Consider the following 223,159-nt stretch of genomic DNA (forward strand, 5'->3'; position numbering starts at 1 on the left):
GTTGATAGGCCAGATGTGGAAGCCCTGTGAGGGGTGGAGCTGACTGGTACTAATAGGCCGAGGGCTTGTCCTCAGTTGCTCGCGTCCACTGTGTTAGTTCTGAAATAATGAACAGCCGTGATATTGCCCGGTGTTCAGTTTCATAGTGTTTCGGTGGTCATTGCGTTAGGGAAACGCCCGGTTACATTCCGAACCCGGAAGCTAAGCCTTTCAGCGCCGATGGTACTGCAGGGGGGACCCTGTGGGAGAGTAGGACGCCGCCGAACGATTATTGTGGGGGAGCCCCGTACCGTATGGTACGGGGCTTTCCTGCGTTCTGAACCTATTCGTGAACCCATTCTGAGCCCGTTCGGAGAGCGGCGTCGGGTGTCGATGCGGTGAAGTACCCGGTTGAACGTGGCGCGCGTGCGTGGCAAGGATTGCGGTATGGACTACGTGATGCGCGCGGTGCGGGCGGATGAGTGGCAGGCGGTCAAACGGCTGCGGCTGGACGCGCTGAGGGATCCGGCGGCTCCTGTCGCATTCCTGGGGTCCTACGAAGAGGCCGCCGCGTGGCCGGACGCGTTCTGGCAGGACCGCACGGCCACGGCCGCCGAGGGCTGGAAGGTGCGGCAGTTCGTCGCGGAGTCGTCCGACGGGGTGTGGGTGGGCACGGTCACCGTGCTCGTCGAGCGGCCGGAGGACGAACCGGAAGGCGCAGAGGGTGCGGGCTACGGCGAGGTCCCGGCGGTGGCTCAAGGGCACCTGGTGGGCGTCTTCGTGCGGCCGGAGGTGCGGGGGTCCGGGGTGACCGATGCCTTGTTCCGCGAGGCCGTCGACTGGGCCTGGTCGCTCTCGGCGCCGCGGCTGGAGCGGGTGCGCCTGCATGTGCACGAGAGCAACCCGCGGGCCGCGGCGTTCTACCGCCGCTTCGGGTTCGTACCGTCGGGGCGGCGGATTCCGGCTCCGGGGGAGCGGGGCGAGTGGGAGCTGGAGTACGTGATCGAGCGGGGGTGAGGCCCTACCCCTGGTCCGGGGTCGGCAGGTGTTCCTGCCAGCGGGCCCGGCCCTGTTCGCGGGAGCGGAGCAGGGCGATGGTGGGCAGCCCCAGCTCCTGGCCCCTCTCCAGCAGCTCGGGGAGCTGGGGGAGCGGGGCGACGGCGGCCACGTCGTCCAGGACCAGCGTCATTGGTGGGTCGAGCCGACCGTCAGATGACCGTGCGGCCATGCGGCGGCCGTGCTCGACCACGTGTGAGGCGAGCGCGGTGAGGAGGGGCATCGCGCCGGGGCGGGTACGGGGATCCTCGATGGGGTCACCGACCAGATAGAGCGTTCCCCCCTCGCGGGCAAAAGATTCCAGCGCGGCCGTATCCGATCGGTTCGCCGTGCAGGCCTCGCGGATATGGACGGAGGAGAGGGCCGAGAAGGCCCGTACGTTCAACTCCTGGGCGACCTCGCGCCGTTCCGGGTAGGCCGTGAGCGCGGACTCCAGCAGCCCGGCGAGTCCGGACGCGGCCTTGGGGTGCGTACGAAGGACACGTACGGGGTCGTGGGCGGCGGCCCCGGAGGCCCAGCGGGCGACCTGGCGGAAGGGGCGGCCGTCCACCGCCGCCGCGTGCAGCCAGCACTGGAGGAGCGTCTGCGCGGTGTCGGCGACCGCTGCGTCGATCCTCGCCTGCGGGCGGACCGGGGCGAGGAGCGCGGCGGCGCGTACGGCGGCGGTGGCGGGGTGCTCGCAGCCCGCCGTGGGTGCCCAGTGGAGGCGGGCGGGGGTGTCGCAGAGGTGACCCGGGTCGTAGACGAGTACCGGACCCAGCTTGGCGCGGGCGTCCTTCGTCTCCGCCCAGACCGTGGGGTCCGACGTGACGACCAGTGCGGGACCCTCGGCGTCCTGGACTGCCCGGACGGCGGTGGGACGCCGGTCGGGGGCCGGGGCGTAGACGAGGAGCGGGGTGCGTTGGGCCGGGAGGAGGGGGGTGGTGAGAGCCGCTGGGGGCGGGGGCGGGGGTGTTGGGGTTTGGGGTGGTTCTGGCTGCGGGTGGGCCTGTGCCTGAGCTTGGGCCTGTGCCTGTGCCTGTGCCTGTGCTTGTGGTGCTGGGGCGGGTGGTGCTTGGTGTTGTGCGGGGTGTTTGACCAGGGGCGGTGCTGGGAGCTGTCCATCGGCCGGTGCGTGAGGCGTCGGCATCTCGTGCGGGCCGAGGGTCCTCTCCTCGCGGCGGTGTTGCCGTACGAGGCGCCAGCGGGCCAGGACCCCGAGGGTGAACACCGCCAGGACCCCCAGGACCATCAGCGTGCCGATGAACAGGCCCCAGAACAGCCCGTATCCGGAGAGCTGGCCCGGAGGCGTCGCGGGCCAGGCGCCGGGGAGGTCCTGGGGGGCGGTGGCCAGTTCGCGCAGGGCGAGGGGGGACTGCGTGAACGTGACGCCGTCCGGCCAGGAGCCGTGGGCGAAGAGCCCGGCCAGGCCGGTGGCCGTCCAGGTGGCCAGGGTGGCCGCGAGGAAGAGGCCGAGGAGACCGATCAGGAGGCCGTCGGGGACGCCGCCGGCCTGACGGGGGCGCTGGTGGCCGTTGCGCCCCTCGTATCCGTCGTATGCGCTGTGCCCGTTGCGTCCGTCGTTCCCATCGGGGCGGTGCGGGCCCCGGCCCCGTGGTGCCTGGCGTGCCATGTCAGGCGACCGTTGACCGGGACGACTCGTTCGCCCGTTGCTGGCTCTCGATCCGGGCCGCCCGCTCCTCCGCCTCCAGCTCCGCGGCGCGGATGTCGTCGGGCAGTTGGTCGTCGGTGTCGGTGGCCGATCCCTCGGTCATCGCGCGGTCGGTGAAGACCAGGGGGCGTTCGGCCTCGGTGATCAGGTGTTTGACGACCTGGACGTTGCCGTTGACGTCCCAGACGGCGATGCCGGGGGTGAGGGTCGGGATGATCTCGACGGCCCATCGCGGCAGGCCGATGACCCGCCCGGTCGCTCTGGCCTCGTCCGTCTTCTGGGCGTAGATCGTGCGGGTGGAGGCCATCTTGAGGATGGCCGCGGCTTCCTTGGCCGCTGCCCCGTCGACCACGTCGCTGAGGTGGTGGACGACGGCGACGAAGGAGAGCCCCAGACGGCGGCCGAACTTCAGCAGGCGCTGGAAGAGCTGGGCGACGAAGGGGGAGTTGATGATGTGCCAGGCCTCTTCGACCAGGAAGATGCGCTTCTTGCGGTCGGGCCTGATCCAGGTGTGTTCCAGCCAGACGCCGACGATCGCCATCAGGATCGGCATGGCGATCGAGTTGCGGTCGATGTGGGAGAGGTCGAACACGATGAGGGGCGCGTCGAGGTCGATGCCGACGCTGGTGGGGCCGTCGAACATGCCGCGCAGGTCGCCGTCGACGAGCCGGTCCAGGACGAGGGCGACGTCCAGGCCCCAGGCCCGTACATCGTCTATGTCGACGTTCATCGCCTCGGCGGACTCGGGCTCGGGGTGGCGCAGTTGCTCGACGATGTCCATCAGGACCGGCTGGCGGTCGGTGATGGTCGCGGTGACGTAGGCGTGGGCGACCTTGAGCGCGAAGCCGGAACGTTCGTCGAGGCCGTGGCCCATCGCGACTTCGATGATCGTACGGAGCAGGGCGAGCTGGCCGGTGGTGGTGATGGACGGGTCGAGCGGGTTGAGGCGGATGCCGCCGTTGAGCGCCGCGGTCGGGTCCAGGCGGATGGGGGTTATGCCCAGCTCCTGGGCGATGAGGTTCCATTCGCCGACGCCGTCCTCGCCCTGGGCGTCGAGGACGACGACCTGGCGGTCGCGGAAGCGGAGCTGGCGCAGGACGTAGGTCTTCTCCAGCGCCGACTTGCCGTTGCCGGACTCGCCGAGGACCAGCCAGTGGGGGGCGGGGAGTTGCTGCCCGTACAGCTGGAAGGGGTCGTAGATGTACCCCTTGCCGCTGTAGACCTCGCGGCCGATGATCACGCCGGAGTCGCCGAGGCCGGGGGCGGCGGTGGGGAGGTAGACCGCCTGGGCCTGGCCCGTCGACGTGCGGACGGGGAGCCGGGTCGTCTCCACCTTGCCGAAGAGGAAGGAGGTGAAGGCATCCGACACCGCGGACAGGGGGTCTCGCATGGCGTGGCTGCCCTCTCTCGTCGTGCTTCTGCGGGTTCGGTTCGTCTTGGGTACGTGCGTGTTTGTGGGGTCTGCGTGGGTCTGCGTGGGTCTTCGCGGGGGTGTGGATGGGCGGTGGCTGAGTGGGCGAGTGGGACGGGTGCGGGGTGCGTGAGGGACGGTCAGCGGCGGATGCCGGTGGCGAACGGGAGGGTGTTCACGAACGCGCGGTGGTGCTCGCGGTCGCACCACTCCAGCTTGAGATACGACTTGCCGGCCGAGGCGCGGATCGTGCGCTTGTCGCGGGCGAGGGCCTCGGGTGAACGGGACGACACGGTGATGTACCCCACGAGGTTCACCCCGGCGGCGCCGCTGGCGAGATCTTCACCCCGCTGGTCGAGCCGGCCGTGGGCGGCGATGTCGCGGGGGTCGACGGTGCGGTTCATCTTGGCCTGGCGGCTGGCCTCGGCGTCGTCGTTGGTCTTCTCGGTGAGCATCCGTTCGATGGCGACCTCGGTGGGTTCGAGGTCCATGGAGACGGCGACGGTGCGGATCACGTCGGGGGTGTGGACGAGGAGCGGGGCGAGGAAGTTGACGCCGACGGGGGTCATCGGCCACTCCTTCACCCAGGCGGTGGCGTGGCACCAGGGGGCGCGGGTGGTGGACTCGCGGGTCTTGGCCTGGAGGAACGTGGGCTCGACCGCGTCCAGTTCGGCGGGCCAGGCGTTGCGCTTGGTCATCGCCTGGATGTGGTCGATGGGGTGGTCGGGGTCGTACATGGAGTGCACGAGGGAGGCGACGCGGCTCTGGCCGAGAGGCTGGCGTACCCGGATGTCGGCCTCGGCGAGGCGGGCGCAGATGTCGGTGAGCTCGCGGGCCATGACGACGGCGAGACCGGCGTCGCGGTCGAGGCGGCGGCCGCCCTGGGGGCGGGCTGCGCGGGCCATGGCGTTGGCCTCGGCGGCCAGTTCGCGGCTGTAGTGCATGCAGGCGACGAGGTAGGCGCGGTGCTGCTCGCTGGAGGTGGAGACCATGGACTGGAGCTGGTCGTAGGAGTCCTGGAGCCAGCCGGGGGCGGTCCGGTCGCCGCGCTGGGCGACGTCCTTGGCGTGGGCGTCGGGGTCGGCGGGGAGGGTGCGGGCGAGCATCTGGAGGCGGGTGACGAAGCCGTCGCCGTTGGCCACGTGCTTGAGGAGGGTGCCGAAGCGGTCGACGAGGGCCTCCTGGTCCTCGCTGTCGCGCAGGCCGACGCCGGGGCCCTCGATCTCGATGGCGGCGGTGACGGTGCGCCGGTCGGCGTGCAGGAGTACGGCGATCTCGTCGGGGCCGAAGGGGGCGGCGAGCCAGCTGATCCGCCCGATGCCGGGGGGCGGGCCGATCTCGACCTCGCGGCCGTCGGCGCTGATGCCCGCTTCCATGGCGCCGGAGCGGTAGGCGGTACCGCGGCGCACGGAGCGTTTGAAGCTGCGGTTGATCTCGAACCACTTGTAGAAGGTGCGGCCCTTGTACGGGACGTACACGACGGCGAGGGCCAGCATCGGGAAGCCGACGAGGCAGACGATGCGGAGGGAGAGGACGGGGACGAGGAGGCCGCTCATCATGCCGAGGAACGCTCCGGCGATGATCAGGGCGATCTCGCCGGTCTCGCGGTTCTTGCCGACGATCGCGTTCGGCCGGGCGCGGCCGATGAGATACGTGCGGCGGGGCGCCATCGTGTGGGACTGGGTCGTCAACGCCCGCCACCTCCTGTGCTCGGGTTACCTGTGCTGCCGAAGCCGCCTCCGCCTCGGGGGGAGCGGCTGCTGTGGGGGGTGCTGGAGGTGGGCGCGGAGCCGCTGCGGGGCGGGGGTGCGGCGGAGGGGACAGATCCGCCGCCGACCGCGCCTCCGCCGCCGCTTCCGCCGGAGGTGCGGGAGCTGTGCGCGGCGACGCCTCCACTGGCCGGGTTGGCGGGGCGGGCGCCGCCTCCGCCGGAGCTGTTCTGGTCGTTGCGGCCGCTGTGGGTCTTGATGCCCTGGGAGACGAGGGCGGCCGGGGAGCTGATGAGGGCGGCGGCCTGGGAGCCGTCGGTGGCCTGCTTGCGGTTGGTGCGGGCGCCCTGGATCTCGTCGCCGAAGCCGGGGACGAAGCGGTAGATCATGGCGGAGGCGAAGATGGCGAGCAGGATGATGGAGAGGCCGGAGACGACGGCGGAGAAGGCGTCGGGGCCGTCGTTGGCGGAGAGTGCTCCGGCGAGGCCGAGGACGATGACGATGACCGGCTTGACCATGATCACGGCGATCATGATGCCTGCCCAGCGGCGGACGTGGCCCCACATGTTCTTGTCGACGAGACCGGCGTAGACGACGATGCCGAGGAGCGCGCCGACGTAGAGCAGGGCGGCGCGGATGACGAGTTCCAGCCACAGGATGCCTGCGGCGAGGATCGAGACGAGCGAGACGACGATCAGCATGATCGGGCCGCCGCCGATGTCCTCGCCCTTTTTGAGGGCTTCGGCGAACGAGCCGAAGAAGACGTCGCTCTGGCCGCCGGTGGCGGCGGCGATGACCTCGGTGACGCCGTCGGTGGCGGAGACGATCGTGTACAGGATCAGCGGCGTGAACGCCGAGGCGAGCACGGTGAGCCAGAGGAACCCGACGGCCTCGGAGACCGCGGTGGTGAGGGGGACGCCGCGAATGGCGCGCTTGGCCACGGCGAGGAGCCAGAGGACGAGGGTGAGGATGGTGGAGGCGGCGAAGATGACGGCGTACTGCTGGAGGAACTTCTGGTTGGTGAAGTCGACGTTCGCCGTGGACTCGACGGCCTCGCTGAGCTTGCCGACGATCCAGGCGGCGGCGTCGGCGCAGCCTCGGGCGAGGGAGGAGAGGGGGTCGAGGGCGTCGGCGGGCGCGACGTCCTGGGTACGGGAGCCTGCGCCTTCGCCGCCTTCGCAGTAGTCACGTGCCGGGCCGGCGATCAACTCGCAGGGGTCGCTGCTGCCGCTGGGGGTCGGCGTAGGTGTGGGGTCTGCCGCTGCGCGAGAGGCGAATGTGAGCATCGCGACCTGTACTGCCACCATGCTGAAGCTGCTCGACCAGAGACGACGTCGAAGGCTATCGGGCATAGGTGAACCCCCCGAACTCGTTGACCGCGTCTGCGATCTCGTCCGATTGGGACACAGGATTATCACCCGTGACAGGAGAGGGGCCGGTCTGCTGGCCGGTCTTGATGACCTTCCAGTCGGAGCCGTTCCACTTCAGACTCATGGTTACGGTAAACCAGCCGCTGGTTACAGGCTTTGTCGATTTATCGCCGGTCAGGCCGAAGAGGCCCGCGCACCAGACCTCAACCTCTGCCTGATTCGACGAGTAGGACGTCACCTTGGTTCCGGCTGGCAGTGTGCGGTTGACAAAGGTGGAGCCCGCAGGCGCGCTTCCATCGGCGTTGAGGCCGATCTGTTTCAGGAACTCTTGGGAATAGTCGGCATCGAAGCCCGACTGGAGTGTTGCCAAGGAGCTGCTGTGCGCGAGGGACCGAACGATACTTGCGCGTTGTTCCTGGTTGAACATCTCCGCCGATCCCAGCGCCACCGCGTAGTTCGCCGCCGCGCTCTGTGCCCCCTGCTCGTCCCGGGCGAAGCCGGAGGCGATGGTGCCGTTCTTGCCCTGGACCGGCTTGGTGCCGGTGGCGGCGGTGGGGGCGCTGCCACCGGCTCCGGGGTTCGCCGTGTTGCGGGAAGCGCCGTCGTCGCTGCCGCCGCCCCGGTTGGCGAAGGCGATGGCAGCGATGAGGAGGACGACGACGCCGGTGATCGTGATGAGGGAGCGGGAGTTGCGGACGGGGCGGCGCGCGCCGGGGTTGCCCGCGTCGCCGTCGGGAAGGCGGGTGCGGGTCTGGCGGGTGCCGCCGAGGGTGCTGTACGGGTCGTCCGGGCGGCTCCCCTGGTCCTTGCCGCGGTAGTCGTGCTCGTCGCCGGGACTCATGGCGCGTTCGCTCCCTCGGTCGTGTGCGGATCCGCGCAGGACGACGGTAGCGGTGCTGGTTGCCGCGTGAGCGCGGTGGAGTGACTCGACATCAGGGAAACGCAACCTCAGCCGGTGGGCGCGACGGACGGACGTGGGGGGCGGGCTGGGACGGCCCGGTGCGGAGCGGCCGACGGTGGGTCAGACGGCCATTCCGTACACGATGGTGAACAGGGTGCCGAGGGAGCCGATGATGAAGACCCCGGTCAGGCCTGCCACGATCAGCCCCTTGCCCTGTTCCGCGCTGAACGTGTCGCGGAGTGCTGTCGCCCCGATGCGCTGCTTCGCCGCGCCCCAGATCGCGATACCGAGGCAGAGGAGGATGGCGATCGCCATCACCACCTCGATCATGATGCGCGCCTCGTTGCCCAGCGACCCGAACGGCCCCCAGTCCGGGGCGATTCCGCCGATGATGGTGGTGATGTCGCCCTTCTCTGCTGCCAGGATCATGTAAGTCACCGCCCCTGTTGGGTAGTTCGCTGCCTGTGCCGTTCTGGCACGGGTCGCCTTCTATCTTCGCTGATGAAACCGCGCTCGCACGACGCCTTCCAGGTCTCTTTACCCGGAACTCGCACGTTTGACCGGGCCGGCCGCCCTGACCTGCGGCTCGTCCCGGGTATCTCGTGCGTTCACCTGGTTACTCTGTGTATCACGCGGTGTGACCGGGAGCAACGACGGTGGCCATGGGTTCTGATGCGGTCGCAGCGTTCGTGGAGCACGGGGTGTTCGTATGCGCCGTTCGAGAGCGGTTGATGCGCCGGTCGCATCGTGGTCCTGCCCGTCGCCTCGTCAGGTTCGTTGATAAGTACGGCCTGTGGGGCGGCTGTGGTTCTGTCCGGCGGTCGGTCGGCGGGTCCCGTCCTCTCGGCGCACGACCGCTCGTCCTTTCCCCTCGCCATCCCCTCCCCTCCGGGTTCGGCTTCCGGGGTCGGAGCGGTGTCCGGCTGCGCAGGACCTCCGAGGTCGGTCGCGGTCTCGTGCCGGTGGCCCGGGTTCCGCTCCACTCCGTTCGGGTGAACCGCATGCCTCGACGGGGGAGGGTCGCCCGGTTCCGGGGGCCGGGAAACACCGTGCCAGGAGTGTACGGAGCCCGCTCGCCGTGGTGTTGACCAGCGGCATGTCGCGGGTTGCGGATTTGGCACAGTGCCGCCGGTCAACGGTCGAGAGGCGAGGTGAGGGGTGTGGGTGGAGTGAGCGGCACGGGTGGAGTGGGTGCGGTGGGAGGTGTGGGCGGGGCCCTTGGCTCGGGGCCGCCTGACGGGGCGTCGGGGCTGTCCGGGCTGGCGGGCGGTGTGGGTGCCGGAGGCCCGGTCGGGCCCGTGGCGCCGGGCTGGAGAGGGACCCCGGCACCCGGCTGGGCGGTGGGGTCCTCCGGGGAACCGGCAGGCGGTGGGGAGCTGCGGCACCACGGTGGTCCGTGGGTGCGGGCCGCCGGGGCCGCCGACCAGCTGGTCGCACATCTCGGCCCGGCCAGAGGCGAACTGGAGGCCGCGCACCATGGGCTGATCGCGGGTGCCGGGGCCCTGGCGGCGTTGGCCGAGCTGAGTTCCGTACGGGCCTCGTGGGAGCGTCGGCTGGAGGAGGCGCGGGGCGAGTGCGGAAGCCTCGCCGGCAAGCTGCGTACGGTGGCCCGTTGCCAGGCCGAGGTCAACGAAGGGGTGCGAAGCGACTTCGCCCAGGTACGCGCCGCGAGCTGTGGCGGGGCGCGGTGAGCGGGCGGGGCAGCGGCGCGGTTGCCGGCTCTTCGCTGACGTGGTCGGCGTTACGCGAGGTGAGGTGCGCCGAGCTGGAGGAGGCCGCCGACGGGTGGGGGCGGGTGAGCAACCGGGCGGACGCGGCACGCGACCGTGTCGAGGGACAGATCCTGCCCGGCCTGCGCGATGCGCAGAAAGGGGAGGCGGCGGGGGCGGCCCTCGGGCGGTTGCGTCGGCTGGGGACGAACTTCCAGTACATCTATACGGAGTGCGGGCTGCTGCGGACCACGCTGAACAGCCTGGCCCATGAGATCAAGGCGCAGCAACGGGTGCTCCAGGGTGCGCTGGACGAGGCGGCGGAGCTGAGGTTTACGGTCCACCCGGACGGTTCGGTGACGTATCCCGAGGCGGGGGAGGGCCTGGTCGCCGGGAAGCCGCTGGCGGGTGGTACGGCGTCCGGGGTCCCCAACCCGGGCATGGTCGCCCCCTCGGGGTTGGTCACGCCTCATCCGCACGCGGGCAAGGCCCAGGACATCGCGGACCGGGTGGCGCGGGCCGTACGGACGGCGGCGGACGCGGACTGGCGGTACACGAGGATCCTGCGGGAGTTGCGGGCCCGGACCGGCCTGGGCGTTCCGGCGGCGACCTGGACGGACGCGGCGGCCGATGCGGCTGCGGTGCGGGAGGTGGCGAGGAGCTACCTGGAGAACGCGATCCCGTACGACGCGAGTCCGGCCGAGCGGAAGAAGTGGTGGGACGGGCTGACGGAGGAGCACCGCGAGGAGTACCTCGCGGTCTACCCGGACCTGATCGGCAACCTGGACGGCGTCCCGGCCCTGGTACGGGACGCGGCCAACCGCGACAACCTCCAGCTGCTGATCGGGAAGCTGGCGGGGCAGGACGACGAGGACTCGGCCACCAAGCTGGCGGCGCTGCGCGAGATCGACCGGCAGCTGCGGGAGGTGCCGAAGGCGGGGGAGCCGCCGATGTATCTGTTGGGTATCGGAGACCAGGGGAACGGGCGGGCCATCGTCGCGTACGGGAATCCGGATACGTCGCGGAACGTGGCGGCTTATGTGCCGGGGTTGAATACGTCGTTGGATGAGGAGTTCGCCCAGGGCGATTTGAAGCGGGCGAGGGACCTGTCGATCGCCGCGAACCAATACGGAGCGCCGGCCGCCGCCATTACCTGGCTCGGTTACGATGCGCCCCAGTCCCCCGACGGAATGGGAACACTTGCTGTGGCGGCAGGCGGGCGCGCGGAGACGGGTGGCCGTTCCTTTGGTGAGTTCACGGGCGGAATCGCCGCGACCAATGATTACGGCGACCCGCATATGACCGCCATCGGTCATTCCTACGGCTCACGCACGGTAGGGGCTGCCACACAGCAGCCGGGAGGAATCCCCGGTGTGGATGACATCGTGTTCGTCGGTAGCCCCGGGGTGGGCGTCGACAGCGCTGACGATCTGGGGGTGGGGCGGGACCATGTCTTTGTCGGTGCCGCCGCCAACGATGTCGTGACCAAACTTCCGTCGAAGGAGCAAACGGCCCTCGGGGCGGCCGAGATGCTGTTCGGAGGACCGGCGGCCGCCTACCTCGCCGGTGACCTCGCGGACCGGGGCGATGACGATGTCTGGTTCGGTAAGGATCCGGCCAGTGAGGCGTTCGGGGCGAGACGCTTCGAGGTGGGGGACGGACCGCCGCTGATCGCGAACGGCAAGTTGTCGGTCGACGCGCATTCGGAATACTTCGATCCGGCGCTTGATGGGAAGTCAGTCGAGAACATGGCGTTGATCGCTTCTGGTAATTCTCGCAAGATTAAGTCGGAGGAACCGCGTTGATGACTCGAAAGAGCTTGATCTTCCTGGCTCTTCTGGTGGGGTCATTTCTCTCGGGATGCTCTGGTAAGCAGGAGGGGAAAGTGGATATGCAGGAAGCCGCAGATCGCGCAGATGCAATTCTTGACAGCGTCCTCGCGGAGATTGAGCCGAACGTTCGCTGGGTGCATGGACCTACGACCTCGGACAGTTGCACGGTCACACGTCGGAGGACAGTGATGACTGTGGTATCCGCTCAGCGGAGGGGCAGCTTCCTGGGTGTCGTTGATCGCTTCTGGCGAAAGAGCGGATACCGCATGACGGCCGTGAACAACAATGTGGATGTTCCTGCCATCTATGCGAGGACTGAGGATGGGTTTGAGGTTCGTCTGACCGTCGCTGACAAAGGCCAGGTGCACTTCACCGTCGACACCCCCTGCGTTCGCTTCTCCGAGGTCGCCGACTCCACCAGCCGTGCCACCGCTCCGCTCGATCCTCAGGCCCAGTACATCCCCCGCCCCAACATCCACTCCGACTTCTGGTCGGCTGGAGATGGGTGAGGATCCGTCAGGTCCGTGCCCCGTGAGGTGTCAGCGCCCCCGTGTGCTTCCGGTGCGCCGGTGGTGTGCGGTGGGGGGCTGTGGGTGGGGGGTGTCGGCCCTCGGTGAGCCGGGGATGACCCGGATGACTCGTACACACCCGCGAAAACGGCTCTGAAGCGTCCCTCGATGGGGGATGGTTGAGGGGTGCGGAAATTCTGGGTGTTCGGTGGCATCGGCCTGGGCGCGGCGGCGTTCCTCATGGCTCTGCTCCTCGTCGGTACGTACTCCGCCGCCGCCGGTCTCGCCGGTGCGGGCGGCGGTGGGGCCGTCGCGCTTGCCAAGGGGGCCGTTCCGGCGCGGTTCCAGCCGCTCGTCCAGAAGTGGGGTGACCTGTGCCCGGCGATCAACCCGGCTTTGCTTGCCGCGCAGTTGTACCAGGAGAGCGGCTGGAACCCCCAGGCGCAGAGTCCTGCCGCCGCGCAGGGCATCGCTCAGTTCATCCCCGGCACCTGGGCCTCGCACGGGATCGACGGCAACGGCGACGGCCGGAGGGACGTGTGGGATCCCGCCGATGCCATCCCCTCGGCCGCCTCGTACGACTGTGAGCTCGCCGGGTACGTGAAGAAGGTGCCGGGCGACCCGACGAACAACATGCTGGCCGCCTACAATGCCGGGGCCTACGCGGTGATCAAGTACGGCGGTGTGCCTCCATACAAGGAGACGCAGAACTACGTCAAGATCATCCGCTCGCTGGAGAAGAGCTTCGCCCGGCCGGTCGGCCGGGTCGCGCCTTCCCGGCAGGCGGCCGGGGCGATCTACTTCGCGCAGAAGAAGCTCGGCACGCCCTATCTGTGGGGTGGCAACGGGACGCCGGAGCAGCAGGGGCGGTTCGACTGTTCGGGGCTGACCCAGGCGGCGTACCGGACGGTCGGGATCGAGCTGCCGCGGGTCGCCAACGACCAGTACAACGCCGGGCCGCACCCCTCGCGGGACGAGTTGCTCCCGGGGGATCTGGTGTTCTTCTCGGACGACCTGACCAACTCCCGGGCGATCCGGCACGTGGGGTTGTACGTCGGGGGCGGCTATATGATCAACGCGCCGTTCACGGGGGCGGTGATCCGGTTCGACAAGATCGATACGCCGGACTACTTCGGCGCCACCCGGGTCACCAAGGACGGGGCCGCCGCCCTTCCCACCGATCTGCCTCCGGGGTGACGCATGTCTCGCGACCCGAGCGGCGTGGCCGGGGGTGCTGACGGGCAGTCGGCCAGGGTCGGAACTCTCCGTGAAGCCCTGCCCCTGAGCTGCGGCGATGGGTCTCTCTTCGATAACGTCCTGGTGATCATTCGGTGGAGAGCGGAACGCTCGCGACGAACAGGCCGTTCCCTGGAGAGCGCGGTGCAGTGCGGCACCGCGGATCGCATCGGACGCGGGGGTTCGACCACGGCGGCGTGTACGGACGCGCGTCGTAGCGGATGAGACAGAAGCAGCAGCAGAAGACTAGGCAAGGGGCCGCGGCAGATGGCTGGAGTCGAACTCGACGGGTCGAACCCGGACGTCAGTCTGCTCTACGACATCAACGGGCTCGCCAAGGCCGCTCCGACCTGGTTCGACCGGACCATGGAGTTCGTCGGCGAGTACGGGATCATGTTCGGCCTGGTCGTCGTCGGCCTGTGGTGCTGGTGGAGCCTGCGCAAGCGCGGCACGGTCGAGGACTCGGTGACGGGTGTCGCCGCCGTCGTCTGGGCTCCGCTCGCCGCCGCGATCGCGATCATCGTCAACATCCCGATCCGCGGATTCGTCGAGCGGCCACGTCCGTTCAACGACCACGAAGGCCTTGAGGTCCTGATCCACGGCAAGACGGACTACTCGTTCGTCAGCGACCACTCCACCCTCGCCATGGGGATCGCCGTCGGCATCTTCGTGGCGAACCGCAAGTTCGGCTTCGTCGCCATCGGCCTCGCGCTCTTCGCCGGGATCAGCCGCATCTACATGGGCGTCCACTACCCGACCGACGTCATCGGCGGGTTCGCCCTCGGTACGGCCGTCACACTCCTGTTGGCCCCGCTCGCCATGGCTCTGCTCACCCCGCTGATGGCGGCCGTCGCACGTTCGCCCCGCGTCGGCTGGTTCGTCCGCTCGACGAAGCTGTCCGTCGTGTACACGGATGAGCGCGGCGACGCGCTGGGCATCCCCGACCCGCGGCCCGGGGCCCGGCGGGGCGACACCGGCGAGAAGGATCTCGCCGCCTGATCCCCTCCCCAGCCGGGTCTGCTCAGCTGGACTGAACCGGTCCCTTTCGCGGGCCCGGCGGGGTCCGCCTCCGCTCCACGGCTGTGCCCCCGTTCCCCCGTGTTCCGTTATCCCGTTCCCCCGGGTGCCTCCGCACCCGGGGGAACGGCGCTGTCAGGGGGCTGCCAGGTGTTCCGCGGCGTCCGTGCGGGCCCGGTCACGCGATCTGCGCGCCGGTCCCGACCAGCCGCACGTGCACCGGGCCAGGCAGAACGAGCCACGCTCGATCGTGGTGGCGCTGTGTCCCGTCGGTGGTGGGGGAGGGAGTTCGGGGAGGGTCGTGCGGGCGGGGGCGGGGGGTTCCTCGTGCACGTGACCACGGTACTGGGGTCGGCCACCGAACCGGGTGCCCGAGCATCGGCCGCCCGAGCATCGGCCACCGGGCGCGGGGGCGTACCGCCCGGCGCATGGCTGTCCCGCCCCGCCCGGCGCGGGGCTGTCCCGCACGGTGGACGACCGTCCCGCCGGGCGCACGAACGTCCCGTCCCGCCCGGCGCATGACCGTCCCGTCCGGCGCGCGGCCGTCCCCTCGCGGGGGCGGGCGTGCGGGGGCGGCGCGCCGGGGCGGCGTGACGGCGGACGCCGGTGGTCGTTATGCGAGGCGGGTGAGGGCTCGGGCCGAGCGGAATCCGTTGGGGGTTGGCAGGCGATGGTGGTGCAGCAGTACAGGTACGGAGGCGGGGCCCGCGCTGCCTGCGCTCTCGCCGTGGCCGGGGTCATGGCGGTGACCGCGGGGTGCTCCGGCGAGGACGACGGAAGCGCTGCGGAGGACGGTTCCGGACAGCGGGCCGTGGCCGCGCAGCGACCGCTCGATCTCCTCGGGCAGGCCGCGGACGTCCTCGCCGAGGCGGGCGGCGCGGAGGCCCGTACGTCCATGGAGACGGCGGCGGGCGGGACGCGGGTGACGATCCGGGGGCAGGGCTCTTACGACTTCCGCAAGCAGGTGGGGCGGTTGAAGGTCGCGCTGCCCGAGGACGCGGCCGGCACGGACGCCGCGGGCGCGGACGACCACCGGCCGATCACCGAGTTGCTGGCCCCCGGCGCGCTGTACATGAAGAACCGCGGCGCCGGGGTCCCCGACGACAAGTGGGTCAGGATCGACACGACCGCGCTGAAGGACGGCAACCTCGTCACCGGCGGGGTCACCGATCCGATGGCCGCCGCCGAACTGCTGCGCGGCGCCGCCGATGTGACGTACGCGGGGAAGACCGAACTGGCCGGGGTGACGGTGCGTCACTATCGGGGCGTCGCGGATCTGGGGCGCGCCGCCGCGGCCGCCTCCCCGTTGTCGCGCGGGGCGTTGAGCGCGGCGGCGAAAGGGTTCAGCAACGATGCCGTTCCCTTCGACGCCTATCTCGACGAGGACGGCCGGCTGCGTAAGGTCCGCCACCGCTTCAGCTTCTCCTCCGAGGCCGACGGCCCCGCGGTGTCGGTCGTCTCGACGCTGCTGCTGTACGGGTTCGGGGCGCCGCTCCCGGTCGCTCTTCCCGACGACGAGGACATCTACACCGGCGAGATCCAGCAAGGGTGAGGGGGAGGGGCCGGTTGGGAGGGGGCCGAAATGGTCCGTCCGTGCCATGCGCGGTGCGTATCGCGTTCCCTACGCTAGGAAGCGGCTGTGCCGGGAGGTTCCCGTTCCGGGGCCGGGTCGCGATGACGGCACGCAGACGATGGCGGAAAGACGACGGCAGAGAGAGGTTAGGCAGGTGGTGACGCTCACCGCTCCGAACGCGCAGGACTGTGTGGCTCTCGCTGAGATCGAGCTCTGCGGCGAGTTGATGATCGCCGCGTCCGCCGCGGGTGAGGAACGCCTCAGCCCTGACCGTATCGACGAGGTGCTCAACGTCCGGGACGGGGAGGCGGAGTCCTGGACGGCGACCGTCCCCCGGCAGGCTTCCGCCCGGCAGCCCGCCACCTGGCAGGCCCCCGTCCGGCAGGCCTCCCGTCGGCAGACCGCTCACCGCGGGTGACGGCGGTCTGGGCGTGACAGCGGCCGGGGTGCGGCGACAGCTGGCGTGCGGCGACGGTCACGGAACGCCTGAGGCATCGCCCCGGTGCCTCGTAGCCCTGGCTCCCGCCGTTCCGGAGATCCCGCAGGCCCCCGGCCGCGGCGCCGCAACGTCGGCTCCCCGCCCTCCCCGGAGCCCCCGGCTCAGGTGCGCAGCAGGCGGGCGATGGCCTTGGTGGCTTCTTCCACCTTCGCGTCGATCTCCTCGCCGCCCTTGACCGCCGCGTCGGCGACGCAGTGGCGCAGGTGCTCCTCCAGCAGTTGCAGGGCGAAGGACTGGAGGGCCTTCGTGGAGGCCGAGACCTGGGTGAGTATGTCGATGCAGTAGACGTCCTCGTCGACCATGCGCTGGAGGCCGCGGATCTGGCCCTCGATGCGGCGCAGGCGTTTGAGGTGCTCGGCCTTCTGGTGGTGGTAGCCGTGGATGCCGCGGTCGTGGTCCGTGACGATGTCCACAGGGGCGGCGGTCGCCGCGGTGTCGGGGGTGCTCGCGCCCGCCGGTTCCGTGCCCGTGGTCCCGGTCGTCGTCATCTGCGTCCTCCGTCTGTCCTGGTGCGGCGTGGCGGCCGGGCCGCGTCGCCGTGCTGTCGCGCCTGACGTCCTGGATACCCCTGCCGGGTATATCGTACCGAATCCCGCCCAAACGTGACCGGGGGTCCGTGCTGATCGCTGTGCCCGATGGGCGACACTGAACAACGCCGGTTAGCCGTGGCCGGATGATGCGCCTAGCATCAGCCTGACCGAACCCAATGCATCCGAGGACCCCACGTGCGCTTTCGTCTGACCCCCAGGGAGACGAGCTTCTACGACATGTTCTCCGCGTCCGCGGACAACATTGTCACGGGCTCGAAACTCCTGATGGAACTGCTCGGGGCGGATTCAGCCGCCCGAGCCGAGATCGCGGAGCGCATGCGGGCAGCGGAACACGCCGGGGACGATGCCACCCACGCGATCTTCCACCAGCTGAACTCCTCCTTCATCACGCCCTTCGACCGCGAGGACATCTACAACCTGGCGTCCTCGCTCGACGACATCATGGACTTCATGGAGGAGGCCGTCGACCTGGTCGTCCTCTACCAGGTCCAGGAACTCCCCAAGGGCGTCGAGCAGCAGATCGAGGTGCTGGCGCGAGCGGCGGAGCTGACCGCCGAGGCCATGCCGGGGCTGCGGACCATGGACAACCTCACGGAGTACTGGATCGAGGTCAACCGGCTGGAGAACCAGGCCGACCAGATCCACCGCAAGCTGCTCGCCCACCTCTTCAACGGCAAGTACGACGCCATGGAGGTGCTGAAGCTCAAGCAGATCGTGGATGTGCTGGAAGAGGCGGCTGACGCCTTCGAGCACGTCGCCAACACCGTGGAGACCATCGCGGTCAAGGAGTCCTGACCCTCGTGGACACCTTTGCGCTGGTCGTGACCATCGGCGTCGCGCTCGGCTTCACCTACACCAACGGCTTCCACGACTCCGCGAACGCCATCGCCACCTCGGTCTCCACCCGGGCGCTGACCCCGCGTGCGGCCCTGGCGATGGCAGCGGTGATGAACCTCGCCGGCGCCTTCCTGGGCCAAGGGGTCGCCAAGACCGTCAGCGAAGGGCTCATCGCCACGCCCGTGGGGCAGAAGGGGATGGGCATCCTGTTCGCGGCGCTGGTCGGCGCGATCATCTGGAACCTCGTCACCTGGTACTTCGGCCTCCCCTCATCTTCCTCGCACGCGCTGTTCGGCGGCATGGTCGGGGCGGCGCTGGCCGGGGGCACGGACGTGATCTGGACCGGGGTGCTGGAGAAGATCGTCATCCCGATGTTCGTCTCCCCGGTCGTCGGTCTGGTGGTCGGCTATCTGGTGATGGTCGGCATCATGTGGATGTTCCGGAAGGCCAACCCGCACAAGGCCAAGCGCGGCTTCCGGATCGCGCAGACGGTCTCGGCGGCGGGCATGGCGCTCGGCCACGGCCTCCAGGACGCCCAGAAGACGATGGGCATCGTGGTGATGGCCCTGGTCATCGCGGACATCGAGGGCCCCAACGACGAGATCCCGATCTGGGTCAAGGTCGCCTGTGCGGTGATGCTCTCGCTGGGTACGTACGCGGGTGGCTGGCGCATCATGCGCACGCTCGGCCGCAAGATCATCGAGCTGGACCCGCCGCAGGGCTTCGCCGCGGAGACGACCGGCGCCTCGATCATGTTCGGCTCGGCGTTCCTCTTCCACGCCCCGATCTCCACGACGCACGTCATCACCTCCGCGATCATGGGCGTCGGCGCCACGAAGCGCGTGAACGCGGTGCGCTGGGGTGTCGCGAAGAACATCATCCTCGGCTGGTTCATCACCATGCCGGCCGCGGCGCTGGTGGCCGCGCTCAGCTACGGAGCGGTGTATCTGCTGTTCGGCTGAGCCGGTCTCCGTACGACACGTGTCACACGGGTCCGCCCCCGTTCTCCGTACCAGGGAGAGCGGGGGCGGACCCTTGTCGCCTTGTGGTGGCACCGCCATGCAGCACCGCAAGGCCGTATCGGGGCCGGGCCGGACGGCTCAGCCGAAGCGGCCCGAGATGTAGTCCTCCGTGGCCTGGACCGACGGGTTGGAGAAGATCCGCTCCGTCTCGTCGATCTCGATGAGCCTGCCCGGCTTGCCGACCGCCGCGAGGTTGAAGAACGCGGTGCGGTCCGAGACGCGGGCGGCCTGCTGCATGTTGTGCGTCACGATGACGATCGTGAAGCGCTCCTTCAGCTCGCCGATCAGGTCCTCGATGGCGAGGGTGGAGATCGGGTCGAGCGCCGAGCAGGGCTCGTCCATCAGCAGGACCTGCGGCTCGACCGCGATGGCGCGGGCGATGCACAGGCGCTGCTGCTGGCCGCCGGAGAGGCCGGAGCCGGGCTTGTTCAGCCGGTCCTTGACCTCGTTCCAGAGGTTCGCGCCGCGCAGGGACTTCTCGACGACGTCGTTCAGTTCGCTCTTGCGGTAGCTGCCGTTGAGCCGGAGGCCCGCCGCCACGTTGTCGAAGATCGACATGGTGGGGAAGGGGTTGGGGCGCTGGAAGACCATGCCGACCGTGCGGCGCACGGTGACCGGGTCGACGCTGGAGCCGTAGAGGTTCTCGTCGTCCAGCATCACCTTGCCCTCGACACGGCCGCCCGGGGTGACCTCGTGCATCCGGTTCAGGGTGCGCAGGAAGGTGGACTTGCCGCAGCCGGACGGGCCGATGAAGGCGGTCACGGAGCGGGGCTCCACGGTCATCGAGATGTCCTCGATGGCCTTGTGGTTGGTGTAGAAGGCACTGAGGCCGCTGATGTCGATGCGCTTGGCCATGGAGATCACTGCTTCTTTCGGGAGGTCGCTGATGGCCGCGTCAGCGACCGGTCTTCGGGGCCTTCCAGCGGGCGATGCCGCGGGCCACGAGGTTGAGGATCATGACGAAGGCGATCAGCACCAGGGCAGCCGCCCAGGCGCGGTCGTAGGAGGCCGCCTCGCCGATCTTGTACTGCTCGTAGATGTAGAACGGCAGCGAGGACTGGGCGCCCGAGAAGGGGTTGGTGTTGATCAGCTGGCTGCCGAAGACCAGCAGGATGATCGGGGCTGTCTCACCGGCGATGCGGGCGATGGCCAGCATGACGCCGGTGGTGATGCCGCCGATCGCGGTCGGCAGGACCACCTTCAGGATGGTGCGCCACTTCGGGATGCCGAGGGCGAGGGAGGCCTCGCGCAGCTCGTTCGGGACGAGCTTGAGCATCTCCTCGGTGGAGCGGACCACGACCGGGATCATCAGGATGGTCAGGGCGAGGGCGCCCATCAGGCCGGAGGGCTCCAGGTTGGCGATCAGCATGATCGACAGGATGAAGAGACCGGCGACGATGGACGGGATGCCCGTCATGACGTCGACGAAGAACGTGACGGCGCGGGCCAGCGAGCCCTTGCCGTACTCGACCAGGTAGACGGCGGTCAGCAGGCCGAGCGGGGCGGAGATCACCGTGGCGATGCCGACCTGCTCCAGGGTGCCGATCAGGGCGTGGTAGACGCCGCCGCTGGACTCGGAGCCGAGGACCCCGGCCATGGAGTGGGTGAGGAAGTAGCCGTCGAGGCGCTCGGCGCCGCGGACGATCGTCGTCCACAGCAGGGAGGCGAGCGGGACGACCGCGAGCAGGAAGCAGACCCAGACGACGCTGGTGGCCAGGCGGTCCTTGGCCTGGCGCTTGTTCTCCACGACGCTCGTGGCGACGTAGGAGATGGCCAGGAAGAGCAGCGCGGCGATGATGCCCCACTGCACCTTGCTGTGCCAGCCGGCGACGGTGGCGATGCCGATGGACAGCGCGACCGACACGGCGGCGAAGCCGACGGGGGCCAGGCGCGGCAGCGAGCGGCTGCTGAGACCGGACTTCGGCGCGGGCCCGGAGGGCGGCGTCGGACGGTCCTGGACGGCGGTTGCGTTGCTCATGCGTTGGCCCCCGAGTACTCCTTGCGGCGGGCGATGATGAGCCGGGCCGCGCCGTTGACCAGCAGGGTGAGGACGAAGAGGACGAGGCCCGAGGCGATCAGGGCGTCCCGTCCGAACTCGTCGGCCTCGCCGAACTTGGCCGCGATGTTCTGCGCGAAGGTCCCGCCGCCCGGGTTGAGGACGTGCAGCGAGATGAGGAAGCTCGGGGAGAGGACCGTGGCCACGGCCATCGTCTCGCCGAGCGCGCGCCCGAGGCCGAGCATCGAGGCGGAGATGATGCCGGAGCGGCCGAAGGGCAGCACCGAGAGGCGGATGACCTCCCAGCGGGTGGCGCCCAGCGCGAGGGCGGCCTCCTCGTTCATCTTCGGGACCTGGAGGAAGACCTCGCGGCTGACGCTGGTCACGATCGGCAGGATCATGATCGCCAGCAGCACGCCGACGGTGAACAGCGAGCGGGCGACGCCGACCTCGGTCTTCTCGAAGATGTAGGTCCAGCCGAAGAACTGGTCCAGCCAGAGGTTCAGGCCCTCCAGGTACGGCACGAGCACGAGGGCGCCCCAGATGCCGTAGACGATGCTGGGGACGGCGGCGAGCAGGTCGATGACGTACGCGATGGGCGCGGCGAGCCTGCGCGGCGCGTAGTGCGAGATGAACAGGGCGATGCCGACGGCGATCGGGACCGCGATGAGCATCGCGATGACCGAGCTGACGACCGTGCCGAAGAGCAGGACCGCGATGCCGAAGACCGGGGGGTCCCCGGCCGGGTTCCAGTCGAAGGTGGTGAGGAAGTTGCCCTCGTCCTTCGAGATGGCGATGGCGGCGCGGTAGCTGAGGAACACGGCGATCGACGCCATGATCACGAGCAGCAGGATGCCCGAGCCGCGGGAGAGGCCCACGAAGACCTTGTCGCCCGTGCGCCCGGTGGACTTGGGGCGCTCGGCCCGTTCTGTCGGGGCCGGCGGAGCCGGCGGGGTGTCTATCGGTGTGGTGGAAGCCATGGTCTTTCCGGTCTGTGTGGGGGAGCCGGCGGGGCTCCCCTGGCGGCGGTGCACCGGATGGTCGGGGTGGGGCAGGCCAGGGGGGCGGCCGGGGTCGGTTGGGTCCCGGCCGCCCCCCGGGTGGTTACGAGAGGCTGTTGACGGTCTCGCGGACCTTGGCGTTGATCTCGGTCGGGATCGGGGCGTATCCGGCCTCGGTCAGGATCTTCTGGCCGTCGTCGGAGGCGGCGTAGGAGAGGAAGGACTTCACGGTGTCGAGCGTCTCGGCCTTGTTGCCCGTGTCGCAGACGACCTCGTAGGTGACCAGGACCAGCGGGTAGGCGCCGTCGGCCTTGGTGGTGTAGTCGAGGTCCAGCGCCAGGTCCTTGCCGGTGCCCTTGATCTTGGCGGCGGCGATGGCCTTGGAGGCGTTCTCCGAGGTGGCCTCGGCCGGGGCGGAGCCGCCGGTCTCGATGGCGACGGTGGGGATGGACTGGGACTTGGCGTAGGAGAGCTCGAAGTAGCCGATCGCGCCGTCGACCTGCTTCACCTGGGCGGCGATGCCGGAGGAGCCGGACGCGGCCTGGCCGCCGGGGGCGGGCCACTTCTTCTCGGCCTCGTACTTCCAGTCGTCCGCGGCGGCGGCGCCGAGGTACTTGCCGAGGTTCTGCGTGGTGCCGGAGTCCTCGGAGCGGTGGAAGGCCTGGATGGCCTTGTCCGGCAGCTCGACGCCCTCGTTGAGCTTGGCGATCGCCGGGTCGTTCCACTTCTTGATCTTCGTGTCGAAGATCTTGGCGAGGGTCGGGGCGTCCAGCGTGAGCTTGTCGACGCCCGCGAGGTTGTAGCCGATCGCGACCGGGCCGCCGACCATCGGGAGGTTGATGCCCTGGCCGGTCTTGCAGGCCTTCTTGGACTCGGCGACCTCTTCGGGCTTCAGCGCCGAGTCGGAGCCGGCGAAGCCGACGGTGCCCTGGTTGAAGGCGACGATGCCCTCGCCGGAGGAGGAGGAGTTGTAGTTGATCTCCACCCCGGAGCAGGCGGCCATGTAGTTCTTGACCCAGAGGTCCATGGCGTTCTTCTGTGCGCTGGAGCCGGAGGCGCGCAGCTGGCCCTTGGCCTTGCCGCAGTCGATGTTCGACGCGGAGGCCGACTTCTCGCCGCTGCCGGCTCCGCCGCCGTTGGTGTTGTCGTCCGAACCGCACGCCGTGAGGACCAGGGCGCCGGAGACGGCGAGGGCACCGAGCGCGGTGGCACGAAGCCGGTTCTTGCGCTGAAGCTTCACTTTCGGGTGTTCCTTCCAGGAGCCGCCGTGGTCTGTACGTTCACGTTCACGTTCTACGGCGGCGTGCGATGAGGAGGGTTGCAGCGGCGTGGCGCCGCGCACCGTGTACGTCCGAAATTAGGCAGAACAGGTGAAGCCGCCTACGGGGGAGGGTGAACGGCAGGTGAACCGTGTCGGGCAGGCGGGTGTGCGGGTGAACGGTGGCCGGTCGGGGGCCTCTGGCGCGGGGCGCGAGGGGCGCGTAGGCCGGTTTCTGCCTGGCACGGGGCGCTCGGGACCGGTTTCCGGTGGCGGGGTGCGTGGGCGCGTGCCGGTCGCCGGGCTGCGGGGCGCGTGGGCCGGTTGCCGGGCTACGGGGGCGTTCAGGCGTCGCGGAGGGGTTCGGGCAGGGCGTCGAGCAGGGCCGTGAGCTGGTCGCGGTCGCGGGGCTGGGTGAGGCGGTCCCGGGCGGCGTCGGGGGTCAGCCACAGCACCCGGTCCACTTCGTCGTTGGCCCGGAACGCGCCGCCCGTGGCCTCGGCGGCCCAGTAGTCGACGACCTTGGGGCGGCCGTCGACCAGGTAGCGGGCGGTGGGGAGGCGGGGGCCCGGGGCGCAGTGGTGGCCGGTCTCCTCCAGCACCTCTCTTACGGCGGCGGCGAGCGGTTCCTCGCGGCGCTTGAGCTTGCCCTTGGGGAAGGAGAAATCGTCATATTTAGGGCGGTGTACCAGGCACACCTCCACGGTGCAGCCGTCCGGGGCGCGCCGCCACAGCACGCACCCCGCGGCCCGGATCGCCGCTCGCGCCGGACCGCTCCCGGGGCCGTGGGGCGCGCCGCTCCCGTAGCCGTCGGGCCCGCCGCTCCCGTAGCCGGGCGGGGGGCCGCTCACGGGGTCGCCACCGCCGCCGCGTACGGCCAGGTCTCGCGGAACACCGCGCGGGCCGCCTCCACCTCGTGCCGCTGGTCCGCGTGGAGCACGCCCAGCGCGTACGCCGTGGCCGGGGCGATCCGCGGGGTGCGGGCCGCCGCCGAGGCCGCAGAGGCCGCCTCCACCGCGTCCCGGTGCAGGTCCAGGGCGTGCCCCGAGCCCGCCAGGGCCGGGTCGGCGGCGCCGAGGACGACCTCGTGGGCGTAGCGGTGCAGCCGCAGCAGCAGGCGGGTCTGGTGCCAGGGCCCGTCCTGGGCCTCGTTGTACGGCTCGGCCGCGGCGTCGGGCGGCAGGGCGGCCACCGCGGCGAGCAGGCGCTGCTCGGCCCGTTCGGCGGGCTCCAGGAGCGCTTCGGGGGCCCGGCCCGGGGTGCCGGGGACCAGCGGTACGTCGGAGGCCAGCAGGGCCACGGCGTCGGCGACCGCGTGGAACCGGGAGGAGCCCAGCGCCTGGAGGGCCGCGGAGTGGGCCCGGGTCCGGGCCAGGGTGAGGCGGCGCTCCAGCAGGGCCGCGGCGCGGGCAGCCCCGACCCCGAGCACGGCGCGGCCCTGGGCGTCGGAGGTGGCGCCCGACCCCGCGGGCCGGCTGCCGCGGGCGGCGGGGAGGGAGGCGCCGGAGAGCTGGTGCAGGGCCTCGATCAGCCGGGTGAGGCGGGCGGCGTAGGCGTGTTCGCGGGCGAGGAGCCCGGAGAGCCAGGCCAGCTCCGTACGGAGCTGGTCGGCCCAGAGCGGGTCGAGCGCGTCCCGGAAGGTGTGCAGGGAGCCGCTGATCCGCCGTGCCGCGTGGCGCAGCGCGCGGGCGGCCGCCTCGGCGTCCTGGCCCCCGGCCTCCGAGGGGGCGCTGTGCTCGTGGTGCAGCCGCAGACTGCGCAGGAAGTCCGCGGCCCGCTCCCGGAGGTAGGGCGCGAGGACGGCCTCGGTGGTCAGGTCGGCGCCGAGGGGCGCGGGACCGGCCGGGGCGGGGGCGCCGAGGGGGCGGGGGGCCTTCGCCGCCACCGGGCTTCCCGGGGCGGCGGAGGTGGTCGTCTGCTGGTCAGGGCGTCGCACGCCTGCGCCTCCGGGCGTCGATGAGCATTTCCTGGACGTGCCGCAGCGGCTGGCCGTCCGCGTCCGTGGCGTGCCGGTTCCAGTTGCCGTCGGGGCCCAGGTGCCAGGAGGAGGTGGTGTCGGCCATACCCGTCTCCAGGAGTCGGCTGAGCGCGGCGCGGTGGGCGGGGTCGGTGACCCGGACCAGTGCTTCGATCCGGCGGTCGAGGTTGCGGTGCATCATGTCGGCGCTGCCGAACCACACCTCCGGCTCGCCGCCGTTGCCGAAGGCGAAGATCCGGGAGTGTTCGAGGAAGCGGCCCAGTATCGAGCGGACCCGGATGTTCTCGGAGAGTCCGGTGACGCCGGGGCGGATCGCGCAGATGCCGCGCACCCAGATGTCGACGGGGACGCCCGCCTGGGCGGCCCGGTAGCAGGCGTCGATGATCGCTTCGTCGACCATCGAGTTGACCTTGAACCGGACGTAGGCGGGGCGGCCCGCGCGCTGGTGGGTGATCTCCTTGTTGATCCGCGCTATCAGCCCGTCCCGCAGGGACTTCGGGGCGACGAGCAGGCGGCGGTAGGTCTCGCGGCGGGAGTAGCCGGAGAGCCGGTTGAACAGGTCGGAGAGGTCCGCCCCGACCTGCGGGTCCGCCGTGAGCAGGCCGAGGTCCTCGTACAGCCGGGCCGTCTTGGGGTGGTAGTTGCCGGTGCCCACGTGCGAGTAGCGGCGCAGGGTGTCGCCCTCCTGGCGGACGACGAGCGAGAGCTTGCAGTGGGTCTTCAGCCCGACCAGCCCGTAGACGACGTGGCAGCCCGCCTCCTCCAGCTTGCGGGCCCACTTGATGTTGGCCTGCTCGTCGAAGCGGGCCTTGATCTCGACGAGGACCAGGACCTGCTTGCCGGACTCGGCGGCGTCGATGAGGGCGTCCACTATCGGGGAGTCGCCGGAGGTGCGGTACAGCGTCTGCTTGATGGCCAGCACGTCGGGGTCGCCCGCCGCCTGCTCCAGGAACGCCTGCACGGAGGTGGAGAACGAGTCGTAGGGGTGGTGGAGCAGCACGTCCCGCTCGCGCAGGGCGGCGAAGATGTCGGGCGCGGACGCCGACTCCACCTCGGCCAGGTCCCGGTGGGTGCCCGCGACGAACTTCGGGTACTTCAGCTCGGGCCGGTCCAGCGAGGCGATCGCGAAGAGCCCGGTGAGGTCGAGCGGGCCGGGCAGCGGGTAGACCTCCGCGTCGGACACCTTCAGCTCGCGGACCAGCAGGTCCAGGACGTACGGGTCGATGGACTCCTCGACCTCCAGCCGGACCGGCGGACCGAAGCGCCGGCGCATCAGCTCCTTCTCCAGGGCCTGGAGGAGGTTCTCCGCGTCGTCCTCCTCGACCTCCAGGTCCTCGTTGCGGGTGACCCGGAACATGTGGTGCGCCAGCACCTCCATCCCCGGGAACAGCTCCTCCAGGTGCGCCGCGATGACGTCCTCGATGGGGACGTAGCGCTGCGGGGACGCCTCCAGGAAGCGGGTCAGCAGCGGCGGGACCTTGACCCGGGCGAAGTGCCGGTGGCCGCTGACCGGGTTACGCACGACGACGGCGAGGTTGAGCGAGAGCCCCGAGATGTACGGGAAGGGGTGCGCGGGGTCGACCGCCAGCGGGGTCAGGACCGGGAAGACGCGCTGCCGGAAGAAGGTGAACAGGCGAGCCTGCTCCTTCTCGGTCAGGTCCGGCCAGCGGATCAGCTGGATGCCCTCGTCGGACAGGGCCGGGGCGATGTCCTGCTGGAAGCAGGCGGCGTGCCGGGCCATGAGCTCCCGCGAGCGGGTCCAGATGAGCTCCAGCACCTCGCGGGGCTGGAGGCCGGAGGCGGAGCGGGTGGCGACCCCGGTGGCGATACGGCGCTTGAGGCCCGCGACCCGGACCATGAAGAACTCGTCGAGGTTCGAGGCGAAGATGGCGAGGAAGTTAGCCCGTTCGAGGACGGGGGTCGCCGGGTCCTCGGCCAGCTCCAGCACCCGTTCGTTGAACGCGAGCCAGCTGCGCTCCCGGTCCAGGAAGCGGCCCTGGGGCAGCTCGTCGCCGTCCCGGTCGGGCTCGTACGCGTCCGCGTCGGCGTCCAGGTCGGGGTCGAGGCCGACGGCGGTGGAGAACCCGGCGCCGCCGGAGGAGGGGGACGCGACGGCGTGCGGCCGGTGCGCCGCGAGCGAGCCGACGGACGGCTGGGCGGTGGGCTGGACCGGGACGTCGGAGCTGGGCTGCTGGCTCATGAGCCCATTGTTCCGCGTGGGGGCCCCGGTAGGCGCGTCGGAGCCGGGAAAGGCAGCGGAGGGCCCGGGAAACCCGGGGGTGCGGTCGGGGGCCTCGGCGAGGGGCCCGGTGGAGGATCCCGGGGCGGGCCCCGAGGAGCCGCCGGGGTCGGAGTCGCCCCGGGCTCTCCCGTTGCGGCGGGGGGCGGGCACGGCTGGCTGCATTCCGTGAGGGTCGCAAGGGCGTCTGAATGGCCGGTAACGGAGACATGACGTCCAGGAAGCGGTGTGCCTGCGAGCGGGGTCACGCGGTGACGGTGCGTGTTCGGGCGGGGTGGTTGCGGGAGGGGTGCGATGAGGGGGCGGGGGCCCGGGGGCTTTACGGAGGCCCCAGGGGCCCCAGGGCCCCAGGGGCCTTGGGGGGCTTCGCGGAAGCGCGGGCCGGGGGTCCGTGAGGGTGGCCGGGGGCCCGTGCCCGCCCGGGGCGTCCCGGGGCCCGGCCCCTGCCCGCCCCAGACCTTCTCCCTGCCCCGGCCCTTCCGTCCCCGCCCCCGGTCCTCCGGGGCCAGCCCCTGCCCGCACCCCGCACCCCGCTCCGGTCAGGACTCCGTGCGGTACATCAGGTCCACCTCGTGCGTGGTGAAGCCCATCCGCTCGTACACCGTCACGGCCGCCGTGTTGTCCGCGTCCACGTAGAGCATCGCCGTGGGCAGCGCCTGGGCGGCCAGGTGGCGCAGGCCGATCGCGGTCAGCGCCTTGCCGAGGCCGCCGCCCTGGGCGCCGGGCGCCACGCCGACGACGTACACCTCGCCCAGCCGCTCCTCGGCGTGCACCTTCGTCCAGTGGAAGCCGACGAGCTCCCCGTCCCGCTCGGCCAGGAAGAAGCCCTTCGGGTCGAACCAGGGCTCGGCCTTGCGGTCGTCCAGGTCCTGCTGGGTCAGCGACCCCTGCTCGGGGTGGTGGGCGAACGCGGCGCGGTTCACCGCGAGCCACGCGGCGTCGTCGCGGCCGGGCTCGAAGGTCCGTACGGTGACGCCTTCGGGCAGGACGGGCTCCGCGAGGCCGAGCGGAGCCAGGGGGCGGCGGAGCTGGCGCAGTTCGCGGAAGAGGGAGAGGCCGAGGACCTGCGCCAGATGACGGGCGGCCGAACCGCCGCCGTGCGCCCAGACCCGTAGCCGCTTGCCGGTCGCGGCGAGCAGGGCGGCACCGAGCGCCCGGCCGTGCCCGTTGCCGCGCCGGTCGGGGTGGACGACCAGCTCGGCGGCCGGGGCCTCGACCGGGTCGACGTCCTCCAGCTGGGCGTATCCGACGAGCGTGCCGTCGGCGCTGAGCAGGAAGTGCCGTACGCCGTCGCGGTGTCCGCCCCGGATCCGCAGCCGGCCCTGCTCGGAGACGGCCTGCCGGCCGTCGGACCGGGCGGCCTCGGCGAGCAGGGCGAGAACGGCGTCCGCCTGGTCGGGGCCGAGTGCGTCCAGGGTCCGCAGCTCGCGTCCGGGTGCGGGGAGGGGTGCGTCAGTCGTCATGGGGACGAGCGTACGGGGGGAGGGGCCGGTGGGGCGGTGCGCGACCGGTGGCCGGGCGGCCGGTTCGCTACGCCCGTTTGGCCGGATGGCAACCAGTCCGTAACCCCGGACACCTGTTGCGCTACGCGCGTTGACTCTAGGCTGCGGCTCGCGGGATTCAGAAGTGACACCACTGACGCGACCGACACACAAGGGGACCGATGCCAGCGACTCCGCAGAAGAACCGTGCGTCCCGGCGGGTGCTCGCCGCCGCGGCCGGTCTGGCCACCCTGGGGGCCCTCGTCGCCGCGATGCCGGCCGGGGCCCACGACCGGGGCGACGGCCACGGGCACGGCCACGGGCACAAGCCCCGTACGGTGGACGTGCAGTTGCTGTCCTTCAACGACCTCCACGGCAACCTGGAGCCCCCGGCCGGTTCGGCGGGCAACGTCACCAAGACGCACCCGGACGGCACCGTGGAGGCGATCCCGGCCGGGGGCGTCGAGTATCTGGCCACCTCGCTGCGTACCGCGCGCAAGGGCAACCCGTACTCCGTCACGGCGGCGGGCGGTGACATGGTGGGCGCGAGCCCGCTGCTGTCGGGCCTCTTCCACGACGAGCCGACGATCGAGGCGCTGAACAAGCTGGACCTCGACGTCACGGCGGTCGGCAACCACGAGTTCGACGAGGGCGCGACGGAGCTGGCCCGCCTCCAGAACGGCGGCTGCCATCCGGTCGAGGGCTGCTACGAGAAGGGCAGGAAGTTCAAGGGCGCGGACTTCCCCTACCTCGCGGCCAACGTCACCAAGGAGAAGACCGGCAAGCCGGTGCTGAAGCCGTACACGGTCTGGAAGAAGAACGGCGTCAGGATCGGCTTCATCGGGGTGACCCTGGAGGGCACGCCGGACATCGTCACCGCCGAGGGCGTCAAGGGGCTGAAGTTCCACGACGAGGTCGAGACGATCAACAAGTACGCGCGCGAGCTGGACCGCAAGGGCGTCAAGTCCATCGTCGCCCTGATCCACGAGGGCGGGGCCCCGGCCTCCACCTCGTACAACTACGACTGCGACAGCCCCGGCGCGGGCGACGGCATCTCCGGCCCGATCGTCGACATCGCCAAGGGCGTCACGCCGAAGGTGGACGCCCTGGTCACGGGCCACACCCACCAGGCGTACGTCTGCACGGTCCCGGACCCGTCCGGCAAGCCGCGCATGGTCACCTCGGCCTCGTCCTTCGGCAAGCTGTACACGGACACCACGCTCACCTACGACCGCCGTACGCACGACATCGTCCGTACGTCGGTGAAGTCCGCGAACCACGTGGTGACCCGGGACCAGCCCAAGGCCGCCGACATGACCCGCCTGATCGGCCGCTGGAACAAGCTGGCGGCCCCGATCGCGAACGCGCCCCAGGGCTACATCGCCGCCGACATCAACGGCCGCGGCTCCACGGCCCCCGAGAAGCCGCTCGGCAACGTGATCGCCGACGCCCAGCTCGAAGGGCTCGCCCCGGCCGACAAGGGCGGCGCGGAGGTCGCGTTCATGAACCCGGGCGGCATCCGCGCGGACCTGGTGTACCAGGCGTCCGGCAGCGAGGGCGACGGGGTCGTCACCTACGGCGAGGCGTTCACCGTGCAGCCGTTCACCAACATGATGAACGTCGTCGACCTGACCGGCGCCCAGCTGGTCACCGCGCTCCAGCAGCAGGTCAGCGGGCCCAACGAGGCGAGCCCGAAGATCCTCCAGGTGTCCAAGGGCCTCACCTACACCCTGGACCTGACGAAGTCCGGCGCGGCCCGCGTGGTCGCCGACACCATCAAGCTGAACGGTGAGGCGATCGACCCGGCGCGCACCTACCGTGTCGCGATGAACGAGTTCCTCGCGGGCGGCGGCGACGGCTTCCCGGCCCTTGGCCAGGGCACGAACAAGCTGGTCGGCGCGTCCGACCTGGACCTGTTCAACGCCTACCTCGCGGCCCACTCCTCGGCCACGTCCCCACTGGCCCCGCCGGCCACGGACCGGATCACGGTCATCCAGTAACTCTCCTGCGGACGAGGGGCGGTGGGCCGACGGCCTGCCGCCCCTCACGGCTTTTCCGGCGTCCATGCCCCGGGCGCGGTGACACACCGGGAAGGCGTTCACGGCGTGAGGTCCGGCTGTCCGGGGTGGGGGCCGGATCCCTGGGTCCCGCCGCCGGTGCTCACCTCATCCGGGCAGGCATCGCCTACGCTGGTGGCGCCGGTTTTCGAGGACCGGAGCCGGGCCGGCGGGACCTCGCGGTCCTTGGAGAGGTGCTCGACCTTCGACCGGACCAGGGTGCCCTCGACGACGGGGAGTTCGCCGTCGTGCTCCAGCCAGGCCGAGCGGTGCGTCAGCCTCGGGTGGACACGGTCCATGCCGTGCAGTGGTCCGTGGTGTCGGTGGCCGTGATGACCGGGGTCGTCCGCGCACAGCACCGCGTCCACCAACTCGAACCGTTCATCCCGCCGAGCGGTCAGACACTCGTAGAAAACCTGCTTCTGAGATGCATGAGGGGGTTCTGGACCGGAGAGTGCAAAACGTGATAATATAAATGCTATGGGCAGGCCACGTACTTTCGATGAAATGGCTGTACTGGATTCAGCGGCAGGCGAGTTTAAGGTGCACGGGTTCGACCGGACTTCGACAAGCCAGCTGTGTGAAGCCGCAGGCGTGCGACGCAGCAGTCTTTACAACGCGTTCATCTCAAAAGATGAACTTTTTGTGCGTGCGCTTGAACGGCATCTCGCAGTGCTGAACGAACGGCGAGTCGAGATGCTCGACGCTGCCCACCTGCGAGGAGCCGAACGGCTTCGCCTTCTCATGGACAGTGTGGTCGGTGAGGAGTGCGCAGCGCGGGAGCAGGGTCATGCCGCGGGCTGCTTGCTCGTGAACGGCCTGATGAACCCCGATCTTCGCGAGCACGACGAGCGAGTATCGCTCATGCTGGACCGCGAGTTCGACAGAGTCGTCGGACTCATCGAGGAGGCGATCCGGGTGGGACGTCTTGATGGCAGCGTCCGTGCAGAAGTTGACCCTCGCGAAGGAGCCCTTTTGCTGGCGACACTGATCCACGGAATCCGCGTGACTTCCCAGACAAAAGTGAGCTCCGAGTCGCTGCGCCAGATCGCGCTCAACGGCTTGCAATCGATCCTGACCTGAATCGGAGAAAGTCCGAGCTCCGGCCTTCTTGATGCCTGCAGATTTTCTTCGTCGAAGCAGACGCAGAAGCGCTTTCGCGGTGAGGCCCGTTGCCCGCGAACCGGAAGTGGGTCCGCCATGCCTGAATACGAACCTCCGGAAGGGGTGCGGCGCATTCCGGAGGTGGCCTTGAATGGTGCCGGCTGCAACCCTGCGACGCTACGGACGGCAGACGCGGCGGCCGCCGATGCCGCCGCGTGCGCGGAACAACGACCTGGCTCCTGAACGTCATGATGGTTTCCGGCGAGGGGCTGACGCTGTTCGTCGACGACCACAGGGATTCCGGGCAGGGGAGAGAGAAGACCTCTGACAGGACTCAGCGGTCGAGTTCCTGACGCACGGTGGTGGCGATGCGCGTGAGTGCGGGTTCGAGGTGGCGGCGTTGGGTGGCGGTCAGCGGGTCGAAGACGAGCCGCTTGACCTGGGCGACGTGTTCGGGTGCGGCATCGGCGAGCTTCTGCCGGGCGCTCTCGGTGAGGGTGGCCAGGGTGTACCGGCCGTCCTCGGGGTCGGGGCGGCGGGCGACCCAGCCACGCGCTTCGAAGCGGTCCATGAGCTTCGACAAGCGTGGTTGGGTGCTGTCGCAGTCCCGGGCCAGGTCGCTCAGGCGCATCGTGCACTTGTCGGCCATCGAGAGCCGGGCCAGCACCCCGTACTCGAAATTGGAGATGCTCGACGTTCGCTGAAGCTGGCGGTCCAGGGCTGCGGGCAGGGCGATGACGATGGTGAGAAGCGCCTGCCACAGGTCCTGCTGGTCGTCGTCGAGCCATGGTGACTGCGTGTCCATACGCCACATCGTACGTGTCCAGGCAAGCTCATTCACTTGCCTAGGCAAGTGAAATCGGGTTACCTTTCACTTGCCCAGGCAAGTCAGTCGGCTTGCCTGATCGAGCGAAGGACTCTGATGGGGACACCTCCGACGCACAACCCGGCCTCATCCGCTCCGGCCGGCGCGTACGACGACCTGATGGCGCGGGTGCTGCCGCAGGCACGGGAACAGCGGGTGTGGGATCCGTCTGACGGCCCCCTGCCTGCCCTGTTCGTCAGTCACGGGGCGCCGTTCACCCTCGACGACCCGCGGTGGCTGGGCGACCTGTTCGCCTGGGCGGGGTCAATGCCCAAACCCAGGGCGATCGTCGTCGTCTCGGCCCACTGGGAACAGGCGCCTGCCGTGATGTCCGGCACCGCTGCCGGCACGCCGCTGCACTACGACTTCCGCGGTTTCCACCCCCGTTACAAGACCCTGCCCTACGCGACGCCGAACGCCACCGTTCTGGCACGCCGGCTGACCGGTGCGCTGGGCCGGACGCCGGTGCACGAGTTCACCGGCCGCGGCCTGGATCACGGCGCTTTCGTCCCGCTGATGGCGATGTACCCGGCCGCGGACATCCCGGTCGTCCAGTTGTCGATGCCCGGCCTGCGGTCCGACGTCCTGCTGGAGCTGGGATTACGTCTGCGGTCGCTGCGCGAGGAGGGCGTCCTCGTACTCGCTTCGGGTTTCATGACGCACAGCTCCGCCGTCTTCCAGCAGCCTGAACTCGCCGCAGTCACGGGAGCCTTCGACGCCTGGGCTGTCGACGCCCTGGCACGGGGCGACGTGGACGCCCTGGCCGACTACCGCGCCAAGGCTCCCGGTGCCGCCATCGCCCATCCCACGGCCGAGCACTTCGCCCCGCTCCTGGTCGCCGTCGGCGCCGCCGACGACCCGGCCAGCGCCGTCAGCGCCATCGACCGGATGGTGATGGGCAACTCCACCCGGTCCGTGCAGTTGACCTGAGCACCTCGTGTGCCCCTCGTTTCGCCCGGTCGTCGCCTTGCCCCCCCCGCGGCGACGACATCCGTTGAAAACCCTGGAGGAAAGTTCCATGAAGGCAGTGCGTTTCCACGAATTCGGCAGCAGTGAGGTGCTGCGCTACGAAGACGTCGATCGTCCCGTTCCCGGCCCGGGGCAGGTGCTGGTGCGCGTGGCCGCGACATCGTTCAATCCCGTCGATGACCACATTCGGGCCGGAGCCCTTGCCGAGATGATCCCGATCACGCTCCCGTACGTGTCCGGGATCGATTTGGCGGGAACGGTGGAGGAACGCGGCGCGGGTGTCACGGGCTTCCAGGCGGGCGACCCGGTGGTGGCGATGCTGCCGCTCGACTCCGCCGGTGGCGCCGCCGAGTACGTCGCCGTACCGGCCGGGTCCCTGGCAGCGGCGCCCCGGACGGTCGAACTGGCCGACGCCGCCGCCCTTCCCCTGACGGGCCTCGCAGCATGGCAGACGGCGTTCGAGCTCGCCGAGCTGAGGTCCGGCCAATCCGTCCTGGTCAACGGAGCGGGCGGTGGGGTGGGCAGCCTGGTGGTGCAGCTCGCTGTCGACGCGGGTGCGAAGGTGACCGCAGTCGATGCGGAACAGCACGCCGAGCGCCTGCGGAGCTACGGTGCCCACCGGGTCCTCGGGCCGCTCGACCTCGCTGCGGGCGCGGCTGCGGCGGGCGGCCCGTTCGACGTCGTGGTCAACCACGTGCGGGTCTCCGCCGACGAGCTCGCGCAGCTGACGGCCTACGTCGCCGATGGCGGTGTCGCCGCGAGCACGGCGGGCCGGGTCCCGGAGGATCCGGCCCGGGGTGTGCGCAGCGCGAACCTGTTCGTCCGCCCCGACGGCAGGCAGCTGGCCGAGCTGGTCGGCAAGGTCGATGCCGGCGCGGTCCGGATCCACATCGGCGCCTACCGCTCGGTGGCGGACCTGGCCGCCGTGCACGCGGAGGCCAAGGCGGGCCGTCTGCCCGGCAAGACGGTCGTTCTCGTTCCCTGAGCGGGACGCTTTCCGCGCCCCTGCCGGGCCCGCTTACAGGCAGGGGCGGCTGCCGGTGACGAGACACGGGATACCCGTCACTCGGTGCGGGGGAGGGCGGTGTGACCGCTGATACCGGTCCCCAGGCAGCTTCGACGGTTCCGACTGGCACGGCTGGGATCGTCGACGAGGTGCCGCACCTGGCGATCTCGTGCACGGTAGGTGGTGAGAGGTCGAGCTCTGCATGGTTGCTCGTGGTCGGGTGGCGCGGAACGTGACTCGTGCAGTGATCGTCAGCAACCACCGGATCACTGGCCTGTCGGCCGATGTGATCGCCGAACTCATCGCCCGGTTGGGCCCGTTGTGGCATGAGTGTCACCAGGCCGAGCCGGCTTCTCGGCCGCGAAAGCATGCTGAGGGCACCGGCGCGGTCCTGGTTCTCCGCCCCCTCTCGCCGACCAGCTGGGTCGGCTCGCACAGACAGAGGTCCGCCGGAGGGGGCCGCAGCGGCTGACATCGTCGTCCTCGCGGTCGGCCGGCCCCGTATTCCTGCCAGCGTGGCCGGTGTGCCGGCACTCGATGGCCGTACCGTCATCGAGTGCCGCCGATCACTTCCTCGCCTTCCTTCACGACCTCCCGGTACGGAATGTCTAGACCTCCACGCGTTGGTCTCCATGCACGGTCTGATGTGTCACCGGAGCTCGCTTTCTCCTATTTTGGAAGGCCAGTGCGACTGTCGCGAGGACGGCGAAGACGGCACCCGTCCACATGGCGACTGTGAGGTCGCCTCTGAAAGAGTCGATCGCGAACGCGCTTATGGCTGTACCGACGGTGATTCCCAGCGTGATGACAGAGGCGTGGAAGGTGCTGACGAGGCTTCCGTTTCCACCAACCTCGATGACCCGGGTGACCAGTGGCGGGTTCATCGAAACACCTGCCAGACCGACTACCAGGACCATGGCAAGAATCAGTGGCTGTATTTTTCCCGTAAGGGCCAGCACGCTCATGGAAACAAAGAGCAGGGCATGGCCGACACGCAGCACGCCGATGGCGTGCTTGTCAGCGAGTTTTCCGACGATTGCGTTGCCTACAAGCGCACAGAGGCCATAGGCCAACAGGATCAGCGTTGTCTCCCTGGCACTGAATTCCGCATACTCCTCCAGGAACGGAGTGAAGTACGAGAACGCCGCGTACGTGGAACCGATGGTCAAGAAGCTGACGAGATACCGGGACCACAGGCGAGGTGACCGGAGGTTGCGCAGATCTTTCGCAGTATCGCCCGCGCTTGCCGCCTCCTTCGGGGGGAGAGCCAGGAGGCAGATGAAGAAAACCGCCAATGCCGCGGCGCCGAGGACGTAGAACGTGGCTTGCCAGTTCCAGCGGCCAGCGATGAAGTGTGACAAGGGAAGCCCGACGATGGTGCCGAGCATGATGCCGCTGAGCACAATTGCGACGGCTTCACCGATCTTCTCCATGCTCGGGGCGATTCTCATCGCATATGCGAGCGAGAGGCCGACCGCAGCCCCCGCCAGACATCCCGTCGCGAGACGCATGACGGCAACCCACCAGTATTCGTGCACGACTGGCAGAAGCATTTCGGGAACCGCGTACACGGCAACCACGGCAAGCAATGCCTGTTTGGGCGGACGGTGCCTCAGTACGTAGGCGATCAACGGCCCCCCGAGAGCCATGCCGAGCGCGAAAATAGAGACGAGCAGGCCGATCGCTCCCGTGCTCACCTCGAGGCTGCGAGCCATCTCCGGCATCATGGCCGGTATCTGCAGTTCACTCGAGACGACAATGAGCATCGTCAACATCAACAGGTACAGATGTTTCTTCACAGCAGCAATCCCTAGGCGTGGAAAATTTTACTGTACTTTCAGGTACAAAACTTGGGCGTGCTACGGCACCATCGCGATATCTGCTCCAGTGCAACCTTGCGAACGCCAATATTGAGATCCACGACCTCCTGAAGCCCTGCTGGCTTCCCCGCCCGGCCGTACGAGGATGCGGACCCCCGAGGTCGATGGCGGAAATCGCAGCCCTTAGGGCGAGACGTTCCGCCGAGGTGCGCACCGAACTGCGTCTCACCGGCAAGGGGTGCCGCGACCTCGTCAGATCCGTTCCAGCCTGACGTGATCGTCATCGTACACGTTCTGTATTTGAAAATCCATAACTACTCGCTCGTTCAGGACCGCGCGCACGGTGCTGCCACGATGTGGGTAAGGGTCACCTGGCCTGCGACGGCCTGGGCCGGGCGGCCGCACCCCGGCGGCGCGGCGCGCACCACCGGGGCGGGCTCTGCCCCGCGCCGAGCACGGCCCACGGGCTGTGCGGCTGGGGCCTCTTGTGTGCTGGAGCGGTCGGGGCTCAGGTGGCGGCGAGTGCTGCGGTGATGGTCGTGGCGAGTGCGGCGGGCTGAGACAGGAACGGGGAGTGTGAGGTGTCGAGCTCGGTCACGGTGGTCGGTGAGGACGACACGGCGTCGATGTCCTTGATGACGCGGTACTGGAGCGCCGGGGGAATGACGTTGTCGCGGAGGCAGACCACGTAGGAGTGGGGGATGTTGCCGTATCGCTGCTCGGTGACGGTCAGTTCGGCGGCGGGGAACCCGACCGGGGCGTCCGGCTGGAGCAGGGCGATGGCGGCGTGCGCGGTACGGTCGTCGACGTCGTTGTAGAAGGCGTCTTTGATCTCGTCGTGCCTGTCGGGGTCGCGAGTGTCGATGCGTACCGCGCCGACCTCGGCAGGATCGGCCGCGATCAGCTTGGTTATCTTCTCGCCCGCGTTCTCCGGGTAGGTGTTGTAGTGAGCCGCCGGCACCCCGGCTACCGGTGCGAACGCTGACACGTAGAGGAGTCCGCCGACGAGCTCCGGGGCGAGTTCCGCGGCCGCGGTGGCGATGACACCGCCCATGCTGTGCGCAACGACGAGGCACGGCTGCCCGGAGCCGATGACGCGTAGCCGCTCGACCAGGTCTGTCGCCGCGGCTGTCGCGGTAAGCCGTGCCACCGCTGACGGCTCGGTCGCGAACGCTGTCGCGTCGAACGGACGTGCACCATGGCTGCGTGGTGCGGATCCCTTCAACCCGTGGCCGTCGAGGTCGACTGCGACCGACTGTACGCCGTGACCGGCCAGCTGCTCGGATACGAGGCTCCAGCACCAACTGCCGTGCCAGAAACCGTGTACCAGCACGACGGGCATAGATTTCCGCATTCTCTTTACCTTGCTGTTCGTAGTGGCAGGCTGTTGAAAGAGCGTTCAGAGCCCCGGCAGGAGTGAGGCGCCATACGTCAGCGCGATGGCCCTCGATGTGCAGGTGCCCTGGGCCGCTACCGTCCCGACGCCGCTGCGCGACTCACGCGGAGCGGCGTCAGGACGCACGGCGGCCTGAGGAGGGCTACTGGCCGGAGAACTTCGGGGGAGTGTATGGCTCGTCGGCTGACTTCGACCGGGTGATCGCGGCGAAGGCCTGCTGGGCGTCGGTGGTGGTGAACAGATCCATGGACAGATCGAGCATCAGCGCGTCCGCGCCGGGGACACCGCCGGCCGACCATGCCTTGATGAGTGCCTTGGTGGCGGCGTGGGACTTCGTCGCCCCGGCGGCGAGGCGTTCTCCGAGGGCGAGAGCCGACCCTTCGAGCTGGTTGTCCGGTACCACTTGGTGCACGAGCCCGAAACGCTCGGCGTCGGTGGCGCTGATCGTCTGGGCGAGCATGATGTGCGCGGTTGCCCGGCTCCGGCCGATGCGTTCGGTCAGGCGTTGGACCCCGCCCGCCAGTGGCGTCATGGCCGAAGTCGGCTCGACCCAGGTGAACGTAGCCGACTCGGCAGCGAGAATGAGGTCGGCCCGGAGCGCCAACTCGTAGTGTCCGCTGACCACCTGACCCTGCACCGCTGCGATGACCGGGATGCGCAAAGCTTCGATGGCCGTGTACGCCTGGTTGACCTCGGCGATGAAGGTCCGGAACCAGTTCTCGTCCTTGCCCGGCCACTCAGGGACATCGCCTCCCGTACCGAAGTTGGGTCCCTCCGCACGGATGACCAGTGCCCGGATGTCGCTGACGCTTGCCTCGTGCACGCTGACGAGGAGGTCATCGGCGAATGCCCGACTGAGCTGATGATCCGGCGGATTACCGAGGACGATGATCCCGGTGTCACCCTTGCGCTTGAACTCGACATTCTTCACGGCGCTCTCCTGTCGCTCATTCTGTGCGCTGACTCGGCCTGCGTGGCCGTCCTCAGCCTGGTTGCACGATGACGAAGCCGTCCGTGGCGGCTTACCGGGCCAGCCTGACTCCGCCGGGCGGGTCGCCCGCCCCCTGGGAGCTGACCTCATAGCGCTGCGCCTGGTGTTCGAGGATGCGTACCGATCCCATGACCTCACGCAGTGCGTCGGCGAAGGCGGAAGACCGATTGTGCTCATCGATCGCTGTTTGGTCGCGGAAGCCCTCCGAGAGGTGGAATGTGTTCGGATCGGTGATGTCCTGCGCGAATACGTAGTAGATGACACCGGGAATCCGGGCTTCGACCGCCAGGTGGGGTGTTACCGCGTCGATGAACTTCTGGCGGTCCTCCGGATGCACCCGGTAGTACGTGCTGAAGACCACCTCGGTGGGCTGGTTCTTGTCCTGTTCAATCATTTTTCTTCCTCGTTTTCGTGTACGGAAACTCGTCGCGCGTGAGGCTTGGGAGTGGGAAGGCATCCAGGAATTCTGTAGCTATGAATCGGCCTTGAACGCCTCGGCGACGCTCAGCGTGTCCTCGTAGAGGTGCATGCGGACGATCTCACCGTCTTCGACCACGAGGTGCATGGCTGACGGAGTGGTGAACTCCTTGCCGGTGGCCGCGACGGTATGCGTGAAGATCCCGAGCAGTATCACGTCACCGCCGTCGACGACGATGCGGTCCAGTGCGACCTTGCTTTTACCGGCAACGAAATGCGGCCACATGGTGGTGAAGTATGGCGCGACTTCCTCCCGGCGGATGCGGCGGCCGGTCCACGGCAGGCTGTCGCTGCCGGGGACGTACCAGTCGATGTCCGCCGCGAACAGTTCCTGTATGCCGTCCTGGTCCTGCCCGCCGAGGCGCTGAACAAACTGATCAGCAACTGACCGTGACGTCTGGCTATCTGTAGGCATTGCGTTTTCCTTTCCTCTCGTCCTTGAAGTTCGGCGTGGAATACGCGGGTGCGCTTCATCGCTGAAACGGAGTCGCGCCGCTATTCCTTCGGGCGGAACTCCGGTGCGCAGTGGCAAGACCCATGCCGATTGATGCTTCGGCTTCGCCGTCCAGGAGCTCCACGCGGTCCCCCACGCGTGAAGGTGACAACTTTTGTTACATCAGCGCAAAGGCTTGTCTTCGTTGACGCCGGGATTCAACGGGCTCTCAGAACGTCTTGCAGGACATCCTCCAGCGTAGTTCTCGCCAGCTCCCTGCGCAGAACGGCCTCGAGACCGTCGTAGACGGAGGTCAGGGCCGGTCCTATACCGAGCCCCACGACACACTCGGGATCGGGCGTCGAGCGGTGCAGGGCGAAAATGGGCCCGGCGCCGATCGCTTCGTGGATATCGAGCAAAGTGATTGCCGCCAGGTCCCGCGACAGCGTCCATCCCGCGCCCGCGCCTCGCCGCGAGTCGACAAGGCCGGCCCTGCGCAGCTCGCCCAGGAGGCGACGGATCACCACCGGATTGGTGTTGACGCTCGTCGCGATCTGCTCAGACGTGGCGACCTCGTGCCCGCGACGCTGATACAGCCCTATCCACGTGAGGGCATGCGCTGCGATGGTCAGCCTGCTGTTGGCGCTCACCCCGGACCTCACCTCCCTCGCCTTCGACAAGCCTATCGTAACGGTAAATGTTACGACAGCCGTCGGTGAATCTGTTTCGGCCGTCCTCTGCGAGGGGTGCCACCGGTCGGGCTGCACATCTGGCCCTGGCTTCGATCGCTTCTCGCGACAGCGTTTGTCGACGAGTTCTGGCTCCGGCCCATGGGCAGCGGGTCTGGCTGGACACCCCGGAAAACCGCCTCGCCTCACTCACCGATCCGGCGGGGCGTCAGGGCGGCGGCTGACGACGGTCTGCCGTCAGGGGCGGGGTCCGTCCCGCCCGGCCGACGCCGTCACCGTGGTTCGCCGCGCCGTCCGTCGACCGATTGCCGTCGGTCGGGTTCCGGTGGCGCCGCTCCTGGTGCGCCCGGGACGGGTGCGTTCGGGACGGGTGCGTTCGGAACGGGGACGCTCGCCCGCTGCCTCGTCCGGCCAGGTCCGGGTCCAGGTCCAGGTCCGAGTGCGATCCCGGCGCCGAGCGCGCCGACGACCAAGGCGACCACCGGGAAGCCCCACGCCGCGAGACTCACGTCGTCACCTCGGGCCGCCCCAGGGTGAACCACACCACCGTGCGCTCGGGGTGCCGCTCGCCCCCGGTGCCCGTTCCCCATGCCAGTGCCAGGCTCTCCACGAGGACGAGCCCGCGCCCGCTCTCCCGCTCCTGGTCCGGCCGCGAGGCCGGGGTGAACGTCGTGCCCGCCGGGCCGCCGTCATCCGTTACGGCGACGGTGACCCGCTTCCGGTTGACGGTCACGTGGACCCGGATGAGGTGTGTACGGGTGTGGCGGTGGGCGTTGGTGACCAGCTCGGTGACGCAGAGGCGGGCGTCGTCGACCAGCCCGGGATGGCGGCTCAGATGCAGAAGCGAGGTGAGGAAGTCCCGCGCGAGCCTGGGGGCGTTGGCGGTGTTCGGGAGGGTGAGGCGGTAGCTCTCGCCCCCAAGGGGGTTCGGCTGTACGGGAGTTGGGGTTGCAGCGAACATGTCGGTCTCCCCTGAGGTCCGGGTCTGCGAGCTGGATTGCCGCCTCGGACCCGTGCTGATGGCTGCGTGGGCGCATGTGAACATGCCTCTCCACAGGCGTACTTCGGTCCTTTGAAGTGCGGCGCTGAGGGGACCATAGCGCGAAGTCTCACTAGTTTTACCTAGATGGACCATTGAGTAACCAGATGGATTACCGTGAGGGGCTCAGTGACACTGTGGGGCGACAGAAGGAGGGGCCGATGCCACCGAGGAAGGCGCCCACGGCGCGGCAGTGCCGGGTGGGGATCGAGCTGCGCAAGATGCGGCAGAACGCGGGACTCGCCCTCGCCGAGGCCGCCGCCCTGCTCAGTACGGACCGCACCACCATCAGCAACACGGAGTCGGGCCGCTTCGGCGTGAGCGGTGAGCGGGTCCGTACCTGGGCGGCGGGTTACGCGTGCGCCGATGAGGCGTACGTGGCAGCGCTCGCCGCGATGGCGGAGGAGCGCGGGCGTGGCTGGTGGGAGGACTACCGCAACGAGCTGACCAGCGGGCCGCTCGATCTGGCCGAGCTGGAACACCATGCGGCGGGCATCCGGTCGGTGCAGCTCATGCACATGCCGGGGCTGATCCAGAGCGAGGACTACGCGCGGGCCGTCTTCGCCGAAGCGGTGCCCGAGCTGCCGTTGGCCCGCAGGCGCCGGCTCCTCTCCCACCGGCTGAAGCGCCGGGACGTCCTGGACCGGGAGACCCCGCCCACCTGCACCTTCCTCATCCATGAGGCGGCGCTGCGGATGGTCTACGGCGACTCCGCCGTCGCGCGGGGGCAGTTGGCGTACCTGCTCCGCGAGTCCGAGCGTGACAATGTCATCGTGAAGGTCGTCCCGTTCGCCGCAGGTGGTTTCCCGGAGACGGGAAGTTCCACGCATTATTTCTACGGTCCTGTTCCGCAGCTGGATACCGTGCAGACGGACTCGGCGACCGGGCCCGCGTTCCTGGACGCCGAGACGCGTCTGGCGAACTACCGGGCAACGATGGACCGGGTCGAGGGACTGTCTCTCGACCCTCCGAAGTCGAGAGACTTCATCCGTGAGATCGCACAACAAGTGTGAAGGCGTGAGGTACGTGGAAATTCAGTGGCGCAAGTCCTCGAAGTCCTCAGGGGCCGAGGGCAACAACTGCCTGGAGCTTGCCGAGCACGGTGGCGAGATCCTGCTGCGCGAGAGCGACAACCCCGACGTGGTCGTCCGCACGACGCGAGCCAAGCTCCGGGCGTTCCTCGGAGGGGCGAAGGAAGGCGAGTTCGACGACTTCGCCTGAGCCTTCGTGATCCGGTAGTGAGTGGCCCTCGTCGGCGCAGACGGGGGCCACTTGCCGTTCGTATCACTTGTTCGTTCGCCGAGAATCACTCGTTAGACGTCAAACACTTGATACGGGTGCGCCCGGCGCGCTAGCTTCCTGGTGTGCCGTCATCGTCACCTGGCGGCCAACTCCCCTTCCGCCTGCGCCCGTTGGGGGAGCCGTGAGCCAGGGCGCCCCCCGATCCGCGGCTCGTCACGCCGGCGGCGGGCAGGGGGCGTACCTGGCGTCCTGCCCGGAGGTCGCGCCATGCTCGAACACGTCCCGGACCCCGCCGACTCCACCCCGTACGTCTACTGGTGCGAGCGGTCCACCTACGCCTCGGAGGATCGCGGCGAGCCCGACTGCTTCGCGCGGTACTCCGCCGCCACGCCCGAGTTGGCGATCCAGCGCATCCGGGACGAGGCGCGGGCCCTGCTCGCCGGGTTACCGGAGGCGGAGAGCCCGGTGCTCGGATGGGCCGAAGGGCCGGGTCGCGTACAGGCCCTCGGCGCCCTGCACGGCGGGCTTACCTGTGGGTTGTCGCTGCGGCACGGGGGCGGGTGGAGCGAGTGGGTCGTTCGCCCGCGCCGCGCCCAATCGCTCGGCTCTGCGGACCCCTCGGTTCCGGTGGCCTCTGGAGTTCCCGCGGTCCCTGGGGATCCGGCGGTCCCTGGGGGTCCGGTGGCCTCTGGGGATCCGATGGTCCCTGGAGGTCCGGCGGCCTCTGGGGATCCGGCGTGCGGGCGGCCCGCGCGGGAGACGCCGTGCGGCGTGTGCGTGCCCCGTCCGCGGGAGCGCTGACCGCCGCGCGTACGAGGCCATCGCGCCGGGCCTGGCCGCCTCTGCCCGTCCGGCCGCCCCTGCCCGTCCGGTCGACCTCGCGCTCCGGCGGGACGCCATCGAGGTCTACGCCACCGCCAGGCTCGGCCGGCCTCCGGAGGGGGTGCGGGTCAGGCCGCCGTGGCCCGGCGCAGCGTCTTGCGGTGGGCCCGGTTCGTCGCCATCACCCTGTCCAGCGCGTCCCGGGTGTGCAGCAGTTCCTCGATGTGGGCGGAGAGACGTTCGCGTTCCTGCTCCATCCGTTCCATGGCGGCATCGGACGTCGCCTCGCTCGGGGTGTCCACGCAGGGCAGCAGCTCCGTGATGGTGCGGCTGGACAGGCCCGCCGCGTACAGCCGCTGGACGAAGGCGACCCGGTCGACATCGGCGTCCCGGAAGTGCCGCTGTCCGCTGGGGCTGCGCGTACTGGTGAGCAGGCCCTGCTCCTCGTAGTACCGCAGGGACCGGACGCTGACGCCGGCCGCCGCCGCGAGTTCTCCGATACGCATACGTCCGCCCTTTCGCCGGGTCACGCCGCTCGGTGAGCCGCTGACCTGCGGTCCTTGCCTCTGACATTGATGTCAGGTTTTAGCGTAACCGCAGTGTCCGGCTCGCGGGCACCACGTCACGAGGAGGACGGACGGCATGACCCTGACCGACACCCCGGCCCAGATCGGCTCCGAGACCCTTTTCACCGGCTACCGCCTCGGTGGTCTCACCCTGCCCAACCGGGTCGTGATGGCTCCCATGACCCGCGTCCGCGCCGCCGACGGCGGACTGGCGACGCCGTCGATGGCGACGTACTACGCGCAGCGGGCCACCGCCGGGCTCATCGTGACCGAGGGCGTGCAGCCGAGTCTGATCGGGCAGTCGAACCCGGGCACACCGGGGCTGTACACCGACGAACAGGTCGCCTCGTGGCGGCCGGTCACCGCCGCGGTGCACGCGAACGGCGGCCGGATCTTCGCGCAGATCATGCACGGCGGCCGGGTCTCGCATCCGGACACGACCGGACTGGTGCCGGTCGGACCCTCCGCCGTCCCGGCCGTCGGCGAGGTCTTCACGCCGACCGGCCCCCAGACCGCCCCCATGCCCCGCGCCCTGGAGACCGCCGAGGTCCCCGAGCACGCCCGGTCCTACGCCTCGGCCGCCCGCCGGGCCGTCGACGCCGGGTTCGACGGCGTCGAACTCCACGGCGCGAACGGCTACTTGATCTCGCAGTTCCTCTCCTCCAACGCCAACCTGCGGACCGACCTGTACGGGGGGTCCGTCGCCAACCGCATCCGGTTCGCCGTCGAGGCGGTGGAGGCGACCGTGGCGGCCGTGGGCGCGGAGCGGACCGGGATCCGGCTGTCGCCGGGCGGGGCGTTCTGGGGCGTCCAGGAGGACGACGTGGCGGAGCTGTACGCCGCGCTGCTGGGGGAGTTGGCGCCTCTCGGCCTCGCGTACGTGCACCTGGAGGCGACCGTGGACGACGAGGTGCTGGTGGGCCTGCGGCGCGCGTGGCCCGGCGCCCTGATCATGAACCCGGTGCTGCCGATGGGGGCGCGGCGGGCCGAACGACCGGACGCCGACCGCTGGATCGGGCTCGGCGCGGACCTCATCAGCTTCGGCCGTGCCTTCATCGCCAACCCGGACCTGGTCGAGCGGCTGCGCGCCGGGCTGCCGCTCGCGGCGGAGGACGCGGCGACGTACTTCCAGGGCGGTGACGCGGGGTACGTCACGTATCCGGCCTACCAGCACGCGGGGTAGCTCGGCCGGCCGCGCGGGTGTGGCGGTGCGCGGGGTCGAGGGTGTGGTGCGAGCCCCCGGCGTTCCGGTGCGCGGGGTCGAGGTGTCGGCCGGGGGCCGGGGGCGCTGCCCTCTTCCCGCCGTGACGTGCGCGCGTCAGAATCCTAGGGCCCGCCCCCCACGGCTCTTGGAGGCATTCCGCATGTCCACCCCCCGCGTGTCCACCCCTCTGAGCACCCGCCGAGGATTCCTGGCCGGAGCGCTCGCGGTCTCCGCCACCGCCGTCGTCGGCACCGCACCGGCGGTCGCCGCCTCGCGCCGGGCGGCCCGGACGGTCCGCGGGACGCAGGACTGGATGGGCGCCCTGCCCGGCTCCATCGCGCTCCAGCGGCTGACGATCCCCGGGGCGCACGACGCGGGGGCCCGGTTCGGCGGACCCTGGACGGAGTGCCAGAACACCACGATCGCCCAGCAGTTGGAGAGCGGCATCCGCTTCCTGGACGTACGCTGCCGCCTCATCGACGGCTCGTTCGCGATCCACCACGGGGCCTCGTTCCAGAACATGATGTTCGGCGACGTCCTCGTCGCCTGCCGGGACTTCCTGGCCGCCCGGCCGAGCGAGACCGTGCTGATGCGGGTCAAGCAGGAGTACTCCTCCGCGAGCGACGCCGCGTTCCGGGCGGTCTTCGACGACTACCTGGACGCGCGCGGCTGGCGGTCGCTGTTCCGCCTCGACTCCACCCTCCCCGACCTGGGCGGGGCCCGTGGCAAGGTGGTGCTGCTCGCGGACAACGGCGGTCTGCCCGGGGTGCGTTACGGCGACGCCGCCCTCTTCGACATCCAGGACGACTACATGGCGGAGCCGTTCGCCAAGTACCCCAAGATCGAGGCCCACTTCCGCAAGGCGGCCCAGCAGCCCGGGAAGTTCTACATGAACTACGTCTCCACCGCCGCCCTGATGCCGCCCCGCTGGAACGCCGACCGGCTCAACCCCCAGGTCCACTCCTTCCTGGAGCGCTCGGAGACCGCCGGGTGGACGGGGCTCGGCATCGTCCCGATGGACTACCCCAACCAGCGGTCCGGGCTGGTCGAGTCGCTGATCCGGCACAACCCCACGGGCTGAGGCGCGGGCGGGCGGTCAGGAGGCCGTCAGGTTCTTGTCGCCCTTGGCCGCCCGCATGTCCTCGACGAACAGCTGGAACAGCAGCCGGGTGATGTCGCTCTTGCCGAGGGAGATGCTGAACGGCTCCTTCTTCTCCGGCTTCACCCCGATGTACCCCGGCAGCGAGCCCTCGCCGCCCGCCGCCTCCGGGAAGCCACCGCCGTCGGCGCCCTCCCGGCTCTTGCGGATGTGGTACGGGGTCCCCTGGTCGCCGGAGACCGCCATGTACTCCGGGGAGAAGAGGAGTTCGTGCGCGCCGGGCTTCAGCGTGAACTCCACCATCACCTGGGCGTCCTCGTCGCGGAAGTACGCGGCGGCCTGCCCCTCGTCTCCCAGGTGGTTCTCGACCGGCATGACCCCCGCCTCGCCGCTCGCCACCGCGCCGCGGAAGCGCTTGGCGATCCCCTCCCGCTCCGTCTGGGAGCTGATCCACTCCTCCGTGGGCGCGGCCAGGCCCTTCCAGTTCATGATGGCGATCGCCTCCGACGCCATCATCGTGCGGTAGAGCTTCAGCCGGCCGGTCTCGCCCCGGTCGCTGAGGCCCTTGAGCTGTTCCAGGAGCTTGGGGCCCACATCGGCCAGGATGTCCTCCAGCTTCCGCGCGGGTGCCTTCGGCTTCTTCTTCCCCTTCTGCTTCGGCGCGAGCAGCGGGTGACCCGCCGCCGTCATCTCGTTCTTCCAGTGCTCCGCCCCGAGCATCTCCTGCGGGTCGCCGCCCACCCGCTGCACCACCGCCGCGGCGGCGGGGCGGCCGGAGGGGGCCGGGGCCCGCTGCACGTCCGCGGGGGCCGGGGCGGACATCACCCGGCGGGCGTTGGCCTCGGCGGCCCGCTCGAAGCGGTCGGAGGGGTCGGAGACCTTCAGCCCGTCGCCGTTGTCCGTGCCCGCCACCCGGCCCCGGCGCTGCTGGATGACGTGGGTCAGCTCGTGGGCGAGGGTGTGCGCGTCCCCGCCGCCGTCGCCGATGACGACGTGGTTGCCGGAGGTGTAGGCGCGGGCGCCGACCTCGGCGGCGGACGCCTTCGCGGCGCTGTCGTCGTGGACGCGTACGTCGGAGAAGTCCGCGCCGAGCCGTGACTCCATGTCCGTGCGGACCGGGTCGTCCAGGGGGCGGCCGGAGGTCCGCAGGACGTCGTGGACGGCGGAGCGCTGCACGGGGGGCCGCCGCTCCTCCTCATGGGCGCAGCCCGCGCCGTGCCGGTGCTCCTCCTGGTCCCGGGCCGCGGCCCGGCGCACCATCTGGACGGCCACCGCGTTGCCCACGGTGCCCTGGAGCGCGAGGAGTCCGCGCGGCGCGGCGGCCGCGGCGTCCCGCTCCCCGGCCCGCGCCTCCCGCGCGGCCGCGGCCCGGTCCTGCCCGCTGCCCGAGCGGCCTGCCCTGTCGTTGCCCTGTGCCCGCACGAAGAGCCCTTTCCTTGATCGTCGCCGTGTCTTCCTGCATACACGGGCGTTCCCCCGGGCGGCGAGGGCCACGGGGGCAGAGCCCGCGGTCCGCGGGGGCAGACCGGCAGGGGACGGTGGCCCCGGCGCTCATCCCCCGGGCGTCGGCGGCGGCGTCGGGGCCCCCGGCAGGGTGATCGCGGCGACCGTGCCGGGGCCCTCGTCCGGGGCCGGGCGCAGGGCGATCTCGCCGCCCGCCTGGTGCACCGTACGGGCGACGATGGACAGGCCCAGGCCGGAGCCGGGGAGCTGGCGGGCGGAAGGGGAGCGCCAGAAGCGCTCGAAGACGTGCGGGAGTTCATCGGCAGGAATGCCGGGGCCCCGGTCCCGCACCGTCAGCTCGCCGCGGTGCAGCCGGACGTCGATCGTGGCGCGCGGCGGGCTGAACTTCACCGCGTTGTCCAGGACGTTGACGACCGCCCGCTCCAGGGCGGCCGGTTCGGCCCGTACGTACCAGGGGGCCAGGTCCTCGGCGATGGTCAGCTCGGGGCCGCGCAGCCGGGCGCGCCGCAGGGCGGTGCGGGTGATGTCGTGCAGGGCCACCACCTGGAGCGGTCCGGGCTCCGCCGCGTCCGGGCGGGCCAGCTCCTGGAGGTCGCCGATCAGCGCCGCCAGCTCCGTCATCTGGGCCTTCACCGAGGCCATCAGCGCCTTGCGGTCCTCCGGCGGGATCACCCGGCCCGTCTCGTCGCTGCGGGCCAGCAGCTCCACGTTGGTGCGCAGCGAGGTGAGCGGGGTGCGCAGCTCGTGGCCCGCGTCCGCGATCAGCTGGGACTGGCGGTCGCGGGAGGAGGCGAGCTGCGCGGCCATGGAGTTGAAGGAGTGGGAGAGGCGGGCGATCTCGTCCTCGCCGTCGACCGGGATGCGGACGGTCAGGTCCTCCGTGCGGGCCACGTGCTCGACCGCCTCGGTGAGTTCGTCCACCGGCCGCAGCCCGGCCCGCGCCACCCAGAGCCCGGCCGCGCCCGCGCCGACGGCGCCGATGCCGCCGACCAGGGCCAGCACCCAGGCGAGCGTGGACAGCGGGGCGTCGATCTCGCTGAGCGGGCGGGCGACGGAGACCGCGAGCTGGTCGTTGGCCTGACCGGAGCCGACCACCGGCGGCAGCTTGCGGGTGTAGACCCGCATCTCCCGTCCGGCCTTGTTCTCCGTGGTGTGCAGGGTGTCGGTCCGCCGCCCCGCGGCCACCGCGACATCGGCGGGCTGGGCGGGGACGGGCGTCGTGTTGGGGGCCGTGCAGTAGTCGCCGTTGGCCGCGACGATCTGGACGGTGTACTGGCCGGGGAACTCCTGGGCGGGCAGCTGCCCGCCGCTCAGGCACGAGGACAGCAGATCGCGCATCGGCGCGTTGTCCATCTTCGCGTTGCGCAGCGAGTCGTCGAGCTGGTCCTCCAGCTGGGCCCGGGTCACGAACCAGCACGCCACCGCGACCGCCGCGACCGCGACCGCCACCGCCGTCGCCACCAGCAGCGCCAGCCGGGAGCGCAGCGGCAGCGCCCGGAAGCGGCGTACGAACCGGTTCGCGGCGGGCCGGGTCCCACCCATGGGTCCCACCGTGCTCACGCCTCGCCGCTCCCGCCGGTACGCAGCGCGTAGCCCACCCCGCGCACGGTGTGGACGAGGCGCGGCTCACCGCCCGCCTCGGTCTTGCGGCGCAGGTACATCACGTACACGTCCAGGGAGTTGGAGCTGGGCTCGAAGTCGAAGCCCCAGACCGCCTTGAGGATCTGCTCGCGGGTCAGCACCTGGCGCGGGTGGGACAGGAACATCTCCAGCAGCGTGAACTCGGTACGGGTCAGCTCCACCCGCCGTGCGCCCCGGGTGACCTCGCGGGTCGCCAGGTCCATCCGCAGGTCCGCGAAGGACAGCACGTCGATGTCGGGGGCGTCCGTGCCCACTGCCGGGGCCGCGTACGAACTGCGGCGCAGCAGGGCCCGGATGCGGGCGAACAGCTCGTCCAGCTCGAACGGTTTGACCAGGTAGTCGTCGGCGCCCGCGTCCAGGCCGGTGACCCGGTCCCCGACGGTGTCGCGGGCGGTGAGCATCAGGATCGGCGTGGTCGAGCCGGTGGCCCGGATGCGGCGGGCGGCGGTGAGCCCGTCCATCCGGGGCATCTGGATGTCCAGGACGATGAGGTGGGGGGCGTACGCCTCGGCCACCGCCAGGGCGTCGTACCCGTCGACCGCGACCTGGGTGTCGTAGCCCTCGAAGGCGAGGCTGCGTCGCAGGGCCTCGCGCACGGCGGGTTCGTCGTCGACGATCAGGATGCGCTGCGGATCGTCATCGGCGGGGCTCATCGCGGTGTCGTCCTCTTCTCGTGCCGGCCTGGTCCGTCCGCTGCGCGGGGGCGCTCTCAGCCTCGCACGGCCGGGGCGCCGCGCGGGATCAGGAGCCGCCGCCCGCGCGCAGGGTGTCCAGGTCGGCCTTGAGCGTGTTCACCGGGATCGCGAAGCCCAGGCCGACGCTGCCCGCCGCCGAACCGCTGCCCGCCGCCGAGGAACTGGGCGAGTACATCGCGGAGTTGATGCCGATGATCTCGCCGTCCATGTTGATCAGCGCGCCGCCGGAGTTGCCGGGGTTGAGGGAGGCGTCGGTCTGGAGCGCCTTGTACGTGGTCGTCTGCTCGCCGGTGTCGCCGTTGAACTGCCGCCCGCCGAACTCGAACGGCCACTCCTGACCGCCGCCCTGCCCCTGCCCGCCCTGCCCGGAGCCGCCGGAGCTGCCGGAGTCGTCCTTGGCGACCGTGACGTCCCGGTCGAGCGCGGAGACGATCCCACTGGTCACGGTACCGGTCAGCCCCTCGGGGGAGCCGATCGCCACCACCTCGTCGCCGACCTTGACCTGGGAGGAGTCGCCGAGCGTGGCCGTCTTCAGGCCGCTCGCGCCCCGGAGCTTGATGAGGGCCAGGTCCTTGCCGGGGTCGGTGCCCACGACGTCGGCGGTGTACGTCTTCCCGGTGGAGAGGGTGACCTGGATCTGCTGCGCGCCGGAGATCACGTGGTTGTTGGTGACGATCTCGCCGTCCCCGGTGATCACCACCCCCGAGCCGGTGGACCTGCCGGCCGACGAGGCCGCCCCGATCTCCACGATCGCGGGCGAGACCGCCTCCGCGACCCCCGCGACGGTGCCCTTGCTGCTCTGCGAGACCGTGGTGCCGTTGACCGCGCCCCCGGAGCCGGTCGCCGCGCCGCCGCCGTCGTTCAGCTGGCCGACCAGGGTGGCGGTGCCACCGCCGATCACGCCCGCCGCGATCGCCACGGCCGCCAGCAGCGCCACCGGCCGCTTGGCCTTGCGCCTGCCGGCGGCGGGCGCGTACGGGGGCGGCGGCGGGTAGCCTCCGCTCGCGCCGTCGTGCGCGGTGCCGTACGCCGTGCCGTAGGGGTACGAGGTGGGGTCCTGGTCACTCGGGTGCGCGCCGCTCGGGCGAAGGTTCTCCGTCATGTCCATCAGACTCGGCGGTGAACATGAGAGGCGGATGAGTACGTCCTGAGAAGCCCGGCAGAACCGTGTATGCCCGATATAAGGACGACAGGGCTGGGGACGGGAACGGCGGGGGCGCCGGACGAGGGCGGCGGGCGCGGGACGGCCGTACGGCCACTGCCGGAAGGCGGGCGGGGTGCGGGGCGGGCGGTACCGTCACCGCGCCGGGGTCGGCTCCCCGCAGCCGCAGGAGCGCCGGACCACCAGCGCCGAGGGGAACTGCTTCAGCCGCTCCCGGCGCGAGCCGGAGACCCGCAGGGCGTCGTCCAGCACCAGGTCCACCGCGGCCCGCGCCATCGCCGGGCGGTCGGAGTAGACCGTGGTCAGCGGCGGGTCGGTGAGCCCGGCTTCCTTCACGTCGTCGAAGCCCGCCACCGCCAGCTCCCCGGGCACGTCGATCCGCAGCTCCCGGGCCGCCCGCAGCACGCCGAAGGCCTGGTCGTCCGTGGCGCAGAAGATCGCCGGGGGGCGGTCGGGGCCCGCGAGCAGCTTCAGGGCCACCTGGTAGGCGTCGTAACGGTTGTACGGGGCCTGGAAGAGGCGGCCCTCGGTGGAGCGGCCGGACTCCCGCATCGCCCGCCGCCAGCCCTCGACGTGGTCGGCCACCGGGTCGCCGACCGAGGGGGTCTCCTCGGTGCCGCCGAGGCAGGCCACGTACGGGTGGCCGTGCTCCAGCAGGTGGCGGGTGGCGAGCTGCGCGCCGCCCACGTCGTCGGTGACCACCGCCACGTCGTCGATCGCCTCGGGGCGCTCGTGCAGCAGGACGACCCGGGCGTCCCAGGCCTCGATCTCGGCGGCGGCGCGCTCGCTGGGGCCCTGGCTCACCAGGATCAGCCCGGAGACGCGCATTCCGAGGAACGCCCGCAGATAGTGGACCTCGCGCTCGTCGCGGTAGTCGGAGTTGCCGACGAGGACCATCTTCCCGCGCTCGGCGGCGGCCTGTTCGACCGCGTGCGCCATCTCCGCGAAGAACGGCTGCCGGGCGTCCGGGACGATCATGCCTATGAGGTCCGTCCGCCGCGAGGCCATGGCCTGGGCGACCCGGTCGGGCCGGTAGCCCAGCTCCTTGATCGCGGCGAGCACCCGCTCGCGCGTGGCCGGGGCGACCGGCCGGGGTCCGTTGTTGATGACGTAGCTGACGACCGCGGTCGACGTCCCCGCCAGTCTCGCCACATCGTCCCGCGTCACCTTGGCCACGCGCGGCAGTCTACGCGGATGGACCCCGGGGGTGTCCGGTGGATCAGCGCCGGGACCGGGGCCCCGGGCCACCGGACGCCGGCTACCTCCTGGCGGCCTCCACCGGGGCCTCCTCGGCCGTCCCGGTGGCCCCGGACGCCTCGGTCCGCTCCGGACGGGCGGCGTCGGGACCTCCCCGGCCCGCCCGGTCCTTCGCCTCCTCGGCGGCCCGCTCGACCTTCTCCGGCACGACGAAGCGGTAGCCGACGTTGCGCACGGTGCCGATCAGCGACTCGTGCTCGGGGCCGAGCTTGGCGCGCAGCCGCCGTACGTGGACGTCGACCGTCCGGGTGCCGCCGAAGTAGTCGTAGCCCCAGACCTCCTGGAGGAGCTGGGCGCGGGTGAAGACCCGGCCCGGGTGCTGGGCGAGGTACTTCAGCAGCTCGAACTCCTTGAACGTCAGGTCGAGGACCCGGCCCTTGAGCTTCGCGCTGTAGGTCGCCTCGTCGACGGAGAGGTCGCCGTTGCGGATCTCCATCGGGGAGTCGTCGGAGGTGATCTGCTGGCGGCCCATGGCCAGCCGCAGCCGGGCCTCGACCTCGGCCGGTCCCGCCGTGTCCAGCAGGACGTCGTCGATGCCCCAGTCGGCGGTGACGGCCGCGAGACCGCCCTCGGTGACGACGAGGACCAGCGGGCAGCCGGGCCCGGTGGACCGCAGCAGCTGACAGAGAGAGCGGACCTGCGGCAGGTCGCGGCGCCCGTCGATCAGGATCACGTCGGCGCCGGGGGTGTCCACCAGCGCCGGGCCCTCGGCCGGGGCGACCCGCACACTGTGGAGCAGCAGCCCGAGGGCGGGGAGCACCTCCGTCGACGGCTGGAGTGCGTTCGTCAGGAGCAGCAGTGAACTCATCGCCGTCCACCTGCCTGGTTCGGTCGATCGTGTTGCACGGTTAGCTCGCCCATTACGTCGGTCCTCCTCGTTCCCTGCGAGAGGGGCACTCCCGGGCCGGACCCGGGGGAGTATGCGGCACTGCTTCGTACGTCAAGCGGGTGTGACATGCGGTCCCGCGCCCCGGGGACCGCTGAGCTTCTCGAAACGTCTCCGTAACAACGCCCGGGAAGCACAAAAGGACCCGGGGGCTGCGTCGCCCAGGTCCTCTTCGCAGCAGAATAGCCCACATGAGTTCCGCGTCCGAGGGCCGATTCCCGACTTTCCCTGTTCCCTTGCTCACGCCCCAGCCGCTACGGGCCACGTTGCTGACCGATGACGGGGTGCCGGTCGAGGCGGTGTACGACCCGTGTACGGCGGGTTCCGGGGCTGCTGGGGACGCCGCCTCCGGCACCCTCGCGATCGTCGTGGCGCACGGCTTCACCGGCTCGGCCGACCGCCCCGCCGTACGCCGGGCCGTGCGGGTGTTCTCCCAGCGTGCGGCCGTGATCACGTTCTCGTTCCGGGGCCACGGCAGGTCCGGCGGGCGCTCCACGGTCGGCGACCGCGAGGTGCTGGACCTGGCCGCCGCGGTGGCCTGGGCGCGGCGGCTCGGGCACACCCGGGTGGTGACGGCCGGGTTCTCCATGGGCGGCTCGGTGGTGCTGCGGCACGGCGCCCTGTATGCGGCCGGGGCGCAGGGGACGGTCGGGGCGGCTGGGGCACCCGGGGCCAGGGGGGCGGCTGGTACACCCGAGGTCACGGGGTCGGCCGTGTCCCAGAGGGCGGAGGCGGCCGGGACAGGGCAGGTGGCTCGGGTGGGGGAGGCGCCGGAATCCGTGGCACCGGATACGTCCGTTCGCGTGGCGGCGCGCGAGAGGCGCACGGGGCGCGCGGGGACGCACGCCGACGCGGTGATCTCCATCAGCGCCCCGGCCCGCTGGTACTACCGGGGGACGGCTCCGATGCGCCGCCTGCACTGGGTGGTCACCCGCCCCTCGGGACGGTTCGTCGGCCGCTACGGATTCCGTACCCGCATCGCCACCGGGGAGTGGGACCCCGTCCCCCTGTCCCCGGTCGCGGCGGTCCCGCTCATCGCGCCCGCCCCGCTGCTCCTCGTGCACGGCGACCGGGACCCGTACTTCCCGCTGGACCACCCGAGGATGCTGGCGGAGGCGGCCGGGCCGGGCGGCGCGGAGCTGTGGCTGGAGCGGGGGATGGGGCACGCGGAGAACGCGGCGGACGAGGCCCTGCTGGCCCGCGTCGCCGACTGGGCGGTCGCGGCGTGCCCCATCATGGACAGCTGACGCACCCGACGCGTCACCGTCCGGACCCGTCCGACGACCGAACCGAAGGAGTGGCGCCATGGCAGCGGGGACGATCCGCTTCTGGGCTGCGGCCAAGGCCGCCGCGGGCACAGCGGAGGAACCGTACGCGGCGGCGACCCTCGCCGAGGCGCTCGACGCGGTGCGCGAGAGGCACCCGGGGGAGCTGAGCCGGGTGCTCCCGCGGTGCTCGTTCCTGATCGACGGAAACCCCGTCGGGACCCGTGGGCATGAGACCGTACGCCTTGCCGAGGGCGGCACGGTCGAGGTGCTCCCGCCGTTCGCAGGAGGGTGAACCGCAGGCCATGAGCAGCAGCGATCAGCAGTACCCGTATCCGTACGAGCCACAGCCGCCGGAGCAGCCGTCCCCGGAGCAGCAGCGCCGGCCGTCGCCGTACTGGCCGGACGGGACGGCCGGGCGGCCCGACGCCCCGCAGGAGCCGGGGGCCCACGCCCAGGACGGGACCCAGACCTGGCAGGCGCCGACCTGGGACACGCGGTACCAGCCGACGATCCACCCGGACGACCCGCACCAGCACCGCCCGGAGGCGGAGGCGTACGGGACTCGGCAGCCCGGCCCGTACGACCACGGCCACGGCCAGAGTCACGGCCACGGCTACGACTACGGCCAGAGTCACGGCCACGGCTACGACTACGGCCAGAACGACGGCTACGGCCACGGGCAGCAGCCGTCCTACGGGACGCCGCAGCCGGGGCCCGCGTATCAGCCGTCCGGGGACGCGGGCGGGCCGTGGCCCCCGCACCCGGGTCCCGCCCAGGGACAGCCGCAGCAGCCGTACCCGTCCGCCGGAGCCCCGGCGGCCGCCCCGGTCCACCCGGGCGCGGCGGCCGACACCGCCTATCTGCCGCCCCAGGCGTCCTCGGGCTCGCTCCCGCTGCCGCCCGAGGTCCCGGCCACGCCCGCCCCCGTCCCGGCCCCGGCCCACGCCGCCCCGCCGTCGGCCGACCCCGCTCCCGCCCGGTCCGGAGCGGACGGCTCCGGCTACGGCGCGCCCACGACCCTCGGCAACGCCCGGATCACCGACGCCCAGCGGGCCCGCGCCGAGGGGCGCTCGCCGGTCATCGCGCCGGGGATACAGCCCGCGGCGCTCACCGCGGTGCTCGGGCTGCTCCTCGCGGGCGGCGCGGCGATCGGGGCGTACGCCCTGCTCGTCCCGGTCGTGCTGCTCCAGGCGGTGACGGCCGCCGGCTGGTTCCGGCTCAACGGCATGTGGCCCGCCCGCCAGGGCATCGCGCTCGCCTTCGCCGGGGGGCTGGCCGCCGACGTCGCCCTGTTGGCGGCTGGCCGGGAGCACGGTCCCGCCGCCCTGCTGGGCACCCTGGGCGTCTGGGTGCTGCTCACCGTGGTCCTCCAGCTCCGCAGCCACGCGGGGGCCGACGAGCGGATGTACGGCCTGATGGCCACCGTCGTCTCGGCCGCCCTCGCGGTCCTCGCGGGCGGCCACCTCGCGGCGCTCCCGGACGCGGTGGTCGTCGGCGGGGTGGCGGTCGCCGCCGCCACGCTCGCCCGCGCGCTGCCGCTGCCCGGGGTCGTCTCCGTGGCGGTGGCCCTGCTCGCGGGGGCGGGCGCGGGGGTCGCGGTGGGCGGCCTCACGGACTTCGGAGCAGGGGCGGCCCTGCTGGGCCTCGCGGCGGGTGGCTGCGCCGTGATCGGGCTGCGGGTGGCGAGCTACGACTACCCGTCCCGCTTCGTGCACATGACGGCCGGGGTGGCGCTGCCGCTGGCCGTGGCGGCCCCGGCGGTCTATCTGCTCGGCCGCGCCCTGGCCTGACGGCGACGGGCGCGAGCGAGGGGCGTGCGCATCCGCGGTCCTCGGCCATCCGCGGGCCGTCCACGGCCGGCCGCGCCCGTCGTCCGTGGCGGCCGCTGACGGTCCTCCGGGAACCGATCGGGGGCCGCCGCTCGTCGATCACGCAGGGGGGCCGCCCCTGCCGCAGTAGGCTCACGGAAGCCGGGGGACCGATCGCTCAGGGTGGGGGAACGACACAGATGCGCGCACTGCGAATACTGCTGGTCCTGGTGGTGGTGCTCGGCGCCGTCTTCGTCGCCGCCGACCGCCTGGCCGTCCGCTACGCGGAGTCCCAGGCCGAGGAGCGGGTCACCATCAGCGGTGGCGAGGCGGGCGGGACGGACATCTCGATCAAGGGCTTCCCCTTCCTCACCCAGCTCGCCGGCTCCCGGCTCGACCGGGTCGACGTGGCGCTGACCAACATCAGGACCAGCGCGGCGGGCCGGACCGTGCGCGTCAGCGAGGTCGAGGCCCGGCTGCACGACGTGAAGCTCGGCTCCGGGTACCGCAGCGCCACGGCCGCGCGCGCCACCGGGACCGCCCTCGTCACCTACGAGGACCTGACGGCGGTGGCCAGCGACGGCGTCGCCGTCGAGTACGGCGGTGACGGCAAGGCGAAGGTGACCGGCACGGTCGAGATCCTCGGCCGCCCGGTCTCGCGCAGCGTGCTCTCCACCGTCACCCGCGTCGACGGCGACACCATCAAGGTGCGCGCGGACAAGGTCCCCGGTGAGGGGATTCCCGGCGTCGAGGACCTGATCCGCCGGAGGACCGACTTCGAGGGCGACATCGACGGGCTGCCGAAGGGCCTGGAGCTGCGGAACGTCCAGGTCACCGAGAGGGGTCTGGAGATCGAGGTCACCGGCTCGGACGTCGCCCTGACGAGCTGAACCCGGGGCGGACCCGCAGCGGACCCGGGCCGGACCAGGAACCGCACCCCGTTGGCCGGAGTCTCCGCAGCGGAATGAGCCTCGCCCGAGCCGGGCAGGATCCCGCCGATCCGGATGGTGAGACGCCGCCGTCCGTTCCGTAGATGCCGGAGCGGTCGGGGGCGCCCCGGTCCCGGCTCCGCGCGGGGAAGATGCCCCTTCTTTCTCGTATCGTGGATGATCCTGTCTCATCATCTGACACGACGGTGACATCCCCGTCCGCACCTCCCTACGATCGGAACCATGAAGCGACAGGCGGATCTCACGAAGCGGCGGGCAGTAGACCTGTGCCGCGTCGCCGCCATGCTCTGTCGCCCCGTCTGACGGGGGCCCTTCCCGCCCGCCCCCGCGCCTCCCGCGGCCCTTCGACCGTCGTCGGGGCCGCCCGGACGCCCCGTACGCGCCGCGTTCCGCACGCCTCCGCGCGTACCGCCGCCACCCGCACCGCAACGCCGCACTTCGCACCGTGCGGCACCCGCCGCAGACTGCCCCGGAGGAGAACAGCATGAGCCGCAGCGACGTCCTGGTAGACGCCGACTGGGTCGAGGCCCACATCGACGACCCGCAGGTCGCGATCGTCGAGGTGGACGAGGACACCTCGGCGTACGAGAAGAACCACATCAAGAACGCGATCCGGATCGACTGGACCAAGGACCTCCAGGACCCGGTCCGCCGCGACTTCATCGACCAGGCCGGTTTCGAGAAGCTGCTCAGCGAGAAGGGCATCGGCAACGACACGCTGGTCGTCCTCTACGGCGGCAACAACAACTGGTTCGCCTCCTACGCCTACTGGTACTTCAAGCTCTACGGCCACGGCCCCGTCAAGCTGCTCGACGGCGGCCGCAAGAAGTGGGAGCTGGACTCCCGCGACCTGACCGACGCCGTCCCCACCCGCCCGGCCACGCAGTACCGGGCCAAGCCGCAGGACGAGTCGATCCGCGCCTACCGCGACGACGTGGTCAAGGCCATCGGCAGCCAGAACCTGGTCGACGTGCGCTCGCCCGACGAGTTCAGCGGCAAGCTGCTCGCCCCGGCCCACCTCCCGCAGGAGCAGTCGCAGCGCCCCGGCCACGTGCCGAGCGCCCGCAACATCCCGTGGTCGAAGAACGCCAACGACGACGGCACCTTCAAGTCGGACGACGAGCTGAAGGCCCTCTACGAGGACGAGCAGGTCGACCTGGCGAAGGACACCATCGCCTACTGCCGCATCGGTGAGCGTTCCGCGCTCACCTGGTTCGTGCTCCACGAGCTGCTCGGCCAGCCGAACGTCAAGAACTACGACGGTTCCTGGACCGAGTACGGCTCCCTGGTCGGCGTGCCGATCGAGCTCGGCCCCGCCAAGTAACCCGCCCGACCAGCACCACTTCGACCAGAAGGACAGAACACCATGTGTGGAGCACAGGCCGGCGGTCCCGACGCCTCGACGATCAAGCCCGGTGAGACCACCATCCAGGGCAGCGTGACCCGCGACGGCGAGCCCGTCACCGGCTACGTGCGCCTCCTGGACGCGACCGGCGAGTTCACCGCCGAGGTCCCGACCTCGGCGACCGGACAGTTCCGCTTCTACGCGGCCGAGGGCACCTGGACGCTCCGCGCCCTGGTCCCGGGCGGCAGCGCCGACCGCACGGTCGTCGCGCAGACCGGTGGACTCGCCGAGGTCGCCATCGCCGTCTGATCCGCGGTACGCCGTGTCCGTACGGCACACGGACCGGCCGAGGGGCCGCACCCCAGGGGGTTGGACGCCACCTGACACGGGGTGCGGCCCTTCGTGCCGTCCGGCGCCAGGAGTTCTACGCTGGAAGCATGTACGCCCGACGGAGGCGGACCTACCTCCTCATGATGGGCGGATGCATCGCGCTCTTCGTGTCCGCCTGGGCCGTGGTGCGTCTGTGGTCCGTGCCCGTCGCCGTCGGCATGTGCGTGGTCGCCATGGTGATCCCGCCCCTCGCCGCGATCGTCGCCAACCGGCGCGGCCCGGACGACCGTTGGTGGGACGACCCCTCCGGTGATCCGAAGTCCGACGAGTGGTGGGACGAGCTGGACGGCCGCAAACGGCGCTGAGGACAGCGGCGAGCGGCACCGGGCGGGGGCGGCGGCACGCGGACCCGTCACGACCCCCGGGCGGGCGGGGAAGGCGTCACACGACCCCGGGGCGGGCGGGGGAGGCGTCAGTAGACGAGCGCCTGGGCGTCGTCCGCCATGGCTTCCTGCACGAAGACCTGCGCGCCCGCGACGCGGACGCCTTCCAGCACGTCCTTCTCCGTGATGTCGCGCCGGGCCGCGCACTGCGTGCACAGGGTGATGCGGCCGCCCGCCAGGATCGAGTCCAGCAGGTCGGGCAGCGGGGCGGCGTGCGGCAGCTCGAAGTCGGCGGCCCGGCCCGGCAGGGCGAACCACGAGGACTCACCGGTCAGCCAGAGCGAGACCTCGACACCGCTGGCGACGGCCACCGCCGCCACGGTGAAGGCCTGCGAGCAGCGCTCGGCGGCCTCGGGCCCGGCGGTCACCTTGATGACGAGCTTCTTGCGCATGGGCCGCACTGTAGCCGTCCGGCCGGCCGGCCGGCGCCGGAGCAGACCCCCCCCCCGGGGGGCCGCCACCTGGACGAGAAGGCCGGGCTCCCACCCATTAGGCTGGGGCCCGGCCCTGTACCGCCGCCACCCGCTCGTCACGAGGAGCTCCCTGTGCTTGAGGCATTCTTCACCGCCCTGCTCGTCCTGGTCTGCGTGGGCGTCCTCGCCTTCACCGCGGTCGCCGTGAAGAAGCTGTACCAGGGCCAGCGCTGACCTTCGCCGCACCCCGACCGCCCCGCCGGTGCACCCTCACAGCCCGCCCGCACCCCTCACAGATCGTCTGAGCCGCTCATGATCGAGATTCCGTCCGACCTCCACCCGGACCTCGTCCCGCTGGCCTTCCTCCTCGGCAACTGGGCGGGCGCGGGCGTGTCCGACTTCCCCGGCGCCGAGAAGTGCAACTTCGGCCAGGAGGTCACCTTCAGCCACGACGGCCGTGACTTCCTGGAGTACGTCTCCCACACCTGGGTCCTGGACGCCGAGGGCAAGCAGGTCCGTCCCCTGGAGTCGGAGTCCGGCTACTGGCGGATCGACAAGAACCGCAAGGTCGAGGTCGTCATGGTCCGCGACCAGGGCGTCGTGGAGATCTGGTACGGCGAGCTGGCCGACCAGAAGCCGCAGATCGACCTGGCCACCGACGCGGTGGCCCGGACGGCCGCCTCCGGCCCGTACAGCGGGGGCAAGCGGCTCTACGGGTATGTGAAGAGCGATCTCATGTGGGTCGGCGAGAAGGCGACACCCGAGGTCGAGCTGCGCCCCTACATGTCGGCGCACCTCAAGAAGGTCGTCACCCCGGAGGAGGTCGCCGAGATGGCGAGGACCCTTCCGGACATGCCGGACGACGGCATCGCGTTCTTCAAGTAGACCTCCGGAAGCACAGCCCGCAGCGCCGCACAGCTGCCCCTCCGCGCAGCGCTGCGCGGTGCCGCCCACACCGCCGCACAGGACGCTCGGTGCGGGGCCCCGGACGGCGACGCGTCCGGTGGTTTGACAGCCCTTAGACTGGGCGCGTGGTGACCACCGACTGGAAGACCGACCTCCGGCAGCGGGGCTACCGGCTGACGCCGCAGCGCCAGCTCGTCCTGGAGGCCGTCGACACCCTGGAGCACGCGACTCCGGACGACATCCTGGGCGAGGTGCGCAGGACGGCGTCCGGCGTGAACATCTCCACGGTCTACCGCACCCTGGAGCTCCTGGAGGAGCTGGGCCTGGTCAGCCACGCCCATCTCGGGCACGGTGCCCCGACGTACCACCTGGCCGACCGGCACCACCACATCCACCTGGTCTGCCGGGACTGCAAGGACGTCATCGAGGCGGACCTCGACGTCGTCGCCGCGTTCACCGAGAAGCTGCGCGCCGACTTCGGCTTCGACACCGACATGAAGCACTTCGCGATCTTCGGGCGCTGTGCGAGCTGTACGGCCGCGAGGGACGCGACGGCCGAGTCGTAGGCTGGCTCCATGAAGAGCCCCCTGTTGTCCCTGCCGGGCGCCGTCAGCGCCGAAGGCCGCGACGAAGGTGTCGCCGCGCACTACGGCGATCTGTTCCGCGAGCAACGCGCCCTCGCCGACGGCGACGGCTTCGTCGACCTCTCCCACCGCGGCGTCGTCACCGTGACCGGCGACGACCGGCTGAGCTGGCTGCACCTGCTGCTCACCCAGCACGTCAGCGACCTCGCCCCCCACCAGGCAACCGAAGCGCTGGTCCTCTCCGCCAACGGGCACATCGAACACGCGATGTACCTGGTGGACGACGGGGCGACGGTGTGGATGCACGTCGAGCCGGGGACCCAGGGCGAGCTGATCGCCTACCTGGAGTCGATGAAGTTCTTCTACCGGGTGGAGGTCGCCGACCGCACCGGTGAGACCGCGCTCGTGCACCTCCCGGCCGGGTCCATCGCCGAGGCCCCGGCCGGTGCGACCGTACGGGAGACCCCGCAGGGCCGGGACCTGTTCCTGCCCCGCGCCGACCTGGAGGCCTTCGCCGCGGCCCACGGGCCCGCCGCCGGGATTCTGGCGTACGAGGCGCTGCGCGTGGAGGCGCACCGGCCGCGCGTCGGCTTCGAGACCGACCACCGCACCATCCCGCACGAGCTGGGCTGGATCGGCACCGCCGTCCACCTCCAGAAGGGGTGCTACCGGGGGCAGGAGACCGTCGCCCGCGTCCACAACCTGGGGAAGCCGCCGCGCCGCCTGGTCTTCCTGCACCTGGACGGCAGCGAGGTCCACCTGCCCGGCCACGGGACGCCGGTACGGCTGGCCGCGGACGGCGAGGAGGGCCGGCAGCTCGGCTTCGTCACCACCTCGGCCCGCCACCACGAGCTCGGCCCGATCGCGCTGGCGCTGGTCAAGCGGAACGTGGCGGTGGACGCGGAGCTGATGGCGGGGGACACGGCGGCGGCCCAGGAGACGGTCGTCGAACCGTAGACCCGCACCCGAGGCTTCCGGCACCCCGTCGCCCCGGAGGCCGCGTGGGGTGTCACACCTCGATGATGACCGTGAACGGGCCGCTGTTCGTGAGCGAGACCCGCATGTCCGCCCCGAACCGGCCCGTCGCCACCTCCGCGCCCAGCGCCCGCAGCCGCGCGACCACCTCGTCCACCAGCGGCTCGGCGACCGGGCCCGGGGCGGCGGCGTTCCAGGTGGGGCGGCGGCCCTTGCGGGCGTCCCCGTAGAGAGTGAACTGGGAGATCACCAGGAGCGGCGCCCCCACGTCCGAGCAGGACTTCTCGCCCTCCAGGACGCGCACCGACCAGAGCTTGCGGGCCAGTTGGGCCGCCTTCTCCGGGGTGTCGTCGTGGGTGACCCCGACCAGCACACACAGGCCCTCGCCGACGATCTCCCCGACGGTCCCGGGCGCCGAGGGGTCGTCCGCCGCACCGGCGACGGAGACGCTCGCACCGTCCACTCTCTGCACCACCGCACGCATACAGACCAACCTATCTTGGGCTGAACGGGTACAAGACGTCAGCAGGGGCACGGGGAGGGGTGGCACCATGCACGATGGCGGTGTGCCGACACACCGGCCGAGGGGACGGAACAGCATGAGTACTTATGGAGCCGGACAATCTCCCGGTGCCGTACCGGGCGCCCGTACCAGCACCGGCATCCTGCGCTCACCCGTACAGCGCAGTCTGCCCGGAACGGGGCCGGTGCCGCCACCCGCGTCGCACGCACCGGCCGCCGTGCCGGAGCAGACGGGCGGCGCCGCGGGGTTCGGCGGGCTGCGGCTGCCGGAGCTGCGGACGCTGCGGCGGGAGGCCCAGCGCGACGAGGCCGACCTCAGCTACGTGCGCCGGCTCGTGCAGGGCCGGGTCGACATCCTGCGCGCCGAACTGACCCGCCGCCGGGACCCGGAGGCGCCCGTGGAGGAGGCGGCGGTGGTGAGCCGGCTCTCGGAGATCCTCGCCGACGCCCCGTCCCGGCACCGGTCCTCCGCCCGGCACGTCACGCTGACGACGCCGCGCGGCGACGAGTTCCGGCAGCTGGCCGCCGAGACGCTCTCCGAGGTCGAGCTGTCCGATCTGGGCGCCCGGACGGACGAGGAGCTGCACACCGCGATGGGCCGTCTCGTCCGCTACGAGCAGCAGGTCTCGCGCCGCCGTCACGAGCTCCAGCGCACGGCCGACGATTGCGGCGCGGAGATCGCCCGCAGGTACCGTGACGGGGAAGCCCAAGTAGACGACCTGCTCGCCTGAAGCGATCCTTCCGGGCGCGGGTCCCGCACTCCCGTCCCCGGAAGGCCACCATGACGTCCACCGACGCCCCGCCCGCCATATCCCCCGCCCAGGTACCCGCCCCGCCCGTGCTGGCGGAGGTCGTACGGTCCGGCTTCGTGGAAGGGCACCACCGGGGCTCCCTGGTGCTGCTGGCGGCGGACGGCCAGGTGGAACGGGTGCTCGGGGACCCGGCGGCGCCGGTCTTCCCCCGGTCCTCCAACAAGCCGATGCAGGCCGCCGCGATCCTGCGGGCCGGGCTCGACCTGTCGGGCGAGCGGCTGGCGCTGGCCGCGGCCAGCCATTCGGGGGAGCCCTTCCACCTCGATCTGGTACGCCGGATGCTCACCGAGCACGGGCTGAGCGAGGCCGACCTCCAGACCCCGCCGGACCTGCCGCTGGACCCGGTGGAGGCGGAGGCCTACCTCGCGGCCGGGAAGGTCCGGGAGCGGATCACGATGAACTGCTCCGGCAAGCACGCCGCGATGCTCGCCGTCTGCGTCCGCAACGGCTGGGACACCGCCACCTACCTCGACCCCGGCCACCCGCTCCAGCGGCTGGTCGCCGAGGTCGTCGCGGACGCGGCGGGCGAGCCGGTCGCCGCGGTCGGCCGGGACGGCTGCGGGGCCCCGCTGATGGCGATCGGGCTGACCGGTCTGGCCCGCGCCTTCCGTACCTTCGTGCTCGCGCAGCCCGGGAGCGCCGAACGCCGGGTCGCGGACGCCATGCGGGCCCACCCCCGGTACGTCGCGGGCACCCGGCGGCCGGACACCTGGCTGATGAGCGAGGTGCCGGGGGCGCTGTCCAAGATGGGCGCCGAGGCGGTCCAGGCGGTGGCGCTGGCCGACGGCCGGGCCCTCGCCTTCAAGATCGACGACGGGTCGGGCCGGGCGCTCGGCCCGGTGCTGGCCCGCGCCCTGGAACTCCTCGGCGTGGACGCCCCCGTGGTGGCCCGGATCGGGCGTTCGCCGCTGCTCGCGGGGGCGGACGAGGTCGGGGAAATTCGCGCGACATTCTGAGCGGGACAGCCCTTAGCGTGGGAGGTATGAGCCTTGATATCCGTACCGTCACCGCGTCCGAGTTCGCCGACTGGATGAGGGCGGTGGGAACGGGCTTCCTCACCCCGAACAGCCCGAGCGACGAGCTGGTCGCCGACCGGCTCGTCGGCACGGACCTGGCGCGGGTGCAGGGCGTGTTCGACGAGGGGCGCTGCGTGGCGACGTTCCGTTCGTTCGACCAGCGGCTGACCGTGGTGGGCGGCGCCACCGTGACGACCGACGCGGTCAGCGGGGTGACGGTGGCGGCCACGCACCGCCGCCGCGGGCTGCTGAGCCGGATGATGGCCACGGACCTGGCGGCGGCCAAGGAGCGCGGCGAGCCACTCGCCTCGCTGATCGCCGCCGAGTACCCGATCTACGGGCGGTACGGCTTCGGCCCCGCCACCTGGGCCGCCGAGTGGGAGGTCTCCGTGCACCGGGCCGGGCTCGACCCGCGCCGCTCGGGACAGCCGGAGGGCGGCGGCCGGATCGAGACGGCCGAGGGCGCCGACGTCCGCAAGCTCGGCCCCGAGGTGCACGAGCGGCTGGCGGCCCTGCGCCCCGGCGTCGTCAGCCGCGGCGAACGCTGGTGGCAGCAGAACACCGGGTCCGGGCCCCGCCCCGAGCACGAGAAGTGGACGGAGCCGTTCTACGTGGTGCACCGCGCCGCCGGCGGTGAGATCGACGGCCTGCTGGTCTACGGCGTGGACGACAAGTGGGGTCTCGCCAAGCAGCCGCTGAACACCGCTTCCGTACGGGATCTGCTCGCGCTCAACCCGGCGGCCGAGCGGGCCCTGTGGCACTACCTCTGCTCGATCGACTGGATCACCACCGTCCGCTCCGGCTACCGCGCCCCCGACGACCTGCTCCCGCTGCTGCTCCCGGACCCCCGGGCTGCCCGGATGATCACGAACGCGGACTGGCTGTGGCTGCGGATGCTGGACGTGCCGCGCGCCCTGGAGGCCCGTACGTACGCGGTCGGGGCCTCGCTCGTCCTCGACGTCCGGGACGACGCCGGACTGGCCGGGGGCCGCTTCCTGCTGGACGTCTCGGAGTCGGGCGCGCGGTGTACCCCGACCACCCGGAGCGCCGATCTGGCCCTGGGGGTCGGGGAGCTGGCCACCCTCTACCTGGGCGACGAGTCGGTCCGGCGGCTGGTGGACCTGGGCCGGGCCGATGAGCTGCGGGCGGGTGCGGCGACGACGGCGGACGCGGTGTTCCGCACGGGGCGGCGGCCGTGGTGCCCCGACGTGTTCTGAACCCCGGCCGACCGGCCGGACTCAGCGGGTCCGGGCCCGGAACAGGGCCTCCGACGCGCTGATCGCCACGAGGAGCAGCCCGGCCGCCCAGGCGAGCGCGATCCAGGGTGTGTTCCCCACGTCCTGGCCGAGCAGCAGCCCGCGCAGCGCCTCGATGGCCGGGGTGACCGGCTGGTGCTCGGCGAAACCGTGCAGCCAGCCGGGCATCGAGTCGACCGGCACGAACGCGCTGCTGGGATAGGGCAGGAACGACATGAAGAACGTGAAGCCGCCGGCCGCCTCGGGGCTCCTGGCCAGCAGGCCGATCGCCGCCGAGATCCAGGACAGCGCCACGATGTAGGCGAGCAGCACGGCGGCGGCGAGCAGCCAGTCGGCGGGCGCCGCGGCGGAGCGGAAGCCGATCAGCAGGGCCACCCCGAGGACCACGGTGGTGGCGCAGAGGTTGCGGACGGTGCTGGCGGCCACATGCCCGGCGAGGACCGGCGTACCGCGCACGTCCAGGGAGCGGAAGCGGTCGATGATGCCGCCCTTCATGTCCTCGCTGACGGCGGTGGCGGTGGTCGCCGCGCCGAATCCGGCACACAGCAGGAGGACGCCCGGGACGACGTACAGGACGTACGCGTCATGGGGCGTCCCGGTGTCGATCGCGCCGCCGAAGAAGTAGACGAAGATCAGCATCAGCATGATCGGCAGGGCCAGCGACATGATGAGCGCGTCGGTGTTGCGGCTGCTGACGCGCAGGCTGCGGGCGGCCATGACGGCGGTATGGGCGAGGGGTCCGGGCGCACGGCCGGGCGGGCGGAGGGCCGGGCCGGGGTGCGGGGCGGTGTCAGACATGGGCGGAGGCCTCCGAGGTCAGCGCGAGGAACACGTCGTCGAGGGTGGCGCCGTGCACGGTGAAGCGCTCGACCGCCTCGCCCGTGGGGTCTATCTCGTCGAGCAGCGCGCGCACCTGGGCGGCCGAACCGTCGGTGGGGATGCCGAGCGTCAGCGTCCCGGGGGAGTGGTGGAGGGCCCGCCCGGCCAGCCGGAGGTAGGCCGCGCGGCTGGTGAGGACCAGGTCGAGGCGGTGCCCGCCGACCCGCGCCTTCAGCTCGGCGGCGGTGCCCTCGGCCGCGATCCGGCCCTTGTTCAGCAGGGCGATCCGGTCGGCGAGGCGGTCGGCCTCCTCCAGGTACTGGGTGGTGAGCAGGACGGTCGCGCCGCGCCCGGCCAGGTCGCGGACGACCTCCCAGAGCTGCTGGCGGCTGCGCGGGTCGAGCCCGGTCGTCGGCTCGTCCAGGAAGAACACCCCCGGCTCCGGTGATCCGACGAGCCCGGCGGCCAGATCGAGGCGGCGGCGCATGCCCCCGGAGTACGTGGCGGCCGGTCGGCGGGCCGCCGCCGTGAGGTCGAAGCGCTCCAGCAGTTCGTCGGCCCGGCGGCGGGCCGCGGAGCGGGAGGCGCCGGTGAGCCGGGCCATCATCCGCAGGTTCTCCTCGCCGGTCTGGACCTCGTCGACGGCGGCGAACTGCCCGGTGAGGCTGATCGAGCGGCGCACCGCGCTCCGGTCGGCGACGACGTCGTACCCGGCGACGCGGGCGGTGCCGGAGTCGGCCTCGGTCAGCGTGGCGAGGATGCGCACGGTGGTGGTCTTCCCGGCCCCGTTGGGCCCGAGCAGGGAGAAGACGCCGCCGCGGGCGATGCGCAGATCGATCCCGTCCAGCACCCGGACGGCGGGTTTTCCGTAGGACTTGGTGAGGCCGTACGCCTCGATGGCGGCGGTGGCGTCCTCGCCGCTGTGGTGCGGGACGGTCATGACCGGCCCCCCTTCTGCGTATGACATACGCGTTACTGCGTAAGCATTACGCATCTCTAGGATGGGGTCAAGGCGCCCGGGGGAGCGGGGAGCGGGGCGCGGGCGCGAGACCGGGCGAGGGGATACGGGTGACCGGGAAGAGCAGCGCGGGCGACAGTGATCTGCCGGCCAGCCTGGAGGCGGCCTGGGGGCTGCGGGAGCGTCCCGCCAAGGGCCCGAGGCCCGGACTCAGCCTGGAGCGCATCGTGTCGGCGGCGGTCGACGTCGCGGCCGCCGACGGCCTCGCGGCGGTGTCGATGGGCCGGGTCGCCCAGGAGCTGGGCGCGTCCACGATGTCCCTGTACCGGTACGTCTCCGCCAAGGACGAGCTGTACGTCCTGATGCAGGAGGCGGCGGTCGGCCCCCCCGACCCGCTGGCCGCCCTGGCGGCGGGCGCGGGCTGGCGGGCGGCGCTCCTGGAGTGGGCCTCCGCCCAGCGGACCCGCTTCCACGCCAACCTGTGGGTGCTGCGCATCCCCATCGGCGGCCCGCCCGCCACCCCGAACTCCCTCGCCTGGTGGGAGCAGGGGCTCCAGGCGCTGGCGGACAGCGGGCTGAGTGAGGGCGACAAGATCTCGGTGATCCTGCTGATCTCCAGCTTCGTCCGCAGCGAGGCCCTGCTGATGAGCGACCTGTCCGCGGCCGTCACCGCGCGCGGAGTGCCGCCCGAGGACGTGGTCGCCGCGAACGAGCGCACCCTGAGGCGACTGGTCGACCCCGACCGGCACCCCGGGATCGCCCGGCTGCTGGAGTCCGGCGTGATGGGCGGTCCGGACGACCCGGACCACGAGTTCCGCTTCGGGATGGAACGCCTGCTGGACGGGGTCGACGCCCTGATCCGGACGGCGGGCGGCGACGCTGGGCCCGCATGAGACCGGATGCCGGGTCCGCCTGAGACCGGACGGCCGCCGGAGATCGGACGCCGGGTCGGCCTGAGACCGGACGGCTGCCGGAGACTGGACGCGGGGTCGGCCTGACGTCGGTCCGCCCGAGGTCAGACGTCGAGTCGGCAGGAGGTCGGACGTCGAGTCCGCAGGAGGTCGGACGTCAGCTCTGCCCGAGGTCGGACGTCGACTCCGCCCGAGGTCGGACGTCAAGTCCGCCCCGGTTCAAGGGCGTACGCTCATGGCCATGAACGCGGAGAAGCCCGGGGACGGTGGGGTGCCCCCGTCGGCCGGAGGCGGTGGCGGGGCGGTCCTGGCGGTCGGCGGCGAGGGTCGTGGTCCCGGCGGTAGTGGCCGCGGCGGTGACGGCCGTAGCGGCGCGCCTGTGGTGGTCGGCGGGCTGCGGGAGCGTAAGAAGCGGCTGACCTGCGAGGCGGTGTCGGGCGCGGCTGTCGCGATGTTCCTGGAACGGGGCTTCGACAAGGTGTCGGTGGCGGAGGTGGCGGCCGCGGCGGACATCTCCAAGCCGACGCTGTTCCGCTACTTCCCCACTAAGGAGGACCTGGTCCTGCACCGGTTCGCCGACCGCGAGGACGAGTCGGCGAAGGTGGTCGCGGGCCGCGCCCCCGGGGAGACGCCCCTGGACGCCCTGCGCCGCCACTTCCTGGACGCCCTGGACCGCCGCGACCCGCTGACCGGCCTCTGCGACGCCCCCCAGGTCCTGGCCTTCCTCCGCCTGCTGTACGGCACCCCGTCCCTGGTCGCCCGCCTGCACGCCTACCGGACCCGCTCGGAGACCGCCCTCGCCCGCGCCCTGGGCGGCACCGTCCCCGACCGGCTCGCCGCCGGACAGATCATCGCCGTCCTGCGCGTCCTGGCCCTGGAGAACTGGCGCCGGATCGACACGGGCGAGAGCGGGGACCGGGTCTACCCGGGCGCGGTCCGGTCGGCCGAGGAGGCGTTCGTCCAGCTGCGGACGGGGCTGGAGGGTCCGGGGCGGCGGTGACGGGCTTTCCGGCGCGGCGGTTCCGGAACCCGTACCGCGCGCCGGGGCCGGGCCGGGGCTGGAGCTCGGTTGGCGCCGGGGTCGGGGCCGGTATTGGTGACGGTCTTGGTGCCGTCGGCCGGGGCGGGGTCGGCGTCCGGTCAGGCCTCCGCGAGGCTCGCGAGCACGGCGGCGGCGGGCCCCGGGTGGACGAGCCAGCGCAGATGGCTTCCCTCAAGGGTGCGTACGTCGAAGGGGTTGTCCGGGGTGAGCGCGTCCGCCTCGCGGATCATGCGGTCCTGCACGGCGGGTGGAAGGCTGGCGTCGGCGGCGAGCCGGACGTAGGTCCGGGGAATCCGGCCCCAGGTCGCCGCCTGTACCCGGTCCGCCGACGTACCGGCGTCGAGGTTCTCGTCCGGCTGGAAGAGGTTCAGGAAGACCCGGAACTCGTCGTCGGTGAGGTCGGCGGCGAAGGCGTGCCGGAACGCGGCGAGCACGTCCGGGTCGGCGGTGCGGAAGTTGGTCCGGAGCAGGCCGAGTTCGGCCGGGTTCCCGGCGACGGCCGGGGCGAAGGCGGCCAGGTCGACGTCCGCCATCTCCGGCTCGGCGTAGTAGTCGCCGACGGCCAGCTCGACCGGGCACCAGGCGGAGACGTACACGATGCGGTCGATCAGGTCCGGCCGCTGGTTGCCGACCGCGGTGATCGTGGCCCCGCCCCGGCTGTGGCCCACCAGCACGGTGGGCCCGTTGCGCCGGGCGCGCTCCAGGACCTCGATCACCCGGGCGGCGTTGTCGGCGAGCGTGACCCCCTGGATGCCGCCCGGCTCCGATGCGAGCCGGGCGAGGTCCTGAGGCGCCTGGTAGGACGCGGGGTAGGTGGCCGCGAACCCGTGCCCCGGAAGGTCGACCGCGACCGAACGGTGGCCGTGCAGGGCGAGTTCGGCCTGGAGCGGTGCGAAGGAGAAGGAGCTCGCGAAGGCTCCGTGCACAAGGACGAAGGTCGGACGATCAGGCATGGCTCAGGCTCCCGGGAACGGTCTTCGATGGGCAGGGCCCTGGAGACGGTGTCCGGGCCAGGCACAAGGGTCAGGGTGCAAGGGGGGTGGGTGCAGGGCGGGGCGGCGGCGAGCGGGGGTGTGAGACGAATCGGGCCGGTGTCCTGTCGGCGCGCCGACAGCCTGCCGCCGCCGAGAGGCCCCCGGAGCCGCAGGAGATGTGGAGAGCCCCGAACCCGCCCTCACCGCTCGGATCTGCACGTGGTGATGTGCTGTGCGATGTGCACCTTTACCTGTACGCGGTGCTGAGCTGCGCTGTTGATGGGGAGTCGAACCCCGCGTTGCTCTCCACGCGCCAGGCGTGGGCCGGAAACCGCCGACCCTCGGTGTGTGCACGCCTCCGAAACGGCTACCCGCTCCACATCCTCCGGACCCGCCGGACCGCTCAGTCCAGCAGGTCGGCCTCCCAGTTCGTGCGCTGGATCCGCACGTCGACCTCGCGGATCTGGCGGGCGATGGCGTCCGCCTGACCGCGCAGTTCGGCGACGGGAAGCGCGGAGAGCATCATCAGCTCGGACCGGAGCTGCCGCCCGTAGCCCCGCTCGCTCGTGCCCGCCGCCGCGTCCGCCGCAGCGGTGACCAGGGAGTGGCGCAGCCGCAGGACGTCGCGGCGCGCGAGCGCGTCGGTGAGCGTGCCGTCCGGGCTCACCTCCACGGTGGCGTTGGTCCGGTTGATCCGCCGGATCAACGTCTCCAGAGCGTCCAGCGCCTCACCGGCCTCGACCAGCAGCCTGGCCGCGTCCTCGGGGGGCGTCTCCCCCTCCTGGTACCGCGCGCTGCCGACGACGCGCGCCCGCAGCTGCTCCACCCGGCGCGTCGCCTCCGCGCGCTCCGCCAGTGCCTCGGCAAGCTTCACCGACTCCACCTCCCCCTCCATGCGTCGCACGAGTATATGAACGCGGACCACCCCTCACGCATCCGGATTTCGCACCCGCCGGAGCCCTCGTCAGCCCGCCGGAGCCAACGTCGCCCCGCCGGAGCCCTCGGCGGCTCGCCGGAGCCAGCGCGGAAGCCGGGTCCGGTGCCGGCTGCGGTGCCGTGGCGCGCGACACTTTTGCAAGCGCCTGCTTGCAAAAGTTAGCAAGGGTGGTGCACCATCGGTCCATGGCATCACTCAACGTCGGCAATCTCGGGGAGTACCTGCGGGAGCAGCGCCGGGCGGCGCAGCTCTCGCTGCGGCAGCTCGCCGATGCCGCCGGGGTGTCGAACCCGTATCTCAGCCAGATCGAGCGCGGGCTGCGCAAGCCCAGTGCGGACGTGCTCCAGCAGGTCGCCAAGGCGCTGCGGATCTCGGCCGAGACCCTCTACGTACGCGCGGGCATTCTCGACGAGCGGGAGCGGGAGGAGCTGGAGACGCGGGCCGTCATCCTGGCCGATCCCTCGATCGACGAGCGGCAGAAGAGCGTCCTGCTCCAGATCTACGACTCCTTCCGCCGCGAGAACGGCTCCGCTCCCGAGCCCGGTGCCGCGGCGGTCCCCGCCGACGGCGCGGGGACGAGCGGCGGGGCGGGGCGCGATGCCCGAGACGGTATCGGCGACGGCGCCGGTGCGGACGCCAGGAAAGACCACGACCCTCACAGCTAGCAGCTGGTTCTGATGATCCGGGAGGACCACAGTCATGGCCATCACCGATGACCTGCGCAAGACCCTCACCGACCCCACCCCCCTCTACTTCGCCGCCGGTACGGCCGACCTGGCCGTGCAGCAGGCGCGCAAGGTCCCGGCGCTGATCGAGCAGCTGCGGGCCGAGGCGCCCGAGCGGATCGAGGCCGTCCGCGGCACCGACCCCAAGGTCGTGCAGGAGAGGGTGACCACGCAGGCCAAGGAGGCTCAGGCCACCGTGCAGGCGAAGGTCACCGAGGTGTTCGGCTCCCTCGACTCCGCCGACCTGAGGAAGCTCGGCGAGACCGCCCAGGACCTGGCGCTCCGCGGTGTCGGCGTGGCCGCCGAGTACGCGATCAAGGCCCGGGAGACGTACGAGAAGGTCGCCGAGCACGGTGAGCAGACCGTGCGGACCTGGCGCGGCGAGACGGCCGACGAGATCGTCGAGATCGCCGCCGTCATCGAGGCCGAGCCGAAGGCCGAGGCCAAGAGCGCCCCCGCGCCCGCCCCGGCGAAGCCCGCGGCCGCCAAGCCCGCGACGGTGAAGTCCGCGACGGTGAAGTCCTCTCCCGCCAAGCCCGCGGCCGCCAAGCCCGCTCCGGCCAAGTCCACCGGGGTCAAGGCGGCCGGGACGACGACCGGGGCCGCCGAGGCCAAGGCCGCGCCCGCCGGGAAGGCGCCCGCTGCGCGCAAGCCCGCCGCCAAGAAGACGCCGCCCGCCACGGGCAAGTGACCCCCACGGGTCCTTCCGGTCCGCGTCGCGCGTGACCGGGGCGCGGACCGGGCACCTTTACCGGTGGCCGGTTCGTTGTCCCGGTACCGTGGCCCCACCGGCCGCAGGCGCTCAACCACTCACTAGGCGGTACACACCATGTTGCTCTCAGCGTTCGGCTCACTTCTCCAGCTGCTGTATCTGGCGATGCTGGTGCTGGCCGTGGTCGCGTTCGTCTTCGCGGCGACCGCCCGTGAGGACGCCTACCGCGCCGCCGACAAGAAGAGCAAGTCGTTCTGGCTGATCATCCTCGGCGTCGCCGTCGCGGTGAACCTGCTCATCCCGTTCCTCTTCCTCCAGCTCGCGGGCGTCGTCGCGTCGATCGTCTTCATGGTCGACGTGCGGCCCGCCATCAAGGAGGTCTCGGGCGGCGGCGGCCGTCGGGGCGGCTCCAGCAGCGACGGTCCGTACGGCCCCTACAACGGCGGTCGCTGAACGCCCAGGGGGCGTCCGGCGGCGGCTGACACGGAAGACGCCGAGGTCACGGGGCGGGAGCGCGGTGTGCTCCCGCCCCCTCGTCGTATGCGCTCCGGGTCGCGGCCCAAAAGCAGGACCGCCACGTCGTCCGTGAGCTCGCCGCCGTTCAGCCTCCGGACCTCGGCGACCGCCGCCTCCAGCAGCTCCTCGCCCGCCAGACCCTGATCCAGCCGCTCGTTGACCATGGCGACCATGCCGTCCTGGCCCAGGCGCTCGCTGCCGCCGGTGCCCACGCGCCCCTCGATCAGGCCGTCCGTGTACATCATCAGGCTCCACTCCCCGCCCAGCTCGGCCTGGAGCCGCGGCCACCGGGCCCGGGGCAGCAGCCCCAGCGCCGGTCCGCCGTCCTCGTACGGGAGCAGCCGCGCGGGCAGCCCCCGGCGGGCGAGCAGTGGCGCGGGATGACCGGCCAGGCAGAGCCCGGCGCGGCGGCCGTCGGGGGCGATGTCGACGGTGCACAGCGTCGCGAAGATCTCCTCGCTCTGCCGCTCGTGCTCCAGCACCTGCTGGAGCGTGGACAGCAGCTCGTCCCCGCACAGACCGGCCAGGGTCAGCGCCCGCCAGGCGATCCGCAGTTCGACCCCGAGTGCCGCCTCGTCCGGGCCGTGCCCGCAGACGTCGCCGATCATCGCGTGGACCGTGCCGTCGGGGGTGCGGACCGCGTCGTAGAAGTCCCCGCCGAGCAGGGCGCGGCTGCGGCCGGGGCGGTAGCGGGCGGCGAAGCTCAGCTCGGAGCCGTCCAGCAGGGGGGTGGGCAGCAGGCCGCGCTCCAGACGGGCGTTCTCCTGGGCGCGCAGCCGGGACTCGGTCAGCTGGTGATGGGCGAGGTCGGCGCGCTTGCGCTCCACGGCGTACCGGATGGCCCGGCTCAGGACCCGGGCGTCCAGCTCGCCCCGGAACAGGTAGTCCTGCGCCCCGACCCGTACCGCCTCGGCGGCCAGCTCCGTGTCGTCCCGCGCGGTGAGCGCGAGGACCGCGTGCAGCGGCGCGATGCGCAGTACGTGGGTGAGCGCGGCCAGTTCGTGGGCACGCGCGGAGGCCGGACCGGTCGCCTCGGGCGGCCCGCCGCCACCGGACAGCGGTGGCGCCTGCCCCGCGACCTGGCCCGGCACCGGCAGGGCGAGGTCCAGCAGGATGCAGTCGACGTCGTCGGTGAGCAGCCGCCCGGCCTCGGTGAGGTTGCGGGCGGTCCGGACGCGGACCCGGGTTCCGGCGGCGGCCGACAGCTCGGGAACGGTGATGGTGGTGCCCGCCGGGTCGTCCTCGATCACCAGCAGGGTGAGGTCGGCGACATGAGTGGCCTCCGCAGCGGGAACGGCACGTTGCTGCGGTACGGGTACGGGCATCGCTTCGGGTTTCCTTCCCTCCCCCCGAGGGCGCGGCGGAACGCCGATCGACGCACCGCCAGTCGGGGACGATAGCGGTCGGCGGCGGCGGAACGGAATGCCGCCCGGACAACGGCAGCCGTCCTGCGCGCCGCCATAAGCCGCTTCCTGACACGGATCCGGCACACTCGGGCCCCGTACGGGCGGCGAAGCGGCCATGACAAACATCACCCGCCTGCGGACAGCCGCGTGGCCCGGCTCACAGGGACCATGCCACCGCCGCTCACAAGCACGCGCCTCCGCAGCTCACAAGCACGCGCCTTCGTCGCTCAGGAGGCCGCGCCCCCGGGGGCGGTCTGATGCCCTTCCCCGGTGGTTACTTGTCGGGGCGCACCACGCCGAGGATCTTCATCGAGCCCGCGCCCGCCAGGGTGACGTTGCGGCCGGGGCGCGGGGAGTGGACGATCGCGCCGTCGCCGACGTACATCCCGACATGGCTGGCGTCGGCGTGGTAGATGATCAGGTCGCCTGGGCGCATGTCCTTGATGTCGATGCGCGGCAGCAGCCGCCACTGCTCCTGCGAGGTGCGCGGGATCGTCCGCTTCGCCGCCAGCCACGCCTGGGACGTCAGTCCGGAGCAGTCGTAGGAACCGGGGCCCTCCGCTCCCCAGACGTACGGCTTGCCTATCTGCGCGGTGGCGAAGGCCACCGCCACGGCCCCCGCACCGCTGGCCGCACTGTCGACGCCCGTGATCGCGCCGGAGGAGAGCCAGGCGGTCTGCGCCCGGTCGGCCGCGTCCTGCTCCAGCTGGAGCAGCCGGTCGCGCTCCTTCTTCTCCAGCTGCGATTCGAGCTTCTCCGCCGCCTTGATCTGGGCGTTGATCTTCTTCTTGGCCTTGGCCTGCCCGACCCGGGTGTCTTCCAGCTTCTCCCAGTTGGCGCTGGCGTCCTGGGTGTAGGTCCTCAGGTCCTCCTGCGTCTGGTTCAGCTCGGTCAGGAGTGACTTGGAGGCCTGCTGGCTCTGCCGGAGCTGGTTGATCCCGTCGAGGAAGAGCTTCGGGTCGTTGCTGAGCGCCAGTTGGGCACCGGGCGGCAGCCCCCCGTTGCGGTACTGCTCGCGGGCCTGGGCGCCCGCGCGGTCCTTCAGCGCCTCGATGCGCGCCTGGCCGTCCACGATCGCCTTGGCCAGCTTCACGATCTCGCCGGACTGCTTCTTCGTCTGCACCTCGGCGAGGTTGTACGCGTCCGTCGCCGCGCCCGCCTTCCGGTACAGCGTCTCGATCTGCTCGCGGACCTTCTCCAGATCGGCGGTGGAGTACGGGGAAGGAGCGGAGGGGGCGGGGTCCGGAACCGGGGCGGCCATGGCCTGGACCGGGGCGGTCAGCAGGGCCAGCGCACAGACCAGCGTGATCGCGGCAGTGGCACAGTGGCGTCGGTTCACGGACTCCCCCTACGGGTCGATCTCCCCGGGTCGTTGTCTCCGGGCCCGCCTCCGGACGAAGGCGGCACAAGCGGTGAATACGAGAGAAACAACAGCGTGCGGATGACGCACAGCTGACTTACCGTCAGTAACTTCTAGCGATGTCGCGATCGTGCCATGGCGTCCGGTAAAGCAACAGAGGCGGACGGCACCTGGCACGTCACATACCGCCCGTGCCGGGGCACTTCGCCCCGCCGGCCCCCAAGCCAGCCCCCTGGGCCGCCGCCGTCTGTCCCGATCCCGTCCCCCTTCCCCACCACAAGGGACGAACGATGGTCCCCCGGCGTTCCCGGAACGGGCGAGTTCCGTCGTCCGGGCCCCTGTGCCCCTGCCGCCTCTGCCGTCCCTGGGGCATCCCCTGCCGCCTCGGGAGTGCCCGCTGCCCCTGGAGTGCCCGCTGCCACCTCTGCGGCCCTGGTTCGCCCCCGGGTTCCCCCCGTTCGCGCAGGGCGTTCAGTGGGCGTGGGGGCCGCCGGGGCGCAGGGCGTCCCAGGCCACCGTGATCTCCCCCTGCCGCCACCGCCGTACCCCGTCCGCCACCGGCCAGTCCGCGGCCACCGCCCGCACCGCCGCGATCCAGCGCTGCCGTGCGCCCAGCGAGGCGTACGGTGAGGCCGCCGCCCAGGCCCGGTCGAAGTCGCACAGGAACGCGTGGACCGGCTCGCCGGGGACGTTCCGGTGGATCAGCGCCTTCGGCAGCCGCTCCGCGAGGTCGGACGGCCGGTCCAGCGAGGCGAGCCGGGTGGCGAAGGTGACCGTGCGCGGGCCCTCCGGGCCCAGCGCCACCCACACGTGGCGGCGTCCGATCTCGTCGCAGGTGCCCTCCACCAGCAGCCCGTCCGGGGCGAGGCGGGCGCTCAGCCGCGCCCACACCTCGGCCACCCGGTCCTCGTCGTACTGGCGCAGCACGTTCGCCGCCCGGATGAGCACGGGCCGCACCGCCAGCGGGATCTCGAAGCCGCCGTGGACGAAGGTGAGGCCCTCACGCTCGTACGGCTTCGCCGCGGCGACCCGCTCCGGGTCGATCTCGACGCCCGCCACCGCGGTGCGCGGCTCGACGGTGCGCAGGCGGTCCAGCAGTTCCACGGCGGTCCAGGGGGCCGCCCCGTAGCCGAGGTCGACGGCCAGAGGGGTCCCGGAGCGACGCAGGGCCGGGCCGTGGGCGGCGGCGATCCAGCGGTCCATGCGGCGCAGCCGGTTCGGGTTGGTGGTCCCGCGGGTGGCGGTGCCGATGGGGCGCTGGCGCATGTGTCGAGCGTAGGCGACGGGGTGGGAGGGGTACTCGCCGCAGCGGAGGCCGCTCTCGCCGCGGGGCCGAGGAGCGCCCGCCGCGGCGGAGGCCCCTCGCCGCGGTCCACCTGCGAGACGGCACCGGGGCTCGGCGCGGCAGACGGCACCGGGGATCGGCACGGCACGGCACCGGGGATCGGCACGGCACGGCACCGGGGATCGGGGATCGGCACGGCACGGCAGCGTAATCATTTGGCAAAACGGGGGCGCGAGGGGAAATGAACGACGCGATTTCCCTGTTCTCATCCTCGGAGGGCCCCCACGTCCCTCCCGGTGGCATGCCCTCTGCGAGGTGTGTCCGAGTGAGGCCCTGAGTGAGGAGGACCGCCGACGTGAGCCAGTACGTCTCCCGGCTCGGCTCCACCCGGTCGGCCCCGCGCATCCGGTTCCCCGGCGGTTTCTCCGGGGCCCCCCGCACACCGCGTCGCGTGGCCATGCTCTCCGTCCACACCTCCCCGCTGCACCAGCCCGGCACGGGCGACGCGGGCGGCATGAACGTGTACATCGTCGAACTGGCCAAGCGGCTCGCCGCGATCGACATCGAGGTCGAGATCTTCACCCGGGCCACCACGGGCTCCCTGCCCCCCGCCGTCGAACTGGCCCCCGGCGTCCTGGTCCGGCACGTCGACGCCGGGCCGTACGAGGGGCTGGCCAAGGAGGACCTGCCCGCCCAGCTCTGCGCCTTCACGCACGGCGTGATGCAGGCCTGGGCCGGTCAACGCCCCGGCTACTACGACCTCGTGCACTCCCACTACTGGCTCTCCGGTCAGGTCGGCTGGCTCGTCGCCCAGCGCTGGGGCGTCCCGCTCGTCCATGCCATGCACACCATGGCCAAGGTCAAGAACGCCGCGCTCGCCGAGGGGGACACCCCCGAGCCGCCCGCCCGCGTCATCGGCGAGACCCAGATCGTGAACGCCTCCGACCGGCTGATCGCCAACACTGCCGAAGAGGCCGACGAACTGGTCCGCTTCTACGACGCCGACCCCTCCGCGGTCGCCGTCGTGCATCCCGGCGTCAACCTGGAACGCTTCCGCCCCGCCGACGGCCGCGCTGCCGCACGGGCCCGCCTCGGCCTCCCGCAGGACGCGTTGGTCCCGCTCTTCGCGGGCCGCATCCAGCCGCTGAAGGCCCCCGACGTGCTGCTGCGCGCGGTGGCGGTGCTCCTGGACCGGGACCCGTCCCTGCGCTCCCGCATCGTGGTGCCGGTGGTCGGCGGCCCGAGCGGCAGCGGGCTCGCGAAGCCCGAGGGGCTCCAGAAGCTGGCCGCCCGCCTCGGCATCGCCGACGTCGTACGGTTCTGCCCGCCGGTGGGGCAGGACCGGCTGGCCGACTGGTTCCGGGCCGCTTCGGTGCTGGTCATGCCGTCCTACAGCGAGTCGTTCGGCCTGGTCGCGATCGAGGCCCAGGCGGCCGGTACGCCGGTGGTCGCGGCCGCGGTGGGCGGGCTCCCGGTGGCGGTACGCGACGGGGTCAGCGGCTTTCTGATACCCGGCCACGAGCCGGGGGAGTACGCCCGCGCGCTCGACCGGTTCGCTCAGGCGCCGGAGCTGGTCGAGCGGATGGGGACGGCCGCCGCGGCGCACGCCCAGTCCTTCGGCTGGGACACGGCGGCCTCGGCGACGGCCGACGTGTACACGGCCGCGCTGTGCGACCACCGCCGCCGGGCCCGCGCCCAGCACCTCGGCTGAGCCCTCTCCTGCCGTCCGCCCCGGGCTGCCGTACGCTCGCTGCATGGCTGACGTACCCGACGAGACAGCAGCGGCCCAGGTCATCGAGGCGACGCTGGACGATGCCGGGCTCGCATGGGAGAGCCCGGAGCGCGGCACCTACGTCGTGACGCTGCCCGGCACCCGCAAGCTGTCGACCACCTGTTCGCTGATCGTCGGCAAGCACTCCCTCTCCCTCAACGCCTTCGTCGTCCGCCACCCCGACGAGAACGACGCCGCGGTGCACCGCTGGCTGCTGGAGCGCAACCTCCGCCTGTTCGGGGTGAGTTACGCGATCGACCCGCTCGGCGACATCTACCTCACCGGCAGGCTGCCCCTCTCGGTGGTCACCCCCGAGGAGCTGGACCGGCTGTTCGGCGTGGTGCTGGAGGCGGCCGACGGCGCGTTCAACACCCTGCTGGAGCTGGGCTTCGCCACCTCGATCCGCAAGGAGTACGCGTGGCGGGTGTCGCGCGGCGAGTCCACCCGCAACCTGGACGCGTTCAGCCACCTGCTGGAACGCGAGGCCGGCGGCTGACGGCGGGGGCCCGGCACCGCCGGAGCAGGGTGCCGGACCGTGTGGGGCGCACGGTGCGAGGCAGGGTGGTCCTCCGGCCCGGGGCCGCCGCTCAGGGCAGGGGCACGAGCCGGACGACGGTGACGGTCAGCACGGACCGGGAGACGTAATAGAGGACGATGGCGCCGCATACGGTCGCCTCGCGCCGGTCCCGTTCGCTCTTGACGGCCGACGAGGCGTGCCCGTACGGCTCGCGGCCCAGAGTGCGGCCCATCTCGTCCCGGAAGGACTCACCGTCCCGCATCTTGGCCAGGGTGTCGTCGGCGGGCGGGGCGTAGGAGATGCGGAAGCTCAAGCGACGCTCCGCCTCTCGGCCTCGTCCCGCGCCAGCCGGTCCAGGATCCGCTCGGCCTCGGGATCGGGGACGGCCTCCAGCATCCAGTGCCGCATGACGGCCTGGATCTCGAGGACTCCGGCCTCGTTGATCGCGAGGTCGAACTCCTCGCGTCTCTCCTCGGGAAGCGCGGCCCGGATGTCCGGAATGCTGTTGGGCACATCGACTTCGCTACCGCCGACGAAGGTCTTCAGAGACTCACCCATGGTCGCTCTCTCCCCGATCTCCTCGCCCTGAGGCACCGTCACGGACGTCAGGACGGCCTGGGCTCACCGTAGTGCGTACGGCGGAGATGTCGACCGCCCGGTCGGGCACGGACCGACCGGGCACGGGTCGGGCGTGCGTGGACCGGTCGGGCGCGGGCCGGGCGGGCACGGATCGGCCGGGCACGGACCGGCCAAGGGTCAGTCGGCGCCCTGCACTTCGCTCGCAGCTCCGCCGCTTCGGCCGAGCTGCGCCATGACCCGGTCGCGCAGGAGCGCGTACTCCTCCTGGAGCCGTGGCAGCTCGCCGGGCGGCCGGACGACGACGTCACCGCCCACGACGATCTCCTCAGGTTCGAACTGCTCCCGGGTGAGGTCGATTTCGACGCCCATGCCCAGCCGGTTCCACCAGTGGAAATCGGTGCGCACCCCGTCCACCCGCACCTCACCCCGGATCAACTCCCCGCCGAGCAGGTCGTGGAGCACCATGGCGGTGACGCCGCACTGATCGCGCGCGGGATGGTCCGGGGTCCAGCGGTCGCGGTACTCCGGGGTGCAGGTCTCGGCGCTCCAACTGTCGCGCAGAGCCCGTTCGATGTCGGTGAGGAGATGGATCGTCATGACATCCATCGTGGCAGGGGGCACTGACAACGCACCCACGACCGGCCCCGCTCCCACGCCCCCGGAACCATCCGTCCCCACGCCCACCACAGCCGTTCGCTGCCACGCGCTCCCGCCGCAACATCGCGGTGGCTTCGTTCACGTTCAGCAGCAGCGTTTGTTCACTTGTTGCGGCAGCAGTTGGCGATCGGCAGGGCCGTAGATGTCCACGAGAAATGGCTCTGGCTCAGGTTCCGTGAAGCGGTCACGTTGAGTGAGCGGATGACCTCGCGGTCGACCGCTCCCCATGTCGAGAGCGGACCCCGGGTCAGTCTCCCGCCTCGGCTGCGGACCTCTTGCTGAGGAACTGCTTCGCTGCCTCAACCGCTTCTCCGTTGAGCTCCTCGACGGAGACTCCCCAGCTCTCCTCCCAGCCGTCCAGGTTGTGCGCGCAGTGCACAAGGGGTTCCAGCTCTTCGGGACAGCCGAGGTCGCAGGCGATGTCTGCCCAGACGAGGTGAGCACCGGCGGCGGGATCCAGGGATCCGTCGGCGATCCGACTGGCGATCCAACAGGCCATCGCCCACTTTGCGGCCCGAGGGTCCGCGGGCGGGCGAAAAAGCAGTCCCAGCTCCTCCAGTACCTGGTCGAAGAGCTCCGGCGCTTCGGGCTCTTCGCTCCGGAGCAGTCCAGCCAGCAAGGCCAGGGACGGGCTCTCGACCCCAGCCATCAGCGCGTCCAGACCCGCCTGAATGAGCCGATCCGGCCCTACATGCCTACCAAATGCCCTCTCTCGCGCGATGTGTCTGAACTGCTTGAGGGCATCGTCGCTGGTCATCGAGGTCTTCTCCGTCGGCATCTGGAAGGGGAAGGCTCGCACATCCACCGCCGCCGCTGCTGCTGCGATCAGGTTGCTCCCGTCGTCGGCGATCAGCACATGACAACACGCTTCCGCAGGAGCGCGAAGCCGCCCGCATCTGATACCCGGGCAGGGCCGCACCCAGATCAGGCCTCAGGCGGTGGTGGTTTTTCCTGGCCGGGAGGAGATCGCGGGCTTCCGCGCACAGCGGGTTCTCTGGGGTGAATGTGTGTGGCGCGAGGCGTACCACCTCCCGGCGGGCCTCGGCCGGCTCACCAGGACCCCGTCCGCTCGGTCTCCCCACACGACGTCCTGCCCCGGGCTCTCAGGACGCCGAGGGCAGGAGCGCGACGCAGGAGGGGGGCGACCCGTTGCGCAGGCTTCAGCCGCAGCGGGACGGCGACCGTCCTCATGCGGTCCGAGGGGCCACGCGGGATCCTTTTCCGCAGCATGCAGGGCATCCTGGACGGTGCGGGCTCCGGTGGTGACTCACAGCGTGTACGACACATCCTCCAAGCTCCGTTTCAGACCGTTCGCGGAGTCCTTGGAGTGCTCCAGCCGCAGTTCGTTGGGGCTTCGCCTGCTGGGGGCCGGGGTGCGGTGCGGAACAAAGTGCCGCACGGTCGAGGGACGTCAGGTGATGTCGAGTACCGCCTTGCCGTGGAGGCTGCCGTCGCGCATGGCTGTGAATGCTTCCGGAGCCTCATTCCAGCTGCCGCGCCAGGAGATTCCCGGGTGCAGGGTTCCGGTCGCCACCTGGTCCGCCAGCCAGGTCAAGGCCGGGGGCAGGCCAGGGCAGGACAGGAGGAAGAAGCTGACGATCGCACGGTTGTGGCGGCCCTGGTCGCCGAAGAAGGCGCCGTAGGGGAAGTGTTCGGGTTCGCCCGCCCCATGGCCGAGAGCGATCAGTGTGCCGTTCTCCGCCAGCTTGTCGTAGGCCTGGACCATGTGGTCGCCGCCCACCATGTCCACCACCGCGTCCACCGGGGCGGCCAGGTGAGCCGGGCCCTCGATCACCTCGTGGGCTCCCCGCGCGCGCAGTTCCCCTCCGTACGTGCCCGGATCACGGGTGGAAGCGACGACGTAGGCGCCGCCCTGACGGGCCAGTTGGACCGCGTATCGGCCGACGCCTCCGGTAGCCGCGGTGATCAGGACGCGTCGGCCGAGGAGGGGGCCCGTTCTGCGGAGGGCGAGCAGAGCGCTGGTAGCTGCCACCGGGACCGTACTGACCGCGCCCAGGTCGGCGGACGGACGGACCGTGCCGAGCAAGTCCGTGTTCACAGCGCGCAGTTCGGCCCAGGCGCCGTCGGCGCCGAGCGTCACCACGGGAGTTCCGGCGGCGGGGCCCGACCCGTCGGCTGCCGCTCGTTCGACCACGCCCGTCGCGTCCCAGCCGAGCACCGCGCCGTCCGGGGACGCGCTGACGCCGTGCTTGACCTCGCCCTGGTTGAGCGAGGTGGCGACCACCCGGACCAGAGCCTCGTGCGGGGCCGGCAACGGGTCGGGGACCTCGCCGAAGCGGATACCCGCGGGGGTCGTGCGATCGACGAGCAGGGCGCGCATGGTGGACACCTTCCGTTCAGGATCGTTGCCTGCACCATAGTGCCACTCAGTGGCATGAGCCTATAAGTGGCGATCGTCACCGCGATACGATCAGTGGGTGACCAGTCGCGAGACCGGGCCGCGCCCCTCGCTGCGCGAGCGCAAGAAGCAGCACACCCGCCAGGCGCTCATCGACTCCGCCCTGGAACTGTTCGACGCGCGCGGGTTCGGCGGCGTCACCCTCGACGAGCTGTGCGACACCGTTGACGTCTCCAAGCGCACCTTCTTCCGCACCTTCACCAGCAAAGAGGACGTCGCGTCCGCCCCCATCCAGGACATCTGGCTGACCTTCCTCACCGAGATGGAGAGCCCCTACGGCACCGACGCACCGGTCGCACCCCCCGCACTGCTGGAGTTCATGCGCGACGCGCTCCTCGCCGCCCTCGCACAGGTCATGGCCGATGACAGGGCCGAGCGGCGTATCCTGCTCAGCAGGCAGCTAGTTGAGCGGACTCCCTCCATGGACGCGCATGGCCTGGAGTTCTGCGCCCGCACCACGGAGCGCGCGCTGGAGATCCTGCACCGCAGGTTCGACCTTCCGGAGCGTGGCGACCCCCGCCCCCGCCTCGCCGTCGACATGCTGGTCGCCGCGTTCCGCCTCGCGCTCGCCGACTGGGCGGCGAAGCCGACCCGTACCGGCCTCAGCACGCTGTTCCGCGAAAGCGTCGCCGCGCTCCCCGGCAGCCTGGCGCTCACCGCCCTACCGCGCTCTGCTGTCGACGAATCTGTCCCGGGCCGAGAGCACTGACCCAGCAGAGTCTGCGATCGGCACAGTCTCCTTCGCGAACCGCTTGCGCGACTGGGGAGCGAGCTGCGGGCCGAACGATCGACGATCCGGTCGGCAGCCGCTGCGGACTGCCTCACCTCGCGCAACGCTGCTCAGTCCAGCTGGCTGCCGTCAGGGGTCGGCTCGGCTGCACACGGCAGTACAGGGCACAGTGGCGTCATGATCGAGCGAGGGCTGGCCCACGACGGAACGATTGAGCGCGAAGGCGGGCTGGAGCGAGTGGCGGCAGCGTTCACCCCTGTGGTCGACGCCGCCCGCACTCGGATCGCCGGGACGTTCACCAGTGCACGGATGCACAGCGCGTACCTCTACGGCAGCATCCCTCGCGGCACCGCCATCCCCCAGGTCTCCGACCTCGACCTCCAGCTCGCCCTCCACCACGAGCCCACGGAAGCCGACCGCGCCGACGCCACAGCGATCGAGGCCGCCCTCAACCGCGCATTCCCGCAGATCGACGGTGCCGGCATCCTGCTGACCAGCACCCACGTCCTGCTCAGCGAACTCGAACGTCACGACGCCGGATTCTTCATCGCCTGTCTGTGCACCCCGCTGCTCGGTCCCGACCTCGCGCAACGACTCCCCCGCTACCGGCCCACAACCGAGCTCGCCCGCGAAACAAACGGTGACCTCGCCCTGGCCCTGGACCGCTGGCGCACCCGAGCCGCCCAGGCCACCGCGGACGCCGACCGCCGCACCCTCAGCCGCGTCGTCGCCCGTCGCATCGTGCGCACCGGATTCACCTTGATCATGCCCCGCTGGGGCGGCTGGACCAGCGACCTCAACGCGTCCGCCGAACTCTTCGGCCGCTACTACCCCCAGCACGCAGACCAGATGCGTACCGCCGCGACCATCGCCCGCGTCCCCTCGCCCGATCCAGAAGTGCTCAGCACCTTCATCGACGACCTGGGCCCCTGGCTCGCATCCGAATACGCGGCCGTGCACGGCGAGAAGACACCCCGCCCCGCACACTGACCCTCCGCGCTGCTGTGCCACTGTGAGACCTCCCGTGCCGGTGAGCGCCTGGAGCCAGAGTTCCGGCGGCGGCTCCGCGGCAGTCCGCTCGGCGATGGGTGGGTGGCCTGGCTCTCGCGCTTGGCCGTACGGGTTCGGCTGCGGCGCCGGATCCTGTTCCCGGCCAGCGCGGTCACGGCGATCACTGCTGCGGTGACGGCGAGGGCGGGACCACCGTAGGTGATGATGCGCTGGAGGGAGGTGGCCGCGGCGTATCCGGCTGTGGCTTCGGCACCGGCCCACAGGGGTGCGGCGAGCAGGCTGTAGGGGGCGATGCGGCGGTAGGGCAGGTGGGTGGCTCCGGCCAGGTGCGGGGTCAGGGTCCGTACGACGGGGATGAAGCGGGACAGGAAGACGGCCTGTCCGCCTCGTCGGGCCATGAGGGCTTGTGCGCGTTGCCAGGCTGCGGCGGGGATGCGGCGGCCGAGCCGTCCGGTGCGCAGGCGGCTGCCGAGCAGGTGCCCGGTGCGGTGGCCGAGGGCATCACCGGCCACGGCCGCGCTCGCGGCGGTGGCGATGACCAGGACGAGGTTCAGGTCGCCGGCGCGGGCCAGGGCTCCGGAGGCCAGGAGCAGCGTCAGGGTCGGTACGAACGCGCCGACCAGCAGCACGGACTCGGCCAGCACCGCGGCGGCAATGATCGCGTAGGCGGCCGGGGCAGGAACGTGGCCGATCACTCCGGTCAGCGTGTTCACCGGGCCGCTCCGACCGTGATCTCATGCGCCGGGGCGGGCACGCTGGCGGGGCGGCGCAGATGCCAGACGTTCGCCGGGGGCAGGTTGCTCCACACGGTCCAGCAGGCGGTGGCGTACTGGCGCTGGTAGCCGACGAGGACGTCTTCGACGGCGCGGTGGCGGCGGACTTCGGCGCGGGAGGCGGTCAGGGCGCGGGCATAGCGGGTGCCGCGGTAGGCGAAGTAGGTGAGGGTGCCGCCGGGCTGGAGGAGCTCCATGTACCGGTCCATGATCGTCTCGACCTGGGCGGGAGCGAAGTTGGTGAACGGCAGGCCGGAGACGATCACGTCGTAGGAGTGGCCGGTGTCGAGCTGTTCGACGAGGGAGTGGTGGATGCGGACCCGCTCGCTCGCGCCGGCCAGACGCGGATGGTCCCGGACGAGGTGGCGCAGCCGGGAGGCGAAGCGCGCGTTGGCCTCGACAACGTCCAGACGGCTGCCCGGGGAGAGCCGGGAGACCAGAGTGCGGGTGACCGATCCGGTGCCCGCGCCTGCTTCCAGCACGTTCAGCGGCTGCGTTCCGTGTTCCTGGACCGGGTCGGTGAGCAGGCGCGCCAGGGCCTTGCTGCTGGGAGCGATGGCTCCGGTGGTGCGCAGGTCGCGGGCGGCTTCGAAGAGAAACATCCAGCCCTCGGCGTTGCGCTGCGCGAGGACACGGTCGTGTGAGGTGGTCCAGTCATCCATGCCTTCGACGCTAGAGACGCCGTCATTCCTGCGGATCCTCCCTTCTGCGACGGCTCGACCCTACGAAAGTAGGGGGTCGGGATGGCGGAACGTCGGACGTGCAATGGTGGCCTCCTTCCTAGGCTGCGGGGGTGAAACGGGAACAGAGTCACCGGTGGGCGGTGTACGGGCGCTACGGCTTGGTGGCGTTGCTGACGCTGGCTGCGGTCCAGAACGGGGCGTCGAGTGCGGGCGGTCACTACGTCGCGGTTCGCAGTGCGGTGGCGCTCGCCTGCGGGCTGGCCCTGCTGCTGCGCCGGCCGTGGTGGCTCGCTCCGGCCTTGACCACGGCGTCCGCGGGCGTGTGGGGGTGGCCCATGCTCCCGCTGCTCCTGCTGGCCCTGTTCGACCTTGCCGCCCGCCGGCGCGCCCGGGCAGCCGTGCTCTGCTCGGCTGTGGCACTCATCGGCAACGCAGTCCTGCACTCGCAGGTGTCTTTGTGGACACCACAGCCCTACGGCTCGGCGCTTTTTGTGGTGCTGGCGGTGACCGCGGGGCTGTGGATGGGCAATCGGCGCCGCCTGGTCGAAGCGCTGAACGCCCAGGTGGAGCACTTGCGGACCGAGCGAGAACTGCGCGAGCAGGCTGCACGGCTGGCCGAGCGGTCTGCGATCGCGGCGGAGATGCACGACGTGCTCGCCCACCGGCTCAGTCTGATCGCCCTTCACACCGGCGTCCTGGCCACCAGGAAAGACACGCTGCCGGAGCCTGTCATCGGACGCCTCAGTATGCTGCGGGCCGCCTCCACCGACGCCCTGACCGACCTGCGCGACGTGCTGGGAGCCCTGCGCACCACTGATGACGCTGCCGTCACCGACCGGCCCGCTCCCGTTCTGCGCGATGTCGAAGAGATGATCGGGCAGACACGGGCCGCCGGACAAGCCATCGACACGACCGTGGAGGGCAGCCCGGAGCGGGCGCCCGCGGCGCACCGGATGGCCGTGTACCGGCTGGTCCAGGAAGCTCTGACCAACGCCCGCAAACACGCCCCCGAGGCACCCGTCCGCGTCCGCATCGACTACGGGCCTCCCGCCACCCTGATCGAGATCACCAACCCTCCCGGCATCGACGTGCACGGCGCCCAGGCCGTCCCCTCGGGATTCGGCCTCATCGGTCTTCGTGAGCGGGTTGAAGCACTGGGCGGGCATCTGAACGCCGGGCCCGGCGGCGCCGGCACCTGGCGACTGGCCGCTCGTATCCCCCACCCCGTCACCGAACAGAACGGTCCCCGCACGTGATCCGCGCCATGGTCGTCGACGACGATGCCCTCGTCCGCCTCGGACTGACCGATCTTCTCGACAGCGACCCGGCCATCGAGGTTGTCGCCCAGGCCACTGACGGCTTCCACGCCATCGAGCAGGCCACCACCCACCGCATCGACGTTGCCCTGGTCGACGTCCGCATGCCGCGCATGGACGGCATCACCGCCACCAAACACCTGCGCACCCTGCCCCACCCCCCGAAAATCATCACCCTGACCACGTTCGATCTCGACGAATACGTCTACGACGCCCTCGCCGCGGGATCCGACGGCTTCCTCCTCAAGGACACCGACCCCGCCGAGATCCTGCGCGCCGTTCACCTCGTCGCCGCCGGCTCGGCCATGCTCCACCCCACCGCCGCCCGCCGTCTCATCGACCGCTACCACCACACGGGCCGCCCGCAGGCCACCCAGGCCCAGACCCGCATCGCCCCCCTCACCCCACGCGAGAAGGATGTCCTGGCCCTGCTCGCTCAGGGAGACACCAACGCGGACATCGCACAGGCACTCGGGATGCAGGAGAGCACCGTCAAATCGCACGTCAGCCGCATCCTGACCACCCTGGGCGTCACCAACCGCGTCCAGGCCGCGCTCTTGGCCCGCGACGCAGGTCTCACATCCTGAGAGTCTTCCGGCATCACCGCCACCAGGTGCCCGCGAGCCCGTCCGAGCTGCACTCGTGCGCCGGCCTCGATCGGGTCCCTGCCGCTGGCGGTCGCGGCACTTCCTGGGTGCGAGGTCCTCGGCCAGGGTGCGCAGTGCGCCGGGTGCGGCGGCTGCGGCTGCGCCGGCGATCGCGGCGAGCACGGTGCCGGGGGTGCGAAGGAAAGCGAGCAGGGCGAAGGCGACGGCGGACAGTCCGAGTCCAGCGGTGATTTCCCAGCGAAAGGGGGCGCGTGCGCAGACGCATGCTGAGGAGCGGGCCCCTATCGCCTCAGCGATGGCGTACGCGGCGCCCATGGCGGCGCCGCTGTATCCGGCGTCCGTACCACGCCCGTAGAGGAGGAAGGCGAGTGGCGCCATCGCCATCGCCACCGGCAGGCGGCTGGCCGTGACGACCGCGGCCCGGATCGAGACGTGCTTGGCGAACAGGCCGCGGATGCCACGCGTAGTGATCCTTCGCTGTCGTGCTGGGCCGGGAGGCCGGTTAGTTGGTCTTCGGGGTCGCTGGCTTCTTCGGGCAGGCTCCGTCCCCCTGCTGTGGAATCCCGCCACCCCGACAGCTGAAACACCAGGTTAGGGGCCTGATCCGCTTGGCGGATCGGGCCCCTAACGCGTTCCTGGGCGCATCTTGGAAGCCGTTGGGGAACGCCGTCCGATCACCCTCTTCACACGGCCCAGAGTCCAGCGCCGGTGCCCCCAGCCGGGCGGGGTGGGCGGCCGGCCCTGCCTCTGACTGAGCGAACCGCTTCTCGCTCGGTCGCTGACTCCCAGACCCCTGGCGACCGCCGGCCTTCCCTCGCCCAGGGCGAGGCGCTCAGCCGCCCGAAGCCGTAACTCCTCGCGCTTGCTCGACCACGACGTCGGCGCCGGGCTCAGCTGACCAGGCCACCGTGCCCTGAGCCGGGAGAAGGCTCAGGCCGGTACCTTCGCGAGCGCATCCACAATCGCGGCGACGCGGGTCTTGGCATCGCCGAAGAGCATCTGGGAGTTCTCCCGGAAGAACAGCGGATTCTGCACACCGGCATAGCCCGCAGCCATGGAACGTTTGAAGACCACCACGTTCTTGGCCTCCCACACCCGCAGCACAGGCATCCCCGCGATCGGCGAACTCGGGTCCTCGGCCGCCGCCGGGTTGACTGTGTCGTTGGCGCCGATGACGAGGACGACGTCCGTGTCGGCGAGATCGTCGTTGATCTCGTCCATCTCCAGGACGATGTCGTAGGGCACCTTGGCTTCGGCCAGCAGCACGTTCATGTGACCCGGCAGGCGGCCCGCGACCGGGTGGATGCCGAAGCGTACGTCGACGCCCTTCTCCCGCAGCACGCGGGTCAACTCCGCGACCGGGTACTGCGCCTGCGCCACTGCCATGCCGTAGCCGGGGGTGATGATGACCGACGAAGCCGACAGCAGGAGGTCAGCGGTGTCGCTCGCGGCGATCTCACGGTGCTCGCCGTAGTCCTGGTCGCCCGACGGGCGGGCCTCGGCCCCGAAGCCGCCGACGATCACCGAGAGGAAGGATCGGTTCATTGCCTTGCACATGATGTAGGACAAGTACGCACCGGAGGAGCCGACCAGAGCCCCGGTAACGATCAGCAGGTCATTTTCCAGCAGGAATCCCGACGCGGCGGCCGCCCAGCCGGAGTAGCTGTTGAGCATGGAGACGACCACGGGCATGTCTCCGCCGCCGATGGAGGCGACCAGATGCCAGCCCAGGGCCAACGCCAGCACAGTGACCGCGATCAGCAGCCCGAGGCCGGGATCGAGGACGTAGGTCACCGTGAGCACCACGAAGGCGAGGAGCGCCCCGATGTTGAAGACGTGCTTACCCGGCAGAACCAGCGGAGCGGACTTCATCCGGGCTGAGAGCTTGAGGAAGGCCACGATGGAGCCGGTGAAGGTGACCGCGCCGATGAAAACGCCGATAAGAACCTCGGCCCGATGGATACCGTCGGCGTCCGATCCGGCGTCGAGGTGACCGTTCCAGCCGATCAGCACCGCGGCGAGACCTACGAAGGAGTGCAGCAGCGCGATCAGTTCGGGCATGCCGGTCATCTCCACGACCTTGGCCCGCCACAGCCCGATGACCGCCCCGATCGCGACGGTGGACAAGAGAATGATGATGGATGTGGCGGAACCGAGGTCGGCAACCTGTATGACCGTGGCAGCGAGGGCGAGCACCATACCCGCGACTCCGTAGGCCCAGCCCTGGGAAGCGGTCTCGTGCTTGGAGAGTCCGGCGAGCGCCAGAATGAAGAGGAGGGCGGCGACGAGGTACGCCGCACCTGAGATCGAGAGGATATCCACGTCAGATCAGGCCTTCCGGAACATGGTGAGCATGCGGCGCGTGACGGCGAAGCCCCCGAAGATGTTGATTGAGGCGAGCAGCGTGGCAACGCCCGCGAGTACCAGCACCGCGTTGTTTGTGGCGGTCAGCTGAAGTAGTGCGCCCACCACGACGATGCCCGAGATCGCGTTGGTCACCGACATCAGCGGGGTGTGCAAGGCGTGGTGCACCTGTCCGATCACGTAGAAGCCCACCACGACGGCCAGCGTCAGAACGGTGAAGTGCTGGGTGATCTGCGAGGGCGCGAAGGCGTTGAGCAGGAACAAGCCGAGCGCCCCGGCGCCGACCAGCGTCCCCTTGGCACCCGAGGAGAGCTTCTTGTCGGTCTTCTGCTCCGGCGGGGCCGCAGGGGCGGCCGCGGCGGGGGCCGCCGAGACCTGTACCACCGGCGGCGGCCAGAGGACGTCGCCTCGGTGAACCACGGTCAGCCCGCGCTGCACGACGTCCTCCAGGTCAAGCGTGACCTGTCCGTCCTTGCCCGGGGTGAGCAGCTTCATGAGGTTGACGAGGTTGGCGCCGTACAGCTGTGAGGACTGTGCCGGGAGGCGCGCGGGCAGATCGCTGTAGCCGATGATGGTCACGCCGTTATCGGTCGTGACGACCTGGTCCTTGACCGAGCCCTCGACATTCCCGCCCTGTGCGGTGGCCATGTCGACGATGACGCTGCCCGGCTTCATGGAGGCGACGTCCGCGGCGGTGATCAACTTCGGCGCCGGCCGCCCGGGGATCAGGGCCGTGGTGACGATGACGTCCGCCTCCGCGGCCTGTTCGGAGTAGATCTCCGCGGCTCGTCTGTCGTACGCCTCGGAGGTCGCCTTCGCGTAACCGTCAGTGGACTCCTCCACCTCGACGTCCACGGGCAGATACGCACCACCGAGCGACTTCACCTGGTCGGCGACCTCGGGACGCGGATCGGTGGCACGGACGATCGCCCCCAAAGACGCCGCCGAACCGATAGCGGCGAGACCCGCCACACCGGCACCGGCGACAAGCACCTTGGCCGGCGGCACCTTTCCCGCAGCAGTGACCTGCCCGGTGAAGAAGCGCCCGAAGTGGTGCGCCGCCTCGATCACCGCCCGGTAACCCGCGATGTTGGCCTGGCTGGAGAGGATGTCCAGTGACTGTGCCCTGGAGAGGCGCGGCACTGCGTCCATCGCGAAGGCGTCGACCTTGCGTGCGGCCAGCGCCACGAGGAGGTCGCCGCTGACGGCCGGGGCGAGTGGGGCGACCAGCGTCGCACCCTCCTTGAACCGTTTCACCTCGGAAAGCTCGGGCGCGTTGACCCGAAAGACCAGATCCGCTTCCCACGCTGCCGCCGCCGTACCTATGGCAGCACCGGCCTGGGCGTACGCCTCGTCGCTGAAGCTCGATCTCTCGCCTGCCCCGGCTTCGATCACCACTTCGAAGCCCAGCCCGGTCAACTGCCGGACGGTGGCGGGCGTGGCCGCCACCCGGGTCTCTCCAGGCTTGGTCTCCCGGGTCACTCCGATAAGCATCATGAGCCCTTTCGTCTGTTGGTTCCACATAGCGGTTGCGGGGGTTCGACTCCCGAGTTCCCTTGGCCGACGTGCACCCGGCGCCTCTGTGCCAGATGAGCCTGCTCGGCGTCTCCTCTACCCTGGCGCCACGGGGCGGAGCATCACACGGGACTTGGGTGTGAAGCGGTTCTGATAGGCACGCCCCCGGCTCGGGCAGACACTGACGCATGGAGTGTCTGCCCGAGCCGGGGGCGATGTCATGCGGCCGTTCTCGGGTCAGGCGGCTGCCGCAGGAGACTTCGGCGGCTCGACCGCGGTGAGGCCACCGTCCACGGGGATGACGGTCCCGTTGATGTACGAGCCGCCGGGGCCTGCGAGGAAGGCGATGACCTCGCTGACATCCTCCGGCTGGGCGACGCGGCGCAGCGGGATCAGGGGGATGTACATGTCGAGGTACTCGACCGGAGCGCTGGTGTAGACCGGGCCGGGTGCGACGGAGTTGACGCGCACCCCGGACGGGCCGTACTCGGCGGCCCAGGAGCGGGTCAAGGCGTTCACTGCTCCCTTGGTGGCGGCGTAAACCGCGTTGTAGACGTCGCCCATCACGGCGGCCCCGCTGCTGATGTTGATCACGCTGCCGCTGCCACGCTCGGCCATCTTCGGAGCCAGGGCGGCGGTCAGGGCGTAGACCGCCCGTACGTTGCCGTCGAGCATGGCGTCGTACTGTTCGGTGGTGATGTCGGCGCTGAGGCCGAAGCTGGCCCCTGCGGCGTTGTTCACCAGGATGTCCACGTCACCGGCTTCGCGGGCCAGGCGGGCCACGTCCTCCTGGTCGGTCAGGTCAGCGGCGATGAAGCGGGCCGTGCCGCCGTCGGCCTGGATCCGGGCGACCACATCGGCGCCGCGGGTGGCATCGCGGCCGGTCACCACGACGCTCGCGCCCCGTGCGGCCAGGGACTGCGCCGTTGCGCGGCCGATGCCGGTGGTGGAGCCGGTGATGAGGGCGGTCTTACCGGTGAGCTCACTCATGTCGCGCTCTCTTTCTTCGGGATGGTGTCCTGAGAACTGCCTCGACCAGCGGAAAATTCCGTACCAACCGATCGGTGCAGAAGTAGCGTATCAGTTGCGGACCGATCAGTGCGGAATTGGTATGCTCGATGGCATGGACACCCAACGCAGCGCGCAGGTCGGACGGCCCAGGAGCTTCGACGCCGACGAGGCTCTCGAGAACGCGATGCGGGTCTTCTGGCAGAACGGCTACGAAGGCGCCAGCCTGCCCGACCTCCTCGAAGCCATGGGGATCAGCCGCACCAGCATGTACGCGGCCTTCGGCAACAAGGAGGAACTGTTCCGCAAGGCCCTGGCGCGCTACGCCGAGGGCCCGGCCTCGTACGGCGCCCAGGCCATGGCTGAAGAAACCGCCCACCGGGTGGCCACCGTCTTCCTCAGGGGCGCGGTCCGCAGCAGCACCCTGCCCGGCTACCCGACGGGGTGCCTCAGCCTGCGGGCCTCGCTGATCGGGGGCGAAAGCGGGCAGACGATCCGCAACCTGCTGGCGGCTTGGCGCGACGAGACCGGCACCCTGCTGACCGAGCGCTTCCGACGTGCGGTCGACGAGGGCGACCTCGCCACAGGAACCTCCCCGGAGCTCCTGGCCAGGTATCTGATGACGATCGGCAACGGCGTCGCGATCCAGGCTGCGGGCGGCGCCGAGCGCGCCGACCTCGAACGCATCGTCGACGCCGTCCTGCAGAGCTGGCCGCCGGCTCTTCCCCTGGCCGAAGACGAGCACTAGCCCCCGCATGCCGACCAGGACCGCGACAGCCGACGACGCACAGGGAAGCAAGCGAGCCCGCCATCGCCCGTCGGCCGTACGACACCGGCCCCTGCTCCGGCGGACGAGCCGGTCTTCGCGACGCTGGCCGCCCGCTGGCCGCCCGATGGGCGGCGACCGGGCGTGCCGTGCCCGGCCAGGTGGACCGGCAATGAGCCATATGCACGCCACCATGAGTCGATCGCAGGCGTCGCGGACCGCCTCCACAGCGACGCGGAGCACACCGAGTTCGACCGCTTCGACGACGTCATCTCCTACGTACGCGACGCCGGCGAGCGCCCACCCGTGAACGGATGGGTCACCAAGCTGTAGCAACTGGCCCGGTAACCAGGAAGCGCGGCTACCCGTTTGCCCCCGCGGACGGGCACCGCACCGTATGGAGCGAGGACCACGCCCGCGCGCTCTGGGGCACCGACGACGACCAGGCTGTGCCCGAGGTCGACGGCGACACCGTGCGGCCGGGGACCAGCGCCTCACGCACATATCCTCCAACCGCCCAGGAACCGTTTCTCAGGGCGAATGGGACCCGATACTCGTGGTCCATCACTGTGGGTAGTTCTCGAGGACCTGTGAAGGTCCTTGCCCGGGGTACCCGCTGCTCATCCACGTTGGTGCACGGACTCGCTGGGCTACAGCCTCTGCGGCGGCCCGTTGCTCACGCGTTCGGTTTCCTGGGCCATGGGACGGTGCTTGCCGAGGATGGATCCGGCTGTGAGAAGGAGCGTGATGCCGACGGCGAAGAGGATGGTGGCGGTGGGGTTGGTCCAGTTGAGCAGAACGCCGGTCGCACCCGCGCTGAGGCCGTAGCCCACACCGCTTCCTGCGTACTGGAGCGAATACCCGACGGCGTGCAGGTCCGCCGGTAGGGCTCGTTGCAGCGAGAGATTCCTCGCGATGAGGACTACGGCCTGGAACATGCCTGCGGCCAGCAGCACGACCGCAAGGCCCCCCAGGGCGGGCACCGTCGCGGTAGAAGCGGCTGCGGCAACGGTCGCCAGCAGGAAGATCGTGCTGTGCCGTTCCGGACTGCCGGGCCAGCTCCGCAGACCGTACACGAGCCCGCCGGCGATGCTGGCGAGGGCGAACCCGGTCAGCAGGGGCCCGCTGGCGGCGGCCGGGAGTTCTCGCCGCTCAAGCAGCGCGGGGAGGGACAGTTCCACAGTGGCCAGCAAGTACATCGCAGCCGCGCTGGTGAGGTAGATCGGCCAGGCTGCGGTGAGCTGTCTCGCTACAGCTTTCAGCCGCACGCCGGCCGCCGGTCTTCCCGTCTTCTCCGGCAGCGCGAAGAGGCAGCTTGCTGCCACCGTGGCAGACGACGCCGCCGTGTAGAACGGGACTGTGGCTGACCACCAGGCAGCTGCGCCGGCGACGAGGGCGGGTGACGCCGCCCACACGGCCATGTTCAGTGAGGATTCCCAGCTGAGCGCTGAATTCAGGTCCTTGGCCGGGACTAGGTCGGCCACCATGGCTCGCAGCGCGCCGGGCACAGCGGCCCCTGATGCTCCTGCAGCGGCCGCCATGATGACGGTGACTGTGAGCGGGGCATCGGGAAGGATGGCGAGCCCGTTGAAGAACACGGCGCTCATGAGGAGCCCCACAGCGATCTCGCGCCGGTAGGGGCGATTTCGCAGGCGTGCGCCTAGGAACGGGGCGCCGATGGCTTCGGCCACTGTGTACGCGGCGGCCAGCACCGCGCCACGGGCGTAGTCGCCGGATGTCTCCTTCGCGAGGAAGACGAACGCGAGCGGGGCCATCGCCACCGGCAGCCGGCCAGCTGCGACGGTGAACGACCACAGAACCGTCTGCTTGCCGGCAAGGGCGCGGTAGGACATCTTGTGGTTCTTCCCGTGTCTGTTCAGCGGTCGGCAAGCTGCACGCTCCGGGACAGGTAAGCACGGAGTTCTGCCTCCAACGCCCGGCACTGCCACCAGGTCGGCGCCAGGACGACGTACTCGACCGTACCGCTGGCCTCGGTGTCGTCGGAGGCGATCACCACTCCCTCTCGCGCCTCCCTGTCCCAGGCAGGACCGTTGCGTGCCAGGCCGTCGACGAGCGTGGTGAAGGGTGGTGCGGGGACGCTGAACCGGTTCAGAAGCACATGGTCGTCGGCCCAGTTCTAGCCGAGAAGCGCTGTGGCGATGGCGTCGAGGTGGGTGCTGCCGCCCAGCCAGGCATTGACCTAGTTGAATCGGACGGTGCCATCGGGCGAGATCACCGCGTCGATGCTCGCCAGGCCAGGTTCGCCACCGAAGGGCCTCTTCCGTACGGAGGATCGGACCTTATCTGTCGTCAAACCCTGTCAGCAATCACCATCGGATCTGATTGGACTCGGTCCGCCTCGAACCTCCTGATTGCGCGGGTTCATCGGACATCCCGTTCGCCTGTCGTCAAACGATCGTTTGCCGACAGACTCAGATGCTTCCTCCTATGGACCAACACCGACCGCACCTACGGGCCTCAGACGTGGAGCTCCTGGGGGAAGCCGGTCCAGCGGAGCTCGGCGGGGAGGTGGCCGGTGTCGTTGAAGAGGAGAACCGCCGGGGGGCGGCCGGGTGCGTAGCGGAGGACGGTCAGTGCCGCGTTGGCATGGTTGATACCCATCCAGCGCCACTTCGGCGCGTCGAGGGCGGCGCGGACAAGCCAGCCGACGAGGAAGTTGTGGGTGACGACGAGTTCGTGACGCGGCTCGTCGCCGGGCACGGGCCCCGTGAACTCCGCGAACGCCTCCGCCGCGAGCCGGGGTCCGTCCGCGCGCTCCTGGGCCGGGAACTGGTCCAGGAACCCGAGCATGGCGTCAGCTGTCTCGGGCGGCAGCTCCTCGCGGGCCGGCAGGTACGGGATGTAGTCGCCGGCTGCGGCGGAGCGGTGTACGGGGACGCCGTCGAGCTGTTCGCCGACCAGGCGGGCGGTCTGGTCGGCGCGGGCCAGCGGTCCGTGGTGTATCGCCGCCAGCGGGACGCCACGGAGCCGCTCCCCCAACAGGGCGGCCTGGCGGCGGCCCGTATCCGTCAGTTCGCTCTCGTCCGCGGACGCCTCGCCGTGGCGGGTGAGATAGAGGTAACGGGCGGCCGTAATGGACATGGGTGCGGCCTCCAGTGCAGTTGATCTTGCCGACTCATGGAGGGACGCCGCCCCCTGCGGACTGGTTCCACGAGGGGGAGCTGGGCATCATTGGGCTGTTCTCGTGGTTAACGGTTCAACGGCAGGTGAAGCGATCGCGGCTTCGCCGGGCTCTCGTTCGCGGAGAACCGAGTCCGAAAAATTGCAGCCCTCCGATCTGCGCTTGATCGCTGGAGCGGTCGTCGGAACCTTGATTGCGATGATTGTCATGGCGTTGATGTGGGGCTCTCCGGCGGATTCCCCTCGCGCCCTGGCAGAGCTCCTCGATGACTCAGCCCGGATCACCCAGGACCTTGTTCAGAAGCAGGCTGATTGCCTGTCGGGCGAGCCCGCTGGCTGCTGACTTGGAACAGAGGGCTCTGCGATTGCGCTCCGTGTACGAGATCCCTTCGCGCGCGGCGAGCTCCCGGGCCGCCCAACGGCCCATTGAGCCCATGAGACCCAACAGGTTCAATGCCCGGTCCTCGCTGGCTCCGGGGACCTCGACGCGCTGGACCGGCGGGCCGCGTCGCTGGAGCGGCGGGTCTGCGGCATCAGGCTGCGGGTCGAGGTCGCCGCGCTCCCCCGCCTCATGCAGACGCCCAGCACCGAGTGGGCCTGGCAGCAGATGGGCCTGCTCCACGAGCAGGCGCGGAGCGCGGCGTAACCGGTGTGCGGCCCGCCTAGTTGGAGCGAGTGTCCACGTAGAAGTGCGCAGCCGGGCCCGGGGTCTGTCATGGCGACACTCCGGGCCCGCGCGCGTTCCGTACCCGGGTCGCACTCCGGGTCGTCCCCTGCATCGCGCCTTGGGTCTCTCCCGCATCGCGCCCCGGATCGCATCGCCCCTGCGCCTACCTTGGGCACGGCCGTGACCTGGATGTTCGGCCGGTTTCTCTCCGACGTCACGCGCCGACTACTTGTCTGTGCCGCTCTCTGGGAACACGTCAGCCCCGGTCGGGCCTGTTGGGTCTGACCGGGGCCGAGCTGTCCAGACGGTCAGGCGAGTCCGGCGGAGGCGTTCTCGTCCCAGCCGTCGTCACGCTGCATGTAGGGCCGTTTGTGAGGCAGGGTGCCGGGCCGTACGCGCGCCGTTGTCCGGCCCGCACGGCATGGCCCGGCCCACCGTCTCTTCAGTCCAGGTCGGACATGTCGAGCACGAAGCGGTAGCGGACGTCATTTCGCCGGAGGCGGTCGAGCGCCGTGTCCACCTGTGACGACGGGAGTACTTCGATGTCGGCGGCGATGCTGTTGTCGGCGCAGAATTGGAGCATCTCGGCTGTCGCCAGGCGGCCTCCGCTGCCCCCGGAACTGAGCTTCTTGCGGCCGATGAGCAGGTCCATGGCCTCGATGGTGACGGTGCCCAGGTGCCCAAGGAGGCTGAGGGTGCCGTCCATCGCCACCAGCTTCAGATACGGGCCGAGGTCGTGAGGGGCGGAGATGGCGTCAATGACGACGTCGAAGGTGTCGCGCGCCGTGGCCATCTGCCGGGTGTCGGTGGACGCGATGAGATCGTGAGCGCCGAGCTTGCGGGCGTCGTCGCGCTTTTCCTGGGTACGGCTGATGACGGTCGTGGTGGCGCCGAGCGCCACGGCCATCTTGACCGCGAGGTGGCCCAGGCCGCCGAGGCCGGCCACGGCGACGCGACTGCCGGGGCCCACACCGAGGGAGCGCAGGGGTTCCCAGACGGTGACGCCGGCGCACATCAGCGGGGCGGCTGCGGCCGGGTCAAGGCCGGAGGGGAGCGGGTAGGCGAAGGCGTCGCGCACGACGTACTCGCGGGAGTAGCCGCCCAGGGTGGTCGACCCGTCCTGCCGGTCGGTGCCGCCGTAGGTCAGAGTCGGGAAGGAGTGGCAGAAATTCTCCTGTCCGGCTTCACACATGGCGCACACGCCGCAGGAGTCGACGATGTTGCCCACCGCGACGTGGTCGCCGACCGAGAAGGTGGTCACCTCGGGGCCGGTCCCGGTCACCACGCCGGTGAATTCGTGACCGGGCACCAGGGGCGCTTTCGTGTGCTGGTCGTAGGCGTGCAGGGCGTGTAGGTCGGTGTGGCATACGCCGCAGTAGTCGACCTGCACTGCGATGTCATCCGAGCGCAGGTCACGGCGCTCCAGTGACGCGCGCCGCAGCGTCGCCGGGCCGGCCGCCTGCCATCCGGTGGTCGTTCGCATAGGTGACTCCTTAAACAGACCGTTCTGTCTGTTGCAGCGTAAATGCAACCGCACCCGAAGGCAAACCAACTGTTCTGTTTGGTAGAGTGCGGACATGCCTGCACAGCCCCAGACCTCGCGAGGCGCCGCGACCTACCAGCGCATCCTGGACGCCGCCACCGAAGAGTTCGCCCAGTACGGCATCGCCGGGGCGCGCATCGAACGCATCGTGACGGCAGCGCGCACCAACAAGGCACAGCTCTACGCCTACTTCGGCGACAAGGAGCAACTCTTCGACGCGATCTTCCTCAGCTCGCTGGAGCGCATCACCAACGTCGTGCCCATCGACGCCGAGGATCTCGCGGGGTGGGCTGTTCGTCTCTATGACGAATACCTGCGCCGCCCCGACCTCATCCGGCTGGCGACCTGGACACGACTGGAGCGCCGGCCTGCCGGGCACCTCGTCGAGACGCACCAGCACTACGACGACCGCAAGCTCACGGCCATCGCCGAGGCCCAGGCCGCCGGGCGGGTCCGCGCAGGTGATCCGTTCGACATCATGGCCATGGTCATCGCCATGTCCATGGCCTGGTCACCGGTCAGCAACGTATATGCGGCCAGCAGCCAAGAACCCGATGACGCACATGACCAGCGCCGCGCTCTGCTCCACGACTGCGTCCAAAGCGCCACCGCGGCTGGCAGAGGCGATGCATCCCCCTCATGACTGGCACCAACACCCCTGGCGGCACTCACGCATGTTGCCTGGGCTCCGGCCAGGACCGGAGCCCAGGACTCACACAGGAACTTCGGCTGCTTCCACCCACGGGGCGGCGCCGACATTGTCCGGCAGCCGCCGCGGCCGTACCGCGCCGAGCCAGTGGACGCGGATCTTGCCCATGACGGGCTCGAACTGTGTGCAGTCCGGGCGTGAGGACCAGGGAGAGCGGGCGGCATCTGCCGTCCGCGCTGAGGTGAATCTTCGTGGTCAGGCCGCCGCGGGAACGGCCGAGTGCTTCGCCTGCCGCGCCGCCTCCGCCAGGATCAGGCGCCTGTGCGCGCAGGTGCACTGATCTTGGCAGGGGCCCTTTTGAGGCAGCCGGAGGTACTGGTGGCGGATTGGTCGCAGCGCCGGCGGCGTGCTGGTGGCCCGGACGGAAGTGGACTCGACGTTGATGTTCCAGTCGATGTCACCGCCTGCGTCGGCGATCGCCTGGGCGTGCTGAAGCAGCCGTTCCCAGGTGCCGTCGGCAGACCAGCGGCTGTGGCGTTTGTGAATGGTCTGCCACGGGCCGAAGCGAGCGGGCAGCTGACACCACTGACAGCCGGTACTCAACCGGTGAATGATTCCGTTGATTACCTGTCGGTGGTTCCGCCAGCGGCCGCAGCGGTTGTTGCTCTTGGGCAGCAGAGGCTCCAGCACTGCCCACTCGCATCGGTGAGATCCCCCCTGCTGAGCACGCCACTGCCTCCTCTTTCAGGCGGCGTTCGCGTCCGCGAGCTGGTCGGTGACGCTGCGAGGCTCGCGGCCCAGCAGCTCGGCGAGCAACGGATCGACTCCCGCGAAGCGGCCTTCGCGGGCGGCCTGGAAGGTGGTGAGCGTCATCCTCGCCATCGCCTCCGGAGTACCGGCGGCTGGCTTTGTTCACTTCCAGCGACCGCGTTTGTCGATCTGTTTCAGCAGCGGTTGGTGCTCAGCGTCGCGGTGAGTGTTCACGAAAAATGGTTCTGGCTCAGGTCTTGTGATCCGTGCACTGTGAGTGACGCCTGATACTGATCACTTGAGATCGCTGCGCCGGGATGACGTGCGGTTCATTACCGGCATCGTCGCCCCGCACGCCGCCGCCCACCCGAACGACAAACGGGTCCGCCACATCGTCGCCCAGCTCAACTACATTGAACCCATCCTCGACCGCCTCCCCGTTACGCCGCCCCAAGCCCTCCGAACCACCTGACAGCCATCACCGATTGTCACCCGAAACGGAGATCAACCCTCGCACCCCACCGGTCACACCCGGCCCAGCCGCACAACCCCGGAAACTGCACTTGCCATGGCCGCGCGGCCGGACCCGGTAAAGGGTAAATCTCAGGTTGTTTCTTCGCAGACCAGTGTCTCCGGGCGTGTGTGCCTGGTTCCGTTGACCTCGACCCATCCACTCACGTAAGCACACGCGGTGTTGGCCCCGGAGACGTAGATCCCGCCGGCGTAGGTGTCGTACAGGCCGGTGTCATTCCAGGACGTCGTCCACCCTGCATGGCGTAGACGAACCTCCATCCGGTGCTTTCCAGACCGATTGTCGTAGGTCTTCGCGCAGTACGTACCGCTACCGGCGCTGTCGTACCAAACCTGGATCTGAGCCACGTTGTCCGGGACCCCGATGGTCCTCACCAGGCTGCCCTTGCAGGGGCCATCGAACGGACCCGCGTACCCAGCCGGGGCTGCGGACGCGGTGCTCACCCCACTCAAGGTGACGCCTGCCGCGACCCCGAAGACCGCACCGGCGGACAGAAGACGACCTTTCGTCTTGGATATCTTGCTCACTGATCTTTCCTCCCAGATCGGAATGATGGTCCGGCCGGGCCGGTGGCGCCCGGCTCTGGGAATGATGAGCTGGCCCCTTCCGCGTCGACAACGTTTTAAGCGGTGCCTTAAACCCTCCCTGGGTTGAACCGCTGCTCTGTGAGCAGGGCAGTTCCCAAGGGGGTGATGAGGTGGAGAACGGACCCGCCCCGGCGCGTGCTGGTGATGAGACCCGCGTCCCGCAGGACCCGGGTGTGCTGGCTGGCGGCCGCCGCCGAGACACCGAGCCCACGGGCCAGCTCCGTCGTCGTGCAACTCCCCGTGGCCGCCAGGAGCGCGGCGGCTCGGGTGCGCCCCAGCAGGGAAACCAGGGCAGGATCGGGGACGCCGCCCGGGGTGGCCCACCCACCGGGTGCCAGCGGCTCACGAAGGGCGGGGACTATCAGTCTGGGCGGCCGCCCGGTGTCGAGCGGATCCCACAGGAAGCTCACGCCGTCAGGAGAGAAAACCGCCGGCGTGATGTCCAGGCCCCTGCCGCACAGATGAACGTCGGTCCGGCGCGGATAGGGTGCTTCCAGCACGGGCGGACACCACCGCGTCCCCGGGACACCGAGCGACCTCAACAACAGATCGACACCACCTTGAAGCACCAGCTCCGAGTAACGGGACGACAACGCGATCAGAGCGGACCGTGCCTGATTCCAGAACGGCTCGACGGCCAGTTGGTGCCAGCCGCGCACAGCCGCGGCGAACTCGAGCAGGGCTTCACGATCCCCGTCACGCAGACGTCGTGCCCACGGCGCGTGCGCGGGTCGGAATTCGATGCCGTCGAACTCCCTGTGCAGCCGGGGACGGGGAGTGGACAGCAAGTTGTCCACGGCATGGTCCACATCGGGCGGGTCACCCATCAGGGCCAGCACATCGAGCCCGGGGCCGCGCGCCGGGAGCAGCCAGGCGAGTGGACGCGTGTGTGGCCCCAGTCGCAGGGCAGCGGCCGCCCGCCACGCGTTGAGCAGGGGAGAGCTATGGGAGTCCCGCAGCATCTCCAGGCTGTGATACGTCTCCGCCGCCACCCCGAGTGTCGCGGCGACCCGCGTTCGTCTCAGGTCCTCCGACGTGAAGTGGATGCGTAACACCGTAAAACCTCCTTTGCGGTGCCCTCAGGCGTTCACCGGACCTCGTCTCGTCGACGTCGTCGCCGGTCATCGTCACTGCCCGGCTGGCCGTTGGCCGCCGCCAAGCGGCGGAGGCGAACTGGACCGGGACATCGACGCGATCCTGTCTGTCTGCTCCTGCCCTGTGCCACGGACCATCCTCGATGGGGCTGGGAAGCGCGACGCTGAGTGAAGTGGCCGCCGGACCCCGTAGCAGACGGGGTGCCAACTGCGCGTTCCGCTCAGGGAATCCGGTGGCCCGCCGGGCCCTGGGCGGGTGTACTCGGCTCCGATACCGGTGCGGGCTGGGTGCAGGTCTCACCCCCACGTCGATGGCAGGGTCACCGCCACTGGCACAGGACCGCCGACGACGTCCACCAGTCCGTCCGGAGCCGTTCCCCCGGCACCCTCGAAATTCAGCGCTCCACCGGTCAGCGTCGCGCCGGCGAAGGACACCGGGGTATCAGAGAGCCGCAGGTCGCCGAGGCGATGGGAGATCCCGGGAAGCCGCAGATCGGCGACGTCGCGGGATTCGCCGGGAAGCCGGAGCTCGCCGACGTTGCGGTGGGTGCCGGATACCGGAAGGTCGCCGAGGGATACGGGATTGCCGGAGAACTTCGCGCGTTCAAAGGTCACCGTGTCGCTGGTAAACGCCGCGCCGACGAAGGGCACATAGCCGCCGGAGAAGCCCGCCCCGCGGAAAGACACGAGATCGCTGGAGAACACCGCATCGTTGAAGCTCACCATGCCGCCGGTGAACATCGCGCCATTGAAAAGCACAGTATCGCCGGCGAACGTAGCGTGGCTGAAGCTCACGATGCCGTCGGGGAACGTCGCGCCGTCGAAAATCACCGTGGCGTCGGAGAACGTCGCGCCATTGAAGAACACGCTGGCGCCGCAGAACGCCGCGCCGCTGAAGTCCACCGTGCAGCCGGCAAACGCCGCGCCGCTGAGGTTCACCGTGCCGTCGGAGAACGCCGCATCGTGGAAGTTCATGTCGCCGTCGATGGTGACGCCGGTCAGGTCGAGGTCGCAGCCCTGCCAGGACCGGTGTGTTCCCCGCGGACGCCGGTAATGGTCGCCGATAAGACGCAGGATCGTGTGGCGGACCTTGCGCAGGGACAGGTAGAGGTGGTGTTCCTCCCTGTTGGCGTCGTCGCCTCCGGGGTCGGGGGTGAACGGGAGCTGGAGGTAGGCGCACAGGACGTCGATGCAGGTCTCGCGCAGGCTGCTGTCGGGGGCGTCGTCGGCGAGACCGGCCAGGGCGTGGACCGCGCCGAGCCGCACTGCGGGGGATTCGTCGCCGAGCTGGCCCACGGCCGTGGTGAAACGCTCGGTGTGCAGGCGGGTCGCTTCCCGGCGGGCACCTTCTTCATCCACGCGCTGGCGGCGGTAGGCCACCACCAGGGCGACCAGAGCGCCCGCGCCGGCGACCACGCCGAAGGACAGCGTCACCAGGTCGAAGAGGGTCTTCGCGTCGATACGGCGCTGAGGTTCGAGCCCTTGCACCGCGAGCAGTTCCCACCCGCTGTAGAAGACCCCCGCCGCCACCAGGATTGCCGCGGTGAAGGTCAGGACGAGGGCAGAGCCGACAGGCCACAGCCGCAGGCCACGGTCCCCCCTGCGCAGCGACGAAGCCCTCTTCATGACCACAAGGAAACACCAGATCGTCTGATCAGTTCCCCGGAACCTGACAACAGGACCCCGTCAGGAATCCCGGTGCGCTTGAGTGTGACCCCGGCTCATCCCTCAAGAGGTGTTCCTGGAGGGGGTTGCGGTTGCGGGTGAGCGGCGTTACGGGCCGTTGCAACGAAATCTCACGCTAATAGCGCGCGCTTACGGAGAAGTTGGTGTCCTGCCCGCCCGAACATCTGGCGCTTGAGCATCTTGATCCGGTTGACATGGCCTTCGACTGCGCCCGAACTCCAGGGCAGGGTAAGTCCGGTGATGACGGCGTCGCGGTCGCGGTCGATGCCGGCAGCAAGGGTATGGAGACTGGGCAGGTCGTCCTGCCGGACAGCTGCGAGCCAGTCCGGGAGCCGCTCGCCCCGGCGCTCGGTCAGCATGACGGCGAACGACCGAACATGGCGGGTGAGCGCGTCGATCTCCGGGCAGTGGGTGCGTACAGTCTTGAGCAGCAGTTGTTCGGCCTCGGGAAGAGCCTCCGGTCGCCGGAGAATCCATCCGGCGACCGTCCGGGGCGAGGGCGGCCGGGCGACCACCGGTCGCGGTGAGGTGCGCTTCTTGTGCAGGAAGGCGCGGACGCGCTGGTAGCTGCCCTTGTAGCCGAGCGGCACGATCTCCTCCCACAGCTTCCAGGCGTTGGTGCGGCCCTCGTTCCAGCGGTGCGGCCAGTTCGGGCTCGGGAAGCGCGTCCACCAGCCGAAGTACCGTGCTCCGGCTGACCGGCATGCCGAGCACGGAGGCCAGCCTGGACCCTGCCCGACCCGCCAGGGCGAGACCCACAACGGCCAGATCCGGGCGCAGCCTCTCGGTGCGCTGGACGTGCCGACGTGTCAGTCCCGCTATCTGCTCGACGAAGGTCCGGCGCGGGCACACCGGGCTTCGGCAAGCGAACCGACGGACCCGCAAACGAAGTATGACTCTTCGGCCCGCACTCGGAACATCCACAGGAAACCGCAGGTAGGACCCGTGAACCCGGTTCGACCAGACTCCGCACCCCGGACACTCGGCACCGTCCGCAGTGCAGCGGACATCGACACGGACTATCGCGATACTCACGTCCACCGACAGCACCTCGACGTCCGCCACCGACGGGAACAGCAGCTCCTTCAGCCGGAGCACGGCCTCTTCCACGGCTCCGAACTCTCGGCCCAGCCACCTCGTCCACGGACCAATTTCGGGCGACTTCGCGTACGACACGAAAGGGCCCGGCGGTCGTTCAGCGTCACCGCGTCACAGAAGTTCAGCCAGAACCCGAAAAACGACGGCGCTGTAGCTCTGCGGTGGCAAAATGCGGTGCGGGGTTCTGGTCCAGGTCTCACACTGCGGGCATGGATGAGGTCAGCGTTCCCACGGCCGTCGCGTCTTCGGCGCAGTCGAGCGAGCTACTGGGATATCCGCCTGAGGTGCGCTTGCTGATCGTCAACTGCGATGACTTCGGGATGTATCCAGCGATCAACGCCGCGGTGATCGAGTCGATCGAGGAAGGTATCGCCACCTCGTGCAGCCTGATGGTGCCGTGCCCAGGGGCGCCGCAGGCGATGAAACTGCTCAGCCAGAGACCGCAGATCCCGTTCGGGATCCACCTCACTCTGGTATGCGAAATGCCCGGTATCCCGTGGGGGCCGTTGAGCGACGGAGAACGGGTTCTCTCACTGCTGGACCCTGCGGGCGAGCTGTTCTCGCCGACACCGGCCGGCAGGGCGACCCTGCTCAGCCAGGCTCACCTGGATGAGATCGAACTTGAGTTCCGCGCCCAGATCGATGCCGTGGCCGACGCTGAGCTCACGCCGACCCATCTGGACTTCCACTGCCTGGCCGATGGCGGCCGCGACGACATCCTCGACCTGACCGTAGATCTGGCAGCGGAGTCCGGTCTCGCGGTCCGGATCTGGCTCGAACCCGGGCGCCAGGCCATGCGGAGCCGCCGGCTCCCGGTCACCGACAACGACTTCCTGGGCAGCTATTCCCTGGACCTCGAAGGCAAGGCGGCCCGGTACGCCCAGCTACTGCGGGACCTGCCTGCCGGGCTCAACGAATGGGCAGTTCATCCCAGCCTGGGTGACAAGGAATCGCAGACCGTCGACGGTGGCTGGCTCGTGCGCCGGACGGACTACGAGTTCCTGATCTCGCCGCAGGCACGTGAGGTTCTCCAGCAGGAGGACATAACCGTGGTCGACTACCGCACGATTCAGCGAGTCTGGTCCAAGACCGTCAGCCCTTGACGACCGATCGGGTCCTTGCGGCATGACCAGGACCTTTCACTAGGAGCACCCCGATGCTGCCCTGGCAAGTACCCCAGTGCTGTCGAAGCTCGTGAACATCACTGACGGCACTACTGGTGAATAAAGCCAATCGCGGCCACCGGGAAAACGTGTCGACAGACTCCCCGGTACCCGTAAAGGTGGTCGTCCATGGCGAGCAGTGAACTGTGGAGCCGAGAGACCGCCGACCGCTACGACGCCGAGGAGGCCGCGAACTCCTCGCCCGCCGTCCTCGGGCTGGCCCTCGACTTCCTCGCCGGACTCGCCGGTGGCGGCCGGGCCCTGGAGTTCGCCATCGGAACCGGGCGCGTGGGCGTGCCGCTGCGGGAGCGCGGCGTGCCCGTGACGGGCATCGAACTGTCCGAGCCGATGGCGGCGGTGCTCCGCCGCAAGGCCGACGAGGAGACGCTCCCGGTGGTCATCGGGGACATGGCCACGACGGTCGTCCCCGGGGACTTCACCCTCGTCTACCTCGTCTACAACACCATCTCGAACCTGCTCACCCAGGACGAACAGGTCACGTGCTTCGAGAACGCGGCCCGCCATCTGGCCCCCGGTGGCCGGTTCGTCGTCGAATTGGGCGTGCCGCCCCTGCGGTTCCTCCCGCCCGGACAGGTCGCGGTGCCGTTCGACGTGTCCGAGCGGCACCTCGGCTTCGACACCTTCGACTTGGTCGAACAGGTCCTGACCTCGCACCACTTCACCCGCGACGGCGACCATGGCTCCTACCGCCGCGCCAACTCCCGCCACCGGTACGCCTGGCCGGCCGAGCTGGACCTGATGGCCCGGATCGCCGGGCTGGAGCTGGAGAGCCGGGTCGCGGACTGGGACGGGGCGCCGTTCGGCCAGGACGCGGACAAGCACATCTCCGTCTGGCGCAAGCCGCTCTGATCCGGTCGGCCCGGACCCCACGGGACGGACCCGCCGCCCGCAGGACAAGCCCGGCCCCACGCACCGAGCCCGGCCGGTCAAGGCGGACCCGGCCCCACGCGCCGAGCCCCCTACCCGCGGGACAACCACGGGCAGGGGGCTCGGGAGCCGGAGCGAGGTGCGGCGGGCTACTTCTTCTTGCCCTGGTTCTTCACGGCCTCGATGGCGGCCTTCGCCGCGTCCGGGTCGAGGTACGTGCCGCCCGGCTTCAGCGGCGTGAAGTCGGCGTCCAGTTCGTAGGAGAGCGGGATGCCGGTCGGGATGTTCAGGCCCGCGATGTCCGCGTCCGAGATGCCGTCCAGGTGCTTCACCAGGGCGCGGAGGCTGTTGCCGTGTGCGGCGACCAGGACCGTGCGGCCGGTGAGGAGGTCGGGGACGATGTTGTCGAACCAGTACGGGAGCATCCGGACGACGACGTCCTTCAGGCACTCCGTGTCCGGGCGCACCTCCGGCGGGAGGGCCGCGTAACGCGGGTCGTCGAACTGGCTGTACTCGTCGTCGCGGTCCAGCGGCGGCGGCGGGGTGTCGTACGAGCGGCGCCACAGCATGAACTGCTCCTCGCCGAACTCGGCGAGCGTCTGGGCCTTGTCCTTGCCCTGGAGCGCACCGTAGTGGCGCTCGTTGAGGCGCCAGGAGCGGCGGACCGGGATCCACAGGCGGTCGGCGGACTCCAGGGCCAGCTGCGCGGTGCGGATCGCGCGGCGCTGGAGGGAGGTGTGCAGGACGTCGGGGAGCAGACCGGCGTCCTTGAGCAGCTCACCGCCGCGGACCGCCTCCTTCTCGCCCTTCTCGGTGAGGTTGACGTCCACCCAACCGGTGAACAGGTTCTTCGCGTTCCATTCGCTCTCGCCGTGGCGGAGGAGGATCAGCTTGTACGGTGCGTCGGCCATGGGTCCGAGCGTAATCGAACCCCCGTGGCCTCCGCGCGCCCGCCCGCGGGGCGGACAGGGCCCCGGGGCGGCGGTGTCCGGCGGGTGGCCGATTGACGGCGGGCGTCAATCCGGTGGCGGCCGGGGAGCCGGAGTTCGTAACGTTCGGAGAGTCGCCGGGAGTGTTACCCGCGGCGCTCTTTCCGTCCGTCCTGTGGGGGTATCCGTATGTCCGTGGCCGGGATCACCACAGCCGTCCGCGAGACCGTCTCCGGGCTGCCCCGGGCGTTCTGGTGGCTGTGGCTCAGCACCCTCGTCAACCGTCTCGGGGCCTTCGTCGCCACGTTCATGGCGCTGTATCTGACCCTGGACCGGGGGTACTCCGCCTCGTACGCCGGTCTCGTCGTCGCGGTCTACGGGCTCGGCGGGGTCATCTCCTCGCTGGGCGCGGGGGTGATGACCGACCGGCTCGGGCGGCGGCCCACCATGCTCGTCGCGCAGTCCTCGACGGCGGTGTCGGTGGCGCTGCTCGGGTTCGTGCGGGACCCGCTGGCGATCGCGGCGGTGGCGTTCCTCGTCGGCATGGCGAGCAATGCCTCGCGCCCCGCCGTCCAGGCGATGATGGCCGACATCGTCGATCCGAAGGACCGGGTCCGGGCGTTCTCGCTGAACTTCTGGGCCATCAACCTCGGTTTCGCGATCTCGTCCACCGCGGCCGGGTTCATCGCCGAGTACAGCTACCTCGCCGGTTTCCTCGGCGAAGCCCTGATGACCCTGATGTGCGCCGTCGTCGTCTTCGTGAAGGTGCCGGAGTCCCGGCCGCCGCAGACGGCCGCCCGGTCCGCCGACGGCAAGCGGGCCAAGGACGAGGTGCGGCTGACCACCGTGCTGCGCGACGGGCGGTTCATGGGTGTGGTGGGGCTGTCGTTCCTGGTGGCGCTGATCTTCCAGCAGGGGTACGTGGGGCTGCCGGTGGCCATGGTGGAGGACGGGCTCACCAGCTCCGACTTCGGCACCGCCATCGCCGTCAACGGTCTGCTGATCGTGGTGCTCCAGATCCCCGTCACCCGCTTCATCCAGGACCGGGACCCGCGGCGGCTGCTGATCATCTCCTCGGTGCTCGCCGGGTACGGATTCGGGCTGACCGCGTTCGCCGGATCGGTCGCCCTCTACACGCTGACCGTGTGCGTCTGGACCCTCGCCGAGATCGTCAACGCGCCCACCCAGACGGGGCTGGTCGTCCAGTTGTCGCCCGCCCACGGCCGGGGCCGCTACCAGGGCATGTACACGATGTCCTGGTCGGTGGCGGCGCTCGTCGCCCCCCTGATGTCCGGTTTCGTGATCGACCGCTACGGCGCGGCCTGGCTCTGGGGGACCTGCGCGGCGATCGGTACGGTCGCCGGGCTTGGCTACTGGCTGCTGATGCGCGACCTGCCACGCGAGCGGAGCGGCGGCGGGACCGTCGTGCCCGAGCCGGCGCCCGTGCCCCCCGAGGCCCGCCCGGACCAGGCGGAGCCGGTGCCCGGTGACGCGCTGGGGGCGTCGGCCGCGGAGGGCGGGGCCGCGCGGGGGCGGGCGGCGGTGGAGCGCGCCGTCTGACGTGGGGCCGGGCTGTCCGGTACGCGTACGGCGTCCGCCCGGTGCTGCTTCCACCGGGCGGACGCCGGGTGCCCCGGGTCCGTACGTGCGGGTCAGCCGGAGCAGCCGCCGCACTGGCACGGCGCACCGGACTGGCAGCCGCACCCGCAGCCCGAGCCGCAGCCGCAGGCGCCGAGCACGGTCGGGCGCACCACGTCGGTCGGGGTCTCGCGCTGGGGGTCGCTCGTGGGGGATTCGGCCATGGTCCCTCCTCAGGGCATACGGCGGGGCGGCCGTCGGCATGGTGCGCCGCCCCCGCCCCATTGCATGCCCAGCCCGGCGGGCGCATCAACGGCGCACGCGCGCAGGAACGTATGTGCGACGCGCGTACGCCGTCGGCGAACCGGCCCGGAGAGTGCGCCGGGACCTAAGCCTCCTCCGAACCCGCTCCGGAGGGTGCGGACCTACGCCCCCTCCACCGGGGGCACCGACTGGAGCTCGCTCGCGTGCTCGCCCGTCACCAGGTAGACGACGCGCTTGGCGACCGACACCGCGTGGTCGGCGAAGCGCTCGTAGTAGCGGCCCAGCAGGGTCACGTCGACGGCCGTCTCGATGCCGTGCTTCCAGCGGTCGTCCATCAGGTGCTGGAACAGCGTGCGGTGCAGCAGGTCCATCTCGTCGTCGTCCTGCTCCAGCTGGAGCGCCAGGTCGACGTCCTTGGTGATGATGACCTCGGCCGCCTTGGCCATCAGGCGCTGCGCGAGCTGGCCCATCTCCAGGATCGTGGCGTGCAGGTCCTGCGGGACCGCCGACTGCGGGAATCGCAGCCGGGCCAGCTTCGCCACGTGCTGGGCGAGGTCCCCCGAGCGCTCCAGGTCGGCGCTCATCCGCAGCGAGGTCACCACGATGCGCAGGTCCGTCGCGACCGGCTGCTGGCGCGCGAGGAGTGCGATGGCGCGGGCCTCCAGGTCGTGCTGGAGATCGTCGACCTTCTGGTCTCCGGCGATCACGCTCTCCGCCAGTGTGAGGTCGGCGTCGAGCATGGACGTGGTCGCCCGCCCGATCGCCGAGCCGACCAGCCGGGCCATCTCGACCAGGCCTTCTCCGATCGAATCGAGTTCCTCGTGGTAAGCGTCGCGCATGGAAGTCCCTCTCCAGTTCCAACTGAGGCCGGGGTCTCGGACCGACCCCCACGGTTACACGGTGGGGGCGTTACGCGTCCGGATCCAACCCCCTAAGTGAACCGGTACCCACCCCTCGGTGAACTCTGGGCGACGAGTGTTCGAGATGGCACTCGGACGGCTGGGAGAGTGTCCGCGCACCCGCATAACCTTGAAGCATGGACGTGAACGCGGCAGTCGCCGCAGCTGCGGCGATAGCCGGTCTTCTGACCGGTGTCATCGCCATGCTGGCGTTCCGCTGGAGCGAGCGCGACCTGAAACAGCCCACGCGTACCTCGCTGCGGCCGGACAGCAACGCCGCCCTTCCCCCCGGAGTGGACACCGTCCTCTCCGTACTCAGCTCCTCCGCCGTCGTCCTCGACGAGAGCGACAACGTGGTCAAGGCCAGTTCCGCGGCGTACGCCCTGGGCCTGGTCAGGGGCGGCCGGCTGGCCGTCGAGCCGATGCTCACCATGGCCCGGGACACCCGGCGCGACGGCGAGATACGCCAGGGCGAGCTGGACCTCCCCCGGCGGGGCACCGGCCGGGGGGACACCCTCGCCGTCTCCGCCCGGGTCGCCCCGCTGGGCTCGCGCCTCGTGCTGCTGCTGGTCGAGGACCTCACCGAGGCCCGCCGGATAGAGGCGGTGCGGCGCGACTTCGTCGCCAACGTCAGCCATGAGCTCAAGACGCCGACGGGAGCGCTCTCGCTGCTCTCCGAAGCGGTCATGGACGCCTCCGACGACCCGGAGGCGGTGGAGCGGTTCGCCGGGCGGATGCAGATCGAGGCCACCCGGCTGACCAACCTGGTCCAGGAGCTCATCGACCTCTCCCGGGTGCAGAACGACGACCCGCTGGAGTACGCCGAGCCGGTCAGCGTGGAGACCCTGATCGACGAGGCCATCGACCGCTGCCGCCAGCAGGCAGGCTCCAAGCAGATCACCATGGCCTCCGCGGGCGCCGACGGCCTCACGGTCTGGGGCAACCGCGGCCAGCTCGTCGGCGCGCTCGGCAACCTCGTCGAGAACGCCGTCAACTACAGCCCCGCCCGCACCCGCGTCGGCATCGCCGCCCGGCGGCTGTCCTCGCCCGGCGGGGACCTCATCGAGATCGCCGTCACCGACCAGGGGATCGGCATCTCCGAGAAGGACCGCGAACGGGTCTTCGAACGCTTCTACCGCGTCGACCCGGCCCGCTCACGGGCCACCGGTGGCACCGGTCTCGGCCTCGCCATCGTCAAGCACGTGGCCGCCTCGCACGGCGGGGAGGTCACCGTCTGGAGCTCCGAGGGACAGGGCTCCACCTTCACCCTCCGGCTGCTCGAATCGGGCGTCGTGAGGGAGCGCACCAACGGCGGACCGCTTATCGTCAACGGCGACGACGAGAGGCCGTTCGAGACCGCAACTTTTGAACCCTTCCCCGCCCCGGAGGCTCTTCCGTGACCCGAGTGCTTGTCGTCGAGGATGAGGAATCCTTCAGCGACGCCCTGTCCTACATGCTCCGCAAGGAGGGCTTCGAAGTCGCCATCGCGGCGACCGGGCCCGACGGCCTGGACGAGTTCGAGCGCAACGGCGCCGACCTGGTCCTGCTCGACCTGATGCTGCCGGGCCTGCCCGGCACCGAGGTCTGCCGCCAGCTGCGCAGCCGTTCCAACGTCCCGGTGATCATGGTCACCGCCAAGGACAGCGAGATCGACAAGGTCGTCGGGCTGGAGATAGGGGCCGACGACTACGTCACCAAGCCCTTCTCCTCCCGTGAGCTGGTCGCCCGGATCCGCGCGGTGCTGCGCCGCCGCGGTGAGCCGGAGGAGGTCACTCCGGCCGCCCTGGAGGCGGGCCCGGTCCGGATGGACGTGGACCGGCACGTGGTCACCGTCTCCGGCGGCAAGGTCGACCTCCCGCTCAAGGAGTTCGACCTGCTGGAGATGCTGCTGCGCAACGCGGGCCGTGTGCTGACCCGGATGCAGCTCATCGACCGGGTCTGGGGCGCGGACTACGTCGGCGACACCAAGACCCTCGACGTCCACGTCAAGCGCCTGCGCGCCAAGATCGAGCCCGACCCGGGCGCCCCCCGGTACCTCGTCACGGTCCGGGGACTGGGGTACAAGTTCGAGCCGTAAACCGGCCGCAGATGGCCGATGCCCGATGGCCTGTGGGCGACTGGCGGGCCGATGGCTGCTGCCCGATGGCCGTGCTTCAGCGGTCGCCGGGAACGCCCCGGTTCCGGACCGAACGCCCCGGCTGCCGGAGCCAGCCCTGAAGGCCCGAAGGCCGCCGTACGCGGCCCGGCGCGCGCGGAAACGTCCGACGCGACCACCTGTAGGGGCGCCTCCCGCCGAGGACGCGCCCCTACAGGCCGTCGTACGCCTGCGGGTCAGCCGGCGGCGGGCGGCGAGGCGGCGTCGCCGGTGTCCTGCGCGCCCTGTGTTCCCGCGCCGTCCTGGGCGCCGGTGCCGCTCTCGGTGCCCTCGGCGCCCGGCGTCCCGCTCTCGGACGCGCCCGGGGTCCCGGACTCGCCGGACGGCGTTCCCGAGGGGGTCGCGCTCGGCTTCGGCGAGGGCGCCTCGGCCTTCGGGCTGGGGCCGAAGTCCTTGAAGAAGCCCTCCGCCGGGAAGACGCTGGCGCCGAGGCCGACGTCACCGGTCCGGCTCAGCTTGAAGACGACCTGCTGCACGCCGCCGTTGCTCGCGGCCTCGCCGCCCTGCTCGATCACGGCGGAGGCGTTGCCCTTGCCGCCGAGGACGAGCTGCCCGCCGGCCGGGATCACGAGGGGGCCGTTGCCCTTGGCGGGCTGGAGCTTCACCTGGACATCGCTGCCGGGCAGCGTGACGGCCTCCAGCACCTCGCGCTCGGTGCCGTCGTTGAACAGCGTCGCGGCGACGACCGCCGAGCCCCCGGACCCGCCCTCGGGCTCGGTGAGGACGTTGGCGTTCTGGACCTTGATGGAGCCGACCGAGGTGGCCGCGTTGTCCGGCCTGACCTTGAGCGTCTCCGCGCTGTTGCCCGCGGCGCAGGCGGACAGCGTCACGATCGAGAACGCGGTGGCGGTGGCGGCGAGAGCGCCGTGTCGAAGGCTGCGGCTCACGGCGGCGGCAACTCCTTGAACGAGTCGGACTGCGGGCTTCGTACGTCGAGCCGACCCTCCCGGGAGCGGCGGCGTTGAGCAGTGACGTAAAGCCGCCCTAAGGGTGTGTCAGCGGCCTTAGGCTACCGAGCCGCCGCACCCGGCCCGCACCCGACCCGCCCCTACGCGTTCCGCCTGTTCCCCCGGCGCCGCCGTGACGCGTCCGGAGGGGCGTCCTCCGCCGCCGGAGGGACGTCCTCGACGGGCCGGGGGACGGACCGGAGGGCGGGGCCGGGGGAGGCGCCGACCGTACGGGAGCGCGCGGCGCCGAGACCGTCACGCGGTCTGCCATCCGGCCCACCGGCCGGTCCGCCACCTGGCACGCCGACCGGATCTACCGGCCGGTAAGTCAGCGGCGAAGTCATGTGCCGTTCACATAATCCGGGTGATCCTTTCTTCCGGCCGCCGTCACTTTCCTGAAAAGCGCCGCGGGAAGATCGCTCGCCGAGGCTTGGCTTGATCAAATGCATTGCGCCCGGACGCATGCACCCGTACGGGTGGGCGAGCGCCGAACGCGGCACGGAATGATCGTCATCCGCAAACCGACAAAACGGGACTTTCGTCCTCTTCCGGAGGGCTTGAGGGTGGTGTGACGAGGGCGTTTCGGGCCGGGCGCACAGTGGCTCCGACCTGCGAATACCGCCTTCCGGAAGGCTCCCGCAGCACGTTCGTGTTGCTGTTGTCAAGCCCCGAGATATGCCCTGACCTGCGAAAACGCCATTCAGGAGAGTCGATTCTCGTGTTACTCTGGATAGCCACGGAAGGGGTACCTGTCACATGACGTTCAAGGTTGGCGACACCGTGGTCTATCCCCATCACGGGGCCGCGCTGATCGAGGCTATCGAAACTCGCCAGATCAAAGGCGTGGACAAGACCTACTTGGTGCTCAAGGTCGCCCAGGGCGACTTGACGGTTCGTGTGCCGGCGGACAATGCGGAGTTCGTGGGCGTGCGCGACGTGGTCGGGCAGGACGGGCTGGACCGGGTCTTCGAGGTGCTGCGCGCACCGTATGCCGAAGAGCCGACGAACTGGTCCCGGCGTTACAAGGCAAATCTCGAGAAACTCGCCTCCGGCGATGTCATCAAGGTCGCCGAAGTCGTGCGCGACCTGTGGCGTCGGGAGCGTGAGCGCGGTCTCTCCGCCGGAGAGAAGCGCATGCTCGCCAAGGCCCGCCAGATCCTGGTGAGCGAACTCGCTCTCGCGGAGAACACGAACGAGGACAAGGCCGAGGCCCTGCTCGACGAGGTCCTCGCGTCCTGAGGCCGGGTCACACCGGTTGAGCTGAACCCGGGTCGCACCGGCCGAGACCGGCTCGCGCCGGTCGGAGACCTACCGGTGAGTTCGGCCGGATGAATGTGCTGCGGTGCCCGCTGACCAGTCGTTTCATACTGTGTCGTCGGGCGCTGCGGCATGTTCGGACCTCGAACTGCCCGCCCCGGAGGGACCGTGAGGCGAGACTCGCTTCACGTACGCCTGATCTTTCCCGCCGGATCGTCCGATGGTCCTCACCGCTCCGCACCGTCGAGCGCGCGCGAAACCGTGTGTGCGTCCGTACGAGCCGGGTGGCGACGTGTCCTCCCCGACCCGGGTGTCACGGAAGGGGCCCGGTTCGAGTGAGGGGCGTCCCGCCCGGCTCGCTGGGCCCCTACCCACGTGTCCCGGGAAGGCAAACCCGGGAAGACGAACCTGCCCGGCCTTCGGACTTTCCTCCGTACCTTCTTCGTCCCCTCGGAGCGCAACCGATGTCATCGACGCCACCCCCGGCCGACCGGCCACGTCCGCCCCGCACGGCCGCGGTGATCCCCGCGGCCGGTCGCGGGGTGCGGCTCGGGCCGGGGGCGCCCAAGGCCCTCCGTGCCCTCGGCGGCACGCCCATGCTGATCCACGCGGTCCGTGCCATGGCCGCCTCCCGGGCGGTCTCGCTCGTCGTGGTCGTCGCCCCGCCGGACGGCGCGCCCGAGGTGAAGCACCTCCTCGACGAGCACGCGCTGCCCGAGCACACCGACTACCTGGTGGTGCCGGGCGGCGACACCCGGCAGGAGTCCGTGGGGCTCGGCCTGGACGCGCTGCCGGAGGACGTCGCCGTCGTCCTCGTCCACGACGCCGCCCGCCCCCTGGTGCCGGTCGACACGGTCGACGCGGTGGTCGGGGCCGTACGGGGCGGGGCGCCCGCCGTCGTCCCCGCACTCCCGCTCGCGGACACCGTCAAGGAGGTCGAGCCCGCCGGGGTCCCCGGGGAGCCGGAACCGGTGCTCGCCACCCCCGTACGGGCCAGGCTGCGCGCCGTGCAGACGCCTCAGGGCTTCGACCGGGACACGCTGGCGCGGGCCCACGCCGAGGTCGCGCTCGACGGGGAGGGCGCCACGGACGACGCGGGCATGGTGGAGCGCCTCGGCGCCCCGGTGGTCGTCGTCCCCGGCCACGAGGAGGCGTTCAAGGTGACCCGGCCGCTCGACCTGGTGCTGGCCGAGGCGGTACTCGCCCGCAGGAGGGCCCACGATGGCTTCTGAGCATCCCGGGGCCCCGCGCCCCGCCGCCCCCGTCGTCCCGCTCGTCGGGATCGGCACCGACATCCACGCCTTCGAGGAGGGCCGCGACCTGTGGTGCGCGGGCCTGAAGTGGGAGGGGGAGGGCCCCGGTCTCGCCGGGCACTCCGACGCCGATGTCGTCGCGCACGCCGCCTGCAACGCGCTCTTCTCCGCCGCCGGTCTCGGCGACCTCGGGCAGCACTTCGGCACCGGCCGCCCCGAGTGGTCCGGTGCCGCGGGCCTCACGCTGCTCACCGAGGCCGCCCGGATCGTCCGCGCCGAGGGCTTCGAGATCGGGAACGTCGCGGTCCAGGTCGTCGGCGTCCGCCCGAAGATCGGCAAGCGGCGCGAGGAGGCGCAGCAGGTGCTGTCCGCCGCGGTGGGCGCCCCGGTCTCGCTCTCCGCCGCCACCTCCGACGGGCTCGGCTTCACCGGCCGGGGCGAGGGCATCGCCGGGATCGCGACCGCGCTGGTCTACCGCACCGGCTGACCACCGGGCCCGGCCCCGGCGGACTCGTATCGTCGGCCCGGTTTGGCCGACCACCGAGACCGGGCCCGCGGACCGCGCCGTCGGCCTGGCCCCTGCGGACCGCACCGCCGGGGCCGGGCCTCCTGCACATCGGTTGCACGTACGCTGTAGCTGCAAGCGATGTGCGGCATGAGGCGGGAGTGGTTTCCGGTGACCAGCGCGACCACGGTGACGGCAGGGCCGTCGCAACCGTCGAGGCCGTCGCGACCGTCGGGGCCGCTCCCCGGCCGGACCGACGCCGACCCGGGCCGCGAGGCCGCCGGATACGTGCTGCGTACCGCCACCGCCGCCGACCTCGGCGGGGCGCGGGCCGTGATGCTCGACACCGTCTACCGCGACCTGAGGTCCGGTTACGTACCCCGCTGGCACAGCGACATCATCGATCCCGAGGCCGCCTACCTGCGCCCGGAGCGCTGCACCCTGCTCGTTGTCGAGCACCGCGGCGAGATCGTCGCCACCGGGGCCGTACGTGACCGGGGGCCGCAGGCGCCGCCCAATCCGCGATGGGTCGCCGACCGCTTCCCGTCCGGGACCACCGCCCAGCTCTGCCGGATCTACGTCCGCCCCGAGCACCGTCGGCACGGGGTGGCCCGGCGGCTCGTGCGGGAGCTGACGGAGTTCGCCGTACGGGCCGGTGGCTACGAGGCGCTGTACCTGCACACCGACCCCGCCGTGCCGGGGGCCGAGCCCTTCTGGCGTTCGCTGGCCCACGAGGTCTGCGACGAGCGGGAGCTGCCGGGCGGCGGACAGGGGATCGTCCACTTCGAGCTGCCGATGCCGACGCCGGTGGAGAGCCCCGCGCCGTCGCCGCAGCCGGTCCCCGCCGGTACCCCCGCCGATTAGATGGCAATCGTTTTCACATAAGGTCGCCCTCATGCACACGCCCCGCCGCCTCCACCGCGCCGCGCTGCCGCTCGCCGCGACCGCGCTCCTGGTCACCGCCGCCACCGCCTGCACCTCCTCCGGAGGGACGGGCGGCTCCGGCGGCGACCAGCGGCTGAGGGCGGCCCTGGCCTTCCCGCCCGCCCAGGCCATGTCGCCGTACGGGGACGACGCCGTCATCCTCAGCCGCCTCGCCGTCGTGGAAGGGCTCACCCGGCTCGACGAGAACGGCGAGGCGAAGCCCGCCCTGGCGACCGCCTGGAAGCGTGACGGCGCGACCGCCTGGGAGTTCACCGTCCGCCGGAACATCGCCTTCCAGGACGGCGGCACGCTCGACGCCGCCGCCGTGGTCCGCTCGCTGACCGCCGCCCAGGGGGCCTCGCCGAAGCCCCGCGTGCTCTCCGACGCCACGCTCACCGCGACGGCCCCGTCCCCCGGCACCGTACGGATCACCACGAAGGACGCCGACCCGCTGCTGCCCCAGCGGCTCGCCAACCCCGCGCTGAGCATCCTGTCCGCCGCCGCGTACGGAAAGGGCGGCGGCGGCAAGGTGAACCCCGCCGGGCACGCCACCGGCCCCTTCACCCTCACCGAGGTCAACGGCGCGGTCAGCGCCACCCTGGAGCGCAACGACACCTACTGGGGCGACAAGGCGAAGGCCCCGGGCGTGGACGTGAAGTTCGTCGCCGACGGCACCGCCCGCGCCAACGCGCTGCGCACCAAGGCCGTCGACATCGCCGAGTACGTCCCCATCTCGCAGGCGTCCCTGCTCGGCGACGGCATGGTCCACGAGTTCCCGTCCGCCCGCACCAACGGCCTCTCCCTCAACACCGAGCGCGGGGTCTTCGCCGACCCGGCGATGCGCGCCGCGGCCCGCGAGGCCATCGACGCCAAGGCCCTGGTCGACGGCGTCTACGAGGGCCGCGCCGACACCGGGCGGGGGCTGCTGGGACCCGGTGTCCCGTGGGCCGCCGACCTGCGTACCGCGCCCACCGGCCGGGCGAAGGCCGCCACCCCGGCCGAGGTGCGTAGGACCGGGCAGATCGTGCTGGGCACCTACACCAACCGGCCCGAGCTGCCCGAGGCCGCCACCGTCGTCCAGCAGCAGCTGGAGAAGCGCGGGTTCACCGTCAAGCAGGTCGTGCGCGACTACGCGCAGATGGAGGCGGACGCGCTCGCCGGGAAGTACGACGCGTTCATCCAGGCCCGCAACACCCTGCTGGACACCGCCGACCCGGTCTCCTACCTCACCTCCGACTTCACCTGCGACGGCAGCTTCAACATCACCCAGCTCTGCGCGAAGCCCGTCGACACCGCCGTCGCCCAGGCCGCCTCCCTGGCCGGCACCGACGCCCGCCACCGTGCCGAGATGACGGCCGAGGCCGCGATCCTCGGCTCCGACGCCCTCGTCCCGCTCGTCCACGAACGCTTCGTCCAGGGCTACGACGAGGCCCGCGTCCGGGGCGTCGCCCTCGACCCGATGGAGCGCACCCTCATCACCGCCGACACACGCGTCGGGTGACCTGGTGAAGCACCTCGCCGGACGGCTCGGGACCCTTCTGACCGTCGTCGCGGTGATCGGGCTGCTGCCCTGGCTGACCCGGACCGACCCGGCCCGCACGATCCTGCACGCCCGGTACGCCGACCGCGCCCCGACCCCCGAGACCCTCGCCGCGATCCGCGCCGAGACCGGGCTCGACGGCGGGCCGTCGCACGTGCTGGGCGGCTGGCTCGGCGGACTGTTCCGGGGCGACCTGGGGGAGTCCTGGGTCTCCGGGCAGCCCGTGGGGCCCGACGTCCTCGCCGCCCTCGGCAACTCCCTCACCCTGATGGCCGTCTCGCTCGCCGTCGCCCTGCTGCTCGCCCTCGCCCTGAGCGCGGCGACCCTGCGGCGCGGGGCCGCGCGCCGGATCGTGCGGGTGCGCGCCGGCGTGGGCGCGGCGGTGCTGGCCGCGCTGCCGGAGTTCCTGCTCGCCGCCGTGCTGGCGACCGTGTTCGCCGTGCACCTGGGGTGGTTCCCGGCGCTCGGCTGGGGCGCCCCCGGCCAGCTCGTGCTGCCCGCACTCGCCATGGGCGTCCCCGCCGGGGCGCTGCTGGGGCGGCTGCTCGACGACGCGCTGCCCGGGGCGTTCGCCGAACCCTGGGCGAAGGCCGCCGCCGCGAGCGGGATGCCGGGCCGGACCGTCGTCCGGCACGCCCTGCGCCGTACGCTGCCGGGCCTGCTGCCCCAGCTCGGCCTGGCCGCGGTCGGCCTCACCGGCGGGGCCGTCGCCGTCGAGACGCTGTACGCGATCCCCGGCCTCGGCGGCACGGCCCTGGCCGCCGCCCTCGCCCAGGACCTGCCCGTCCTCCAGGCGGCCGTCCTGATGCTGCTGCTCCTCGGCCTCGCCGCCGGGCTCCTGTCCCGCCTCGCCGTCCGCGTCCTGCTCGGCCCCGCGCTCACCGAGCGCGCCCTGCCCGCCCTCGTCGCGCCCCGGCTGCCCGGCCGCCGCGCGCTCGCCGTCGCCGCCCTCGTCCTCGGCGCGCTGCTCGTCGCGGTCACCGTCGCGGGACTCCTGCGCGACCCGCTCCACGTCGACACCGCCGCCCGCCTCGCGGGCCCCTCCGCCGCGCACCCCTTCGGCACCGACAACCTCGGCCGCGACGTCCTCGCCCGCCTCGGTCACGGGGCGGCCCGTACCGCGCTCGCCGCCGTCGCGGTCGGCGCGGTCACCCTGGTCCTCGGGCTGCTCCTCGGAGCGTTGCGCGCCGGGGCGCTCACCGAGACCGCGAACGCGCTCCCCGCCGTCCTCGCCGGACTCGTCGCCGCGGGTATCGCCGGACCGGGCCCCTGGGGAGCGGCCGCCGCCGTCGCGGCTGTCGCCTGGGCCCCGCTCGCCGCGCACACGGGCGCGCTGCACGCCCAGGAGAAGGCGGCCCCGCACCTCGCCGCCGCCGTCGCCCTCGGCGCGGACCGGGCCCACCTGCTGCGCCGTCACGTGCTGCCCGGGGTCCTGCCGCCGGTAGTCCGGCACGCCGTCCTGCGTGTCCCGGCCGTCGCGCTGGCCCTGGCCTCCCTCGGCTTCCTCGGCCTCGGCACCCAGGCGCCCGCGCCGGAGTGGGGCCGGATGCTGTCGGAGAACATGCCGTACGCGGAACGGGCCCCCTGGGCCGTCCTGGCCCCGGCCGCCGCCCTCGCGGTCCTGGGCGCGCTGACGGTCCTGACCTCGGCCGCCGTGCGCGGGCGCACCCCGGCGGGCCCGAGGAGCGTCCAGTGATCCGGCCCGCACCCCCGGCCGTACGGGGAGGCCGCGCGGACATCCCCACCGCCCCGGTCCCGGCCCGGAAGGGCCGACTCCGCTCCCGGCCCCGGCTCGCGAGCGCCCCCACCCCGTACCTGCGGCTGCTCACCGGCACCCAACTCGCCTTCAACATCGGCTTCTACGCCGTCCTGCCCTACCTCGCCACCCACCTCGGCAGCGGCCTCGGCATGGCGGGCTGGCTCGTCGGACTCGTCCTCGGGCTGCGCACCTTCAGCCAGCAGGGCCTGTTCGTCGTCGGGGGCGCGCTCACCGACCGGTACGGCCCGCGCCCCGTCGTACTCGCGGGGTGCGGGCTGCGGATCGCCGGGTTCGGCTGGCTCGCGTACGCCGGTTCCCCGGCCACCGTCATCGCCGCCGTGCTCCTCATCGGCTTCGCGGCCGCCCTGTTCTCCCCGGCCGTGGAGTCCGAGGCCGCCCGCGAGGCCGTCCGGCACGAACGGGACACCGGCGAACCGCGCGCCCACGTCCTCGCCCTGTTCTCCGCCGCCGGACAGGCCGGGGCGTTCCTCGGACCCCTGCTCGGCTCCCTGCTCCTGCTGCTGGGCGGGGGCTTCCGTGCGGCCTGCCTGGCCGGGGCCCTCGTCTTCGTCGCCGTGCTCGCCGGGCACGCCCGCCTGATGCCGCGCGCCGACGCCGTACGGGAGCGCGAACGCCCCCGGGACGAGCCCCCGAGCGCCGGTCCGGCCCTCGCCCCCGGCACCGTTCCCGTCCCGGGGCGGGCGGAACCGGACCCGCACGCCGCCACCCGTCCGGCCCAGCCGGGGCGCTCGTCCTGGCGTGCCGTCTTCGTCAACCGTCCGTTCCTGCTGCTCTGCCTCGCGTACGCCACCTATCTGGTCGCCTACAACCAGCTCTACCTCTCCCTGCCCGCCGAGGTGGAGCGGGCCACCGGATCGCAGACCGCCCTCGGCTGGCTCTTCGCGCTGTCCTCGCTGCTCGTCGTCGTCGCCCAACTGCCGCTGACTCGCTGGTCCGCGCGCCGCGTCGCCCCGCGCACCGCGCTGATCACCGGCCTTGTGACCGTCGCCGCCGCCTTCGCGGCCGTACCGCTCACCCCGGACGGGCCGGGGGGACTGCTGCCCGGCGCGGCGCTGGTCGTCCTGCTGACCGTGGGCCAGATGCTGCTGGTGCCCGCCGCCCGGGGCCTGGTCCCGGACCTGGTCGAGGACCGGTGCCTCGGGCTGGCCACCGGCGCGCTCTCCTCCGTGTCCGGGCTCGCCGTCCTCGGGGGCAGCGCGGCCACCGGCGCCCTGCTCGGGGCGCCCGCGCCGGTCCTGTGGGCGGTGCTCGCGGCGGTCCCGCTGACCGGCGCGGCCCTGGCGTGCGCGCTTCCGGCGGGGCGCGCGGGGAACGGGTGAAGGGGCGGGAAGCAACCGCGGAAGCGCAGAGTTACGGGGTAGAAGCACCGGACCGGCCGGGGCCACCGGCACCGGCCGCAATCACGTGCCCGACCGGAACCACCAGAACTACCGGAACTGCCCGCAACTGAACGCAATCACGGACCGACCGGGGCCACCGGACCGGAACCACACCGGCCGCCGGCCGGGCCCCGCAGGGAACAGGAGGACGTACGCATGACCGCCGCACTCTCCCCCGAGCTGAAGAACCTGCTCGACACCCCCGTCTTCGTCAACATCGCCACCATCCAGCCCGACGGAAGCCCCCAGGTCTCCCCGGTCTGGGTCAAGCGCGACGGCGACGACGTGCTGATCTCGACCACGGTCGGCCGCCGCAAGGAGAAGAACCTCCGCCGCGACCCCCGCGTCACCGTGGTCGTCCAGCCGTTCGACGCCCCCTACAGCTACGCCGAGATCCGCGGCGAGGCGACGCTGACGACGGAGGGCGGGCAGGAGCTGATCGACGAGCTGTCGGTGAAGTACACCGGTAAGCCCTACGCGGAGTTCAACTCCAACGCGGCCGAGGACGACCCGCGCGTGGTCGTCCGGATCTCCCCGCGCAAGGTCGTCGGCAGCATCTGAGCCCCGTACCGGACGTCCCCGTACGACCGCCGCGACCGGCACAGGGCGCCCCGGAGGACCGGAACGGGCATCCTCCGAGGCGTCCCGCAGGACCCGGACAGCACGCTCCGGGGGCCCCGCAGGACCGGAACGGCACCCTCCGAGGCGTCCCGTGCGGCGTGAAAACGCTTTCCGGGGCGCCCCGGGCCGTGCCGGTACCAGAAAGTTGTCCCCGCGATCCCGAAGGGTCGCGGGGCACTGGTGTCGGCCTACTACCCTTGAGGCGTGACTATTCGCCTGCACGACACCAGCGCCCGGCAGATCCGTGACTTCGTCCCGCTCACCGCGGGCTGTGTCTCGATCTACCTCTGCGGCGCCACCGTGCAGGCGGCACCGCACATCGGCCACATCCGCTCGGGCCTGAACTTCGACATCATGCGCCGCTGGTTCGCCTACCGCGGCTACGACGTCACGTTCATCCGGAACGTCACCGACATCGACGACAAGATCATCGCGAAGTCCGCCGAACAGGGCCGCCCCTGGTGGTCGATCGGCTACGAGAACGAGCGCGCGTTCAACGACGGCTACGACGTCCTCGGCTGCCTGCCGCCCACCTACGAGCCGCGCGCCACCGGGCACGTCCCCGAGATGATCGAGATGATGCGCGGCCTGATCGAGCGCGGCCACGCCTACGAGTCCGACGGCAACGTCTACTTCGACGTGCGCTCCCTCCCCGGCTACCTCTCGCTCTCCCACCAGGAGCTGGACGACCTGCGCCAGCCCTCCGGCGAGGGCGAGACCGGCAAGCGCGACCCGCGCGACTTCGCCATGTGGAAGGCCGTCAAGCCGGGTGAGCCCAGCTGGGAGACCCCGTGGGGCCGCGGCCGTCCCGGCTGGCACCTGGAGTGCTCCGCGATGGCCCACAAGTACCTGGGCTCCGCCTTCGACATCCACGGCGGCGGCATCGACCTGGTCTTCCCGCACCATGAGAACGAGATCGCCCAGGCCAGGGCGTACGGCGACGCGTTCGCCAACTACTGGGTGCACAACGGCTGGGTCACCATGTCCGGCGAGAAGATGTCGAAGTCGCTCGGCAACTCCGTCCTCGTCAGCGAGATGGTCAAGCACTGGCGCCCCATCGTCCTGCGCTACTACCTCGGCACCCCGCACTACCGGTCGATGATCGAGTACAGCGAGGAGGCCCTGCGCGAGGCCGAGTCCGCGTTCGCCCGGATCGAGGGCTTCGTCCAGCGCGTCACCGAGAAGGCCGGGGAGAACGTGCCCCCCGCCGCCGAGGTGCCGCCCGCCTTCGCCGAGGCGATGGACGAGGACCTGGGCGTCCCGCAGGCGCTGGCGATCATCCACACCGCCGTCCGCCAGGGCAACAGCGCCCTCGCCGCCGACGACAAGGAGGCGGCCGTGGCCCGCCTCGCCGAGGTCCGGGCCATGCTCGGCGTCCTCGGTCTGGACCCGCTCGACGCGCAGTGGGCGGGCGAGGGCGACCGGGGCGAGGATCTGCACGGCGTCGTCGACACCCTCGTGCGCCTGGTCCTCGACCAGCGCCAGTCGGCCCGCGCCCGTAAGGACTGGGCCGCCGCCGACGCCATCCGCGACCAGCTCAACCAGTCCGGCCTCGTCATCGAGGACAGCCCCACCGGCCCCCGCTGGACGCTGGGACCGCGCTGAGCACCCCGTCGGAACAGCGCGAATGTGCCGCCCGGCGCGCCGGGCGGCACACTTTCCTCATACGTACGTACGTCTGAAAGCAACGAAACAGGTAGATCATGGCCGGGAACAGCCAGCGCAAGAACCGCCGCACGTCCAACAAGAAGGGCGCGCAGGTCGGCAGCGGTGGCAACCGGCGCCGTGGCCTGGAGGGCAAGGGCCCCACCCCGCCCGCCTCCGCCCGCAAGGGACACAAGAAGAACCGCGTCGCCAACGCCCAGGCCAAGCAGGCCGCCGCCCGCCGCCCGGCTCCCCGGCGCGGCGGCGTCAAGGGCACCTCGGAGATGGTCGTCGGCCGCAACCCGGTCTACGAGGCGCTGCGCGACGGGGTCCCCGCGGTGACGCTGTACGTCCAGCAGTTCATCGACAACGACGAGCGCGTACGTGACGTGCTCAAGCTCGCGGGCGACCGCGGCACCATCAACCTGATGGAGGCCCCGCGCCCCGAGCTGGACCGCATGACCAACGGCCTCAACCACCAGGGCCTGGTCCTCCAGGTCCCGCCGTACGAGTACGCGCACCCCGACGACCTGGTCGTCGCCGCGCACGACAACCACGAGGACCCGCTGATCGTCGCCCTCGACGGGGTGACCGACCCGCGCAACCTCGGCGCGATCGTCCGCTCGGTCTCCGCCTTCGGCGGCCACGGCGTCGTCGTCCCCGAGCGCCGGGCGGCCGGGATGACCGCCGGGGCGTGGAAGTCCTCGGCCGGCACGGCGGCCCGCACCCCCGTCTCCCGGGTCACCAACCTGACCCGCGCGCTGGAGGGCTACCAGAAGGCGGGCCTCACCGTGGTCGGCCTGGCCGCCGACGGCGAGCACACGGTGGAGGACCTGGAGGCGCTGGACGGTCCGGTCGTCATCGTCATCGGCAGCGAGGGCAAGGGCCTCGGCCGTCTCGTCGGCGAGACCTGCGACTACCGGGTGCGGATCTCCATGCCGGGCGGCGCCGAGTCGCTCAACGCCGGTGTCGCCGCGGGCATCGTGCTGTACGAGGTGGCGCGCCGCCGCGGCTGAGGGCTGTCCCGTCATCCCCGGTGGATCAGCGCGCGGCGTCGGATGCGGTGCGTCGCAAGGCGGAGGGACGTCCGCATACTGGATGTATTCGGGCGTTCCGACAACGCGGCGAGGTGCCGTAGCTGTCGTCGTGCGCCCGCCGGGGATTAGCGGGACAGCCCTTAGGGCTCGTCGTTCGGCGTCGCGCGCGTCAACGGGCTCGTCCGCCGGGCGAGTTGACGCGCGAACGCCGAACATCCATCCAGGATGCCCGAGTTTGGCCTGATCTTGACGGGTCTCGGACACATCCCGTGCGGTCAAGGCAGTGTCCTAAACACACATCACTCGGTTAGATGAGTGTGGACACCAGAACGCCTCGGTTCGACGAGCAACCCGCCCTGAGCATGACCAAGGTGGACAGCGACCCCGCGCAGGTCATCGTCAACCACGCCAGCTTCCGGGTGCAGCTCCCCCCGGGCCAGCGCGCACGGCTGCGCGGTGCCCCCGCCGCCACGGCCCGCATCCCCGCCATGAGCGGCGCGGGCGCGGGTGCCGGTGCCGGCGGCGGCCGCAGGCGGGCGCCCGTCGTCTGGAGCGGGAAGTCCGCCCCCGGCGCCACGGGCCTCCTCCAGGCCGTGCGCAACTCCACCGCGGGAACCCTCGACGCCCCCGCCGCCGGAGTCCCCGGCGACGGAGCGGCGACGGGCGCGACGCAGGTCATCCCGCTCCTGGAGGAGACGCAGCCCAACCCCGTACTGACCGCCTCGCCCCCGCCCGCCCGCACCGGCCCGCTCCTGCCGCCCATGCGCCAGGCCGTCGGCGCGTACGACGACCCGGCCGACGGCCCCGACGGCCCCTCGCACGGCCCCGACGACGACTACGACGACAGCGCCGAAGCCCGCGACCGCCGCAACGGCAACGACCCGGTCAAGCACGCCTACTACCCGGGCCACCGGATGAACCTGGGCGTCGTCCTGCTCCCGATGCGGGTCCTGATCGGCTTGATCTCCCTCTACGCCGGCATGGGCAAGCTGTGCGACCCCGTCTACTTCGACGGCGGCGAACGCGGCTCCATGGTCGCGTGGCTCAGCTCGCTCAACCCCTGGGCCGCCGCCGAACCGCTGCGCGACTTCGCCCTCTCCCACCCGGTCGGCGCGGGCCTCACCGTCGCCTTCCTCCAGGTCGTCGTCGGCGTCCTGACCATCCTCGGCCTCTGGCAGCGCGTCGCCGCATCCGTCGGCGCCCTGCTCTCCGCGACCCTCCTGGTCACCGTGAGCTGGCGCTCCGTCCCGGTCTACGAGATGCCCGACATCATCATGCTGGCCGCCTGGAGCCCCCTGATCATCGCGGGCGCCCCCGTCTACTCCGTGGACGGACGGCTCGCCGGAGAGGCCTGGCGCAAGCTCGGCCCGCGCTCCGAGCTCTGGGACCTGCGCCGCCGCGTCCTGCGCCGCGGCACCGTCGTCGCCAGCGTCGTCATCGGCCTCACCCTGCTCGTCGGCTCCGTCCTCGGCGGCGCGGTCCGCTCGGCCGAGGTCGTCACCGTCCCCGGCCGCAACGACTACCCCACCAACCGCCTCCCCGGCATGCCCCTGCCCCAGGAGTCCACCGGGGAGCGCAAGGCCTCCCGCTCCCCGGAGCAGGAGCGCCGCCCCGAGCCCACCCGCTCCGGCGCGGCCGACACCCCCGCCACCGGCCAGGCCAGCCCCGGAGCCACCCGCGAGACGGGCGGCCAGAGCACCGGCTCGGACAGCACCCAGCCCAGCCAGACCCAGGGCACCGGCCAGGCGCCCCCGCAGCAGTCCACCCCGCAGGAGCCCCCGGCCGCCACCAGCGCGGGCCCCACCTCCTCCGGCTCCACCGGCGGCGACGGCTCTTCCGGGGGCGGCGGAGAACCCGACCCGGCGGGCGGATCCACCTCCTCCGGCAGCGGCGAGGGCTCCACCTCCGGCGGAGGCGGCGGCGGCCGGAACCCCATCGGCGGCCTCCTCGGCTGACACCTCCCCGGCCCCGTACGGACGACGAGGGCGGCCCCCACCCGGAACACAGGATCCGGATGGGGGCCGCCCTCGTCTCTTCCGTGAGTGGGGACCGCCCTGGTCTCTTCCGTGGGCGGGGGCCCTTGGTCTCTTCGAGGGTGGGGGCCGCGCTCGTCGGGTCAGGCGCCGCCCTGGGAGCCGAGCTCCCGGGCCGCCTCGGTCAGGTCCTTCGCGGTGTCGATGGCCCGCCAGTACGCCCCGTTCGGCAGCGGATACCCGGCCAGCCGGCGCTCCCGGGCCAGCCGGGGGAACGTGGTCCGCTCATGGTCGCCCCGGTCCGGCAGCAGCCGCGTGAAGGCGGGCGAGAACACGTACACCCCGGCGTTGATCAGATACGGGGACGGCGGCGACTCGATGAAGTCGGTGATGTGCCCGAACGCGTCCGTCTCCACGGCACCCCACGGGATGCGCGGCCGGGCGAGGGCGAGGGTGGCGGTGGCATCGCGCTCCGCGTGGAAGGCGGCCATCTCCCGCAGGGAGAAACGCGTCCAGATGTCACCGTTGGTGGCGTACCAGGGCTGGTCCGCGTCGGGCAGCCGCTCGGCCGCGTACCGCAGCCCGCCGCCGCGCCCCAGCGGCTCGGTCTCCACGACGGTGGTGACCCGCAGCGGCAGGACGGCTTCCTCCAGCCACTCCTGGAGCACCTCCGCGAGGTGCCCGCAGGAGACCACGGCGTCGGTGACGCCCTCGGCGGCGAGCCAGGACAGCTGATGGCCGATGATCGGCGTGCCCGTCCCGGGAATCTCGACCATCGGCTTGGGACGGTCGTCGGTGTACGGGCGCAGCCGCGACCCCTGGCCACCGGCAAGGATCACGGCCTGCGTCGGATACGTATGCATGGCAGGCACGATAGGCGCTGCCCACGGGCGGACGGCGCGCTCCGCGCGACCGCCCGGGCGTCGGACGGACTCCGGCCCGGCTGAACGACGGGACGGGACTGCGGCTCAGCTGAACTGCGCGACGCCGGAGGCGAACGAGGTGTCGCAGACGGGCCGCGAGAAGCGCTGGGCGCGGGTCGGGCCGTACTGCTCGACGGCCGCCTTGCCGAGCGCCTTCGCGATCGACATGCAGTGGCGGGCGAGCGACGGACGCTGCTCCACGGCACGCTGGAGGCCGGTGAGAGCGGTGCCCGGGTCCTTCTCCTGAAGTTCCACGAGAAGCTTCTCGCGCAGGACGTCCTGCGGAGCGCGGGACTTCGCGGGCTTGGACACCGTCTCCGAGGAGGCGGCCAGCAGGGTGGAGTCGTTGTCCGGCGCCGCCCACGGAACGGTGGTGACCGCGAGGGTCCCGGACAGAACCATGACGACGGGCAGGACGAGAGCGAGGGATCGGCCGATGCGGCGCGCGGTGTGGGTCACGCAGCGAGCGTAGCGGCCGGTGATGACTTGGCGACATTTCGTCACTCTCGCGGGGGATGGTTCGACGCGCCCTTTCGAATACGAGGTTGACGGGTCACGGTGAAATGCCCAGTGTGCCGGGGTATTTGAGCGCGTCCGGCGTCGAAACCCAAACACGCTCGTACCACGCAAACGGCCCCGCACCCCCTTGCGGGGAGCGGGGCCGGGCGTACGGCGGGAAGCGGGTCAGTTGGTGAGCCGCTCGCCGGTGGACGTCGCGAAGACGTGCAGCTCGTCCGGGCGCGGGACGACGTGCAGCTCGGTGCCCTTCTCCGGCACGGCACGGCCGCCGACGCGGACGACGAGGTCCTTGTGCTCCCCGCCGACCTGGGTGGAGCCGTAGACGAACCCGTCGGCGCCGAGCTCCTCGACGACGTTGACGGAGACGGCGAGACCGGCCGGCTCGTCCGAGGAGTCCTTGGTGAGGGCCTTCGCGGCGGCGCCACCGTGCTCGACGATGTCGAAGTGCTCGGGGCGGATGCCGACCGTGACGGTGGTGTCACCACGGTCCGCGGCGGCGCTCAGCGCCTCCCGCGACACCGGGACGACGCTGTTGCCGAACTTCACGCCGCCGTCGGTGATCGGAACCTCGACCAGGTTCATCGCGGGGGAGCCGATGAATCCGGCGACGAACAGGTTCGCCGGGCGGTCGTACATGTTGCGCGGCGAGTCGACCTGCTGGAGCAGCCCGGCCTTCAGCACCGCGACCCGGTCGCCCATGGTGAGGGCCTCGACCTGGTCGTGGGTGACGTACACGGTGGTGATGCCCAGGCGGCGCTGGAGCGAGGCGATCTGCGTACGGGTGGAGACACGGAGCTTGGCGTCGAGGTTCGACAGCGGCTCGTCCATGAGGAAGACCTGCGGCTCCCGCACGATGGCCCGCCCCATCGCCACACGCTGGCGCTGACCACCGGAGAGCGCCTTCGGCTTGCGGTCCAGGTACTCGGTGAGGTCCAGCATCTTGGCGGCCTCTTCGACCTTCGCCCGGATCTCGGTCTTGTTCACACCGGCGATCTTCAGCGCGAAGCCCATGTTGTCCGCGACGGACATGTGCGGGTAGAGCGCGTAGTTCTGGAACACCATGGCGATGTCCCGGTCCTTCGGCGGCAGGTGCGTGACATCGCGGTCACCGATGCGGATCGCGCCGCCGTTGACGTCCTCGAGCCCCGCGAGCATCCGCAGGGAGGTCGACTTGCCGCAACCGGAGGGACCGACGAGGACGAGGAACTCACCGTCCTCGATGTCGATCTCCAGCTGGTCCACGGCCGGCTTCGTGGAGCCGGGGTAGACGCGGGACGCCTTGTCGAACGTGACACTGGCCATGATGGATCTTCTCCTCCACCGGCAGGAACGTGCCGGACGATCCGAGTAGGGAGTGGTCTGGTCCACTCGGGTGAACCTGCCGTGACGCTACCTGGCGTTCATGTGTTCTGTCAGTACCTCTCGGGTCACGAAAAGCTCGCTCGGTGAACGGGGGATGCCAGAGCAATGCACTTTTGACCCGCCCCACCGCTTGTGGGACTTCCTGCTTCGGCGTCCACTGCCGACCGGACAAAATCGCCCTGAGGGCGATACCCCGTCGGTCCCACACGGACTCCACAGGCATCACGGCCGACGGCCCGTCGGTCCGGTACGCATGTCAAGCGTCTCCAGGCTTGCTACGCGGTCAGGACTACATCCGGCATCTCGGACGCCCTGATGATCGAGGGCACGGCTCGACCAGCCGGCAGCGCCGACGCCACCAGCTCATACAGCCGCATTCCTTCGTCCCGCAGGTTCTGCGCCGCGTTCACATCCCGGTCGTGCTCCGTGCCACACCCACCGCACGACCAGCCACGCACGGACAGGTCGAGCTTCGGTCCGACCACCCCGCAGGCCGAACACCGCCGCGTCGACGGGAAGAACCGGTCCACGAGGACCAGCGTCCGCCCGTACCACGCGCACTTGTACTGCAACATTCGCAGCAGCGTGCCCCAGGATGCATTCAGGATCGCCCGGTTCAGCCCCGCTTTTCGCCGACGGCCCTTACCCTTCGGCGACCGTACGAGAGAGGCGATGGACAGGTCCTCCACCACGAGCACTTGGTTCTCGCGCACGAGGCGGGTGGTGAGCTGGTCCAACGCGTCCCTGCGGACGTCGCCGATCCGGGAGTGCAGCCGGGCGATCTCCTGCCGCGCCTTCTCCCTGTTCTTCGATCCTCTCTTCTTACGGTGCAGGCTTCGCTGGAGATCCGCGAGCTTCGCCCCGTACTTCTTGAGCAGCCGAGGATGGTCCGCCTTCTCCCCGTCGTCCAGTGTGACCAGCGTCGTCAGCCCGAGGTCCAGACCGACCGCCTTCGGAGCACCTCCGTCCCGTGAGAACACGGGCGGCAGCGGCTCGATCCGTTCTTCGACGAGCACAGAGACGAAGAAGCGGCCCGCCCGGTCCCGGGTCACGGTCACCTTCAACGGCCGTACGCCCGCCGGGAGCAGCCGGGACCAGCGGATACGCAGTGGCCCGGACTGCTTGGCCAGCGCGATCAGCCCCGTACCCGGCTGCTCGGGGTCCTCCACCCAGCGGAAGCCCGTACCGACGTAGGTCGCGGAGTCACGGCAGCGCCCCTTCTTCTTACGCTTCGGATGCTGCTTCGATCCGCTGAAGAACCTTCCGAAAGCGGCGTCGAGATGGCGGAGCGCCTGCTGGAGAACAGTCGAAGAAATCTCCTGCAGCCATCGCGTCTCCTCGGCATTTCGCCAGCCTGTGAGAGCCCGGCAGGACTCGGCGAACCCGAGGGTCACCCGGTGCTCGCGCCATGCCTTGTCCCGCAGCGCGAGGCCCTCGTTGTAGGCCCAGCGACAGGCGCCGAAGGTCTTGATCAGTTGTTCGGTCTGCGTGGGGGTGGGGTAGCAGCGGTACCGGTAGACACGCTGGCGGGTGTCGGTCTCGGGTGCCCTCCGCTGCATCGGCACGGCCACCCGCTGCCGATGCTTGCCCGGGTCGGGCACGCCCAGCGCCTCGCGTTTGATGCGCTTGGCCTCCGCGCCGGTGATGCGGCTCGGCTGGTTTCCCCCTGCGGCCTCGGCCACGACCTCTCCCCTGTCCGATATTCGGATGGCACTGCAGTGCGTTCAACGAACAGGTGAGTGGGAGGTTACGACCGTCCGATATGCATGCCCGTGGGGAGACGGGGCTGTGTAGAGTTGTGGCGTGCTGCCCCGCGTCTGCGGCGCATGTCCTTGCCTCCTTAGCTCAGCTGGAACGAGCAACGCACTTGTAATGCGTAGGTCGTCGGTTCGAATCCGACAGGGGGCTCAGCGTGAAGCCCAGGTCAGATGAGTTCTGACCTGGGCTTCTTTCGTCAGCGGATGCGGCGGCGCCGCCGTGAGCGCTCCGTACGGGTGCCCAGGGGTCTCAGTTCTGGTCTCAGAGGGCCTGTGGGCTGGCCTGGTGTGAAGGCGTTGCCCATGCGGAGCATGGCGTCCTTGGACAGGGCGGAGCGGCCCTTCACGTAGCGGCGGGTCTGGCTGATCTGGGTGTGGCGGAGGATCTCCATGATGGTCGGCATGTCCACCCCCAGTTCGTTGAGGATGGTGCCGGCAGTGTGGCGACTGCCGTCGCAGAGACGCCGGTCGCTGATCCCGGCCTCTTCGAGGAGTTCCTTGAATTCCTCCCAGTCGTCCCGGGGGTCGATCGGACGGCCGTCCGGGCGCGTGAACACCGCGTCGAACTCTTGCCACTCCTCCCCGGCCTCCACTCGTAAAGCGTCCTGCCGCTCCTTGTGGTCGCGGAGGTGAGGGATGAAGGGAGCGGGGATGGGGACGGCGTTGCGGCTCTTCTTGGTCTTGGGCCGGGTGAAGGCGAGTCCGCCGCCCTTGCGATCTGGGCAGGTGCTGGCGTGGCGGGCGCAACCGGGCGGGCACGGCTTCGGGCAGCCCCCCTTGTAGCCCTTATGTCGTGTGCAGTGGGGCGGGCAGGGATCGAAGCGGTGGAGGCGCTCGCCGCAGAGGTGCGGGTCTGTGCAGCCGTGTCGCCAGGTGAGGCGCTGGAGCTGCCACTGCGGGTGGAACAACTCGGATTCCAGGTCAACGTACTTCCACCGGAGTCCCAGGCTTTCGCCCTGGCGGAAGCCCACGCCAATGCCGACGAGCCAGCGCATGAAGGTGGGCCGCTTCGCTGCGGCGAGGAGGAAGGCTTTGGCCTCTTCCATGGTGAACGGGTTCGCTTCGGTCTCATCGACGGTGGGCAGGTCGACGAGGGCGGCGACGTTCTCCACGATCATCCAGCGACGGTGGGCGATCTTCAGGGCGCGGGAGAGGATGCGGTGCACCTTGAAGGACGGCTACGACGTCACTCTGGTAGATCCGGTGCCCCGTCACGTTGAGGCCGCGTCGGCGGTGTGCTCGGCGGTGGTCGGTGACGCGCGCGACCTGTCCGAGCCGGATGTCACCTTTGACGTCGTGCAGCTGCTCGGGCCGCTCTACCACCTGCCCGACCAGGTCGACCGGCAACGCGCACTCGCGGCAGCCTCTCGTGTGGCCAAGCCCGGCGGGATGGTCGCTGCTGCCGCGATCAATCGCTATGCGTCGCTCTTCGAGCATGTCACGTACGCCCACCTGCACACCGAACGGATTCGCAACTCCGTCTCCAAGATTCTGGAGACGGCGGTCTACGACGGAGCTCGGGGGTTCACCCTGTCGTACTTCCACCGGGCCGAAGAGCTGGTGACGTAGCTGCTGACATCCGGGCTGGAGGATGTGCAGGTCTTCGGTATCGAGGGCCCCGCCTGGTCGCTAGTGAATGCGGCGGAACAGCAGCCCGGCGAAGGCCCCACGGATGAGCTGATTGCCTCAGCCTTGGACGCAGCCCGCATGGCGGAGCCGTACCCGGAACTTCTCGCCGCCAGCTCCCACCTGCTGGCGGTGGGCATTGTCCCGGCCGACACCGCCGACTGATTGTCCCCAGGGGCGGACGGAGGGATCGGGTCACCTCTGGGACGTCGCCAGCCCCCTGTCCCCGCGCCCGGCTGACCGCGCCCGACGGCCGCGACCATGGAAAGGAAGATCTTTCATGACCGGGCGGCTTGCGGGGCCATGATCATTCGCCCCAGTGCAACTGGGTCAACCTGTGAGAGCGGGGTACGCCCGGCACGCAGGCCACTACTATTGGCTCATGGATGACCAGAGGCTCAAGGTAGGCCAAGTCTTTGTTGCTGGGGGACCGCCCACCATCACGTATAACCCGCGTAGTGAACTGAATCTAGAGGAGCGGATTCAAGACTACCTGGATGAGGGGTATCGGATTCTTTCTGTCTCCGGCTCAACAAAGACAGGTAAGACCGTCCTCGTTCGTCGCGTCATTCCGCAAGGCGAGGGAATTTGGCTCTCAGGTGGAGCGATCAACTCTTCCGAGCAGTTCTGGGAAACTATCGCCGAACACCTCGGCCTCTTCACGTCTATCGAGCGCTCGTCTGACAGTAAGGATGAAACCTGGCGGACGACCATGGGTCAAGCGAACGTTGGGGTCCTTAAGGGAGGGATCGATAAAAAAGAGATCGTGGGGACGATCTCTGGCGAGAAGATCTCCCGGACCCGGAATGTAGTCACTCAGGTGAGGGAAGCTCTCCGAGGGGGAATGACCCCTCTAATTATTGACGACTTCCATTACGTGCCCCAGGCATTGCAGATGGAGATTGTGCGATCCCTCAAGGATCTGGTTTTTGACGGCCTGCGTGTAATCGTGATCGCTGTGCCGAATCGGGCTTATGACGTGGTCCGGGTGGAACGCGAGATGACCGGTCGAGTACAGCAAGTGAGTGTCGGTTTCTGGAGTCAAGACGAACTGGCAGGGATCGCGCGCAAGGGGTTTGCTGCTCTGAAGGTGGTCGACAAAGATGAAGCCCTAATCGCTCGCCTTGCCGAGGAAAGTTTTGCAAGTCCTCATCTCATGCAGGATTTCTGTCTACAGCTGTGCAAGGCGAATGGGTATCGTTATGCGCAAGACGAGTTTCGTCAACTCGTTGCTCCGGACTGGAATTCCTTCTTTGCGGACCGTGCATCGATGGCATCGAAGTCGGCTTTCGATTTGCTTGCGCGTGGTCCTAGGCAGCGAACCGACCGCAAAGAGCGGCAGCTGAGGTCCGGATCTGTGACCGATATTTACGGTGCCGTATTGGCTGCGATTGCACATACCGGCCCGGGAACCGAGCTGACGTATGAGGAGATTAGGGCCGCGCTCAAGGAGGTCTTGTCCAGTGATGCCCCTCAGCGGCACGAGGTAACTCGAATCCTTGAGGAAATGACTAAGATTGCTGCAAATGAAATCCCAGGTGAACCAGTGGTCGATTACGATGTGGAGCTTGGCAAGCTCTACATCTCAGATCCGTACTTCGCTTTCTTTCTGCGGTGGGGCGTACCAGGTCTCTCGTAGCTCTGGTTCTCAGCAGAGGTGAGCACCCTTCCGGCCTGCTCTGGTTTTAGAAAGACACTCAACATTGACAACTTTGGACAGTTCGACGACAGGTCAGGACGCGGTCCCAGTCCTGGTCTCTATGGTCGGTGCGTCGGTAGTTGTCTGTCCGTGTCCGCATGGGGCCGCGAAACGGCTTGGCCAGGGAATTCTTCGTGCTGGACGACGCCGACGGATGCCTGTGGATCGGACAACGTGTAATGCGTAGGTCGTCGGTTCGAATCCGACAGGGGGCTCCTCTGTGAGAGGCCCGGACCGGGATTCATCCCGGTCCGGGCCTCTCGGCGTTCCGTGGTGCGTTGCGTGGTGTCGTGGTGGTGCCATGGTGGGGGTCTGATGGTGCCACGCGGGGTGGGGTTGGGTCCTGTGTGGGCATAAGTGCAGGTCGTGGGCCCGGTGGCGGGGGAGTGCCAGGGTGGCTCGACGTGGTGCCAGATGTGTGCCATGATGGCGTCATGGATCTCACGCCCTACGTCGACAACCTCCGGCACGATCTGGCCGTCGCCGCTGACGCCGGTGGTGACGACGCCCGTGCGCTGGCCGAGCGGCTGACCGCGCCCCTGGAGTCCGCCGCCCGGCTCACCCTGCTCAACGTGCTGTCCGCCGCCATGGGGGAGGTCACCCGGGAGCTGGCGCCCGGGTCGGTCGACGTCCGGCTGCGGGCGGGTGACCCCGAGTTCGTGGTGACGGCGCCGCCGGTGGTCGAGCCGGGCGTGGCGGTGCGGGAGCCGGTCGCGCCGGTCGCCGGGGCCGCCGCGCCGGTCGTGGACGCCGACGACGGGTCCGTGGCGCGGATCAACCTCCGTATCCCCGGACACCTCAAGGCGCGCGCCGAGAGTGTCGCGGCGGCGGAGGGGCTGTCGGTCAACGCCTGGCTGGTGCGGGCCGTGGCCGTCGCCCTCGACGGCGGTGAGCGCGCCGATCCGCCGGGGCGCGGCAGGGCGCCGGGCGGGCGGGGGTTCACCGGGTGGGTCCGGTAGCGGCGGACGCCGGCCGCCGCGTCGCCCGCCGTTCGGTGCCGGTCCGCTCCGCGGCCTCGCCCAGGCCTTGCCGCGCTTCGGTTCCTCGCTGCGCCGCCCCTGCCGAGTCCGTTTCCGTAGTCCCGCTCCCTTCCCCTTCTCCGTAGGCCCTCTCCGTAGATCCTTCGACCTTTCCGCTTCACCGCCTGTCGGCGGATTTCACCCATCGAGCCAAGAGGACGGAACAGCCATGCCTTCTTTCGAGACCCCCGAGCCCATCTCTGCCGTCATCGAGCTGGACTGCGGCACCGCCCGGATCACCGCCGGCCGGCGCACCGACACCGTGGTCGAGCTGCTGCCGGGCGATGCTTCGGACGACAACGACGTGCGGGCCGTCCAGCAGACCCGGGTCACCTGCTCCGGCGGCCGTCTCACCGTCAAGACCCCCAAGAAGCGGACCCTGTTCGGCAAGCCGGGGACCGTCGAGGTGAGCATCGAGCTGCCCTCCGGGTCGGACGTCCGGGGCAGTTCGGGTCTGGGCGGCTTCTTCTGCGAGGGGCGCCTGGGGGAGGTCGTCCTGAAGACCGCGCTCGGTGACCTCCAGGTGCACGAGGCGGCCGAGGCCGACCTCCGGACCGATCACGGCGACATCCGCCTGCTCCGCTGCACCGGGGCCGCCGAGGTCGTCGGGTCGGGCCGGGTCGAGGTCGACGCGGTCGGCGGGGCGGCGACCGTCAAGAACGGCAACGGCGCGACCGGGATCGGCGAGGTGGGCGGCGAGTTGAAGGTCAGCGCGGCCAACGGCGACATCTCCGTCGCCGTCGCCCGCGCCGGCATCGACGCCAAGGCCGCCAACGGCCGGATCGAGATCGGCGTCGCCCACGCCGGAGTGGCGGCGGTGTCGTCCAACGGCCGCATCCGCGTCGGTGACGTGGCCCGCGGGCGGATCGACCTGCGCACCTCCGTGGGCGACCTGGAGGTCGGCATCCGCAAGGGCAGCGCGGCCTGGCTCGACCTGGAGCCGAAGTTCGGCACCGTACGCAACGGGCTCGGTCCCGCCGGTGGTCCGGAGGCGTCCGACGAGACCGTCGAGGTGTACGCCCGCACCGGGGCCGGGGACATCATCGTCCGCCGCGCCTGAGCCCGGCCGCCCGTCCCGCGGCCTCCGGTTCTCGCGACGGGCTCCTCAACTCCTCCCAGCTGAAAGGGAATACGGCATGAACGTCCTTCAGTCCTCCCCGCCCGCCGCCGCCCGTACGGCGGACCCGGCGATCCTGGCCACCGGGCTGCGCAAGTCCTACGGCGACAAGCTCGTGCTCGACGGCATCGACCTGTCGGTGTCGCGGGGCAGCGTCTTCTCCCTGCTCGGTCCCAACGGTGCGGGCAAGACCACCGCCGTGAAGATCCTCTCCACTCTCGTCACCGCCGATGCCGGTGAGGCGCGGGTCGGCGGGTACGACCTGGCCGCCGACCCGCAGGCGGTGCGTGCCGCGATCGGCGTGACGGGGCAGTTCTCCGCCGTCGACGGGCTGATCACCGGTGAGGAGAACATGCTCCTCATGGCGGACCTGCACCATCTGTCCCGGCGTGAGGGGCGGCGGGTCGCCGCCGGACTGCTGGAGCGGTTCGACCTGGCGGCGGCCGCGAAGAAGCCCGCCGCCACCTACTCCGGCGGGATGAAGCGCCGCCTCGACATCGCGATGACCCTGGTCGGCGGTCCGCGGATCATCTTCCTCGACGAGCCGACCACCGGGCTGGACCCGCGCAGCCGTCACACCATGTGGGGGATCATCCGCGAGCTGGTCGCCGGGGGCGTCACCGTCTTCCTCACCACCCAGTACCTGGAGGAGGCCGATCAGCTCGCCGACCGTATCGCCGTGCTCCACGACGGCCGGATCGCGGCCGAGGGCACCGCCGACGAGCTGAAGCGGATCGTCCCGGGCGGGCATGTGGAGCTGCGCTTCACCGACCCGGCCGCCTACCGGTCGGCGGCCTCCGCCCTGGGCGAGGTCCAGCGGGACGACGAGGCGCTGGTCCTGCGGGTCCCGGGCGACGGTGGTCAGCGTGAACTGCGGTCCCTGATCGACCGGTTGGACACCGTCTCCGTCGAGGCGGACCGCCTCACCGTGCACACTCCCGACCTCGACGACGTGTTCTTCGCCCTCACCGGCAGCACCGTCCCCGCCCCGTCCGGCTCGCCCGACACCCTTGAGGAGACCTCCCGATGAGCTCGCCCGCCCTCGCCTTCCGCGACGCGAACACGATGCTGCGCCGCAACCTGCTGCACGCCCGGCGCTACCCGTCCCTCACGCTGAACCTGCTGCTCACGCCGGTGATGCTCCTGCTGCTCTTCGTCTACATCTTCGGTGACGTGATGAGCGCGGGCATCGGCGGCGGGGGCGCCGACCGCTCCGACTACATCGCCTACATCGTTCCCGGTCTGCTGCTGATGACCATCGGCTCCACCGTGATCGGGACCGCCGTGTCCGTCTCCAACGACATGTCCGAGGGCATCATCGCCCGCTTCCGGACCATGGCGATCCACCGCGGCTCCGTGCTCGTCGGCCATGTCGTCGGCAGCGTGCTCCAGAGCGTGCTGAGCGTGGTGCTGGTGGGGGGTGTCGCCGTGGCCATCGGCTTCCGGTCCACGGACGCCACCGTCCTGGAGTGGTTCGCGGCCTTCGGTCTGCTGGTGCTCTTCGCCACGGCTCTCACCTGGATCGCGGTCGGGATGGGGCTGATCAGCCCGAACGCCGAGGCCGCCAGCAACAACGCCCTGCCGATGATCCTGCTGCCGCTGCTGTCCAGCGCCTTCATCCCGGTCGGCACGATGCCGGGCTGGTTCCGGCCGATCGCCGAGTACCAGCCGTTCACCCCGGCCATCGAGACCCTGCGCGGCCTGCTGCTCGGCACCGGGATCGGTCACAACGGTCCGCTCGCGCTCCTGTGGTGCCTGGGGCTCACCGTCCTCGGCTACTTCTGGGCCACCACGAAGTTCGGCCAGGACCCCCGGTAGCCGGCCGGAGCCTCCGAGGCCCCTGTTGCCCCCGCCACGCGGCCGGGGCAACAGGGGCGCCGGGGGTTCCGGAGGCGGCGGGGCCCCGGTCGGGCGGGGCGGGGGGACGCGGGGAGGCGGGCGGTGAACTTCCCCGGGAGTGGGGGGAGATGGGGAGACGCGGTGCGGGTCCCTGCCGATTCCTCGCCGGGGGGTAGGCGGCCCGCGGTCCTTGTTATACCTTGCGTCTAACAAGCGGGTGGGTGCTTGGGCGCTGGTGCGGGCTGCCGTCCCGCACCCGGTGTCCCCGTGCCCGGCGTGATCGCACGGCCGGCACCGTAGTCACGTCTGCCCGCTCCTCACCACGACCAAGGATCACCGCACTCGACCCAAGGAGCCGCAGCATGGCCGGCAGCACCGTTCCGTCGAAGGTCCAGGACAGCCCCGAGGGCGACGACGTCGCGCGGCGGCTGCTCGGCTCGGCCGCGCAGCTGGCGTACGACCCGGCCACCGAGGTCGACTGGGACACCCCGCTGGACAAGGACTTCCACGGGGCGAGCCCCGAGTGGAGCACGCTCTACGGAACGCCGTACTGGCACGAGCTGACCGAGGCGCAGCGCAAGGAGCTGACCCGGCAGGAGGCGGCCTCGGTCGCCAGCACGGGCATCTGGTTCGAGATGATCCTCCAGCAGATGGTGCTGCGGGACATCTACCTGAAGAACCCGGCGGACGCGGAGTTCCAGTGGGCGCTCACCGAGATAGCCGAGGAGTGCCGCCACTCGATCATGTTCGCGCGCGGCGCGCAGAAGCTGGGCGCCCCGCACTACCGGCCCCGGCGCGCGGTGATGGAGCTGGGCCGGGCGTTCAAGACGCTGGCGTTCGGCGAGGCGGCGTACGCGGCGATCCTGGTCGCCGAGGAAGTGCTCGACGTGATGCAGCGGGACTGGATGCGCGACGAGCGGGTGGTGCCGTTCGTCCGCACCATCAACAACATCCACGTCGTCGAGGAGTCCCGGCACATGAAGTTCGCCCGGGACGAGACCCTCAAGCGGCTGGAGGGCGCCGGATGGATACGGCGGCAGATCAACGCGTTCGTCGTCGCCGTCGCCTCGTACTACATCGTCACCAGCATGGTGAACCCGAAGGTCTACCGGAAGGCGGGCCTGGACGAACGGCGTGCGCTGGCCGCCGCGAAGAGCAACGAGCACCACAAGTCGATGATGCGGTCCAGCTGTTCGGGGCTGATGGACTTCCTGGCCTCCGCCCGGCTGCTCACCCGGCCCGCCCTCGCCTTCTACCAGCGCGCGAACCTGATCTGAGCCGGGGACCATGACCTACGCGATCACCCAGACCTGCTGCAACGACGCCACCTGTGTGGCGGTGTGCCCGGTCAACTGCATCCACCCGACGCCGGAGGAACGCGCCTTCGGCAGCACCGAGATGCTGCACATCGACCCCCGGGCCTGCATCGACTGCGGGGCCTGCGCGGACGCCTGCCCGGTCGACGCGATCTTCCCGGTGGACGCGCTGTCCGCCGGGCAGCGGGAGTACGCGGAGATCAACGCCGCCTACTACGCCTCCTTCGAGGACGACGCGCGGCCGCCCGCCGGGGCCGCGGTGGACGGGCCGAACTTCCACGTCTGGGGGGCGCCGGTCTTCGAGCGCAGCCTGCCCTCGGACTTCGGTCCGCTGCGGGTCGCTGTCGTCGGCACCGGACCCGCCGGGATGTACGCCGCCCAGGACCTGCTGCTGCACACCGCCGCCGAGGTCACCCTGATCGACCGGCTGCCGGTGGCGGGCGGCCTCGTCCGCTACGGCGTGGCGCCCGACCACCCCGCGACGAAGAAGGTCGGCGACACCTTCTCCCGCTTCCACTCCCACCCCCGGGTCCGGATGCACCTGGGCATCGAGGCGGGCCGGGACGTCACCGCGGACGAATTGGCCGCCCACCACGACGCGGTGATCTACGCGGTCGGCGCGTCCGACGACAAGCGGCTCGGCATCCCCGGCGAGGACTCGCCCGGCTGCCTCTCCGCCACCTCGTTCGTCGCCTGGTACAACGCCCACCCCGAGGCCGTCGCGCGGGGCGTCGACCTGTCCGCCGAGCGGGTCGTGGTGGTCGGCAACGGCAACGTCGCGCTCGATGTGGCCCGCATCCTGGTCGCGGATCCGCAGGCCCTCGCGGCCACCGACATCGCCGCCCACGCGCTGGAGGCCCTGCGGGCCGGCCGGGTCCGTGAGGTGGTGGTGCTGGGGCGGCGGGGCCCCGAGGCCGCCGCGTACACCCGCTCCGAACTGCTGGCCCTGAAGCACCTGGAGGGCGTGGAGCTGGTCGTGGACGACCACGACCCGCGTACGGCGGCGGCGATCGACGCGGCGGGCCCGGCCGACCGGGCGGGGGTGCTGCGGGGGCTGCCCCGGCTGCGCACCGAAGCCGCGTCCCCCGCGGGCCGCGCCGGTGACGCCCGGCGCATCGTGCTGCGCTTCCACTCCGAGCCGGTGGAGATCCTGGAGGAGGCGGGCGGGCGCTCCGTGCGGGTCACCGACGGCGGCCGGGACGGCGACGGCGGCCCGGCCACGGCCGACCTGGGCGCCGGACTCCTCCTGCGGGCCATCGGCTACCGCGGACTGCCCGTCCCCGGGCTGCCGTTCGACGAGGCGACGGGCACGGTCCCGCACGAGGGCGGCCGGATCACCGGGCGTCCCGGGAGCTACGTGGTCGGCTGGATCAAGCGCGGCCCGTCCGGCGGGATCGGCGCCAACCGCACGTGTGCGGCCGAGACGGTCGGCACGCTCCTGGCCGACGCGGTCGCCGGGACCCTGCCCGCGCCCTCCGGTGACGCCAGGGCGTTCGGCCGGCTCGTCCGGCGGCGCAACCCCCGGGTCGTGGACGCCCGCGGCCTGGCCGCGATCGACCGGGCCGAACGGGACCGGGGCCGGGCCGCCGGGCGGCCCCGGGTGAAGCTGGCCACCGTGGCCGAGCTGATCGCCACGGCGAGGCCGGGACGGCTGTCACGACTGACGCGTTGACCGCGCGGCTTCCACGGGTGTGGCGGCGGTAGCGGGCGAGGGCGTCGGTCCGGCCCGGGGCTCGGAGGCGTGGCGGCCGGGGCGGCACGGCGGTCGTGTGTCCGTAGCGGCGCGCACGAAGTCCGGCCCGGGGCGCGGCGGTTGGTGCCGCCGGGCCCCGGGCCGGAGTGGGTCGCCCCGGGAGGCCGGTAGGCCGGGCGGTCAGGCCGTGGACCGCGACGTCTTGACCTCGTCGCCCGCCACGTCGGACGCGGTTGCGTCGGATGCGGCCGGGCCGGACGTGGCCGGGTCGGAGGTGGCGGTCGGCCGCAGCAGCGCGGTCGCCGGGCGTACGGGGATGAGCGCGGCGACGACCGCCGCCGCGAGGCCGACTCCGCAGCCGATCAGCATCGCGGCCCGGAAGCCGTTCTCCGAGGGCAGCGGGAAGCCGCCGAAGTCGGTGGTCATCCGGGCCAGGACCACCCCGATCACGGCGGCGGCGAACGACGTGCCGATCGAGCGCATCAGGGCGTTGAAGCTGTTGGCCGACGCCGTCTCGGACTGCGGCACCGCGCCCATGATGAGCGCGGGCATCGCCCCGTACGCGAAGCCGACGCCCGAGTTGCAGACCAGGGTGACGACGAGCAGGCTCCACGGGGAACCGGAGCCGATCAGCGGTACGGACAGGCCGTAGCCGACGGCGATGAGCAGGCTGCCGACGGCCAGGGTGACCTTGGGGCCCTTGGCGGCGGACAGCTTCGCGCCGATGGGGGACATCACCATCATCATCAGGCCCGCCGGGGCCATCCACAGGCCCATCGCGAGCATCGACTGCCCCAGCCCGTACCCGGTGGCCTCGGGCAGCTGGAGCAGCTGCGGCACCACGAGGGACTGCGCGTACATCGCGAAGCCGACCAGGATCGAGGCGGTGTTGGTCATCAGGACCTGCGGGCGGGCGGTGACCCGCAGGTCGACCAGCGGGTCGCTGATGCGCAGCTCCCACCAGCCCCAGGCGGGCAGCAGCACCAGGACGGCGGCGAAGAGGCCGAGCGTGGTGGCGCTGCCCCAGCCCCAGTCGGCGCCCTTGGAGACGGCGAGCAGCAGGCAGATCAGGGCGGCGCCGAGGCCGACCGCCCCGGGCAGGTCGAAGCGGGAGGAACGGGTGGCCGGGCGGTCGCCGGGGACCAGGGTCAGGATGAGCGCGCCGACCACGAGGGCCAGGGCGGCGACCACCCAGAAGAGCACCCGCCAGCTCGTGTTCTCCGCGATCGCGGCGGCGAAGGGCAGGCCCAGCGCCCCGCCCACGCCCATCGAGGCGCTCATGATCGCGATGGACGAGCCGAGCTTCTCGGCCGGGACCACGTCCCGCAGCAGGCTGATGCCGAGGGGGACCACACCCATGCCGAGGCCCTGGAGGCCGCGTCCGGCGATCATCGGGACCACGCCGGAGGACAGGGCGCAGACCACCGAGCCGAGGACCAGCGGGACGAGCGACAGCAGCAGCATCCGCTTCTTGCCGTACATGTCGCCGAGCCGTCCGGCGACGGGCGTGGCCACGGCGGCGGCGAGCAGGGTGGCGGTGATGACCCAGGAGGCGTTCGAGGCGGAGGTGTCGAACAGCCTCGGCAGCTCCGCGATCAGCGGCACCACGAGGGTCTGCGTGAGCGCGGCCACGATGCCGGCGAAGGCGAGGATGCCGACCACGCCTCCCGGGCGGGGTGCGGGGGGTGAACTCTCCACGGGTACTGCTCCCTCGGGCCCGTGCGGGCCGGTCGTCCGATTCTGGTGCGCTTGGTGCGCCTGGTTCGTCTGGTTGGTTCGGTTCGTCTGTTCGTTCGCCTGGTGTGCCCAGGGGGTTCGACTATGCACGATACATGGAATATGCATCATGCACATTGGGTGTATTCTGCACATCTATCGTGAGAGGCCTGGTCAGCGAAGGAGCGGCGGCGGAGTGGACGAGCGCGTGGACAAGCCCATCGAACGGATCGAACGCGAGACCATGCTCCTCGGCCGGTACATGAACCTGCTCACCCCGCGCGCGCAGTGGCGGCTCGACCGCTCCGCCTACATCCTGCTGAGCCGCATCCGGGCGGAGGGCCCCATGTCCATCGGGCAGCTCGGTGACGCCTTCGGGCTGGACGCCTCCACGCTCAACCGGCAGACCGCCGCGATGCTGCGGGTCGGGGTCGTCGAGCGCATCCCGGACCCCGACGGCGGGATCGCCCGCAAGTTCGCCATCACCGAGGAGGGCGAACGCCGCCTCGACAGCGACCGGTCGCGGAACGTGGCGGGCCTGGCGAAGGTCCTCGCCGACTGGTCCCCCGAGGAGGCCGAGCAGCTCGCCGCCTCCCTCAGCCGGCTGAACCTCTCCATCGAACGCCTCGACGGGCGCCCCTGGCCGCGCGACTGACACGGGCCCGGAGCCGGAGCCGGTGCGCGCGGGACGGCGCACCGGCTCCCGTCAGCGTGCGTACCGGCTCGCGTCGGCCTGCGCACCGGCTCCCACCGGCGTGCGCACCGGCTCAGTGGCGGCCCGCGATACGGTCCGCCGCCTTCGCGATCGGGTCGGTGCCGGGCCGGGGCGAGACCCTCTCGCGGCGGTCGGCGGCGCGGTAGGCGGCGTACAGGCCGTGCACGCCGAGCCAGCGGAAGGGCTCCGGTTCCCAGCGGCGGACCTTGTGGCCGACCCAGGGAAGCGCGGTGAGGTCGGTGGGGCCCGCCTGCCCGGAGTCCTGCTGGATCAGGTCGCGCAGGGTGCGGGCGGCGAGGTTGGCGGTGGCGACGCCGGAGCCGACGTAACCGCCCGCCCAGCCGAGCCCCGTGGAGCGGTCCAGGGTGACCGTGGCGCACCAGTCGCGGGGCACACCGAGGACGCCGGACCAGGCGTGGTCGACGCGGACGCCCGCCGTGGTGGGGAAGAGGCGGACCAGCAGGTCGCGCAGGGCGGCGACGGTGGCGGGCCGGGTGCGGCCGTCGTTGTCGGTGGCGGAGCCGTAGCGGTAGGGGTGGCCGCGGCCGCCGATGGCGATGCGGTCGTCTGCGGTGCGCTGGGCGTAGAGATAGGCGTGGGCCAGGTCGCCGAGGGTCTCGCGGCCCTCCCAGCCGATGGTGTCCCAGACGTGGGCGGGCAGCGGTTCGGTGGCGATCATGGAGGAGTTCATCGGGAGCCAGGTGCGCTTGTGGCCCTTGAGGTTCGCGGTGAAGCCCTCGGTGCAGCGCAGGACGTACGGGGCGCGGACCGTGCCGTACGGGGTGAGCGCGTGCTTCGGCCTGATCTCGGTGACGGACGTCGACTCGTGGATGGTCACGCCGAGCGCCTCGACCGCGTCCGCGAGGCCCTTGACCAGCTTGACCGGGTGCAGCCGGGCGCCGTGCGGGGTCCAGGTGGAGCCGACGGCGCCGGTGACGTGGACGCGCTCGGCGGTCTCGCGGGCGCCGCGCAGCACCCGGTCGCTCTCGCCGAAGGCGATCTCGACGCTGTGGAAGTCCCTGAGCCGGGCGAGCTGGGCGGGGGTGTGGGCGACCTCCAGGACACCGCCCTGGTGGATGTCGGCGTCGATCTTCTCCTCGGCGGCGGCCCGGACGACCTCGCCGACGGTCTCGTTCATCGCCTTCTGGAGGCGTACGGCGGCGTCGTGGCCGTGCAGTTTCGCGTACCGGTCGCGGCCCGCGATGCCGTTGTAGAGCCAGCCCCCGTTACGGCCGGAGGCCCCGTAACCGCAGAACCTGGCCTCCAGGACGGTGATGTTGAGGAAGGGGACGGCCTTCTTCAGGTAGTACGCGGTCCACAGGCCGGTGTAGCCGCCGCCGACGATGCAGACATCGGCGCTCGCGTCGCCGGGGAGGGGTTCGCGCGGGGCGGGGGTGCCCTCCTGCGCGTACCAGAACGATATGCCGCCGTTGACGGTGCTGCCGCTGCTCATGATGCCCCTGGTTCCCTGGTCCCCTGCTGTCCTGGTCGCTCGGAGCGCCCCGGTGCCCCGGTGCCCCGGTGCCCCGGCGGCGCGGTGTCGCGGTGTGCCCGGCCGGTGTGCTGCCGGGTGCCGGTGTGGTGCCGAGCGTATGTGTGGCGGGACGTTACTGCGCGGCGGGCCGTTTCGTCTCCCGGGCCGTGCGGCGGCGGGTCAGGGGGTAGCAGGCGAGGCCGATCAGCACGGCGGTGAAGTGGCCCAGGTCCGTGAACGTGCGGCCGTCGCCGAGCAGCGGTACGCCGTAGACGACCAGCACCGCGAACGCGTAGGCGTACCGCCACAGCCGCGGCACCCGGTAGGTGAGGACGGCGATCACCCCGGCCAGTCCGTAACTGACGCCGACGTCCAGGGTGTCGGCGGCCGACGGTGGGGCGTGCCCGTATCGGATCGCCCAGGCCAGGGCCCCCTCGCTGACCAGGGTGGCGAGGACGTGCGCCAGGGCGGTGACCGCCAGCCAGCGCCGGGTGCCGAGCCAGTGTTCGGCGGTGGCGTGGAAGAGGGTGAACAGCACGGCGTACGGGAGCCAGCGGCCGCCGTCGATCCACAGGGCGCTGGAGATCAGGACGCGGACCGGGTTCCGGGAGAGCTCGTGGAGGTTGGTGGAGCGGTCCCGCAGGAACTCCTCCTCGAAGTCGGGTGACATCTGGCGGGCGACGACGGTGGTGGCGAACAGGACGCCCAGCCAGAGGTAGGTCCCGGGGGCGGTGACGACCCAGCGGCGGACGGCGGCGACGGCGCGGGCGCCGGTGCCCCGGCGACCCGGCGGGCGCTCCGGCGCACGAGCCTGCGCGTCGCGGCGCGCGCGGCCCTGCGGTCGGCTTCCCGGCTCTTTTCGGGGCATGTACCGATTCACCCACGCCTCTACGATCGGTGGGGTGATCGACATTCCGGGCGAGCTGATCGCTACTCAGTCCACCGCCAACGGGGCCGCCGGACGGGCGTTCGTCACCGGCCTGCCGGACCTCGCCGACAGCTGCCTGGAGCGGTGGGGGCTGCGGCTGGACGGCCCCTCGCTGTACGGGATGTGCGCGCTGGTCCTGCCGGTGGTGCGGGAGGCGGACGGGCTGCCCGCCGCGCTGAAGCTCCAGCTGGTGGACGAGGAGACGGCGGGCGAACCGGTGGCGCTGCGCGCGTGGACCGCCGCGGGGGCCGGGGCGGTGGAGCTGCTCGACCACGACCCGGTGAGCGGTGCGCTGCTGCTGGAGCGGCTCGACGAGCGGCGGCCGTTGTCGCGCGAGGCAGACGTCCGGGGCGCGGTGACGGTCCTGGGCGAGGTGCTGGCCCGGCTGGTTGCGGTGCCCGCGCCGGACGGGCTGCGCACCCTGGGCGCGGTGGCCCAGAACATGCTCGCCGCGGTGCCGGAGGCGGTGGGGCTGCCGGCCGACGCGGCGGACCGGCGGCTGCTCGCGGACTGCGCGGCGGCGGTGCGGGAGGTCGCGGGGGAGCCGGGGGACCGGCTGCTGCACTGGGACCTGCACTACGACAACGTCCTGGCGGGGCGCGCGGACGCGGGGCGGGCGGGGGAGTGGGTGGCGCTCGACCCGAAGCCGCTCGCGGGGGACCCGGGCTTCGAGCTGTTCCCGGCGCTGGACAACCTCTTCGACGCCGGGGAGGTGGTGTGGCGGTTCGACGCGTTGACGGAGGCGCTGGGTCTGGACCGGGAGCGGGCGCGGGCCTGGACGCTGGGGCGGGTCCTCCAGAACGGGCTGTGGGGCGCGGCGGACGGCGAGCCCCGGCTCGCGCCCCACCACGCGGAGATCGCCCGGCGGTTGCTGGGGTACGCAGGCTAAGGGAACGCCCTTCGGCGGCCCGGCTTCGGGGGTGCCCGGCCTCGCAGGACCGGAGCGGCCCCGCGTGACACGGGGCGCAGGGGGATGTCAGTGGTGTACGTCACTATGGGGGACATGGGAGCGAGCACGGGCAGGGCGGGCGGGACGACGGGCGGCGGGAAGAGCCGGGACAGCAGGGCGAGCGGGAGGAGCAGGGGGAGCAGGGGGAGCGGTAAGGGCTCCGGGGGTGTGACGGCCGCGCGGCGGCCGGAGGTGCGTCTGCCGCCGCTCGTCCCGTACGACGGCCGGGGCCTGGAGCCGGACGGGGACTACGACGGGGTGCGGTTCGACGGGGTGGACCTGGCGGACGCCTCGGGGCCGGGGGCACGGTTCCTGGACTGTGCGCTGGACGGCTGTGGCCTCGACCGTACGGAGCTGGTACGGGCCCGCTTCACGGACTCCGTCCTGACCGGCGTGCGGGGCGTCGGCACGGACCTCGCGGAGGCGTCGTTGCGGGACGTGGAGGTGGTCGACGCGCGCCTGGGCGGGGTCCAGCTGTCCGGGGCGGTGCTGGAGCGGGTGGTGGTCCGCGGCGGCAAGATCGACTACCTGAATCTGCGCGGTGCCCGGCTGACGGACGTGGTCTTCGAGGGCTGCGTCCTGGCCGAGCCGGACTTCGGCGCCGCGCGGCTGGTGCGGGTGGAGTTCCGGGACTGCGTGCTGAAGCGGGCGGACTTCAGCGCGGTGCGGATGGAGTCGGTGGACCTGCGGGCGGTGGCCGAACTGGACATCGCGCGCGGGGTGGAGCGGTTGGCGGGCGCGGTGATCAGCCCGGCACAGCTGATGGAGCTGGCCCCGGCGTTCGCCGCGCAGATCGGGGTGCGGGTGGAGGCGTGAGGCGGCGGGTGGGGATGCCCCCGCCCGGACTGGGAGGTGTTTGGCCGGAGGTGTTCGGGCCGGGCGCTGAGGTGGGGTGAGGGGGTTCAGATACGGGGGAAGCGGGCCTGGAGGTCCCAGATCGCGGGGTTGTCGGCGAGGCCCTCGTGCATGTCGCCGAGGTCCGCGATCAGGTCGTGCAGGAAGTCGCGGGCCTCGCGGCGCAGGAGGGAGTGGCTGAAGGTCAGCGGCGGCTCGTCGCCGGGCATCCAGTCCGCCTCGACATCGACCCACCCGAAGCGCCGCTCGAAGATCATGACGTCCGAGGACTCGGTGAAGTCCAGCTCCGCGTACTGCCGCCGGTGCGAGCGGTTGCCGCGCGGGTCCTGGTCGATCTGCTCGACGATGTCGCACAGCGCCCACGCGAAGTCGAGCACCGGCACCCATCCCCAGGCTGTGGACACCTCGCGGTCCGCCTTGGTGTCCGCGAGATAGACGTCGCCGGAGAACAGATCGTGGCGCAGCGCGCGGACGTCCGCGCGGCGGTAGTCGGTCTGCGGAGGGTCGGGGAAGCGACGGGAGAGGGAGTAGCCGATGTCGAGCACGGGTCCGATGGTGTCATGTCCGGTGCCACCGCCTGCCGCCTGCCGCCTGCCGCCTGCCGCCTGCCGCCTGCCGCCTGCCGCCTGCCGCCTGCCGCCTGCCGCCTGCCGCCTGCCGGGCGGTGGCGGGTGGGGCCGTCCTCCGTGTCACGGCAGCAGCCGTTGCTCCTTCGCCACCGCGACCGCCCCCGCGCGGGTGTCGACGCCGAGCTTGTCGTAGATCCGGCCCAGGTGGGTCTTGACCGTGGCCTCGCTGATGAACAGGGCGCGGGCGATGTCGCGGTTGCCGAGGCCCTGGGAGAGCTGGGCGAGGATGTCGCGTTCGCGGTCGGTGAGGCCGGGCCGGGGGCTGCGCATCCGGGCCATGACCCGGCTGGCGACGGGCGCCGACAGCGTGGTGCGGCCCTGGGCGGCGGACCGGATCGCGGCGAACAGCTCCTCGGGGCGTTCCGCCTTGAGCAGATAGCCGGTGGCCCCCGCCTCGATGGCGCGGGTGATGTCGGCGTCCGTGTCGTACGTGGTCAGCACCAGGACGTGGACCGTGCCGTCGGCGGCGATGCGCCGGGTCGCCTCGACCCCGTCGATGCCCTCGCCGAGCTGGAGGTCCATGAGGACGACGTCCGGGGTGAGCCGTGCGGCGAGCACCACGGCCTCCTCGCCGCTGCCCGCCTCGCCGACGACCTCGATGTCCGGTTCGCTGCCGAGGAGGGCGAGCAGGCCGGCGCGTACGACGACGTGGTCGTCGCAGAGCAGGATGCGGACGGGGGTGGGGGCCGGGCTCCGGGGTGCCTCGCCGGTCATGTGGGGTCCTCCGTGGTGGTGAGCGGGATCTCGGCCGAGAGCACCGTGCCCTCGCCCGGAGCCGACTCGATCGTCAGCGTGCCGCCGAGCTGCCGCACCCGCGCCCGCATCGCCGGGAGGCCGTGGCCGCGTACGGCACGAGCGTCGCGTACGCCCCGCGCATCCCGTTCACCCCGCGCATTCCGTTCGCCCGGCGCATCCCGCGCATCTTCGCCCCGCGCATCCCGGGTGGCCTGCACATGCCGAGCGCCCCGCGCATTCCGTTCGCCCGGCGCATCCCGCGCATCTTCGCCCCGCGCATCCCGGGTGGCTTGCACATGCCGTGCGCCCCGCGCATTCCGTTCCTCGTCCTCCGGCTCCGTGGTGAACCCGCGGCCGTCGTCGCCGATGTCGAGGACGACCCGGTCGCCGAGGTGGGTCAGGGTCAGCCCGGCCGCGGTCGCCCCCGCGTGCTCCCGCACATTGGCCAGGGCTCCCTGCGCGATGCGCAGCAGGGCGGACTGCACCCGGTCCGGCAGTGGGGCGTGCGGGGTGCCCTCGACGTGGCACCGGACGGTCGGCGCGCCCTGGGCCTGCGCCGTCTCGCGGGCGGCCAGCGCGTGCAGCGCCGCCTCCAGCCCGCCGCCCTCCGCCAGGTCGGCCGGGGCCAGGTCGTGGACGAAGCGGCGGGCCTCGGCGAGGTTGCGTTCGGCGATGCCCGTGGCCGTACGGACATGGCGGCGGGCGGCTTCCGGGTCGGCGCTCCAGGTGCGGTCGGCGGCCTGGAGCAGCATCTGCTGGCTGGACAGGCCCTGCGCGAGGGTGTCGTGGATCTCCATGGAGAGCCGCTGGCGCTCCGCGAGAGTGCCCTCGCGGCGTTCGGTGGCGGCCAGTTCGCGGCGGGTGCGCAACAGGTCGTCGATCAGCTCGCGCTGCCGGGCCGCCAACTCCCGTTGCCGGACCGCCTGGCGCTGCATGTGGACGAAGACGGCCGTCGCCACGGCGGCCACGGCGGGCGGGGCGAGCACCAGGTTCGGGTCGAACCCGGTCGCCAGGCGCAGTTGCGCGGCGACGACGAACGCGGTGAGCAGGGCGACGAGCGCGAGCGCCGCACGCGGCGGCAGGATGCGCAGCCCGGTGTAGAAGAGCGGCACCGCGCACCACGCGAAGCTCGGCGCGAGGACCACCAGCACCATCCAGACCAGGACGAGGAGCCCGAGCCAGGCGAGGCGCCGCGGGGTGGGCCGCGAGCCGAGGACCGGGCCCAGCAGGTACAGCGCCGCCAGCGTGAGGGAGAGGGCGATGATCCACGGGGTGCGGGCCTCGCCGGGGTGCCGCATCAGGAACCGGGTCAGCGAGGCGCCGAGCAGCAGGAAGAACGCGGCGTGCATGAGGAGCGCGAGCCACCGGGCGTCGGGGTCGGACCCGGGCACTCCGGGCTCCTCTCCCGCGCGCCGTTCCGCGTCCGGGGAACCGCTGCGGTGCTGCACCTCGTCCCTCACGCTCCCTCGCTGACCTGCGGACATCGCCGCTGACCTGTGGACATCCCCTGCTGATCTGCGGACACCCCCGCTGACCGCGTACATCCCTGCTGACCTGCGTGAACCCTTCCATGGTGGCCCGGTCCGACCACCCGCGCATCAACCGATCGGCTGATGGGGGCGTCGGCCGACCCGCGCGCCGCTTCCAGCCGCTGCGCCGACCGCGGGGGCCCGGTCCCGCCGGGAGGATCGACAGCGGAGCGAAACGCCCGGAACGACGGGCACACCCCAGGCCGCCGGGACCGCCGGACGCCGGGGACGCCCAGAACCCCTCAGGAGTCCACCATGAAGAAGCTGTCGCTGCGTACCCGTGTCGTGTCCGGTGCCGTCGTCATCGCCGCGCTCGGGGCCGGGACCGTCGGCGTGATGTCCGCGAACGCGTCCTCCCCGGCCACCGCCGCCCCCGCCGCCGTGAAGGCGGACCCGGACCACCGCAACCTCCAGCAGACCACGCACCTGACCGTCGCCGCCGCTACCAAGGCCGCGCAGGCCGCCCTGGACGCCGCGAAGAAGGAGAACCAGCGGGTCTCCGTCGCGGTCGTCGACCGCAACGGCACCACCATCGTCTCGCTGCGCGGCGACGGCGCGGGCCCGCAGTCCCCCGAGTCCGCCGTGAAGAAGGCGTACACCGCCGTCTCCTGGAACGCCCCCACCTCCGAACTGGTCAAGCGCCTGGAGCAGGCCCCCAACCTGAAGGACATCCCCGGCACGCTGTTCCTCGCGGGCGGCGCCCCGGTCCAGGTCAAGGGCGCCCCGGTGGCGGGCGTCGGTGTGGCCGGGGCGCCCAGCGGCGACCTCGACGAGAAGTTCGCCAAGGCGGGCGTCGCGGCCCTCGGCCGGTAGCTCCCCCTTCCTCCGCGCCGGAAGCTCCCTCCCTCCGCGCCGGTGGCTCGCCCCCTACGGCACGGAGGGCGGGCTCGGCTCCCGGCTGAGGCCGCCCTACGCCGTCGTACGCCCCGGGGACGGCAGGCAGGGACCTGGCCGCCGACGAGGAGAGCGAGCCCGTTCGTCTGGAGGCAGGCAACCTGCCGCTCGGTATCGCCGTCCTCTGAGTCGAAGCCGTCCGCCCGTCCCCCGAGGCGGGCGGCTTCACCCCGCCCCGCTCCCCGCACCCCGCCCCGCTCCCCGCGCTCAGCGCCCTGCCCCGCGCTCCGGGCGACGTCGGCGGTTCGGCGACAGACCCTAGGATCGACTGGTGAAGCGCCACCCCCCGGCCCGTACCGCACTGCTCCTCCTGGCCCTCCTCGGCGCGGGGTGCGCCGGCGGGGTCGGGGGCACCCCGGGTGCGGCCGGGCTGCGTGATCCGTACTTCCCGGGGCTCGGCAACGGTGGTTACGACGTCACCCACTACGCCCTCAAGCTCGACGTCGACCCCGCCGAGGACCGGCTGCGCGGCACGGCGACGATCACCGCCCGCGCCACCCAGGATCTGAGCGCCTTCCACCTGGACCTGGCGGGGCTCGACGTGGAGAGCGCCACCGTGGAGGGCCGTCCCGCCGCCGTGAACCGGGCGGGCACGGAGATGACGGTGCGTCCGGCGGGCGCGGTGGAGGAACGGTTGCGCGCGGGGCGGACGTTCACCACCGTCGTGCGCTACTCCGGCTCCCCGGAGACCGTCGTGGACGCGGACGGCGCGGAGGAGGGCTGGCTGCGGACGGCGGACGGCGCGGTCGCCTTGGGGGAGCCGACCGGCTCCATGGCCTGGTTCCCGGGCAACCACCACCCGAGCGACAAGGCCGCGTACGACGTCGAGGTCACCGTCCCCCAGGCGCTGACGGCCGTGTCCAACGGGGAGTTGGTGACGCGGCGCACGACGAACGGCCGCACCGCCTTCCACTGGCGGACCGCCGAACCGATGGCGAGCTATGTGGCGACGCTGGCCGTGGGCCGGTTCACCACCCGGCAGTCCGTCACGCCCGGCGGCGTGCGGCTGTTCACCGCCGTGGATCCCGCGTCGGCGGCGGCGAGCGAGGACGTGCTGAAGGAGATCCCGGCCGTACTGGCCTGGTCGGCGGGCAGGTTCGGACCGTACCCCTTCTCCTCGGCCGGGGCGATCGTGGAGCGGAGCGATGACGTGGAGTACGCCCTGGAGACGCAGAACCGGCCCGTTTTCCCCGGCTCGCCCGACACCGCACTGCTCGTCCACGAACTGGCCCACCAGTGGTTCGGGAACTCCGTCACCCCCAGGACCTGGCGGGACATGTGGCTGAACGAGGGCTTCGCGACCTACGCGGAGTGGCTCTGGGCCGCCGACCACGACGACGTCCCCGTCGAGGAGAGCTTCGACGAGGCGTACGAGGACGACGCCAACTGGGCCTTCGCGCCCGGCGATCCGCCCTCCGCCGTCGATCTGTCCGACCCGCCGGTCTACGGGCGCGGGGCCATGGTCGTGCACCGTCTCCGGCTCGCGCTGGACGACGACGAGGCGTTCTTCGCCCTGGTCCGCGGGTGGACGGAGAAGTACCGGCACGGCAACGCGTCCACCGACGACTTCACCGCGTACGTGGAGGAGGAGACCGGCCGGGATCTCACCGGGCTGTGGGACGCCTGGCTGTACGGCGGAAGCCGGCCGCCCCGGGAGGGCTGACCGGCTTCCGCGTACCTCAGGCCGCTGGGGCTACTTGACGTTGACCCCGGACCAGGTGGCCGAGACCGCCTTCAGCTCCTCGCTGTCCGCGCCGAACAGGTCGGTCGCCGCCTTCTCGGTCGCGACGCGCGCGCCCGCGTAGTCGGTGGTGGAGGTCATGTAGACGGAGAGCGCCTTGTACCAGATCTGGTACGCCTTCTCCCGGCCGATGCCGGTCAGCGTCGAGCCGTCGGAGGTCGGGGAGTCGTACGCGACGCCGTTGACGGTCTTCTTCCCGCTGCCCTCGGACAGCAGGTAGAAGAAGTGGTTGGCGACGCCGGAGGAGTAGTGGACGTCCAGGTCGCCGAGGTTCTCGTCCCAGAAGTCGGCGGAGGCGCCGTCCTTGGAGGGCTGGTCCATGTAGCGCAGCGGGGTGCCGTCGCCGTTGATGTCGATCTTCTCGCCGATGAGGTAGTCCCCGGCGTCCGCGGCGTTGTCGGCGGAGAGCTCCACCGAGGCGCCGAGGATGTCGCTGGTGGCCTCGTTGAGGCCGCCGGACTCACCGGCGTAGTTCAGGTCGGCGGTGGCCGCGGTGAGACCGTGGGTCATCTCGTGGGCCGCGACGTCGATCGCGGTGAGGGCGTTCTTGTTGCCCTCCCCGTCGCCGTACGTCATGCAGAAGCAGCTGTCGTCCCAGAAGGCGTTGACGTAGTTCTCGCCGTAGTGGACCCGGGAGTACGCGGCCTTGCCGTCGCCCGCGATGCCGTCCCGGCCGAGGGCCGACTTGTAGAAGTCCCAGGTCTTGGCGGCTCCGTAGTGGGCGTCGACGGCGGCGGTCTGCCGGTCCCCGCCGGTGCCGTCGCCCCAGACGTCGTCATCGTCCGTGACGAGATCGCCGGTGCCGGAGGAGCCCTGCTTCAGGTCGTACGTCTTGTGCCCGCCGCGGTCGGCGTCGGTCAGCTCGAAGCCGGCGTCGGTCTTCGTGGTGGTGATCTCGACCTCGCCGCTGTACTGGCTGTTGCCGGTGCCGGTCTCGATCCCCTCCCAGCTGTACAGCTTCTTGCCGTTGGTGGCGTCGGTGAGGGTGTGGACGCGGCTGGGCGTGCCGTCCTTCTGGACACCGTTCTTCACGGTTTCGAAGGCGAGAACGGGCTTGCCGCCGTGGCCCGCCCAGATGACCTTGCGGGCGTCGGCCGCCACGCTCTTGATCTTCGGCGTGGTCGACGCCACGGCTATCTTCGCGTCCGTCGCCCGGTCGACGCTCTTCAGCCTGCCGTCCGCGGCGGTGTGGGTGACGAGGTCGCCGCCGAGGACGGGCAGCCCGTCGTAGGTGCGCTCGTAGCGGGTGTGGACCGTGCCCTTGGCGTCCTTGACGACATCGCGCACGACCAGCTTCTCCTGGCCGCCCAGCTTCAGCGCCTTCGCCGCCGAAACCGCCTCCGCCTGAGCGGACTTGATGGCGGTGGCGCGCTGCGCCGAGGGGTTCACGCCGAGCGCGGCGGCCGTGGAGGGGGCCGCACCGGGGCCGTCGTCGCCGGGGGTGGCGGCCGCCGAACCGGCCTGGACACCGGCGACGACCATCGCGGCGACCGCCGCGAGTGCCGCGAGCCGCCGGGTGCCGCGAGGGGTGCGGGAGGCGTGGGGGGTGGTGTGGAGGTTCATGAAGTTCTCCGTCGGTCGTCCTGTGGGGGGACTACGAGCGGAGAGCGTGCCATCGAATGAGCGAAATTGACGGTGTGCCGACAAATGCCTCACAACTTTTTGACCAGCTCTTGTACGAATGGGGTGCTGGGCTGTCCGGTATTCGGCGAAGTGACGGATTTTCGCGGCGCGTCGGCATCGCGGCGCGTCGGCGCTTCAGCGCGTCAGCGTGACGGGTGCGTCAGCGCACCAGTGCGCCGGTGTGTCGACGCAGCGGTGCGCCGGTATGCGGTGCACGGTGTGGTTGACGGCGCGTCACACGCCGGAGCCCCCGGCCGCGTGGTGCGGCCGGGGGCTCGGGTGAAGCGGTGAAGCGGGTGACGCGTGTTCCCGGGGTGACGCCGGACCACAAACGCGTCGGAGGACGGACGCGTCAGAGGTTGACGCCGAAGTCCTGGGCGATGCCGCGCAGGCCCGAGGCGTAACCCTGGCCGACCGCGCGGAACTTCCACTCGGCACCGTTGCGGTAGAGCTCGCCGAAGACCATGGCGGTCTCGGTGGCGGCGTCCTCGCTCAGGTCGTAGCGGGCGATCTCGGTGCCGCCGGCCTGGTTGATGATGCGGATGAACGCGTTGCGGACCTGGCCGAAGTTCTGGCTGCGGGCCTCGGCGTCGTAGATGGAGACCGGGAAGACGATCTTGTCCACGTCGGCCGGCAGACCTGCCAGGTTGACGTTGATCTGCTCGTCGTCGCCCTCGCCCTCACCCGTGACGTTGTCACCGGTGTGCACGATGGTCTGGTCCGGCGTCGCCTTGTTGTTGAAGAAGACGAAGTGACCGTCGGAGACGACCTTGCCCGCGGGGTTGACCGCGATGGCCGAGGCGTCGAGGTCGAAGTCGGTGCCGGTGGTGGTGCGGACGTCCCAGCCGAGGCCGACCGTGACGGCGGTCAGGCCCGGTGCCTCCTTGGTGAGCGAGACGTTGCCGCCCTTGGACAGGCTTACTGCCATGGGAAGTCCCTTTCCTCGTCGTGTGCGGGCTCCGTGCCATCACGAAGCTACCGTCACCCGTCATAACGCAAGCAGCAGACCATGAGGTTCCTGCCCGCTTTACTTTCTTTGCCGAACTTCCTCCGGAAGGGGTGGGCGGGGCTCGCAAAAGAAGGTGACGAACAGGGCGCGGGGCGGGGACCATGGGTGTCATGTCCGGGCCCTATGTCATCCGCGGTTCGGTCTCCCTTCCGGAGGCCGAGCTGATGTGGCGTTTCTCGCGGTCCTCCGGCCCCGGCGGCCAGCACGTCAACACCAGCGACTCCCAGGTGGAGCTGCGCTTCGACCTGGCCGCCACCGACGCGCTCCCCGAGGTGTGGAAGGCGCGGGCGCTGGAGCGGCTCGCGGGCCGGCTGGTGGGCGGCGTGGTGTCCGTACGGGCCTCCGAGCACCGCTCGCAGTGGCGCAACCGGGAGACGGCCGCCGTGCGGCTCGCCGCCCTCCTGGCGGAGGCCACGGCGCCGCCACCGAAGCCGCGCGTCAAGCGGAAGATCCCACGCGGGATCAACGAGCGCAGACTGCGCGAGAAGAAGCAGCGCGGCGACACGAAGCGCGGCCGCTCGGGCCGCGACTGGTAGCCCGCTCCCGCTCTCCCCGCTCTCCCCGCTCCCGCTCTCCCCGCTCCCGACCTCCTCGCTCCCCGCCCGCGGCTCCCCGCCCGCGCGACGCGTTCGGGGGTTCGGGGTCACCCAGCAGATCACCCCAAGTGCCGGTAGCGGCCCTTGAAGTACGTCAGCGGGTCCCCGTCCGGGCTCGGCAGCTCCGCCGTCAGCACCCGTCCGATCACCAGGGTGTGGTCCCCGGCCACCACCCGTTGCTCGGTCCGGCATTCCAGCGTGGCCAGCGCACCGCCGATCAGCGGCGCGTGCGACACCGCGCCGCGCGCGTACGCGACGTCCTCGAACAGCAGCCGGTCGCTGATCCGGCCCTTCATCGCGAACCGGCCCGCGATGTGCCGCTGGCTCGCGGCGAGGACGGAGACCGCCCACAGGGGCTGCTCGTCCAGGAGGTCGTCCATCCGGGAGCCGTTGCGCAGGCTCACCATCACCAGGGGCGGGTCCAGGGACACGGACATGAAGGCGGTCGCCGTCATACCGACGTCCTCGCCCCGGCCGTCCTCGTCCAGGGGCGGCTCCTGGGCGGTGACCAGCACCACCCCGGCGGCCAGCCGCGCGAGGGCGGCGCGGAACTCGTCGTTGCTCACGCCCTCAGCATGGGGGATGGGATCGGGGGGCGGGGTGGGGGTCGTCGTCTGGAGCACACCGGAAACGCTAGCTCCGGCGCCGAGGCGGCCGCATCGGGCCAGGGGACCAGGCAGGTCCTAGGACTTCCGGAACCCGAGGTCCCACCCCGGCACCGGGGAACCCAAGGTCCCGCCCCGGCCACATGGAACCCGAGGTCCCGCCCCGGCGCCATGGAACCGAGGTCCCGCCCCGGCACCGGGGTCCCCGGCGACCGGGGATGCCAGGATCCGGGACCCGTCGGAGTCCAACCGGAACCAGCCTCGTCATTTCCCTGCGCGGCCAACACATGATCATCTATTGTGACTTGAGTCACAGAGTCCAATTTCCGTTGACCCTGTGTACCGGGTGCACAGCTCACTGTGATTCAGTGGCCGTGACACTGCAACAAGTACGTCGATATGAAACCTGGAGTTGCTGTCGAGGTCTCGGGGAGAGCGAACGATGGAGGCCGAGTCGGAGCCGTACGTCCGTCTTGCGACCATGCGGCAGCTGCATCAGGCCGTCGCTGATCTCAACACGGCGCGGAGCCTGGCGGACACCTTGCAGTCCGTGGTCGACGGCATCGTCGCGGGCCTCGGATACGAGCTGGCCTGCGTCAACCTGGTCCGGCCCGAGGGCGACCTCGTCGTCGCCGCGTTCGCGGGCAACTCCGCCGCCGAGGCCCTCATCACCGGCCGGGTCGGCTCCCGCGACTCCTGGGACCGCCGTCTCGCCATGGGCCAGGGCTGGGGCGAGCTGCGGTTCATCCCGCACACCGAGGGCTGGGTCCTCCTCGACGACGACGTACCGCAGTGGCACACCGAGGGCCCGGAGCCGCGGTTCGAGGACGAGTGGCACCCGCTGGACCGCCTCTACGCCCCGATGTACGCCTCCGGCGGCGGCCGGGACCTCCTCGGCGTCATATCCGTCGACCGGCCGCGCAACGGGCGCCGCCCCGGGGCCTGGGGCCGCGAGGCGCTCCAGATGTACGCCTCCCAGGCCGCCATCGCGATCAGCAACGCCCGCCTCCGGTCCAACATGCAGCGCGCGCTGGTCCGCCTGGAGCGGGAGCAGCAGGCGCTGCGGGCCAGTGAGGAGTCCTTCCGGCAGGCCTTCGAGTACGCGCCCAGCGGTATGGCCATCGCCGAGATCGGCGGCGACCAGCGCGGCAGGCTGCTGCGCACCAACGACGCGCTGTGCCGGCTGCTGGGCCGCCCCGCCTCCGTGCTGCGCCGCCACTCCTTCGCCGACCTGGTCCATCCCGAGGACATCGGCACCCTGCTGCGGACCTCCGCCGAGGGCGGCCGGGCCGAGCTGCGGCTGAGCCGCCGGGACGGTACGTACCTCTGGGTCTCCCTGCGCAACTCGGTGGTCGCCGACGCCGCGGACGGGCCGCGCTTCCTGCTCACCCACGTCGAGGACATCGAGGAGCGCAAGCGGCACGAGCTGAACCTCGCGCACCGCGCCTCGCACGACGCGCTGACCGGGCTGCCCAACAGCGCCGAGCTGCGGGCCCGGCTCAGCGCCCGCATCTGCGAGCGCCCCCACGCCCCGGCCGCGACCGCGATCGAGGCGCTCGACGCGGCGTACGGGGACGTCGAGTCCTCCCTCACCCACGGCTACCGCGCCGACGGGTACGAAGGGGAGGCGCTGCCCGGCGGCGGTCCCTACGACCACCATGTGCACGCCGTGGCCCCGGACCCGGAGCGCGACGACGGGACGAAGGGGCTCGCGGTCCTCTTCTGCGACCTGGACGGCTTCAAGTCCATCAACGACCGCTTCGGGCACCACACCGGTGACGCCGTCCTGATCGAGGTGGCCCGGCGGCTGACCACCTGTGTGCGGGACGGTGACACCGTCGCCCGGCTCGGGGGTGACGAATTCGTCGTCCTCGCCGACGGCCTCGGGGCGGCGGACGCCGCTGACCTGGCCGTTCGCCTGAGAAATGCCATCATTCCGCCCATAAGGGTCGATGGTCGCGCGGTCCGGGTCGGCGCGAGCTTCGGCATCGGCTGGGCCGCCTGCGGGATGACCGCGGAAGAGGTCCTGCGCTCCGCCGACCAGCGGATGTACGTGGAGAAGCGGTCCCGGTCCAAGGTTCACCGCCGGGCCGGCTGACGTTCACGGAGCTGTTCCTCCCCTACCCCGTACGCGTTCCCCGGGGCCCTGCCGGACCAAGATCGCCATTCGGGCTGTGCTCCGTTCGGGGTAGGCTCGGCCGGTCGGCGACGGCTGGCGAGATGGTGAGGAGTGACCCAGGGATGACGGCCGGGAACAACGGCGCGAGCAAGCCCGAGGAAGACGATCCGTTCGGCTACCTGTACGCGGACGGACAGGCGGCAGGCGCCCAGCCGCCCCGCCAGGGCGGGTACGGCTACCCGGGTCCGGCCGCGCAGCCGGGCGTGCCGCGGACGTCCTACAACCAGGTGCGGGCGGTCGGCGAGCGTCAGTACGGGCAGCAGCAGGGCGGCTACGGCTACCCGCCCCAGCAGAGCTACGGCCAGCCCGCGCAGCAGTACAACCAACCGAACCCGCAGTACGCGGCCCCCGAGACCTACGGCGGTCCGACCACCGCGCAGCACGGCTCGGTGCCGGGCGGCGGCGGGTCCGGCGCCCGGGGCGGGACCGGCGGCCGGGGTGGGTCCGGTGGCCGGGGCGGCCCGAACACCAGGGTGCTCCTGATCGCGGCGGTCGCCGTGGTCGCGGTCGTCCTCGTCGGCATCGGCGCGGCCCTGCTCACCGGCGACGACGGCGGCAAGGACGGCAAGGGCAGCGAGGCGTCCTCCTCGCAGGGCTCCTCCGGCCAGGTCGAGGAGTCGAAGAAGCCGGAGTCGCAGAAGCCCGAGGAGACGCCCAAGCCGGTCGAGCTTCCCAAGCAGGACGCGGCGACGCTGACGCTGGGCGGCTCGGCGTCGCTCGACAGCAGCGTCGAGGGCGCCAAGGGCGCGAACGGCAACTACATCAACCTCAACGAGGTCGGCCGCTCGGCCACCTGGACCGTCGAGGTCCCCGAGGCCGGGGCGTACACCCTGTACGTGACGTACGGCGTGCCCGGCAAGGACGCCAAGACGACCCTGACCGTCAACGCGCAGCAGCCGCGCTCCATCAACATGAAGAACTTCGCGCAGGCCGAAGAGGGCGACCTGGAGAAGGGCTGGACGAACACCTACGCCTACGTCCAGCTCGACGAGGGTTCCAACACCCTCAGGCTGTCCTGCGAGACGGGCGACGAGTGCGACGCCAACCTCGACCAGCTGGAGCTGAAGGCGGGACACATCAAGAACTGACCCCGCCCGGCGGGCCCGGCCCACGCCCCGACCACCGCCCGGTGGCCGGGGCGTCGGCATGTCCGCCCCAGGGCGCCCGGGGCGTCGGCGTGTCCGGCGGCGTCTCAGGGCGTCGGCGCGTGCGGCTCCACCGTGACGCGCCCCAGCAGCTCCGCGTAGGCCGCCGCGTCGAACTCCCCGGCCGCCGGGGCCAGGACCGTCGCCGCCGACAGGGCCACCGCGCGGGCGAGCCGCTCCGGCCAGTCCAGCCCCTCGGCCAGGGCGGACAGCAGCCCGGCCACCGCGGAGTCGCCCGCACCGGTCGGGTTGCCGCGGACCGGTGCGGGCGGGGCGGCCCGCCAGGTCCCCTCGGGGGTGACGGCGAGCACGCCTTCGGGGCCGAGCGAGGCGACGACGGCGTGCGCCCCGCGGCGGCGGGCGTCCCCGGCGGCGCGCAGCGGTTCACGGGCCCCGGTCAGCCGGGCCAGCTCCTCCGCGTTCGGCTTGACCAGGTCCGGGCGGGCGGCGACGCCCCGGCGCAGGGGCTCGCCGCTGGTGTCCAGGAGCACGGGTACGGCGGCGGCGCGGGCGGCCCGGACCAGCTCGGCGTAGGCCCCCACGTGGATGCCGGGCGGCAGGGAGCCGCAGAGCGCGACCGCTTCCGCGTCCGCGAGGAGTCCGGTGTAGCGGCCGAGGAAGGCGTCCCATTCGGCGGGGCCCACGTGCGGTCCGGGCTCGTTGAGCTGGGTGGTGTCGCCGGTGGAGCGGTCGGTGATCGCGAGCGTGCGGCGGGTGTTCCCGGCGACGGGGACGAGGGCGTCGCGCGGCGGGAGCGGGGCGAGCAGGGAGCGCAGGACGTCCCCGGTCGCGCCGCCGACGAAGCCGGTGACCACGGTGTCGTGGCCGAGTGCGCCGAGGACCCGGGCGACGTTGAGGCCCTTGCCGCCGGGGCGCTCGATGACCTCGTCGACCCGGTGGCTGCCGTGCGGGACGAGCGCGTCGACGGTGTATGTCACGTCGAGCGCGGTGTTGAGCGTGACGGTCAGGATCACCTCGGCCGCTCCCTCCTCGGTGCGGGGCCCCGGGGTCTGTCGCGGGGGCTGTGGCGGGTCTGGCGCGGGGGCCGGGCCACCGGCCGCGGCGGTGCGCGTGGTCGCTCGCGGCCCGCGCTGTTGATGATCATGTCAAAGCGATGGCGGTCGGCCCAGCCCCGGGCGCCGACCGCCATCGCTTCGTTACGTGGTGAACGTCCTGCGGGCCCCCGGCCCATCCTCACGGCCTGCGGGTCCCCGCCCGTACCGCGCGTCCTGAGGGCCCCGCCCGCAGGCCTCAGGCCGTCTTGGGCTCGACGATCCACTCGCCCTGGCGCATCACGCCCTTGAGGACGAAGTCCTCGTCCAGGACGACCAGGTCCGCGTCCTTGCCCGCGTCCAGCGAGCCGACCCGGTCGTAGACGCCGAGCAGCCGCGCCGGGTTGGCGGAGATGGACCGGACGACGTCCTCCACGGGGATCTCGTCGAGGGTGACGGCCCGCCTGAACGCGGTGTCCAGCGTGAGTGTGGAGCCCGCGATCGAGCCGCCCTCGACCAGCCGGGCCACCCCGTCGCGGACCTCGACCGCGAGCGGGCCGAGCTGGTATTCGCCGTCGCCGAAGCCCGCCGCGTCCATCGCGTCGGTGATCAGCGCGACCCGGCCCGCGCCCTTGTGGCGGTAGGCCAGCTCCAGGACCGCCGGGTGCAGATGGGTGCCGTCGTTGATCAGTTCGACGGTGATCCGGTCGTCCTCCAGGAGGGCGGCGATCGGGCCGGGCTCGCGGTGGGCGAGCGGGGGCATCGCGTTGAACAGGTGCGTGGCGACGGTCGCGCCCGCGTCGATGGCCTCGACGGTCTGCTCGTAGGTGGCGTCCGTGTGGCCGATGGCGGCGATGACGCCGAGCTCGGCCAGGAGCCGTACGGAGTCGATGCCGCCCGGCAGTTCGGTGGCGAGGGTGACCATGCGGGCGGCGCCCCGCCCGGCGTCGACCAGTGTGCGGACCTCGGCCGGGTCCGGGTAGCGCAGCAGCTGCTCGCTGTGGGCGCCCTTGCGGCACGGCGAGATGAACGGGCCCTCGAAGTGGATGCCGGCCAGGTCGCCCTGCTCGACCAGCTCGGACAGGATCCCCGCGCGCCGGGCCAGGAAGTCCATCTCTCCGGTGACCGTGGAGGCGACCAGGGTGGTGGTGCCGTGCTCGCGGTGCGTACGGATGCCGGTGAGGACCTCGTCCACGGTGCCGGAGGTGAAGGAGGCGCCGCCGCCGCCGTGGTTGTGCATGTCCACGAAGCCGGGGACCACCCAGTGGCCGGTCAGGTCCAGGGTCCGTGCGCCCTCGGGCGCGTGTGCGGAGATCCGCGAGCCCTCGACGGTCACCCGGCCGTCCTCGACGGTGCCGGTGGGGAGCACCACCCGGGCGCCGGCGAGAACGGTGCTGTCTGCTGCGCGTCCGGCCATCAGGCGGAAACCTCCGTGGAGAGTAGATCCCAGGCGAGCAGCCCCGCGCCCAGGCATCCGGCGGTGTCCCCGAGGGCCGCCGGGACGATGTGGGGCTGCTTCTGGAACGTGACGCGTTCCTCGACGGCCGCACGCAGTGGTGTGAACAAGGTTTCCCCGGCCTCGGCGAGCCCGCCACCGATGATGATGCGGCGCGGGTCCAGCAGGGTGAGCGCGGTGACCAGCCCCGCGGCGAGCGCGTCGACCGCGTCGGCCCAGACCGCGATCGCCGCCGGGTCGCCGGACTCGACGGCCTTCGCGCAGTCCGCGGCGTCCGCCTCGGGGTCCCCGGAGGCCGCGGCCCAGGCCCGGGTCACCGCGGCGGCGGAGGCCAGGGTCTCCAGACAGCCGCGCTGGCCGCAGCCGCAGTCGGGCCCGTCCGGGCGGACCACGATGTGGCCGATCTCGCCCGCGTACCCGTGGGCGCCCGCCTCGATGGCGCCCCCGATGCCGATGGCGCCGGCGATCCCGGTGCCCAGCGGGACGAACAGGAAGCGGTCCGTGCCCCGCCCGGCCCCGATCCGCCCCTCGGCGAGCCCGCCGGTGCGCACGTCGTGGCCGAGGGCGACGGGGAGGGAGCCGAGCCGCTCGCCGAGCAGGGCGCGCAGCGGTACGTCGCGCCAGCCCAGGTTCGCGGCGTACACCGCGACGCCCCGTTCGGCGTCGACGATCCCGGGGACGGCGACGCCCGCGGCGGCGGCGCTCTCGCCGAAGTGCTTCTCGCCGTGGGCGCGCAGCTCCGCGGCGAAGCCGAGGATGGTCTCGACGACCGCGTCGGCGCCGCGCTCCCGGCCGGTGGCCCGCCGCGCCTCGTGGAGGAGCGTGCCGTCGGTCCCGACCAGTGCGGCCTTCATTCCGGTGCCGCCCACATCGAGGGCGATGACATGTCTCACGGGAGACAGTTTCGCCCGCCGACCCCTAAAAGGTCTAGTCCACTAGCGCTGTTTGTTGCGCACCCATACAAAATGAGGAACGGGTGAAGGCGCGGCAGTATGCACCGTAAAGCGACGAAATGGTGACCGGGATCGGCGGGGATCCGCGCCGAAGGTCTGGACCAAGATACGGGCAGGGGTCGCCGGACTGCCAGGGCGCGCACGCCAGTTGACGCCCGAAGGGCCTGATCGCGGCCTCGATACGTTGCCGAAGCGATACGCCACCCAGGTAGACCACTGCCTCGGCCATAGGGGAAAATCGCAGTTCATCCGGACGGTGTACCGGAAATAACGGCTGTACCACAGCCGCGCGGGCGGCCGCGTGGCGACGCCGTGCGCACCGGCCGTGAGCAAGGCGACCGACGAGGATGGGCGAGGCTGTGCAGCGGCGCTTGATGGGTCTGACCGCGGCGGTGGCCGCGCTGGGAATGACGGCAGCGGTGTCCGGCTGCGGCGGCGGTGGCAGCGGCTCGGGTGACGTCACCCTGAAGCTGGTGGCCGCCGACTACGGCACCGGCGCCGCCAACAGCTCCGAGAAGTACTGGAGTGGTGTCGCGTCCGGCTTCGAGCGGGAGAACCCCGGCATCAAGGTCGAGGTCACCGTCCTGTCCTGGAAGGACGTCGACCGCGAGGTCGCCGAGATGGTGAAGGCGGGCGACGCCCCCGACATCGCCCAGATCGGCGCGTACGCGGACTACGCCAAGGACGGCAAGCTCTACAGCGCGGACGAGACGCTCGCCATCCGCACCTCCGCCAACTTCCTCCCCTCGCTGACCGACGCGGGCCGGGTCGACGGCACGCTGTACGGGCTGCCCTTCGTCGCCAGCACCCGGCTGCTCTTCTACAACGAGAAGCTCTTCGGCCAGGCGGGTCTGGACGCCCCCGAGACCTGGGACGACATCGCGGCCGACGCCGCCGCGCTCAAGGCGAAGGGCGTCGAATACCCCTTCGCCCTGCCGCTCGGCCAGGAGGAGGCGCAGGCCGAGACCCTGATGTGGCTGCTCAGCGGTGGCGGCGGCTACACCGACGAGGTCGGCGCGTACGACATCGACTCGACCGCGAACATCAACACCTTCCGCTGGCTGCGGGACAACCTGGTCGGCAAGGGCCTCACCGGCCCCGTCGCCCCGGGCAAGCTCGACCGGGCCAAGGCCTTCGAGGCGTTCACCGCGGGTGACGTCGGCATGCTCAACGGCCACCCGACGCTGATGGACGAGGCCGAGGCCAAGGGCATCAAGGTCGGCATGGTGCCGCTGCCCGGTGCCGACGGGCCCGCCGAGGGCTCCATGGGCGTCGCCGACTGGATGATGGGCTTCAAGGCGAACGGTCACCGCAAGGAGATCGGGAAGTTCCTCGACTACGCGTACTCCGACGAGAACGTCCTCACCTTCGCCGACGAGTACGACCTGCTCCCGGTCACCGGCACGGCCTCCGCGGCGATGGAGTCGGACAAGAAGCACCAGAAGCTGACCGAGTTCCTGGCGGCCCTGCCGAACTCCACGCTGCCCCCGTTCGGCAAGACCTCCTGGGCCACCGTGAGCGACACGGTCAAGAAGAGGATCGGCGAGGCGGTCGAGCCGGGCAGCAACCCCGAGAGCGTGCTCGGCGGGATATCCACGGAGGCGAGGCAGGCGGAGGCCGCCGAGTAGGACCGGCAGCCGGTGCCGACAGCAGCCGGTGCCGGTGGCCGCTGGCCGGTGCCGGTAGCCGGTGCCGGTGTCGGAGGCGGGCGTTAGGTTGGCTGGCATGACCGCTCCCGACCCCGCCGCCGACCCCGCGCCCGACCCTGATCCCGCCCCCGGTGCCGACCGCGTCGAGGACGCCGCCCGCGGCGAGCGTGACGAACGCGTCGAGCGTCCCGGGGGCCTCTCCGCACGGAGCCGGGCGGTGCTCGCCCTGGAGCGGCGGCCCTGGGCGGGGCCGGGTGCGAAGGAGCGGGCGATCCGCGAGGAGCTGGGGATCTCGCCGGTCCGCTACTACCAGCTGCTGAACGCGCTCATCGAGGACGAGCGGGCGCTGCGGGAGGACCCGGTCACGGTGAACCGCCTGCGCGGGCTGCGGCACACCCGGCGGGGCAGACGCTGAGCGGCCGCCCTCGACCGCGGCGCGCGGAGCCCGCGCCGGGGCGTTCCCCGGTCGCCCGAGGGGCCTGGGCCGTCGGGAGCGCGCCCCGCTAGGCTCGACCCATGGGCAGTCACGCGGAAGACCTTCCGACCCCGACCACCCCGGCAGGCCGCGAGGGGCTCAGCGCCGTCCTCGCCCGCCCCGACCGCGCGGTCGTCGCGCTCGACTTCGACGGCACGCTCGCCGACATCGTCCCGGACCCCGAGCAGGCCCGCGCCCACCCCGGCGCGGTGAGCGCGCTCGCCGCGCTCGCGCCCAAGGTCGCCGCCATCGCGGTGATCACCGGCCGCCCGGCGGGTGTCGCCGTGCGCCACGGCGGCTTCGCGGACGTCCCCGGCCTGGAGCGCCTCGTCGTCCTCGGGCACTACGGTGCCGAGCGCTGGGACGCGGTGACGGGCACCGTCCACGCTCCCGCCCCGCACCCGGGTATCCACGCCGTGCGTGCCGAACTCCCGGGCGTGCTGGACGAGTTCGGTGCCTGGCACGGCACCTGGATCGAGGAGAAGGGGCAGGCCGTCGCCGTCCACACCCGGCGTGCCGAGGACCCGCAGGCGGCCTTCGAGTCGCTGCGCGGCCCCCTCGGCGAACTGGCCGCCCGGCACGGGCTGATCGTCGAACCGGGCCGCCTGGTGCTGGAGTTGCGCCCGCCCGGCATGGACAAGGGCGTCGCGCTCGCGGAGTACGTCGCCGAGCTGGACGCCGGGTCCGTGGTGTACGCGGGCGACGACCTCGGGGACCTCGCCGCGTTCGCCGCGGTGGAGAAGCTGCGCACCGGGGGAGAGGGCGGTATCCCCGGCCTGCTGGTGTGCAGTGGCAGCGGCGAGGTGCCCGAACTGGCCGAGCGGGCGGACCTGTTGGTGCCGGGCCCGGCCGCGGTGGTGGACTTCCTGGCGGCACTGGCGGACCGCCTGTAGCCGCCGGATGCCCGGCCCCGGCGGACCGCCCGGAGTGACCGGGTGCCCGGCCCCGGCCGCCTACCCCTGCCGCAGCGCCTCCAGCTGGTCGAGGAACCACTGCTGCGGCGGGAGCGCGGTCGCCGCCTCGGCCAGGCGCTTCGTGCGGCCCGACCGCTCGTCGCCGCTCATCGTCAGGGCCTCGTGCAGCGCCTCGGCGGTGCCCGTCACGTCGTACGGGTTCACCACGATCGCGTCCTCGCCCAGCTCCTCGTAGGCCCCCGCCTCCCGCGACAGCACCAGCGCGCAGCCCTGGTCGGAGACGACCGGGACCTCCTTGGCGACCAGGTTCATACCGTCGCGGATCGGGTTGACCAGGGCCACGTCCGCCAGCCGGTAGGCGGCGAGCGAGCGGGCGAAGTCGTCCTTCACGTGGAGGACGACCGGCGTCCAGCTCTCCGTCCCGTACGCCCCGTTGATCTCCGTGGCCAGCGTCTGCACGGCCGCCGTGTAGTCGCGGTAGACGGCGAGGTCTTGGCGGGAGGGGTAGGCGAAGGCGACGTGGACGACGCGCTCGCGCCACTCGGGGCGGGTCTCCAGCAGCGTGCGGTACGCGTGCAGGCCGCGCACGATGTTCTTGGACAGCTCGGTGCGGTCCACCCGGACGACGGTTTTGCGGCCCTCGCCGATCTGCTCCCGCAGCGACACCATCCGCTGCTCCACGTCCGGCTCCTGCGAGCGCCGCCGCAGGAAGTCCGCGTCGGCCCCCAGCCCGTGCACCCCGATCCTGGTCCGGCCGGTGCCGCCGAGGATCTCCGTGCAGCAGCCGATGAACGCGTCCGCCCAGCGCCGGGTCAGGAACGCGGCCCGGTCCGCGCCGAGGATGCCGCGCAGCAACTGCTCCGCGATGTCGTCGGGGAGCAGCCGGAAGTAGTCGACGGGCGCCCACGGGGTGTGCGAGAAATGGCCGATCCGCAGGTCCGGGCGCAGCTCGCGGAGCATCCCGGGGACCAGGGCCAGGTGGTAGTCCTGCACCAGGACCGCCGCCTCCGGCCCCGCCTCCTCGGCCAGCGCCTCGGCGAAGGCCCGGTTGTACGCCTCGTAGGAGGCCCACTGCCGGCGGAACTCCGCGTCGAAGACCGGCTCCACGGGCGTCTGGTAGAGCAGGTGGTGGACGAACCAGAGCACGGAGTTGGCGATGCCGTTGTAGGCGTCGGCGTGCGTTCCGGCGTCGATGTCCAGCATCCGCACGCCCGGCTCGCCGACCCCGCGCCGCACCGCCTCGCGGTCGCCGTCGCCGAGGGCGGCGCAGACCCACAGCTTGTCGTCGACGGCGCTCAGCCCGGAGACGAGACCGCCGCCGCCGCGCTTGGCGTCGAGTGTCCCGTCCTCACCCAGGGTGTACGTGATGGGGCCGCGGTTGGACGCGACGAGGACCTGGGCGGTGGACGGGCCGGTGTTTTCGGCGTGCTCGGTGACCATGAGCGGAACCTAGCCCGTGAGGGAAGCCGCCAAACGCGCGTGCCGGGGACCGGTGAGCGTCCTCACGCGGCGTGGCGTGCCGCGTACTCCGCGATCTCCCGCATCGGCGGCCGCTCCTCGGTGTCCACCGCGTGGGTACGGGGCACGAAGCCGCCCTCGCCACGTTCGAACTGGGTCAGCGCGGGCCGCACCAGATGGCCCCGGGACAGCCGGAGCTGGGCGGTGCGGTAGATCGCCGCCGCCATCCGGCCCAGCGCCTGCCCGTCCTGGTGGCGGTGGACGCGTACGCCGACGTCGACCTGGCCCATCGCGTCCAGGCCCACGGTGTGCAGCGCGTCCACCAGCAGCCCCAGCTCCACCCCGTAACCGACCGGGAACGGCAGCCGCTCCAGCAGCGAGCGCCGCACCGCGTACTCCCCGCCCAGCGGCTGCACGAACCCGGCCAGCAGCGGCCAGTGCAGATTGAGCAGCGGCCGCGCCACCAGCTCGGTCACCCGGCCGCCCTGCCCCGCGCTGTCCCCGAGCGGACGGTCGTACATCGCCTTCACGAACTGCACGGACGGGTCGGTGAGCAGTGGTCCGACCGTGCCCGAGACGAAGTCCGCGGAGAAGTCCTTGAGGTCGGCGTCGACGAAGCAGACGATCTCGCCGCTGGTCACCAGGAGTGACCGCCACAGCACCTCGCCCTTGCCGGGCAGGGCCGGGATCCGCGGCAGGATCGCGTCCCGGTGGACCACCCGGGCGCCCGCCGCGGCGGCGACGGCGGCGGTGGCGTCGGTGGAGCCGGAGTCGATCACGACCAGCTCGTCGACCAGCCGGACCCGCTCCATAAGCTCGCGCCGGATGGTCTCCACGATCGCCCCGACCGTCGCCTCCTCGTTCAGCGCGGGCAGCACCACGCTCACCGACGAGCGGTGCGGGTCGGCGGCCCGGACCTCGGTGAGGCGGGTCAGCGGGCGGTCGGCGGACGACCAGGAACGCCTGGTCAGCCAGCGTTCCACCTCTTCCAGCACGGTCGGCTCTCCCTGGGTGTGATCCATCTCGCGGTTCGGACGGCTGTCTCGACGGTGGGGTGCTTCGGTTACAGTCTTGAACAACGCGGATGACCGCCGCATGTCGGGGTCGGAGCGCACATAAACGCCCGGATCGAAGATCCGGTGCCACAGAGCTCATCCAGAGGGACTGAGGGAACGGCCCGTTGAAGTCCCGGCAACCCTCCTGCCGACCGCGAGGTCACGGTGGGGAAGGTGCCAATTCCGTCTCGTGGCGAAACGCGTCGCGAGGAAGATGAGGAGAAAGGGCCTCCGCCATCATGGCTGTTCAGACCGTCGCAGGAACCTCCGCTTCCGCCGCCCCGACAGTCGACCTCGGTCCCGCCGCGGCACTCTCCTGCCGCGAGTGCGGCGAGCGTTTCGCGCTCGGCCCGCTCTTCGCCTGCGCCTCCTGTTTCGGGCCGCTGGAAGTGGCCTACGACCTGCCCGCCGGTGACCCGGAGGAGCTGCGCAGGCGCATCGAGGCCGGTCCGGACAACATCTGGCGCTACGCCCCGCTGCTGCCGGTCCCGGCCGACGTCGCGGAGAAGCCCAACCTGAACCCCGGCTTCACCAAGCTGGTCAGGGCCGACAACCTCGCCCGCGAGCTGGGCGTCACCGGCGGCCTGTACGTGAAGGACGACTCCGGCAACCCGACGCACTCCTTCAAGGACCGCGTCGTCGCGATCGCCGTCGAGGCGGCCCGCGCCTTCGGTTTCACCACGCTCTCCTGCTCCTCCACGGGCAACCTGGCCGGTGCCGTCGGCGCTGCGGCCGCCCGCGCCGGACTGCGCTCGTGCGTGTTCATCCCGCACGACCTGGAGCAGGGCAAGGTCGTCATGGCCGCGGTGTACGGCGGTGAGCTGGTCGGCATCGAGGGCAACTACGACGACGTGAACCGCTTCTGCTCGGAGCTGATCGGTGACCCGCTCGGCGAGGGCTGGGGCTTCGTGAACGTCAACCTCCGCCCGTACTACGGCGAGGGCTCCAAGACCCTGGCGTACGAGATCTGCGAGCAGCTCGGCTGGCGGCTGCCCGACCAGATCGTCATCCCGATCGCCTCCGGCTCCCAGCTGACCAAGATCGACAAGGGGTTCCAGGAGCTGATCAGGCTCGGCCTGGTCGAGGACAGGCCGTACCGGATCTTCGGCGCGCAGGCCGAGGGGTGCTCCCCGGTCGCCGCCGCCTTCAAGGCCGGGCACGACGTCGTACGTCCCCAGAAGCCGAACACCATCGCCAAGTCCCTGGCCATCGGCAACCCCGCGGACGGCCCCTACGTCCTGGACATCGCCCGCCGCACCGGCGGCGCGGTGGACGACGTGGACGACGAGAAGGTCGTCGAGGCGATCAAGCTGCTGGCCCGCACCGAGGGCATCTTCGGTGAGACGGCGGGCGGGGTCACGCTCGGCGTGACGAAGAAGCTGATCGAGGCGGGGGTGATCGACCCCTCGCTCACCACCGTCGTGCTGAACACCGGCGACGGGCTCAAGACGCTCGACGCGGTCGCCCCGACGTCGCAGGCCACGGCGACCATCAAGCCGAGCCTGGACGCGTTCCGCGCCGCCGGTCTCGCCTCCGCCTGACCACCCCGTAACGAAGGAAGAAGGGCACCACCATGAGCGTCAAGGTCCGCATCCCCACCATCCTGCGTACGTACACGGGCGGCCAGGCCGAGGTCACGGCGGAGGGGGCGAAGCTCTCCGAGGTCATCGAGTCCCTGGAGAAGGACCACCCGGGCATCGCCGCCCGCGTCCTGGACGACCAGGGCAAGCTGCGCCGCTTCGTCAACGTCTACGTCAACGACGACGACGTGCGCTTCGAGGGCGGCCTGGACGCGGCCACGCCCGACGGCGCCGGTGTCTCGATCATCCCGGCCGTGGCCGGCGGCTGCTGACCGCCTCCCCGCCCGCGGCCCCCGGCCGCCCGGCCCCTGTTGCCCCCTCCGCGCCACAAGCGGAGGGGGCAATTCTGCATGGTTGAGCGCGGTACAGTTGGGGAACGCCCCTCCGCTGCTCGTGCCGCCCGCATATGAGAACGCGCCCGGCCCCGATAAGAAGCAGCCAAAGTACGTGGACCTCTTGCGGCTTAAGTGCCCTTTGCCTGGCCCGACTTGCCCGTAAATTTCGGCACTCCCGCATATTCGGGCGTTCTTCCGTGCCCGGAATTCTCGTCCGATTGACCTGTTGCAGAGGGCAGTTGGGCGGATACATTCAGCCGCGGTCGACGCGCTACGGCGCCGCGCACCCTCTCCTGTCGGAGGGTGGGTCGCGACCCGGGCCCGCGAAGTGCGGTCCCGTGCAAGGGCCAGTAATAGGGGAGTTGGGCATGGCTCAGGGCACCGTCAAGTGGTTCAACGCGGAGAAGGGGTACGGCTTCATCGCGGTCGACGGTGGTGCGGATGTTTTCGTCCACTACAGCGCGATCCAGATGGACGGGTACCGCACCCTCGAAGAGGGTCAGCGAGTTGAATTCGAGATCTCGCAGGGCCAGAAGGGGCCCCAGGCCGACATGGTCAAGCTCGCCGTCGGCTGAGTTCGGCGCGGTCGTCCGACGACACCACTCACGCACGCAGGGCCCGACCCCGGATCAGGGGATCGGGCCCTGCGCGCGTCCCGGGGCGCGCGGCTTCGCGGGCGGGGCCGCGTGGGGCGCGGGGCGTGGCGGGTACTCCCCGAAGGCGCTTGCACTCTCGGGGGTCGAGTGCTAATCATTGGCGTTAGCACTCTCCAGGTGAGAGTGACAGAACTTGGACCGGGCCGGTGAGGCCCGCAGGCGCGGTGGGGCAAGGAACCACCCCGCAGGCAGGCCGTCCGTCGCGGGCGCCCCTCGGTCCGGAGCAATCCACCCCTGTCCGGGAGGACCACTTCACATGGCCAAGATCATCGCGTTCGACGAGGAGGCACGGCGCGGTCTCGAGCGCGGGATGAACCAGCTCGCCGACGCCGTCAAGGTCACCCTCGGCCCCAAGGGCCGTAACGTCGTCCTCGAGAAGAAGTGGGGCGCGCCCACGATCACCAACGATGGTGTTTCCATCGCCAAGGAGATCGAGCTCGAGGACCCGTACGAGAAGATCGGTGCGGAGCTCGTCAAGGAGGTCGCCAAGAAGACGGACGACGTAGCCGGCGACGGTACGACCACCGCCACCGTTCTCGCCCAGGCGCTCGTCCGCGAGGGCCTGCGCAACGTCGCCGCCGGCGCCAACCCGATGGCCCTCAAGCGAGGCATCGAGAAGGCCGTCGAGGCCGTCTCCGCCGCCCTGCTGGAGCAGGCCAAGGACGTGGAGACCAAGGAGCAGATCGCTTCGACGGCCTCCATCTCCGCCGCCGACACCGAGATCGGCGCGAAGATCGCCGAGGCGATGGACAAGGTCGGCAAGGAAGGCGTCATCACCGTCGAGGAGTCCCAGACCTTCGGTCTGGAGCTGGAGCTCACCGAGGGTATGCGCTTCGACAAGGGCTACATCTCGGCGTACTTCGCCACCGACATGGAGCGTATGGAGGCGTCGCTCGACGACCCGTACATCCTGATCGTCAACTCGAAGGTCGGCAGCGTCAAGGACCTGATCCCGCTGCTGGAGAAGGTCATGCAGTCGGGCAAGCCGCTGCTGATCATCGCCGAGGACGTCGAGGGCGAGGCCCTGTCCACCCTGGTCGTCAACAAGATCAAGGGCACCTTCAAGTCCGTCGCCGTCAAGGCCCCGGGCTTCGGTGACCGCCGCAAGGCCATGCTCGCCGACATCGCCATCCTCACCGGCGGCACCGTGATCTCCGAGGAGGTCGGCCTCAAGCTGGAGAACGCCGGTCTCGACCTGCTCGGCCGCGCCCGCAAGGTCGTCATCACCAAGGACGAGACGACGATCGTCGACGGCGCCGGTGACAGCGAGCAGGTCCAGGGCCGCGTCAACCAGATCCGTGCCGAGATCGAGAACTCCGACTCGGACTACGACCGCGAGAAGCTCCAGGAGCGCCTGGCGAAGCTCGCGGGCGGCGTGGCCGTCATCAAGGCCGGTGCCGCCACCGAGGTGGAGCTGAAGGAGCGCAAGCACCGCATCGAGGACGCGGTGCGCAACGCCAAGGCCGCCGTCGAGGAGGGCATCGTCGCCGGTGGTGGCGTGGCTCTGCTCCAGGCCACGGCCGTCTTCGAGAAGCTCGACCTCACGGGCGACGAGGCGACCGGCGCCAACGCCGTGAAGCTCGCGCTGGAGGCCCCGCTCAAGCAGATCGCCGTCAACGGTGGCCTTGAGGGCGGCGTCGTCGTGGAGAAGGTCCGCAACCTCGCGGTCGGTCACGGTCTCAACGCCGCGACCGGTGAGTACGTCGACATGATCGCCGAGGGCATTCTCGACCCGGCGAAGGTCACGCGCTCCGCCCTCCAGAACGCCGCGTCCATCGCCGCGCTCTTCCTCACCACCGAGGCCGTCATCGCCGACAAGCCCGAGAAGGCCGGCGCGGCCGCCCCGGGTGGCATGCCGGGCGGTGACATGGACTTCTGATCGGCCGCGGAGGCCCCGGTCTCCCGCTCCGCTGATCGATGTTCCGAGCACGTCCCACAGGGGCGGTGCCTCCCACACGGGAGGCGCCGCCCCTGTGGCGTGTCGGCGTGTCCGGACCGGGCTCCGCGGGGGGCTCACGGGCTCGCGGGGAGCAGGCGTACGGCAGATGAGGGCCGGTGCGCTTGTTCGGCATGGCCGAATGGCTACTTGCAGCACCTCGTACCGTAGGCCAACACACGTACGGGCGGTTTCGCCGAAAACCGTGGCGAGTGAGCCGTCCATGCGGTAGGCGCCGACGCGTTCCGTCGGGCTCTGTCGGGTTCCGTCGGTGAAGCGGCGCGCGGCTGGTTCCTCCGCCGCTTCGCCCGCCGCCCGCCCTCCGGGCAGTTCAGTGCCCGGACGCCGTCCTCCGCCCCGGTCATTGGTCCAGTCCACCCGGTGCTGCGGAGTGGTCGATGTGCGACTGCACATGCCGGCCCATGCCGACCGGTCGGTGTCCCGGTCCCCGTCATGGCACCCCACCGCGGCAGCCCGCCTACGGCCCTCGCTGCTCACGGTATCCGGCCAACTTCACACGGTGAGGCGGAATCAGGCTTACCGGTTCCGCAGGGGGACATGATGGCTCTGGTGTTCACCCGGTGAACACCAGTCGCACTCACAACTCCCGTTATGCGAAAGCACGTTGGGCATAACGGTCACCAACTACCCAGAAGGGAACGTCACATGAAGCAGCAGAAGAAGGCGTATGTGAAGCCGTCGATGTTCAAGCAGGGCGGCTTCTCGAAGAAGACCGCGGGCTACTTCGTCGGCTCGTACAAGGAGATCTGGAGCCGGCGGATCGTCTGATCCGCCGACCGGTCGTCCGTGCCCAGTGGGAGAACTTCCGAAAGGTGAACATGCCCGGCCAGTCGCGTGACTACTTCGTCGTCCTGCCGGACAGCGTGGCGGGAGCGGCGGCTGCCGGGCAGCTTCCCCCGCCGGGCCCGACCGTGGGCGACACCCGCACCGTCGCCCACGCCTCGGGCCGGCCCTGGGTCGTCGCCCGCCTCCTGGTCCGCGAGGTCAGCCACGTCGCGCGGGGCGCGGACGCGCTCGTCCTCATCGGCCCGGACCGGGTCCCCGACGCCGTGCTCGCCGGTCTCCTGGAGGGCGCCCGCGGCCGGACCGCGCTGGAACACCGCCTCGCCCGGCTGCCCGGCCTCTACCACGTCATCGCCCGGCTCTCCGGGGAGACCTGGATACGGGGCACGGCCACCGGACTGCGCCGGATCTACCACGCCCGGCACCCGGACGCCGGAACCATCGCCTCCGACCGCCCCGCCGTGCTGGCCCACCTGATCGGCGCCCCGCTGGACGAGGGCGCGCTGGCGCTCCGGCTGCTGGACTTCCTGCCGCACCCGCTGAGCCGTCGCGCGATGTGGCGGGGCGTCCACGAGACCGGTGCCGGACACGGCCTGGCCCTGCCCGCCGCGGCACCGGGCACGGCCGCTGCCCCCGGCCCCACGGAGCACCGCTGGTGGGAGCCGCCCCCCGGCGAACTCTCCCTGGCGGAGGGCGCTCTCAGGCTCCGCGACGCGGTCGCCGCCTCCGTACGGGCCCACGTCGGCGGGCTGGACCGGATCAGCTGCGAACTGTCCGGCGGGATGGACTCCACGGCCCTGACCTTCACCGCTTTGAACCCCACCGCTCGGGGCTCCACCGCTTTGAACCCCACCGCTCGGGCCTCCACCGCCCCGGGCTCCACGGCTCCGGGCTCCACCGCCCCGGGCTCCACCGCCCCGGGCTCCACCGCCCCGGGCTCCACCGCCCCGGGCTCCACCGCCCCGGCGGCGGGCCCGCGGGTGGTGTCCCTGCTGACGGTGACGGCCCGGGACCGCTACGGCGAGGACGAGATGTGGGCGCGGCGGGCGGTGGAGCACGCCCGCGACGGCGAGCTACCGCGCACCGGTAGCGGCGACCGTGACGGCAGCGGCAGCGGCATCGGCAACGCCGGGACCGGCGAAGCCGACGCCCCCGGAGCCGCCGACGCCCCCGGCGAAGCCGACGCTCCCAGAGCTGCCCGGGGCGCGGGAGTCGCCACCGCTCTGGACCATCACCTCGTCCCCGCCGCCGACGTCCCCTACTTCTACGCCGACCTCGCCGCCACCGCCGACGAGTTGAACGACGAACCGCTCCCCGTGGCCCCCGGCCGGGCCCGTGCGCACCTGCTCCTCAGCCGCGCCCGCGCCACCGGCTCCCGCTACCACCTCACCGGCTACGGCGGCGACGAGATCTTCCTCGGCCTGCCCCACGCCTACCAGGACCTCTTCCACGGCAACCCGCTCACCGCCTGGAACCGGCTCAGCGGCCTGCGCCACCAGCTCGGCTGGCCGCTGTTGCCCACGGTCAGGGCCCTGGCGGACCGCCGGACGTTCCCCCGCTGGATCGCCGGAGCCGTCACCCCCGACCCGCAGCCGGTCGCCCGGACCCCGCTCCTGTCGTGGGGCGTGCGCCAGTCGCTGCACCCGTGGCTGACGGACCACGCCCGCGCCGTGATCACCGAGGAGTTCCGGGCCGCCGCCGCGTACGCCGAGCCGATCGACCCGTGGCGCGGGCGGCACGTGGACATCGACGCCGTACGGATGGGGGCGCGGCACTTCCAGGCGATGGAGGACGTCGGCCTGACGATCGGGCTCCCGGTCGCCGCCCCGTTCTACGACGACCGGGTGCTGGAGGCGACCCTCGCCGTACGCCCCGCGGAGCGGCTGACGCCCCAGCGCTACAAGCCGCTGCTGGCCGAGGCGATGCGCGGGGTGGTGCCGGACGCGCTGCTGGCCCGTACGACCAAGGACCACATGTCCTCCGACGAACACCAGGGCCTGCGCGAACACGCCCCGGAACTGGCGGATCTGTGGACGGGCTCCCGGCTCGCCGCACACGGCCTGGTCGACGCCCGGCGGCTGCTCCGACTCGCGGCCGAGCCCTACTCACCGGTGCTGGTGGAGCACTCCATCAGCGCGACGGTGGCCGCGGAGACGTGGCTGCGCACGGCGGAGAACGCCTGGCCGGCCCGGACCCTGAGCTCCGGTCCGACCCCGGCCCCGAGCTCCGGTCCGCCCCCGACACCCGGCCCGACCACGACCCCGACACCCCACCGGACCGCTACCAGGACCAGCGAGGCATCCCCGTGAAGCTGAGAAAAGGCATCGCCGTCACGACGACCGAGTACGGAGGGGTCCTGCTCGACGAGAAGGACGGCAGCTACTGGCAGTTGAACGACACCAGCATGATCGTCGTGGAGACCGTCGGCGCGGGGCAGGAGCCCGCGGCGGCCGTCGAACGGATCGTCGCCGAGTTCGACGTCGGGCGCGCCGAGGCGGAGTCGGACGTGGCTGAGCTGGTCGGGCAGCTGGTCGAGGCGAGGATCCTGCGGCCATGACCACCGAGATGACGATGCCCCGCCGGGGCGCGGGGCCGGGCGGCCTCCGGCTGCGCACGGCGATCGCCGCCGCGTTCGTCCTGGCCCGCTGCAAGCCCGGCCGCCTGCGCCGGGTGCTCACGTGGTGCCGCGGGGGAGCGCGCCCTGCCTCGTACGGGGAGGCGCTGGAGGTGTACGAGGCGGTCGTCGCCACCAGCCGCCGCTGCGCGGGCCGTTACGGGTGTCTGCCGCGCTCGATCGCCGTCGCGCTGGCGTGCCGGATGTCCGGTGTCTGGCCCGACTGGTGCGCGGGCGTCCGGACGGCGCCCCCGTTCGCCCCGCATGCTTGGGTGGAGGCGGGGGGCCGCACGGTCGGGGAGCAGGCGGAACGGGCGGATCTGCGTCCCCTCTTGGTGGTGACGACGGTACGCGAGGGGATGGCGGGTGAGCGCGGTGACGGGGACGACGACGGGTCCGGCGGAGAAGCCGGGGCAGACGGGCCCGGCTGGGCAGACGGGCTCGGCGGAGCGGACGGACGAGGCAGCGCAGGCGGAGGCAGCAGCGCGGACGGCGGGGCACGCCGGGCCGGGCGGGCCGCCTGAGGCCACCGGGACGGGTGGGCCGACCGAGGCCGCCGGGACAGTTCACGGGAAGGGGGCAGCGGGGACTCCCGGGGGCTCCGCCCCGTCCCCCCTTCGGCTCCTCCTCGCCCGGGGCCGCCCGCACCGGGGTGTGCTGCTGTGGGCGGGGCTGCTGTCGCTGACCGGGTCCGGGGCGGGGCTGGCGATGCCGCTGATGGCGAAGCACGCGGTGGACACCTTCGGCGAGGGCCGCTCGCCCGTCGGACCGCTGGTCGTGCTGACCCTGCTCGTGTTCGCCGGGGCGTGCGTCTCCGCGTACGGGAGCTTCCTGATGGCCCGGACGGGGGAGGGGGTCGTGCTCCGTGCCCGGCACCAACTGGTCGCCCGCATCCTGCGGTTGAAGGTGCCGGCGGTGGACCGGCTGACGCCCGGGGATCTCCAGTCACGCGTCACGAGCGATACGACGCTGCTGCGCACGGTGCTGTCCAGCGGGCTCGTCGAGTCGTTCAACAGCGCCCTGATGCTGCTGGGAACGGTCGCGCTGATGGCGTACATGGACCTGACGCTCCTCGGCGTCACCCTCGTCGTGGTCGTCGCCATCGGGGCCGTGACGGCCCTGCTGATGCCGCGCATCCAGCGGGCGCAGCTCAAGGCGCAGGAGGCCGTGGGCGTGATGGGCGCGTCCCTGGACCGGGTGCTCCAGGCCTTCCGCACGGTCAAGGCCAGTGGTGCGGAGGCGCGGGAGACGGCGGCCGTCGCGGAGGCGGCGCGGCACGCGCACGACCGGGGCGTGTCGGTCGCGAAGTGGTCCTCGGTCTCCGACGTCACGATGACGATGTCGGTCCAACTGGCGTTCCTGGCGGTGCTGGGCGTCGGGGGAGCGCGGGTCGCGGCGGGCTCGATGGAGATATCGTCGCTGATCGCGTTCCTGCTCTACCTCTTCTATCTGATGGGGCCGATCGGCGGTCTGGTCGAGGGCTGGACGGGCCTCCAGAGCGGCTTGGCCGCGGTGCGCAGGATCGACGAGGTGGAGTCGCTGCCGGGCGAGCCCGCTGAGCTCTCCGGCGGTCCGGAGGTGTCCGGCGGTCCGGGGGCCTCTGTTGGTGCGGGCGAGGGCGGCGGCCCGCTCGGGGTGACCTTCCGGGACGTGACCTTCGGCTACGGGGACGAGCGCGCCCCGGCCCACCAGGGCGTCACGTTCGACGTCCCGGCGGGCGCGATGGTGGCGCTGGTGGGTCCGTCCGGGGCGGGCAAGTCCACGGTGTTCGGCCTGCTGGAACGGTTCTACGACCACGACGCGGGGACCATCGAGGTGGAGGGCCGGGACATCCGCGACTGGCCGCTGGCCCCGCTGCGGGCCTCGCTCGCGTACGTCGAGCAGGACGCGCCGGTCCTGGCCGGGACGCTCCGGGAGAACCTCCTCTTCGCCGCTCCGGACGCCTCGCGGGAGTCGCTGGCCGAGGCGGTGGCCCGGACCCGGTTGGACGCGCTGGTCGACCGGCTGCCGGACGGCCTGGACACGGCGGTCGGCCACCGGGGCGTGATGCTCTCCGGCGGTGAACGCCAGCGGATCGCGATCGCCCGTGCCCTGCTGCGCCGCCCGCGCCTGCTGCTGCTGGACGAGGTGACCTCGCAGCTGGACGCGGTCAACGAACAGGCGCTGCGGGACGTGATCCTCGAACTGGCGGGCCAGGCTACGGTGTTGGTCATCGCCCACCGGCTGTCGACCGTCCGCCACGCGGACCGCATCGTGGTCCTGGAGGAGGGCCGGGTCCGCACGGCGGGCACCCACGAGGAGCTGCTGGCGACGGACGACCTGTACCGGGAGCTGGCGACGACGCAACTGGCGGCGGAAACCCACTGAGCCGCCCCCCCCGGGAGCCCCCGGCCCCCCGCGCCCCCGGCTCCCGGGCGCTCCGGGCGACGCGGGTCAGCGGCGGGCTCTCTCGGACCGGGGGGCCAGTCCGGCGCGGACCGCGCCCATCCGCTCCCGTACCCCCGGCGGCTGCACGGCCCCGGGCGGCCCGGCGTGCGTGTCCGGGGCGCGTCCCCGGCAGGCGCGGCAGAGCCCGCCGAGGAGCGCTTCGGGCGGCCCCGGGACCTGGCACTCGCCGCATTCCAGGGCGCGCAGGACGGTCCGGGGGCTGGGAAGGACGGGTTCGGGCGGCAGCTTGTCGCGCAGACGGCGTTCGACGAGGCGGGCGGGGTGGTGGACGGGGTTCGGCAGGCCGCTGGTGAGGGCGTGCAGCAGGTCGCTCTCCGTCGCGCCCCGGGCGAACCAGGCGCAGACCCGCGGTTCCAGGTGGGCGCAGTCGGCGGCGGACAGCGTCAGCGCGGGGGCCGTGCGTCCGAGGGCGGCGAGCAGGATGAACGCCCGGGAACGGGTGGGCCGTCGGGGAGTATCCGGTGGGACGTCGCCCCGGGTCCACGCGACCCACCAGGCGTCCTCACGGGCGGTGCGGGAGAAGAAGGTCCGGGTCACCCACAGCATCACCTCGTCGGTGATCACGCACTCGCTGCCGCGCCGCAGGTGCCCCGCGTCCTGGAGGCGGTTGAGGGTGGTGCGCAGGGCGCACTGTCCGTACGGCAGGTGCCTGGCCAGCGTCTTGACGGAGATGTCGGAGCCGTCGGGCAGCCGGTCGATGTAGGCGGCGACGGCGGCGTCACGGGGCAGGAGGTGGGCGAAGTCGCTTTCGGTGCGCGGCCGTTCGCCAGGGGCGCTGCGTTTGCCGTAGCCGGGCTTGGCCAGGGGGTGCGGGGCGGCGTGCGGGGTGCTGGAGGCAGCACTAAGGTAGCTGTCAGCCACGGAGATGGTTTCTTTCTTTTTGGATCTTCGGTGGTCAGACCCCTGTTCGGTGTTCGCTGCACCGGCGGGGGTCGTCTTTGTTACTGGTCCTTCCGCACGCTAGAGGCTGAGGACCGTGGGTGGCAAGTCGGTCACAAACGGTCAAGTTCGCAGCTGGGGAGGGTGGGTGGGAAGGCTGACCCTTCCTCCCCATCCCTGTTAAGAGCGCTCGGATCTCGCGGCTTGAGCCCCGGGAGCGGGGCCCGTGAAGCTCCCGGGAGGTGCACCCGTGGCGCTCCGGGAGGAGCATGCGTGGCGCTCCCGGGCGCGCGGAGCGGTGGCAGGAGCCCTCGGCTACACCGTGCCCCGGGCGTCGGCGCCCGACGCGGTGGCGGCCGACGCGGCGGCGGAGGTGGCGGGCGAGGTGGCGGCGGCGGATGCGGCGGCCGATCTGGCGGTCCGTTCGATCGCCGCCCAGTGGGCCGCGCGGGCTTCGGCGTCGATCCGTTGCTCGTGCTCGGCGCGCAGTCCGGTCCGGCCGTCGAGCCCTTCCCGCAGGATGTCGGCGTGTCCGGCGTGCCGGACGGACTCGCTGAGGACGTGGACCAGGACGGCGAACAGGTTCGTGTTGGGCCGCTCCCCCGACCACCACGGCACATGGCCCGGGGCGTCGAGGGGAAGCCCGGCGATCGTCGCGTCCGAGTGGTCCCAGGTGCGCCGGTAGGCCGCGACGATCTGCTCATGCGTCTCGTCCTCGGCCGCCCACAGGTCGCTGCCGTCGTGGTCCTGCCACCGGGAAAGCGGTTCGGGGGAGGGGCGGCCGAAGACCTCGCCGAAGTACCGGGCCTCGACGGCGGTCAGGTGCTTGACCAGTCCCAGGAGATTGGTCCCCGTCGCGGTCAGCGGGCGCCGGGCGTCGTACGCGGACAGCCCGTCGAGCTTCCAGAGCAGCGCCTCCCGGTCGCGCCGCAGCCTGCCGTGCAGATGGTCCTTCGCGAACGCGTCGATCATGCCGCCCGACCCTGCCACGGGCGGCCCGACGCATCAAGATCCGGCCCCCGCCCCCGTACGGCGGTGGGGGCGGTGGTGATATGGAGGCCCGAGGTGCCGGAGGGGCGGCGGTGGCGCGATCGCCCGCCGCCGCGTTCGGACCGACCGCACGCCGAGCAGCGACGAGAAGGACATGCAGGGAGTCATCACCGGGTTCTCGGTCATCGGCACCGTCATCGCCGTCGGTTACGTCATAGGGCGCTGCGGCTATCTGGGCGCGGACGGGCGGGCCGTGCTGACCCGGCTCGCCTTCAACGTCGCGACTCCGGCCCTGCTCTTCACGCTGCTCGCCGCAGCCGATCTCTCCGTCGTCCTGTCGGTGCGCCTCCTGGTCACGGCCATCGCCACGGCGGTGGCCGCGGCCGTGTTCGTGGTGGTGGCCCGGGTGTTCCTGCGGTGGGACGCCGGGCGCACCACGATGGGAGCGCTGTGCTCCAGTTACGTCAACGCGGGGAATCTGGGGATCCCCATCGCCGTCTACGTCCTCGGCGACGCCTCTCTCGTGGCTCCGGTCCTCCTGCTCCAGGTGATCGTGATGACCCCGCTGGCGCTGACCCTCCTCGACCTGAGCCGCGCCGGGGAGTCCGTCCCGCTCGCCCGGCGGCTGACCACGCCCCTGCGCAACCCGATGGCGATCGCGTCGCTGGCGGGTGTGGTGGTGGCCGCCACGGGATGGGAGCCGCCCGCTCCGGTGCTCGAACCGCTCGTCCTGATCGGGAACATGTCGGTGCCCGCCGTCCTCCTCGCCTTCGGCATCTCGCTGCGCGGCGCCGAACGGCCGGGCCGGGGCGAGGACCGGGGGGCGCTGTACCTGTCCGTCCTGCTGAAGGTGGTGCTCCAGCCGCTCGTCGCCTGGGCTGTCGGCGTGGGCCTCTTCGGCCTCAAGGGCGCCGCGCTTCTGGACGTCGTGGTGATCGCCGCGCTCCCGGCCGCGCAGAATCTCTTCACCTACGCCTCGCACTACCGCGTCGCCGAACGCTTCACCCGCGACTCGGTCCTGCTGTCCACGCTCCTGTCGGTTCCGGCACTCGTCCTCGTCGCCGTGCTGCTGAGCTGACAGCGCGCGGCTGAGCTCCTGAGCTGACGGAGCCGCTGAGCCCGATGGAGCGGCTGCGTTCCCGGGCGTGGGCGGGTCAGTCCGCCGCGGTGCCGGCGTCGGCGGAGGAGGGCTGCTCCAGCCGGTCGCTCAGGGTGGCGGCGAAGTCCTCCGCCCGGGACAGCTGGACGCGCAGCTTCTCCACCTGCTCGGCGGCCGCCTGGCGATAGGCGCGTACGCGCTCAAGCAGGGCCTCGCGGTCCTCCGGGCCGAGCGGGGCGTCACCGTCGAGGCGGTCGGTGGCGTCCAGGAGGTCGCGCATCTGGTCCAGGGTGAAACCGAGGGGCTTCATCCGGCGGATGACCATGAGACGGGTGACGTCGGTCTCGGTGTAGAGGCGGAAGCCGCCCTGGGACCGGGCGGAGGGGATGACCAGTCCGGTCTCCTCGTAGTGCCGGATGGTGCGCAGAGACAGCTCCGTGCGCGCGGCGACCTCGCCGATCTGCATGTGCTTGCCGTCCACGCCCGTGCCCCTGGCCTCTCTGCTCGTGACGGGCGGCGCCCGTCACGACGTATATCCCTACCCTAACGTTAGGGTAGAGTTGCCGACGAAGGCGGCCGGGCCACCCCGCTGCCGCCGTCTCCGGGGCCGATGGAGCCCCGGTGCGGATCCGATTCTCGCAGGAGAGGCAGGACAGAGCGTGCGCGAGCCCACGACGCCGATCGCCGCCGCCTGCCCGCCGTGACTCGTCGCGCTCCTCCGTACTGGGCGATCCTCCGCCGTTGGTGATCCCTCACCCTCCGCCGTACGTGCCCCTCCGCTCCCCTGGGCGTGAGGCGTCCCCGCCCCTCCCGGGTGTAGGCGTCCGCGCCCTCCTGGGTGAGGCGTCTGCGGCCGCCGCGTGCCGACCCCACGCATGTCCGACCCTTCCCCGCATGCCCCCGCCGTGCCGCGGGGGTGTGCCCGAGCACGACAGGTACGCGTCCTCTTGTCCTCCGCTGCTGTGACTCCCGCCGCGCGACTGCGCGCCCTCAAGCCCGACTGGCTGCACGATCCCAAGGTCTGGCGCACCGAGGTCCTCGCGGGTCTGGTCGTCGCGCTGGCCCTGATCCCCGAGGCGATCTCCTTCTCGATCATCGCCGGGGTCGACCCCGCGATCGGCCTGTTCGCCTCCTTCACCATGGCCGTGGTCATCTCGGTCGTCGGCGGCCGACGGGCGATGATCTCCGCCGCCACCGGCGCCGTCGCCCTCGTCATCGCCCCGCTCAACCGCGAGCACGGCCTGGGGTACCTGGTCGCCGCGGTGATCCTGGCCGGGGTCTTCCAGGTCGTCCTGGGGGCGCTCGGGGTGGCGAAGCTGATGCGGTTCATCCCCCGCTCGGTGATGGTCGGGTTCGTCAACTCCCTGGCCATCCTGATCTTCATGGCCCAGATCCCCGAACTGCGCGACGTGCCCTGGGCGGTGTATCCGCTGCTCGTCGGCGGCCTGGCGCTGATGGTGTTCTTCCCGAGGATCACCACCGTGGTCCCGGCGCCGCTGGTCTCCATCGTCATCCTGACCGTCATCACCGTGGCCGCCGGGATCGCCGTGCCGACCGTCGGGGACAAGGGGGCCCTGCCGTCCTCCCTGCCGGTGCCCGGCCTGCCGGACGTGCCCCTCACGCTCGACACCCTCACGACGATCGCGCCGTACGCCTTCGCCATGGCGCTCGTCGGCCTGATGGAGTCGCTGATGACGGCCAAGCTCGTCGACGAGATCACCGACACCCACTCCGACAAGACCCGCGAGTCCATCGGCCAGGGCATCGCCAACATCGTCACCGGGTTCTTCGGCGGCATGGGCGGCTGCGCCATGATCGGTCAGACGATGATCAACGTGAAGGTCTCCGGCGCCCGCACCCGCCTGTCCACCTTCCTGGCCGGGGCGTTCCTGATGGTGCTGTGCATCGTCTTCGGACCGGTCGTCTCCGACATCCCCATGGCCGCGCTCGTCGCCGTCATGGTGATGGTCTCGTTCGCGACCTTCGACTGGCACTCGGTCGCTCCGAGGACGCTGAAGCGGATGCCGGCGGGCGAGATCGGCGTCATGGTCATCACCGTGGTGACCGTGGTCGCCACCCACAACCTCGCCATCGGCGTGGTCGTCGGGTCGGTCACCGCCATGGTGGTCTTCGCCAAGCGGGTCGCCCACTTCGCGGAGGTCAGGCCGGTCCCCGGCCCGGACGGCTCCACCGTCGTCTACCGGGTCACCGGCGAACTCTTCTTCGCCTCGTCCAACGACCTCGTCGGCCAGTTCGACTACGCCGGTGATCCGGACAGGGTCGTCATCGACCTGTCGGCCGCCCACGTCTGGGACGCCTCGTCGGTCGCCGCGCTGGACGCCATCGAGACCAAGTACCGCCAGCGCGGCAAGACCGTCGAGATCACCGGCCTGAACGACCCCAGCGCGGACCTCCACGACAAGCTCAGCGGCGAACTCGCGGGCAGCCACTGACGGCGGCAGACGTTCGCGCACGTGCGCAGCGGCCACCGGAGGGCGCCCGCTGCGCCGCGTCGGGTCCGAGTGGTCCCAGGTGCGCCGATGGGCCGCGACGACCTGCCCGTGCGTCTCGTCCTCGGCCGCCCACAGGCGCCGACTTCGCACCCCTTGAAGCCATTTCGAGCTGCCGGTGCAGCTGCCGCGGTCACCCGACACCCTGACACACCACCACGAAAACCTGTCGTGCTGTTGCCGCGCACCTTGGCCTTGACCCAAGGACAGGCTGTGGTCCGGCAACCGAATGTGAAAATGCACTGGTCGAGCTCTCGCTTCATGAAGGAGGTCGTCGATGAGGCGGGGACGCCGCTCTTCTCGTTGACGATTCCTCCGCCGGGGTGGTCACGGCATCACGGTGAGCCAACGGCCGTCGGTGGCAGAATGCCACAAGTCTTGGTCGGCCGCCGTGGAATGACGATTCTTCTGGATGACGACGATGGTGCGCTCGTATTCGACCTCAAGGATCATTTTGAGTCAAAGAGCAACTAGACGCTTGCTTGTTCAATATGGCGCGACGTAGCTTGCTGATCATTAGTTGAGGTGCGCTGGTTGCGGGGGGAACGCAGTGCTTACGAGGCTCTTCGTGTCTCGGTCGATCACTCATGCCTCTCTCCGCTGCCCGAGTACCGGCAGGTTCAATGGCAAGACGAAGAGGTGGCGGAGATGAACGCATTCACTCACAAGATAGCCCGCAGTGCGGTGGTGGCCGGCCTGATGGTCGGAGCGATGGGCGCAACCGGGTCGGCAAGCGCGACGACGTCGGCCCCCAACGGTGACGTCTCCATCCAGGAGGCTTGCCCGAGCAGCGGCCAGATCGGCTACGGCCGCGTTTGCACCACCCTTTCCAGTGGTCGGCTCTTCCACGACAAGACCCAAGGCGGCGGCCCTGTGAACGTCAGAACCTGGTACGAGAAGTCGAGCGGCGGCACCATTTCCGCGAAGCTCGGATTCAACTATGCCGGGACAACGACCTGGGGCTCTCAGTTCAGCCAGTCCGCAGGAACGACCAAGAGCAGCTCGTGGAACCGTAACTGGGCCTCGGACTGCTATTCCACGAACGGGCTGATGTCGGTGAGTGGGCAGGGAACGTTCCAGACCCCTTCCGGCACCTGCTGACACCGACCCATTCCTGTAGTGCCCCGCCCCTGTGGCCATGCAGGGGCGGGGCACTCTCCTCGAAAGCGTTGCGCACCAATGCTGCAAGCTGTTTTCAACGGTCGAGGCATCTTCGTCCTGATCGCCGTTGCCGTCGTGATCGTTTCGGGCCTCCTCGGCTACCTGGGCGCCAAGAGGTATCTCCATCGCCCATGGTCCTATGCCGGGCTCGCGGCTGCCCTGGCAGCGGAGCTGAGTGTCACCCTGTTCTTCCCGTCGCCGGGACACGTATCCGGGCAGTGCGTCCTCAACCGTCATTACGGTGAGCCGTTCGCGACGGAGCAGGGTCTGCTCAATCTGGCCATGTTCGTTCCCCTGGGATTCTTCGGAGTCCTCGCCGTTCGGCGCGTGCTTCCCGTCCTTCTGGGGGGAGCGCTGCTGTCGGTGTTCACCGAGCTGTGTCAGGCTCTGGCCCCCTGGGTCGGTCGGAGCTGCGACAGCAGCGACGTCCAGATGAACGTCCTTGGTGCGGGTGTCGGAACACTCGCTGCTTGGGCCGCGGTTCGCGGTACCAAAGGAGAGCTCCTGTCCGAGCGTTCCGCACGGAAGCCGACGGCCATCATCTTTGGAGCCGGATTCCTCGCATGTGCCGTGGTGTGGAAAGTGTGGATCACTCCCCTTGTCCTGGACTCCACCAGCCTGCAGATCGCGGGCAGCGATGAGAAGGCACAGGCACGGCACGTACTCGCCGCGGCCTTCGACGACCATTTCGACATCGCGAACGTGCAGCTTCAATCCGGCCAGAATGGTGGGTCTGACACCCTGCTGATCACCCTGGAGACAGGTTTCGCCGAACTGAGTTGGCCGGACAAGGAACAACTCACGGTCAGCCTGGAGAATACGAGTGAGCCGGGGCCGGGTAGTTTCGCCGTCGTAGATTCTTCGTCGGCTCCGAGAAATGCCGACGACGCGCTAAGGATAGCGAAGCGATACGCGCAAGAACGATTCCCGTGGGGCCTGGAAGATTCCCACGTGAAGTCCTTTCCCGTTGGCGACGAGGCGGAGTTCGGCTGGATGGTCAGCTGGCGTAGCCGCGTCGACGGCGTGCTCATGCCGATGCGCCTGGATGTACAGATCAACCGGGCAGGCCGGGTCTCTCAACTTCTGACTCGGAACGTAGAGGACGCGGTGACTCTGCCTCCTCGGCGAGTTGGTGAGAAGCAGGCGATTGCTGTCGCGTCCGAGTACTCAGGTGGCGCCAGGACGGGTCCGGGTAACCTGCTGGCCGTTCGACGCGAGGGCGAGTGGCGAGCACAGTGGGTCGTGCCCGTCTCCGCCGGGGACGATGTGTACCCGGTGTACGTCGACGCCGAAACAGGCAAGGTGGATGAGCGGGCGTCTCCTGTCCAGGGGCTGCCCTCGACTCCTCCCGCCTGAAACGCTTTCGCGGCCTGGAACGCCTCCCCTTCGGGCAGCCGCCCGCGCCTGACCCGGCCAGCCGCGTCGGGTTCGGGCAGCCGACCGGGCAGGCGGCTGCCCGCTTCAGCGGCGGCCGCGGAGGCGGGTGAGGAGGCTGCGGGCCTGGGCTCGCTTGCGCGGGTCGGCTGCGGCGCGGCGGGCCGAGTCGATGGTGCGGCGACCCTGGGGGCTACGGGTGAACTGGGTGATGCGGGCGATCAGTCCGGGCATGGTGTTCCTCCTTGAGGGCTGCCCTTCGCCTACCCCGCGAATCCCCGATCGCACCTGGACGACCGGGGACTTCCACGATCGGGCGGCCGCCGTGCCGCACGGGGTGATCAGCGGGGCGCGGGGAACCGTCCGGCCCGGACCGCCGTGACGAAGGTGGTGAACGCGGCGGTGGAGAGGTCCAGTTCGGGCCCGCCCGTGGTCTTGGAGTCGCGTACGGGGACGATGCCCTGCGCGGGGGCGAGGTTGGTGGCTACCTCGACGCAGGCGCCGCCGTTCGAGCTGTACGAGGACGTGAACCAGCGAGGGGACTCGGTCTTCATGGCATGTCCTTCCGTAGCAGGAAAGCCCACCGCGCGGGGCGCGGTGGGGTGGTACTGGCGCGTGCTCTGTCAGGCTGTGGCGAGCTTTCCGCCTTGGGCGCCCTGCACGTCCTAGATGCCCTGCACTCCCGCCACGAAGGCGGAGAACGCGTCGGCGGGGAAGCTCAGCACGGGGCCGCTCGTGTCCTTGGAGTCGCGCACCGGGACGATGCCCCGCGAGGCGACGAGGTTGGCGGCCACCTCGACGCAGTTACCGCCGTTCGCGCTGTACGAGGACGTGAACCAGCGAGGGGACTCGGCCGTCATGGAGTGTCCTTCCGTAGCAGGAAGCCCCACCGCGCGGGGCGCGATGGGGCGGTTCTGGCGCGTGCTCTGTCAGGCCGTGGCGAGCTTTCCGCCCTGCACGCCCGCCACGAAGGCGGAGAACGCGTCGGCGGGGAAGCTCAGCACGGGGCCGCTCGTGTCCTTGGAGTCGCGCACCGGGACGATGCCCCGCGAGGTGACGAGGTTGGCCGCCACCTCAACGCAGGCACCGCCGTTGTCGCTGTACGAGGACTTGAACCAACGGGGGGATTCGGTCTTCACGGAGTGCCCTTTCGCAACTGGCTGATCTTGGCCAGGGTCGCTGCCTTCGACAGCGCCTCGCCCTGCATCTGATGGTAGGCCGTGAACATGGGGGCCACCACCGATGTTTCACGCTCGACGTACCCCTGCGCCTGGGATTCGGCGTACGCGATGATGGAGCGGTCGGCCATGGTCAGCAGGTAGACCGGCAGATAGAAAGCGCGCCGCTCTCCGAGGCTGAACGGAGCGACCTGGATGATCCAGTTGGGCCGCGCGGACATCTCCTCCAGCCGTCGAAGCTGAGCGTCCATGACCGCAGGACCGCCAACAGCCTGATGGAGACAGCTCTCGTCCATGACGACGAACATCATGGGGGGTGGTGTCCGGAGGAGCGCCGCCTGCCGCTGCTCCAAGTACGCGACCCGCTCATCGGCCTGTTCGTAGGTGATGGACCCGCGCTCCACGTGCCCATAGGCCACCGCCCGCGCGTACTCCGGGGTCTGTAACAGCCCAGGAATCAGACCGACTTCAAAGAGCCGGATCTCCGCCGCCCGCCCCTCGTATCCCACGTACTCCGGGAAGCCCTCCAGCAGCGAGCCGTTCCGCATCTCGTTCCACTCGCGCTCGAACGAGTCGTCCGTGCCGGTCGTACCAAATGCCTGGTCAGACCTCCGCGAAAAGCGGAGAGTTGGAGATTTGCGGGCAGTTTCGACGGCTGACACGTGTTGGCCGGAGTAGCCGATGCGCGGTGCGAAGCCGTCCTGGCTCCACCCACGCGCCTCCCGAAACCGCCGGATACGGGCTCCGTAAGCCGCCTGCGGGCTGCTCTCGGGATTCAGTTCCTTGCGATTGACCATGCCTTCCCCCTTGTCTCTTCCTTCGACTCCAGGCAGTTGAAGGGAACTTCACGCTAGGCCACTCTGAGTCGCCCCGGTAGCCATACAGCTACAGAGAGGAGCGATCGGTGTACGGCGAGAACGCGCATCCGAATACGCAGGAACCTCCCGAACTCCCCACCCCTGGGGCCCTCCTGGTCGACACCAGCCGCGCCGACCGCGTCGGGGAGTTCCGAGGCGTCGCGGGCCCCTACTGGTCCCTCCGCCCCGTCGGCGGCGGCATCGAGTGGGAGGCCGATCCCCGTCTCGTCCGGCCCGCGCTGGTCAGCGAGCAGCTTCGGGCCCGAACCGCGCGGCTCAACGCCCGGAGCCGGGGCGAGGTCCTGTGAAGGCCGCCGCCCGGTTACGCGTACGGCTCCACCTCGCCCTCGGGGCGGCCGAAATCCATCTGCGGGTCCGGTTTCCCGGGCTGACGGCGGCACTCACCCGTCGGCCGCGCAGGGGCGTCGTACCGTTCGCCGAACTCGTACGCATCGAGTCCGATCCGGCCTATCGGACCCTGTTCTGCGCCGAGTTGGACGCCGCCATCGCCGAGCGGTACGCGGTGCGCACCGAGGAGGCCCAGGTGGCCAAGGAGGTCGAGGCCGCCGCCGACCGGCTCCGCACCCTCCTCCGCGACCCCGTGGCCGACGAGCGTGCCGCATGAGGGGCGCGGGGTACGCCGCCGAGGTCACGGTGCTGGACGGCCTGCGTCTGGCCTCGCTCGGGGCGGTGACCGTGCGGAACCGGCGGCTCGTCCTGCTCTGGCTGCGACGGCAGGCGCTCCGACTGGCCGAGGGCCACGGTTTCCCGCCGGTCCCGGCTGAGCCGCACCCCCCGACGTGGGCGTACCCGCCACCACCACCGTCGGCTCCCGTTCGGCCCCCGGCTTCCGTCCCGCCACCGGCCGCGACCGGTGATGTGCGGCCGGTCCGCTTCCACGGCCCCGACGCCCCGGCGGGGCTGCGGGCCTGGGCCACGGACGGCGGGCACCAGGACGAGGCGATACGGGTGCTGGAGGCGGGATTCCCCCTGCTGTTCACCGTCGTCGACCCCGCGGTCGGGCTCAGCCTGACGCTCGCGGGGTGGCGCGGTTCCCTGGCCGACCTCTGACGCCGACGCCCGACACCCGGCGCTCGGGCGCCCGACACCCGGCGCTCGGCGCTCGGCGCGAGACGAGAGAAGAGACCGACGTGCTGCAATGCACCGCTGTGACCCGGCTTCCGCTCGGCGACCTCCGTAACGCCGTCGTGGCCCTGTGGGGCGGAGCGAACCGTGCCCCCGCCACCGACGCCGCCGACCACTTCCTGCTCTGCGAGCTCGGCGAGCACGACGCCCGCACCGAGCACGCCGCCCACCTCTGGGCCAACGACCCGCCCAGCGCGCCTGCCCTGTGGTTCTTCTGGACCGGCGCGGGCACGAACCGGGTCCACCGGGTCGACGCCGTCCCGTGGTGCCCGGCCGTGCTCCGCAACGTCGCCACGGGTGTCGTCCGCCTGTGCACGTACTTCGACCACCACGCCGCCGCCCACTCCTGGGGGGTGACCGATCCGCTCGGCGACCTGCTCGCCGAACGGGTCGTGTCCGGCGACGGCTCCGACGACGCGTGAGGGGGCCCGCGAAGATGCTCGGGTGCACGTCCGTGGTGCTGCTTCCCCCGCCGGACTTCCTGGTGCTCCTGTCGCCCCCCGGGGAGCCCCCCGAGGCCGCGCACGTCCTGTGCGAGCTGGGCGGGGGCCACGACGGCGACCACGCGGCGATGCTGTGGGACGAGGGCGGGCGCCCGGGAAGCGCCGTCTGGGCTCGATGGTCCGGGGACCGCGCCCGCCTGGTGTCGCACCCGTGGTGTCCGGTGCGCGATGCCCGGCAGGAGGCCTGCGAACTGTTCGCGGACCACCGCTCCGGCCACAGCTGGGAGGTCACCGACCCCACCTACGAGGCGATCGCCCGAGCCCTCGCCGCCCAGCACGCCCATCTCTTCCCCGAGCACGGGGAGGGGAAGGGAGACGGGAAGCCCTGACCTTCGCGCTCGTCCGGGGTGCGCTGCCACCCTCAGTGCGTCGGAGTCTGCGGGACGGTGTGGTCCGTCCGCCCCGGCCCCCGCCCCCATTCCCGCGCGGCCACCACCAGGCAGACGGCCACCAGGACCACGTTCTTGACGACGTACTGCCCCTCCATCGTCGGTGCGGGGGAGTGCGGTTGCCACATCGCGTCCGGGAGCAGGACGAGGGTGGAGAACACCCCGCCCATGTGCAGGAAGAACACGACGAGCGCCGGACGCAGCAGACGGCCGCCGACGATCAGGCCGATGCCGATGGCCGTCTCCAGGGCCGCCAGGGACAGCAACAGCACGGTTTCCGGGACGAGGCCCAGGGTCATCTTGGTCGCCGCGTCCACCGCCAACTGCTCCGCGGGGCTGGCCGAGGGAAACAGCTTGAGCGCGCCGAAGCCGACGAAGACGATGCCGACCGTCATCCGCAACAGGGCGAAGGCATGCGCGTCGATCAGCGCGGCCAACCGGCCCACGACGCGCCCGACGCCCGGCGCGGCCGGACGGGGCCGATGCGCCACGTGGTGAGCGGGCAGACCCAACTCAGGCTTGCTCGTCGGGTTGTGAGGTGTGGTGCCCGCGGTTTGCGGGCGCGGCTCTGCTAGGCGAATCCTCATGAGCGTTCTCCCGGTGATGTCCGTGGGGGGTGGGGAAACGTGCATGCGCGGCCCGCGCGTCCGGGTGGGGAGTTCAGGGGGGTGCGGGATGGGGGGCAGGCCTGGTCGGCACTGACTGGGGGCGCGGGCGGGCGAGGGGGCGACGCGTGATCGACGTCGTCGACCGCCCCTCGCGGCTTGGTCTAGACCATACGGACGAGGGTCGGTGACCCGTCAAGGGGCGCGCACCGCCGACCAGCCGCCGAGGACGCGTTCGCGCCACTTTGCATCGCCGCTACGGGGTGGGGCACGGGTGGGGGCGTGGGACCGTGAGCTGGTGGCGCGGCCGAGGTCTCCTCGCCGCCCGGAGCCAGGTCTTCTCTCCTCCCCTTCATCCGCTGAACAGCCCTGGTCGCGTCAACGCCCTCTCCGGCGTGGGGTGGGACGGATGAAGGTGGACGGGCGCGGCGTTCCCTTCCCGCCCGATGGGCATGCGCGCGCGGAGGAACTGTCGAACTCCTCAATCGGTTCGTCGGTCGCGGAGTTTCATCCGGCTGAAAGTAGTCGGAGGGCTCTGTGTCCGTCGGCCTCCGCGCCTGCCCGCCCCAGCGGAAAGGCTGGCGAATCCGCGAGTGCCGCCACCGTCCCGTCGTCGTGGTCCTCACGATGACTGCCCGCGAAGGCGTCCGGCGGAGATGGGTGAGCCGGGCCGTGCGGGCTGCCTCAGCGGCATCGTGCCGCGCGAGGATGGTCGAAAGTTCGCCCCGTGTGGGTGACAGGCACTGTGATGGGCAACACTGTTGTCAGTGGCTGCTGCTTCACTGTGGTCATCGAATCTGGGGAGCGAGTTATGCCGACTGTGATCCATCGGACGCGCAGCCAGCTTGAGGTCCAGCGCGAGAAGCTGCTGGCGAGCGTGAACATGACCTATGAAGAGCTCGCGGAGCGCGCCGCCACATACAGCCTGAGCATGGACGAACTTGATGTGTGGCACACGATCGAGGGGCTCGACTACCTTCTCGAAGGTGACTGCTGAAGAGGCTAAGGCCCTCGATGAGTCGGCGGCCGGATTCGCCGACCAACTGACTGCCCTGACGCGGGGTGTCCTCGGTGAGGACACCCCGCGCTTTCACGCGATCAACATGGGCACCAAGATCAGGGTCTCGCCGATACGGTCCGACGAGGTCGTCCAACGCATCCCGATCAGCATCGGTGGCGAGCCTCGTCTGAGTCTGCTGGTGCAGTTCTACTGCTGCTGGGACGGGACCAGTACGTTCATGGCCACCGATCAGGCCGACGTGAAGGTCTTCTACGCCGGAAGCCCGGACCCGCTGTTCCGCTTCGAGTATGTGCGCAAGAGCAAGGAGCCACCGGGGGCGCACCTCCAGGTGCATGCCCACCGTGATGAAGTGGCGTACCTCTTGCGGCTGTCCGAGACGGGCAGACCGAAGCAGAAGCTCAACCGGTTGCCGCGGTTGTCGGAGCTGCATCTGCCGGTGGGCGGGCACAGGATGCGACCGGCCCTGGAGGATGTACTGCTCTTCCTGAAGAGGGAGTTCGCGATCGACACGGTCGACGGGTGGAAGACGATCATTGACGAACATCTGCGGAGCTGGCGGCTGATGCAGCTCAGGACCGCGGTCAGGGACTCCCCTGAGTCAGCGGCCCAGGTACTACGAGGTCTGGGCTACACAGTGGTTGAACCATCCGTGCCCGGGGCGCGCGCAGCTCCCGAAGAGATCAAGCTGTTCTGGCCGTAACGCCACGTATGGCCGGGGCCCCGCCGTTCGGTGAGGGTCCCGGCGGGTTTCTCGTCCGGCGGCCCCGTACGGCTGTGCCCGGCTCGGTCACGCGGCTCGTCGGAGCTTCAGCTTTTCTACGCTCCCGCGCCCCGGGGCCCCGCATGGTGCGGGGCCCCGGGGCGCGGGACTTGGGTCGTCGTGTGGTCCGGGGGCTCAGCCTCCCAGCAGGCCGCCGCGGGCGATCACGTCCGCGTACCACCGGGCGCTGTCCTTCACCGTGCGGCGCTGTGAGGCGAAGTCGACGTGGACGATGCCGAAGCGCTTGCTGTAGCCGAACGCCCACTCGAAGTTGTCCAGCAGCGACCAGAGGAAGTAGCCGCGCACGTCGACCCCGTCCGCGATCGCCCGGTGCACCGCCGTCAGGTGCGCGTCCAGGTACGCCACCCGCTCCGGGTCGTGGACCTGGCCCTCCGGGTCGGCGTAGTCGTCGTAGGCGGCGCCGTTCTCGGTCACCAGCAGCGGCAGCTCGGGGAGTTCGTCGCGCAGGCGGGTCAGCAGCTCGTACAGGCCGTTCGCGTCGACCGGCCAGTCCATCGCCGTGCGGGGCCCGGGTGCCGGGGTGAACGCCACGTGGTTCTCCGCGCCCGCCCACGGGGACGGCGACTCCGACGTGCCCGCCGACACGACGCTGGGGGAGTAGTAGTTGATGCCCAGCGAGTCGATCGGCGTCGACGTGACCTCCAGGTCGCCGTCCTTCACGAACGACCAGTCCGTCACCGTCGCCGTGTCCGCCACCAGGTCCTGCGGGAGGCGGCCGTGGAAGACCGGGTCCAGGAAGATCCGGTTCGCCACGGCGTCGATCCGGCGCACCGCGTCCCGGTCCGCGGCGGAGTCGGTCAGCGGGCGCAGGGCGTGCAGGTTCAGGGTGAGGGAGATCTCCGCCGACGAGGGGAGACGGTCCCGCAGCACCCGGGCGCCCGCTCCGTGCGCCAGGTTCAGGTGGTGGGCCGCGCGCAGGGCCGCGAGGTCGCTGGTCCGGCCGGGGGCGTGGACCCCGTTGCCGTAGCCCAGGAAAGCCGCGCACCAGGGCTCGTTCAGCGTCGTCCACGTCGTCACCCGGTCGCCCAGCGCCCCCGCCACCAGACCCGCGTACTCCGCGAAGCGGTGCGCGGTGTCCCGCTCCGGCCAGCCGCCCGCGTCCTCCAGCTCCTGCGGGAGGTCCCAGTGGTAGAGCGTCGCGACCGGTCTGATCCCGGCCTCCAGCAGCTCGTCCACCAGACGGCGGTAGAAGTCCAGGCCGCGCTCGACCGCCGGGCCCCGGCCGGTCGGCTGGACGCGGGGCCAGGAGACGGAGAAGCGGTAGTCCGTGACGCCGAGGTCCTTCATCAGCCGGACGTCCTCGGGCATCCGGTGCAGGTGGTCGGCGGCGGTGTCGCCGGTGTCACCGTTGCGCACCTTGCCGGGCGTCCGGCTGAAGGTGTCCCAGATGGACGGCGTCCGGCCGTCCTCCCTGGCCCCGCCCTCGATCTGGTAGGCGGCGGTGGCCGTTCCCCAGCGGAAGCCGGTGGGGAAGCGGAGCCCCGTCACGTCCTGCGGGACGGTCTCCGGACGGGCATCGACAGCTGTCATGAGACGAACACTCCAAAAGTGAGGGGGGAGAGGGTGGGCGCGGCGAGGAGGCGGGGGGCGGCGCGGGCGAGGGGGCGGGGCGGAGAGGGGAGCGTCACCCCTTCACCGCGCCCTGCATGATCCCGCCCACGATCTGGCGGCCCAGCAGTCCGAACACCACCAGCACCGGCAGCGTCCCCAGCAGCGTGCCCGCCATGATGACCGACTGGTCGTTGACGTAGCCGCCGCCCAGCTGCCGCAGCGCCACCTGCACCGTCGGCTCCTGCGAGGACAGCGCGATGATCGGCCAGAAGAAGTCGTTCCACGCCGTCATGAACGTCAGCATCCCCAGCACCGCCATCCCCGGCCGCGCGATCGGGATCACGATCGACCAGAAGATCCGGGCCGTCGACGCCCCGTCCACCCGGGCCGCCTCGATCAGCTCGTCCGGCAGGGACTGCACCAGGTACTGCCGCATGAAGAAGACGCCGAAGGCGGAGACCAGTCCGGGCAGGATCACCGCCTGGAGCTGGTTCACCCACTGGAGTTCGGCGATCAGCATGAACAGGGGGATCACGCCGAGCTGCGGCGGGATCATCATCGTCCCGATCGTCAGCGTCAGCAGCGCGTTGCGCCCCTTGAACTTCAGCTTGGCGAAGGCGAATCCGGCCAGGGTGCAGCAGAGCACCGTGCCGATCGTGATGGACGACGACACGATCAGCGAGTTCAGCAGCGCCTTGCCGATGTCCGCCTCTTCGAGGACCTGCTCGAAGTTCTTGATCAGGTTCGGGCCCGGCAGCAGGCTCGGCGGCACCTTCGCCATGTCCGCGTTGGACCGGCTGGCCGCCACGATCGTCCAGTAGAAGGGGAACGCCGAGATCAGCAGCGCGAAGCCGAGGATGAGATAGGAGAGCCAGCCGCCCTTCATCGTGCGGCCCGCACCCCCCTTGCGGATCCGCCGTCCGGGCGGGCTCTGCGCCGGGTCGCCCTGCTCGGGGGCGGTCGGCGGTGCGACGAGCGCGGTCATCGGCCGGCCTCCTTGCGTGCGCGGCGGCGTGCGATCAGGGCGTTGACCCCGACGAGCACCACGATCAGGACGAACATCACCCAGGCGATGGCCGCGGCCCGGCCCAGGTGGAAGAAGCCCCAGCCCTGTTCGTACATGTACAGGCCGAGGGTCTGGTACTGGTGGGAGATCCCGCCCGAGATCGACCCCTCGAACAGCAGCGGCTCACCGAAGAGCTGGGTCGCCCCGATGGTCGAGATGATCACCGTGAAGATGATCGTGGGACGCAGACCCGGCAGCGTGACGTGGATGAACTGCCGCCAGCGCGAAGCCCCGTCCATCTCCGCCGCCTCGTACAGCTCCTGCGGGATCGACTGCATCCCCGCCAGGTAGATCAGCGCGTTGTAGCCCGTCCACCGCCAGATCACGATCGAGGACACCGCGATCTGCGAGGCGACCGTGCCCGTCTGCCAGTCCACCGGGTCGAAACCGACCAGCCCGAGCGCGTAGTTGATCAGCCCGAAGTCCCGGCCGAAGAGCTGCGCGAAGACGAGTGTGGCGGCGGCGACGGAGGTCGCGTACGGCAGCAGGATCGCCGTCCGGATGAACGTCCGCCCCCGCAGCTTGTAGTTGAGCAGGTGGGCCAGGCCCAGCGCCATCGCCAACTGCGGGACCGTGGACAGCACGCCGATGGTGAACGTGTTGCGCAGCGAGGTCCAGAAGAACTCGTCGGAGAAGAGCGCCGTGTAGTTGGCGAGGCCCCGCCACTCCATCTCGCCGCTCGTCTGGAGCTCGACCCGGTAGAGGGAGACGAAGGCCGTGTAGAGGAGCGGGAAGAGGCCGAAGGCCAGGAAGAGGGTGAAGAAGGGGGCGATGTAGGCGTACGGAGAGGCCTTGCGCCAGGTGCGCCGGAGCGTGGTCGCCCGGCCGTCGTCGGGGCCGGGCCCGGTTCCGGCGGGGCGGGGCGGCCCGGCCTTCGCGGTGGCGGTGAGGGACACGGTTCGGCCCTTCGGGATCGGGAGGGGGCGGTGATGTGAGGAAAGGTGCGGGGTGGGGAACGGCAGGGGTACGGGAGCAGGGCCGGTCCGCCCGCGCGCTGCGGGGGCGGACCGGCCCCTGGGAGAGGGGGAAGCGGGGGGGCGAGTGCCGAGTGACGAGCGGCGCCGGCCGGCCGGGCCGCGCCCGGGGAGGAGCCGCGTCCCGGCGTCAGCCGGTCTCACGAGCCGCCCACAGGGGAGCCGCGTGGTCTCACGAGCCGCCCCCCCCCAGGGGAGCCGCGCGTCCCGGCGTCAGCCGGTCAGCGGCCGCTCCCCCGGAGGAACCGTGCGAGCGGCGTCAGCCGATCACGTTGTCCACGCCCTTCTTGGCCGTTCCCCACGCCTTGTCCGACGCCACGCCCTTGCGCTCGACCTCGCTCAGCGCGTTCGTGATCTGCTGCATGACGTTCTGGTCGTGCACGCCCAGCACCTGCACCGGCGAGTCCTTCGCCGCGTCACCGAAGATCTGGCCGATCGGCGCACCCGAGAAGTACTCGTCCTTGGCGCCCGCGATCGACTCGATGGCCCCGGTCGCGGACGGGAAGTTGCCCTGCTTCTGGAAGACCTTCGCCTGCTGCTCGGGGGCGGTCAGCCACTCGATCAGCTTGTACGCCTCCTCCTTGTGCTTGGCCGCACGCGGGATCGAGAGGTACGAGCCGCCCCAGTTGCCCGCGCCGCCGGGCAGCTTGGCGATGTCCCACTTGCCCTGGCCGCCGTCACCGGCCTGGCCCTTGATGTAGCCGAGCATCCAGGCGGGGCAGGGGATCGTGGCGAACGAACCGGCCGCGAAGGCCTGGTTCCACTGCGGGGACCACTGGTCGAGCTTGGCGCTCAGGTCTGCCTCGGCCGCCGACACGGAGGTGTCCCAGGCCTCCTTGACCGCCGGGTTCTTGTCGTAGATCAGCTCGCCGGAGGCGTCGTAGTAACGCTCCTTCTCCTGGCCGATCATGATCGCGTAGAGCGAGCCGACGCTGTCCAGCCAGGCGCTCTTGGCGGGGGCCTTCTTCTTGTACTCCTTGCCCAGCTCCAGGTAGCCGTCCCACGTGGCCCACTTCTTCGCGAGCTCCTCGCGGTCCGTGGGCAGCCCGGCCTGCTTGAAGAGGTCGGTGCGGTAGCACATCGCCTCGGGGCCGACGTCCGTGCCCAGGCCGAGGATCTTGCCGTCCTTCGTGGTCGCGGCCGACCACTTGGCCTCGGCGAACTCGCCCTTGAGCTTGTCGGCCCCGAACTCCTTCAGGTCCTGGAACTTGTCCGCCTGCTGCTGGGTGACCGACGCGATGCGGCCGACCTCCACGCCCTGCACGTCCGCCAGACCGCCGCCGCCCGCGAGACGGGTCTGGAGCGACTTCCAGTAGTCCACCTCGTCCTGGGTGTCGCTCTGCTTGATCGTCACGTTCGGGTTGAGCTTCTGGTACTCCTCGTACAGCCCGGCCTCCTTGAAGCCGAAGGAGCCGAAGAGGTCGACGTTGAGCGTGACCTTTCCGCCCGCGCTGTCGGAGGAGTCCGAGGAGTCGCCGCCTCCGCAGGCGGCGAGGAGGGCCCCGGCGAGGACGACCGCGCCGAGGCGGGCGGTGGCTCTCTTGGCGGCTCGGGCGATGGGCATGGGAAGCCTCCCTTGGCTTCGGGATGAACCGAGCGCGTTGAGAGCGCTCTCAAAACCTGTTCTGGAGCGTCCCCCACCGCCCTCGCCCCGTCAAGACTCGAACGCATAACAGGTTGGTGTTACCGCCGATCGCCGCCCAACTGCCCGGCATGTGCAGTCTCTTGACACTTACGTTTCAGGAGTTTTACGTTCCTTGGCACTTGAGAGCGCTCTCGAACAGCGCTCTTCCCCCCCCATGATCGAGGTGCTGCTCGTGCGAACCTCCCTCTCCAGGCTTGCCTCCGCCGTCGGAGCCAGACCCGCGCCCACCAGCGGGAACGGCACCGGGGCCACCCGGGCCGGGTCCGTCTCCCGGCCCGCCGCGGCGACCCTCCTCGCCATCGCCGTGGCCGCCGTGGGCCTCGGCCCCGCCGCCTCCCCCGCGGCCGCCGCCACCATCCCCGCCGGCGCCGGCAGCTACACCGATTCCCGCCCCGCCGGCACCCAGGGGCCGACGACCAACACCGGGGCACCCGTCACCCCGAAGGTCACCGCGGCCGCCCGCTCCAAGCCGGTGCCGACCAACGACTGGTGGTCCTCGCTGGCCTACCAGCGGTACGGCGACAACCCGTACAGCACCCCCATGTACGGCCACCCGCTCACCTACCAGGCCAAGGCGAACGGCCTGGAGGTCGGCTACCCGACCACGCCCGCGATCGTCGGCGACGGCAGGCAGTACGAGTACGCCCACAAGGCCGACCTCACCGTCGGGCTCTCCGGCCTGAACTCCCCGGACACCAAGGCCGACGCCTGGTCCGACTGGACCGTCACCCCCTACTGGGCGGACGGCTCACGCACCTTCCGGGCCACCATCGGCCACGGCATGCCCTTCGTGTACGCCAAGGGCTCGGGCGGCGACGCCCGTATCCAGACCGCCTCCACGCCGACCGTCTTCTCCGACCAGGGCAACGTCCTCGGCATCACGGTCGCCGGACACCACTACGCGCTCTTCGCGCCGAGCGGCAGCGACTGGAACATCTCCGGGTCCACCATCACCGCGGGCCTCGGCTCCAAGGACTACTTCTCGCTGGCCGTCCTGCCCTCCACGGACGCGCTCGCCACCTACCGCAAGTACGCCTTCAGCTTCGTCACCGGCTCCCAGGTGTCCTGGCAGTCCACCGGCGGCAACGTCCGGGCGACGTACTCGCTGACCACCGAGGCCAAGGAGGGCACCGAGCGCGGCACGCTCCAGGCCCTCTACCGCCACCAGTGGCTGCACACCTCGGACGCGCTGACCCCGTACACCTACGTCTCGCCGCGCGGCACGATGAAGGTGCGCGAGTCCGCCACCTTCACCACCAGCCAGAAGAACAACGGCGTGGTGCCCGCGCTGCCCGCCTCCAGCGGCGTCGACAAGGCCCGGCTGACCGGCTACCTCAACGAGGTCGCGAACGCCTCCGACCCGTTCTCCGGGGCCACCGACACCTACTGGACCGGCAAGGCCCTCGGCCGCCTCGCCCAACTGGTCCCGGTCGCCGACCAGATCGGCCAGACCGCCACCCGCGACAAGCTCCTCGGCCTGATGAAGGGCCGCCTCCAGGAGTGGTTCACGGCGGGCGGGGCCAGTGAGTTCAGCTACGACAAGGACTGGAAGACCCTCACCGGCTACCCGGCCTCCTACGGCAGCGACACCGAACTCAACGACCACCACTTCCACTACAGCTACTACGTCTACGCGGCGGCGATCATCGCCCAGTACGACCAGGCCTGGGTCGCGGACTCGGCCTGGGGCACGATGATCAAGCACCTGATCCGGGACACCGCCAACCCCAGCCGCACCGACACGGCCTACCCGTTCCTGCGCGGCTTCGACATCTACGCGGGCCACAGCTGGGCCTCCGGCCACCAGGGCTTCGCGGCGGGCAACAACCAGGAGTCCTCCTCGGAGTCCATCAACCTGAGCGCCGCCCTGGTGCTCTTCGGCTCCGCCATCGGGGACAACACCCTTCGGGACCTCGGTAGTTACCTGCTGACCACCGAGTCCGAGGCGATCACCCAGTACTGGTTCGACGCCTCCCAGCAGGTCTTCCCCGCCTCCTTCGGCCACGACACGGTCGGCATGGTCTGGGGCAGCGGCGGCGCCTACGCCACCTGGTGGACCGCCAACCCGGAGGAGATCCACGGCATCAACGTCCTGCCCGTGACCGGTGGTTCCCTCCACCTGGCCCGCGAGAAGGCCGCCATCAAGCGCAACATCGCCGAGATGGAGCGGAACAACGGCGGACCGGCCCAGGAGTGGCGCGACCTGCTCTGGGAGTTCGAGTCGCTGTCCGACCCGGCGGCGGCGAAGAGCAAGTGGGACGCCGTGAACGGGAACTACACCCCCGAGCAGGGCGAGTCCAAGGCGCACACCTACCACTGGATCGGCACGCTCGCCGCGGTCGGCGCCCCCGACATGAGCGTCAGCGGCGACCTGCCGACCTCCGCCGTCTTCTCGAAGAACGGGACCCGTACGTACACCGCGCACAACCACGGCTCCAGCACCCGTACGGTCACCTTCTCCGACGGCAAGACCCTGTCCGTACCGGCCCGCTCCACCGCCACCAGCACCGGCCCCGGCGGCGGCAACCCCGACCCCGGCGACCCGGACCCGGGCAACCCGTCCACCGGCAACACCTTCCGGCTCAAGACCGGTGGCACGCTCACCACGGGCACCTCCGACGCGGCGGGCGCGGACACCGTCGCCTCCGCGGACGGCGTCAACCGGGACGGCACCCCGTACCGCCCCAACGTCTACGAGATCAAGAAGGTCAACGGAAAGGTCGCCGCGGGCGCGGCCACCGGGTTCCGCCTGCGGGTGGACGCCGGGACCAAGGTCGGGCTCGCCCCGCAGGTCCGGGTCAGCTACGACCTGACCGGCGACGGAACGTTCGACCGTACGGAGACCTTCCGCTACTTCGCGACCGACCCGGTCAACGGGTGGGAGGAGTACACGCAGGCCGCGGGCGTCAAGGCGACGACCGGGAGCCTGGGCGAGCTGCGGAACGGCACCGTCCGGCTGGAGATCTGGAACGCGCTCGGCAACGGCACGTCCCAGGTCCAGACGACGACGGACGCGGCGGTGCTGCGGATTCCCTACCAGTGACGCGGCAGCGCTGATCCGCTGAGCACTGCTCACGGCTGACGCAGGACGCGGCGGGCCTCCCCTTCCCCGGGCGGAGGCCCGCCGTACGCGTGCGGCGGGGCTTCGGGCCGGGCGAGGGCCGGTCGTGTCGGCCGGGGGCCGGTCGGGCCGGGTCGGGCGAGGTCCAGCCGGGGGCCGGTCGGGGTCAGGCGGAGGCCCGTCGCACCAGCGTGGTCGGGGTGATCACCGACTCCGGGACCTCGCCGCTGCCCGTCCGCTCCTGCTCCAGGGCGCGCAGCAGCAGCCGGGCCATCAGCCGCCCCTGCCCCTCGATCTCCTGGCTCACCGTGGTCAGCGGCGGATCGGTCAGCTCGGCGACCGACTCCATGTCGTCGAACCCGACCAGCGCCACCTGCTCCGGCACCGAGATCCCGCGCTCGCGCAGCACCCGCAGCGCGCCCGAGGCCATCAGGTCGTTGGCGACGAACACCGCGTCCAGGTCGGGCCGCCGCTCCAGCAGCCCGGCCATCGCCCGAGCGCCGCTCTGCACGGTGAACGCCCCGTCCGCGACGAGCGTCGGGTCCACGTCCAGCAGCACGTCCCGGTAGCCGTCCAGGCGGTCCATCGCGGACGTCTGGTCGGCGGGCCCCCCGATGTGCGCGATGCGCTGCCGCCCGAGGTCCTTCAGATACTGCACGGCCAGCCGCGCACCGCCCCGGTTGTCCGCGTCGACGTAGGGGACGGCCTGGTCGCCCGGGGCCGCGGTCCAGCTGGGCCGCCCCCCGTACACCGCGGGTATGCCCGCCCGCCGGGTGATCGCGGGCACCGGGTCGTCGGTGTGCAGCGAGAACGCCAGCGCCCCGTCCACATGGCCGCCGGACAGATAGCGGGCGATCCGGTCGAAGTCCCCGGGCCCCTCCACCAGCAGCAGCACGAGCTGGGTGTCGTGGGCGGTCAGCTCCTTGCTGATGCCCCGGATCTGCTGCGAGAAGAAGGGGTCCGAGAAGAACCGCGTCTCCGGCTCCGCGATGACGACCGCCACGGCCCCGGTGCGCCGCGTGACGAGGGTGCGCGCGGCGTGGTTCGGGATGTACCCCAGCTCCTCGACCGCCTGGAGCACCTTGTCCACCAGCGGCTTGCGGACGCCGTTGCCCCCGTTGACGACCCGCGAGGCGGTGGCCCGGGAGACCCCCGCACGCGCCGCGACGGCTTCCAGGGTGGGCCGGGACCCGGGGGACTGCTCGGGCAAGGCGGTCGCTCCTCGTCGACGGGGCGGCGGCGACACGTGTTCGCCCTCTCGCCTACAGCCTAGCGTCGGGCGAGGACACGGCTGAGAGCGCTCCCAGCCGAACGTGCAGCCGCGGCCACCTGGCGGCCGACCGGAGGAGGACTGCCCGTCCGAGGCGGCGCGGGCCGCGCCGCCGGGGGCGTACGCGGGGTCACATGATCCGGTACGCCGTGTAGTACGCGGACAGCTGCTCGTGGTACGCCGGGTCCTCGGTCTGCCGGTGGCGGTCGAACTCCGGGGAGTCCTTGACCTGCTCCTTGGTGAGGTCGACGTAGACCTTCTCGGCGTCGTGGTCGATCCGCGAGACGGTACCCGCGGGCAGCAGGACGTCCTTGCCGAAGATCCACACGCCGATGTCCACGAGCAGATAGGCCGAGCCGACCTCGTCGGAGTACGTGTCGACCTTGCCGATGCTGCCATCGGTCGCCTCGACTGAGTATCCGGTCAGGTCGGTGTCCACGGTGTGACCGCTCGACGGCTGGTAGCCCCACAGGGAGTCGCTCATCGTGGCTCCTTTCGCGAAGGTCGTTCTTCGCCTCGTCGTCGGGGAGCGGATGGCTGCCTCCGCTGTCCTGCGTGTGCCCCGGGACGCCCGGCGAACACCTGACCGACCCGGTGGGGCGCGGCGGGGCGCCGAGGGCGCGGGGCCCGGAGGGCGGCCGGGGCGTGGGCTGGGGCACCATGAGGGCGTCGGGGGCGACGATCGGCGGGACGGAGAGATGGCAGTGGCCGACGAGGTACGGGGATGGCTTTCCCCCAAGGCGGTGGCCGCCGAGGCCGCTGTCAGCCAGGAGTTCGACCTCTCGCAGTGCGTCCGGGAGCCGATCCACCTGCTCGGGGGCGTCCAGTCCTACGGGGCCCTGGTCGCCGCCCGGACGCGGGACGGCGTGGTCGACACGGTCAGCCGCAACGCGGCCGAGGTGCTGGGCCGGGCCGCCGGGGACCTGGTGGGCCGTCCGGTCACCGAGCTCATCGGCCCCGAGCAGTGGGAGCTGGCGCGGGAGAGCGTGAGGGAGGCCGAAGCGCCGGAGCGGACCCCGGGGGAGTCGCCGCACGAGCCGCCGGACGGGCCCGCCGCCTCCGGGGTGGTGTCCTTCGTGCTGGAGGCGGGGGGAGTGGGGGCAGCGGGCGAGCCGGGTCGCGCGGGGGCCTTGGGGGAGTCGCGTGAGCCTGGTCGTGCGGGGGGCGCGGCCGGCTCGGGCGGGCGGGCGCGATACTTCGACGTGACCGTCCACCGGGTCGCCGAGCTGCTGGTGCTGGAGTTCGAACCCCGGGCGGCCGAGGGCCCGTTCGTCTTCCAGAGCTTCTACCCCCGGGTGCGCCGCGCCCTGCACCGGCTCCAGGGGGCCGGGGACGTCGTCGAGTGCTGTGCGGCCGCCGTCCGCGAGGTCCAGGCGCTCACCGGCTACGACCGGGTGGTGGCGTACCGGTTCGACGGCGCCGAAGGGCCCGGCCAGGTGATCGCGGAGGCGCGTGAGGAGGGCCGGGAGCCGTGGCTGGGGCTGTGGTTCCCGGCGAGCGACATCCCGCCGCAGGCCCGCCGCCTCTACGCCCGCAACTGGATCCGGGTCATCGGCGACGTGGACGACGCGACGGCCGGGCTGCTGCCGGAGGTGCGGGAGGGGACCGGCGAACCGCTCGACCTGTCGGGCTCGGTCCTGCGCACCGTCTCCGGCTATCACCTGGAGTACCTGCGCAACATCGGCGTCGCCTCGTCCATGTCGGTCTCCCTCCTGCACGAGGGGCGGCTGTGGGGGCTGATCGCCTGCCACGGGGACACGCCCCGGCGGCTGACCCCCGAAGTGCGGGCCGCCTGCGAGTTCTTCGGGATCGCCCTCTCCCTCCAGCTGGCGGCCGTCGCCGAACGGGAGCAGGCCGACGAGCTGTCCGACCGCCGCCGGGCGCTCGCCGCCCTGCTGGCCCGGCTCACCCACCAGGCGCCGGACGCCCTGATGTCCCCCGGCACCGGCCTCGCCGGGCTGCTGGACGCGGACGGGGCGGTGCTGCTGCGGGGCGCCGAGGCGGTCGCGACGGGCGACCCGCTCCCCACCGGGCTGCCCGCCCTGCTGGAGCGGCTCGCGGGCTCCGGTGCGCTGGGCGAGGTGTGGAGCACCGACCGGGTGCCGGAGGCGCTGGGCCTGGAACCGGCGGAAGCCGAGGCGCAGGGGCTCCCCTCGGGCCTCCTCCTCATCCCCCTCGACCGGAACGGCGGGGTGCTGGCGTGGTGGCGCCGCGAACAGCCCGCACCCCGGGACTGGGCGGCCGACCCGGCGCGCCCGGTGCGCACGGGACCGGGCGGGGAGCGGTACACCCCGCGGGGTTCGTCGGCCGTCCACCGGGCGATCGTGCGCGGGCGGAGCGCGCCGTGGAGTGCGGCGCAGCGGATCGTGGCCGGGGAGCTGTGGCGGGAGATGTCGGGCCTGCTGAGCCGTCAGATGGCCGAGCTCGCCGCCCGTAACACCGAACTCGCCCGGACCAACGAGGACTTGGACTCCTTCGCGCACGCTGCGGCCCACGACCTGAAGGAGCCGTTGCGCGGGATCTCCAACGCGGCCGCCTTCATCGTCGAGGACGCCGGTGCCGTCCTCGACGCCGTCTCGCTGGGCCGATTGACCACGGTGCGCAGGCTGGCGGAGCGGATGGACGGGCTGCTCGACTCCCTGCTCCACTTCTCCCGCCTCGGCCAAGTGGGTTTGCAGCGGGAGGAGTTGTCGCTGGACGAGGTGGTGGACGACGCGCTGCTCGTGGCCGGTGACCGGTTGTCGGAGCAGCGTGTCACCGTGGTGCGCCCCGCCGTCCTGCCCCGACTGCACGCCGACCGGGAGCGGCTGCGCGAGGTGCTGGAGAACCTGTTCGTCAACGCGGCCAAGTACGCGGCGGACGACGCCGGTACGGACGAGCGCCGGGTGTGGGTGGAGGTCGTGCCGGTGGCGGAGCCGGGCCAGGCCCCCGTCACCGCGATCGTCGTACGGGACAACGGCATCGGCATCCCCGCCGAGCAGCAGGAGGACGTGCTCCAGCTGTTCCGCCGTCTGCACCGGCGCGACGAGCGCGGCGGCGGCTCGGGGGTCGGTCTCGCCGTGGTCAAGCGGATCGTGGAACGCCACGGGGGGCGGCTGTGGCTGGAGAGCCCCGCCGAGGCGCCGGGCGGCGGTCCCGGAACGGCGGTGTGGTTCACGCTCGCCCCGGCACCGCCCGCGCCGGGCCTGTCCGCGTAGCGGCCGTGGAGGGCGGTGCCGGGGCCTACCCGTCTCGGCACCGCATCCCTCAGGCCCGTGCTCCTTGCACGCGTACCGCTTCGGCCCGTGCTCCTCGGATGCGTACCGCTTCGGCCCGCTCCCGTCAGGAAGGTGAACCGGGCGGCCGGGGCTCCGCCGTCTCCGGGGTTCCGGCGGCAGGGGTCCCCGCCTCCGGGCGGTCCCCGGTCGGCCGCTGGGAGATCCAGTAGTCGACCGCGCCCCGCAGAACCGTCTGGAACAGCTCGAAGTTGACCGGCTTGTAGATGTAGCTGTCCGCGCCCGCCGCGTAGCACGCGTCCTCCTCCGCCGAGGAGGTGGACGAGGTGAACATCACCACGGTCAGCGAGGCGAGCTCGGGGTGCCGGCGCAGGCTCGACAGCAGGGTCAGGCCGTTCACGCCCGGCATGTTGAGGTCCAGCAGCACCAGGTCCGGCCGGGCGGCGGCGGGATCGAGGAGACGCGGGATCACCGCGTCGCTGCGCGGGGCGAACTCCACGTGCAGGGAGGGGTGGGAGCGGGACAGGGCGCGCTGGATGGCCTCGGTGTCCTCCTCGGAGTCCTCCACGACGAGGATGAGACCGTCGCTGTTCATCGTCGGGCCGTCCGTTCGGGGTTCATGGCCGGGCCGTCCGTTCCGGGTGGGTCACAGAGCCGTCCGTTCGAGCTGGAAGGGTGGGGGAAGCCGGCCGACGCCGGGGGTGAGGCCCGACCAGCGGGCCACGAGCAGGGCGATGTCGTCCTGCCCGGAGTCACGGAACGACCGGGCCTGCTGGGCCAGGCTGTCGGCGATGTGCGACGCGTCGGCGCCGCGCAGCCCGGCGAGCCGGGCGGGCAGGACGCTCTCGAAGAACGCGCCGCCCGCCTCCCGGGACTCGGTGAGGCCGTCCGTGAACAGCACCACCGTGTCGCCGGGGGAGATCCGCTCCACGTGGCTCTGGTAGGAGACGTCGTCCAGGACGCCGAGGAGGAGCCCGCCCGACAGCACCTCCGACACGGTGCCGTCGCAGCGGAGCACCAGGGGCGCGGGGTGCCCGGCGCTGCACGTGCGCAGCAGCGCGGTGCCGTCGGCCTGCGGGGTCAGCGTCGCGACGACCGCGGTCAGGAAGCGGGTGGCCCGCTCCTGGCGCAGGGCCCGGTTGAGTCTGCTGAGGGCGGTGCCCGGGTCGGTGCCCTCCTCCAGCAGGGTGCGCAGGGTGTGGCGGGCCAGGCCGGTGAGGGCCGCCGCCTCCGCGCCGCGCCCGCAGACGTCGCCGATCAGCAGGGCGATCGACCCGTCGGGGCGGGGGACGGCGTCGTAGAAGTCGCCGCCCACGTCGAGCATCGGGTCGCCGACCGAATAGCTCGCGGACAGGTCCCACTGGTCGGAGACCGGGAGCTGCGAGGGCAGCAGGTGTTCCTGGAGCGAGAGGACGGCGTTGCGGCGCAGCTCGTACAGCAGGGCGTTGTCGATGGCGAGCGCGGCCCGGGTGGCGAGGCTGCGCAGGAAGGAGCTGTCCGGCAGCCGGTCCTCGGACCGCTGGTAGACGAAGGTGATGCTGCCGATCACGCGCCCCCGGGCGCGGAGTGTGCTGACGCTGACCACGGGCGGCAGCGCGCCGCCCCCGTCGGCCTCCGCCGGACCGAGGGCCGAGGCGAAGGGGGAGCCGTCGAGCGCCGCGCCGCTGAGGAACACGGTGTCCTCGTCCTCGCCCCGGCGCGCGAGGAGGGCAGCCAGCCACGGGTCGTCGCGCCCGGCCTCCTCCAGCGCGCGCTGCTGCTGGACGGCGACGTGCGTGGCGGCCACGAATTCCGGGCCCTCGCCGCGCAGCAGATGGACGAGGGCCCCGTCGGCGATGGCCGGTACGGCGATCCGGGCCACCCGCCGCAGGGTGTCCTCCACGTCCAGCGAGGAGTCCATCTGGAGCGAGGCCTCGGCGAGCAGCGCGTCGTTCGCGCCCCGGCGGGCCTCGCGGCCGCGCTGGAGGATGCCGGTGTGGCAGGCGACGATGACGTCCACGGCCTGTCGCAGGCGGGTCTCGACGGCCGCGAGGTCCGCCGAGCCGTCCACGGAGAGCGCCAGCGTCGCCCAGCCGCGCTGGTCGAGCTGGAAGGTGCAGGTCACGACGGAGTCCCCGGGCGCCTGCCGCAGCAGCTCCGCCTCCGGCCACACCGCGCTGTCGAGCCCGGCCGGGTCGAGGTGGGCGACCTCGGGCGTGCCGCCCGGCTCCCGTACGGCGGCCTCCGGCATCGACCGCGAGGCCGTGAAGGTCGTCGGGGTGTCGCTGCCGGCGCCCAGGGCGCGCATGTAGCGCAGTACGTGCGGCTCGTCCCAGCGGGTGCCGACCACGAGGTGGACCCCCGGGGTGGCGAGGAACGGCGCGTAGACGTCGTCCGCGAGCGCCGCGACCTCATCGGCCCGTGAGGCGGCCTGCCAGAGCCGGTGCAGCGCACCGGACCAGCTGTCGTCGGCCATGCCTTGCCCTCCGTCCGGTTCCGTCTGGTCTCCCCGGACGCGGTTCTGGCTTCCGTACGAGGCTGTCTGCTTCTCTTCTTCCTGCTTCTCTTCTTCTCTGTTCTTCGCTGTTTTTCCGCGCTGTGCGTTCCGTCCTCGGCCAGTATGACCGGCCGGGACGGGTTCATGCCGTGTGCGGGATCACGGTTGTGCGGCGGAGAAGGGGGAAGAGGGGCGCGCTGTCCGGCGACCGACCACCCGATCGTGGGACGCCGGGAGGAGCGCACCAGGACCTACCGCGCGCCTGCGCCCGCCGCTGGTCGTCGGGATCAGTGGCGGGCGCAGGCGCTTCAGGGCGTCGGGTCAGACCCGTACCGGGGTCTTGTCCGGGGAGCCCGGCTCCGTACCGCCAGGGCCGTCGGAGCCACCAGGGGCGCGGGGACCGTCGGGGCTGTCCGCCGGGCCGCCGTCCTGGGGCGCCGGGTGCGTGCCGCCCGTGGCGGTGACCGGGGACGGGACCGGTTCCTGGGAGACGTTGAACTCGGCCAGCAGATCCTTGCCGAACCCGAAGAAGTACGTGGCGACGAACCCGCCGACATAGCCGACGAGCAGCCCGCCCGCGTAGATCGCGATGGTCGAGCCCAGGCTGTGGTTGCCGTCGAGCAGCGGGAACAGCGCCCAGCCGGACGGGCCGATGGCGGTCGAGCCGACCGAGTCGCCGAGCTGGTTGAACAGACCGACGAAGCCGCCGCCGAACGCACCGCCCACGCACGCCGTGATGAACGGGCGGCCGAGCGGGAGCGAGACACCGTAGATCAGGGGCTCGCCGACGCCCAGCAGGCCCGCGGGGAGCGCGGACTTGATGGTGCGGCGGATCGACTCGTTGCGGGGGAGGCGGAAGTAGACCGCCACCGCCGCGCCCACCTGGCCCGCGCCCGCCATCGCCAGGATCGGCAGCAGGACCGTGTAGCCCTGCTGCTCGATCAGCGTGGTGTGGATCGGGATCAGCGCCTGGTGCAGGCCCAGCATCACCAGCGGCAGGAACAGCCCGCCGAGCACGAAGCCCGCGCCCGCGCCGCCGTTGGACAGCAGCCAGTCCGCGAACGTGCCGATCGCGGAGGACACCTCGCCCGCCACGTACATCAGGCCGAAGATCGTCACCAGACCCGAGACCAGGACCGTCAGTGTCGGGGTGACCAGGACGTCCAGCGCCTCCGGCACCCACCGGCGGCACCACTTCTCCACGTACACCGCGAGCACCGCCGCGCCCAGCGCGCCGAGCACCCCGCCCTGGCCGGGCGAGAGCGTCTGGCCGAAGGCGTCGACGTTCGCCACGCCGGGGAAGACGATGATCGCCGCCACCGCACCGCCCAGGATCGGCGTACCGCCGAACTCCTTCGCCGTGTTGTAGCCCACGAACACCGCGATCAGCGCCATGAACCCGGACGCCATCGCCGCGAGCGCGGGCGTGACGGAGGGCAGCCACTCCAGGTTGATCAGCAGCCCGTTGAGACCGGCGATGATGCCGCAGCCGATGAGCGCCGGGATCAGGGGGACGAAGATGTTGGCGATCCTGCGCAGGAAGAGCTTGAACGGGGTGGCGTTCCTCGCCTTCCGCGCCGCCCTGATGGCCGCGCCCTGCGCCGCCAGCTCATCGGCCGACCCGGCTGACCCGGCGGAGGCGCCCGACCCGGCGGACCCGGCGGCCCCTGCGGAAGCGGCGGCCGGAGCGGGGGCGGCCTCCCGGCCCTCCTCCACCAGCCGCTCGAACTCCGGGGTGACCCGGGCGACGGTGCCCGGCCCCAGCACGATCTGGTACGTGTCGTCCTCGACGACCCCCATCACGGCGGGCAGGGCCTTCAACGCCTCGTCGTCGACGAGGGAACGGTCGTGCAGACCGAGGCGGAGCCTGGTCATGCAGTGGGCGATGGTGCTGACGTTCGCTGCGCCACCGACGAGCGGAAGGATCGCGGCGGCGGTGGCGCGGTTCTTGTCTTCTGTGGCCATGGTGCTGGTGCCTTGCTGTGCGGGAGTGTGGTGCTCAGGGGTGGGTCAGGTGGTGCGCACGGCCGTGAGGGCGGCGCGCAGGTGGCCGCCCGACTCGTGCAGGAGGCGGGCGGCGGTGGGGCCGTCGACCCCGCCGAGGACGACGAGGATCGCGTCCTTGACCTCTCCGTCGGTGGCGGCGAGCGCCGCCTCGATCTCGGCGTCGGACGCGCCGGTGGCCAGCGAGACGATGTGCCGGGAGCGGGCCCGCAGCTTCTCGTTGGAAGCGCGGACGTCGACCATGAGATTCCCGTACGTCTTGCCGAGCCGGATCATGGTGATCGTCGAGATCATGTTGAGGACGAGCTTCTGCGCCGTGCCCGCCTTCAGCCGGGTCGAGCCGGTCAGCAGCTCGGGGCCGGTGACGATCTCCAGGCCGTGTTCCGCGGCGGCGGCGAGCGCGGAGTCCGCGTTGCAGGAGAGCCCGATGGTCAGGGCCCCCTGGGCGCGGGCGTGCTCGACCGCCCCGATCGCGTAGGGCGTGCGGCCGGAGGCGGAGATGCCGACCACGGTGTCGTCGGCGGTCAGCTTCAGCGCGTCCAGGTCGGCGGCGGCCAGCTCCTTGCTGTCCTCCGCGCCCTCGACGGCCGTCACCATGGCGGAGGGGCCGCCCGCGATCAGGCCGACGACCTCGGACGGGTCGGTGTTGAAGGTGGGCGGGCACTCGCTGGCGTCCAGCACCCCGAGGCGGCCCGCGGTGCCCGCGCCCGCGTAGATCAGCCGGCCGCCGCGGGCCGTCCGCTCGGCCGTGGCGTCGATGGCGGCGGCGATCTGCGGCAGCCGCTCGGCGACGGCGGCGGGGACGGTGGCGTCCTCGCCGTTCATGATCCGGGCGATCTCCTCGGTGGACAGCCGGTCGATCTCGGCCAGCTCGGGGCGGAACGCCTCGGTGGTCAGGGTGGCCAGCTGGGCGCGGAGTGCGCCATAGCTGCCGGTGCCGGTGTCGGACGCGCCGGTGGTGGGGGCCGTGGAGGTCATGGAGTGCGGCTCTGCTTTCTGGTGCTGGTGATCGTGCTTGCTCTTGTACGGATACGGGGTCGTACGGGTACGGGGTCGGGCAGGTCAGCGGGTGCGGGGGCTGTGGCGGTGGGCGAGGGCTTCGTACGACGCGGAGAGGGCGGGCGCGGCGGTCTCGTACGTCCGCTGCGCGACCCCTATGAACAGGCAGTCCACGACGAGCAGCTGACTCGTCCGGCTGGACATCGCGGCGGGGCGCAGCTCGCTCTCCCGGGCGGTGGACGTGGTCAGCACGTGGTCCGCGTACTGCGACACGGGACCGTCGGGCCGTCCGGTGATCGCGACCGTCGTCGCCCCCCGCTCGAAGGCGACCCGCAGCGGCTCTATGACGTCGCCCGTCGAGCCGGAGTGCGTGATCGCGATGGCGACGTCCCCGCTGCGCAGCTGGACGGCGTTGGTCACCGCGAGGTGCGGGTCCATGTGGGCGTGGGCTATCAGGCCGATGCGCAGCAGCTTCTGCGCCAGGTCCTGGCCCACGAGCGAGGAGGCGCCCACGCCGTAGATGTCGACGCGGCGGGCGGTCGCGGCGGCGGCCACGGCGGCGCCCAGCTGGGCGGTGTCGAGCCCGGCGGCGGTGTCCGCGAGGGTCTGCTGCTCGTCGTGGGCCAGCTTCGCGACCACCTCGGCGATCGGGTCGTCCACCGCGATGTCCGCCGTGACGGCGGGGGCCCGGCCGGACTCCTGGTGCGCGGCGAGTCCGGCCAGCGCGAGGCGCAGGTCCCGGTAGCCCGGGTAGCCGAGGAGGCGGGCGGTGCGGACGACGGTGGCCTCGCTGGTGCCGGTCAGCTCGGCGAGACCGGTGACGGTGAGGGCGGCACATCCGGCGGGGTCGCCCGCGACGGCCTCGGCGACCAGCTGCATGGAGCGGGTCATGGAGGGCGCGAGCGTGCGGACCTTGGCGGCGAGGGCCGCCGGAGCGGGCGGGGAATCGCCGCTGAAACTTTCCTTCACGTCACTGGTCACATCTGAAAGATATTTTCAAGCCGGGCTTCCGTCAACCCCCCCATCTGCTGTTCTCCACAGCTGCTGCCCTCCGCCCGTGCGCCGGTGCCGGAGGTCGGCGTGGGCGCACAATGGTGGGTATGGAGCTGAACCCCCTGGAGCAGGCACTGCACACCGCCCGTGCGCTCGTCATGGCCGACCTCGTCGCGGGCGACGTCGCCGAGGCGGACGTCGTCTCGCTGGTCGAGGACGCGGTGACCCACCGGCGGTGGTGGGTGGAGCAGTGGCCGCAGGGCGCGGAGTTCGTGGCCGGGCTGGTCGCCCAGGACGTCCAGGACGCGCTGCTGGAACGTTACGGCCGGTGGCCGCTGTGCCCCGCGTGCGCCGGGGACGAACCGCACGCGCTCGACGTCGAGCCGGAGCTGGGGCCGGACCCGCACTGGGTGTGCGCCAAGGCCGCCGTGGCGGTCGCGCCGGTCGGCGCACTGGGCCGGGCGCTGCGCCGGTGACCCTCTACATCGACCCGCCCACCTGGCCCGGCCACGGCCGCCTCTGGTCCCACCTGGTCAGCGACGTGTCGTTCGATGAGCTGCACGCCTTCGCCGCCGCCATCGGCTGCCCGCCCCGCGCCTTCGAGCGCGACCACTACGACGTACCGGAGGCGCACTACGCGGATGCCGTACGGGCCGGGGCGCGGCAGGTCGGCTCGAAGGAGCTGGTGCGACGGCTGACCGCCGCCGGACTGCGCAGACCGAAAGGGCGGGAGGCGCCCGGGGCGGACGGCGGCCCGCGCTCTACGGGATGACGTGCTCGGCGTGAGCCGCCCGGGTCGCCTGAGCTGAGTGACCCGCTTGAGCCCTCCGAGCCGAGTGACCCGCCTCAGCCGCCCGAGCCGCCTCAGCCGAGTGACCCGCCCGAGCCGGCTAAGCCGAGTGACCTGCCTGACCCGCCTGAGCCGTCCGGGTCGCCCGCCGCGCAGGTGACGGTGACGCGCTCCTCGCGATGAGGCGCGAGCGGGAACGGCCGCCCTCGCCGCCCCCGTCCCCGCCCCGCTGGAGGCGCAGCGCGGCCGCCACCGCGACCAGCGCCAGGGCCGTCATCGCGGCGCCCGCCCACGCGGTGGACGCGAAGCCGAAGTCCAGGTCGATCACGGTGCCGCCGAGCCACGGGCCGCTCGTGTTGCCGAGATTGAACGCGGCCGTCGTGGTGGCCCCGGCCAGCGTGGGGGCGGCCCCGGCCAGGTTGAACATCCGGGCGTTGAGCGCGGGGGCCGTGAAGAAGGCGGACAGCCCCAGCAGGAAGGCCAGTGCGACGACCGCCGCCCGGCCGGAGGCGAACAGGGCCAGCGCCACCAGGAACACCGTGGACGCCGTGATGCCGCTGAGCAGCACCCCGAAGAGATGCGCGTCCGCGACCCGGCCGCCGATCATCGTGCCGATCAGCGCGCCCACCCCGAACAGCCCGAGGATCCACGGCACCCACCCCGGACTCAGGCCCGCCACGTCCGTCAGCAGCGGCGCCAGGTAGCTGAACGCGCAGAACACCCCGCCCGCCGCGAGGGCGGTGATCACGATGGCCAGCCAGACCTGCCGGTCCCGGTAGATCGCCAGCTCCCGTCGCAGCTCGGGCTTCTTCTCGGGCAGCGGGATGTGCGGGATGCGCGTCACGACGCCGACCAGCGCCACCGCGGAGGCCGCCCCCACCGCCCAGAACGCCGAGCGCCATCCGAGGTGCTCGCCGAGGAACGCGCCCAGCGGCACGCCCAGCACGTTGGCGATGGACAGCCCGCCGATCATCACGGCCATCGCCCGCGCCCGCTGGTTCACCGGGACCATCGCGATGGCCACGGCCGCCCCGACCGCCCAGAAACCCGCGCAGGCGAGCGCGCTCACCACCCGGGAGACGAAGAGCACCTCGTACGTCGGAGCCAGCGCCCCCGCGATCTGGCCCAGGCCGAACACCGAGATCAGCGCGATGAGCGTGGTGCGGCGCGGCAGCCGGAGCGTGGCGACGGCGAGCAGCGGGGCGCCGACCACCATGCCGATCGCGAAGGCGGATATGAGGAGCCCGGCCTGCGGGATCGACACGTCCATGTCGTCCGCGATGGGCGGCAGCAGCCCCGACAGCATGAACTCGCTGGTGCCGAGGGCGAAGACCGAGAGGCCGAGGATGTACACGGCCAGGGGCATGGCGGAGCGGCGTTCGGCGGAGTCGGGCATGACTCGTCCCAACACCGGTGAACAACCGCGCATTCCCGGCCGCCCCGGTCAGCCACGCTCCGGGGCATTCTCCGGCCGCCCCCGGTCACCCGCCTCCGGTCACCGCCCCGCCCCCGGTCATCCGCCCCCGGTCACCCGTCTCCGGACGGCTCCAGCAGCTCCAGCTCCGCCGCCAGGTTGTGCCGCGCCCGCGCCTCCCATTCGGCCGCCCCGTGCGGGGTACGGAACAGCCGGGGCAGGGCCAGGAGTTGCCGGAGCACCGCCGCCCGGCCCTCCCGGAACGCCGCGTCCGGGACGAAGGCGTACTCCGCGCGGACCCGCGCCGCGTACGTCCCGTACTCCTCCGGGTCGCCCGCCAGGACCGCCAGGTCGGCGTCGCACAGCACTTCGCCGTTGCGGTCGCCCTCGGCCGGGTCGTGCGTGAGCGTCAGCCGGACCAGCCGGGCGACCTCCGCCGTCACCGCCTCCGGCACCCCCGCCTCGGGCAGCGCGCGTTCGGCGAGGGCGGCGCTGCGCTCCTCGTTCTCCGTGCGGTCGGGCCGGTAGACCGCGTCGTGGAACCAGGCGGCGAGCCGGACGGCGGCCAGGTCCTCGGCGTGAGCGGCCAGGGTGTCGACGTGGTCCAGGACCGCGGCCAGGTGGGTGGTCGTGTGGTAGCGCCGCTGCGGCTCGGCCCAGCGGGCGAGAAGGTTCTCGGCGTACGGCAGCGGATCGGGACCGGACGGACCGGAGCCCGACCGTCCGGAACCCGATAGCCCGGGGCCCGACGCGGGGGATCCGGACGATCCGGACGCGTGAAGTCCGTCCGGTGTGGGGCTGTCCGCGCCGGACCGGGCGGCGAGGAGCGCGTCCACCCAGCGGTCGCGGAGGGCGGGACCGAGGCCGGTGGCGTCGCCCGGGGCGCCGTCGTACGGTGAGGAGGTGTCGGTCATGGCACGACCCTAAGGTCTGTCCCGTAATCCCTGGCGGGCGCACGACGACAGCTACGGCACCTCGCCGCGTTGTCGGAATGTCTGGATACATCCAGTATGCGGACGTCCCTCCGCCTTGCGATGCACCGCATCTGACGCCGCACGCTGATCCACCAGGGACTACGGGACAGACCTCAGGACCCTGGGACGCGGTGGCGGCCCCGGGCCGCCGGGAGGCGTCCGCCCGGCGTATCCGCCCTTGTCGCCCCGCTCCGCGATCATTAGCGTGCGCCCGTGATGATGATGGATCTCAACGCGGACCTCGGTGAGGGCTTCGGCCGCTGGACCCTGACCGACGACGACGCGCTCCTGGCCTGCGTCACGAGCGCCAATGTGGCCTGCGGCTTCCACGCGGGCGACGCCTCTGTCATGCGGCGGGTCTGCGACGCGGCGGCGGCGAACGGCGTACGCGTCGGGGCGCAGGTCTCCTACCGGGATCTGGCCGGGTTCGGACGCCGCCCGATGGACGTGCCGTCCGACGAGCTCGCCGCCGAGACCGCCTACCAGATCGGCGCGTTGCGGGTCTTCGCGGAGGCCGCGGGGACCACCGTCTCGTACGTCAAACCGCACGGTGCCCTCTACAACCGGGCCGTCTGGGACGACGACCAGGCCGCCGCCGTCGTCGCGGGCATCCGCCTGGCGGGCGGCTCCCCGGCGGTGCTCGGGCTGCCCGGCTCCCGGCTGCTCGCCCACGCGGCCGACGCCGGACTGCCCGCCGTCGAGGAGGCGTTCGCGGACCGCGCGTACACCCCGCGGGGCACCCTGGTCCCGCGCGGCGAACCGGGCGCGGTGGTGCACGACCCGGACGCCGTCGTACGCCGGAGCGTGGGCCTGGCCGTGGACCGCGCGGTGACCGCGGCGGACGGCGTGCGGATTCCGGTCGCGGCCCGCTCGCTCTGCGTCCACGGGGACACCCCGGGCGCCGCCGCCCTCGCCCACCGGGTGCGGACCGCCCTGGAGGAAGCGGGCGTGACCGTCCGGGCGTTCACATGACGGGCGCGGACGCGTCCCCGGGCCGGGGGGCGGGCCGGGGAGAGCACGACCCGCCGGAGATCCGGGTGCTGTCCGCCGGGCCGGACGCGCTCCTCGTCGAGCTGGCCGACGGCGAGCACGCCGCAGCCTTCCACGCCGAGGTGCTCCGCCGCCGGGAACGCGGGGAGCTGCCCGCCGTACGCGACATCGTCCCGGCCGCCCGTACGGTCCTGCTCGACGGGATCGCCGACCGCGCGCCCGGCGCCCGGGACCGGCTCGCCCGGAAGCTGGCCGACTGGCCGGTGCCGCCGCCGGTCCGCGAGGTGCGGGAGCCGGTGGAGATCCCCGTGGTCTACGACGGCCCCGACCTCGACGAGGTCGCCGCGCTCTGGGGCGTCGGGCCCGATGAGGTGGCCGCCCGCCACTCCCGTACCGCGTTCCGGGTGGCGTTCTGCGGGTTCACCCCGGGGTTCGGCTACCTCACCGGGCTGCCCGAGGAGCTGCACGTGCCCCGGCGTACGACCCCGCGCACCCGGGTCCCGGCCGGGGCGGTGGCCCTCGCCGGGCCCTACACCGGGGTGTACCCGCGCGCGTCGCCCGGCGGCTGGCAGATCATCGGGCGGGTGCCGGACCCGGGGGCGCTGTGGGACCCGGCCCGGGACCCGGCCGCGCTGCTGGAGCCGGGCACGCCGGTGCGCTTCGTGGACGTGGGGGAGGGGCCGGGGGCGCAGGGGCCGCCGCGTCGCGAGGAGCCGGGGGCGCAGGGGCCCGGAGGCCCCGCGTCCGCCGGTCCCGCGCCTGCGGCCTCCGTGCCCAAGGCCCCCGTGCCCGAGGGCCCCGTGCCAGAGGGCCCCGTACCTGCCGCCTCCGTCGCTCCAGTCGCCCGTCTCCACGTCGTACGCCCCGGGGCCCTCACCACCGTGCAGGACGCGGGCCGTCCCGGCCGGGCGCACCTCGGGGTCGGGCGGTCCGGGGTGCTGGACGGGCCCGCCGCCCGGCTGGCGAACCGGTTGCTGGGCAACGCCCCGGGCGCCGCCGTCCTGGAGGCCACGGCCACCGGCTGCGCGGTCCGCCCGGACGCGCCCGTGGTGGCCGTCGTCGGCGGTGCGGGGTGCCGGGTGACGGTCGACGGGCGGCCGGTGGCCTGGGGCGTCCCGGTCCGCGTACCGGCCGGAGCGGTGCTGGACGTGGGCCCCGCCGTGACCGGACTCCGGAGCTGTCTGGCGTTCGCGGGCGGCCTGGAGCCGGAAGCGGTGCTGGGCAGCCGCTCGGCGGACCTCCTCTCGGGGCTCGGGCCCGCCCCGCTGCGCGAGGGGGACGTGCTCCCGCTGGGTACCCCGACCCCGGGCGGTCCGCCGCCCATCGGTCCCGTCCCCTGGCCCGGCGCTCCGGCCGAGCTGGTGCTGCCGGTCCATCTCGGGCCCCGCGACGCCTGGTTCACCGAAGCCTCGCTCCGTATCCTGCTCACCGCCGACTACCGCGTCTCGTCGCGGAGCAACCGCATCGGCCTGCGCACGGACGGACCCGCGCTGGAGCGGTCCCGTACCGGCGCGGTGGCCGAACTCCCCAGTGAGGGAGTGGTGTTGGGTGCGATCCAGGTGCCCCCGGACGGCAGGCCGGTCGTCTTCCTCAACGACCACCCGACGACCGGGGGTTACCCCGTCGTCGGCGTCGTCCCCGAGGCGGCTCTCGCGGCGGCCGGGCAGGCCGTGCCGGGGACCCGGCTGCGGTTCGTCCGCGCCTGGGCGTGAACGCGCACGGGCACCACCCGGTGTCCCAGGGCCTGTCGTCTCGTCCACCCGCGCCCGAGCGGCCGTACGGGGTGCGCGGGGAGTACGCGTCCGCACGCCTCGGCGCCGGGCCTCACAGGGCCTTGAAGCCGCGCAGCCGCAGGGAGTTGCCGACGACGAAGACCGAGGAGAAGGCCATCGCGGCCCCCGCGATCATCGGGTTGAGCAGCCCCGCCGCGGCCAGCGGGAGAGCGGCCACGTTGTAGGCGAAGGCCCAGAAGAGGTTCGTGTGGATGGTGGAGAGGGTGCGGCGCGAGAGCCGGATGGCGTCGGCGGCCGCGTTGAGGTCGCCCCGGACGAGGGTGAGGTCCCCGGCCTCGATCGCCGCGTCGGTCCCGGTGCCCATCGCGAGACCGAGATCGGCTTGGGCGAGCGCAGCCGCGTCGTTGACGCCGTCCCCGACCATCGCGACCGAACGGCCTTCCGCCTGGAGGCGTTTGATGATGGTGACCTTGTCCTCGGGCATGGCTTCGGCGTAGACCTCGTCGATGCCCACTTCGGCTGCGACGGTCCGGGCGACGGTCTGGTTGTCGCCGGTGAGGAGGATGGGGGTCAGGCCGAGGGTGCGGAGGCGGCGGATGGCTTCGGCGCTGGTGTCTTTCACCGCGTCGGTGACTTCGATGACGGCTCGTGCCTGTCCGTCCCAGGCGACGGCGATGGCGGTGTGCCCGCGTTCGGTGGCGTGGGCGAGGGCGGTGGTGAGTTCTGGCGGGAGGGCGATACCGGCGTCGGTGAGGAGGCGGGGGCGTCCGACGAGGACGGTGTGGCCTTCGACGGTGCCCTGGACGCCGAGGCCGGGGATGT

General features: G+C 71.5%; 211 protein-coding genes, 1 tRNA gene, 1 rRNA gene, 6 pseudogenes and 1 riboswitch (1 of these 220 cut by a window edge). Of the genes and pseudogenes, 111 read left to right on the plus strand and 108 right to left on the minus strand.

All coding sequences use genetic code 11. From position 1 onward, the window contains the following. Window positions 1-149 precede the first annotated feature (149 nt). Together rrf and ACIRRU_RS03550 are read left to right on the plus strand one after the other, a co-directional pair. A 5S ribosomal RNA gene (gene rrf / locus ACIRRU_RS03545) occupies window positions 150-266 on the plus strand. Between the two features lie 160 nt (window positions 267-426). Continuing rightward, the gene (locus ACIRRU_RS03550) at window positions 427-996 is read left to right on the plus strand and encodes a GNAT family N-acetyltransferase (RefSeq protein ID WP_403675649.1); all 570 of its coding nucleotides are present in this window, start codon (window positions 427-429) and stop codon (window positions 994-996) included. A gap of 4 nt (window positions 997-1,000) precedes the next feature. On the opposite strand, the gene ACIRRU_RS03555 is transcribed toward ACIRRU_RS03550, so the two are convergent. The 6 genes from ACIRRU_RS03555 to ACIRRU_RS03580 form a co-directional block, all read right to left on the minus strand. Further along, complete coding sequence (locus ACIRRU_RS03555; protein ID WP_403675652.1) at window positions 1,001-2,647, minus strand: type IV secretory system conjugative DNA transfer family protein; 1,647 nt, start codon at window positions 2,645-2,647, stop codon at window positions 1,001-1,003. A gap of 1 nt (window position 2,648) precedes the next feature. Beyond that, complete coding sequence (locus ACIRRU_RS03560; RefSeq protein WP_363203914.1) at window positions 2,649-4,076, minus strand: ATP-binding protein; 1,428 nt, start codon at window positions 4,074-4,076, stop codon at window positions 2,649-2,651. Between the two features lie 161 nt (window positions 4,077-4,237). Beyond that, window positions 4,238-5,788 carry an SCO6880 family protein gene (locus tag ACIRRU_RS03565; protein WP_363203913.1) on the minus strand — a complete coding sequence of 517 codons (1,551 nt, stop codon included), beginning with the start codon at window positions 5,786-5,788 and terminating at the stop codon, window positions 4,238-4,240. Then, window positions 5,785-7,113 (minus strand): hypothetical protein, encoded by a 1,329-nt coding sequence (locus ACIRRU_RS03570; RefSeq protein ID WP_403675655.1) that lies wholly within the window; start codon window positions 7,111-7,113, stop codon window positions 5,785-5,787. The genes ACIRRU_RS03565 and ACIRRU_RS03570 overlap by 4 nt, the downstream gene beginning before the upstream one ends. Window positions 7,114-7,147: 34 nt before the next feature. After that, window positions 7,148-8,017, minus strand: coding sequence for a hypothetical protein (locus ACIRRU_RS03575; protein ID WP_403675658.1), 870 nt, complete (start codon window positions 8,015-8,017; stop codon window positions 7,148-7,150). Window positions 8,018-8,197: 180 nt separating this feature from the next. After that, a complete protein-coding gene (locus ACIRRU_RS03580) occupies window positions 8,198-8,506 on the minus strand; it encodes a hypothetical protein (protein WP_363203910.1) in 309 nt (102 codons plus the stop codon). Window positions 8,507-9,477: 971 nt separating this feature from the next. Here ACIRRU_RS03580 and ACIRRU_RS03585 point away from each other — a divergent pair. The 5 genes from ACIRRU_RS03585 (at window position 9,478) to ACIRRU_RS03605 (ending at window position 14,362) form a co-directional block, all read left to right on the plus strand. Beyond that, window positions 9,478-9,768: a hypothetical protein gene (locus tag ACIRRU_RS03585; RefSeq protein WP_403675661.1), complete on the plus strand. Its 291-nt coding sequence runs from the start codon at window positions 9,478-9,480 to the stop codon at window positions 9,766-9,768. Then, entirely contained in the window at window positions 9,765-11,591 is a 1,827-nt protein-coding gene (locus ACIRRU_RS03590) for an alpha/beta hydrolase (RefSeq protein WP_403675664.1), read from the plus strand. Before ACIRRU_RS03585 ends, ACIRRU_RS03590 begins: the two co-directional genes overlap by 4 nt. Continuing rightward, window positions 11,591-12,127 carry a hypothetical protein gene (locus tag ACIRRU_RS03595; RefSeq protein WP_403675667.1) on the plus strand — a complete coding sequence of 179 codons (537 nt, stop codon included), beginning with the start codon at window positions 11,591-11,593 and terminating at the stop codon, window positions 12,125-12,127. The genes ACIRRU_RS03590 and ACIRRU_RS03595 overlap by 1 nt, the downstream gene beginning before the upstream one ends. A 201-nt stretch (window positions 12,128-12,328) precedes the next feature. Continuing rightward, a complete protein-coding gene (locus ACIRRU_RS03600) occupies window positions 12,329-13,324 on the plus strand; it encodes an NlpC/P60 family protein (protein ID WP_403676950.1) in 996 nt (331 codons plus the stop codon). Window positions 13,325-13,630: 306 nt separating this feature from the next. Continuing rightward, window positions 13,631-14,362, plus strand: coding sequence for a phosphatase PAP2 family protein (locus ACIRRU_RS03605; RefSeq protein ID WP_403675670.1), 732 nt, complete (start codon window positions 13,631-13,633; stop codon window positions 14,360-14,362). Between the two features lie 153 nt (window positions 14,363-14,515). On the opposite strand, the gene ACIRRU_RS03610 is transcribed toward ACIRRU_RS03605, so the two are convergent. Then, a complete protein-coding gene (locus ACIRRU_RS03610; protein ID WP_403675673.1) occupies window positions 14,516-14,713 on the minus strand; it encodes a hypothetical protein in 198 nt (65 codons plus the stop codon). A 337-nt stretch (window positions 14,714-15,050) separates the two neighbouring features. Between ACIRRU_RS03610 and ACIRRU_RS03615 the strand changes: the two genes are divergently transcribed. Both ACIRRU_RS03615 and ACIRRU_RS03620 read left to right on the plus strand, forming a co-directional pair. Then, a complete protein-coding gene (locus tag ACIRRU_RS03615; protein WP_403675676.1) occupies window positions 15,051-15,932 on the plus strand; it encodes a hypothetical protein in 882 nt (293 codons plus the stop codon). Between the two features lie 139 nt (window positions 15,933-16,071). After that, on the plus strand, window positions 16,072-16,371 hold the full coding sequence (locus ACIRRU_RS03620) for a hypothetical protein (protein ID WP_403675679.1): 300 nt from the start codon (window positions 16,072-16,074) through the stop codon (window positions 16,369-16,371). A gap of 182 nt (window positions 16,372-16,553) precedes the next feature. On the opposite strand, the gene ACIRRU_RS03625 is transcribed toward ACIRRU_RS03620, so the two are convergent. Then, on the minus strand, window positions 16,554-16,940 hold the full coding sequence (locus tag ACIRRU_RS03625) for a metal-sensitive transcriptional regulator (RefSeq protein ID WP_403675682.1): 387 nt from the start codon (window positions 16,938-16,940) through the stop codon (window positions 16,554-16,556). A gap of 237 nt (window positions 16,941-17,177) precedes the next feature. Here ACIRRU_RS03625 and ACIRRU_RS03630 point away from each other — a divergent pair, with 237 nt between their 5' ends. Then, window positions 17,178-17,798, plus strand: coding sequence for a DUF47 domain-containing protein (locus tag ACIRRU_RS03630; RefSeq protein WP_403675685.1), 621 nt, complete (start codon window positions 17,178-17,180; stop codon window positions 17,796-17,798). Window positions 17,799-17,803: 5 nt separating this feature from the next. Next, a complete protein-coding gene (locus ACIRRU_RS03635; RefSeq protein ID WP_363203900.1) occupies window positions 17,804-18,802 on the plus strand; it encodes an inorganic phosphate transporter in 999 nt (332 codons plus the stop codon). Window positions 18,803-18,940: 138 nt separating this feature from the next. Here the strand turns inward: ACIRRU_RS03635 and pstB are convergent, their stop codons facing one another. The 8 genes from pstB to mshD form a co-directional block, all read right to left on the minus strand. Next, window positions 18,941-19,717 (minus strand): phosphate ABC transporter ATP-binding protein PstB, encoded by a 777-nt coding sequence (pstB, locus tag ACIRRU_RS03640; protein WP_363203899.1) that lies wholly within the window; start codon window positions 19,715-19,717, stop codon window positions 18,941-18,943. 40 nt (window positions 19,718-19,757) lie between these two features. Further along, on the minus strand, window positions 19,758-20,840 hold the full coding sequence (gene pstA, locus ACIRRU_RS03645) for a phosphate ABC transporter permease PstA (RefSeq protein ID WP_403675689.1): 1,083 nt from the start codon (window positions 20,838-20,840) through the stop codon (window positions 19,758-19,760). Then, window positions 20,837-21,838: a phosphate ABC transporter permease subunit PstC gene (gene pstC, locus ACIRRU_RS03650; protein WP_363203897.1), complete on the minus strand. Its 1,002-nt coding sequence runs from the start codon at window positions 21,836-21,838 to the stop codon at window positions 20,837-20,839. The genes pstA and pstC overlap by 4 nt, the downstream gene beginning before the upstream one ends. A gap of 124 nt (window positions 21,839-21,962) precedes the next feature. Next, a complete protein-coding gene (gene pstS / locus ACIRRU_RS03655) occupies window positions 21,963-23,099 on the minus strand; it encodes a phosphate ABC transporter substrate-binding protein PstS (RefSeq protein WP_403675692.1) in 1,137 nt (378 codons plus the stop codon). Window positions 23,100-23,461: 362 nt separating this feature from the next. After that, the gene (locus ACIRRU_RS03660; RefSeq protein ID WP_403676953.1) at window positions 23,462-23,872 is read right to left on the minus strand and encodes an NUDIX hydrolase; all 411 of its coding nucleotides are present in this window, start codon (window positions 23,870-23,872) and stop codon (window positions 23,462-23,464) included. Between the two features lie 92 nt (window positions 23,873-23,964). Further along, window positions 23,965-25,053: a CHAD domain-containing protein gene (locus tag ACIRRU_RS03665; protein ID WP_403675695.1), complete on the minus strand. Its 1,089-nt coding sequence runs from the start codon at window positions 25,051-25,053 to the stop codon at window positions 23,965-23,967. Then, the gene (locus tag ACIRRU_RS03670; protein WP_403675697.1) at window positions 25,040-27,295 is read right to left on the minus strand and encodes an RNA degradosome polyphosphate kinase; all 2,256 of its coding nucleotides are present in this window, start codon (window positions 27,293-27,295) and stop codon (window positions 25,040-25,042) included. Before ACIRRU_RS03670 ends, ACIRRU_RS03665 begins: the two co-directional genes overlap by 14 nt. 578 nt (window positions 27,296-27,873) lie before the next feature. Next, a complete protein-coding gene (mshD, locus tag ACIRRU_RS03675) occupies window positions 27,874-28,797 on the minus strand; it encodes a mycothiol synthase (protein ID WP_403675700.1) in 924 nt (307 codons plus the stop codon). Between the two features lie 200 nt (window positions 28,798-28,997). On the opposite strand from mshD, the gene ACIRRU_RS03680 reads away from it, so the two are divergent. Then, window positions 28,998-30,815: a bifunctional metallophosphatase/5'-nucleotidase gene (locus tag ACIRRU_RS03680; protein WP_403675702.1), complete on the plus strand. Its 1,818-nt coding sequence runs from the start codon at window positions 28,998-29,000 to the stop codon at window positions 30,813-30,815. Window positions 30,816-31,009: 194 nt separating this feature from the next. Here ACIRRU_RS03680 and ACIRRU_RS03685 read toward each other — a convergent pair. Continuing rightward, window positions 31,010-31,168, minus strand: a pseudogene (locus tag ACIRRU_RS03685) (transposase); the annotation flags it as partial. A 211-nt stretch (window positions 31,169-31,379) separates the two neighbouring features. Here ACIRRU_RS03685 and ACIRRU_RS03690 point away from each other — a divergent pair. Further along, window positions 31,380-31,955: a TetR/AcrR family transcriptional regulator gene (locus tag ACIRRU_RS03690; protein WP_403675705.1), complete on the plus strand. Its 576-nt coding sequence runs from the start codon at window positions 31,380-31,382 to the stop codon at window positions 31,953-31,955. Between the two features lie 355 nt (window positions 31,956-32,310). Here the strand turns inward: ACIRRU_RS03690 and ACIRRU_RS03695 are convergent, their stop codons facing one another. Then, entirely contained in the window at window positions 32,311-32,781 is a 471-nt protein-coding gene (locus ACIRRU_RS03695) for a MarR family winged helix-turn-helix transcriptional regulator (protein WP_403675708.1), read from the minus strand. Window positions 32,782-33,021: 240 nt separating this feature from the next. Here ACIRRU_RS03695 and ACIRRU_RS03700 point away from each other — a divergent pair, with 240 nt between their 5' ends. After that, window positions 33,022-33,771: a dioxygenase gene (locus ACIRRU_RS03700; RefSeq protein WP_403676955.1), complete on the plus strand. Its 750-nt coding sequence runs from the start codon at window positions 33,022-33,024 to the stop codon at window positions 33,769-33,771. A gap of 88 nt (window positions 33,772-33,859) precedes the next feature. Further along, window positions 33,860-34,795, plus strand: a complete 936-nt coding sequence (locus tag ACIRRU_RS03705) for an NADP-dependent oxidoreductase (protein WP_403675711.1) — start codon at window positions 33,860-33,862, stop codon at window positions 34,793-34,795. 629 nt (window positions 34,796-35,424) lie between these two features. On the opposite strand, the gene ACIRRU_RS03710 is transcribed toward ACIRRU_RS03705, so the two are convergent. The 7 genes from ACIRRU_RS03710 to ACIRRU_RS03740 form a co-directional block, all read right to left on the minus strand. After that, the gene (locus tag ACIRRU_RS03710; RefSeq protein WP_403675713.1) at window positions 35,425-36,615 is read right to left on the minus strand and encodes an MFS transporter; all 1,191 of its coding nucleotides are present in this window, start codon (window positions 36,613-36,615) and stop codon (window positions 35,425-35,427) included. 529 nt (window positions 36,616-37,144) lie between these two features. Beyond that, on the minus strand, window positions 37,145-37,978 hold the full coding sequence (locus ACIRRU_RS03715; protein WP_403675716.1) for an alpha/beta fold hydrolase: 834 nt from the start codon (window positions 37,976-37,978) through the stop codon (window positions 37,145-37,147). A 196-nt stretch (window positions 37,979-38,174) separates the two neighbouring features. Continuing rightward, window positions 38,175-38,963, minus strand: a complete 789-nt coding sequence (locus ACIRRU_RS03720; RefSeq protein WP_403675719.1) for an enoyl-CoA hydratase/isomerase family protein — start codon at window positions 38,961-38,963, stop codon at window positions 38,175-38,177. A gap of 91 nt (window positions 38,964-39,054) precedes the next feature. After that, window positions 39,055-39,417 (minus strand): putative quinol monooxygenase, encoded by a 363-nt coding sequence (locus ACIRRU_RS03725; protein ID WP_403675722.1) that lies wholly within the window; start codon window positions 39,415-39,417, stop codon window positions 39,055-39,057. 78 nt (window positions 39,418-39,495) lie between these two features. After that, window positions 39,496-39,915, minus strand: a complete 420-nt coding sequence (locus ACIRRU_RS03730; RefSeq protein ID WP_403675725.1) for a nuclear transport factor 2 family protein — start codon at window positions 39,913-39,915, stop codon at window positions 39,496-39,498. A 236-nt stretch (window positions 39,916-40,151) separates the two neighbouring features. Next, window positions 40,152-40,583, minus strand: coding sequence for an Rrf2 family transcriptional regulator (locus tag ACIRRU_RS03735; protein ID WP_403675727.1), 432 nt, complete (start codon window positions 40,581-40,583; stop codon window positions 40,152-40,154). A gap of 544 nt (window positions 40,584-41,127) precedes the next feature. After that, window positions 41,128-41,583, minus strand: a complete 456-nt coding sequence (locus ACIRRU_RS03740; protein WP_403675730.1) for an ATP-binding protein — start codon at window positions 41,581-41,583, stop codon at window positions 41,128-41,130. A gap of 239 nt (window positions 41,584-41,822) precedes the next feature. Between ACIRRU_RS03740 and ACIRRU_RS03745 the strand changes: the two genes are divergently transcribed. Together ACIRRU_RS03745 and ACIRRU_RS03750 are read left to right on the plus strand one after the other, a co-directional pair. Beyond that, a complete protein-coding gene (locus ACIRRU_RS03745) occupies window positions 41,823-42,674 on the plus strand; it encodes a DUF5753 domain-containing protein (RefSeq protein WP_403675733.1) in 852 nt (283 codons plus the stop codon). A gap of 13 nt (window positions 42,675-42,687) precedes the next feature. Continuing rightward, window positions 42,688-42,882 (plus strand): DUF397 domain-containing protein, encoded by a 195-nt coding sequence (locus ACIRRU_RS03750; protein WP_161265410.1) that lies wholly within the window; start codon window positions 42,688-42,690, stop codon window positions 42,880-42,882. Window positions 42,883-43,853: 971 nt separating this feature from the next. Here the strand turns inward: ACIRRU_RS03750 and ACIRRU_RS03755 are convergent. Continuing rightward, window positions 43,854-44,231 (minus strand): MerR family transcriptional regulator, encoded by a 378-nt coding sequence (locus ACIRRU_RS03755; protein ID WP_403675737.1) that lies wholly within the window; start codon window positions 44,229-44,231, stop codon window positions 43,854-43,856. Between the two features lie 136 nt (window positions 44,232-44,367). On the opposite strand from ACIRRU_RS03755, the gene ACIRRU_RS03760 reads away from it, so the two are divergent. Both ACIRRU_RS03760 and ACIRRU_RS03765 read left to right on the plus strand, forming a co-directional pair. Further along, on the plus strand, window positions 44,368-45,474 hold the full coding sequence (locus tag ACIRRU_RS03760; protein ID WP_403675739.1) for an alkene reductase: 1,107 nt from the start codon (window positions 44,368-44,370) through the stop codon (window positions 45,472-45,474). Between the two features lie 181 nt (window positions 45,475-45,655). Beyond that, a complete protein-coding gene (locus tag ACIRRU_RS03765) occupies window positions 45,656-46,576 on the plus strand; it encodes a phosphatidylinositol-specific phospholipase C (RefSeq protein WP_403675742.1) in 921 nt (306 codons plus the stop codon). A 15-nt stretch (window positions 46,577-46,591) separates the two neighbouring features. Here ACIRRU_RS03765 and ACIRRU_RS03770 read toward each other — a convergent pair whose 3' ends face one another. From ACIRRU_RS03770 to ACIRRU_RS03795, 6 genes are all read right to left on the minus strand, one after another. Continuing rightward, window positions 46,592-48,016: a DUF4157 domain-containing protein gene (locus ACIRRU_RS03770; RefSeq protein WP_403675744.1), complete on the minus strand. Its 1,425-nt coding sequence runs from the start codon at window positions 48,014-48,016 to the stop codon at window positions 46,592-46,594. Window positions 48,017-48,145: 129 nt separating this feature from the next. Further along, window positions 48,146-49,600, minus strand: a complete 1,455-nt coding sequence (locus ACIRRU_RS03775; protein WP_363203875.1) for a HAMP domain-containing sensor histidine kinase — start codon at window positions 49,598-49,600, stop codon at window positions 48,146-48,148. A gap of 14 nt (window positions 49,601-49,614) precedes the next feature. Next, window positions 49,615-50,352, minus strand: a complete 738-nt coding sequence (locus ACIRRU_RS03780) for a response regulator transcription factor (RefSeq protein ID WP_403675747.1) — start codon at window positions 50,350-50,352, stop codon at window positions 49,615-49,617. Window positions 50,353-50,440: 88 nt separating this feature from the next. Then, window positions 50,441-51,502, minus strand: coding sequence for a S1C family serine protease (locus ACIRRU_RS03785; RefSeq protein WP_403675750.1), 1,062 nt, complete (start codon window positions 51,500-51,502; stop codon window positions 50,441-50,443). Between the two features lie 189 nt (window positions 51,503-51,691). Then, window positions 51,692-52,732 carry a LacI family DNA-binding transcriptional regulator gene (locus ACIRRU_RS03790; protein WP_403675753.1) on the minus strand — a complete coding sequence of 347 codons (1,041 nt, stop codon included), beginning with the start codon at window positions 52,730-52,732 and terminating at the stop codon, window positions 51,692-51,694. Window positions 52,733-52,814: 82 nt separating this feature from the next. After that, window positions 52,815-53,621 carry a winged-helix domain-containing protein gene (locus ACIRRU_RS03795; RefSeq protein WP_403675755.1) on the minus strand — a complete coding sequence of 269 codons (807 nt, stop codon included), beginning with the start codon at window positions 53,619-53,621 and terminating at the stop codon, window positions 52,815-52,817. A gap of 269 nt (window positions 53,622-53,890) precedes the next feature. Here ACIRRU_RS03795 and ACIRRU_RS03800 point away from each other — a divergent pair, with 269 nt between their 5' ends. The 8 genes from ACIRRU_RS03800 (at window position 53,891) to ACIRRU_RS03835 (ending at window position 59,765) form a co-directional block, all read left to right on the plus strand. Next, complete coding sequence (locus ACIRRU_RS03800) at window positions 53,891-54,946, plus strand: alpha/beta hydrolase (RefSeq protein WP_403675758.1); 1,056 nt, start codon at window positions 53,891-53,893, stop codon at window positions 54,944-54,946. 58 nt (window positions 54,947-55,004) lie between these two features. Next, entirely contained in the window at window positions 55,005-55,259 is a 255-nt protein-coding gene (locus ACIRRU_RS03805) for a MoaD/ThiS family protein (protein ID WP_403675761.1), read from the plus strand. A 10-nt stretch (window positions 55,260-55,269) separates the two neighbouring features. Further along, window positions 55,270-56,757 carry a hypothetical protein gene (locus tag ACIRRU_RS03810; RefSeq protein WP_403675763.1) on the plus strand — a complete coding sequence of 496 codons (1,488 nt, stop codon included), beginning with the start codon at window positions 55,270-55,272 and terminating at the stop codon, window positions 56,755-56,757. A 218-nt stretch (window positions 56,758-56,975) separates the two neighbouring features. Further along, the gene (locus ACIRRU_RS03815) at window positions 56,976-57,665 is read left to right on the plus strand and encodes a DUF2993 domain-containing protein (RefSeq protein WP_363203868.1); all 690 of its coding nucleotides are present in this window, start codon (window positions 56,976-56,978) and stop codon (window positions 57,663-57,665) included. A gap of 282 nt (window positions 57,666-57,947) precedes the next feature. Then, window positions 57,948-58,028 (plus strand): Ms5788A family Cys-rich leader peptide, encoded by an 81-nt coding sequence (locus ACIRRU_RS03820; RefSeq protein WP_351229977.1) that lies wholly within the window; start codon window positions 57,948-57,950, stop codon window positions 58,026-58,028. 181 nt (window positions 58,029-58,209) lie between these two features. Then, window positions 58,210-59,049 (plus strand): sulfurtransferase, encoded by an 840-nt coding sequence (locus ACIRRU_RS03825; protein ID WP_403675767.1) that lies wholly within the window; start codon window positions 58,210-58,212, stop codon window positions 59,047-59,049. Between the two features lie 42 nt (window positions 59,050-59,091). Further along, a complete protein-coding gene (locus ACIRRU_RS03830) occupies window positions 59,092-59,379 on the plus strand; it encodes a DUF1416 domain-containing protein (RefSeq protein WP_403675770.1) in 288 nt (95 codons plus the stop codon). 128 nt (window positions 59,380-59,507) lie between these two features. Further along, the gene (locus tag ACIRRU_RS03835) at window positions 59,508-59,765 is read left to right on the plus strand and encodes a DUF3099 domain-containing protein (RefSeq protein WP_363203866.1); all 258 of its coding nucleotides are present in this window, start codon (window positions 59,508-59,510) and stop codon (window positions 59,763-59,765) included. A 107-nt stretch (window positions 59,766-59,872) separates the two neighbouring features. Here ACIRRU_RS03835 and ACIRRU_RS03840 read toward each other — a convergent pair whose 3' ends face one another. Continuing rightward, a complete protein-coding gene (locus ACIRRU_RS03840) occupies window positions 59,873-60,235 on the minus strand; it encodes a DsrE family protein (protein WP_403675773.1) in 363 nt (120 codons plus the stop codon). Window positions 60,236-60,568: 333 nt separating this feature from the next. Between ACIRRU_RS03840 and ACIRRU_RS03845 the strand changes: the two genes are divergently transcribed. From ACIRRU_RS03845 to ACIRRU_RS03855, 3 genes are all read left to right on the plus strand, one after another. Beyond that, complete coding sequence (locus ACIRRU_RS03845) at window positions 60,569-61,141, plus strand: FABP family protein (RefSeq protein ID WP_363203864.1); 573 nt, start codon at window positions 60,569-60,571, stop codon at window positions 61,139-61,141. Between the two features lie 146 nt (window positions 61,142-61,287). Beyond that, window positions 61,288-61,728: a Fur family transcriptional regulator gene (locus ACIRRU_RS03850; protein ID WP_403675776.1), complete on the plus strand. Its 441-nt coding sequence runs from the start codon at window positions 61,288-61,290 to the stop codon at window positions 61,726-61,728. A gap of 9 nt (window positions 61,729-61,737) precedes the next feature. Further along, window positions 61,738-62,703 (plus strand): YgfZ/GcvT domain-containing protein, encoded by a 966-nt coding sequence (locus ACIRRU_RS03855; protein ID WP_403675779.1) that lies wholly within the window; start codon window positions 61,738-61,740, stop codon window positions 62,701-62,703. A 52-nt stretch (window positions 62,704-62,755) separates the two neighbouring features. Here ACIRRU_RS03855 and dtd read toward each other — a convergent pair whose 3' ends face one another. Beyond that, a complete protein-coding gene (gene dtd / locus ACIRRU_RS03860; RefSeq protein WP_403675782.1) occupies window positions 62,756-63,205 on the minus strand; it encodes a D-aminoacyl-tRNA deacylase in 450 nt (149 codons plus the stop codon). 115 nt (window positions 63,206-63,320) lie between these two features. Here dtd and ACIRRU_RS03865 point away from each other — a divergent pair, with 115 nt between their 5' ends. The 3 genes from ACIRRU_RS03865 to ACIRRU_RS03875 are packed head-to-tail and all read left to right on the plus strand — an operon-like array spanning window position 63,321 to window position 66,288. Continuing rightward, a complete protein-coding gene (locus ACIRRU_RS03865) occupies window positions 63,321-63,974 on the plus strand; it encodes an ABC transporter substrate-binding protein (protein WP_363203860.1) in 654 nt (217 codons plus the stop codon). A 50-nt stretch (window positions 63,975-64,024) separates the two neighbouring features. Continuing rightward, entirely contained in the window at window positions 64,025-65,011 is a 987-nt protein-coding gene (locus ACIRRU_RS03870) for an asparaginase (RefSeq protein WP_403675786.1), read from the plus strand. Between the two features lie 26 nt (window positions 65,012-65,037). Next, window positions 65,038-66,288 carry a GNAT family N-acetyltransferase gene (locus ACIRRU_RS03875; protein ID WP_403675788.1) on the plus strand — a complete coding sequence of 417 codons (1,251 nt, stop codon included), beginning with the start codon at window positions 65,038-65,040 and terminating at the stop codon, window positions 66,286-66,288. Window positions 66,289-66,309: 21 nt separating this feature from the next. On the opposite strand, the gene ACIRRU_RS03880 is transcribed toward ACIRRU_RS03875, so the two are convergent. Continuing rightward, complete coding sequence (locus tag ACIRRU_RS03880) at window positions 66,310-67,125, minus strand: ABC transporter permease (protein WP_403675790.1); 816 nt, start codon at window positions 67,123-67,125, stop codon at window positions 66,310-66,312. Then, entirely contained in the window at window positions 67,118-68,086 is a 969-nt protein-coding gene (locus tag ACIRRU_RS03885; RefSeq protein ID WP_403675793.1) for an ATP-binding cassette domain-containing protein, read from the minus strand. Before ACIRRU_RS03885 ends, ACIRRU_RS03880 begins: the two co-directional genes overlap by 8 nt. A gap of 128 nt (window positions 68,087-68,214) precedes the next feature. On the opposite strand from ACIRRU_RS03885, the gene ACIRRU_RS03890 reads away from it, so the two are divergent. Further along, window positions 68,215-68,997: a TetR/AcrR family transcriptional regulator C-terminal domain-containing protein gene (locus ACIRRU_RS03890; protein ID WP_403675796.1), complete on the plus strand. Its 783-nt coding sequence runs from the start codon at window positions 68,215-68,217 to the stop codon at window positions 68,995-68,997. A gap of 259 nt (window positions 68,998-69,256) precedes the next feature. Beyond that, window positions 69,257-70,015, plus strand: coding sequence for a TetR/AcrR family transcriptional regulator (locus tag ACIRRU_RS03895; protein WP_403675799.1), 759 nt, complete (start codon window positions 69,257-69,259; stop codon window positions 70,013-70,015). A 140-nt stretch (window positions 70,016-70,155) separates the two neighbouring features. Here ACIRRU_RS03895 and ACIRRU_RS03900 read toward each other — a convergent pair whose 3' ends face one another. Then, window positions 70,156-71,010 (minus strand): alpha/beta fold hydrolase, encoded by an 855-nt coding sequence (locus ACIRRU_RS03900; RefSeq protein WP_403675802.1) that lies wholly within the window; start codon window positions 71,008-71,010, stop codon window positions 70,156-70,158. A 424-nt stretch (window positions 71,011-71,434) separates the two neighbouring features. Next, window positions 71,435-71,905, minus strand: a complete 471-nt coding sequence (locus tag ACIRRU_RS03905; RefSeq protein WP_403676958.1) for a DIP1984 family protein — start codon at window positions 71,903-71,905, stop codon at window positions 71,435-71,437. A 248-nt stretch (window positions 71,906-72,153) separates the two neighbouring features. On the opposite strand from ACIRRU_RS03905, the gene ACIRRU_RS03910 reads away from it, so the two are divergent. From ACIRRU_RS03910 to ACIRRU_RS03920, 3 genes are all read left to right on the plus strand, one after another. Continuing rightward, window positions 72,154-72,633, plus strand: a complete 480-nt coding sequence (locus tag ACIRRU_RS03910; protein WP_403675805.1) for a helix-turn-helix domain-containing protein — start codon at window positions 72,154-72,156, stop codon at window positions 72,631-72,633. A gap of 34 nt (window positions 72,634-72,667) precedes the next feature. Further along, window positions 72,668-73,384 (plus strand): hypothetical protein, encoded by a 717-nt coding sequence (locus tag ACIRRU_RS03915; protein ID WP_403675807.1) that lies wholly within the window; start codon window positions 72,668-72,670, stop codon window positions 73,382-73,384. Between the two features lie 138 nt (window positions 73,385-73,522). After that, window positions 73,523-73,858 carry a DUF2516 family protein gene (locus ACIRRU_RS03920; RefSeq protein ID WP_363203848.1) on the plus strand — a complete coding sequence of 112 codons (336 nt, stop codon included), beginning with the start codon at window positions 73,523-73,525 and terminating at the stop codon, window positions 73,856-73,858. On the opposite strand, the gene ACIRRU_RS03925 is transcribed toward ACIRRU_RS03920, so the two are convergent. From ACIRRU_RS03925 to ACIRRU_RS03935, 3 genes are all read right to left on the minus strand, one after another. Further along, complete coding sequence (locus tag ACIRRU_RS03925) at window positions 73,840-75,246, minus strand: PP2C family protein-serine/threonine phosphatase (RefSeq protein ID WP_403675810.1); 1,407 nt, start codon at window positions 75,244-75,246, stop codon at window positions 73,840-73,842. The two genes, ACIRRU_RS03920 and ACIRRU_RS03925, sit on opposite strands and share 19 nt — an antisense overlap. Window positions 75,247-75,601: 355 nt before the next feature. Further along, the gene (locus ACIRRU_RS03930; protein ID WP_403675813.1) at window positions 75,602-76,666 is read right to left on the minus strand and encodes an NlpC/P60 family protein; all 1,065 of its coding nucleotides are present in this window, start codon (window positions 76,664-76,666) and stop codon (window positions 75,602-75,604) included. A gap of 492 nt (window positions 76,667-77,158) precedes the next feature. Beyond that, on the minus strand, window positions 77,159-77,953 hold the full coding sequence (locus ACIRRU_RS03935) for a class I SAM-dependent methyltransferase (protein WP_403675816.1): 795 nt from the start codon (window positions 77,951-77,953) through the stop codon (window positions 77,159-77,161). A gap of 374 nt (window positions 77,954-78,327) precedes the next feature. On the opposite strand from ACIRRU_RS03935, the gene mshA reads away from it, so the two are divergent. Further along, entirely contained in the window at window positions 78,328-79,683 is a 1,356-nt protein-coding gene (mshA, locus tag ACIRRU_RS03940; protein ID WP_403675819.1) for a D-inositol-3-phosphate glycosyltransferase, read from the plus strand. A gap of 43 nt (window positions 79,684-79,726) precedes the next feature. Beyond that, the gene (locus ACIRRU_RS03945) at window positions 79,727-80,239 is read left to right on the plus strand and encodes a YbjN domain-containing protein (RefSeq protein WP_403675823.1); all 513 of its coding nucleotides are present in this window, start codon (window positions 79,727-79,729) and stop codon (window positions 80,237-80,239) included. Between the two features lie 91 nt (window positions 80,240-80,330). Here ACIRRU_RS03945 and ACIRRU_RS03950 read toward each other — a convergent pair whose 3' ends face one another. From ACIRRU_RS03950 to ACIRRU_RS03970, 5 genes are all read right to left on the minus strand, one after another. Continuing rightward, window positions 80,331-80,573, minus strand: coding sequence for a hypothetical protein (locus tag ACIRRU_RS03950; protein ID WP_363203842.1), 243 nt, complete (start codon window positions 80,571-80,573; stop codon window positions 80,331-80,333). Further along, window positions 80,570-80,818, minus strand: a complete 249-nt coding sequence (locus ACIRRU_RS03955; RefSeq protein ID WP_363203841.1) for a hypothetical protein — start codon at window positions 80,816-80,818, stop codon at window positions 80,570-80,572. Before ACIRRU_RS03955 ends, ACIRRU_RS03950 begins: the two co-directional genes overlap by 4 nt. 198 nt (window positions 80,819-81,016) lie before the next feature. Further along, window positions 81,017-81,436, minus strand: coding sequence for a hypothetical protein (locus tag ACIRRU_RS03960; protein ID WP_403675826.1), 420 nt, complete (start codon window positions 81,434-81,436; stop codon window positions 81,017-81,019). 307 nt (window positions 81,437-81,743) lie between these two features. Further along, window positions 81,744-82,352 (minus strand): hypothetical protein, encoded by a 609-nt coding sequence (locus tag ACIRRU_RS03965; protein WP_403675829.1) that lies wholly within the window; start codon window positions 82,350-82,352, stop codon window positions 81,744-81,746. Between the two features lie 555 nt (window positions 82,353-82,907). Continuing rightward, window positions 82,908-83,837: a zinc-binding dehydrogenase gene (locus ACIRRU_RS03970; protein ID WP_403675832.1), complete on the minus strand. Its 930-nt coding sequence runs from the start codon at window positions 83,835-83,837 to the stop codon at window positions 82,908-82,910. Between the two features lie 97 nt (window positions 83,838-83,934). On the opposite strand from ACIRRU_RS03970, the gene ACIRRU_RS03975 reads away from it, so the two are divergent. Next, a complete protein-coding gene (locus ACIRRU_RS03975; protein ID WP_403675835.1) occupies window positions 83,935-84,624 on the plus strand; it encodes a TetR/AcrR family transcriptional regulator in 690 nt (229 codons plus the stop codon). Between the two features lie 198 nt (window positions 84,625-84,822). After that, window positions 84,823-85,635 carry a nucleotidyltransferase gene (locus tag ACIRRU_RS03980; RefSeq protein ID WP_403675838.1) on the plus strand — a complete coding sequence of 271 codons (813 nt, stop codon included), beginning with the start codon at window positions 84,823-84,825 and terminating at the stop codon, window positions 85,633-85,635. Window positions 85,636-85,946: 311 nt separating this feature from the next. Here the strand turns inward: ACIRRU_RS03980 and ACIRRU_RS03985 are convergent. Both ACIRRU_RS03985 and ACIRRU_RS03990 read right to left on the minus strand, forming a co-directional pair. Beyond that, a pseudogene (locus ACIRRU_RS03985) lies at window positions 85,947-86,369 on the minus strand (DedA family protein); the annotation flags it as partial. Next, window positions 86,366-87,091 carry a class I SAM-dependent methyltransferase gene (locus ACIRRU_RS03990; protein ID WP_403675840.1) on the minus strand — a complete coding sequence of 242 codons (726 nt, stop codon included), beginning with the start codon at window positions 87,089-87,091 and terminating at the stop codon, window positions 86,366-86,368. The pseudogene ACIRRU_RS03985 and the gene ACIRRU_RS03990, both read right to left, overlap by 4 nt. 131 nt (window positions 87,092-87,222) lie before the next feature. Between ACIRRU_RS03990 and ACIRRU_RS03995 the strand changes: the two genes are divergently transcribed. Together ACIRRU_RS03995 and ACIRRU_RS04000 are read left to right on the plus strand one after the other, a co-directional pair. After that, window positions 87,223-88,368 carry a sensor histidine kinase gene (locus tag ACIRRU_RS03995; protein WP_403675842.1) on the plus strand — a complete coding sequence of 382 codons (1,146 nt, stop codon included), beginning with the start codon at window positions 87,223-87,225 and terminating at the stop codon, window positions 88,366-88,368. Then, window positions 88,365-89,015: a response regulator gene (locus tag ACIRRU_RS04000; protein WP_403675845.1), complete on the plus strand. Its 651-nt coding sequence runs from the start codon at window positions 88,365-88,367 to the stop codon at window positions 89,013-89,015. Before ACIRRU_RS03995 ends, ACIRRU_RS04000 begins: the two co-directional genes overlap by 4 nt. A 951-nt stretch (window positions 89,016-89,966) precedes the next feature. Here the strand turns inward: ACIRRU_RS04000 and pntB are convergent. From pntB to ACIRRU_RS04015, 3 genes are all read right to left on the minus strand, one after another. After that, window positions 89,967-91,358 carry a Re/Si-specific NAD(P)(+) transhydrogenase subunit beta gene (gene pntB, locus ACIRRU_RS04005; protein WP_403675848.1) on the minus strand — a complete coding sequence of 464 codons (1,392 nt, stop codon included), beginning with the start codon at window positions 91,356-91,358 and terminating at the stop codon, window positions 89,967-89,969. Window positions 91,359-91,364: 6 nt separating this feature from the next. Next, window positions 91,365-92,924: a Re/Si-specific NAD(P)(+) transhydrogenase subunit alpha gene (locus ACIRRU_RS04010; RefSeq protein ID WP_403675851.1), complete on the minus strand. Its 1,560-nt coding sequence runs from the start codon at window positions 92,922-92,924 to the stop codon at window positions 91,365-91,367. A 228-nt stretch (window positions 92,925-93,152) separates the two neighbouring features. Then, a complete protein-coding gene (locus ACIRRU_RS04015) occupies window positions 93,153-93,905 on the minus strand; it encodes an SDR family NAD(P)-dependent oxidoreductase (RefSeq protein WP_403675854.1) in 753 nt (250 codons plus the stop codon). Between the two features lie 133 nt (window positions 93,906-94,038). On the opposite strand from ACIRRU_RS04015, the gene ACIRRU_RS04020 reads away from it, so the two are divergent. Then, on the plus strand, window positions 94,039-94,671 hold the full coding sequence (locus tag ACIRRU_RS04020; RefSeq protein WP_403675857.1) for a TetR/AcrR family transcriptional regulator: 633 nt from the start codon (window positions 94,039-94,041) through the stop codon (window positions 94,669-94,671). Between the two features lie 668 nt (window positions 94,672-95,339). Here ACIRRU_RS04020 and ACIRRU_RS04025 read toward each other — a convergent pair. The 4 genes from ACIRRU_RS04025 to ACIRRU_RS04040 all read right to left on the minus strand — a co-directional run bounded on the left by ACIRRU_RS04025 (window position 95,340) and on the right by ACIRRU_RS04040 (window position 99,980). Beyond that, complete coding sequence (locus tag ACIRRU_RS04025) at window positions 95,340-96,542, minus strand: MFS transporter (protein ID WP_403675860.1); 1,203 nt, start codon at window positions 96,540-96,542, stop codon at window positions 95,340-95,342. A 23-nt stretch (window positions 96,543-96,565) separates the two neighbouring features. Then, on the minus strand, window positions 96,566-96,808 hold the full coding sequence (locus ACIRRU_RS04030) for a peptide ligase PGM1-related protein (RefSeq protein ID WP_403675863.1): 243 nt from the start codon (window positions 96,806-96,808) through the stop codon (window positions 96,566-96,568). A gap of 359 nt (window positions 96,809-97,167) precedes the next feature. Further along, window positions 97,168-97,791 (minus strand): histidine phosphatase family protein, encoded by a 624-nt coding sequence (locus tag ACIRRU_RS04035; RefSeq protein ID WP_403675865.1) that lies wholly within the window; start codon window positions 97,789-97,791, stop codon window positions 97,168-97,170. 1,148 nt (window positions 97,792-98,939) lie between these two features. Beyond that, the gene (locus ACIRRU_RS04040; protein ID WP_403675868.1) at window positions 98,940-99,980 is read right to left on the minus strand and encodes an NAD(P)-dependent alcohol dehydrogenase; all 1,041 of its coding nucleotides are present in this window, start codon (window positions 99,978-99,980) and stop codon (window positions 98,940-98,942) included. A 94-nt stretch (window positions 99,981-100,074) separates the two neighbouring features. Between ACIRRU_RS04040 and ACIRRU_RS04045 the strand changes: the two genes are divergently transcribed. Next, on the plus strand, window positions 100,075-100,683 hold the full coding sequence (locus ACIRRU_RS04045; RefSeq protein ID WP_403675870.1) for a TetR family transcriptional regulator: 609 nt from the start codon (window positions 100,075-100,077) through the stop codon (window positions 100,681-100,683). A gap of 261 nt (window positions 100,684-100,944) precedes the next feature. Here ACIRRU_RS04045 and ACIRRU_RS04050 read toward each other — a convergent pair whose 3' ends face one another. Together ACIRRU_RS04050 and ACIRRU_RS04055 are read right to left on the minus strand one after the other, a co-directional pair. Next, the gene (locus tag ACIRRU_RS04050; protein WP_403675873.1) at window positions 100,945-101,379 is read right to left on the minus strand and encodes a transposase; all 435 of its coding nucleotides are present in this window, start codon (window positions 101,377-101,379) and stop codon (window positions 100,945-100,947) included. A gap of 54 nt (window positions 101,380-101,433) precedes the next feature. After that, on the minus strand, window positions 101,434-101,571 hold the full coding sequence (locus tag ACIRRU_RS04055) for a hypothetical protein (protein ID WP_403675876.1): 138 nt from the start codon (window positions 101,569-101,571) through the stop codon (window positions 101,434-101,436). Between the two features lie 166 nt (window positions 101,572-101,737). On the opposite strand from ACIRRU_RS04055, the gene ACIRRU_RS04060 reads away from it, so the two are divergent. Then, window positions 101,738-101,911: a hypothetical protein gene (locus tag ACIRRU_RS04060; protein ID WP_403677051.1), complete on the plus strand. Its 174-nt coding sequence runs from the start codon at window positions 101,738-101,740 to the stop codon at window positions 101,909-101,911. A gap of 131 nt (window positions 101,912-102,042) precedes the next feature. Here ACIRRU_RS04060 and ACIRRU_RS04065 read toward each other — a convergent pair whose 3' ends face one another. The 5 genes and pseudogenes from ACIRRU_RS04065 to ACIRRU_RS04085 all read right to left on the minus strand — a co-directional run. Then, a complete protein-coding gene (locus tag ACIRRU_RS04065) occupies window positions 102,043-102,498 on the minus strand; it encodes a hypothetical protein (RefSeq protein ID WP_403675879.1) in 456 nt (151 codons plus the stop codon). Window positions 102,499-102,605: 107 nt separating this feature from the next. Next, entirely contained in the window at window positions 102,606-103,613 is a 1,008-nt protein-coding gene (locus ACIRRU_RS04070) for a winged helix-turn-helix domain-containing protein (protein WP_403675882.1), read from the minus strand. Window positions 103,614-103,949: 336 nt separating this feature from the next. Next, a complete protein-coding gene (locus tag ACIRRU_RS04075; protein ID WP_403675885.1) occupies window positions 103,950-105,278 on the minus strand; it encodes a pentapeptide repeat-containing protein in 1,329 nt (442 codons plus the stop codon). A 170-nt stretch (window positions 105,279-105,448) separates the two neighbouring features. Next, complete coding sequence (locus ACIRRU_RS04080; RefSeq protein WP_403675887.1) at window positions 105,449-105,928, minus strand: transposase; 480 nt, start codon at window positions 105,926-105,928, stop codon at window positions 105,449-105,451. Window positions 105,929-106,253: 325 nt separating this feature from the next. Then, window positions 106,254-106,514 (minus strand): annotated as a pseudogene (locus ACIRRU_RS04085) (hypothetical protein); the annotation flags it as partial. Window positions 106,515-106,645: 131 nt separating this feature from the next. On the opposite strand from ACIRRU_RS04085, the gene ACIRRU_RS04090 reads away from it, so the two are divergent. Next, a complete protein-coding gene (locus ACIRRU_RS04090) occupies window positions 106,646-107,539 on the plus strand; it encodes a polysaccharide deacetylase family protein (RefSeq protein ID WP_403675890.1) in 894 nt (297 codons plus the stop codon). Window positions 107,540-107,728: 189 nt separating this feature from the next. Next, window positions 107,729-108,469: a class I SAM-dependent DNA methyltransferase gene (locus ACIRRU_RS04095; protein ID WP_403675893.1), complete on the plus strand. Its 741-nt coding sequence runs from the start codon at window positions 107,729-107,731 to the stop codon at window positions 108,467-108,469. A gap of 167 nt (window positions 108,470-108,636) precedes the next feature. Here ACIRRU_RS04095 and ACIRRU_RS04100 read toward each other — a convergent pair whose 3' ends face one another. Then, a complete protein-coding gene (locus ACIRRU_RS04100; protein ID WP_403675896.1) occupies window positions 108,637-109,398 on the minus strand; it encodes a phosphoglyceromutase in 762 nt (253 codons plus the stop codon). 207 nt (window positions 109,399-109,605) lie between these two features. On the opposite strand from ACIRRU_RS04100, the gene ACIRRU_RS04105 reads away from it, so the two are divergent. Next, a complete protein-coding gene (locus tag ACIRRU_RS04105; RefSeq protein WP_403675898.1) occupies window positions 109,606-110,976 on the plus strand; it encodes an MDR family MFS transporter in 1,371 nt (456 codons plus the stop codon). Window positions 110,977-111,068: 92 nt separating this feature from the next. Here the strand turns inward: ACIRRU_RS04105 and ACIRRU_RS04110 are convergent, their stop codons facing one another. Together ACIRRU_RS04110 and phoU are read right to left on the minus strand one after the other, a co-directional pair. After that, the gene (locus tag ACIRRU_RS04110; protein ID WP_363203836.1) at window positions 111,069-111,218 is read right to left on the minus strand and encodes a hypothetical protein; all 150 of its coding nucleotides are present in this window, start codon (window positions 111,216-111,218) and stop codon (window positions 111,069-111,071) included. Window positions 111,219-111,419: 201 nt separating this feature from the next. Next, entirely contained in the window at window positions 111,420-112,097 is a 678-nt protein-coding gene (gene phoU / locus ACIRRU_RS04115; protein WP_363203835.1) for a phosphate signaling complex protein PhoU, read from the minus strand. 197 nt (window positions 112,098-112,294) lie between these two features. Here phoU and ACIRRU_RS04120 point away from each other — a divergent pair, with 197 nt between their 5' ends. Continuing rightward, window positions 112,295-113,557: an ATP-binding protein gene (locus ACIRRU_RS04120; RefSeq protein WP_363203834.1), complete on the plus strand. Its 1,263-nt coding sequence runs from the start codon at window positions 112,295-112,297 to the stop codon at window positions 113,555-113,557. After that, window positions 113,554-114,234 carry a response regulator transcription factor gene (locus ACIRRU_RS04125; RefSeq protein WP_003968183.1) on the plus strand — a complete coding sequence of 227 codons (681 nt, stop codon included), beginning with the start codon at window positions 113,554-113,556 and terminating at the stop codon, window positions 114,232-114,234. The genes ACIRRU_RS04120 and ACIRRU_RS04125 overlap by 4 nt, the downstream gene beginning before the upstream one ends. Before the next feature lie 254 nt (window positions 114,235-114,488). On the opposite strand, the gene ACIRRU_RS04130 is transcribed toward ACIRRU_RS04125, so the two are convergent. Beyond that, window positions 114,489-115,199 (minus strand): DUF461 domain-containing protein, encoded by a 711-nt coding sequence (locus ACIRRU_RS04130; RefSeq protein WP_403675903.1) that lies wholly within the window; start codon window positions 115,197-115,199, stop codon window positions 114,489-114,491. Window positions 115,200-116,015: 816 nt separating this feature from the next. Between ACIRRU_RS04130 and ACIRRU_RS04135 the strand changes: the two genes are divergently transcribed. The 11 genes from ACIRRU_RS04135 to ACIRRU_RS04185 all read left to right on the plus strand — a co-directional run bounded on the left by ACIRRU_RS04135 (window position 116,016) and on the right by ACIRRU_RS04185 (window position 129,154). Further along, the gene (locus ACIRRU_RS04135) at window positions 116,016-116,498 is read left to right on the plus strand and encodes a CarD family transcriptional regulator (RefSeq protein WP_003953493.1); all 483 of its coding nucleotides are present in this window, start codon (window positions 116,016-116,018) and stop codon (window positions 116,496-116,498) included. Window positions 116,499-116,980: 482 nt separating this feature from the next. Beyond that, complete coding sequence (gene ispD, locus ACIRRU_RS04140) at window positions 116,981-117,748, plus strand: 2-C-methyl-D-erythritol 4-phosphate cytidylyltransferase (RefSeq protein WP_403675906.1); 768 nt, start codon at window positions 116,981-116,983, stop codon at window positions 117,746-117,748. Then, window positions 117,738-118,256 carry a 2-C-methyl-D-erythritol 2,4-cyclodiphosphate synthase gene (ispF, locus tag ACIRRU_RS04145; protein WP_403675909.1) on the plus strand — a complete coding sequence of 173 codons (519 nt, stop codon included), beginning with the start codon at window positions 117,738-117,740 and terminating at the stop codon, window positions 118,254-118,256. Before ispD ends, ispF begins: the two co-directional genes overlap by 11 nt. 189 nt (window positions 118,257-118,445) lie before the next feature. Continuing rightward, the gene (locus tag ACIRRU_RS04150; RefSeq protein ID WP_403675912.1) at window positions 118,446-119,138 is read left to right on the plus strand and encodes a GNAT family N-acetyltransferase; all 693 of its coding nucleotides are present in this window, start codon (window positions 118,446-118,448) and stop codon (window positions 119,136-119,138) included. 31 nt (window positions 119,139-119,169) lie between these two features. Further along, complete coding sequence (locus tag ACIRRU_RS04155) at window positions 119,170-120,699, plus strand: ABC transporter substrate-binding protein (protein WP_403675915.1); 1,530 nt, start codon at window positions 119,170-119,172, stop codon at window positions 120,697-120,699. A gap of 4 nt (window positions 120,700-120,703) precedes the next feature. After that, a complete protein-coding gene (locus ACIRRU_RS04160; RefSeq protein WP_403675918.1) occupies window positions 120,704-122,434 on the plus strand; it encodes an ABC transporter permease subunit in 1,731 nt (576 codons plus the stop codon). Window positions 122,435-122,553: 119 nt separating this feature from the next. Beyond that, complete coding sequence (locus ACIRRU_RS04165; RefSeq protein ID WP_403676961.1) at window positions 122,554-123,837, plus strand: MFS transporter; 1,284 nt, start codon at window positions 122,554-122,556, stop codon at window positions 123,835-123,837. A 216-nt stretch (window positions 123,838-124,053) separates the two neighbouring features. After that, a complete protein-coding gene (locus ACIRRU_RS04170; RefSeq protein WP_403675921.1) occupies window positions 124,054-124,458 on the plus strand; it encodes a PPOX class F420-dependent oxidoreductase in 405 nt (134 codons plus the stop codon). Window positions 124,459-124,722: 264 nt separating this feature from the next. Beyond that, entirely contained in the window at window positions 124,723-126,123 is a 1,401-nt protein-coding gene (gene cysS, locus ACIRRU_RS04175; protein ID WP_363203826.1) for a cysteine--tRNA ligase, read from the plus strand. Window positions 126,124-126,221: 98 nt separating this feature from the next. Continuing rightward, on the plus strand, window positions 126,222-127,178 hold the full coding sequence (rlmB, locus tag ACIRRU_RS04180) for a 23S rRNA (guanosine(2251)-2'-O)-methyltransferase RlmB (RefSeq protein ID WP_363203825.1): 957 nt from the start codon (window positions 126,222-126,224) through the stop codon (window positions 127,176-127,178). Window positions 127,179-127,510: 332 nt separating this feature from the next. Further along, window positions 127,511-129,154 carry a DoxX family membrane protein gene (locus ACIRRU_RS04185; protein WP_403675925.1) on the plus strand — a complete coding sequence of 548 codons (1,644 nt, stop codon included), beginning with the start codon at window positions 127,511-127,513 and terminating at the stop codon, window positions 129,152-129,154. A 161-nt stretch (window positions 129,155-129,315) separates the two neighbouring features. On the opposite strand, the gene ACIRRU_RS04190 is transcribed toward ACIRRU_RS04185, so the two are convergent. The 4 genes from ACIRRU_RS04190 to ACIRRU_RS04205 all read right to left on the minus strand — a co-directional run bounded on the left by ACIRRU_RS04190 (window position 129,316) and on the right by ACIRRU_RS04205 (window position 133,658). Continuing rightward, the gene (locus ACIRRU_RS04190) at window positions 129,316-130,035 is read right to left on the minus strand and encodes an NDP-sugar synthase (protein WP_403675928.1); all 720 of its coding nucleotides are present in this window, start codon (window positions 130,033-130,035) and stop codon (window positions 129,316-129,318) included. Between the two features lie 105 nt (window positions 130,036-130,140). Continuing rightward, on the minus strand, window positions 130,141-130,554 hold the full coding sequence (locus tag ACIRRU_RS04195; RefSeq protein WP_363203822.1) for a hypothetical protein: 414 nt from the start codon (window positions 130,552-130,554) through the stop codon (window positions 130,141-130,143). A gap of 225 nt (window positions 130,555-130,779) precedes the next feature. Next, entirely contained in the window at window positions 130,780-131,916 is a 1,137-nt protein-coding gene (locus tag ACIRRU_RS04200; RefSeq protein WP_363203821.1) for a sn-glycerol-3-phosphate ABC transporter ATP-binding protein UgpC, read from the minus strand. A gap of 335 nt (window positions 131,917-132,251) precedes the next feature. Beyond that, window positions 132,252-133,658: an RNA-guided endonuclease InsQ/TnpB family protein gene (locus ACIRRU_RS04205; RefSeq protein ID WP_403675931.1), complete on the minus strand. Its 1,407-nt coding sequence runs from the start codon at window positions 133,656-133,658 to the stop codon at window positions 132,252-132,254. 152 nt (window positions 133,659-133,810) lie between these two features. Here ACIRRU_RS04205 and ACIRRU_RS04210 point away from each other — a divergent pair. After that, window positions 133,811-133,884: transfer RNA gene (locus ACIRRU_RS04210), tRNA-Thr, on the plus strand. A gap of 46 nt (window positions 133,885-133,930) precedes the next feature. Here the strand turns inward: ACIRRU_RS04210 and ACIRRU_RS04215 are convergent. Beyond that, window positions 133,931-134,902: pseudogene (locus ACIRRU_RS04215) on the minus strand (tyrosine-type recombinase/integrase); the annotation flags it as partial. On the opposite strand from ACIRRU_RS04215, the pseudogene ACIRRU_RS04220 reads away from it, so the two are divergent. From ACIRRU_RS04220 to ACIRRU_RS04255, 8 genes and pseudogenes are all read left to right on the plus strand, one after another. After that, window positions 134,901-135,524 (plus strand): annotated as a pseudogene (locus ACIRRU_RS04220) (class I SAM-dependent methyltransferase); the annotation flags it as partial. The pseudogenes ACIRRU_RS04215 and ACIRRU_RS04220 overlap by 2 nt on opposite strands. A gap of 217 nt (window positions 135,525-135,741) precedes the next feature. Continuing rightward, the gene (locus ACIRRU_RS04225) at window positions 135,742-136,998 is read left to right on the plus strand and encodes an ATP-binding protein (RefSeq protein ID WP_403675934.1); all 1,257 of its coding nucleotides are present in this window, start codon (window positions 135,742-135,744) and stop codon (window positions 136,996-136,998) included. 494 nt (window positions 136,999-137,492) lie between these two features. Continuing rightward, window positions 137,493-138,017 carry a toxin-antitoxin system HicB family antitoxin gene (locus ACIRRU_RS04230; RefSeq protein WP_403675936.1) on the plus strand — a complete coding sequence of 175 codons (525 nt, stop codon included), beginning with the start codon at window positions 137,493-137,495 and terminating at the stop codon, window positions 138,015-138,017. A gap of 229 nt (window positions 138,018-138,246) precedes the next feature. Next, window positions 138,247-139,137, plus strand: a complete 891-nt coding sequence (locus tag ACIRRU_RS04235; protein WP_403675939.1) for a DUF4097 family beta strand repeat-containing protein — start codon at window positions 138,247-138,249, stop codon at window positions 139,135-139,137. 76 nt (window positions 139,138-139,213) lie between these two features. Beyond that, complete coding sequence (locus tag ACIRRU_RS04240; protein ID WP_403675942.1) at window positions 139,214-140,224, plus strand: ATP-binding cassette domain-containing protein; 1,011 nt, start codon at window positions 139,214-139,216, stop codon at window positions 140,222-140,224. Beyond that, window positions 140,221-141,012, plus strand: a complete 792-nt coding sequence (locus tag ACIRRU_RS04245) for an ABC transporter permease (protein ID WP_403675944.1) — start codon at window positions 140,221-140,223, stop codon at window positions 141,010-141,012. Before ACIRRU_RS04240 ends, ACIRRU_RS04245 begins: the two co-directional genes overlap by 4 nt. Before the next feature lie 383 nt (window positions 141,013-141,395). Next, entirely contained in the window at window positions 141,396-142,310 is a 915-nt protein-coding gene (locus tag ACIRRU_RS04250) for a diiron oxygenase (RefSeq protein ID WP_363203816.1), read from the plus strand. Window positions 142,311-142,320: 10 nt separating this feature from the next. Then, a complete protein-coding gene (locus tag ACIRRU_RS04255) occupies window positions 142,321-144,021 on the plus strand; it encodes an FAD-dependent oxidoreductase (RefSeq protein WP_403675948.1) in 1,701 nt (566 codons plus the stop codon). Between the two features lie 201 nt (window positions 144,022-144,222). On the opposite strand, the gene ACIRRU_RS04260 is transcribed toward ACIRRU_RS04255, so the two are convergent. Further along, window positions 144,223-145,740: an MFS transporter gene (locus tag ACIRRU_RS04260; RefSeq protein ID WP_403675951.1), complete on the minus strand. Its 1,518-nt coding sequence runs from the start codon at window positions 145,738-145,740 to the stop codon at window positions 144,223-144,225. Window positions 145,741-145,966: 226 nt separating this feature from the next. Here ACIRRU_RS04260 and ACIRRU_RS04265 point away from each other — a divergent pair, with 226 nt between their 5' ends. Next, the gene (locus ACIRRU_RS04265; protein ID WP_403676964.1) at window positions 145,967-146,413 is read left to right on the plus strand and encodes a MarR family winged helix-turn-helix transcriptional regulator; all 447 of its coding nucleotides are present in this window, start codon (window positions 145,967-145,969) and stop codon (window positions 146,411-146,413) included. Window positions 146,414-146,525: 112 nt separating this feature from the next. On the opposite strand, the gene ACIRRU_RS04270 is transcribed toward ACIRRU_RS04265, so the two are convergent. After that, entirely contained in the window at window positions 146,526-147,926 is a 1,401-nt protein-coding gene (locus tag ACIRRU_RS04270; protein WP_403675954.1) for an NAD(P)/FAD-dependent oxidoreductase, read from the minus strand. A 154-nt stretch (window positions 147,927-148,080) separates the two neighbouring features. Then, window positions 148,081-148,815 (minus strand): rhomboid-like protein, encoded by a 735-nt coding sequence (locus ACIRRU_RS04275; RefSeq protein ID WP_403675956.1) that lies wholly within the window; start codon window positions 148,813-148,815, stop codon window positions 148,081-148,083. Here ACIRRU_RS04275 and ACIRRU_RS04280 point away from each other — a divergent pair. Both ACIRRU_RS04280 and ACIRRU_RS04285 read left to right on the plus strand, forming a co-directional pair. Further along, on the plus strand, window positions 148,814-149,764 hold the full coding sequence (locus ACIRRU_RS04280; RefSeq protein WP_403675958.1) for an aminoglycoside phosphotransferase family protein: 951 nt from the start codon (window positions 148,814-148,816) through the stop codon (window positions 149,762-149,764). The genes ACIRRU_RS04275 and ACIRRU_RS04280 overlap by 2 nt on opposite strands. 252 nt (window positions 149,765-150,016) lie before the next feature. Further along, on the plus strand, window positions 150,017-150,640 hold the full coding sequence (locus ACIRRU_RS04285; RefSeq protein ID WP_403676967.1) for a pentapeptide repeat-containing protein: 624 nt from the start codon (window positions 150,017-150,019) through the stop codon (window positions 150,638-150,640). 86 nt (window positions 150,641-150,726) lie between these two features. On the opposite strand, the gene ACIRRU_RS04290 is transcribed toward ACIRRU_RS04285, so the two are convergent. The 3 genes from ACIRRU_RS04290 to ACIRRU_RS04300 all read right to left on the minus strand — a co-directional run bounded on the left by ACIRRU_RS04290 (window position 150,727) and on the right by ACIRRU_RS04300 (window position 153,392). Beyond that, on the minus strand, window positions 150,727-151,224 hold the full coding sequence (locus tag ACIRRU_RS04290; protein ID WP_363203809.1) for a hypothetical protein: 498 nt from the start codon (window positions 151,222-151,224) through the stop codon (window positions 150,727-150,729). 144 nt (window positions 151,225-151,368) lie between these two features. Continuing rightward, window positions 151,369-152,022 carry a response regulator gene (locus tag ACIRRU_RS04295; protein ID WP_403675960.1) on the minus strand — a complete coding sequence of 218 codons (654 nt, stop codon included), beginning with the start codon at window positions 152,020-152,022 and terminating at the stop codon, window positions 151,369-151,371. Continuing rightward, window positions 152,019-153,392: a histidine kinase gene (locus ACIRRU_RS04300; protein WP_403676970.1), complete on the minus strand. Its 1,374-nt coding sequence runs from the start codon at window positions 153,390-153,392 to the stop codon at window positions 152,019-152,021. Before ACIRRU_RS04300 ends, ACIRRU_RS04295 begins: the two co-directional genes overlap by 4 nt. A gap of 435 nt (window positions 153,393-153,827) precedes the next feature. Between ACIRRU_RS04300 and ACIRRU_RS04305 the strand changes: the two genes are divergently transcribed. Then, entirely contained in the window at window positions 153,828-154,385 is a 558-nt protein-coding gene (locus ACIRRU_RS04305; protein WP_403675962.1) for a heme-binding protein, read from the plus strand. A 352-nt stretch (window positions 154,386-154,737) separates the two neighbouring features. Further along, window positions 154,738-156,129, plus strand: coding sequence for a M1 family metallopeptidase (locus ACIRRU_RS04310; protein ID WP_403675964.1), 1,392 nt, complete (start codon window positions 154,738-154,740; stop codon window positions 156,127-156,129). Window positions 156,130-156,159: 30 nt separating this feature from the next. On the opposite strand, the gene ACIRRU_RS04315 is transcribed toward ACIRRU_RS04310, so the two are convergent. Further along, window positions 156,160-157,770, minus strand: coding sequence for a M4 family metallopeptidase (locus tag ACIRRU_RS04315; protein ID WP_403675966.1), 1,611 nt, complete (start codon window positions 157,768-157,770; stop codon window positions 156,160-156,162). A gap of 412 nt (window positions 157,771-158,182) precedes the next feature. Continuing rightward, entirely contained in the window at window positions 158,183-158,758 is a 576-nt protein-coding gene (locus ACIRRU_RS04320) for a TerD family protein (protein WP_363203804.1), read from the minus strand. A gap of 182 nt (window positions 158,759-158,940) precedes the next feature. Here ACIRRU_RS04320 and arfB point away from each other — a divergent pair, with 182 nt between their 5' ends. After that, window positions 158,941-159,375: an alternative ribosome rescue aminoacyl-tRNA hydrolase ArfB gene (arfB, locus tag ACIRRU_RS04325; RefSeq protein ID WP_363203803.1), complete on the plus strand. Its 435-nt coding sequence runs from the start codon at window positions 158,941-158,943 to the stop codon at window positions 159,373-159,375. A 119-nt stretch (window positions 159,376-159,494) separates the two neighbouring features. Here the strand turns inward: arfB and ACIRRU_RS04330 are convergent, their stop codons facing one another. Next, the gene (locus ACIRRU_RS04330) at window positions 159,495-160,001 is read right to left on the minus strand and encodes a flavin reductase family protein (RefSeq protein WP_403675969.1); all 507 of its coding nucleotides are present in this window, start codon (window positions 159,999-160,001) and stop codon (window positions 159,495-159,497) included. 481 nt (window positions 160,002-160,482) lie between these two features. Between ACIRRU_RS04330 and cdgB the strand changes: the two genes are divergently transcribed. Further along, window positions 160,483-162,138 carry a diguanylate cyclase CdgB gene (cdgB, locus tag ACIRRU_RS04335; RefSeq protein ID WP_403675971.1) on the plus strand — a complete coding sequence of 552 codons (1,656 nt, stop codon included), beginning with the start codon at window positions 160,483-160,485 and terminating at the stop codon, window positions 162,136-162,138. 143 nt (window positions 162,139-162,281) lie between these two features. Further along, entirely contained in the window at window positions 162,282-163,307 is a 1,026-nt protein-coding gene (locus ACIRRU_RS04340) for a carbohydrate-binding protein (RefSeq protein ID WP_403675973.1), read from the plus strand. A 104-nt stretch (window positions 163,308-163,411) separates the two neighbouring features. Here ACIRRU_RS04340 and ACIRRU_RS04345 read toward each other — a convergent pair whose 3' ends face one another. From ACIRRU_RS04345 to ACIRRU_RS04355, 3 genes are all read right to left on the minus strand, one after another. After that, window positions 163,412-164,338, minus strand: a complete 927-nt coding sequence (locus ACIRRU_RS04345; RefSeq protein ID WP_403675976.1) for a 1-phosphofructokinase family hexose kinase — start codon at window positions 164,336-164,338, stop codon at window positions 163,412-163,414. Window positions 164,339-164,615: 277 nt separating this feature from the next. After that, window positions 164,616-165,773, minus strand: coding sequence for an N-acetylglucosamine-6-phosphate deacetylase (nagA, locus tag ACIRRU_RS04350; protein ID WP_363203798.1), 1,158 nt, complete (start codon window positions 165,771-165,773; stop codon window positions 164,616-164,618). Next, window positions 165,773-166,666 carry an ROK family protein gene (locus ACIRRU_RS04355; protein WP_403676973.1) on the minus strand — a complete coding sequence of 298 codons (894 nt, stop codon included), beginning with the start codon at window positions 166,664-166,666 and terminating at the stop codon, window positions 165,773-165,775. The genes nagA and ACIRRU_RS04355 overlap by 1 nt, the downstream gene beginning before the upstream one ends. 473 nt (window positions 166,667-167,139) lie before the next feature. On the opposite strand from ACIRRU_RS04355, the gene ACIRRU_RS04360 reads away from it, so the two are divergent. The 3 genes from ACIRRU_RS04360 (at window position 167,140) to otsB (ending at window position 169,782) form a co-directional block, all read left to right on the plus strand. Further along, the gene (locus ACIRRU_RS04360) at window positions 167,140-168,393 is read left to right on the plus strand and encodes an extracellular solute-binding protein (protein WP_403676977.1); all 1,254 of its coding nucleotides are present in this window, start codon (window positions 167,140-167,142) and stop codon (window positions 168,391-168,393) included. A 97-nt stretch (window positions 168,394-168,490) separates the two neighbouring features. After that, window positions 168,491-168,829 (plus strand): DUF3263 domain-containing protein, encoded by a 339-nt coding sequence (locus ACIRRU_RS04365; protein ID WP_403675979.1) that lies wholly within the window; start codon window positions 168,491-168,493, stop codon window positions 168,827-168,829. A 101-nt stretch (window positions 168,830-168,930) separates the two neighbouring features. Continuing rightward, entirely contained in the window at window positions 168,931-169,782 is an 852-nt protein-coding gene (otsB, locus tag ACIRRU_RS04370; RefSeq protein WP_403675982.1) for a trehalose-phosphatase, read from the plus strand. Window positions 169,783-169,842: 60 nt separating this feature from the next. Here the strand turns inward: otsB and ACIRRU_RS04375 are convergent, their stop codons facing one another. Further along, window positions 169,843-171,243, minus strand: a complete 1,401-nt coding sequence (locus tag ACIRRU_RS04375; protein ID WP_403675985.1) for a trehalose-6-phosphate synthase — start codon at window positions 171,241-171,243, stop codon at window positions 169,843-169,845. 62 nt (window positions 171,244-171,305) lie between these two features. Further along, window positions 171,306-172,256 carry a glucosyl-3-phosphoglycerate synthase gene (locus ACIRRU_RS04380; RefSeq protein WP_403676980.1) on the minus strand — a complete coding sequence of 317 codons (951 nt, stop codon included), beginning with the start codon at window positions 172,254-172,256 and terminating at the stop codon, window positions 171,306-171,308. Between the two features lie 153 nt (window positions 172,257-172,409). Then, window positions 172,410-172,537: riboswitch (SAM riboswitch) on the plus strand. 18 nt (window positions 172,538-172,555) lie between these two features. Between ACIRRU_RS04380 and thrC the strand changes: the two genes are divergently transcribed. The 9 genes from thrC to ACIRRU_RS04425 all read left to right on the plus strand — a co-directional run bounded on the left by thrC (window position 172,556) and on the right by ACIRRU_RS04425 (window position 182,608). Next, window positions 172,556-173,857 carry a threonine synthase gene (gene thrC / locus ACIRRU_RS04385; protein ID WP_363203793.1) on the plus strand — a complete coding sequence of 434 codons (1,302 nt, stop codon included), beginning with the start codon at window positions 172,556-172,558 and terminating at the stop codon, window positions 173,855-173,857. Window positions 173,858-173,889: 32 nt separating this feature from the next. Next, window positions 173,890-174,168, plus strand: a complete 279-nt coding sequence (locus ACIRRU_RS04390; RefSeq protein ID WP_030113311.1) for a MoaD/ThiS family protein — start codon at window positions 173,890-173,892, stop codon at window positions 174,166-174,168. 431 nt (window positions 174,169-174,599) lie between these two features. Then, complete coding sequence (locus ACIRRU_RS04395; protein WP_003967346.1) at window positions 174,600-174,806, plus strand: cold-shock protein; 207 nt, start codon at window positions 174,600-174,602, stop codon at window positions 174,804-174,806. Window positions 174,807-175,143: 337 nt separating this feature from the next. Further along, entirely contained in the window at window positions 175,144-176,766 is a 1,623-nt protein-coding gene (groL, locus tag ACIRRU_RS04400) for a chaperonin GroEL (RefSeq protein ID WP_363203792.1), read from the plus strand. Between the two features lie 723 nt (window positions 176,767-177,489). Continuing rightward, complete coding sequence (locus ACIRRU_RS04405; RefSeq protein WP_363203791.1) at window positions 177,490-177,612, plus strand: keywimysin-related RiPP; 123 nt, start codon at window positions 177,490-177,492, stop codon at window positions 177,610-177,612. A 50-nt stretch (window positions 177,613-177,662) separates the two neighbouring features. Then, a complete protein-coding gene (locus ACIRRU_RS04410) occupies window positions 177,663-179,936 on the plus strand; it encodes an asparagine synthase-related protein (protein ID WP_403675990.1) in 2,274 nt (757 codons plus the stop codon). Further along, window positions 179,933-180,184, plus strand: coding sequence for a lasso peptide biosynthesis PqqD family chaperone (locus tag ACIRRU_RS04415; RefSeq protein WP_363203789.1), 252 nt, complete (start codon window positions 179,933-179,935; stop codon window positions 180,182-180,184). Before ACIRRU_RS04410 ends, ACIRRU_RS04415 begins: the two co-directional genes overlap by 4 nt. Next, window positions 180,181-180,765, plus strand: a complete 585-nt coding sequence (locus ACIRRU_RS04420) for a lasso peptide biosynthesis B2 protein (protein ID WP_403675994.1) — start codon at window positions 180,181-180,183, stop codon at window positions 180,763-180,765. The genes ACIRRU_RS04415 and ACIRRU_RS04420 overlap by 4 nt, the downstream gene beginning before the upstream one ends. A 130-nt stretch (window positions 180,766-180,895) precedes the next feature. Continuing rightward, window positions 180,896-182,608, plus strand: coding sequence for an ABC transporter ATP-binding protein (locus ACIRRU_RS04425; RefSeq protein ID WP_403675997.1), 1,713 nt, complete (start codon window positions 180,896-180,898; stop codon window positions 182,606-182,608). A 66-nt stretch (window positions 182,609-182,674) separates the two neighbouring features. Here the strand turns inward: ACIRRU_RS04425 and ACIRRU_RS04430 are convergent, their stop codons facing one another. Together ACIRRU_RS04430 and ACIRRU_RS04435 are read right to left on the minus strand one after the other, a co-directional pair. Next, a complete protein-coding gene (locus ACIRRU_RS04430) occupies window positions 182,675-183,493 on the minus strand; it encodes a hypothetical protein (RefSeq protein WP_403676983.1) in 819 nt (272 codons plus the stop codon). A 390-nt stretch (window positions 183,494-183,883) separates the two neighbouring features. Then, window positions 183,884-184,540 (minus strand): DinB family protein, encoded by a 657-nt coding sequence (locus ACIRRU_RS04435; protein WP_403676000.1) that lies wholly within the window; start codon window positions 184,538-184,540, stop codon window positions 183,884-183,886. 172 nt (window positions 184,541-184,712) lie between these two features. On the opposite strand from ACIRRU_RS04435, the gene ACIRRU_RS04440 reads away from it, so the two are divergent. After that, window positions 184,713-185,636 (plus strand): AEC family transporter, encoded by a 924-nt coding sequence (locus ACIRRU_RS04440; RefSeq protein ID WP_363203786.1) that lies wholly within the window; start codon window positions 184,713-184,715, stop codon window positions 185,634-185,636. Between the two features lie 76 nt (window positions 185,637-185,712). Here ACIRRU_RS04440 and ACIRRU_RS04445 read toward each other — a convergent pair whose 3' ends face one another. Then, window positions 185,713-186,138 carry a MerR family transcriptional regulator gene (locus ACIRRU_RS04445; RefSeq protein WP_403676004.1) on the minus strand — a complete coding sequence of 142 codons (426 nt, stop codon included), beginning with the start codon at window positions 186,136-186,138 and terminating at the stop codon, window positions 185,713-185,715. 481 nt (window positions 186,139-186,619) lie between these two features. On the opposite strand from ACIRRU_RS04445, the gene ACIRRU_RS04450 reads away from it, so the two are divergent. The 4 genes from ACIRRU_RS04450 (at window position 186,620) to ACIRRU_RS04465 (ending at window position 190,684) form a co-directional block, all read left to right on the plus strand. After that, complete coding sequence (locus ACIRRU_RS04450) at window positions 186,620-188,110, plus strand: SulP family inorganic anion transporter (RefSeq protein ID WP_403676007.1); 1,491 nt, start codon at window positions 186,620-186,622, stop codon at window positions 188,108-188,110. Between the two features lie 87 nt (window positions 188,111-188,197). Then, complete coding sequence (locus ACIRRU_RS04455) at window positions 188,198-188,641, plus strand: hypothetical protein (RefSeq protein ID WP_403676010.1); 444 nt, start codon at window positions 188,198-188,200, stop codon at window positions 188,639-188,641. Between the two features lie 174 nt (window positions 188,642-188,815). Next, on the plus strand, window positions 188,816-189,268 hold the full coding sequence (locus tag ACIRRU_RS04460; protein WP_403676013.1) for a hypothetical protein: 453 nt from the start codon (window positions 188,816-188,818) through the stop codon (window positions 189,266-189,268). A 78-nt stretch (window positions 189,269-189,346) separates the two neighbouring features. Beyond that, complete coding sequence (locus ACIRRU_RS04465; protein ID WP_403676016.1) at window positions 189,347-190,684, plus strand: VanZ family protein; 1,338 nt, start codon at window positions 189,347-189,349, stop codon at window positions 190,682-190,684. 105 nt (window positions 190,685-190,789) lie between these two features. On the opposite strand, the gene ACIRRU_RS04470 is transcribed toward ACIRRU_RS04465, so the two are convergent. From ACIRRU_RS04470 to ACIRRU_RS04490, 5 genes are all read right to left on the minus strand, one after another. Beyond that, complete coding sequence (locus ACIRRU_RS04470) at window positions 190,790-190,936, minus strand: hypothetical protein (RefSeq protein WP_363203783.1); 147 nt, start codon at window positions 190,934-190,936, stop codon at window positions 190,790-190,792. Between the two features lie 107 nt (window positions 190,937-191,043). Further along, entirely contained in the window at window positions 191,044-191,256 is a 213-nt protein-coding gene (locus tag ACIRRU_RS04475; RefSeq protein WP_403676020.1) for a DUF397 domain-containing protein, read from the minus strand. Between the two features lie 111 nt (window positions 191,257-191,367). Continuing rightward, window positions 191,368-191,562, minus strand: coding sequence for a DUF397 domain-containing protein (locus tag ACIRRU_RS04480; protein ID WP_403676022.1), 195 nt, complete (start codon window positions 191,560-191,562; stop codon window positions 191,368-191,370). Between the two features lie 69 nt (window positions 191,563-191,631). Beyond that, a complete protein-coding gene (locus tag ACIRRU_RS04485; protein WP_403676025.1) occupies window positions 191,632-191,841 on the minus strand; it encodes a DUF397 domain-containing protein in 210 nt (69 codons plus the stop codon). Then, window positions 191,838-192,677 (minus strand): Scr1 family TA system antitoxin-like transcriptional regulator, encoded by an 840-nt coding sequence (locus tag ACIRRU_RS04490; RefSeq protein WP_403676028.1) that lies wholly within the window; start codon window positions 192,675-192,677, stop codon window positions 191,838-191,840. The genes ACIRRU_RS04485 and ACIRRU_RS04490 overlap by 4 nt, the downstream gene beginning before the upstream one ends. Window positions 192,678-192,784: 107 nt before the next feature. Here ACIRRU_RS04490 and ACIRRU_RS04495 point away from each other — a divergent pair, with 107 nt between their 5' ends. The 5 genes from ACIRRU_RS04495 (at window position 192,785) to ACIRRU_RS04515 (ending at window position 194,715) form a co-directional block, all read left to right on the plus strand. Continuing rightward, window positions 192,785-193,045 (plus strand): hypothetical protein, encoded by a 261-nt coding sequence (locus ACIRRU_RS04495; RefSeq protein WP_363203779.1) that lies wholly within the window; start codon window positions 192,785-192,787, stop codon window positions 193,043-193,045. Beyond that, on the plus strand, window positions 193,042-193,362 hold the full coding sequence (locus ACIRRU_RS04500; RefSeq protein WP_403676031.1) for a hypothetical protein: 321 nt from the start codon (window positions 193,042-193,044) through the stop codon (window positions 193,360-193,362). Before ACIRRU_RS04495 ends, ACIRRU_RS04500 begins: the two co-directional genes overlap by 4 nt. Next, window positions 193,359-193,808, plus strand: coding sequence for a hypothetical protein (locus tag ACIRRU_RS04505; protein ID WP_403676032.1), 450 nt, complete (start codon window positions 193,359-193,361; stop codon window positions 193,806-193,808). The genes ACIRRU_RS04500 and ACIRRU_RS04505 overlap by 4 nt, the downstream gene beginning before the upstream one ends. A gap of 98 nt (window positions 193,809-193,906) precedes the next feature. Beyond that, window positions 193,907-194,305 (plus strand): hypothetical protein, encoded by a 399-nt coding sequence (locus ACIRRU_RS04510; RefSeq protein ID WP_403676035.1) that lies wholly within the window; start codon window positions 193,907-193,909, stop codon window positions 194,303-194,305. A 14-nt stretch (window positions 194,306-194,319) separates the two neighbouring features. Continuing rightward, window positions 194,320-194,715, plus strand: coding sequence for a hypothetical protein (locus ACIRRU_RS04515; protein WP_403676038.1), 396 nt, complete (start codon window positions 194,320-194,322; stop codon window positions 194,713-194,715). Window positions 194,716-194,747: 32 nt separating this feature from the next. Here ACIRRU_RS04515 and ACIRRU_RS04520 read toward each other — a convergent pair whose 3' ends face one another. Further along, a complete protein-coding gene (locus tag ACIRRU_RS04520; RefSeq protein WP_403676041.1) occupies window positions 194,748-195,266 on the minus strand; it encodes a hypothetical protein in 519 nt (172 codons plus the stop codon). A gap of 925 nt (window positions 195,267-196,191) precedes the next feature. Between ACIRRU_RS04520 and ACIRRU_RS04525 the strand changes: the two genes are divergently transcribed. After that, window positions 196,192-196,377, plus strand: coding sequence for a hypothetical protein (locus ACIRRU_RS04525; protein WP_403676044.1), 186 nt, complete (start codon window positions 196,192-196,194; stop codon window positions 196,375-196,377). After that, window positions 196,367-197,101, plus strand: coding sequence for a hypothetical protein (locus ACIRRU_RS04530; RefSeq protein WP_403676047.1), 735 nt, complete (start codon window positions 196,367-196,369; stop codon window positions 197,099-197,101). The genes ACIRRU_RS04525 and ACIRRU_RS04530 overlap by 11 nt, the downstream gene beginning before the upstream one ends. 195 nt (window positions 197,102-197,296) lie before the next feature. Here ACIRRU_RS04530 and ACIRRU_RS04535 read toward each other — a convergent pair whose 3' ends face one another. The 4 genes from ACIRRU_RS04535 to ACIRRU_RS04550 all read right to left on the minus strand — a co-directional run bounded on the left by ACIRRU_RS04535 (window position 197,297) and on the right by ACIRRU_RS04550 (window position 202,337). After that, a complete protein-coding gene (locus ACIRRU_RS04535) occupies window positions 197,297-198,712 on the minus strand; it encodes a GH1 family beta-glucosidase (RefSeq protein WP_363200286.1) in 1,416 nt (471 codons plus the stop codon). Between the two features lie 94 nt (window positions 198,713-198,806). After that, entirely contained in the window at window positions 198,807-199,718 is a 912-nt protein-coding gene (locus ACIRRU_RS04540; protein WP_403676050.1) for a carbohydrate ABC transporter permease, read from the minus strand. After that, window positions 199,715-200,695 (minus strand): sugar ABC transporter permease, encoded by a 981-nt coding sequence (locus ACIRRU_RS04545; protein ID WP_363200288.1) that lies wholly within the window; start codon window positions 200,693-200,695, stop codon window positions 199,715-199,717. Before ACIRRU_RS04545 ends, ACIRRU_RS04540 begins: the two co-directional genes overlap by 4 nt. 337 nt (window positions 200,696-201,032) lie before the next feature. Next, window positions 201,033-202,337 carry an ABC transporter substrate-binding protein gene (locus tag ACIRRU_RS04550; protein ID WP_403676054.1) on the minus strand — a complete coding sequence of 435 codons (1,305 nt, stop codon included), beginning with the start codon at window positions 202,335-202,337 and terminating at the stop codon, window positions 201,033-201,035. A 235-nt stretch (window positions 202,338-202,572) separates the two neighbouring features. Here ACIRRU_RS04550 and ACIRRU_RS04555 point away from each other — a divergent pair, with 235 nt between their 5' ends. After that, a complete protein-coding gene (locus tag ACIRRU_RS04555; RefSeq protein ID WP_403676986.1) occupies window positions 202,573-205,461 on the plus strand; it encodes a glycosyl hydrolase in 2,889 nt (962 codons plus the stop codon). 184 nt (window positions 205,462-205,645) lie between these two features. On the opposite strand, the gene ACIRRU_RS04560 is transcribed toward ACIRRU_RS04555, so the two are convergent. Continuing rightward, a complete protein-coding gene (locus ACIRRU_RS04560; protein ID WP_403676056.1) occupies window positions 205,646-206,689 on the minus strand; it encodes a LacI family DNA-binding transcriptional regulator in 1,044 nt (347 codons plus the stop codon). A 190-nt stretch (window positions 206,690-206,879) separates the two neighbouring features. After that, entirely contained in the window at window positions 206,880-207,233 is a 354-nt protein-coding gene (locus ACIRRU_RS04565) for a PRC-barrel domain-containing protein (RefSeq protein WP_363200291.1), read from the minus strand. A gap of 214 nt (window positions 207,234-207,447) precedes the next feature. Between ACIRRU_RS04565 and ACIRRU_RS04570 the strand changes: the two genes are divergently transcribed. Next, the gene (locus tag ACIRRU_RS04570) at window positions 207,448-209,946 is read left to right on the plus strand and encodes an ATP-binding protein (RefSeq protein WP_403676058.1); all 2,499 of its coding nucleotides are present in this window, start codon (window positions 207,448-207,450) and stop codon (window positions 209,944-209,946) included. 124 nt (window positions 209,947-210,070) lie between these two features. Here the strand turns inward: ACIRRU_RS04570 and ACIRRU_RS04575 are convergent, their stop codons facing one another. From ACIRRU_RS04575 to ACIRRU_RS04595, 5 genes are all read right to left on the minus strand, one after another. Continuing rightward, a complete protein-coding gene (locus ACIRRU_RS04575) occupies window positions 210,071-210,559 on the minus strand; it encodes a response regulator (protein ID WP_403676061.1) in 489 nt (162 codons plus the stop codon). A 51-nt stretch (window positions 210,560-210,610) separates the two neighbouring features. Next, complete coding sequence (locus ACIRRU_RS04580) at window positions 210,611-212,419, minus strand: PP2C family protein-serine/threonine phosphatase (protein ID WP_403676064.1); 1,809 nt, start codon at window positions 212,417-212,419, stop codon at window positions 210,611-210,613. Between the two features lie 342 nt (window positions 212,420-212,761). After that, window positions 212,762-214,405 carry a PTS transporter subunit EIIC gene (locus ACIRRU_RS04585; RefSeq protein ID WP_403676067.1) on the minus strand — a complete coding sequence of 548 codons (1,644 nt, stop codon included), beginning with the start codon at window positions 214,403-214,405 and terminating at the stop codon, window positions 212,762-212,764. 45 nt (window positions 214,406-214,450) lie between these two features. Further along, window positions 214,451-215,422: an N-acetylmuramic acid 6-phosphate etherase gene (murQ, locus tag ACIRRU_RS04590; protein WP_403676069.1), complete on the minus strand. Its 972-nt coding sequence runs from the start codon at window positions 215,420-215,422 to the stop codon at window positions 214,451-214,453. Between the two features lie 84 nt (window positions 215,423-215,506). Next, window positions 215,507-216,424, minus strand: a complete 918-nt coding sequence (locus tag ACIRRU_RS04595; protein ID WP_363200297.1) for a MurR/RpiR family transcriptional regulator — start codon at window positions 216,422-216,424, stop codon at window positions 215,507-215,509. A 119-nt stretch (window positions 216,425-216,543) separates the two neighbouring features. Here ACIRRU_RS04595 and ACIRRU_RS04600 point away from each other — a divergent pair, with 119 nt between their 5' ends. Both ACIRRU_RS04600 and ACIRRU_RS04605 read left to right on the plus strand, forming a co-directional pair. Continuing rightward, window positions 216,544-216,912, plus strand: a complete 369-nt coding sequence (locus tag ACIRRU_RS04600) for a hypothetical protein (protein ID WP_403676072.1) — start codon at window positions 216,544-216,546, stop codon at window positions 216,910-216,912. Continuing rightward, a complete protein-coding gene (locus tag ACIRRU_RS04605) occupies window positions 216,909-217,208 on the plus strand; it encodes a DUF4031 domain-containing protein (RefSeq protein WP_403676075.1) in 300 nt (99 codons plus the stop codon). Before ACIRRU_RS04600 ends, ACIRRU_RS04605 begins: the two co-directional genes overlap by 4 nt. 118 nt (window positions 217,209-217,326) lie before the next feature. Here the strand turns inward: ACIRRU_RS04605 and ACIRRU_RS04610 are convergent, their stop codons facing one another. Together ACIRRU_RS04610 and ACIRRU_RS04615 are read right to left on the minus strand one after the other, a co-directional pair. Continuing rightward, a complete protein-coding gene (locus ACIRRU_RS04610) occupies window positions 217,327-218,592 on the minus strand; it encodes a Cmx/CmrA family chloramphenicol efflux MFS transporter (protein ID WP_403676989.1) in 1,266 nt (421 codons plus the stop codon). A 161-nt stretch (window positions 218,593-218,753) separates the two neighbouring features. After that, a complete protein-coding gene (locus tag ACIRRU_RS04615) occupies window positions 218,754-219,554 on the minus strand; it encodes a hypothetical protein (RefSeq protein ID WP_403676078.1) in 801 nt (266 codons plus the stop codon). A 282-nt stretch (window positions 219,555-219,836) separates the two neighbouring features. Between ACIRRU_RS04615 and ACIRRU_RS04620 the strand changes: the two genes are divergently transcribed. The 3 genes and pseudogenes from ACIRRU_RS04620 (at window position 219,837) to ACIRRU_RS04630 (ending at window position 222,316) form a co-directional block, all read left to right on the plus strand. Then, complete coding sequence (locus tag ACIRRU_RS04620; RefSeq protein ID WP_363200633.1) at window positions 219,837-220,586, plus strand: 5-oxoprolinase subunit PxpA; 750 nt, start codon at window positions 219,837-219,839, stop codon at window positions 220,584-220,586. After that, a pseudogene (locus ACIRRU_RS04625) lies at window positions 220,583-221,230 on the plus strand (allophanate hydrolase subunit 1); the annotation flags it as partial. The gene ACIRRU_RS04620 and the pseudogene ACIRRU_RS04625, both read left to right, overlap by 4 nt. A 174-nt stretch (window positions 221,231-221,404) precedes the next feature. Further along, window positions 221,405-222,316 carry a biotin-dependent carboxyltransferase family protein gene (locus ACIRRU_RS04630; protein ID WP_403676992.1) on the plus strand — a complete coding sequence of 304 codons (912 nt, stop codon included), beginning with the start codon at window positions 221,405-221,407 and terminating at the stop codon, window positions 222,314-222,316. A 112-nt stretch (window positions 222,317-222,428) separates the two neighbouring features. On the opposite strand, the gene ACIRRU_RS04635 is transcribed toward ACIRRU_RS04630, so the two are convergent. Then, window positions 222,429-223,159, minus strand: the 3' end of a protein-coding gene (locus ACIRRU_RS04635; RefSeq protein ID WP_403676081.1) for a heavy metal translocating P-type ATPase. Its footprint extends 1,609 nt past the window's final position; only the last 731 of its 2,340 coding nucleotides appear in the window; the start codon falls outside the window, past its right edge; it ends in the stop codon at window positions 222,429-222,431.

Source organism: Streptomyces sp. NPDC101181 (genome assembly GCF_044767975.1).
Taxonomy (GTDB): domain Bacteria; phylum Actinomycetota; class Actinomycetes; order Streptomycetales; family Streptomycetaceae; genus Streptomyces.

Bases quoted from the DNA above. Each gene is read 5' to 3' on its own strand.
- ACIRRU_RS03550 (WP_403675649.1), top strand. From the start codon at position 427: ATGGACTACGTGATGCGCGCGGTGCGGGCGGATGAGTGGCAGGCGGTC.
- ACIRRU_RS03625 (WP_403675682.1), bottom strand. From the start codon at position 16,940: ATGACGACGACCGGGACCACGGGCACGGAACCGGCGGGCGCGAGCACC.
- cdgB (WP_403675971.1), top strand. From the start codon at position 160,483: ATGGAGGCCGAGTCGGAGCCGTACGTCCGTCTTGCGACCATGCGGCAG.
- ACIRRU_RS04580 (WP_403676064.1), bottom strand. From the start codon at position 212,419: ATGGCCGACGACAGCTGGTCCGGTGCGCTGCACCGGCTCTGGCAGGCC.
- ACIRRU_RS03670 (WP_403675697.1), bottom strand. From the start codon at position 27,295: ATGAGCCAGCAGCCCAGCTCCGACGTCCCGGTCCAGCCCACCGCCCAG.
- ACIRRU_RS04390 (WP_030113311.1), top strand. From the start codon at position 173,890: ATGAGCGTCAAGGTCCGCATCCCCACCATCCTGCGTACGTACACGGGC.
- ACIRRU_RS03805 (WP_403675761.1), top strand. From the start codon at position 55,005: ATGGCAGCGGGGACGATCCGCTTCTGGGCTGCGGCCAAGGCCGCCGCG.
- ACIRRU_RS04295 (WP_403675960.1), bottom strand. From the start codon at position 152,022: ATGACCGGCGAGGCACCCCGGAGCCCGGCCCCCACCCCCGTCCGCATC.
- ACIRRU_RS04540 (WP_403676050.1), bottom strand. From the start codon at position 199,718: ATGACCGCGCTCGTCGCACCGCCGACCGCCCCCGAGCAGGGCGACCCG.
- ACIRRU_RS04305 (WP_403675962.1), top strand. From the start codon at position 153,828: ATGAAGAAGCTGTCGCTGCGTACCCGTGTCGTGTCCGGTGCCGTCGTC.
- ACIRRU_RS04155 (WP_403675915.1), top strand. From the start codon at position 119,170: ATGCACACGCCCCGCCGCCTCCACCGCGCCGCGCTGCCGCTCGCCGCG.
- ACIRRU_RS04020 (WP_403675857.1), top strand. From the start codon at position 94,039: ATGGACACCCAACGCAGCGCGCAGGTCGGACGGCCCAGGAGCTTCGAC.
- ACIRRU_RS03970 (WP_403675832.1), bottom strand. From the start codon at position 83,837: ATGCGCGCCCTGCTCGTCGATCGCACGACCCCCGCGGGTATCCGCTTC.
- ACIRRU_RS03620 (WP_403675679.1), top strand. From the start codon at position 16,072: ATGGCGGAAAGACGACGGCAGAGAGAGGTTAGGCAGGTGGTGACGCTC.
- ACIRRU_RS04225 (WP_403675934.1), top strand. From the start codon at position 135,742: ATGGATGACCAGAGGCTCAAGGTAGGCCAAGTCTTTGTTGCTGGGGGA.
- ACIRRU_RS03900 (WP_403675802.1), bottom strand. From the start codon at position 71,010: ATGCCTGATCGTCCGACCTTCGTCCTTGTGCACGGAGCCTTCGCGAGC.
- ACIRRU_RS03760 (WP_403675739.1), top strand. From the start codon at position 44,368: ATGACCCTGACCGACACCCCGGCCCAGATCGGCTCCGAGACCCTTTTC.
- ACIRRU_RS03830 (WP_403675770.1), top strand. From the start codon at position 59,092: ATGTGTGGAGCACAGGCCGGCGGTCCCGACGCCTCGACGATCAAGCCC.
- ACIRRU_RS04300 (WP_403676970.1), bottom strand. From the start codon at position 153,392: ATGCACGCCGCGTTCTTCCTGCTGCTCGGCGCCTCGCTGACCCGGTTC.
- ACIRRU_RS04575 (WP_403676061.1), bottom strand. From the start codon at position 210,559: ATGAACAGCGACGGTCTCATCCTCGTCGTGGAGGACTCCGAGGAGGAC.
- ACIRRU_RS04170 (WP_403675921.1), top strand. From the start codon at position 124,054: ATGACCGCCGCACTCTCCCCCGAGCTGAAGAACCTGCTCGACACCCCC.
- ACIRRU_RS03680 (WP_403675702.1), top strand. From the start codon at position 28,998: ATGCCAGCGACTCCGCAGAAGAACCGTGCGTCCCGGCGGGTGCTCGCC.
- otsB (WP_403675982.1), top strand. From the start codon at position 168,931: ATGGGCAGTCACGCGGAAGACCTTCCGACCCCGACCACCCCGGCAGGC.
- ACIRRU_RS04135 (WP_003953493.1), top strand. From the start codon at position 116,016: ATGACGTTCAAGGTTGGCGACACCGTGGTCTATCCCCATCACGGGGCC.
- ACIRRU_RS03915 (WP_403675807.1), top strand. From the start codon at position 72,668: ATGGCCATCACCGATGACCTGCGCAAGACCCTCACCGACCCCACCCCC.
- thrC (WP_363203793.1), top strand. From the start codon at position 172,556: ATGGCTGTTCAGACCGTCGCAGGAACCTCCGCTTCCGCCGCCCCGACA.
- ACIRRU_RS03885 (WP_403675793.1), bottom strand. From the start codon at position 68,086: ATGACCGTCCCGCACCACAGCGGCGAGGACGCCACCGCCGCCATCGAG.
- ACIRRU_RS03570 (WP_403675655.1), bottom strand. From the start codon at position 7,113: ATGGTGGCAGTACAGGTCGCGATGCTCACATTCGCCTCTCGCGCAGCG.
- pstA (WP_403675689.1), bottom strand. From the start codon at position 20,840: ATGAGCAACGCAACCGCCGTCCAGGACCGTCCGACGCCGCCCTCCGGG.
- ACIRRU_RS03815 (WP_363203868.1), top strand. From the start codon at position 56,976: ATGCGCGCACTGCGAATACTGCTGGTCCTGGTGGTGGTGCTCGGCGCC.
- arfB (WP_363203803.1), top strand. From the start codon at position 158,941: ATGGGTGTCATGTCCGGGCCCTATGTCATCCGCGGTTCGGTCTCCCTT.
- ACIRRU_RS04230 (WP_403675936.1), top strand. From the start codon at position 137,493: ATGGATCTCACGCCCTACGTCGACAACCTCCGGCACGATCTGGCCGTC.
- mshD (WP_403675700.1), bottom strand. From the start codon at position 28,797: ATGACGACTGACGCACCCCTCCCCGCACCCGGACGCGAGCTGCGGACC.
- ACIRRU_RS04275 (WP_403675956.1), bottom strand. From the start codon at position 148,815: ATGCCCCGAAAAGAGCCGGGAAGCCGACCGCAGGGCCGCGCGCGCCGC.
- phoU (WP_363203835.1), bottom strand. From the start codon at position 112,097: ATGCGCGACGCTTACCACGAGGAACTCGATTCGATCGGAGAAGGCCTG.
- ACIRRU_RS03575 (WP_403675658.1), bottom strand. From the start codon at position 8,017: ATGAGTCCCGGCGACGAGCACGACTACCGCGGCAAGGACCAGGGGAGC.
- ACIRRU_RS04455 (WP_403676010.1), top strand. From the start codon at position 188,198: ATGGGCCGCGACGACCTGCCCGTGCGTCTCGTCCTCGGCCGCCCACAG.
- ACIRRU_RS04460 (WP_403676013.1), top strand. From the start codon at position 188,816: ATGAACGCATTCACTCACAAGATAGCCCGCAGTGCGGTGGTGGCCGGC.
- ACIRRU_RS04190 (WP_403675928.1), bottom strand. From the start codon at position 130,035: ATGCATACGTATCCGACGCAGGCCGTGATCCTTGCCGGTGGCCAGGGG.
- ACIRRU_RS04360 (WP_403676977.1), top strand. From the start codon at position 167,140: ATGGGTCTGACCGCGGCGGTGGCCGCGCTGGGAATGACGGCAGCGGTG.
- ACIRRU_RS04035 (WP_403675865.1), bottom strand. From the start codon at position 97,791: ATGTCCATTACGGCCGCCCGTTACCTCTATCTCACCCGCCACGGCGAG.
- ACIRRU_RS03780 (WP_403675747.1), bottom strand. From the start codon at position 50,352: ATGAGCCCCGCCGATGACGATCCGCAGCGCATCCTGATCGTCGACGAC.
- ACIRRU_RS04320 (WP_363203804.1), bottom strand. From the start codon at position 158,758: ATGGCAGTAAGCCTGTCCAAGGGCGGCAACGTCTCGCTCACCAAGGAG.
- murQ (WP_403676069.1), bottom strand. From the start codon at position 215,422: ATGACCTCCACGGCCCCCACCACCGGCGCGTCCGACACCGGCACCGGC.
- ACIRRU_RS03595 (WP_403675667.1), top strand. From the start codon at position 11,591: ATGACTCGAAAGAGCTTGATCTTCCTGGCTCTTCTGGTGGGGTCATTT.
- ACIRRU_RS04315 (WP_403675966.1), bottom strand. From the start codon at position 157,770: ATGAACCTCCACACCACCCCCCACGCCTCCCGCACCCCTCGCGGCACC.
- ACIRRU_RS04090 (WP_403675890.1), top strand. From the start codon at position 106,646: ATGGATGAGGTCAGCGTTCCCACGGCCGTCGCGTCTTCGGCGCAGTCG.
- ACIRRU_RS03560 (WP_363203914.1), bottom strand. From the start codon at position 4,076: ATGCGAGACCCCCTGTCCGCGGTGTCGGATGCCTTCACCTCCTTCCTC.
- ACIRRU_RS04340 (WP_403675973.1), top strand. From the start codon at position 162,282: ATGACGGCCGGGAACAACGGCGCGAGCAAGCCCGAGGAAGACGATCCG.
- ACIRRU_RS04475 (WP_403676020.1), bottom strand. From the start codon at position 191,256: ATGAAGACCGAGTCCCCTCGCTGGTTCACGTCCTCGTACAGCTCGAAC.
- ACIRRU_RS04565 (WP_363200291.1), bottom strand. From the start codon at position 207,233: ATGAGCGACTCCCTGTGGGGCTACCAGCCGTCGAGCGGTCACACCGTG.
- ACIRRU_RS04620 (WP_363200633.1), top strand. From the start codon at position 219,837: ATGGATCTCAACGCGGACCTCGGTGAGGGCTTCGGCCGCTGGACCCTG.
- ACIRRU_RS03855 (WP_403675779.1), top strand. From the start codon at position 61,738: ATGAAGAGCCCCCTGTTGTCCCTGCCGGGCGCCGTCAGCGCCGAAGGC.
- ACIRRU_RS04535 (WP_363200286.1), bottom strand. From the start codon at position 198,712: ATGACAGCTGTCGATGCCCGTCCGGAGACCGTCCCGCAGGACGTGACG.
- ACIRRU_RS03775 (WP_363203875.1), bottom strand. From the start codon at position 49,600: ATGGGTGGGACCCGGCCCGCCGCGAACCGGTTCGTACGCCGCTTCCGG.
- ACIRRU_RS04470 (WP_363203783.1), bottom strand. From the start codon at position 190,936: ATGCCCGGACTGATCGCCCGCATCACCCAGTTCACCCGTAGCCCCCAG.
- pstB (WP_363203899.1), bottom strand. From the start codon at position 19,717: ATGGCCAAGCGCATCGACATCAGCGGCCTCAGTGCCTTCTACACCAAC.
- ACIRRU_RS04465 (WP_403676016.1), top strand. From the start codon at position 189,347: ATGCTGCAAGCTGTTTTCAACGGTCGAGGCATCTTCGTCCTGATCGCC.
- ACIRRU_RS03870 (WP_403675786.1), top strand. From the start codon at position 64,025: ATGACGTCCACCGACGCCCCGCCCGCCATATCCCCCGCCCAGGTACCC.
- ACIRRU_RS03925 (WP_403675810.1), bottom strand. From the start codon at position 75,246: ATGCCCGTACCCGTACCGCAGCAACGTGCCGTTCCCGCTGCGGAGGCC.
- ACIRRU_RS04045 (WP_403675870.1), top strand. From the start codon at position 100,075: ATGCCTGCACAGCCCCAGACCTCGCGAGGCGCCGCGACCTACCAGCGC.
- ACIRRU_RS04610 (WP_403676989.1), bottom strand. From the start codon at position 218,592: ATGCCCCTGGCCGTGTACATCCTCGGCCTCTCGGTCTTCGCCCTCGGC.
- ACIRRU_RS03910 (WP_403675805.1), top strand. From the start codon at position 72,154: ATGGCATCACTCAACGTCGGCAATCTCGGGGAGTACCTGCGGGAGCAG.
- ACIRRU_RS04600 (WP_403676072.1), top strand. From the start codon at position 216,544: ATGGAGCTGAACCCCCTGGAGCAGGCACTGCACACCGCCCGTGCGCTC.
- ACIRRU_RS03715 (WP_403675716.1), bottom strand. From the start codon at position 37,978: ATGCCCGTCGTGCTGGTACACGGTTTCTGGCACGGCAGTTGGTGCTGG.
- ACIRRU_RS03795 (WP_403675755.1), bottom strand. From the start codon at position 53,621: ATGAGTTCACTGCTGCTCCTGACGAACGCACTCCAGCCGTCGACGGAG.
- ACIRRU_RS04235 (WP_403675939.1), top strand. From the start codon at position 138,247: ATGCCTTCTTTCGAGACCCCCGAGCCCATCTCTGCCGTCATCGAGCTG.
- ACIRRU_RS04570 (WP_403676058.1), top strand. From the start codon at position 207,448: ATGGCAGTGGCCGACGAGGTACGGGGATGGCTTTCCCCCAAGGCGGTG.
- ACIRRU_RS04515 (WP_403676038.1), top strand. From the start codon at position 194,320: ATGCTCGGGTGCACGTCCGTGGTGCTGCTTCCCCCGCCGGACTTCCTG.
- ACIRRU_RS03840 (WP_403675773.1), bottom strand. From the start codon at position 60,235: ATGCGCAAGAAGCTCGTCATCAAGGTGACCGCCGGGCCCGAGGCCGCC.
- ACIRRU_RS03955 (WP_363203841.1), bottom strand. From the start codon at position 80,818: ATGGGTGAGTCTCTGAAGACCTTCGTCGGCGGTAGCGAAGTCGATGTG.
- ispD (WP_403675906.1), top strand. From the start codon at position 116,981: ATGTCATCGACGCCACCCCCGGCCGACCGGCCACGTCCGCCCCGCACG.
- ACIRRU_RS04185 (WP_403675925.1), top strand. From the start codon at position 127,511: ATGAGTGTGGACACCAGAACGCCTCGGTTCGACGAGCAACCCGCCCTG.
- rlmB (WP_363203825.1), top strand. From the start codon at position 126,222: ATGGCCGGGAACAGCCAGCGCAAGAACCGCCGCACGTCCAACAAGAAG.
- ACIRRU_RS04250 (WP_363203816.1), top strand. From the start codon at position 141,396: ATGGCCGGCAGCACCGTTCCGTCGAAGGTCCAGGACAGCCCCGAGGGC.
- ACIRRU_RS03690 (WP_403675705.1), top strand. From the start codon at position 31,380: ATGGCTGTACTGGATTCAGCGGCAGGCGAGTTTAAGGTGCACGGGTTC.
- ACIRRU_RS03745 (WP_403675733.1), top strand. From the start codon at position 41,823: ATGCCACCGAGGAAGGCGCCCACGGCGCGGCAGTGCCGGGTGGGGATC.
- groL (WP_363203792.1), top strand. From the start codon at position 175,144: ATGGCCAAGATCATCGCGTTCGACGAGGAGGCACGGCGCGGTCTCGAG.
- ACIRRU_RS04025 (WP_403675860.1), bottom strand. From the start codon at position 96,542: ATGTCCTACCGCGCCCTTGCCGGCAAGCAGACGGTTCTGTGGTCGTTC.
- ACIRRU_RS04365 (WP_403675979.1), top strand. From the start codon at position 168,491: ATGACCGCTCCCGACCCCGCCGCCGACCCCGCGCCCGACCCTGATCCC.
- ACIRRU_RS03835 (WP_363203866.1), top strand. From the start codon at position 59,508: ATGTACGCCCGACGGAGGCGGACCTACCTCCTCATGATGGGCGGATGC.
- ACIRRU_RS04420 (WP_403675994.1), top strand. From the start codon at position 180,181: ATGACCACCGAGATGACGATGCCCCGCCGGGGCGCGGGGCCGGGCGGC.
- ACIRRU_RS04585 (WP_403676067.1), bottom strand. From the start codon at position 214,405: ATGGCCACAGAAGACAAGAACCGCGCCACCGCCGCCGCGATCCTTCCG.
- ACIRRU_RS03920 (WP_363203848.1), top strand. From the start codon at position 73,523: ATGTTGCTCTCAGCGTTCGGCTCACTTCTCCAGCTGCTGTATCTGGCG.
- ACIRRU_RS04055 (WP_403675876.1), bottom strand. From the start codon at position 101,571: ATGGCGAGGATGACGCTCACCACCTTCCAGGCCGCCCGCGAAGGCCGC.
- ACIRRU_RS03865 (WP_363203860.1), top strand. From the start codon at position 63,321: ATGAGTACTTATGGAGCCGGACAATCTCCCGGTGCCGTACCGGGCGCC.
- ACIRRU_RS04410 (WP_403675990.1), top strand. From the start codon at position 177,663: ATGCCCGGCCAGTCGCGTGACTACTTCGTCGTCCTGCCGGACAGCGTG.
- ACIRRU_RS04075 (WP_403675885.1), bottom strand. From the start codon at position 105,278: ATGAAGAGGGCTTCGTCGCTGCGCAGGGGGGACCGTGGCCTGCGGCTG.
- dtd (WP_403675782.1), bottom strand. From the start codon at position 63,205: ATGCGTGCGGTGGTGCAGAGAGTGGACGGTGCGAGCGTCTCCGTCGCC.
- ACIRRU_RS04240 (WP_403675942.1), top strand. From the start codon at position 139,214: ATGAACGTCCTTCAGTCCTCCCCGCCCGCCGCCGCCCGTACGGCGGAC.
- ACIRRU_RS04440 (WP_363203786.1), top strand. From the start codon at position 184,713: ATGCAGGGAGTCATCACCGGGTTCTCGGTCATCGGCACCGTCATCGCC.
- ACIRRU_RS04435 (WP_403676000.1), bottom strand. From the start codon at position 184,540: ATGATCGACGCGTTCGCGAAGGACCATCTGCACGGCAGGCTGCGGCGC.
- ACIRRU_RS03825 (WP_403675767.1), top strand. From the start codon at position 58,210: ATGAGCCGCAGCGACGTCCTGGTAGACGCCGACTGGGTCGAGGCCCAC.
- ACIRRU_RS04375 (WP_403675985.1), bottom strand. From the start codon at position 171,243: ATGGTCACCGAGCACGCCGAAAACACCGGCCCGTCCACCGCCCAGGTC.
- ACIRRU_RS04615 (WP_403676078.1), bottom strand. From the start codon at position 219,554: ATGACCGACACCTCCTCACCGTACGACGGCGCCCCGGGCGACGCCACC.
- ACIRRU_RS03895 (WP_403675799.1), top strand. From the start codon at position 69,257: ATGAACGCGGAGAAGCCCGGGGACGGTGGGGTGCCCCCGTCGGCCGGA.
- ACIRRU_RS04100 (WP_403675896.1), bottom strand. From the start codon at position 109,398: ATGGCCGACGCACCGTACAAGCTGATCCTCCTCCGCCACGGCGAGAGC.
- ACIRRU_RS03785 (WP_403675750.1), bottom strand. From the start codon at position 51,502: ATGGACATGACGGAGAACCTTCGCCCGAGCGGCGCGCACCCGAGTGAC.
- ACIRRU_RS03765 (WP_403675742.1), top strand. From the start codon at position 45,656: ATGTCCACCCCCCGCGTGTCCACCCCTCTGAGCACCCGCCGAGGATTC.
- ACIRRU_RS03875 (WP_403675788.1), top strand. From the start codon at position 65,038: ATGAGCCTTGATATCCGTACCGTCACCGCGTCCGAGTTCGCCGACTGG.
- ACIRRU_RS04040 (WP_403675868.1), bottom strand. From the start codon at position 99,980: ATGCGAACGACCACCGGATGGCAGGCGGCCGGCCCGGCGACGCTGCGG.
- ACIRRU_RS03555 (WP_403675652.1), bottom strand. From the start codon at position 2,647: ATGGCACGCCAGGCACCACGGGGCCGGGGCCCGCACCGCCCCGATGGG.
- ACIRRU_RS04105 (WP_403675898.1), top strand. From the start codon at position 109,606: ATGTCCGTGGCCGGGATCACCACAGCCGTCCGCGAGACCGTCTCCGGG.
- nagA (WP_363203798.1), bottom strand. From the start codon at position 165,773: ATGGCCGGACGCGCAGCAGACAGCACCGTTCTCGCCGGCGCCCGGGTG.
- ACIRRU_RS03730 (WP_403675725.1), bottom strand. From the start codon at position 39,915: ATGCCTACAGATAGCCAGACGTCACGGTCAGTTGCTGATCAGTTTGTT.
- ACIRRU_RS04245 (WP_403675944.1), top strand. From the start codon at position 140,221: ATGAGCTCGCCCGCCCTCGCCTTCCGCGACGCGAACACGATGCTGCGC.
- ACIRRU_RS04555 (WP_403676986.1), top strand. From the start codon at position 202,573: ATGATCGAGGTGCTGCTCGTGCGAACCTCCCTCTCCAGGCTTGCCTCC.
- ACIRRU_RS03980 (WP_403675838.1), top strand. From the start codon at position 84,823: ATGATCGAGCGAGGGCTGGCCCACGACGGAACGATTGAGCGCGAAGGC.
- ACIRRU_RS03615 (WP_403675676.1), top strand. From the start codon at position 15,051: ATGGTGGTGCAGCAGTACAGGTACGGAGGCGGGGCCCGCGCTGCCTGC.
- ACIRRU_RS03810 (WP_403675763.1), top strand. From the start codon at position 55,270: ATGAGCAGCAGCGATCAGCAGTACCCGTATCCGTACGAGCCACAGCCG.
- ACIRRU_RS04110 (WP_363203836.1), bottom strand. From the start codon at position 111,218: ATGGCCGAATCCCCCACGAGCGACCCCCAGCGCGAGACCCCGACCGAC.
- ACIRRU_RS03960 (WP_403675826.1), bottom strand. From the start codon at position 81,436: ATGACGATCCATCTCCTCACCGACATCGAACGGGCTCTGCGCGACAGT.
- ACIRRU_RS04480 (WP_403676022.1), bottom strand. From the start codon at position 191,562: ATGACGGCCGAGTCCCCTCGCTGGTTCACGTCCTCGTACAGCGCGAAC.
- ACIRRU_RS04120 (WP_363203834.1), top strand. From the start codon at position 112,295: ATGGACGTGAACGCGGCAGTCGCCGCAGCTGCGGCGATAGCCGGTCTT.
- ACIRRU_RS04395 (WP_003967346.1), top strand. From the start codon at position 174,600: ATGGCTCAGGGCACCGTCAAGTGGTTCAACGCGGAGAAGGGGTACGGC.
- ACIRRU_RS03755 (WP_403675737.1), bottom strand. From the start codon at position 44,231: ATGCGTATCGGAGAACTCGCGGCGGCGGCCGGCGTCAGCGTCCGGTCC.
- ACIRRU_RS03605 (WP_403675670.1), top strand. From the start codon at position 13,631: ATGGCTGGAGTCGAACTCGACGGGTCGAACCCGGACGTCAGTCTGCTC.
- ACIRRU_RS03705 (WP_403675711.1), top strand. From the start codon at position 33,860: ATGAAGGCAGTGCGTTTCCACGAATTCGGCAGCAGTGAGGTGCTGCGC.
- ACIRRU_RS04010 (WP_403675851.1), bottom strand. From the start codon at position 92,924: ATGTGGAACCAACAGACGAAAGGGCTCATGATGCTTATCGGAGTGACC.
- ispF (WP_403675909.1), top strand. From the start codon at position 117,738: ATGGCTTCTGAGCATCCCGGGGCCCCGCGCCCCGCCGCCCCCGTCGTC.
- ACIRRU_RS04505 (WP_403676032.1), top strand. From the start codon at position 193,359: ATGAGGGGCGCGGGGTACGCCGCCGAGGTCACGGTGCTGGACGGCCTG.
- ACIRRU_RS04525 (WP_403676044.1), top strand. From the start codon at position 196,192: ATGCCGACTGTGATCCATCGGACGCGCAGCCAGCTTGAGGTCCAGCGC.
- ACIRRU_RS04550 (WP_403676054.1), bottom strand. From the start codon at position 202,337: ATGCCCATCGCCCGAGCCGCCAAGAGAGCCACCGCCCGCCTCGGCGCG.
- ACIRRU_RS04405 (WP_363203791.1), top strand. From the start codon at position 177,490: ATGAAGCAGCAGAAGAAGGCGTATGTGAAGCCGTCGATGTTCAAGCAG.
- ACIRRU_RS03580 (WP_363203910.1), bottom strand. From the start codon at position 8,506: ATGATCCTGGCAGCAGAGAAGGGCGACATCACCACCATCATCGGCGGA.
- ACIRRU_RS04095 (WP_403675893.1), top strand. From the start codon at position 107,729: ATGGCGAGCAGTGAACTGTGGAGCCGAGAGACCGCCGACCGCTACGAC.
- ACIRRU_RS03945 (WP_403675823.1), top strand. From the start codon at position 79,727: ATGGCTGACGTACCCGACGAGACAGCAGCGGCCCAGGTCATCGAGGCG.
- ACIRRU_RS04280 (WP_403675958.1), top strand. From the start codon at position 148,814: ATGTACCGATTCACCCACGCCTCTACGATCGGTGGGGTGATCGACATT.
- ACIRRU_RS04200 (WP_363203821.1), bottom strand. From the start codon at position 131,916: ATGGCCAGTGTCACGTTCGACAAGGCGTCCCGCGTCTACCCCGGCTCC.
- ACIRRU_RS03725 (WP_403675722.1), bottom strand. From the start codon at position 39,417: ATGATTGAACAGGACAAGAACCAGCCCACCGAGGTGGTCTTCAGCACG.
- ACIRRU_RS03845 (WP_363203864.1), top strand. From the start codon at position 60,569: ATGATCGAGATTCCGTCCGACCTCCACCCGGACCTCGTCCCGCTGGCC.
- ACIRRU_RS03990 (WP_403675840.1), bottom strand. From the start codon at position 87,091: ATGGATGACTGGACCACCTCACACGACCGTGTCCTCGCGCAGCGCAAC.
- ACIRRU_RS03740 (WP_403675730.1), bottom strand. From the start codon at position 41,583: ATGTTCGCTGCAACCCCAACTCCCGTACAGCCGAACCCCCTTGGGGGC.
- ACIRRU_RS03820 (WP_351229977.1), top strand. From the start codon at position 57,948: ATGAAGCGACAGGCGGATCTCACGAAGCGGCGGGCAGTAGACCTGTGC.
- pstC (WP_363203897.1), bottom strand. From the start codon at position 21,838: ATGGCTTCCACCACACCGATAGACACCCCGCCGGCTCCGCCGGCCCCG.
- ACIRRU_RS04355 (WP_403676973.1), bottom strand. From the start codon at position 166,666: ATGAAGGCCGCACTGGTCGGGACCGACGGCACGCTCCTCCACGAGGCG.
- ACIRRU_RS04490 (WP_403676028.1), bottom strand. From the start codon at position 192,677: ATGGTCAATCGCAAGGAACTGAATCCCGAGAGCAGCCCGCAGGCGGCT.
- ACIRRU_RS04270 (WP_403675954.1), bottom strand. From the start codon at position 147,926: ATGAGCAGCGGCAGCACCGTCAACGGCGGCATATCGTTCTGGTACGCG.
- ACIRRU_RS03880 (WP_403675790.1), bottom strand. From the start codon at position 67,125: ATGTCTGACACCGCCCCGCACCCCGGCCCGGCCCTCCGCCCGCCCGGC.
- ACIRRU_RS03935 (WP_403675816.1), bottom strand. From the start codon at position 77,953: ATGCGCCAGCGCCCCATCGGCACCGCCACCCGCGGGACCACCAACCCG.
- ACIRRU_RS04255 (WP_403675948.1), top strand. From the start codon at position 142,321: ATGACCTACGCGATCACCCAGACCTGCTGCAACGACGCCACCTGTGTG.
- ACIRRU_RS04015 (WP_403675854.1), bottom strand. From the start codon at position 93,905: ATGAGTGAGCTCACCGGTAAGACCGCCCTCATCACCGGCTCCACCACC.
- ACIRRU_RS03695 (WP_403675708.1), bottom strand. From the start codon at position 32,781: ATGGACACGCAGTCACCATGGCTCGACGACGACCAGCAGGACCTGTGG.
- ACIRRU_RS03800 (WP_403675758.1), top strand. From the start codon at position 53,891: ATGAGTTCCGCGTCCGAGGGCCGATTCCCGACTTTCCCTGTTCCCTTG.